Origin of the sequence: Brevundimonas sp. 'scallop' (assembly GCF_011045535.1) — a bacterium.
Classification (GTDB): Bacteria; Pseudomonadota; Alphaproteobacteria; order Caulobacterales; family Caulobacteraceae; genus Brevundimonas; species Brevundimonas vesicularis.
The window spans coordinates 1,177,357-1,400,795 of record NZ_CP039382.1 but is presented as its reverse complement, the minus strand read 5'-3'; the positions used below and the strand labels follow the sequence as shown (position 1 = coordinate 1,400,795).

Annotated in this window: 233 protein-coding genes, 3 tRNA genes and 1 pseudogene (2 of these 237 only partly in view); 125 read left to right on the top strand and 112 right to left on the bottom strand. The window is 66.2% G+C overall.

Annotated elements, in window-relative coordinates:
- Positions 1-1,293, top strand: the 3' portion of a protein-coding gene (locus tag E4341_RS06960) for a M61 family metallopeptidase (protein WP_165116155.1). 684 nt of this gene lie to the left of the window's left edge; only the last 1,293 of its 1,977 coding nucleotides appear in the window; its start codon lies beyond the left edge, outside the window; its stop codon occupies positions 1,291-1,293.
- 40 nt (positions 1,294-1,333) lie between these two features.
- Here E4341_RS06960 and E4341_RS06955 read toward each other — a convergent pair whose 3' ends face one another.
- Positions 1,334-2,011, bottom strand: coding sequence for a type 1 glutamine amidotransferase domain-containing protein (locus E4341_RS06955; protein WP_165116153.1), 678 nt, complete (start codon positions 2,009-2,011; stop codon positions 1,334-1,336).
- A 119-nt stretch (positions 2,012-2,130) separates the two neighbouring features.
- Between E4341_RS06955 and E4341_RS06950 the strand changes: the two genes are divergently transcribed.
- Positions 2,131-3,048, top strand: coding sequence for a PHB depolymerase family esterase (locus E4341_RS06950; RefSeq protein ID WP_165116151.1), 918 nt, complete (start codon positions 2,131-2,133; stop codon positions 3,046-3,048).
- Between the two features lie 146 nt (positions 3,049-3,194).
- Here E4341_RS06950 and rplL read toward each other — a convergent pair whose 3' ends face one another.
- The 6 genes from rplL to E4341_RS06920 form a co-directional block, all read right to left on the bottom strand.
- Positions 3,195-3,578 (bottom strand): 50S ribosomal protein L7/L12, encoded by a 384-nt coding sequence (gene rplL / locus E4341_RS06945; protein WP_055754823.1) that lies wholly within the window; start codon positions 3,576-3,578, stop codon positions 3,195-3,197.
- A 62-nt stretch (positions 3,579-3,640) separates the two neighbouring features.
- A complete protein-coding gene (rplJ, locus tag E4341_RS06940; RefSeq protein WP_165116149.1) occupies positions 3,641-4,156 on the bottom strand; it encodes a 50S ribosomal protein L10 in 516 nt (171 codons plus the stop codon).
- 310 nt (positions 4,157-4,466) lie between these two features.
- Positions 4,467-5,039 (bottom strand): DUF2059 domain-containing protein, encoded by a 573-nt coding sequence (locus tag E4341_RS06935; protein WP_165116147.1) that lies wholly within the window; start codon positions 5,037-5,039, stop codon positions 4,467-4,469.
- Positions 5,040-5,107: 68 nt separating this feature from the next.
- Positions 5,108-5,560 carry an NUDIX hydrolase gene (locus tag E4341_RS06930; protein ID WP_055754820.1) on the bottom strand — a complete coding sequence of 151 codons (453 nt, stop codon included), beginning with the start codon at positions 5,558-5,560 and terminating at the stop codon, positions 5,108-5,110.
- A gap of 153 nt (positions 5,561-5,713) precedes the next feature.
- Complete coding sequence (locus tag E4341_RS06925) at positions 5,714-6,775, bottom strand: AI-2E family transporter (protein WP_205751374.1); 1,062 nt, start codon at positions 6,773-6,775, stop codon at positions 5,714-5,716.
- 90 nt (positions 6,776-6,865) lie between these two features.
- Positions 6,866-7,222 carry a helix-turn-helix domain-containing protein gene (locus E4341_RS06920; RefSeq protein WP_240893636.1) on the bottom strand — a complete coding sequence of 119 codons (357 nt, stop codon included), beginning with the start codon at positions 7,220-7,222 and terminating at the stop codon, positions 6,866-6,868.
- 113 nt (positions 7,223-7,335) lie between these two features.
- Between E4341_RS06920 and E4341_RS06915 the strand changes: the two genes are divergently transcribed.
- The gene (locus E4341_RS06915; protein ID WP_091747624.1) at positions 7,336-7,944 is read left to right on the top strand and encodes an NAD(P)-dependent oxidoreductase; all 609 of its coding nucleotides are present in this window, start codon (positions 7,336-7,338) and stop codon (positions 7,942-7,944) included.
- Here the strand turns inward: E4341_RS06915 and E4341_RS06910 are convergent.
- The 9 genes from E4341_RS06910 to aspS all read right to left on the bottom strand — a co-directional run bounded on the left by E4341_RS06910 (position 7,938) and on the right by aspS (position 14,634).
- On the bottom strand, positions 7,938-8,483 hold the full coding sequence (locus E4341_RS06910) for a DUF2059 domain-containing protein (RefSeq protein ID WP_165116141.1): 546 nt from the start codon (positions 8,481-8,483) through the stop codon (positions 7,938-7,940). The two genes, E4341_RS06915 and E4341_RS06910, sit on opposite strands and share 7 nt — an antisense overlap.
- 107 nt (positions 8,484-8,590) lie before the next feature.
- Positions 8,591-9,280 carry a 50S ribosomal protein L1 gene (gene rplA / locus E4341_RS06905; RefSeq protein ID WP_017506695.1) on the bottom strand — a complete coding sequence of 230 codons (690 nt, stop codon included), beginning with the start codon at positions 9,278-9,280 and terminating at the stop codon, positions 8,591-8,593.
- Positions 9,281-9,283: 3 nt separating this feature from the next.
- Positions 9,284-9,715 carry a 50S ribosomal protein L11 gene (gene rplK, locus E4341_RS06900; protein ID WP_055754816.1) on the bottom strand — a complete coding sequence of 144 codons (432 nt, stop codon included), beginning with the start codon at positions 9,713-9,715 and terminating at the stop codon, positions 9,284-9,286.
- A gap of 230 nt (positions 9,716-9,945) precedes the next feature.
- Entirely contained in the window at positions 9,946-10,521 is a 576-nt protein-coding gene (gene nusG, locus E4341_RS06895; RefSeq protein ID WP_017506694.1) for a transcription termination/antitermination protein NusG, read from the bottom strand.
- Positions 10,522-10,534: 13 nt separating this feature from the next.
- Complete coding sequence (gene secE / locus E4341_RS06890) at positions 10,535-10,849, bottom strand: preprotein translocase subunit SecE (protein ID WP_017506693.1); 315 nt, start codon at positions 10,847-10,849, stop codon at positions 10,535-10,537.
- A 70-nt stretch (positions 10,850-10,919) separates the two neighbouring features.
- A tRNA-Trp gene (locus E4341_RS06885) sits at positions 10,920-10,995 on the bottom strand.
- Positions 10,996-11,091: 96 nt separating this feature from the next.
- Positions 11,092-12,426, bottom strand: coding sequence for a hemolysin family protein (locus E4341_RS06880; RefSeq protein ID WP_153923662.1), 1,335 nt, complete (start codon positions 12,424-12,426; stop codon positions 11,092-11,094).
- 95 nt (positions 12,427-12,521) lie between these two features.
- Complete coding sequence (locus E4341_RS15660) at positions 12,522-12,656, bottom strand: hypothetical protein (RefSeq protein ID WP_255360388.1); 135 nt, start codon at positions 12,654-12,656, stop codon at positions 12,522-12,524.
- A gap of 145 nt (positions 12,657-12,801) precedes the next feature.
- On the bottom strand, positions 12,802-14,634 hold the full coding sequence (gene aspS, locus E4341_RS06875; RefSeq protein WP_165116139.1) for an aspartate--tRNA ligase: 1,833 nt from the start codon (positions 14,632-14,634) through the stop codon (positions 12,802-12,804).
- A 129-nt stretch (positions 14,635-14,763) separates the two neighbouring features.
- On the opposite strand from aspS, the gene E4341_RS06870 reads away from it, so the two are divergent.
- The 4 genes from E4341_RS06870 (at position 14,764) to E4341_RS06855 (ending at position 19,618) form a co-directional block, all read left to right on the top strand.
- A complete protein-coding gene (locus E4341_RS06870) occupies positions 14,764-15,087 on the top strand; it encodes a YciI family protein (protein ID WP_240893635.1) in 324 nt (107 codons plus the stop codon).
- An 86-nt stretch (positions 15,088-15,173) separates the two neighbouring features.
- Complete coding sequence (locus tag E4341_RS06865; RefSeq protein WP_165116137.1) at positions 15,174-15,854, top strand: chromosomal replication initiator DnaA; 681 nt, start codon at positions 15,174-15,176, stop codon at positions 15,852-15,854.
- A gap of 60 nt (positions 15,855-15,914) precedes the next feature.
- Positions 15,915-18,131, top strand: a complete 2,217-nt coding sequence (locus tag E4341_RS06860; RefSeq protein WP_165116135.1) for an RNA degradosome polyphosphate kinase — start codon at positions 15,915-15,917, stop codon at positions 18,129-18,131.
- Entirely contained in the window at positions 18,131-19,618 is a 1,488-nt protein-coding gene (locus tag E4341_RS06855; RefSeq protein WP_165116133.1) for a Ppx/GppA phosphatase family protein, read from the top strand. The genes E4341_RS06860 and E4341_RS06855 overlap by 1 nt, the downstream gene beginning before the upstream one ends.
- Before the next feature lie 12 nt (positions 19,619-19,630).
- Here E4341_RS06855 and rnd read toward each other — a convergent pair whose 3' ends face one another.
- The gene (gene rnd / locus E4341_RS06850) at positions 19,631-20,779 is read right to left on the bottom strand and encodes a ribonuclease D (RefSeq protein ID WP_165116131.1); all 1,149 of its coding nucleotides are present in this window, start codon (positions 20,777-20,779) and stop codon (positions 19,631-19,633) included.
- Positions 20,780-20,858: 79 nt separating this feature from the next.
- On the opposite strand from rnd, the gene purM reads away from it, so the two are divergent.
- Complete coding sequence (purM, locus tag E4341_RS06845) at positions 20,859-21,896, top strand: phosphoribosylformylglycinamidine cyclo-ligase (RefSeq protein ID WP_165116129.1); 1,038 nt, start codon at positions 20,859-20,861, stop codon at positions 21,894-21,896.
- A 24-nt stretch (positions 21,897-21,920) separates the two neighbouring features.
- Here the strand turns inward: purM and E4341_RS06840 are convergent, their stop codons facing one another.
- Positions 21,921-23,531, bottom strand: a complete 1,611-nt coding sequence (locus E4341_RS06840) for a S10 family peptidase (RefSeq protein WP_165116127.1) — start codon at positions 23,529-23,531, stop codon at positions 21,921-21,923.
- 142 nt (positions 23,532-23,673) lie between these two features.
- Here E4341_RS06840 and purN point away from each other — a divergent pair, with 142 nt between their 5' ends.
- Positions 23,674-24,276 carry a phosphoribosylglycinamide formyltransferase gene (purN, locus tag E4341_RS06835; RefSeq protein ID WP_240893634.1) on the top strand — a complete coding sequence of 201 codons (603 nt, stop codon included), beginning with the start codon at positions 23,674-23,676 and terminating at the stop codon, positions 24,274-24,276.
- 87 nt (positions 24,277-24,363) lie between these two features.
- Positions 24,364-26,433: a M13 family metallopeptidase gene (locus E4341_RS06830; RefSeq protein ID WP_165116125.1), complete on the top strand. Its 2,070-nt coding sequence runs from the start codon at positions 24,364-24,366 to the stop codon at positions 26,431-26,433.
- Between the two features lie 91 nt (positions 26,434-26,524).
- On the opposite strand, the gene E4341_RS06825 is transcribed toward E4341_RS06830, so the two are convergent.
- Both E4341_RS06825 and ndk read right to left on the bottom strand, forming a co-directional pair.
- The gene (locus E4341_RS06825) at positions 26,525-26,725 is read right to left on the bottom strand and encodes a YMGG-like glycine zipper-containing protein (RefSeq protein WP_017504673.1); all 201 of its coding nucleotides are present in this window, start codon (positions 26,723-26,725) and stop codon (positions 26,525-26,527) included.
- 171 nt (positions 26,726-26,896) lie between these two features.
- Positions 26,897-27,316 carry a nucleoside-diphosphate kinase gene (gene ndk / locus E4341_RS06820; protein WP_017504672.1) on the bottom strand — a complete coding sequence of 140 codons (420 nt, stop codon included), beginning with the start codon at positions 27,314-27,316 and terminating at the stop codon, positions 26,897-26,899.
- Between the two features lie 151 nt (positions 27,317-27,467).
- On the opposite strand from ndk, the gene E4341_RS06815 reads away from it, so the two are divergent.
- Together E4341_RS06815 and E4341_RS06810 are read left to right on the top strand one after the other, a co-directional pair.
- The gene (locus E4341_RS06815; RefSeq protein WP_165116123.1) at positions 27,468-29,375 is read left to right on the top strand and encodes an ABC-F family ATP-binding cassette domain-containing protein; all 1,908 of its coding nucleotides are present in this window, start codon (positions 27,468-27,470) and stop codon (positions 29,373-29,375) included.
- Positions 29,372-29,623, top strand: coding sequence for a DUF2164 domain-containing protein (locus E4341_RS06810; RefSeq protein ID WP_039243746.1), 252 nt, complete (start codon positions 29,372-29,374; stop codon positions 29,621-29,623). Before E4341_RS06815 ends, E4341_RS06810 begins: the two co-directional genes overlap by 4 nt.
- 81 nt (positions 29,624-29,704) lie before the next feature.
- On the opposite strand, the gene E4341_RS06805 is transcribed toward E4341_RS06810, so the two are convergent.
- Together E4341_RS06805 and E4341_RS06800 are read right to left on the bottom strand one after the other, a co-directional pair.
- Entirely contained in the window at positions 29,705-29,926 is a 222-nt protein-coding gene (locus E4341_RS06805; RefSeq protein WP_039243756.1) for a DUF3126 family protein, read from the bottom strand.
- A 72-nt stretch (positions 29,927-29,998) separates the two neighbouring features.
- Positions 29,999-31,198, bottom strand: a complete 1,200-nt coding sequence (locus E4341_RS06800; protein ID WP_165116121.1) for a DUF1624 domain-containing protein — start codon at positions 31,196-31,198, stop codon at positions 29,999-30,001.
- Between the two features lie 51 nt (positions 31,199-31,249).
- Between E4341_RS06800 and E4341_RS06795 the strand changes: the two genes are divergently transcribed.
- Positions 31,250-33,325 carry a TonB-dependent siderophore receptor gene (locus tag E4341_RS06795; protein WP_165116119.1) on the top strand — a complete coding sequence of 692 codons (2,076 nt, stop codon included), beginning with the start codon at positions 31,250-31,252 and terminating at the stop codon, positions 33,323-33,325.
- Between the two features lie 9 nt (positions 33,326-33,334).
- Here the strand turns inward: E4341_RS06795 and cysE are convergent, their stop codons facing one another.
- Together cysE and E4341_RS06785 are read right to left on the bottom strand one after the other, a co-directional pair.
- Complete coding sequence (gene cysE / locus E4341_RS06790; protein WP_039243758.1) at positions 33,335-34,162, bottom strand: serine O-acetyltransferase; 828 nt, start codon at positions 34,160-34,162, stop codon at positions 33,335-33,337.
- A 20-nt stretch (positions 34,163-34,182) separates the two neighbouring features.
- The gene (locus E4341_RS06785; protein WP_165116117.1) at positions 34,183-34,809 is read right to left on the bottom strand and encodes an NUDIX hydrolase; all 627 of its coding nucleotides are present in this window, start codon (positions 34,807-34,809) and stop codon (positions 34,183-34,185) included.
- 45 nt (positions 34,810-34,854) lie between these two features.
- On the opposite strand from E4341_RS06785, the gene E4341_RS06780 reads away from it, so the two are divergent.
- Positions 34,855-35,448 carry a nitroreductase gene (locus E4341_RS06780; RefSeq protein WP_165116115.1) on the top strand — a complete coding sequence of 198 codons (594 nt, stop codon included), beginning with the start codon at positions 34,855-34,857 and terminating at the stop codon, positions 35,446-35,448.
- Between the two features lie 72 nt (positions 35,449-35,520).
- Complete coding sequence (locus E4341_RS06775; RefSeq protein ID WP_165116113.1) at positions 35,521-36,183, top strand: DedA family protein; 663 nt, start codon at positions 35,521-35,523, stop codon at positions 36,181-36,183.
- On the opposite strand, the gene E4341_RS06770 is transcribed toward E4341_RS06775, so the two are convergent.
- Positions 36,155-37,027 carry a DUF817 domain-containing protein gene (locus E4341_RS06770; protein WP_370458471.1) on the bottom strand — a complete coding sequence of 291 codons (873 nt, stop codon included), beginning with the start codon at positions 37,025-37,027 and terminating at the stop codon, positions 36,155-36,157. The two genes, E4341_RS06775 and E4341_RS06770, sit on opposite strands and share 29 nt — an antisense overlap.
- 209 nt (positions 37,028-37,236) lie before the next feature.
- On the opposite strand from E4341_RS06770, the gene E4341_RS06765 reads away from it, so the two are divergent.
- Positions 37,237-37,953 (top strand): EAL domain-containing protein, encoded by a 717-nt coding sequence (locus E4341_RS06765; RefSeq protein WP_240893633.1) that lies wholly within the window; start codon positions 37,237-37,239, stop codon positions 37,951-37,953.
- Between the two features lie 43 nt (positions 37,954-37,996).
- Here E4341_RS06765 and queF read toward each other — a convergent pair whose 3' ends face one another.
- Positions 37,997-38,458: a preQ(1) synthase gene (queF, locus tag E4341_RS06760; protein ID WP_165116109.1), complete on the bottom strand. Its 462-nt coding sequence runs from the start codon at positions 38,456-38,458 to the stop codon at positions 37,997-37,999.
- Between the two features lie 120 nt (positions 38,459-38,578).
- On the opposite strand from queF, the gene E4341_RS06755 reads away from it, so the two are divergent.
- From E4341_RS06755 to E4341_RS06730, 6 genes are all read left to right on the top strand, one after another.
- A complete protein-coding gene (locus tag E4341_RS06755; protein WP_165116107.1) occupies positions 38,579-38,980 on the top strand; it encodes an endonuclease domain-containing protein in 402 nt (133 codons plus the stop codon).
- A 270-nt stretch (positions 38,981-39,250) separates the two neighbouring features.
- Positions 39,251-40,183 (top strand): nitronate monooxygenase family protein, encoded by a 933-nt coding sequence (locus tag E4341_RS06750; RefSeq protein WP_165116105.1) that lies wholly within the window; start codon positions 39,251-39,253, stop codon positions 40,181-40,183.
- A gap of 38 nt (positions 40,184-40,221) precedes the next feature.
- Positions 40,222-40,938 carry a TorF family putative porin gene (locus E4341_RS06745; protein ID WP_165116103.1) on the top strand — a complete coding sequence of 239 codons (717 nt, stop codon included), beginning with the start codon at positions 40,222-40,224 and terminating at the stop codon, positions 40,936-40,938.
- A gap of 176 nt (positions 40,939-41,114) precedes the next feature.
- Positions 41,115-41,327, top strand: coding sequence for a cold-shock protein (locus E4341_RS06740; protein WP_008260450.1), 213 nt, complete (start codon positions 41,115-41,117; stop codon positions 41,325-41,327).
- Positions 41,328-41,378: 51 nt separating this feature from the next.
- A complete protein-coding gene (locus E4341_RS06735; protein ID WP_055754798.1) occupies positions 41,379-41,573 on the top strand; it encodes a hypothetical protein in 195 nt (64 codons plus the stop codon).
- Between the two features lie 23 nt (positions 41,574-41,596).
- On the top strand, positions 41,597-41,854 hold the full coding sequence (locus E4341_RS06730) for a hypothetical protein (RefSeq protein WP_055754797.1): 258 nt from the start codon (positions 41,597-41,599) through the stop codon (positions 41,852-41,854).
- Positions 41,855-41,856: 2 nt separating this feature from the next.
- Here E4341_RS06730 and E4341_RS06725 read toward each other — a convergent pair whose 3' ends face one another.
- Together E4341_RS06725 and E4341_RS06720 are read right to left on the bottom strand one after the other, a co-directional pair.
- A complete protein-coding gene (locus E4341_RS06725) occupies positions 41,857-43,020 on the bottom strand; it encodes a cystathionine gamma-synthase (RefSeq protein ID WP_165116101.1) in 1,164 nt (387 codons plus the stop codon).
- 4 nt (positions 43,021-43,024) lie between these two features.
- Positions 43,025-44,425 (bottom strand): cystathionine beta-synthase, encoded by a 1,401-nt coding sequence (locus E4341_RS06720; RefSeq protein WP_165116099.1) that lies wholly within the window; start codon positions 44,423-44,425, stop codon positions 43,025-43,027.
- A gap of 118 nt (positions 44,426-44,543) precedes the next feature.
- Between E4341_RS06720 and rnr the strand changes: the two genes are divergently transcribed.
- The 3 genes from rnr to E4341_RS06705 are packed head-to-tail and all read left to right on the top strand — an operon-like array spanning position 44,544 to position 47,981.
- The gene (rnr, locus tag E4341_RS06715; protein ID WP_165116097.1) at positions 44,544-46,868 is read left to right on the top strand and encodes a ribonuclease R; all 2,325 of its coding nucleotides are present in this window, start codon (positions 44,544-44,546) and stop codon (positions 46,866-46,868) included.
- Entirely contained in the window at positions 46,865-47,566 is a 702-nt protein-coding gene (locus E4341_RS06710; protein ID WP_055754794.1) for an NUDIX domain-containing protein, read from the top strand. The genes rnr and E4341_RS06710 overlap by 4 nt, the downstream gene beginning before the upstream one ends.
- A 1-nt stretch (position 47,567) precedes the next feature.
- Complete coding sequence (locus E4341_RS06705; RefSeq protein WP_165116095.1) at positions 47,568-47,981, top strand: DUF5990 family protein; 414 nt, start codon at positions 47,568-47,570, stop codon at positions 47,979-47,981.
- Between the two features lie 2 nt (positions 47,982-47,983).
- Here E4341_RS06705 and E4341_RS06700 read toward each other — a convergent pair whose 3' ends face one another.
- Positions 47,984-48,550, bottom strand: coding sequence for a hypothetical protein (locus E4341_RS06700; RefSeq protein WP_165116093.1), 567 nt, complete (start codon positions 48,548-48,550; stop codon positions 47,984-47,986).
- Between the two features lie 126 nt (positions 48,551-48,676).
- On the opposite strand from E4341_RS06700, the gene rpmG reads away from it, so the two are divergent.
- Complete coding sequence (gene rpmG, locus E4341_RS06695) at positions 48,677-48,844, top strand: 50S ribosomal protein L33 (protein WP_003164451.1); 168 nt, start codon at positions 48,677-48,679, stop codon at positions 48,842-48,844.
- Between the two features lie 73 nt (positions 48,845-48,917).
- Here the strand turns inward: rpmG and E4341_RS06690 are convergent, their stop codons facing one another.
- Positions 48,918-50,279, bottom strand: coding sequence for a PleD family two-component system response regulator (locus E4341_RS06690; protein WP_165116091.1), 1,362 nt, complete (start codon positions 50,277-50,279; stop codon positions 48,918-48,920).
- The gene (locus tag E4341_RS06685; protein WP_165118614.1) at positions 50,276-50,641 is read right to left on the bottom strand and encodes a response regulator; all 366 of its coding nucleotides are present in this window, start codon (positions 50,639-50,641) and stop codon (positions 50,276-50,278) included. The genes E4341_RS06690 and E4341_RS06685 overlap by 4 nt, the downstream gene beginning before the upstream one ends.
- Before the next feature lie 106 nt (positions 50,642-50,747).
- Here E4341_RS06685 and E4341_RS06680 point away from each other — a divergent pair, with 106 nt between their 5' ends.
- Genes E4341_RS06680 through E4341_RS06670 form a run of 3 tightly spaced genes read left to right on the top strand, consistent with a single transcriptional unit; the run spans position 50,748 to position 54,097 of the window.
- The gene (locus E4341_RS06680) at positions 50,748-52,016 is read left to right on the top strand and encodes a DNA polymerase IV (RefSeq protein WP_165116090.1); all 1,269 of its coding nucleotides are present in this window, start codon (positions 50,748-50,750) and stop codon (positions 52,014-52,016) included.
- Positions 52,017-52,024: 8 nt separating this feature from the next.
- On the top strand, positions 52,025-53,320 hold the full coding sequence (locus E4341_RS06675) for a nicotinate phosphoribosyltransferase (protein WP_165116088.1): 1,296 nt from the start codon (positions 52,025-52,027) through the stop codon (positions 53,318-53,320).
- 36 nt (positions 53,321-53,356) lie between these two features.
- On the top strand, positions 53,357-54,097 hold the full coding sequence (locus E4341_RS06670; protein ID WP_165116086.1) for a polysaccharide deacetylase family protein: 741 nt from the start codon (positions 53,357-53,359) through the stop codon (positions 54,095-54,097).
- A gap of 2 nt (positions 54,098-54,099) precedes the next feature.
- Here E4341_RS06670 and E4341_RS06665 read toward each other — a convergent pair whose 3' ends face one another.
- Positions 54,100-54,996 carry a hypothetical protein gene (locus E4341_RS06665; protein WP_165116084.1) on the bottom strand — a complete coding sequence of 299 codons (897 nt, stop codon included), beginning with the start codon at positions 54,994-54,996 and terminating at the stop codon, positions 54,100-54,102.
- A gap of 105 nt (positions 54,997-55,101) precedes the next feature.
- Between E4341_RS06665 and E4341_RS06660 the strand changes: the two genes are divergently transcribed.
- Together E4341_RS06660 and E4341_RS06655 are read left to right on the top strand one after the other, a co-directional pair.
- Positions 55,102-55,560, top strand: coding sequence for a RidA family protein (locus tag E4341_RS06660; protein ID WP_165116082.1), 459 nt, complete (start codon positions 55,102-55,104; stop codon positions 55,558-55,560).
- Positions 55,561-55,616: 56 nt separating this feature from the next.
- Positions 55,617-56,702: a GNAT family N-acetyltransferase gene (locus E4341_RS06655; RefSeq protein WP_370458470.1), complete on the top strand. Its 1,086-nt coding sequence runs from the start codon at positions 55,617-55,619 to the stop codon at positions 56,700-56,702.
- A gap of 52 nt (positions 56,703-56,754) precedes the next feature.
- Here the strand turns inward: E4341_RS06655 and clpA are convergent, their stop codons facing one another.
- Both clpA and clpS read right to left on the bottom strand, forming a co-directional pair.
- Positions 56,755-59,055, bottom strand: coding sequence for an ATP-dependent Clp protease ATP-binding subunit ClpA (gene clpA, locus E4341_RS06650; protein ID WP_026108343.1), 2,301 nt, complete (start codon positions 59,053-59,055; stop codon positions 56,755-56,757).
- A gap of 13 nt (positions 59,056-59,068) precedes the next feature.
- The gene (gene clpS, locus E4341_RS06645; RefSeq protein ID WP_017504641.1) at positions 59,069-59,398 is read right to left on the bottom strand and encodes an ATP-dependent Clp protease adapter ClpS; all 330 of its coding nucleotides are present in this window, start codon (positions 59,396-59,398) and stop codon (positions 59,069-59,071) included.
- A gap of 171 nt (positions 59,399-59,569) precedes the next feature.
- Between clpS and E4341_RS06640 the strand changes: the two genes are divergently transcribed.
- Positions 59,570-60,043, top strand: a complete 474-nt coding sequence (locus tag E4341_RS06640) for a nuclear transport factor 2 family protein (protein ID WP_165116080.1) — start codon at positions 59,570-59,572, stop codon at positions 60,041-60,043.
- A gap of 61 nt (positions 60,044-60,104) precedes the next feature.
- On the opposite strand, the gene E4341_RS06635 is transcribed toward E4341_RS06640, so the two are convergent.
- Complete coding sequence (locus E4341_RS06635; RefSeq protein ID WP_082465129.1) at positions 60,105-60,596, bottom strand: phasin family protein; 492 nt, start codon at positions 60,594-60,596, stop codon at positions 60,105-60,107.
- A gap of 275 nt (positions 60,597-60,871) precedes the next feature.
- On the opposite strand from E4341_RS06635, the gene E4341_RS06630 reads away from it, so the two are divergent.
- Positions 60,872-62,362: a serine hydrolase gene (locus tag E4341_RS06630; protein ID WP_165116078.1), complete on the top strand. Its 1,491-nt coding sequence runs from the start codon at positions 60,872-60,874 to the stop codon at positions 62,360-62,362.
- Positions 62,363-62,423: 61 nt separating this feature from the next.
- Positions 62,424-63,488 (top strand): PA0069 family radical SAM protein, encoded by a 1,065-nt coding sequence (locus tag E4341_RS06625; RefSeq protein ID WP_165116076.1) that lies wholly within the window; start codon positions 62,424-62,426, stop codon positions 63,486-63,488.
- On the opposite strand, the gene E4341_RS06620 is transcribed toward E4341_RS06625, so the two are convergent.
- A complete protein-coding gene (locus E4341_RS06620) occupies positions 63,485-63,886 on the bottom strand; it encodes a hypothetical protein (RefSeq protein WP_055754783.1) in 402 nt (133 codons plus the stop codon). The genes E4341_RS06625 and E4341_RS06620 overlap by 4 nt on opposite strands.
- Positions 63,883-65,127, bottom strand: coding sequence for a class I SAM-dependent RNA methyltransferase (locus E4341_RS06615; protein ID WP_165116074.1), 1,245 nt, complete (start codon positions 65,125-65,127; stop codon positions 63,883-63,885). Before E4341_RS06615 ends, E4341_RS06620 begins: the two co-directional genes overlap by 4 nt.
- A 196-nt stretch (positions 65,128-65,323) precedes the next feature.
- On the opposite strand from E4341_RS06615, the gene E4341_RS06610 reads away from it, so the two are divergent.
- Positions 65,324-65,986 (top strand): glycine zipper 2TM domain-containing protein, encoded by a 663-nt coding sequence (locus E4341_RS06610; RefSeq protein ID WP_165116072.1) that lies wholly within the window; start codon positions 65,324-65,326, stop codon positions 65,984-65,986.
- Positions 65,987-66,148: 162 nt separating this feature from the next.
- On the opposite strand, the gene E4341_RS06605 is transcribed toward E4341_RS06610, so the two are convergent.
- The 5 genes from E4341_RS06605 to E4341_RS06585 form a co-directional block, all read right to left on the bottom strand.
- Positions 66,149-66,880 (bottom strand): TlyA family RNA methyltransferase, encoded by a 732-nt coding sequence (locus E4341_RS06605; protein ID WP_165116070.1) that lies wholly within the window; start codon positions 66,878-66,880, stop codon positions 66,149-66,151.
- Positions 66,881-66,901: 21 nt separating this feature from the next.
- The gene (locus E4341_RS06600) at positions 66,902-69,640 is read right to left on the bottom strand and encodes a valine--tRNA ligase (RefSeq protein WP_165116068.1); all 2,739 of its coding nucleotides are present in this window, start codon (positions 69,638-69,640) and stop codon (positions 66,902-66,904) included.
- 119 nt (positions 69,641-69,759) lie between these two features.
- Entirely contained in the window at positions 69,760-70,365 is a 606-nt protein-coding gene (locus E4341_RS06595; protein WP_165116058.1) for a DUF2497 domain-containing protein, read from the bottom strand.
- Positions 70,366-70,495: 130 nt separating this feature from the next.
- Complete coding sequence (locus E4341_RS06590) at positions 70,496-72,031, bottom strand: TolC family outer membrane protein (protein WP_165116056.1); 1,536 nt, start codon at positions 72,029-72,031, stop codon at positions 70,496-70,498.
- Between the two features lie 140 nt (positions 72,032-72,171).
- The gene (locus E4341_RS06585; protein WP_165116054.1) at positions 72,172-72,801 is read right to left on the bottom strand and encodes a protein-L-isoaspartate O-methyltransferase; all 630 of its coding nucleotides are present in this window, start codon (positions 72,799-72,801) and stop codon (positions 72,172-72,174) included.
- Positions 72,802-72,935: 134 nt separating this feature from the next.
- Here E4341_RS06585 and E4341_RS06580 point away from each other — a divergent pair.
- Positions 72,936-73,009 (top strand) — tRNA-Cys (locus E4341_RS06580).
- Positions 73,010-73,057: 48 nt separating this feature from the next.
- On the opposite strand, the gene E4341_RS06575 is transcribed toward E4341_RS06580, so the two are convergent.
- Positions 73,058-73,891 (bottom strand): RNA methyltransferase, encoded by an 834-nt coding sequence (locus tag E4341_RS06575; RefSeq protein ID WP_165116052.1) that lies wholly within the window; start codon positions 73,889-73,891, stop codon positions 73,058-73,060.
- A gap of 44 nt (positions 73,892-73,935) precedes the next feature.
- On the opposite strand from E4341_RS06575, the gene E4341_RS06570 reads away from it, so the two are divergent.
- The 7 genes from E4341_RS06570 to mnhG all read left to right on the top strand — a co-directional run bounded on the left by E4341_RS06570 (position 73,936) and on the right by mnhG (position 80,182).
- Positions 73,936-74,010 (top strand) — tRNA-Asn (locus E4341_RS06570).
- A 219-nt stretch (positions 74,011-74,229) separates the two neighbouring features.
- A complete protein-coding gene (locus E4341_RS06565; RefSeq protein ID WP_165116050.1) occupies positions 74,230-77,148 on the top strand; it encodes a monovalent cation/H+ antiporter subunit A in 2,919 nt (972 codons plus the stop codon).
- Complete coding sequence (locus E4341_RS06560) at positions 77,148-77,489, top strand: Na+/H+ antiporter subunit C (RefSeq protein ID WP_055804418.1); 342 nt, start codon at positions 77,148-77,150, stop codon at positions 77,487-77,489. The genes E4341_RS06565 and E4341_RS06560 overlap by 1 nt, the downstream gene beginning before the upstream one ends.
- Positions 77,486-79,081: a monovalent cation/H+ antiporter subunit D gene (locus tag E4341_RS06555; protein WP_165116048.1), complete on the top strand. Its 1,596-nt coding sequence runs from the start codon at positions 77,486-77,488 to the stop codon at positions 79,079-79,081. The genes E4341_RS06560 and E4341_RS06555 overlap by 4 nt, the downstream gene beginning before the upstream one ends.
- Entirely contained in the window at positions 79,078-79,566 is a 489-nt protein-coding gene (locus E4341_RS06550) for a Na+/H+ antiporter subunit E (protein WP_165116046.1), read from the top strand. Before E4341_RS06555 ends, E4341_RS06550 begins: the two co-directional genes overlap by 4 nt.
- Positions 79,563-79,844, top strand: coding sequence for a K+/H+ antiporter subunit F (locus E4341_RS06545; RefSeq protein ID WP_045810222.1), 282 nt, complete (start codon positions 79,563-79,565; stop codon positions 79,842-79,844). The genes E4341_RS06550 and E4341_RS06545 overlap by 4 nt, the downstream gene beginning before the upstream one ends.
- Positions 79,841-80,182 (top strand): monovalent cation/H(+) antiporter subunit G, encoded by a 342-nt coding sequence (gene mnhG, locus E4341_RS06540; RefSeq protein ID WP_165116044.1) that lies wholly within the window; start codon positions 79,841-79,843, stop codon positions 80,180-80,182. Before E4341_RS06545 ends, mnhG begins: the two co-directional genes overlap by 4 nt.
- A 116-nt stretch (positions 80,183-80,298) precedes the next feature.
- On the opposite strand, the gene E4341_RS06535 is transcribed toward mnhG, so the two are convergent.
- Positions 80,299-81,021: a hypothetical protein gene (locus E4341_RS06535; RefSeq protein ID WP_205751373.1), complete on the bottom strand. Its 723-nt coding sequence runs from the start codon at positions 81,019-81,021 to the stop codon at positions 80,299-80,301.
- Between the two features lie 111 nt (positions 81,022-81,132).
- Here E4341_RS06535 and E4341_RS06530 point away from each other — a divergent pair, with 111 nt between their 5' ends.
- Complete coding sequence (locus tag E4341_RS06530; RefSeq protein ID WP_165116042.1) at positions 81,133-81,738, top strand: TIGR00730 family Rossman fold protein; 606 nt, start codon at positions 81,133-81,135, stop codon at positions 81,736-81,738.
- A gap of 105 nt (positions 81,739-81,843) precedes the next feature.
- Positions 81,844-82,137, top strand: a complete 294-nt coding sequence (locus E4341_RS06525; protein ID WP_017504618.1) for a hypothetical protein — start codon at positions 81,844-81,846, stop codon at positions 82,135-82,137.
- A gap of 15 nt (positions 82,138-82,152) precedes the next feature.
- Here the strand turns inward: E4341_RS06525 and gltX are convergent, their stop codons facing one another.
- From gltX to E4341_RS06510, 3 genes are all read right to left on the bottom strand, one after another.
- Positions 82,153-83,487, bottom strand: a complete 1,335-nt coding sequence (gene gltX / locus E4341_RS06520; protein WP_165116040.1) for a glutamate--tRNA ligase — start codon at positions 83,485-83,487, stop codon at positions 82,153-82,155.
- A gap of 76 nt (positions 83,488-83,563) precedes the next feature.
- Entirely contained in the window at positions 83,564-83,998 is a 435-nt protein-coding gene (dksA, locus tag E4341_RS06515) for an RNA polymerase-binding protein DksA (protein ID WP_017504616.1), read from the bottom strand.
- A gap of 179 nt (positions 83,999-84,177) precedes the next feature.
- Positions 84,178-84,603, bottom strand: a complete 426-nt coding sequence (locus E4341_RS06510) for a flagellar assembly protein FliX (RefSeq protein WP_165116038.1) — start codon at positions 84,601-84,603, stop codon at positions 84,178-84,180.
- Positions 84,604-84,786: 183 nt separating this feature from the next.
- Between E4341_RS06510 and E4341_RS06505 the strand changes: the two genes are divergently transcribed.
- The 4 genes from E4341_RS06505 to E4341_RS06490 all read left to right on the top strand — a co-directional run bounded on the left by E4341_RS06505 (position 84,787) and on the right by E4341_RS06490 (position 88,330).
- Positions 84,787-85,908, top strand: a complete 1,122-nt coding sequence (locus E4341_RS06505) for a flagellar basal body P-ring protein FlgI (RefSeq protein ID WP_091747795.1) — start codon at positions 84,787-84,789, stop codon at positions 85,906-85,908.
- A 2-nt stretch (positions 85,909-85,910) separates the two neighbouring features.
- Positions 85,911-86,213: a rod-binding protein gene (locus E4341_RS06500; RefSeq protein ID WP_066623075.1), complete on the top strand. Its 303-nt coding sequence runs from the start codon at positions 85,911-85,913 to the stop codon at positions 86,211-86,213.
- Entirely contained in the window at positions 86,210-86,647 is a 438-nt protein-coding gene (locus E4341_RS06495; protein WP_165116036.1) for a flagellar basal-body protein FlbY, read from the top strand. Before E4341_RS06500 ends, E4341_RS06495 begins: the two co-directional genes overlap by 4 nt.
- Before the next feature lie 105 nt (positions 86,648-86,752).
- Complete coding sequence (locus E4341_RS06490; protein ID WP_165116034.1) at positions 86,753-88,330, top strand: EAL domain-containing protein; 1,578 nt, start codon at positions 86,753-86,755, stop codon at positions 88,328-88,330.
- A gap of 6 nt (positions 88,331-88,336) precedes the next feature.
- Here E4341_RS06490 and E4341_RS06485 read toward each other — a convergent pair whose 3' ends face one another.
- Positions 88,337-89,947 carry an ABC-F family ATP-binding cassette domain-containing protein gene (locus E4341_RS06485; RefSeq protein WP_165116032.1) on the bottom strand — a complete coding sequence of 537 codons (1,611 nt, stop codon included), beginning with the start codon at positions 89,945-89,947 and terminating at the stop codon, positions 88,337-88,339.
- 175 nt (positions 89,948-90,122) lie between these two features.
- Here E4341_RS06485 and E4341_RS06480 point away from each other — a divergent pair, with 175 nt between their 5' ends.
- The 3 genes from E4341_RS06480 to uvrA all read left to right on the top strand — a co-directional run bounded on the left by E4341_RS06480 (position 90,123) and on the right by uvrA (position 94,133).
- The gene (locus E4341_RS06480; protein WP_165116030.1) at positions 90,123-90,557 is read left to right on the top strand and encodes a hypothetical protein; all 435 of its coding nucleotides are present in this window, start codon (positions 90,123-90,125) and stop codon (positions 90,555-90,557) included.
- A 25-nt stretch (positions 90,558-90,582) separates the two neighbouring features.
- Positions 90,583-91,077, top strand: coding sequence for a group III truncated hemoglobin (locus E4341_RS06475; protein WP_165116028.1), 495 nt, complete (start codon positions 90,583-90,585; stop codon positions 91,075-91,077).
- A gap of 110 nt (positions 91,078-91,187) precedes the next feature.
- Positions 91,188-94,133 carry an excinuclease ABC subunit UvrA gene (uvrA, locus tag E4341_RS06470; protein ID WP_165116026.1) on the top strand — a complete coding sequence of 982 codons (2,946 nt, stop codon included), beginning with the start codon at positions 91,188-91,190 and terminating at the stop codon, positions 94,131-94,133.
- A gap of 3 nt (positions 94,134-94,136) precedes the next feature.
- On the opposite strand, the gene E4341_RS06465 is transcribed toward uvrA, so the two are convergent.
- The 9 genes from E4341_RS06465 to flgK all read right to left on the bottom strand — a co-directional run bounded on the left by E4341_RS06465 (position 94,137) and on the right by flgK (position 104,669).
- Positions 94,137-95,039 (bottom strand): hypothetical protein, encoded by a 903-nt coding sequence (locus E4341_RS06465; protein ID WP_165116024.1) that lies wholly within the window; start codon positions 95,037-95,039, stop codon positions 94,137-94,139.
- Between the two features lie 94 nt (positions 95,040-95,133).
- Positions 95,134-95,784, bottom strand: coding sequence for an ABC-type transport auxiliary lipoprotein family protein (locus tag E4341_RS06460; protein WP_066551978.1), 651 nt, complete (start codon positions 95,782-95,784; stop codon positions 95,134-95,136).
- The gene (locus E4341_RS06455) at positions 95,781-96,719 is read right to left on the bottom strand and encodes an MlaD family protein (protein WP_039246448.1); all 939 of its coding nucleotides are present in this window, start codon (positions 96,717-96,719) and stop codon (positions 95,781-95,783) included. The genes E4341_RS06460 and E4341_RS06455 overlap by 4 nt, the downstream gene beginning before the upstream one ends.
- Positions 96,720-96,731: 12 nt before the next feature.
- Positions 96,732-97,508: an ABC transporter ATP-binding protein gene (locus tag E4341_RS06450; RefSeq protein ID WP_039246447.1), complete on the bottom strand. Its 777-nt coding sequence runs from the start codon at positions 97,506-97,508 to the stop codon at positions 96,732-96,734.
- On the bottom strand, positions 97,505-98,620 hold the full coding sequence (locus E4341_RS06445; protein ID WP_165116022.1) for an ABC transporter permease: 1,116 nt from the start codon (positions 98,618-98,620) through the stop codon (positions 97,505-97,507). The genes E4341_RS06450 and E4341_RS06445 overlap by 4 nt, the downstream gene beginning before the upstream one ends.
- 228 nt (positions 98,621-98,848) lie before the next feature.
- Positions 98,849-100,303 (bottom strand): UdgX family uracil-DNA binding protein, encoded by a 1,455-nt coding sequence (locus E4341_RS06440; RefSeq protein WP_165116020.1) that lies wholly within the window; start codon positions 100,301-100,303, stop codon positions 98,849-98,851.
- A complete protein-coding gene (locus E4341_RS06435; protein WP_165116018.1) occupies positions 100,303-101,541 on the bottom strand; it encodes a putative DNA modification/repair radical SAM protein in 1,239 nt (412 codons plus the stop codon). The genes E4341_RS06440 and E4341_RS06435 overlap by 1 nt, the downstream gene beginning before the upstream one ends.
- 66 nt (positions 101,542-101,607) lie before the next feature.
- Entirely contained in the window at positions 101,608-102,573 is a 966-nt protein-coding gene (locus E4341_RS06430; protein WP_165116016.1) for a flagellin, read from the bottom strand.
- The gene (gene flgK / locus E4341_RS06425; RefSeq protein ID WP_240893632.1) at positions 102,570-104,669 is read right to left on the bottom strand and encodes a flagellar hook-associated protein FlgK; all 2,100 of its coding nucleotides are present in this window, start codon (positions 104,667-104,669) and stop codon (positions 102,570-102,572) included. Before flgK ends, E4341_RS06430 begins: the two co-directional genes overlap by 4 nt.
- Before the next feature lie 408 nt (positions 104,670-105,077).
- On the opposite strand from flgK, the gene E4341_RS15515 reads away from it, so the two are divergent.
- From E4341_RS15515 to E4341_RS06390, 7 genes are all read left to right on the top strand, one after another.
- Positions 105,078-106,985 carry a flagellar hook-length control protein FliK gene (locus E4341_RS15515; RefSeq protein WP_240893631.1) on the top strand — a complete coding sequence of 636 codons (1,908 nt, stop codon included), beginning with the start codon at positions 105,078-105,080 and terminating at the stop codon, positions 106,983-106,985.
- Positions 106,986-106,989: 4 nt separating this feature from the next.
- Positions 106,990-107,718 carry a flagellar hook assembly protein FlgD gene (locus tag E4341_RS06415; protein WP_165116012.1) on the top strand — a complete coding sequence of 243 codons (729 nt, stop codon included), beginning with the start codon at positions 106,990-106,992 and terminating at the stop codon, positions 107,716-107,718.
- A gap of 48 nt (positions 107,719-107,766) precedes the next feature.
- The gene (gene flgE / locus E4341_RS06410) at positions 107,767-109,524 is read left to right on the top strand and encodes a flagellar hook protein FlgE (RefSeq protein WP_055754753.1); all 1,758 of its coding nucleotides are present in this window, start codon (positions 107,767-107,769) and stop codon (positions 109,522-109,524) included.
- A 172-nt stretch (positions 109,525-109,696) separates the two neighbouring features.
- Positions 109,697-109,981, top strand: a complete 285-nt coding sequence (locus E4341_RS06405; RefSeq protein WP_026108337.1) for a DUF1153 domain-containing protein — start codon at positions 109,697-109,699, stop codon at positions 109,979-109,981.
- 91 nt (positions 109,982-110,072) lie between these two features.
- Complete coding sequence (mnmA, locus tag E4341_RS06400; RefSeq protein ID WP_165116010.1) at positions 110,073-111,284, top strand: tRNA 2-thiouridine(34) synthase MnmA; 1,212 nt, start codon at positions 110,073-110,075, stop codon at positions 111,282-111,284.
- Positions 111,285-111,447: 163 nt separating this feature from the next.
- Complete coding sequence (locus E4341_RS06395) at positions 111,448-113,781, top strand: TonB-dependent receptor (RefSeq protein WP_165116008.1); 2,334 nt, start codon at positions 111,448-111,450, stop codon at positions 113,779-113,781.
- Between the two features lie 164 nt (positions 113,782-113,945).
- Positions 113,946-114,635, top strand: coding sequence for a response regulator (locus E4341_RS06390; RefSeq protein ID WP_165116006.1), 690 nt, complete (start codon positions 113,946-113,948; stop codon positions 114,633-114,635).
- A 6-nt stretch (positions 114,636-114,641) separates the two neighbouring features.
- Here E4341_RS06390 and E4341_RS06385 read toward each other — a convergent pair whose 3' ends face one another.
- Genes E4341_RS06385 through E4341_RS06375 form a run of 3 tightly spaced genes read right to left on the bottom strand, consistent with a single transcriptional unit; the run spans position 114,642 to position 116,292 of the window.
- Positions 114,642-114,992: a VOC family protein gene (locus tag E4341_RS06385; protein ID WP_165116004.1), complete on the bottom strand. Its 351-nt coding sequence runs from the start codon at positions 114,990-114,992 to the stop codon at positions 114,642-114,644.
- 60 nt (positions 114,993-115,052) lie between these two features.
- Positions 115,053-115,754, bottom strand: a complete 702-nt coding sequence (locus E4341_RS06380; RefSeq protein WP_165116002.1) for a YafY family protein — start codon at positions 115,752-115,754, stop codon at positions 115,053-115,055.
- Positions 115,755-115,803: 49 nt separating this feature from the next.
- Positions 115,804-116,292: a helix-turn-helix domain-containing protein gene (locus tag E4341_RS06375; RefSeq protein ID WP_017504587.1), complete on the bottom strand. Its 489-nt coding sequence runs from the start codon at positions 116,290-116,292 to the stop codon at positions 115,804-115,806.
- Positions 116,293-116,472: 180 nt separating this feature from the next.
- Between E4341_RS06375 and E4341_RS06370 the strand changes: the two genes are divergently transcribed.
- Both E4341_RS06370 and E4341_RS06365 read left to right on the top strand, forming a co-directional pair.
- Positions 116,473-117,321: a thioesterase family protein gene (locus E4341_RS06370; protein WP_165116000.1), complete on the top strand. Its 849-nt coding sequence runs from the start codon at positions 116,473-116,475 to the stop codon at positions 117,319-117,321.
- 56 nt (positions 117,322-117,377) lie between these two features.
- Entirely contained in the window at positions 117,378-117,656 is a 279-nt protein-coding gene (locus E4341_RS06365; protein ID WP_165115998.1) for a hypothetical protein, read from the top strand.
- Between the two features lies 1 nt (position 117,657).
- Here the strand turns inward: E4341_RS06365 and E4341_RS06360 are convergent, their stop codons facing one another.
- Genes E4341_RS06360 through queC form a run of 3 tightly spaced genes read right to left on the bottom strand, consistent with a single transcriptional unit; the run spans position 117,658 to position 119,389 of the window.
- A complete protein-coding gene (locus E4341_RS06360) occupies positions 117,658-118,026 on the bottom strand; it encodes a 6-carboxytetrahydropterin synthase (protein ID WP_112861642.1) in 369 nt (122 codons plus the stop codon).
- Positions 118,026-118,661, bottom strand: a complete 636-nt coding sequence (gene queE, locus E4341_RS06355) for a 7-carboxy-7-deazaguanine synthase (RefSeq protein ID WP_165115996.1) — start codon at positions 118,659-118,661, stop codon at positions 118,026-118,028. The genes E4341_RS06360 and queE overlap by 1 nt, the downstream gene beginning before the upstream one ends.
- The gene (gene queC / locus E4341_RS06350; RefSeq protein WP_165115994.1) at positions 118,658-119,389 is read right to left on the bottom strand and encodes a 7-cyano-7-deazaguanine synthase QueC; all 732 of its coding nucleotides are present in this window, start codon (positions 119,387-119,389) and stop codon (positions 118,658-118,660) included. The genes queE and queC overlap by 4 nt, the downstream gene beginning before the upstream one ends.
- Before the next feature lie 192 nt (positions 119,390-119,581).
- On the opposite strand from queC, the gene E4341_RS06345 reads away from it, so the two are divergent.
- Positions 119,582-121,204, top strand: coding sequence for a response regulator (locus E4341_RS06345; protein WP_165115992.1), 1,623 nt, complete (start codon positions 119,582-119,584; stop codon positions 121,202-121,204).
- A gap of 3 nt (positions 121,205-121,207) precedes the next feature.
- Here the strand turns inward: E4341_RS06345 and E4341_RS06340 are convergent, their stop codons facing one another.
- A complete protein-coding gene (locus tag E4341_RS06340) occupies positions 121,208-122,239 on the bottom strand; it encodes a ligase-associated DNA damage response exonuclease (RefSeq protein WP_165115990.1) in 1,032 nt (343 codons plus the stop codon).
- Between the two features lie 100 nt (positions 122,240-122,339).
- On the opposite strand from E4341_RS06340, the gene E4341_RS06335 reads away from it, so the two are divergent.
- From E4341_RS06335 to E4341_RS06315, 5 genes are all read left to right on the top strand, one after another.
- Positions 122,340-122,786 (top strand): PaaI family thioesterase, encoded by a 447-nt coding sequence (locus E4341_RS06335; RefSeq protein WP_240893630.1) that lies wholly within the window; start codon positions 122,340-122,342, stop codon positions 122,784-122,786.
- On the top strand, positions 122,783-123,178 hold the full coding sequence (locus E4341_RS06330) for a PaaI family thioesterase (RefSeq protein ID WP_153923570.1): 396 nt from the start codon (positions 122,783-122,785) through the stop codon (positions 123,176-123,178). Before E4341_RS06335 ends, E4341_RS06330 begins: the two co-directional genes overlap by 4 nt.
- Positions 123,179-123,354: 176 nt before the next feature.
- Positions 123,355-123,696 carry a hypothetical protein gene (locus E4341_RS06325; protein ID WP_066552012.1) on the top strand — a complete coding sequence of 114 codons (342 nt, stop codon included), beginning with the start codon at positions 123,355-123,357 and terminating at the stop codon, positions 123,694-123,696.
- A 91-nt stretch (positions 123,697-123,787) separates the two neighbouring features.
- Complete coding sequence (locus E4341_RS06320) at positions 123,788-124,228, top strand: hypothetical protein (protein WP_066552014.1); 441 nt, start codon at positions 123,788-123,790, stop codon at positions 124,226-124,228.
- 42 nt (positions 124,229-124,270) lie between these two features.
- Positions 124,271-124,906 carry a helix-turn-helix transcriptional regulator gene (locus E4341_RS06315; protein WP_017504575.1) on the top strand — a complete coding sequence of 212 codons (636 nt, stop codon included), beginning with the start codon at positions 124,271-124,273 and terminating at the stop codon, positions 124,904-124,906.
- Positions 124,907-124,969: 63 nt separating this feature from the next.
- Here E4341_RS06315 and E4341_RS06310 read toward each other — a convergent pair whose 3' ends face one another.
- The 6 genes from E4341_RS06310 to E4341_RS06285 form a co-directional block, all read right to left on the bottom strand.
- Positions 124,970-125,443, bottom strand: coding sequence for an SH3 domain-containing protein (locus E4341_RS06310; protein WP_165115986.1), 474 nt, complete (start codon positions 125,441-125,443; stop codon positions 124,970-124,972).
- 77 nt (positions 125,444-125,520) lie between these two features.
- Positions 125,521-125,910, bottom strand: coding sequence for a hypothetical protein (locus E4341_RS06305; protein ID WP_165115984.1), 390 nt, complete (start codon positions 125,908-125,910; stop codon positions 125,521-125,523).
- Positions 125,911-125,969: 59 nt separating this feature from the next.
- Positions 125,970-127,652: a lysine--tRNA ligase gene (locus E4341_RS06300; protein WP_165115982.1), complete on the bottom strand. Its 1,683-nt coding sequence runs from the start codon at positions 127,650-127,652 to the stop codon at positions 125,970-125,972.
- 41 nt (positions 127,653-127,693) lie between these two features.
- Positions 127,694-128,038, bottom strand: coding sequence for a RidA family protein (locus E4341_RS06295; RefSeq protein ID WP_165115980.1), 345 nt, complete (start codon positions 128,036-128,038; stop codon positions 127,694-127,696).
- A gap of 61 nt (positions 128,039-128,099) precedes the next feature.
- A complete protein-coding gene (locus E4341_RS06290) occupies positions 128,100-128,576 on the bottom strand; it encodes a hypothetical protein (protein ID WP_091747886.1) in 477 nt (158 codons plus the stop codon).
- A 41-nt stretch (positions 128,577-128,617) separates the two neighbouring features.
- The gene (locus E4341_RS06285; protein WP_039246401.1) at positions 128,618-129,067 is read right to left on the bottom strand and encodes an Lrp/AsnC family transcriptional regulator; all 450 of its coding nucleotides are present in this window, start codon (positions 129,065-129,067) and stop codon (positions 128,618-128,620) included.
- Positions 129,068-129,202: 135 nt separating this feature from the next.
- Here E4341_RS06285 and E4341_RS06280 point away from each other — a divergent pair, with 135 nt between their 5' ends.
- Positions 129,203-130,489 carry a D-amino acid dehydrogenase gene (locus tag E4341_RS06280; protein ID WP_165115978.1) on the top strand — a complete coding sequence of 429 codons (1,287 nt, stop codon included), beginning with the start codon at positions 129,203-129,205 and terminating at the stop codon, positions 130,487-130,489.
- Positions 130,490-130,834: 345 nt separating this feature from the next.
- Positions 130,835-131,920 carry a tRNA preQ1(34) S-adenosylmethionine ribosyltransferase-isomerase QueA gene (queA, locus tag E4341_RS06275; protein WP_165115976.1) on the top strand — a complete coding sequence of 362 codons (1,086 nt, stop codon included), beginning with the start codon at positions 130,835-130,837 and terminating at the stop codon, positions 131,918-131,920.
- Positions 131,921-131,927: 7 nt separating this feature from the next.
- Here the strand turns inward: queA and pdxH are convergent, their stop codons facing one another.
- A complete protein-coding gene (pdxH, locus tag E4341_RS06270) occupies positions 131,928-132,602 on the bottom strand; it encodes a pyridoxamine 5'-phosphate oxidase (protein WP_165118606.1) in 675 nt (224 codons plus the stop codon).
- A 110-nt stretch (positions 132,603-132,712) separates the two neighbouring features.
- Between pdxH and E4341_RS06265 the strand changes: the two genes are divergently transcribed.
- The 4 genes from E4341_RS06265 to E4341_RS06250 all read left to right on the top strand — a co-directional run bounded on the left by E4341_RS06265 (position 132,713) and on the right by E4341_RS06250 (position 135,490).
- Positions 132,713-133,459, top strand: a complete 747-nt coding sequence (locus E4341_RS06265; RefSeq protein ID WP_165115974.1) for a DnaJ C-terminal domain-containing protein — start codon at positions 132,713-132,715, stop codon at positions 133,457-133,459.
- 9 nt (positions 133,460-133,468) lie between these two features.
- On the top strand, positions 133,469-134,554 hold the full coding sequence (aroC, locus tag E4341_RS06260) for a chorismate synthase (protein ID WP_165115972.1): 1,086 nt from the start codon (positions 133,469-133,471) through the stop codon (positions 134,552-134,554).
- Positions 134,551-134,967, top strand: a complete 417-nt coding sequence (locus E4341_RS06255) for a GNAT family acetyltransferase (RefSeq protein ID WP_165115970.1) — start codon at positions 134,551-134,553, stop codon at positions 134,965-134,967. Before aroC ends, E4341_RS06255 begins: the two co-directional genes overlap by 4 nt.
- Before the next feature lie 181 nt (positions 134,968-135,148).
- Entirely contained in the window at positions 135,149-135,490 is a 342-nt protein-coding gene (locus E4341_RS06250; protein WP_165115968.1) for a VOC family protein, read from the top strand.
- Positions 135,491-135,493: 3 nt separating this feature from the next.
- On the opposite strand, the gene E4341_RS06245 is transcribed toward E4341_RS06250, so the two are convergent.
- The 3 genes from E4341_RS06245 to thiE all read right to left on the bottom strand — a co-directional run bounded on the left by E4341_RS06245 (position 135,494) and on the right by thiE (position 138,739).
- A complete protein-coding gene (locus tag E4341_RS06245) occupies positions 135,494-136,288 on the bottom strand; it encodes a hypothetical protein (protein WP_165115966.1) in 795 nt (264 codons plus the stop codon).
- Positions 136,289-136,331: 43 nt separating this feature from the next.
- Entirely contained in the window at positions 136,332-138,023 is a 1,692-nt protein-coding gene (locus E4341_RS06240) for a HAMP domain-containing sensor histidine kinase (RefSeq protein WP_165115965.1), read from the bottom strand.
- 62 nt (positions 138,024-138,085) lie between these two features.
- Positions 138,086-138,739, bottom strand: coding sequence for a thiamine phosphate synthase (thiE, locus tag E4341_RS06235; RefSeq protein WP_165115963.1), 654 nt, complete (start codon positions 138,737-138,739; stop codon positions 138,086-138,088).
- A 130-nt stretch (positions 138,740-138,869) separates the two neighbouring features.
- Here thiE and E4341_RS06230 point away from each other — a divergent pair, with 130 nt between their 5' ends.
- The 6 genes from E4341_RS06230 to E4341_RS06205 all read left to right on the top strand — a co-directional run bounded on the left by E4341_RS06230 (position 138,870) and on the right by E4341_RS06205 (position 143,135).
- Positions 138,870-139,055 (top strand): bacterioferritin-associated ferredoxin, encoded by a 186-nt coding sequence (locus E4341_RS06230; protein WP_017504559.1) that lies wholly within the window; start codon positions 138,870-138,872, stop codon positions 139,053-139,055.
- Positions 139,056-139,197: 142 nt separating this feature from the next.
- Positions 139,198-139,698: a bacterioferritin gene (gene bfr / locus E4341_RS06225; protein ID WP_165115961.1), complete on the top strand. Its 501-nt coding sequence runs from the start codon at positions 139,198-139,200 to the stop codon at positions 139,696-139,698.
- Between the two features lie 69 nt (positions 139,699-139,767).
- Positions 139,768-140,328 (top strand): tryptophan-rich sensory protein, encoded by a 561-nt coding sequence (locus E4341_RS06220; RefSeq protein ID WP_055754984.1) that lies wholly within the window; start codon positions 139,768-139,770, stop codon positions 140,326-140,328.
- Positions 140,329-140,431: 103 nt separating this feature from the next.
- Positions 140,432-140,998, top strand: a complete 567-nt coding sequence (gene efp, locus E4341_RS06215) for an elongation factor P (protein ID WP_055754985.1) — start codon at positions 140,432-140,434, stop codon at positions 140,996-140,998.
- Positions 140,999-141,102: 104 nt separating this feature from the next.
- A complete protein-coding gene (locus tag E4341_RS06210; protein WP_017504555.1) occupies positions 141,103-141,909 on the top strand; it encodes an inositol monophosphatase family protein in 807 nt (268 codons plus the stop codon).
- Positions 141,910-142,103: 194 nt separating this feature from the next.
- On the top strand, positions 142,104-143,135 hold the full coding sequence (locus tag E4341_RS06205; protein ID WP_165115959.1) for a glycerophosphodiester phosphodiesterase: 1,032 nt from the start codon (positions 142,104-142,106) through the stop codon (positions 143,133-143,135).
- On the opposite strand, the gene E4341_RS06200 is transcribed toward E4341_RS06205, so the two are convergent.
- On the bottom strand, positions 143,132-145,000 hold the full coding sequence (locus E4341_RS06200; RefSeq protein ID WP_055754987.1) for an ABC transporter transmembrane domain-containing protein: 1,869 nt from the start codon (positions 144,998-145,000) through the stop codon (positions 143,132-143,134). The genes E4341_RS06205 and E4341_RS06200 overlap by 4 nt on opposite strands.
- 153 nt (positions 145,001-145,153) lie before the next feature.
- On the opposite strand from E4341_RS06200, the gene rpmE reads away from it, so the two are divergent.
- Both rpmE and E4341_RS06190 read left to right on the top strand, forming a co-directional pair.
- Positions 145,154-145,378, top strand: a complete 225-nt coding sequence (rpmE, locus tag E4341_RS06195) for a 50S ribosomal protein L31 (RefSeq protein ID WP_017506001.1) — start codon at positions 145,154-145,156, stop codon at positions 145,376-145,378.
- Positions 145,379-145,537: 159 nt separating this feature from the next.
- Positions 145,538-147,100: a murein L,D-transpeptidase gene (locus E4341_RS06190; RefSeq protein WP_017506000.1), complete on the top strand. Its 1,563-nt coding sequence runs from the start codon at positions 145,538-145,540 to the stop codon at positions 147,098-147,100.
- 8 nt (positions 147,101-147,108) lie between these two features.
- Here the strand turns inward: E4341_RS06190 and E4341_RS06185 are convergent, their stop codons facing one another.
- Positions 147,109-147,609 carry a DUF1465 family protein gene (locus E4341_RS06185; protein WP_055754989.1) on the bottom strand — a complete coding sequence of 167 codons (501 nt, stop codon included), beginning with the start codon at positions 147,607-147,609 and terminating at the stop codon, positions 147,109-147,111.
- Between the two features lie 109 nt (positions 147,610-147,718).
- A complete protein-coding gene (locus E4341_RS06180) occupies positions 147,719-147,922 on the bottom strand; it encodes a DUF1192 domain-containing protein (RefSeq protein ID WP_055754990.1) in 204 nt (67 codons plus the stop codon).
- An 88-nt stretch (positions 147,923-148,010) separates the two neighbouring features.
- Here E4341_RS06180 and E4341_RS06175 point away from each other — a divergent pair, with 88 nt between their 5' ends.
- Positions 148,011-148,982 carry an NAD(P)H-quinone oxidoreductase gene (locus E4341_RS06175; protein ID WP_165115957.1) on the top strand — a complete coding sequence of 324 codons (972 nt, stop codon included), beginning with the start codon at positions 148,011-148,013 and terminating at the stop codon, positions 148,980-148,982.
- Here the strand turns inward: E4341_RS06175 and E4341_RS06170 are convergent.
- Complete coding sequence (locus E4341_RS06170; protein ID WP_165115955.1) at positions 148,979-149,599, bottom strand: beta/gamma crystallin-related protein; 621 nt, start codon at positions 149,597-149,599, stop codon at positions 148,979-148,981. The genes E4341_RS06175 and E4341_RS06170 overlap by 4 nt on opposite strands.
- 220 nt (positions 149,600-149,819) lie before the next feature.
- On the opposite strand from E4341_RS06170, the gene E4341_RS06165 reads away from it, so the two are divergent.
- Positions 149,820-150,485, top strand: a complete 666-nt coding sequence (locus tag E4341_RS06165) for a DUF1013 domain-containing protein (RefSeq protein WP_039245300.1) — start codon at positions 149,820-149,822, stop codon at positions 150,483-150,485.
- A gap of 73 nt (positions 150,486-150,558) precedes the next feature.
- Here the strand turns inward: E4341_RS06165 and E4341_RS06160 are convergent, their stop codons facing one another.
- Entirely contained in the window at positions 150,559-150,732 is a 174-nt protein-coding gene (locus tag E4341_RS06160) for a YdcH family protein (protein WP_017505994.1), read from the bottom strand.
- A 116-nt stretch (positions 150,733-150,848) separates the two neighbouring features.
- Between E4341_RS06160 and E4341_RS06155 the strand changes: the two genes are divergently transcribed.
- From E4341_RS06155 to E4341_RS06125, 7 genes are all read left to right on the top strand, one after another.
- The gene (locus E4341_RS06155; protein ID WP_165115953.1) at positions 150,849-151,451 is read left to right on the top strand and encodes a UbiX family flavin prenyltransferase; all 603 of its coding nucleotides are present in this window, start codon (positions 150,849-150,851) and stop codon (positions 151,449-151,451) included.
- Positions 151,448-151,912, top strand: coding sequence for a TIGR02444 family protein (locus E4341_RS06150; protein WP_165115951.1), 465 nt, complete (start codon positions 151,448-151,450; stop codon positions 151,910-151,912). The genes E4341_RS06155 and E4341_RS06150 overlap by 4 nt, the downstream gene beginning before the upstream one ends.
- A 50-nt stretch (positions 151,913-151,962) precedes the next feature.
- Positions 151,963-152,187: a YdcH family protein gene (locus E4341_RS06145; RefSeq protein WP_017505991.1), complete on the top strand. Its 225-nt coding sequence runs from the start codon at positions 151,963-151,965 to the stop codon at positions 152,185-152,187.
- A 168-nt stretch (positions 152,188-152,355) separates the two neighbouring features.
- Positions 152,356-152,997 (top strand): M23 family metallopeptidase, encoded by a 642-nt coding sequence (locus E4341_RS06140; protein WP_045810279.1) that lies wholly within the window; start codon positions 152,356-152,358, stop codon positions 152,995-152,997.
- 67 nt (positions 152,998-153,064) lie between these two features.
- Positions 153,065-154,951: a CocE/NonD family hydrolase gene (locus E4341_RS06135; protein ID WP_200932846.1), complete on the top strand. Its 1,887-nt coding sequence runs from the start codon at positions 153,065-153,067 to the stop codon at positions 154,949-154,951.
- A 73-nt stretch (positions 154,952-155,024) separates the two neighbouring features.
- Positions 155,025-155,972, top strand: coding sequence for an ABC transporter ATP-binding protein (locus tag E4341_RS06130; RefSeq protein ID WP_017505988.1), 948 nt, complete (start codon positions 155,025-155,027; stop codon positions 155,970-155,972).
- A complete protein-coding gene (locus tag E4341_RS06125) occupies positions 155,969-157,327 on the top strand; it encodes an ABC transporter permease (protein WP_165115947.1) in 1,359 nt (452 codons plus the stop codon). The genes E4341_RS06130 and E4341_RS06125 overlap by 4 nt, the downstream gene beginning before the upstream one ends.
- A gap of 166 nt (positions 157,328-157,493) precedes the next feature.
- Here the strand turns inward: E4341_RS06125 and rpsU are convergent, their stop codons facing one another.
- Positions 157,494-157,736: a 30S ribosomal protein S21 gene (gene rpsU, locus E4341_RS06120; RefSeq protein ID WP_026108547.1), complete on the bottom strand. Its 243-nt coding sequence runs from the start codon at positions 157,734-157,736 to the stop codon at positions 157,494-157,496.
- A 188-nt stretch (positions 157,737-157,924) separates the two neighbouring features.
- Between rpsU and E4341_RS06115 the strand changes: the two genes are divergently transcribed.
- Positions 157,925-158,572 (top strand): COQ9 family protein, encoded by a 648-nt coding sequence (locus E4341_RS06115; protein ID WP_165115945.1) that lies wholly within the window; start codon positions 157,925-157,927, stop codon positions 158,570-158,572.
- Positions 158,573-158,823: 251 nt separating this feature from the next.
- Here the strand turns inward: E4341_RS06115 and E4341_RS06110 are convergent, their stop codons facing one another.
- The 3 genes from E4341_RS06110 to purE are packed head-to-tail and all read right to left on the bottom strand — an operon-like array spanning position 158,824 to position 160,668.
- Positions 158,824-159,051, bottom strand: a complete 228-nt coding sequence (locus E4341_RS06110; protein WP_165115943.1) for a hypothetical protein — start codon at positions 159,049-159,051, stop codon at positions 158,824-158,826.
- Positions 159,052-159,093: 42 nt separating this feature from the next.
- Complete coding sequence (locus E4341_RS06105; RefSeq protein ID WP_165115941.1) at positions 159,094-160,176, bottom strand: 5-(carboxyamino)imidazole ribonucleotide synthase; 1,083 nt, start codon at positions 160,174-160,176, stop codon at positions 159,094-159,096.
- Positions 160,177-160,668, bottom strand: coding sequence for a 5-(carboxyamino)imidazole ribonucleotide mutase (purE, locus tag E4341_RS06100; protein WP_165115939.1), 492 nt, complete (start codon positions 160,666-160,668; stop codon positions 160,177-160,179).
- 183 nt (positions 160,669-160,851) lie between these two features.
- Here purE and E4341_RS06095 point away from each other — a divergent pair, with 183 nt between their 5' ends.
- Positions 160,852-161,415: a GGDEF domain-containing protein gene (locus tag E4341_RS06095; protein WP_165115937.1), complete on the top strand. Its 564-nt coding sequence runs from the start codon at positions 160,852-160,854 to the stop codon at positions 161,413-161,415.
- Positions 161,416-161,437: 22 nt separating this feature from the next.
- Here the strand turns inward: E4341_RS06095 and E4341_RS06090 are convergent, their stop codons facing one another.
- The 4 genes and pseudogenes from E4341_RS06090 to E4341_RS06080 form a co-directional block, all read right to left on the bottom strand.
- The gene (locus E4341_RS06090) at positions 161,438-163,240 is read right to left on the bottom strand and encodes an autotransporter domain-containing protein (protein ID WP_165115935.1); all 1,803 of its coding nucleotides are present in this window, start codon (positions 163,238-163,240) and stop codon (positions 161,438-161,440) included.
- 114 nt (positions 163,241-163,354) lie between these two features.
- Positions 163,355-164,551 carry a phosphoglycerate dehydrogenase gene (serA, locus tag E4341_RS15740; RefSeq protein WP_240893660.1) on the bottom strand — a complete coding sequence of 399 codons (1,197 nt, stop codon included), beginning with the start codon at positions 164,549-164,551 and terminating at the stop codon, positions 163,355-163,357.
- A gap of 216 nt (positions 164,552-164,767) precedes the next feature.
- Positions 164,768-165,247 (bottom strand): annotated as a pseudogene (locus E4341_RS15735) (HAD family hydrolase); the annotation flags it as partial.
- 121 nt (positions 165,248-165,368) lie between these two features.
- Positions 165,369-165,908, bottom strand: a complete 540-nt coding sequence (locus tag E4341_RS06080) for a hypothetical protein (RefSeq protein ID WP_165118604.1) — start codon at positions 165,906-165,908, stop codon at positions 165,369-165,371.
- 188 nt (positions 165,909-166,096) lie between these two features.
- Between E4341_RS06080 and E4341_RS06075 the strand changes: the two genes are divergently transcribed.
- Positions 166,097-167,020: an Hsp33 family molecular chaperone gene (locus E4341_RS06075; protein WP_165115931.1), complete on the top strand. Its 924-nt coding sequence runs from the start codon at positions 166,097-166,099 to the stop codon at positions 167,018-167,020.
- A gap of 37 nt (positions 167,021-167,057) precedes the next feature.
- On the opposite strand, the gene phoB is transcribed toward E4341_RS06075, so the two are convergent.
- The 6 genes from phoB to E4341_RS06045 all read right to left on the bottom strand — a co-directional run bounded on the left by phoB (position 167,058) and on the right by E4341_RS06045 (position 173,718).
- On the bottom strand, positions 167,058-167,750 hold the full coding sequence (gene phoB, locus E4341_RS06070; protein ID WP_017505977.1) for a phosphate regulon transcriptional regulator PhoB: 693 nt from the start codon (positions 167,748-167,750) through the stop codon (positions 167,058-167,060).
- Positions 167,751-167,770: 20 nt separating this feature from the next.
- Positions 167,771-168,496 (bottom strand): phosphate signaling complex protein PhoU, encoded by a 726-nt coding sequence (phoU, locus tag E4341_RS06065; protein ID WP_165115929.1) that lies wholly within the window; start codon positions 168,494-168,496, stop codon positions 167,771-167,773.
- Between the two features lie 4 nt (positions 168,497-168,500).
- Entirely contained in the window at positions 168,501-169,448 is a 948-nt protein-coding gene (gene pstB, locus E4341_RS06060) for a phosphate ABC transporter ATP-binding protein PstB (RefSeq protein WP_165115927.1), read from the bottom strand.
- A gap of 4 nt (positions 169,449-169,452) precedes the next feature.
- Entirely contained in the window at positions 169,453-170,757 is a 1,305-nt protein-coding gene (gene pstA / locus E4341_RS06055; protein WP_165115925.1) for a phosphate ABC transporter permease PstA, read from the bottom strand.
- On the bottom strand, positions 170,750-172,180 hold the full coding sequence (pstC, locus tag E4341_RS06050) for a phosphate ABC transporter permease subunit PstC (protein ID WP_055755010.1): 1,431 nt from the start codon (positions 172,178-172,180) through the stop codon (positions 170,750-170,752). The genes pstA and pstC overlap by 8 nt, the downstream gene beginning before the upstream one ends.
- Before the next feature lie 140 nt (positions 172,181-172,320).
- Complete coding sequence (locus E4341_RS06045) at positions 172,321-173,718, bottom strand: cell wall metabolism sensor histidine kinase WalK (protein WP_165115923.1); 1,398 nt, start codon at positions 173,716-173,718, stop codon at positions 172,321-172,323.
- Positions 173,719-173,862: 144 nt separating this feature from the next.
- Here E4341_RS06045 and E4341_RS06040 point away from each other — a divergent pair, with 144 nt between their 5' ends.
- The 8 genes from E4341_RS06040 (at position 173,863) to ychF (ending at position 183,222) form a co-directional block, all read left to right on the top strand.
- Positions 173,863-176,151: an ATP-binding protein gene (locus E4341_RS06040; protein WP_165115921.1), complete on the top strand. Its 2,289-nt coding sequence runs from the start codon at positions 173,863-173,865 to the stop codon at positions 176,149-176,151.
- Between the two features lie 134 nt (positions 176,152-176,285).
- The gene (locus tag E4341_RS06035) at positions 176,286-176,918 is read left to right on the top strand and encodes a 50S ribosomal protein L25/general stress protein Ctc (RefSeq protein ID WP_045810293.1); all 633 of its coding nucleotides are present in this window, start codon (positions 176,286-176,288) and stop codon (positions 176,916-176,918) included.
- Positions 176,919-177,004: 86 nt separating this feature from the next.
- A complete protein-coding gene (gene pth / locus E4341_RS06030) occupies positions 177,005-177,613 on the top strand; it encodes an aminoacyl-tRNA hydrolase (protein WP_165115919.1) in 609 nt (202 codons plus the stop codon).
- A gap of 49 nt (positions 177,614-177,662) precedes the next feature.
- Complete coding sequence (locus E4341_RS06025) at positions 177,663-178,049, top strand: hypothetical protein (protein ID WP_055804207.1); 387 nt, start codon at positions 177,663-177,665, stop codon at positions 178,047-178,049.
- Positions 178,050-178,116: 67 nt separating this feature from the next.
- On the top strand, positions 178,117-180,216 hold the full coding sequence (locus tag E4341_RS06020; RefSeq protein ID WP_165115917.1) for a TonB-dependent receptor domain-containing protein: 2,100 nt from the start codon (positions 178,117-178,119) through the stop codon (positions 180,214-180,216).
- Entirely contained in the window at positions 180,206-181,552 is a 1,347-nt protein-coding gene (locus E4341_RS06015) for a PepSY domain-containing protein (protein ID WP_165115915.1), read from the top strand. Before E4341_RS06020 ends, E4341_RS06015 begins: the two co-directional genes overlap by 11 nt.
- 13 nt (positions 181,553-181,565) lie before the next feature.
- Positions 181,566-182,057 carry a copper chaperone PCu(A)C gene (locus E4341_RS06010; protein WP_165115913.1) on the top strand — a complete coding sequence of 164 codons (492 nt, stop codon included), beginning with the start codon at positions 181,566-181,568 and terminating at the stop codon, positions 182,055-182,057.
- Between the two features lie 70 nt (positions 182,058-182,127).
- Entirely contained in the window at positions 182,128-183,222 is a 1,095-nt protein-coding gene (gene ychF, locus E4341_RS06005; protein WP_165115911.1) for a redox-regulated ATPase YchF, read from the top strand.
- Here ychF and E4341_RS06000 read toward each other — a convergent pair.
- From E4341_RS06000 to E4341_RS05990, 3 genes are all read right to left on the bottom strand, one after another.
- Positions 183,215-183,748 carry a hypothetical protein gene (locus E4341_RS06000; RefSeq protein ID WP_165115909.1) on the bottom strand — a complete coding sequence of 178 codons (534 nt, stop codon included), beginning with the start codon at positions 183,746-183,748 and terminating at the stop codon, positions 183,215-183,217. The two genes, ychF and E4341_RS06000, sit on opposite strands and share 8 nt — an antisense overlap.
- A 68-nt stretch (positions 183,749-183,816) precedes the next feature.
- Positions 183,817-185,250 (bottom strand): hypothetical protein, encoded by a 1,434-nt coding sequence (locus E4341_RS05995; RefSeq protein ID WP_205751371.1) that lies wholly within the window; start codon positions 185,248-185,250, stop codon positions 183,817-183,819.
- A gap of 72 nt (positions 185,251-185,322) precedes the next feature.
- Positions 185,323-186,312: a YafY family protein gene (locus tag E4341_RS05990; protein WP_205751370.1), complete on the bottom strand. Its 990-nt coding sequence runs from the start codon at positions 186,310-186,312 to the stop codon at positions 185,323-185,325.
- A gap of 91 nt (positions 186,313-186,403) precedes the next feature.
- Between E4341_RS05990 and E4341_RS05985 the strand changes: the two genes are divergently transcribed.
- Positions 186,404-186,628 carry a hypothetical protein gene (locus tag E4341_RS05985; protein ID WP_165115907.1) on the top strand — a complete coding sequence of 75 codons (225 nt, stop codon included), beginning with the start codon at positions 186,404-186,406 and terminating at the stop codon, positions 186,626-186,628.
- A gap of 2 nt (positions 186,629-186,630) precedes the next feature.
- On the opposite strand, the gene E4341_RS05980 is transcribed toward E4341_RS05985, so the two are convergent.
- The 9 genes from E4341_RS05980 to E4341_RS05940 form a co-directional block, all read right to left on the bottom strand.
- Entirely contained in the window at positions 186,631-187,638 is a 1,008-nt protein-coding gene (locus E4341_RS05980) for an acyltransferase family protein (RefSeq protein ID WP_240893629.1), read from the bottom strand.
- A gap of 150 nt (positions 187,639-187,788) precedes the next feature.
- On the bottom strand, positions 187,789-188,193 hold the full coding sequence (locus E4341_RS05975; protein WP_165115903.1) for a DUF1801 domain-containing protein: 405 nt from the start codon (positions 188,191-188,193) through the stop codon (positions 187,789-187,791).
- Between the two features lie 3 nt (positions 188,194-188,196).
- The gene (locus tag E4341_RS05970; protein WP_165115901.1) at positions 188,197-189,618 is read right to left on the bottom strand and encodes an NAD(P)(+) transhydrogenase (Re/Si-specific) subunit beta; all 1,422 of its coding nucleotides are present in this window, start codon (positions 189,616-189,618) and stop codon (positions 188,197-188,199) included.
- 13 nt (positions 189,619-189,631) lie between these two features.
- Positions 189,632-189,898 carry a hypothetical protein gene (locus E4341_RS05965; protein WP_165115899.1) on the bottom strand — a complete coding sequence of 89 codons (267 nt, stop codon included), beginning with the start codon at positions 189,896-189,898 and terminating at the stop codon, positions 189,632-189,634.
- A complete protein-coding gene (locus E4341_RS05960; RefSeq protein ID WP_165115897.1) occupies positions 189,895-190,242 on the bottom strand; it encodes an NAD(P) transhydrogenase subunit alpha in 348 nt (115 codons plus the stop codon). Before E4341_RS05960 ends, E4341_RS05965 begins: the two co-directional genes overlap by 4 nt.
- Position 190,243: 1 nt before the next feature.
- Positions 190,244-190,477, bottom strand: a complete 234-nt coding sequence (locus tag E4341_RS05955; protein WP_055755027.1) for a hypothetical protein — start codon at positions 190,475-190,477, stop codon at positions 190,244-190,246.
- The gene (locus E4341_RS05950) at positions 190,474-191,607 is read right to left on the bottom strand and encodes a Re/Si-specific NAD(P)(+) transhydrogenase subunit alpha (protein WP_165115895.1); all 1,134 of its coding nucleotides are present in this window, start codon (positions 191,605-191,607) and stop codon (positions 190,474-190,476) included. The genes E4341_RS05955 and E4341_RS05950 overlap by 4 nt, the downstream gene beginning before the upstream one ends.
- A gap of 130 nt (positions 191,608-191,737) precedes the next feature.
- The gene (locus tag E4341_RS05945) at positions 191,738-192,010 is read right to left on the bottom strand and encodes an aa3-type cytochrome c oxidase subunit IV (RefSeq protein WP_137721208.1); all 273 of its coding nucleotides are present in this window, start codon (positions 192,008-192,010) and stop codon (positions 191,738-191,740) included.
- 75 nt (positions 192,011-192,085) lie between these two features.
- Complete coding sequence (locus tag E4341_RS05940; RefSeq protein ID WP_165115893.1) at positions 192,086-193,879, bottom strand: M3 family oligoendopeptidase; 1,794 nt, start codon at positions 193,877-193,879, stop codon at positions 192,086-192,088.
- A 96-nt stretch (positions 193,880-193,975) separates the two neighbouring features.
- Here E4341_RS05940 and E4341_RS05935 point away from each other — a divergent pair, with 96 nt between their 5' ends.
- Both E4341_RS05935 and E4341_RS05930 read left to right on the top strand, forming a co-directional pair.
- A complete protein-coding gene (locus E4341_RS05935; protein ID WP_165115891.1) occupies positions 193,976-195,745 on the top strand; it encodes a DUF4153 domain-containing protein in 1,770 nt (589 codons plus the stop codon).
- 106 nt (positions 195,746-195,851) lie between these two features.
- Entirely contained in the window at positions 195,852-197,303 is a 1,452-nt protein-coding gene (locus E4341_RS05930; protein WP_165115889.1) for a sigma-54 dependent transcriptional regulator, read from the top strand.
- Between the two features lie 2 nt (positions 197,304-197,305).
- On the opposite strand, the gene E4341_RS05925 is transcribed toward E4341_RS05930, so the two are convergent.
- The 4 genes from E4341_RS05925 to ykgO all read right to left on the bottom strand — a co-directional run bounded on the left by E4341_RS05925 (position 197,306) and on the right by ykgO (position 198,913).
- A complete protein-coding gene (locus E4341_RS05925; RefSeq protein ID WP_165115887.1) occupies positions 197,306-197,884 on the bottom strand; it encodes a DUF805 domain-containing protein in 579 nt (192 codons plus the stop codon).
- The gene (locus E4341_RS05920; RefSeq protein WP_240893659.1) at positions 197,881-198,219 is read right to left on the bottom strand and encodes a hypothetical protein; all 339 of its coding nucleotides are present in this window, start codon (positions 198,217-198,219) and stop codon (positions 197,881-197,883) included. Before E4341_RS05920 ends, E4341_RS05925 begins: the two co-directional genes overlap by 4 nt.
- Positions 198,220-198,315: 96 nt before the next feature.
- Positions 198,316-198,591 carry a DUF2312 domain-containing protein gene (locus E4341_RS05915; RefSeq protein WP_017505946.1) on the bottom strand — a complete coding sequence of 92 codons (276 nt, stop codon included), beginning with the start codon at positions 198,589-198,591 and terminating at the stop codon, positions 198,316-198,318.
- Positions 198,592-198,787: 196 nt separating this feature from the next.
- Entirely contained in the window at positions 198,788-198,913 is a 126-nt protein-coding gene (ykgO, locus tag E4341_RS05910) for a type B 50S ribosomal protein L36 (protein ID WP_008263184.1), read from the bottom strand.
- A 471-nt stretch (positions 198,914-199,384) separates the two neighbouring features.
- Here ykgO and E4341_RS05905 point away from each other — a divergent pair, with 471 nt between their 5' ends.
- Complete coding sequence (locus E4341_RS05905; protein WP_165115885.1) at positions 199,385-200,668, top strand: lytic murein transglycosylase; 1,284 nt, start codon at positions 199,385-199,387, stop codon at positions 200,666-200,668.
- A gap of 665 nt (positions 200,669-201,333) precedes the next feature.
- Here E4341_RS05905 and cysS read toward each other — a convergent pair.
- The gene (cysS, locus tag E4341_RS05900; RefSeq protein ID WP_165115883.1) at positions 201,334-202,785 is read right to left on the bottom strand and encodes a cysteine--tRNA ligase; all 1,452 of its coding nucleotides are present in this window, start codon (positions 202,783-202,785) and stop codon (positions 201,334-201,336) included.
- 128 nt (positions 202,786-202,913) lie between these two features.
- Here cysS and folE point away from each other — a divergent pair, with 128 nt between their 5' ends.
- The 14 genes from folE to E4341_RS05830 all read left to right on the top strand — a co-directional run bounded on the left by folE (position 202,914) and on the right by E4341_RS05830 (position 215,360).
- Positions 202,914-203,528 (top strand): GTP cyclohydrolase I FolE, encoded by a 615-nt coding sequence (gene folE / locus E4341_RS05895; protein ID WP_137721200.1) that lies wholly within the window; start codon positions 202,914-202,916, stop codon positions 203,526-203,528.
- Between the two features lie 168 nt (positions 203,529-203,696).
- Complete coding sequence (locus tag E4341_RS05890; protein ID WP_055753310.1) at positions 203,697-204,131, top strand: biopolymer transporter ExbD; 435 nt, start codon at positions 203,697-203,699, stop codon at positions 204,129-204,131.
- A gap of 127 nt (positions 204,132-204,258) precedes the next feature.
- Positions 204,259-206,088: a gamma-glutamyltransferase family protein gene (locus E4341_RS05885; protein ID WP_165115881.1), complete on the top strand. Its 1,830-nt coding sequence runs from the start codon at positions 204,259-204,261 to the stop codon at positions 206,086-206,088.
- Between the two features lie 27 nt (positions 206,089-206,115).
- The gene (locus E4341_RS05880) at positions 206,116-206,478 is read left to right on the top strand and encodes an MmcQ/YjbR family DNA-binding protein (RefSeq protein ID WP_153922959.1); all 363 of its coding nucleotides are present in this window, start codon (positions 206,116-206,118) and stop codon (positions 206,476-206,478) included.
- A gap of 38 nt (positions 206,479-206,516) precedes the next feature.
- On the top strand, positions 206,517-207,359 hold the full coding sequence (locus tag E4341_RS05875) for an aldo/keto reductase (RefSeq protein WP_165115879.1): 843 nt from the start codon (positions 206,517-206,519) through the stop codon (positions 207,357-207,359).
- 18 nt (positions 207,360-207,377) lie between these two features.
- Complete coding sequence (locus E4341_RS05870) at positions 207,378-208,040, top strand: Pr6Pr family membrane protein (RefSeq protein WP_165115877.1); 663 nt, start codon at positions 207,378-207,380, stop codon at positions 208,038-208,040.
- A gap of 10 nt (positions 208,041-208,050) precedes the next feature.
- On the top strand, positions 208,051-209,580 hold the full coding sequence (locus E4341_RS05865; RefSeq protein WP_165115875.1) for a UbiD family decarboxylase: 1,530 nt from the start codon (positions 208,051-208,053) through the stop codon (positions 209,578-209,580).
- Between the two features lie 30 nt (positions 209,581-209,610).
- Positions 209,611-210,243, top strand: coding sequence for a hypothetical protein (locus E4341_RS05860; RefSeq protein WP_165115873.1), 633 nt, complete (start codon positions 209,611-209,613; stop codon positions 210,241-210,243).
- Between the two features lie 102 nt (positions 210,244-210,345).
- A complete protein-coding gene (locus tag E4341_RS05855; RefSeq protein WP_240893628.1) occupies positions 210,346-212,115 on the top strand; it encodes a M14 family metallopeptidase in 1,770 nt (589 codons plus the stop codon).
- Between the two features lie 3 nt (positions 212,116-212,118).
- On the top strand, positions 212,119-212,526 hold the full coding sequence (locus tag E4341_RS05850) for an MAPEG family protein (RefSeq protein WP_055753303.1): 408 nt from the start codon (positions 212,119-212,121) through the stop codon (positions 212,524-212,526).
- Between the two features lie 39 nt (positions 212,527-212,565).
- Complete coding sequence (locus E4341_RS05845; protein WP_165115869.1) at positions 212,566-213,921, top strand: TldD/PmbA family protein; 1,356 nt, start codon at positions 212,566-212,568, stop codon at positions 213,919-213,921.
- Positions 213,918-214,715: a 3'(2'),5'-bisphosphate nucleotidase CysQ gene (locus E4341_RS05840; protein ID WP_165115867.1), complete on the top strand. Its 798-nt coding sequence runs from the start codon at positions 213,918-213,920 to the stop codon at positions 214,713-214,715. The genes E4341_RS05845 and E4341_RS05840 overlap by 4 nt, the downstream gene beginning before the upstream one ends.
- Positions 214,716-214,824: 109 nt before the next feature.
- Positions 214,825-215,070: a DUF4170 domain-containing protein gene (locus E4341_RS05835; RefSeq protein WP_017505336.1), complete on the top strand. Its 246-nt coding sequence runs from the start codon at positions 214,825-214,827 to the stop codon at positions 215,068-215,070.
- 77 nt (positions 215,071-215,147) lie between these two features.
- Positions 215,148-215,360, top strand: a complete 213-nt coding sequence (locus E4341_RS05830; protein WP_165115865.1) for a hypothetical protein — start codon at positions 215,148-215,150, stop codon at positions 215,358-215,360.
- Between the two features lie 6 nt (positions 215,361-215,366).
- On the opposite strand, the gene E4341_RS05825 is transcribed toward E4341_RS05830, so the two are convergent.
- The gene (locus tag E4341_RS05825) at positions 215,367-216,032 is read right to left on the bottom strand and encodes a tyrosine-protein phosphatase (RefSeq protein ID WP_165118596.1); all 666 of its coding nucleotides are present in this window, start codon (positions 216,030-216,032) and stop codon (positions 215,367-215,369) included.
- An 88-nt stretch (positions 216,033-216,120) separates the two neighbouring features.
- On the opposite strand from E4341_RS05825, the gene E4341_RS05820 reads away from it, so the two are divergent.
- From E4341_RS05820 to lpxK, 5 genes are read left to right on the top strand one after another with little or no spacing between them, the layout of a single operon-like run.
- Positions 216,121-216,642: a hypothetical protein gene (locus tag E4341_RS05820; protein WP_165115863.1), complete on the top strand. Its 522-nt coding sequence runs from the start codon at positions 216,121-216,123 to the stop codon at positions 216,640-216,642.
- A gap of 31 nt (positions 216,643-216,673) precedes the next feature.
- Entirely contained in the window at positions 216,674-218,503 is a 1,830-nt protein-coding gene (locus E4341_RS05815; RefSeq protein ID WP_165115860.1) for an ABC transporter ATP-binding protein, read from the top strand.
- On the top strand, positions 218,500-219,183 hold the full coding sequence (locus E4341_RS05810) for a lysophospholipid acyltransferase family protein (RefSeq protein WP_165115858.1): 684 nt from the start codon (positions 218,500-218,502) through the stop codon (positions 219,181-219,183). Before E4341_RS05815 ends, E4341_RS05810 begins: the two co-directional genes overlap by 4 nt.
- Positions 219,184-219,193: 10 nt before the next feature.
- Positions 219,194-220,486: a 3-deoxy-D-manno-octulosonic acid transferase gene (locus E4341_RS05805; protein WP_165115856.1), complete on the top strand. Its 1,293-nt coding sequence runs from the start codon at positions 219,194-219,196 to the stop codon at positions 220,484-220,486.
- Entirely contained in the window at positions 220,483-221,499 is a 1,017-nt protein-coding gene (gene lpxK, locus E4341_RS05800; protein WP_165118594.1) for a tetraacyldisaccharide 4'-kinase, read from the top strand. The genes E4341_RS05805 and lpxK overlap by 4 nt, the downstream gene beginning before the upstream one ends.
- On the opposite strand, the gene E4341_RS05795 is transcribed toward lpxK, so the two are convergent.
- Complete coding sequence (locus tag E4341_RS05795) at positions 221,484-222,776, bottom strand: amidohydrolase family protein (protein ID WP_370458481.1); 1,293 nt, start codon at positions 222,774-222,776, stop codon at positions 221,484-221,486. The genes lpxK and E4341_RS05795 overlap by 16 nt on opposite strands.
- Positions 222,777-222,923: 147 nt before the next feature.
- Between E4341_RS05795 and E4341_RS05790 the strand changes: the two genes are divergently transcribed.
- On the top strand, positions 222,924-223,439 hold the 5' portion of the coding sequence (locus tag E4341_RS05790; protein ID WP_055753294.1) for a murein L,D-transpeptidase catalytic domain family protein. The gene runs 177 nt beyond the window's last position; only the first 516 of its 693 coding nucleotides appear in the window; the start codon lies at positions 222,924-222,926; the stop codon falls past the right edge of the window.

Below are 223,439 nucleotides of genomic sequence, written 5' to 3'. Positions count from 1 at the left end.
GACAGCCCCATCTTCGCCGGCGCGCACTACCGCCGCGTCGACATCGACCCCAGCGGTGAGCGCGTCCACTTGAACATCCTGGCCGACGAGGCCAAGGGTCTGGCCGCCACCGACGACCAGCTGAAACTGTTCGAGAACATGGTTCAGCAGGCCGACCGCCTGTTCGGCGCCCGTCACTTCGACAACTACGAATTCCTGTTCGCCCTGACCGATCAGATGGGCGGCATCGGGCTGGAGCATCATCGCTCGTCCGAGAACACCGGCGCGCCCGACTTCTTCACCAACTGGACCAAGAGCGCCGGCGATCGGGGTCTGCTGCCCCACGAATACACCCACTCCTGGAACGGCAAGTTCATGCGTCCGGCGGATGAGCTGACCGCCAATCACAACGTCCCGACCCAGAATACCCTGCTGTGGGTCTATGAAGGTCAGACCGAATACTGGGGCGATGTGCTGGCCGCCCGTTCGGGCCTGCATTCCAAGGACGTGGCCTTGGCGACCCTGGCCAGCGTCGCCGCCTTCTATGACAACCAGCCGGGTCGCCAGTGGCGCGCCTTACAGGACACCAACAACCACAATCTGCTGGGCTATCGCGTGCCGGGCCAATTCACCTCATGGATGCGCGGCACAGGCGACTACTACCGCGAAAGCCTGCTGGTCTGGCTGGACGCCGACACCCTGATCCGCGAGGGCAGCAATGGCCGCAGATCGCTGGATGATTTCGCCAAGGGCTTCTTCGGTCACGACGACGGCGAATGGGCGCCGCAAGGCTACACCTTCGAAGATGTCGTCGCGGCCCTGAATGCGGTCTATCCCCACGACTGGGCCGCCTTCCTGCGCACCCGTCTGGACGCCGTCGGTCCCGACGCCCGCGCGCCGCTGGCCGGGATCGAGCGTGGCGGCTGGCGACTGACCTACACCGACACGCCCTCGGCGGCGGAGAAGTCGGTCCAGAGCGGCTGGGCCAACGACTTCCAATATTCGCTGGGCTTCACCCTGTCGGGCGACAAGCTGACCAACATCCGCTGGGGCGGGCCCGCCTTCGAGCAAGGCCTCGGCGCCGGCTGGAGCCTGGTCGCCGTCAACGGCAAGGCCGGCTCGGCCGAGGTGTTGCGCAACACCGTCACGGCGGCGAAAGGGACCGACGCCCCGATCGAACTGTTGCTGAAATCCGGCGATCGCTTCCGCACGGTGGCCTTCGCCTATCACGACGGTCTGCGCTACCCCCGGCTGGAACGGATCGAGGGCGCGCCGGATCGCCTGTCCGACATCCTCGCGCCTCGCCGGCGCTGAAGGCGTCTCCTCCCCGCCTCGCGGGGAGGAGACACGCCCCTTACTTCAACAGCTTCAGCAACGCCTCGGCCGCCGCGTGCGACGAGCCGGGGTTCTGCCCGGTCACCAGCTTGCCGTCGGTCAGCACATAGGAGCCCCAGTCCGGCCCCTTGGAGTAGTCGCCGCCGTTGGCGGTCAGCACGTTCTCGACCAGGAACGGCACCACGTCGGTCAGGCCCACGGCCTCCTCCTCGGAGTTGGTGAAGCCGGTCACCTTGCGGCCGTTGACCAGCGGCTTGCCGTCCGGTCCGTTCACCGACTTCAGCACGCCGGGCGCATGACAAACGAAGCCGGTCGGCTTGTCCGCCTTGGCGAAGGCCTCGATCAGGGCGATGGAGTCGGCGTCGTTCGCCAGGTCCCACAGCGGTCCGTGGCCGCCGGGATAGAAGACGGCGTCGAAATCCTCGGCCTTCACCGACGACAGGACGACGGTCGAGGCCAGGGCGGCCTGGGCTTCGGCGTCGGCCTTGAACCGGCGCGTGTCGTCGGTCTGGGCGTCGGGGTCGTCGCTCTTGGGGTCCAGCGGCGGCTGACCGCCCTTGGGCGAGGCCAGCACGATCTCCGCGCCCGCATCCTTCAGCGCGTAATAGGGCGCCGCCAGCTCTTCCAGCCAGAAGCCGGTCTTCTTGCCCGTGTCGCCGAGTTGGTCGTGCGACGTCAGCACCAGCAGAATTTTCATAGGGGATGGCTCCGTCTTGGGGTGTCCACAGATGGGAAGCCGCACGGTGCCGCTCAAGACTGGCCGCGATGCCGAAAACACCCCACCCTGCCGGCCTCGATCAGCGGAGACGACGTCGCATGAAGCCTTGGTTCAGTCTGTTCGCCGCCCTGATGGGCCTGATGATCTTCAGCTCGTCGGCCCAGGCGGCCGGCCCCTGCAACGTCGGACAGGCGGGCGCGACCCAGACCGTCGCCATAGGCCGCAGCGGACGCACGATGCTGATCCACCTGCCTGCTGGTTTCGACCCCGCAAAGCCGGCGCCTCTGGTCTTCCTGCTGCACGGCAGCGGCGGCACGGGAGAGAAGATGCTGGCGTCTTCCGGCCTGGCGGAGGCGGCGGATCGGCACGGCTTCATCGTCGCCGCGCCCGACGCCGGCATTCCGATCGATCAAGGTTTCGTCTGGAACATCCCCGGCGTGCCGACCGTCACCGGCGCGGTCCCCGGCCCCGGCGATGCGGACGACGTCGCCTATCTGACGGGGGCCATCGATTATCTGGCCGACCAGGGCTGCGTCGATGACAGCCGCATCTATGCGACGGGCCTATCGGGCGGCGGGCGGATGGCGTCGTGGCTGGGTTGCGTCGCCGCCGACCGTTTCGCCGCCATCGCCCCGGTCGTCGGCTTGCGCGCCGGCAATCCCAGAAAGGACCGCCCGGAGGAGCCGGATCCCGCCACCTGCCGCCCTTCGCGCCCAATGCCGGTCATCGCCTTCGCCGGCGACGCCGACACGACCAATCCGATCCAGGGCGGCGGCGCAGGCTATTGGAGCTACACCATGCATGCCGCCGAACAGCGCTGGGCCCAACTGAACGGCTGCACCCAGGTGCGCGACACCCGCTGGATCGCCAACAAGGTCTATGAAGAGGGCTACGCCGCCTGCCGCGACGGCGCCGACGTCGTGGGCCTCATCACCTCAGGTGGCGGCCATAGCTGGGTCGCCGACAACGACGCCCTGTGGGCCTTCTTCGCTATGCGCAGCCGACCGCAGCGCTGAGCCCAGAGCTCCTAGACGCCGCTGCTTATTCGCCGGCGGCCTACCCCATCGGCCTCAAGCAGCGCTCCGCGCGATAGGCCAACAAAAAAGACCCGGCGGTTTCCCGCCGGGCCTTCCAATCTTCAGCAAATGCCGAAAGTCAGATCTTACTTGATCTGGACCTTGGCGCCGGCTTCCGTCAGCTTCTTGGCGACTTCGTCGGCGGCTTGCTTGGAGACGTTCTCGACGACGTTCTGCGGAGCGCCTTCGACCAGGTCCTTGGCTTCCTTCAGACCCAGGTCCGAACGGACGCCGCGGACTTCCTTGATCACGTTGATCTTCTTGTCGCCGCCGTCGACCAGGACGACGGTGAATTCGGTTTGCTCTTCGGCAGCTTCAGCCGGAGCGCCGCCGCCGGCGGCCGGAGCAGCCATAGCGACCGGAGCAGCGGCGCTGACGCCCCACTTTTCTTCCAGCAGCTTGGAGAGTTCAGCAGCTTCGAGGACGGTCAGAGCGGACAGGTCTTCGACGATCTTGGCGAGGTCAGCCATTGTCAGTTTTCCTTCGGAGGATTGGTTTTAGAGAGTGATGCAGAGATGAAAGGCTGGGCCGCTTACGCGGCTTCCTTGGTGGCGTAGGCGTTGAACACGCGAGCCAGCTGACCGGCGGGTGCTTGCAGCACGCCGGCGATACGGGTCGCAGGCGCGTTGAGCAGGCCGATGAGTTGACCGCGAACCTCGTCGAGCGTCGGGAGCTTGGACAGTGCGTCCACGCCCTTTTGGTCGACGATGGTCGAGCCCATGAAGCCGCCGACGATCTTGAAGCGATCGTTGGCCTTAGCGAACTCGGTGGCGACCTTGGCGGCCGTACCGGGGTTCTCGGAATAGGCGATGCCCACGGGACCCTTGAACAGGTTGTGGTATTCGCTGCCTTCCTCGGCTTCGAGCGCCTTCAGCGCCAGGCGGTTCTTGACCACCTTGAACGCGCCGCCTTCTTTACGAAGACGGCCACGCAGATCTTCCATTTCCGCAACGGTCAGACCCAGGTTGTGGGTCACGACCACGCTGCCGGCGTCGGCGAAAACGCCCTTGAGCGATTCGATAGACTCGGCTTTTTGAGCGCGATCCATTGCGGTCTCCAGTCTTGGTATTCGCCGCCGGGCTTATTCCCGACGACGGATTGGCCAAAGCGCGTCGCATCGCTGCGAAACGTCGGGCCGGTCGTATTGTCCGAAGGATGCGTCTGACGGCGTCCGTCCCGGAATGCGGGCTGACAGCGCAAGGTCGCGTCCCCATCTCCCCACGGCGTCAGAGGGCTCTCTGACAGTTACGGCCTGGGTGACCCCCACGCCCCGAAGTTCTCGGACAGGACCGTCAGAAGATGAACCTCCGACGGGAAGCGGCGCTCTTACAGGCGCCGCCGTTGGAAATCAACCCGGCTTAACGCCGGCTGGGCTTGGCCCCGGTCTGCCCGGCCTCGCCGCAGTCGAAGCGGGCGCAATATTTGCTCTCGAACTCCTCCAGAAGGTTCGTCATCGCTGCGGTCTCGACCTCCTGTGAGGCCATGCTCAAGGATATCGTCTTGGCTGCGACAGAACGCCCGACAGCCGTGCGATAAAATGCGATTTGCGCGACGAGTTCTTCTTCGGTGAAGACGGAGCCGTAGACCGGGGCCAAGTCATCCATGAACCGCTCGATCATTCTGCTCGCCATGGACGGCATGTTGGTGCGCACCCAAATCGCTTCTTCGCCGCCCTTTTTATCCAGTTCACCCATCTGCGTGACCATGAAGCGCTCGAACTCCTTCATGAAGTTCGGGCCGACGGACAGGTCGATCAGTTCGCGCGCCAGGGCGCTGCGGCGCGCCAGGCCGGCATCCTGCGGCGCTGGCTCGACGCGCGTGACGACGACTGTTTCCGATTGAGCCGCCGTCTGCGCGTGCGCGCCTGTCGCGCTCAGACCCAGCGCCAGACCCAGCGACGCAGCTAGCGCCTGTTTGCGTGTGATGATCATGATGGCCTCCCCGCCCACTTATCGGAAGGCTCAGGTCCGCAGGCCAGTCGAATTCGACCGACGGTTGCTCAATCTTCGAGCGGCGTGGCGTCGAAGTCGCGGATCAGCGCGGCCAGGTCGGGCTCATGAACCAGATCCGCCGCCTCGCTCAGGCTCATCCAGCGGCGCTCGCGCTGATGCGCTTCGGGCCAGGCGCCCATCTGGATCAGCACTTCCAGCGGATAGACCGACACCACGCACTGGCGCACGCCGCCGTCTTTCAGACCCTTGGCGTATCGGAAGACGCCGATGGACTGAGTGTCGACGTCGCCCTTCACCCCCGCCTCCTCCATCGCCTCCTGGGCGGCGGCCTCGGGATCGCTCTTGCCGACCATCCGCCCGCCCTTGGGGATCACCCAGCGTCGCGTTTCGCGCGAGGTGATCATCAGGATGCGACGCTCGCCGTCCTCCAGCCGCCACGGCAGGGCCGCGACCTGCCGGGTCTCGGAGCGGGTGGTGCGTTTCGACCGGGCCTGCGGCACGCCTCAGCCCTCGCCCATCGCTTGAGCGGTCCTGACGATTCGTGCTGGCGCTCGCCCAATCTTCACGTCTGGTTCCAGGTCTGCCGGTCGCGGCCGCCCTCGAAACGGGATCGCGACGGCTGCGTCAAGTTGTCAGACCACGGACGGTTCCATTTATTTCTCGCCGGGCGCCTTGGCCTTTGGATCGCCCAGCACGTCCTGACGGTACAGCATGGTGATCAGGGTGTGCAGCACCAGGGCCAGCGGCGTGGCGAACAGCACGCCCAGCGGCCCGAACAGGGTGCCGATGCCCACGACGGCGAAGATGCCCAGAACGACGGGCAGATTGGCCACGTTCTTCTGCACCATCGGCGTGATGAAGTTGCTCTCCAGCTGGGACACAACGACATACAGCGCCAGCGTCATCAGGGCCGTCTGCCACCCTTGCGTGGCGCCGACCAGCAAGGCCGGCACGGTGGAGACGATGGGCCCCACGATCGGCACGAACTGCGCCAGTCCCGTCAGCAGACCCAGCCCCAGCGCCGACGGCACGCCGATGATGGCCAAGCCGACCCCTGTCAGCGTGCCGACCAGAACCATCGAGAACAGCTGCGCCTTCAGCCAGCCTTTCAGCGCCTTCCCACAGCTGTTCAGCACTTCGCGCATTCGCGGGCGGCGATCCATGGGCAGCATGGACAGCAGCCCCTCGCGCGACTTGGCGGGCTCGATCGCCAGGAAGACGCCCGCGACCACGACGAGAACCAGTGTGGTGACACCCGATGCGAAGCCCAGGGCGAACTTCTGAGCGACCTGCAACGCCTGACCGGCACGGCCGCCCAGCCCCTGCAACTGCTCCAGCAGCTGCGCGGCATAGGGTTGGGCCTGGATCCACGACTGAACCTGCTCCCACCCTTGCGGCACCACGGCGGACAGGGCCACGACCTGTTCGGTGATCTGGGTTCCGAACAGGGTCAATATCCCTGCCAGGACCGCAACCACGATCAGCAGCGACAGGAAGACGGCCAGCGGGTCCGGCGCCTTCAGCCAGCGCACGATGGGATCGGCCAGGGCGCGCAGGATCACCGACACCACGATGGCCCCGAAGATCAGCAGCCACAGCGTCTGCAAGGTCACGATCAGCTGGACCGCGAAATAGGTCGACACCAGCACGATGGCGCCGAACGCGAGCCGCCCCTTCCACGGGTCGTGGCCGACCACACCAGGCTTGTCGCCCATCAGTTTTCCCAGTCCGAACATATCGCCCCCTTCAAGGTCGCGACAGGAACGCGGGTCGAGCGTGGCCGTTCGCCGCAGGCGATAAAAAAGTCAGTGGGCGTCGGAGGATCGCTGATCGTAGGCCATTTGCGCGGCCGCGACTTCCGGCATCCGGGTCTCGGCCCAGTCGATCATCGACTGCATCGCCGCCATCAGGGTCCGGCCCAGCGGCGTGACTGCATAGGTCACCGACACCGGCACGGTGGCCACGACGGAGCGTGACACCAGGCCGTCGCGCTCCAGCGACTTCAACGTCTGGCTCAACATCTTCTGCGACACCCCATCGACCCGCAGCTTCAGGGCGTTGAACCGGATCGGCCCCTCTCCCAGCACGATCAGGATCAGGGTGCTCCATTTGTCGGCGATGCGGTCCAGCAGTTGCCGCGTCGGACAGTTCGCTGCGAACACATCGCCTCGCAGCCAGGTTTCTTGAAGGTAACCAGGTGTCTGAGAGGTGCCGTCTTGCATAGGCGCATCCCATATCGCACCTGGTATCCATTGGATACCCAAAGGAGCCTTCCATGAAAGTCGCAGTCCTCGGCGCCAGCGGTCGCGCCGGCTCGGAAATCACCAAGGAACTGGCCGCGCGCGGTCACACGGTCACCGCCATCGCCCGCAAGCCTGAGGCGATCCCGAGCGCCACCGGCGTCACGCCTGTCGCCGGCGACGCCTCGGACGCCGCCGCGCTCGCCGACCTGATCAAGGGTTCGGACGCGGTCATCAGCGCCCTGCACTTCGATGTTCCCGCCGCGACGATCCTCGGCGCGCTGAAGACCGCCGGCGTCCCGCGCCTGCTCGTCACCGGCGGCGCCGCCAGCCTGGAGGTCGCGCCCGGCGTCCTCTTGTTCGACACACCGCAGTTTCCAGCCGAATGGAAGCCCATCGCCAAGGGCGGGCTGACCTTCTTAGACGACCTGCGTCAGGAAACGGACATCGACTGGACCTTCTTCTCCCCCGCCGCCCTGATCGAGGAAACGCCGCGCCTGGGCCGCTATCGCACCGGGACCGACCAACTGGTCGTGGACGCCAACGGCGACAGCAAGATCGGCTTCTCCGACTACGCCATCGCCATGGTCGACGAGCTGGAAAACCCCAAGCACAGCCGCGCCCGCTTCACCGCCGCCTATTGAGGCCTAGTGGCCGCCTGGCCCTGCGCCGCATTGGCCATGGCGGCCTTCACCTCGCGCTTCTCTTCAGGCGTGCACTGTAGACGATTGCAGAGCTGATCGCCCATGTCCGCCATAAGCTCAGGCATGATGGCCTGGATCGCCGCACCGATCCGAGGCGCCGCCGCATAGCTCTTGCTCATCATCGATCGGCCGACATCGCTCTGATAGAAATCGACCAGAGCCCGAAGCTCCTCCAGCGTGAAGATGTCGGCATAGATTGGCGCAATGGCCTCGAACATGCGGGGCAGCATGCTGGCGGTCGCCTCCGCCATGATCTCGCGAGCCTCGGCCGCCTGCTCAGCCGACATCGTGTCCGATCGCGGCATCATCATCGCCGTCATCTGACCCAGCGAAGCGCCCATCTGTTCGCCCTGGATCAGGGCGATGAAATTGTTGGCCAAGGCCAGCTTCTCGGCCGACACATCGTTTGTCCCGGCCGTGGCCGCGGGCGCAGTCAGCAACGCAAGGGCCAGCACCAGCCCGGCGAAGAGTTGTTTCATATGATCCCCCAGATAGGCGCGCATCCTGACGGCAGGCGCGATCTCCGGGCAAGAAAAAACGGCGGGGATCGCTCCCCGCCGTTCTTCAGTGTGGCTTGTCTTTCGACTTAGGCGCCCAGCGAGGCCGGATCGACCTTGAAGCCCGGGCCCATCGTCGAGGATAGGCTGATGCGCTTCACATAGGTGCCCTTGGCGCCCGACGGCTTGGAACGCACCAGGGCGTCCACGATGGCCTTCACGTTGGCTTCCAGGGCGTCCTGGGTGAACGAGACCTTGCCGATGCCGGCGTGGACGATGCCCGCCTTCTCGACGCGGAACTCGACGGCGCCGCCCTTGGCGTCCTTGACGGCTTGGGCCACGTTCGGGGTCACGGTGCCGACCTTGGGGTTCGGCATCAGGCCGCGCGGGCCCAGCACCTTACCCAGACGGCCGACCAGGGCCATCATGTCCGGCGACGCGATCACGCGGTCGAACTCCATGAAGCCGCCGGCGATCTTTTCGTACAGATCTTCGGCGCCGACGTGTTCGGCGCCGGCTGCGGTGGCTTCGGCGGCCTTGGCGTCCTTGGCGAAGACGGCGACGCGAACGTCACGGCCGGTGCCCGACGGCAGGTTGACGACGCCACGGACCTGTTGATCGGCGTGACGCGGGTCGACGCCCAGGTTGACCGAGATTTCCAGCGACTCGTCGAACTTGGCCTTGGCGTTTTCCTTGGCCAGCTTGATGGCGTCGGAGAACGGCAGCAGGTCTTGGGTCACGCCGGTGCGGGCCTTGAAGGCCTTGGTTTGCTTGGCCATGGTTTAGCCCTCCACCACTTCGAGGCCCATCGCGCGGGCGGAGCCTTCGATGATCTTGGCCGCCGCGTCGATGTCGTTGGCGTTCAGATCCTTCATCTTCTTTTCGGCGATCTCGCGCAGTTGCGCTTGCGTGATCTTGCCGGCGACTTCACGGCCGACCAGCTTCGAACCCGACTTCAGGCCCGTGGCCTGCTTCAGGTACCAGGTCGCCGGCGGCGTCTTGGTGATGAAGGTGAACGACTTGTCCTGATAGACGGTGATCACGGTCGGAAGCGGGGTGCCCTTGGCTTCCTTCTCGGTGCGCGCGTTGAACTCCTTGCAGAAGCCCATGATGTTCACGCCGCGCTGACCCAGAGCCGGGCCGATCGGGGGCGAAGGCGTGGCCGAACCGGCCGGCACTTGCAGCTTGATATAGCCGAGAATCTTCTTGGCCATTGGTCTCTCCTATGAATGACCCGGCGAATGAACGGCGAGCCGGTGAGCCGTGGTGCGGCATGGCTGCCTCCCACGGATTTGACGCTCCACGAACCGAAGGCCCGCCGAGCGAAGGCGCGCGTTTAACAGAGGGGGGATGGAAAGGCAACGCACCGCCCTGCCCTCGCCCCAGAAACGAAAAAGCCGCGCCCTTTCGGACGCGGCTTGATATCTCGACAGGGGCGTGAGCCTCAGCCCGCGACCTTCTCCACCTGGGCGTATTCCAATTCGACTGGCGTGGCGCGGCCGAAGATGGACACGGCGACGCGCAGGCGGGCATGTTCTTCGTCCACGCTCTCGACCGAACCGTCGAAGCTGGCGAACGGGCCGTCGATGACCTTGACCTTCTCGCCGATGTCGAAGCGGATGGTGGGCTTCGGACGTTCGACGCCCTCTTCCACGGCACCGATGATGTTCTGAACTTCACGCTCGGAGACCGGCAGGGGCTTGGTGCCGCCCGCGGCGCCCAGGAAGCCCGTGACCTTCGGCGTGTTCTTGACCAGGTGATAGGCCTGGTCGGTCATTTCCATTTTCACCAGCACATAGCCGGGGAAGAACTTGCGTTCCGAGTTCACCTTGCGACCGCGACGGATCTCGACGACGTCTTCGGTCGGAACCAAGATTTCGGAGAAGGCGTCTTCCAGGCCCTGTTGCTTGGCCTGATCACGCAGCTGCTCGGCGACCTTCTTCTCGAAGTTCGAGTAGGCGTTGACGATGTACCACTTGTGGCGCGGATTGGCGGGCTTTGCGGGCGCTGCATCGGTCATGGGCGCGTCTTTCTCAGGATCCGAGAGCGATGATGTAGCGGAAGGCGTAGCCCAGGCCAGTGTCCACGATCCAGAAGAAGATCGAGGCGATGATGACCATGATGAAGACCATCACCGAGGTGATCCAGGTCTCCTTGCGGCTGGGCCAGACGATCTTGCGGCCTTCGGCGCGCACCTGGCTCAGAAACTGGCCGGGGCTGGTGCGGGGCTTCTTGGGCTCGGGCGAATCGACCGTGATGGCGGCGGCGCCGGCCGCCTGAGGCTTGGCGCCCATCTGGGGCTTCGCGCTGCCTTGAGGCCGCTTGCCGGGAGTTTTGGCCTTGGCCATCAGTTGCTCTTCACACAATTGTTCCTGTGGCCCCAGATGGGAAGTCCCATCCGGAAGCGACAGGGGGGATTGGCAGGAGTTGGGGGACTCGAACCCACGACCCCCGGTTTTGGAGACCGGTGCTCTACCAGCTGAGCTAAACTCCTAGACAACCGCGCAAACCCGAAAGGTCCGTGCGTTCGCCAGAGGGGGGCGTATGCCCGACACCGCCCGCCATTTCAAGGGCGATGTGACAGTTGCGATCAGTCTTCCAGATGCGCAGCGATGGCGTCCCGCTCGTCCTGTGCCTTCACCAGTTCCTTGAAGATCAGCTTGTCGATGCGACGGTCGTCCATATCCACGACCTCGACCTCGAATCGGCCAACCTGCAGCACTTCGCCCTCGTCCGGAACGCGCGAGATCTGGTGCAGAATCAGGCCGGCGACGGTGTGGAAACCTTCATGCTCGCCAAAGTCCTCGCCGAGCTTGTCAGCCAGTTCGTCCAGGTCCGTCTGACCATCGACAAGCCAGCTGCCGTCGGCGCGCTGATGGATCCAGGCCTGCTCTTCGTCATGGCCCTCGTTGAAATCGCCGGCGATCATTTCCAGGATGTCGGTCGCTGTCACCACGCCTTCGAAGGCGCCGTACTCGTCGACGATAAAGGCCATGTGGACGCGCGAGCCTTTCAGGATCTCCAGCGCCTTCAACACCGAGGTCGACTGAGGAATGAAGGCCGGTTCGGCGACCAGCGGCTCGATGTCGAACTTGCCGTTGGTCAGCAGGCTGTCCAGCAGATCCTTCTTGTGAACCACGCCCAGCGGATTATCGACGTCGCTCTCGCGCGCCACCACGATCCGCGAATAGGGGCAGGTGCGAATCTCTTCGCGCAGCATCTCTTCGGGGTCGTCCAGGGCGATCCAGAACACGTCGTGACGCGGCGTCATGGCCACCCGCACCGGACGGTCGCCCAGGCGCAGGATTTCCTCGATCATCACCTGCTCTTCGGGCTCGATCAGGCCGGCCGAGGTGCCTTCGGCCAGGATGGTCGCAACCTCTTCCTGGGTCACGTCGGAGCCATCGCGATCCTTGACGCCCAACAGCTTCAGTATGCCCGAGGTGGAGGCGGTCAGCAGCAGGACGAAGGGCTTCAGCACGATCGCCAGCTTGGAGATCGGCCCGGCCATCTTGGACGCTACCGTTTCGGGGAAGATCAGCGCAAGGCGCTTGGGCACCAGTTCGCCGATGATCAGCGAGACATAGGTGATGCACACGACCACCAGGGCCGTGGCGAAAAATTCGGTATATTGAGCCAGCGCCGGGAAAGCGACTTCCAGAATGCGATCCAGTTCGCCCGCGATGGTCGCCTGACCATAGGCGCCCGCCAGAATGCCGATCAGAGTGATGCCCACCTGAACCGCGGACAGGAACTGAGTCGGTTCTTCCGACAGCTTCAGCGCCGCCCTGGCCCCCCGGTCGCCCCGTTCCGCCCTCGCCTGTAGTTTGGATTTCCGCGAGGAGACGACCGCCAATTCAGTCATGGCGAACAAGCCGTTGAGCACCACCAGGAGCAGAACGACAGCAATAGCGATGAGTAACATCTAGGGGGTTTTGGGGACCGACGCGGCGCGACAGACGGCGTCCGCAGCGCTACATTAGGGCAGGATCGCGACCAGCGCCACGTTTTCCTTTGCGCTCAGCCCGTCCGCCCGGCTTCGACCGAGCCGTAAGCGCCCGAAACCGGCCGACCATTTGCGTCGTACTGGGTCGCACAGGCGCTCATGCCCAGCACGGTGCCGATGAAGATACCCAGACGAATGGCGCGTCGCATTTGGTTACCGAAAGATTAACGTCCGATCCGAACGTAAATCCCGGTTTGCGGTTGCAGGCAATCGTGCTCGCGCTGGGCGCGAGCGCAAAAAAGGGGACGCCGCGAAGCGTCCCCCCCTCTGTCGTCCTTGATCAGACCTCGCCGATCACACCTTGATCGGCAGCGCCGTGCGGATGTGGACGTCCTTCAGCTGGCGCTCCTCGGCCTCGGTCGGGGCGTTCATCAGCAAATCCTCGCCCTGCTGGTTCAGCGGGAAGGCGATGACCTCGCGGATGGCCGTCTCGCCCGCCAGCAGCATGACGATGCGGTCGATGCCGGGGGCCAGACCGCCGTGCGGCGGAGCGCCATAGCGGAAGGCGTTCAGCATGCCGCCGAACTGCTCCTCGACCACCGAGGCGTCGTAGCCGGCGATTTCGAAGGCCTTCAGCATGATCTCGGCCTTGTGGTTCCGGATCGCGCCCGAGCACAGCTCATAGCCGTTGCAGACGATGTCGTACTGATAGGCGCGGACGGTCAGCGGATCCTGGGTCTCCAGAGCCTCCAGCCCGCCCTGCGGCATGGAGAAGGGGTTGTGGCTGAAATCGACCTTCTTCTCTTCTTCCGACCATTCGAACATGGGGAAGTCGACGATCCAGCAGAATTTGAACTGGTCTTCGTCTACCAGCTTCAGCTCGGTGCCCACGCGGGTGCGGGCCAGGCCGGCGAACTTGGCGAAGGTCGCAGGCAGACCGGCGACGAAGAAGGCGGCGTCGCCCTGCCCCAGACCCAGCGACGACATCAGGGCCTCGGTCGGTTCCTGACCCAGGTTCTTGGCGATCGGCCCGCCCCAGGCGCCCTGATCCTCGGACCAGAAGATATAGCCCAGGCCCGGCTGGCCTTCACCCTGCGCCCAGCTGTTCATGCGGTCGCAGAAGGCGCGCGAACCGCCCGTGGGGGCCGGAATGGCCCAAACCGCGTTCTTGTCGTCCGCGCCCAGGATCTTGGCGAACAGGCCGAAGCCGCCATCGCGGAAATGATCCGACACCACCTGCATCTTGATCGGATTGCGCAGGTCCGGCTTGTCCGAGCCATACCAGGCCATCGACTGGGCGTAGGTCAGGCGCTCGAAACCCTTGTGTTCGAACGTCTCACCGAAGTCGTTGGTGAAGGTGTGGACGCCGTCGATGGCCGAGACCGGCCTGCCCTCGCCGAATTCCTCGAACACTCCGTGCATCAGGGGTTCGATGGCGGCGAAGACGTCTTCCTGCGTCACGAAGCTCATCTCGACGTCGAGCTGATAGAACTCCAGCGAGCGATCGGCGCGCAGGTCTTCGTCGCGGAAGCACGGCGCGATCTGGAAATAGCGATCAAAGCCCGAGACCATGAGCAGCTGTTTGAACTGCTGCGGCGCCTGGGGCAGCGCATAGAACTTGCCCGGATGCAGTCGCGACGGCACCAGGAAGTCGCGCGCGCCTTCCGGCGACGAGGCCGTCAGGATCGGCGTCTGATACTCCAGGAAGCCCTGATCGACCATGCGACGGCGGATCGAGGAAATCACCTTGGAGCGCAGCACGATGTTCTTGTGCAGTCGCTCGCGGCGCAGATCCAGGAAGCGGTTGGCCAGGCGGATATCCTCGGGATATTCCTGATCGCCGAAGACCGGCATCGGCAGTTCGGCGGCTTCGGACAGCACCTCGACGCCCTGGACGCGCACCTCGACCTCGCCCGTGGGCAGATTGGGGTTCACCACCGAGGCGTCGCGGGCGACCACCTCGCCATCGACCTTGATCACGCTCTCGGCGCGCAGGCGCTCGACCGCGGCGAAGCCTGGCGTCTCGGGGTGCAGCACCAGCTGCGTCAGGCCGTAGTGGTCGCGCAGGTCGATGAACAACAGGCCGCCGTGATCGCGCTTGCGGTGGACCCAACCCGACAGGCGAACAGCGGAACCGGCGTCGGAGGCGCGCAGGGCGCCGCAGGTGTGAGAGCGATAGGCGTGCATGAAACGAACCGTCTGGAGTCTCTGGGCGGTGGAATCCGACGCCGTCGGCGCCCGAAATCGAAGCGGCGTAGGGCGCATCATCGCCCCGGAAAGTCAAGGTTTCAGCCGTTGCAAAGCCTGCCGCCGCGCATGATATCTGACGCTTCCATCCCGCCCGAGGCCGCCATGTTCATCGTCACCATCACCTACTCCCAGCCCATAGAAGCCATCGAGGCGCGGACGGTCGAGCATCGCGCGTGGCTGGATCAGCATGTCGCCAGCGGCCTGATCATTGCCGCCGGCCCGATGGTGCCGCGCACGGGCGGCATTCTGGTGGTGCGCAGCGGGAGCACAAAGGAGGAGCTGGAGGCCCTGCTGAAGGCCGATCCGTTCCAGGTTCACGGCCTGGCCGATTACACGGTGACCGAGTTCAAGGCCGGCAAGCTGAACCCCGCCCTTGCCGAATTCGCCTGATTTCATCCACAGGGGCGCGGTTCGCTCCCCGCAACCAACAGCGCGGACCTGACGCGGTTAACGCCGGCCTCTGCTATGACAGGCGCATGTCCGCGCTGAGCGCCCTGCCCCCGACGACGACCGAACAGCTGCGTCTGCCGCTGGAGCGGCCGGTTGCGGGCGAGGCCTTCGTGACGTCCGATAGCAATGCCGAGGCGGTGCGCGTTCTGGCCCGCTGGCCCGACGGCGTGGGCGCGGTGCTGGCGCTTCACGGCCCGCCAGGGTCGGGCAAGAGCCGCCTCGCCGCCGACTGGGCCGAGCGGGTCGGCGCCGTGCCGCTGAACGGCGCCGAGGCCGCGCTCATCGATCCGCTGGAGCTGGAAGGCCGGCCGGTCCTGCTTGACCGTGCGGCGGACGCCGACGACGAAAGCCTGTTTCATCTGATTAATCTGGCCAACTCCGGCGGCGGCGCCCTGCTGCTGGTGTCGCGTTCGGCCCCGCGCCAGTGGTCGGTCGATCTGCCCGACCTGCGTTCGCGGCTGGACGCCTTGCGCGCCGTCGCCATCGCCGCGCCCGACGACGCCGTCCTCTCGGCCATCCTGCGCGCCCGTTTCGCCGAACGCAGCATCACCCCGTCCGACGACGTGATCGACTATCTGGTCCGCCGCCTGGACCGTTCGGCCGAAACCGCCGCCGCCGTGGTCGAACGTCTGGACGCCCTCCACCGCCCGGTCACGCGCGTTCTGGCGCGTCAGGTGCTGGACGTCATGGACGCCGCCGCCGACTGACCCGCGACATTTTCTCGGCGCCCGCTTGCGGCCGTCACACACGCGCGCGAGAACCGGATCATGACCGACGCCGCGATCCATGACGACACCCGAGGCGAAGAGGTTCCCGCCTCTCGCGCCCCTCAACTGGCGCTGAGCGAAGAGCTGATGGCCTCGCCCCGCCGGTTCTTCAATCGGGAAACCTCGTGGCTGGCGTTCAACGAACGGGTTCTGGAAGAGGCAGCCAACCCCAACCACCCGCTTCTGGAGCGGCTGCGGTTCCTGTCCATCTCGGCCAATAACCTGGACGAGTTCTTCATGACCCGCGTCGCCGGTCTGAAGGGCCAGTTGCGCGAACGCCTGCGCGTCCTGTCCGCCGACGGCCTGACCCCCGCCGAACAGCTGGAGCGGATCAACATCGCCGCCGGCGAGCTGATGGCCGAACAGCAGCTGCGCTGGCGTCAGCTGAAGAAGGAGCTGACGGTCGCCGGCATCGAGATCGTCGACCGTCAGAAGATCACCAAGACCGAGAAGGAGCGTCTGGAACCCGAGTTCCTGAACCAGCTCTTCGCCGTCCTGACGCCGCTCGCCATCGACCCGGCGCACCCCTTCCCCTTCCTGCCCAACCTCGGCTTCTCCCTGGCGCTGAAACTAAAGCGCAAGGGTGAGACCAAGACCTTCTACGCCCTGGTGCCGGTGCCGACCCAGGTTCGCCGGTTCTGGGAACTGCCGACCGACGGCCGCTCCACGCCGGGGCACAAGCGGTTCATCACGCTGGAAAACGTGCTGCTGCTGTTCATCGACCACCTGTTCCCAGGCTGCGAGGTTCAGGAAAAGGGCGTGCTGCGCCTGATCCGCGACTCGGACATCGAGATCGAGGAAGAGGCCGAGGACCTGGTCTTGGAGTTCGAGGAGGCGCTGAAGCAGCGTCGTCTGGGCTCGGTGGTGCGGGTCAAGATCGAGGCGTCCATGCCTGTCGATCTGCGCGACTTCATCGTCGGCGAGCTGGAGGCCGCGCCCCAAGACGTGGTTCTGGTCGACGGCATGCTGGGCCTGGCCCAACTGTCGGACCTGATCCCCGGCGGCCACCCGGATCTGAAGTTCAAGGGCTATGAGCCGCGCTATCCCGAACGCGTCCGCGACAATGGCGGCGACGTCTTCGCGGCCATTCGCGAAAAGGATCTGCTGATCCACCACCCGTTCGAGAGCTTCGACGTGGTGGTTCAGTTCCTGCGTCAGGCCGCGCGCGATCCCAACGTCATCGCCATCAAACAAACGCTGTATCGCACCTCCAAAGACAGCCCCATCGTCGCCGCCCTGATCGAGGCGGCCGAAAACGGCAAGAACGTCACCGCCCTGGTCGAACTGAAGGCCCGCTTCGACGAAGAGGCCAACCTGCGCTGGGCGCGGGCGATGGAGCGGGCCGGCGTCCACGTCGTCTTCGGCTTCGTCGAATACAAGACCCACGCCAAGGTTAGCGTCGTGGTCCGGCGCGAGGGCGAAGGCCTGCGCACCTACTGCCACTTCGGCACCGGCAACTATCACCCCGTGACGGCCAAGGTTTACACCGACCTGTCGCTGTTCTCCTGCGACCCCGTCCTGGGGCGCGATGCGACGCGGGTGTTCAATTACATCACGGGCTATGCGACGCCGGACCACCTCGAGGCCCTGGTCGTCTCGCCGCTGAACATGAAGGCCACGCTGATCGAACTGATCGGCAAGGAGATGTCGGCCGCCGCCATGGGCAAGCCCGCCGCCATCTGGGTCAAGCTGAACGCTCTGGTCGATGTCGAGATCATCGACGCCCTGTACCGGGCCAGCCAGTGGGGCGTGCGTATCGATCTAGTCGTGCGCGGCATCTGCTGCCTGCGTCCTGGCGTGCCGGGGCTGTCGGAGAATATCCGGGTCAAGTCGATCGTCGGCCGCTTCCTGGAACACAGCCGCATCGTCTGTTTCGCCAATGGCAAGGACCTGCCGCATGACAAGGCCAAGGTCTTTATCTCTTCGGCCGACTGGATGACGCGAAACCTGGATCGCCGGGTCGAGCTGATGACGCCGATCCGCAACGCCACCGTCCACGATCAGGTGCTGGACCAGATCATGGTCGCCAATCTGAAGGACGATGCACAAAGCTGGGTGCTGGACGCCGAAGGGCGCTATACACGCGTCACCCCCGCCGATCCTGAGCGGCCCTTCTCGGCCCACAAATACTTCATGACAAATCCCAGCCTGTCCGGGCGCGGCCGCAAAGCCAAGAGCCTGCCCGCCGTCCTGCGCTACGAGCGTCCGGGCCGCTGATGCCCGACATCACGCTTACCGACCGCGACATCGCAGCGATCGACATCGGTTCAAACTCGGTTCGCCTGGTCCTGTACCGGCTGGAAGGCCGCGCGATCTGGACCGTCTATAATGAGAAGGTTCTGGCCGGCCTGGGCCGCGACTTGCCGACGACCCGCAAGCTGTCGCCCGAGGGTGTGGTCATGGCGATGACGGCGCTGCGCCGCTTCGCCGCCGTGCTGGAAGGCGTGCGGCCGGACGCGACCCTGATCGCCGCCACCGCCGCCGTGCGCGAAGCCTTGGACGGGCCGGAGTTCTGTGAGCGGGTCGCCGCCGAGACCGGCCTCCAGATCCGCGTCCTGTCGGGTGAGGAAGAGGCCAAATACGCGGCCATGGGCGTTTTGGCTGGCGCCCCCCTGGCCCACGGCGTCTCGGCCGACATGGGCGGCGCCAGTCTTGAGCTGACCCGGCTGAACGGAGACGGCGTCGAGAACGGCCTGACCCTGCCGCTGGGTCCGTTTGCTCTGGCTGACGGCAAGGCCTTCGACGCCGAGCGCATCAAGGCCCGTATCGATCAGGCCCTGAAACCGATCGCAGGCCAGTTCAAGAGCGAGCGCCTCTACGCCGTGGGCGGCGCCTGGCGGACCCTGGCTCAGGTGCAGATGGGCCTGAAATCCTATCCGCTGAAGGTCGTACATCAGTATCAGATGTCGGCCGATGAGGCGCTGGAGACCGCGCGTCTGGTCGCGCAACAGTCGGCGGCCAGCCTGGCCAAACTGCCCGGCGTGTCGAAGAAGCGCGCCGAGACCCTGCCCTACGCCGGGCTGGTGCTTGAGGCGTTGATCAAACATCTGGGTCTCAAACAGATCGAGATGTCGGCCTGGGGCGTGCGGGAGGGCCTGCTGTTCGAGACGCTGGACGAGGCGACGCGCACGGCCGATCCGCTTCTGGCCGGTTGCACCGCTCTTGGCGGTCGCCAGGGCGTGGCCCCCGCCCTGCCCGGCGCGCTCAACGGCTGGATTTCCGAAATCGTCGCCGCCCTGCCCGAGGTGTTCGGCGAGAAACGCGACGCCGTGCTGGTCAGCGCCGCCTGCCGTCTGGCGGACCTGGGCGCGCGGCTGCACCCGGATCACCGGCTGGAGCTTGTCTTCGACCAGGTGCTGCGCGCGCCCGTCGCCGGCATCAGCCACACGGAGCGCGCCTTTTTGGCCAGCGCGATGAACGCCCGCTACGGCGGCGCCCCCGCCACGCCGCAGCCCGAGGTCATCGACCGCCTGCTCGACGCCGCCGCCGCCAAACGCGCCCGCGCCATCGGCCTGGCTATCCGTCTCGCCTGCGATCTGTCCGGTCGCTCGCCCCAGCTGATGGCCAACGCCACCGCCAAGGTCAAAGGCGGCGACCTGCGCCTGACCGCGACCGAAGGCTACGCCGACGTCCTCTTGGGCGAACAGACCAAGAAGCGCGCCAAGGCCCTCGCCGAGGCGATGGACCTGGGGCTGAAGATTTAGGCTAAGCGGCCCCTACTCGATCTCGACGACTTCCACCCGCGCGCCGTTCAGCACCAGGGCGATCTCGCCGCGCTTCAACTTCAGCGCATCCTCGCCGAAGATCTGGCGGCGCCAGCCCTTCATGGCGTCGATGTCGGCGTCGTCGCTGATGGCGATCTTTTCCAGGTCCGACACGGTGGCGATCAGCTTGGAGGCCACGCCGGCGTTGTCGCTCTTGGCCTTCAGCAGCACCTTCAACAGTTCCACCACCGACGGCGGGGCCGGCTGGCGGTGGGCGGGGCGCTCCATCTCGGGCGCATGCGACTCGGGATCGGCCAGAACCCGCTTCAGCTCCTCCGCCAGTTCCAGACCCAGTCGTGAACCGCCAAAGCCCTTGGGCACAGAGCGCAGGCGATTGAAGGCCTCGACATCCGTCGGGGTCTGTTGGGCGATCTCGTCGATGCCCTCGTCCTTCAGGATGCGGCCGCGCGGCTGGTCGCGCTCCTGCGCCGCCCGCTCGCGCCAGACGGCGACGGCCTTGAACGCCGCCAGATATTTGGCCGAGAACTTCTTGGGCTTCAGCCGCTTCCAGGCGTTTTCGGGATTGGTGTCGTAGAGGGCCGGATCGGTCAGGCTCTCCATCTCCGACATGACCCACTCCAGTCGGCCTTCCTTCTGCAGCCGGTCGCGCAGCTTGGGGTAAAGCGCCGCAAGGTGGGTCACGTCGCCCAGCGCATAGACCAGTTGGTTCTCCGACAACGGCCGGCGCGCCCAGTCGGTAAAGCGGCTGCCCTTGTCCACCTCGATCCGCAGCATCTGCCGCACCAGCGAATCATAGGCCACTTGCTCGCCGAAGCCCGCCGCCATGGCCGCGACCTGGGTGTCGAACATCGGCTTGGGCATGGCCCCCAGGCGCACGAAGATTTCCACATCCTGTCGGCAGGCGTGGAAGACCTTCACGATCTTCTCGTCGCGCAACAGCTCCAGGAACGGCTCCAGATCCAGTCCCTCCGCCATCGGATCGATGATGGCGGCGTGATCGGCCGAGGCCGCCTGGATCAGGCAGAGCTTCGGCCAGTAGGTCGTTTCCCGCATGAACTCGGTATCGACCGTGATGAAGGGGGCGTTGGCTACGCGGGCGCAGAATTCGGCCAGCGCCTCTGTGGTGGTGATCGGCGTCATTCCGATGCTATAGCCCCCCGCATCCTACCTGTGGCAAGAGCCGCGCTGCATTTCCGCCCCGATTCAGGCCCGAGATCCCATGAGCGACACCCAAAAGCCTCTCGAAAACGGCCTGACCTACGCCGATGCGGGCGTGGACATCGACGCCGGCGAACTGCTGGTCGAACACATCAAGCCGCTGGCGAAATCGACGGCGCGCCCCGGATCGGAGCCCTCGCTGGGCGGTTTCGGCGCCCTGTTCGACCTCAAGGCCGCTGGCTTCGAGGATCCGCTGATCGTCACCACGACCGACGGCGTGGGCACCAAGCTGAAGATCGCGATCGAGACAGGCCGTCATGACGGCGTCGGCGTCGATCTGGTCGCCATGTGCGTCAACGACCTTCTGGCGCAAGGCGCCGAGCCTCTGCTATTCCTGGATTACTACGCCACCGGCCGCCTGGAGATCGACGCCGCCCGTCGCGTGGTCGCCGGCATCGCCGAGGGCTGCCGCCAGGCCGGCTGCGCCCTGGTCGGCGGCGAGACCGCCGAAATGCCCGGCATGTACACCGACGGCGATTATGATCTGGCCGGCTTCAGCCTAGGCGCCGTCGAGCGCGGCCACGCCCTGCCGTATCTGGATCGCCAGGCGGCCGGCGACATCATCATCGGCCTGGCTTCCACCGGCCCGCACTCCAACGGCTATTCGCTGGTGCGCAAGGTGGTCGAGAAGTCCGGCCTGGGCTGGGGCGACGACGCCCCCTTCGCCAAGGACCGTTCGCTGGCCCAGGCCCTGATGGAGCCGACCCGCATCTATGTGAAGCCGGTCCTGCCGATGATGAAGGCGGGCCTGATCAAGGGCGCGGCCCATATCACCGGCGGCGGCCTGATCGAAAACCCGCCCCGCTGCATCGCCGAGGGTCTGCAGGCCCGCTTCGACTGGAACGCCTGGCCCATGCCGGCCGTCTTCCAGTGGCTGGCGGAGACCGGCGGCATCAGCGACCACGAGATGCGCCGCACTTTCAACTGCGGCGTCGGCTTCATCCTGATCGTATCGCCCGAGAACGCTGAGCCGGTGCTGGCGGCCCTGCTAAACGCAGGCGAAGTCGCCTTCGTCTGCGGACAACTGGAAGCGGCCTAAGCCGCCCCCAGGTCCTGCGGGGGCTTACCGGACCCCGCCGTTCGCCGTCTCGGCGTAGAAGCGCGACAGGTCGGCGTGCAGCTTCACCAGAGCGTCGTGGCTGAGGTACATCATGTGCCCGCCCTCATAGTAGGTGAACTCCAGGTTCGGCCGCAGGCTGGGCTCCAGCATCATTTGCGCCAGATCGAACTCGGTCGAGAAGAAGGGCGTGGCGGCGTCATAATAGCCGTTCAGCGACATCACCTTCAGATACGGATTTCGTCGCATCGCCGTGGCCAGATCGATGGCCGTATTCGGCGTGGTTTGCGGCCCTCCCACCGGCGGACGGTGGCTCCAGTTCCAGTTGAAGCCCGGCAGGCCCCGCGCCGACATCCGGTATTCGACGTCGGTCTTGTAGTTCAGTTCGTTCGCCACATAATCGCGGAAGATGCCGAAATAGGCCCCCGTCACGGCCGAGCTGGACGGATCATCCTCCGGCTCGCCGCCCGCCGCATCTTCATCCAGACCCATGTAGCGGGTGTCCAGCCGCCCGATCGTCTGGCGCCGGTCGCGCAGCAACTCCTTGCGGAAGGCGCCGAGGTCGACGCGCATATTGGCGTTGTCGATGAACGTGGTCGACAGGCCGGTCAGGTCGCTCATCTGGCGCACGATGTCCGCGCGCTCGGCGTCAGAGATCATGTGCCCCTTGGCCAGGGCCGAGGCGTAAGGCCCCAACGCGAAGTCACGCGCGCTCTGGACCTGTTCTTCGACCGTCGCGGCCGGGTTCGCCAGCTTGCGATGATACCAAGCCGTCGCCGCATAGGTCGGCAACAGGGTGACGAAGTTCTGCGGATAGCCTGGCTGACGCACGCCATAGTTCATGATCGACGACAGCAGCACCACGCCGTTCAGCGACATCCCGCGATCTTCAAGCTGGAACGCCACCGCACCGGTGCGCAGCGTGCCGTAGGATTCGCCGATAATGTATTTCGGGCTGGACCAACGGCTGAACTTGGTTGTGTAGCGCATGATGGCGCGGGCGAAGGCGTCGGCGTCTCCGTCCACGCCCCAGAAGGTCGAGCCCGGCGTCTCGCCCAACGGACGCGAGAAGCCCGCGCCTACCATGTCGATGAAAACCAGGTCCGTCTGATCCAGCAGGGTCTGGTCGTTCGGGCCGAAGGCGAAGGGCGCCGGCCGCACCACGGTCGGCTCATCGGTCTGGACCCGCATCGGCCCAAACGAGCCCATATGCAGCCATACGGTCGGCGAGCCTGGTCCGCCGTTGTAGAGATAGGTCACCGGCCGCGTCCCGACCGGCTGACCGTCCAGCGTATAGGCGGTGTAGAACAGGCTGGCGGTCGGCATCCCCGCATCGTCGCGGATCGTCAGCGTGCCGGCCGTGGCGTGATAGCGCAGGGTCTTGCCGTGGGCGTTGACCGAATGGGCCGTCGTGACTTCGGTCTCCTCGACCGGTGCGCGCGCCCAGTCCTTTTCGATCGCCTCGGCGTTGGCGTTGCGGAACCGGTCGGTTGCGGATCGCATCGCGGCGCCCCCGCCATTGTTGCTGCTGTTGTTGGTCCCGCTTTCCTGGGCCAGCGCCGCCACGGGCGCGCCCAGCATCGCGGCGATGGCCGCGAGGCAGATCAATCTCTTCATGCGATAGTCCCCTGTACGCGCCGACCCACGACCCCTCGCCATGCGGTCGGCGTTACACGCTAACGCCCGAATCCAGCCGACAACAAGGGCGGATCGCGTTTGAAACTTGCCAATGGTCGCCCGCCCCGTCATGCGAGGCGCCATGTCACCCCAAGCCGCCCCGCCCGTCCGCGTCGCCGTCCTGATCTCGGGGGCCGGCTCCAACATGGCGGCTCTGATCGACGCCGGTCAGGCGCCGGACAGCGGCTATGAGGTCGTGCTGGTGCTGTCGAACGTCGAGGGCGCGGGCGGTCTGGCGATTGCGGCGGTCAAGGGCGTGGCGACAGCGACCGTGGCGCACAAACCGTTCGGCAAGGACCGTGAGGCGCATGAGCGGGCGGTGGACGCGGTCCTGCGCGACGTCGGTGTCGAGGTCGTAGCGCTGGCCGGCTATATGCGTGTTCTGACGCCCTGGCTGGTCGGCGGCTGGCGCGAGCGGATGCTGAACATCCACCCCAGCCTGCTGCCCCTTTATCCCGGCTTGGACACCCACGCCCGCGCTATCGCCGCCGGCGACGCCGAGGCCGGCTGCACGATCCATCTGGTGACCGAAGGCGTCGATGAAGGCCCGATCCTGGGCCAGGCGCGCGTGCCGATCGTCGAGGGCGACACGGCCGAGGCCCTGGCCGAACGGGTCAAGACGGCGGAGCATCAGCTTTACCCGCAGGTGCTGGCCGGCTTCTGCCGAGTCCTGCCCCGCCCTTAGCGGCGCGAAGATTACAAAAACGTCATGCGACAGACCGCCGCACCGGCGCAATGGTGCGCCCGACCTCAATCGGGACCCTCTCTATCCATGACTCGCATTCGTCTGATGGCCGCCTGCTCGGCCTGTATCGTCGTCGCTCTCACCGGCGGCGCGGCCTCGGCCCAGGACGCTTCGGCCCAGCATTCGCACGGCACGGCCGGCGCGGCCCACAGCCCCTTCGGCGCCTGGGGCTTCGATCTGGCCGGTCGCGACACCTCGGTGAAGCCCGGCGACGACTTCAACGAATACGCCAACGGAACCTATCTGCGCACGACCGAGATTCCGGCCGACAAGTCGCGCTTCGGCCCGTTCGACGTCCTGTATGAGAACGCCCAGTCCCAGCTGAAGTCGATCATCGAAACCAGCGCCGCCAATCCCGCCAACGAGAACGCCCGCAAGGTCGGCGCCCTGTACGCCAGCTTCATGGACGAGGCGAAGATCGAGCAGCTGGGCGCAACGCCGCTGGCCGCCGACCTCGCCGCCGTCAAGGCGGTCACCGACCACGCCGGCATGGCGCGCCTGATGGGCGAGAGCCATTCAGGCTTCGGCGGCTCCCTGTTCGGCATCGACGTGTTCGAGGATCTGAAAAACCCCAATCTGAACTCGGCCTATCTGGGTCAGGGATCGCTGGGCCTGCCGGACCGCGACTACTATCTGAAGCCCGACTTCGCCGCCCAGCGCGAGGCCTATCTGGCCTATCTGACGACCACCCTGACCGCCATCGGCTGGGCCGACCCGGCCAAGACCGCCGCCGACATCCTCGCCTTCGAAACCAAGGTCGCCGACAAGCAGTGGACGACGGTCGAGCGTCGCCAGATCGACAAGCTGTACAACCCGGCCAAGGCCTCGGACCTGACGACCCTGGCTCCCGGCTTCGACTGGGCCGGCTTCCTGGCCGGCGCCCAGGTGTCGGACGTCGACACCCTGGTGCTGATGGAAAACACCGCCATCCCCGCCATCGCCCAGGTGTTCGCCGACACCCCCATCGAGACGCTGAAGGCCTGGCAGGCGTTCAACGTCGTCGATCAGGCCAGCCCCTATCTGTCCAAGGCCTTCGTCGACGCCCGCTTCGACTTCCGCGGCAAGACGCTGCGCGGTCAGCCCGAAAACCGTCCCCGCTGGAATCGGGGCGTGGCCCTGGTCGACGGCCAGCTGGGCGAGGTCCTGGCCCAGGAATACGTCCGCCTGCACTTCCCCGCCTCGTCCAAGGCCCAGATGGAAGCCCTGGTCGGCAACATCCGCGACGCCATGACGGAGCGGCTGAAGACCCTGGACTGGATGAGCGAGCCCACGCGCGAGCAGGCCCTGTACAAGATGTCCAAGTTCGGGGTGAAGATCGGCTATCCCGACAAGTGGCGCTCGTATGACGGCCTGGAGCTGAAGGCCGACGACCTGTACGGCAACGTCGAACGCTCATCGGCCTTCGAATGGGCGTACAAGCGCGGCAAGATCGGCAAGCCGGTCGATCCGCTGGAATGGGGCATGACGCCCCAGACGGTGAACGCCTATTACAACCCGCCGCGCAACGAGATTGTCTTCCCGGCCGCCATCCTGCAGGCGCCCTTCTTCGATCCGAACGCGGACCCGGCCGTCAACTACGGCGGCATCGGCGCGGTCATCGGCCACGAAATCACCCACGGCTTCGACGATCAGGGCCGCAAGTCCGACGGCGACGGCGTGCTGCGCGACTGGTGGACGCCGGAAGACGCCGCCCGCTTCGAGGCGCGCGCCAAGGTGCTGGGCGACATCTATGACAAGCTGGAGCCGATCCCCGGCGTGCACGTCAACGGCGACCTGACGATGGGCGAGAACATCGCCGACCTGGGCGGTCTGCTGCTGGCGCTGGACGCCTATCACAAGTCTCTGAACGGCCAGCCGGCGCCGGTCATCGACGGGCTGACGGGCGATCAGCGCGTCTTCCTGGGCTGGGCGCAGGTCTGGCGCGAGAAGTCGCGCGAGGCGGCGCTGAAAGAGCAGCTGACCACCGACCCGCACTCGCCCGGCCCGGTGCGCGCCGCCACCTCGCCGCGCAACATCGACGCTTGGTATGCGGCCTTCGGAGTCTCGCCGGACCAGAAGGAATATATTGCGCCCGAGGCCCGCGCCCGCATCTGGTAGAGGCGCCGGACGTCAGACGTAGAAAAGGCCCGGAGCGAACGCTCCGGGCCTTTTTGTCATCCGGGCTTTCGCCCCAGAGACTGAGCCTGATTTAGCGGGGCTTGGTCGCCGCGCCGGCGACGGCGCCGATGGCGGCGCCGGCCACGGTCGAACCCGTGTTGCCGCCGATGACCTGACCGGCGACGGCGCCGCCCAGGGCGCCGGTGGCGGCGCGTTGTTCCATCGTCTGGCCGCAGGCGGCCAGCAGGGCCACGACGCCGATGACGGGGGCCAGTTTGATCATGGTCTTCATGGGTCTTCTCCGGGAGACGAACGAGATAATGACCACCAAACGACAAGGCCCGCGTCCGGTTCCGGGCGCGGGCCTATATAGTCACGCTATGCGAGAACGTTCGCTCTCGCATCGCTTTGTTTCGGCGCTACGCTCGGAACGCGGTTCCTCGCGACTTGAGCGCGGAGCGCCTTAGCCGACGATCTGGTCGTCGGTGAAGAACTGGGCGATCTCGATCTTGGCGTTGTCCTGGCTGTCCGAACCGTGGACCGAGTTTTCACCGATCGACAGGGCGAACTGCTTGCGGATGGTGCCTTCGGCGGCCTGTTCCGGGTTGGTGGCGCCCATGACTTCACGATAGGCGGCGACGGCGTTGTCGCCTTCCAGCACCTGAACGACAACCGGCTCGGCCGTCATCTGCTCGACCAGCTCGCCGTAGAACGGGCGCTCGGCGTGCACTTCATAGAATTTCTTGGCTTGTTCGGTCGTCAGCTTGACGCGACGCTGGGCCACGATGCGCAGGCCGGCGCCTTCGATCACGGCGTTGATCGCGCCGGTCAGGTTGCGGCGCGTGGCGTCGGGCTTGATGATCGAGAAGGTACGTTCGGTCATGGGAATTGACTTCTTGTTGGGAGATTGAGTGTCGCGGGCTTATAGCGACCACCTCCCGCGTTTCCAACCGTCCCTTTTTGCATCCCTGACGCACGCCGCATGGCGACCTGCCGATTGAGGGACGCCGACCAACCGAAGAACCTTCGCCGCAATGCTCCAGATCACCGACCTGACCTTCAACGCCTGGGGCCGCAAGTTTCTCGTGGACGCCTCCGTCAGCCTGCCGCCCGGCTCAAAGGTCGGCCTGGTCGGCCGCAACGGCATCGGCAAGTCGACCCTGTTCAAGCTGATCCTGGGCGAGCTTCACGCCGCCGGCGACGAGATCAGCCTGCCCAAGACCGCCCGTATCGGCTCGGTCGATCAGGAGCATCCGGCGACCCCCGTCAGCGTCATCGACACCATTCTTGAGGCCGACGTCGAACGCCACACCCTGCTGGGCCGGCTCGAGACCGCAGAACCGGAAGAGATGGGCGAGATCTGGTCGCGGCTGATCGAGATCGACGCCGACGCCGCCCCCGCGCGCGCCGCCGAAATTCTGGTCGGTCTGGGCTTCGATCAGGAAAACCAGGCCCGGCCGATGTCGGAGTTCTCGGGCGGCTGGCGGATGCGCGTCGCCCTGGCCGCCGCCCTGTTCGCCGAGCCGGACATGCTGCTGCTGGACGAACCGACCAACTACCTCGACCTGGAAGGCGCCCTGTGGCTGGAGGCGCGGCTGAAGAAATACCCGCACACCGCCCTGATCATCTCCCACGACCGCGAGATGTTGAACGAGGTCTGCACCCACATCCTGCACCTCGCGAACCACACCCTGACGCTCTACACCGGCAACTACGACGCCTTCGAAAAGGCCCGCGCGGAAAAGGCGCGGCTGCAGCTGTCGGCCAAGGCCAAGCAGGACGCCGAACGCGCCCACCTTCAGGCCTTCGTCGATCGCTTCAAGGCCAAGGCCTCAAAGGCCGCGCAGGCCCAGTCGCGCATGAAGCGGCTGGAGAAGATGCAGCCGGTCGCCACCACGATCGAGGAGCGCGTCGCCCCCTTCACCCTGCCCTCGCCGCCGCGTCCGTTGGCGCCGCCGCTGATCCGGCTGGAGCGGGCCAATGTCGGCTATGAGCCGGGCAAGCCGATCCTGCGCAATCTGAACCTGCGCATGGACCTGGACGACCGCATCGGCCTGCTGGGCGTCAACGGCGCGGGCAAGTCGACCTTCGCCAAGATGATCGCCGGCGCCCTGAACGTGTCCGAGGGCGAGCTTCACCGCGACAGGAAGATGCGCGTGGGCTGGTTCCACCAGCACCAGATCGAGGCGATGGACCCGACCGACACGCCGCTGGAGATCATACGCCGCGCCATGCCGGACGCGCCCGAAAGCGCCCGCCGCTCCAAACTGGCCCAGTTCGGCCTGGGCTATGAGAAGCAGGAAACCACGGTCGACAGCCTGTCGGGCGGCGAGCGCGCGCGGCTGCTGCTGAACATGGTGGCGATGGACGCGCCCCACGTCCTGATCCTGGACGAACCGACCAACCACCTGGATATCGACAGCCGTCGCGCCCTGCTGGACGCGCTGAACGACTACAACGGCGCCGTCATCCTGATCACCCACGACCGCTCGCTGATGGAGATGGTGGCGGATCGCCTGTGGCTGGCCGCCGACGGCACGGTCAAGCCGTTCGACGGCGACATGGACGACTACGCCAAGTTCGTCCTGGACCGCGCGAAACAGGCCATCGCCAAGCCCAGCCAGATCAAGAAGGAAGAGGCCAAGGCGAACTCAGGCGCCCCTCAAGCAGAGAGCGCCCGCGGCGCGAACGATAGGGGCAACAAGAAGCGATCCGGCCCCTCGCCCTCGACCCTGCGCCATGCGGTCAAGAAGGCCGAGGAGACCATGACCCGCCTGACGGCCGAGATCGCCCGCATCGACGACGACATGGCCACCGCCTCCGTCAGCAATCCCAAGGCCCTCGAAGGCCTGACCCGCGCCCGCGCCAAGACCGAGGCCGATCTGGCCGCCGCCGAAGCCGCCTGGGTCGCCGCCGAAGAAGCGCTCGCCGAAGTCGCATGAAACCGATCGAATTCTCCAAGGAAGAACGCGCGGCGATCACCGCCAAACTGCGCGACTACTTCGCCCGAGAACTGGATCAGGAACTCGGCCAGCTTCCGGCCGAGATGCTGCTGGACTTCATCGGGAAGGAGATCGGCGGCGCCTTCTACAATCGCGGCGTCCACGACGCCCAACAACTGGTCCAGCAGAAGGCCGAGGACATCGTCGAGGCGCTGTACGGCCTCGAACGCGCGGCCCCGACGCGCTGACCGGCCCGTATCGCTGAACGGGTCGGCCCAAACGAAAACCGCCCGGCGCATTCACGCCGAGCGGTCGGATCGGTCGGCGTTTTAGGCCGGAAGGTCTTCGGCCAAGATCGCCATTTCGAACATGAATGAACCTTCCTCGTCCTCATCCTCGAAGACGATGCCGATGAACTCGTCGCCGACATAGACCTCGGCCGAGTCATTCTGCTTGGGGCGGGCCTTCACGATGATGCCGCCGGTGTTGAAGGTGCGCTTGAGGTGGGCCTCGATGCGCTTCAGGTCGGTGTCTTTCACGGGGGGCCTCATGGTCTGGACGTTGGCGGCGGACCCTAGAGACATCGGCGGTTCAGGGAAACCGGCGCCGCGCATTTTCCCGCTTCAGAGATACTTCATCCACCATTGCGAACTGCGCCGCTTGACCCCGCCAAACCATCGGCAGGCGAACCAGCAAGGCACGGTGACCAGGCCCGCCAGCAACCACACCCAGCCGACGCCGGGCACGCCGAAGCCCTCGCCCTGATTGGCGCCGAACAGCATCAGCGCCGCCAGGTTCAGCAGGTGAAGCCCGTAGAGGTGGATGAGATAGAAAAACAGCGGCGCTCCGCCGAAGACCGCCAGCACGCCGACCAACCGATCCGGCGCCTTTTCCAGCCCCGCCAGGATCAGCGCCCCGACGCCCAGCGTCAGCAGCAGAAAGTCGGCCGACGGCGGATATTTGGTCAGGTTCAGCACGCTCATCACCGTCTGGATCGGCGTCGCCTGCAGGGCCCACGGCGCATCCCCATAGACATTGATCGCCCGCAGCACAACGAACAGAGCGAGCGCGCCCACTCCCGTCAGCACCAGCCGTCTCAGCCGCGTCCTCTGCTCGCCTGCGAACCACGGCCCTATGGCATAGCCCAGCGCCGCCACGCCGATCCACGGCAGCAGCGGATAGGAGGTCCTCGCCTGGGCGCTCCACGGCAAATCGATGAAACCGCGATCATGCAGTACGGCCCAGATCGCATGGCCCGGCTGTCCCGCCGCGATGGTGATCGGGTCCAGCAGATTGTGGCCCAGCACGATGACCAACCCCACGCCGATCAGCACCGCGCGCGGCAGATGCACCAGGGCCGCCAGCGCGATCATCGACAGGCCGATGGCCCAGATCACCTGCAAATAGATCAACTCGGGCGTGATCGAGAAGGTCCACGCGAAGTTGACCACCGTCAGCTCCAGCACGACCAGAAACAGACCGCGTTTCAGCAGGAAGGCCGATGCCGCGCCGGCTCCGTAAACGCCGCCCGCCTGCTTGTTTCCGTACAGCCAGGCCCCCAATCCCGTCAGGGCCACGAACACCGGCGCGGACAGATGGGCCGACAGCCGGGTGAAGAACAACGCCGGCGAGGTCGTCTCCACATTCATCGGGTCCGAGACCTGGGCGTGGATGAAGAAGAACTCCCGCGCGTGATCGACCAGCATCAGCAGGATGACCAGCCCGCGCAGGGCGTCGATGGATCGGATCCGACCGACCGCACGGCTTGGCGCGGCAGTCGAAGAAGCGGAGGCGGGAACAAGCGTTGCAGCGGTTGACATCATCAGGCGGAAGCGGATAGCCGATACAGTATAACATTTCAAACGGAGCCTGCCTTGTCCCTCCTTCTGAGCTGCGCCAGCGCGTGCCTGCTGGTCGCCGCCAACGCCCCCGCCCCCGTCGCTATCGAGGCGGTCGAGCCTGAAACGGTGGGGGAGATCGTCGTTCTGGGCCGCCGTTCGGCGCCGCGTGATCTGACCCTGGGCGCAGGAGCGATCACCGAGGCCATGTCGCCGTCCAGCCGCTCTATCGAGAACGATCTGATCAAGGCCGTGGGCGCGACGCGCCTGGCCGATGCGCTGGAACTGGTCAGCGGCGTCAGCCAGCAGAACAATCGCGGCGGCGTCATGGACAACTTCGCCATTCGCGGCTTTCTGGGCACGCCCGACGGCGGCGCAGAATATTATGTCGACGGCTTCCTGGCCAATCGCGGCATGGCCCCGCCTCGCGACCCAGCGACGTCCGAGCGGATCGAGGTGCTGAAGGGGCCGTCCGGCGCCCTGTTCGGCGACATCGACCCGGCCGGACGCATCAATATCGTCTCCAAGACCCCCCGCTTTGCCGCCGCCGCCGCCTTTACCGCCACGGTGGGATCATTCGGCCTGCGTCGCGGCGAGCTGGACCTGACCGGCCCGATCAACGACTCCCTGGCCGGACGGCTTGTGGTGGCGGGCGAGACCTCGAACGGTTGGCGCGACTATGTTGGCCTGGACCGCACCGTGGTGGCGCCGTCCCTGACCTGGCGTCCCACCGACGACCTGCGCCTGACCTATGTGGGCGAGTTCACCACCTTCACGACCCTGTTCGACCGGGGGATGCCGGCGATCAACGGAGACGCCCTGTTCCTGCCGCCCTCGAACTATTACGGCGAGCCCGGCGACGGCGTGACACGCTTCCGCAACGAACGGCACCAGATCACCGGCGAATACCGGATCAATGACGACTGGAGCCTGAACGGCGGCGTCGCCGGGCGCGGCGGCTCGCTGAAAGGCATGTCCAGCGATCAGTCGCGCCTGGTCGGCGACCAGCTGTGGCGTCAGCGTCGCGGACGCGACTTTTCGGTCGAGGACCTGTCGGCCCGGCTCGAGCTGAACGGCGTGGTCGAGACGGGGCTGGGCGTTCACAACCTCGGTTTCGGGGTGAAGGCCTATCAGCTGACCTATGGCGAGAAGTGGCTGCGCATCAATCCGACTGCGGCCAATCCCTATCCGATCAATGTCCTCAATCCCGTCTATGGCGCGGTCACGCCGCCGACGCCCCTGCCCTTCACCGACAATCTGGAAACGCGCGACGTCGTCACCTTGTACGTCCAGGATTTGTGGGAGGTGAACGACCGCCTCAGCCTGCTGGCCGGGCTGCGGTTCGACGACTACGACCAGACCATCCGAAACAACCGCACCGGCGCCGTCGGCGAGGCCCGCGATACGCCCCTGAAATACCGCTTCGCCGCCCGCTATCGCCTGACCGACAACCTGACCGCCCACGCCAGCTATGGTCAGTCGTTCGTGCTGAACTCGGGCACAGGTCGCGACGGCTCCGGCTTCGCGCCGGAGGATGGCAAAGGCTATGAGATCGGCCTGGCCGGCGCCTGGGACGGACTGGACCTCGCCGCCACCGTCTTCGACATCGAGAAGTCGAACATTCTGACGACCGATCCGGTAGATCCCAACTTCCTGGCCCCGGTCGGCAAGCTGACGACGCGCGGGATCGAGCTGGACGGCGCCCTGAAGATCGACGACGTCTGGCAGGTGGTCGCCAACTACGGCTGGACCGACGCCCAGGCCGACGACAGCGCCTTCGCAACCGACGCCGTGCTGAACGTGCCCGAACATTCGGGCTCGCTGTTCGTGATCGGTCGCTTCCCCACCATCCACGGCACGACCCGGTCGTTCATGACCGGCGCGGCCTACGTCGGCGACCGGGCCGGCGGCCTGGCGCTCGGCGCGCCCGAACTGCCCGCCTATTGGAAGGCCAAGGCTGCGCTGGACTATGGCCTGACGCCCCAGGTTACGGCCCGCGTCGAGGTCGACAACCTGTTCGACGAACGTTACGCCGCCAGCTCCTACAGCGCCCTGTGGATCTACCCCGGCGCCCCGCGCAGCATCCGCGCCTCGCTCAGGATCGCGCTATGAGGCGCCGGCTCAGATGACGAAGTCGTACACCACATCGGCCAGGGTGTGATCCATGGTGCGGGCCGGTTCGGCGTTGGTCGGGCAGTTGACCAGCCGGGCCGGCACCCCCGCCACGGTGCAGCCGGACGGCACGGCCTTCAGCACCACCGAGCCGGACGCCACCTTGGCGTAGTCGCCGACATGGATATTGCCCAGCACCTTTGCCCCGGCGCCCAGCAGGACGCCCTTGCCAATCTTGGGATGGCGGTCGCCGCGCTCGGCGCCCGTCCCGCCCAGGGTCACGCCGTGCAGCATCGACACGTCGTCGCCGACCACCGCCGTCTCGCCGATCACGATGCCCGTGCCGTGATCCAGAAACAGCCCCTTGCCCATCTGCGCGGCCGGATGGATGTCCAGCTGGAACAGTTCGGAGATCCGGCTCTGGAAATGGAAGGCCAGCGTCTCGCGCCCCTGCCCCCACAGCCAGTGCGCCACGCGCCAGCCCTGCAAGGCCTGGAAGCCTTTGAAATACAGAAAGGGCTGCAACAGGTTTCGGATCGCCGGGTCGCGTTCGGCCACAGCCTGCAGATCGGCCTCCGCCGCCTCGACCATCGACGGATCGGCCTTGAACGCCGACAGACACACCTCGCGCACCGACATGGCGCTCATCTCGCCGTCCGCCAGCTTGCGCGCGATCTGGAAGCTCAGCGCGCCCGCCAGGTCGTCGTGCGACAGGATCACCGCATTCATCTGCGAGCCCAGTTGCGGCTCCTCGCGCGACGCCGCCTCGGCCGAGGCGCGCAGCTGACGCCACACGCTGTCGATTTCGGTTTCTGCGACGACTTCCAGCTTGGCCATGATCGGCTCCTTCGGCGACATCATACGCGCCCCAGCAAGGCGCGCGCCAGCGCCTCGGGCAGTTCGCCGTTCATCGCCATGTGATAAGCCTTGTAGGCCGTCGCCACCGTCAGGCTGTCGCGCACCGTTCCCCGCCCGATCTCGTCCAGCAGATCGACAAACGGCACGCGCACCACGGCGATGATCTCGGTGGGATCGGGATCGGTCGGCGCAGGCGACAGGCCCCACGCGATCCAGGTCATGCCGATCTCGTCGGTGATGGAGTTCGACATCTCGACCTTCAGCGCCGGCAGCCAGTGTTCGGCCTGCAATCCCGCCTCCTCGGCCAGTTCGCGCCGGATGCCGTCGAACGGATCCTCGTCCAGCGGTGCGCCGCCCTCGGGCATTTCCCAGCTGTAGTTGGCGTGGGCGAACCGCTGCTGGCCCACCAGGGTCACCGTCCCATCGTCGTGGACGGGCAGGACGCCGGTCCCGACGTTCTTGAACCGCACGACGGCATAGTCGGCCTTCATGCCGGTCGGCGCCGTCGCCGGATGCCGGGTCAGCGCCATCCAGGGGCTGTCGAACACCGTCTCGGTTCCGTCGCTGCGCCAGGCCGGCGGCTTCGACAGCCCTTCGGCCCATTTCGGTTCGTCGGATTTGCGCATGGGCCACCTATGGCGAAGACGCGGATGAAAGCCTAGCTAGACGGCATGGTCGCGCTCAACGAACCCCTGCCCCCGCCCGTTCCCTCGAAAGATTTTCGGGACCGCCTGGCCCAGCGGCGCTCCGCCCCGGCCCAGGCCCTGGTCGCGCCCGGCCCGTCCGAGGCCGAACTGGACGAGATCCTGACGCTGGGCGCCCGCACGCCCGACCATGGCAAGCTGTTCCCGTGGCGTTTCGTCGTCCTGGGTCCCCAATCGCGCGCCGACATCGCCGCCCGCCTCGCCGTGCTGGTCGAACTCAGGAACGGCCCAGCCAAGGATCAGGCGGTTCTGGCCAAACTGACCGCCGCGCCCGTCACCATCTTGGTCGTCTCGACGCCGGTCGAACGGTCCAAGCCGATCTGGGAGCAACAGCTATCGGCCGGCGCCGTCTGCATGAACCTGGAACACGCGGCTTCCGGCTTCGGCTATTCGTCCAGCTGGATCACCGACTGGTACAGCTACGACCCGCAAGGCGTCGCCCTGTTCGGCCTGACCGAGGGCGAGAGCGTCGCCGGCTTCATCCACATCGGCACGCTGAAGGAACCCGCGCTGGAACGCCCGCGTCCCGATCTGGCCGCCAAGGTCACACGCCTGCCGTAAGCGGGTGACATAAGGTCGCCCTACGTCGGTTTGACCTCGACCGACCCCGCCTTCCTCCCCCAAGGCCTTCGTATGGATTCCCTGTTGCAAGCCGTGGGCGATTTCATCGCCCGCAACCATATGTGGGCCGGCGTCATGTTGGGCCTGGTCGTGTTCGTCGAGTCGCTGGCCGTCGTCGGCGCCTTCGTGCCCGCCACCGGCCTGCTGGTCGCGGCGGGCGGCCTGATCGCGGCCGGCGTGCTGGACCCCGTCAATGTCATCGTCGGCTGCGTCATCGGCGCGGTGATCGGCGACGCCATCTCCTACTGGGCCGGACGTCGACTGGGCGTGCGATTCCTCCAGCGCCCGATGTTCAAGGCGCACCGCCGGCGCATCGCCTGGACGCGTTTGTACTGCCGTCGCTACGGCGTCATGTCGATCTTCGTCGGCCGCTTCTTCGGGCCCTTGCGCGCCTTCGTGCCGCTGACGCTGGGCATGCTCCGGATGCGTCAGCGGGCCTTCCAGTTCGGTAACGTCACATCCGGCATCGTCTGGGTGCTGGCCATGCTGGCGCCGGGCTATCTCGCCGCTCAAGGTCTGGCGAAGATGGAAGTCCTCAGCGAGGCCCACGGCCCCACCCTTCTGATCGGCGCCCTCGCCGTGACCATCCTGATTGTCGCCGTGGCCTATCGCCTGGTGAAGGCCCGCATGAGCCGCAAGTCGGCCGTCATGCGCGGGGCGCTGCAGGGCCGCTGAGTTCTTCCTCCGGTCGGTGCACCAACGAGACCAGCACCACCGAGATGATCATCAGCAGGAACCAGCTGCCCAGCTTGGCCAGGGACACCATCTCCCACCCGTCGGCCTGCCCCGGATAGACCCAGGCCCGCCCCAGCGTGCCCAGGTTCTCGGCGAACCAGATGAACAGCGCCACCAGGAAATAGCCCAGCAGCAGCGGCATCGACCGCCGCTTCCGGTCCGCCGTGAAATAGAACCATCCCCGCCCGAACAACACGGCGGTCGCGATGAAAAGCGCGATGCGCACGTCCGGCAGCCAGTGATGGGCGAAGAAGTTGATGTAGATCGCCGCCGCCAGCACCCAGGTCGTCCACAGCGGCGGATACCCCCGCACCCGGATATGAAAGATGCGCTGCACCCGCGCGATATAGCTGCCCACCGCCGCATACATGAAGCCCGAGAACAGCGGCACCGCCCCGATCCGCAGCAGACTGTCCTCGGGATAGACCCATGACCCGTGCGCGGTCTTGAACAGCTCCATGACCGTCCCCGCCACATGGAACAGGAAGATCACGCGCGCCTCTTCCCAGCTCTCCAACCGGAGGATCAGCATCGCCGCCTGGATCACCACCGCCCCGACCGCCAGAAAGTCATAGCGCGACACCGGCGCTCCCTCTGGCCAAACCAGAAACGTGCCCAGGATCAGGGCCAGCATCAGCCCCCCGAACAGACACGCCCACCCCTGCTTCAGCCCGAACCACAAGAACTCATAGGCCTGGCGCCGCGCCCACGACCGATCCGCCCACGCCTCCGCCCGCGTCATCAGACGGCGCCCCCAGGCTTCGAGCGGAAGTGCGTGGTTCATCGCATTACCCGTGACGGCGCAGCGAGAAACTTCAAGAGCGGACCGCTCCCGCGCTGCGGAGTTTTAACCGCACGAAAGGAACCCGAGAGCGAATTTCCTGTTCGACATCAGTCTTTAACGCCTGCCGCCTTAGACTAGCCGGCCAGTAGGAGAAGCTTATGTCTTGCGCAGGCTGCAGAGATGGGGCGGGGTTTGACCTGCCTATCACCATGGCGTTCCAGCCGATCGTCGATGTGACGACCCAGACGGTCTTCGCCTACGAAGCCTTGGTGCGGGGCAAGGACGGCCGGGGCGCGGGTCAGGTTCTGTCGCATATCTCCCACGACAACCGCTATGCCTTCGATCAGCTGTGCCGCACGACCGCCATCGATCTCGCCGCCGGTCTGGATATGACGGCGGGCGGCGCCAGCCTGTCGATCAACTTCCTGCCCAACGCCGTTTATGAGCCGCGCGCCTGCATTCGCGCCACCCTGGCGGCGGCGATGCGCACCAACTTCCCGGTGGATCGGATCATCTTCGAGTTCACCGAGAGCGAGGTGATGGACACCGACCACATCCTCAACATCCTGCGATCCTATCGCGCCATGGGCTTCAAGACCGCCATCGACGACTTCGGCGCCGGCTATGCAGGTCTGGGCCTGCTCACCCTGTTCCAGCCCGACATCGTCAAACTGGACATGGCCCTAGTGCGCGACATCGACACCAACCCGGTCAAGCGCACCATCGTGCGCAACACGCTGAACATGCTTCGGGACCTGGGCATCCAGCCCGTCTGCGAAGGCATCGAGACCCTGGCCGAACATGATGTCCTGCGCGATCTCGGCGTCGATCTGATGCAGGGCTATCTGCTGGCGAAGCCAGCGCTGGAAGCCTTGTCGCCTGTCGCCTGGCCTGACCAGGCTGCGCCTGTGGCCCTAAGCGCCTGATCGCGACACGCCCGCTGCTGAACGGCGGACGCGGAACCTCTGACTATCCCCGCCCGCGATAGGTCGGCACGCCTTGGTCCGGCAGCCACAGCCCCTCGGGCGGCGCACCGGTCTGCCAGAAGACGTCGATCGGGATGCCGCCGCGCGGATACCAATATCCGCCGATCCTCAGCCACTTGGGTTCCAGCAAGTCCGCCAGCCGCCGCCCGATGGCGACGGTGCAGTCCTCGTGGAAGGCGCCGTGATTGCGGAAACTGGTCAGGTACAGCTTCAGGCTCTTGGACTCGACCAGCCAGTCGCCCGGCGCATAGTCGATGACGATGTGGGCGAAGTCCGGCTGGCCCGTCACCGGGCACAGGCTGGTGAACTCCGGCGCCGTGAACCGGGCCAGATACAGCGTGTCCGCATGCGGGTTGGGCACCCGCTCCAGCACCGCCGTCTCGGGACTTGTCGGTGCGGCGGTCTGGGCGCCGAGCTGGCTGAGGCTGTCGGTATAGTGGGTCATGCCGGGCATTTAGGCGCTTGCCGCTCAGATGAAAATCCTCCCCCATCGGGGGAGGGGGACCGCGAAGCGGTGGAGGGGGCCGGCCGCGTATGCGGTCCATGACGCAAATGACCGACGCAAATGACCTACGCACCTAAGAAAACCGTCGCCCGCGCCCGCGACCTGCGCCGCACGATGACCCTGCCGGAAGTTCTCCTGTGGCAGCACATCAGAGGGCGCCGGCTCGACGGCATTCGCTTTCGCCGCCAGCACCCCCTCGGTCCGTACATTCTGGACTTCTATTGCGAGGACGCTCGCCTTGCGGTCGAGGTGGACGGCGAAAGCCATTCCCAAGCTGAGGCGGTGGAGCACGACAACCGGCGGACAGAATGGCTCAACGCACGCGGCATTTCCGTTCTTCGTATCCCGGCGCGGGATGTGTTGAGCGAACTGGCTGCCGTGGTGGACCATATTCATCGGCAGGTGCGCGATCAGCCCCCTCCACCGCTTCGCGGCCCCCGTCCCCCGGTGGGGGAGGATTGAGGCCAGCCAGCCATCCTAATCCCGGACGGCTTCCCTCGCCCTTTCAACGCCTTCGCGTCGGGCAGCGTCAATCGACCGACCCTACGTCCGAATCGTCGTATGATGGCCGGTTTTCACCCGCCGTCGCCGCCTGCCCGCTTTCACCCCGCCTCCGACCCGAGATTAGACGAATTAGACTCATTTTTTCGCGCCACCGTCTGAAATCCCCGCGATTGCCTTCCCCGGCGACAGCCCGCTAAGCGTAGCGAAAGAAAACCAAAGGAGACGCCCGTGGCCATTCCCGCTTCGCTGCAGAAAGGTCTGATCCTGCCGATCATTTCGGCGCCGATGTTCCTGGTGTCCGGACCGGATCTGGTGGTCGAGGCCTGCAATGCGGGCGTGATCGGCACCTTCCCGTCGCTGAACCAGCGCACGACCGAGGGCTATCGCGACTGGATTCGAGAGATCAAGGGCCGGCTGAAGCCCGAGGCCGCCGCCTTCGGCGTCAATCACATCGTCCACCCGACCAACCCCCGGCTGATTGCCGACATGATGGTGTCCGTCGAGGAGAAGGTGCCGCTGATCATCACCTCCCTGGGCGCCGTGCGCGACGTGGTCGACGCGGTCCACGGCTACGGCGGTCAGGTCTTCCACGACATCGCCAACATTCGTCATGCGCGAAAGGCGGCCGAGGCGGGCGTCGATGGCCTGATCCTGGTCGCGAACGGCGCGGGCGGCCATGCGGGCATCATCAACCCCTTCGCCCTAGTCAACGAGGTTCGCAGCTTCTTCAAGGGGACCATCATCCTGTCGGGCGCGCTCTCGACGGGTCAGGACGTTGCGGCCGCCCTGATGCTGGGCGCGGACTTCGCCTATATGGGCACGCGCTTCATCAACACGACCGAGGCCATGGCCGCCGACGCCTACAAGCAGATGGTCATCGACAGCGGCGCGACCGACATCGTCCACACGCCCGCCGTGTCCGGCATCCCCGCCAACTTCATGAGCAAGTCGCTGATCGAGAACGGCATCGATCCGAAGACCTTGCCCGAACACAAGCTGGACATGGGCGACGAGGCCAAGGCTTGGAAGACCGTCTGGTCCGCCGGCCAGGGCGCGGGCGCCATCCACGACGTCCTGCCGACCGCCGAACTGGTCGCGCGCCTGCGACAAGAGTTCGCTCAGGCCACAGAGGAATTCGCCATCAAGGCCGGAGCGCGCTAAAGGCGGCGCCAATCCGCACCTCGCGCGTTGGAGCCGCCATGATCCGCACGACCATCCTCGCCGCCCTTTCCGTCTCCGCGCTCGCCGTTGCGCTGCCGGCCGCCGCCCAGTCGGCGCCTGGATCAGCCCCGACGTCCGCGCGCGACGCCTGGTCCTTCGAACTGGGCGCGGGCACGGACAACCGCTCCAAGGATGCGTCCAAGTCCGGCAACGACGGCTACGCCTTCGGCTCGGCGACCTGGGAAAGCGCCGACGGCCTGTTCTACGTCGGCCCCGGCTTCCAGACGATCCAGGCCGGCGGCTCCAACGTCGAGGCCGAGTTCGTGGTCGGCTATCAGCCCGAGGCCTTCGGCTATCGGTTCGACTTCAACGTCGCCTACAAGAACCGCCTCGACGCCGAAGCCGGCTATGATCAGGACGCCTGGGAGATCACAGGCAACGCCAGCCGCTCGATCGGCCCGGCCAGCGCGCGACTGCAGGTCCAGTATTCGCCCGACGCCGCCGGCTCGACCGACAGCTTCACCTGGGTCGAGGGCCGCCTGGGCTGGGACTTCACGCCCCAGTTGAACGGCACGGTCGCCGTCGGTCGTCGCGAGCAGAACGGCGCGCCCGATTACACCGGCTGGAACGCCGGCGTGACCTACGCCCTCACCGACGCCCTGGAACTGGACCTGCGCTACTACGACACCGACGCCCACACCTTCGGCGAACAATATGAGGACGCCCTGGTCGCCAAGGTCGCCTACGCCTTCTGATCGCCAGCCCCTTGCGTAACGGTTGTCGGGCGCCCATCTAGGTCTGGTCGATCTCTCTGCGTAACGCCGCTGCTCCCTTTGCATCACGCACCGAGGTCCAAAAGCCGATCCCATTCAGACCCGACAGGCCGACCAGGGATCCCTCCCTGCGGTCAACGCCAGACGGAGGTCTCCAAATGGCTACCGGCACTGTAAAATGGTACAACCCCACCAAAGGCTACGGCTTCATCGCGCCCGATGACGGCGGCAAGGACGTCTTCGTCCACGCCTCGGCCGTCGAAACCTCGAGCGTCGGCTCGCTGAACGAAGGCCAGAAGATTTCCTACGAAATCGAGCGCGATTCGCGCTCCGGCAAAGAGTCCGCCGGTCGCCTTACGGCGGCGGAGTAGGACACGCTCCACGCGTCCAACACGAACGAGCCGGCCCCGACCAGGGCCGGCGTGATCGCATTCGACGGCGAGGTCATCAAACTGATGCCGCTCGGCGGCCGTCGCGTTCGCCTGGACAACGGCCACCTGATCACTGTCCTGCCCTCGCTGGGCGCCCAGACGGGCGTCTCGCTGCTGGGCGACCGCGTGACGGTGGAAATCGCCTTCAATCAGCTGAAGGGCTGGCGCCTGTCGCGCCAGCCCTGAGGCTTCTGCATACGGATGCCGACATGACCCCGCTCGCCGACATGATCCCCGCGATGACCGACGCCGACCTGACGACGCTGCGCGCCAACGCCGCCCGCCTGGTCGAACACGGCGCCTCGACCCAGGTCATGGCCGCCAGCGACATCATCCCGGTCATCGACACCGAAATGGCCCGCCGCGCGGCCCTGCCCAAGCCCGCAAAGGCCCCGGTCAAGCGCGCCGCCCCCAAGAAGAAGCTGCCGCCAGTCACCGGCCACCAGACAGCCCTTCCCTCAAGCTGAGATCAGCCCAGGGCCTGATCCAGATCTGCGATCAAGTCCTCGACGTTCTCGACCCCGACCGACAGCCGGATCAGGTTGTCGGTCACGCCGCCCGCCTCGCGCACCTCCTTGGGCACGCTGGCGTGGGTCATGATCGCCGGGTGGTTCACCAGGCTTTCGACCCCGCCCAGCGACTCCGCCAGGGTGAAGACCTGAACCCGTTCCAGCACCCGCTTCGTGCGCTCCAGATCGCCCTCCAGGATCACCGTCACCATCCCGCCGAAGCCGCCGCTCATCTGGCGCGCGGCCAACTCATGCTGAGGGTGAGCGATCAGGCCGGGATAGATCACCTTTGCGATCCCCGCGCGCGTCTCGAGCCAGCGCGCGATGGTCAGGGCGTTCTCGCAGTGGGCCTTCATCCGCAGCGCCAGGGTCTTCAAGCCCCGGTTGGCCAGGAAGGCGTCGAACGGCCCCATGATCCCGCCGACCGAGTTCTGCAGGAACTTGATCCGCGTCGCCAACTCGGCGTCGGCCGTCACCAGCACCCCTCCGATAATGTCCGAATGGCCGTTCAGGTATTTGGTCGCCGAGTGCATCACCACGTCCGCCCCCAGGCTCAGCGGCTGCTGGCAGAAGGGGGTGGCAAAGGTGTTGTCCACGACCAGCAGCAGCCCATGCGCCTTGGCCACCTTCGACAGGGCGGCGATGTCGGCCAGCTTCATCAGGGGATTGGTGGGCGTCTCGACCCACAGCATCTTGGTCTTGGGCGTGATCGCCGCCTCGACCGCCGCGATGTCGCTCAGGTCCACATAGGCGAAGTCCAGCCCCATGGTTCGCCTGCGCACCCTCTCGAACAGTCGCCACGAGCCGCCGTACAAGTCGTCGCCGGTGACGATGTGATCGCCCGCATCCAGCAACTCCAGCGCCGTCGAGGTCGCCGCCATGCCCGAGCCGAACCCGAACCCGTGCGTGCCGCCCTCCAGGTCCGCGATACAGGCCTCGAACGCCTCGCGCGTCGGGTTCTTGCCTCGCGCATACTCATAACCCTTGTTCACGCCCGGGCTTTCCTGGGCGTAGGTCGAGGTGGCGTAGATCGGGGTCATCACCGCACCCGTCGTCGGGTCGGGATGCTGGCCGGCATGGATGGCGCGGGTCGAAAAGCCCTGGCTGTTCTTCTTGTCGCTCATGGACTTACCGGTTCAGGCTGAGGTGGTTGATCAGGTCGGTGCGGGTGATCAGGCCGACGAACCGCTCGCCGTCCAGCACGATGGCCACGCGGTCGCGGTCGAAGACAGGGATCAGGGCGTCCAGAGGCTCATTGACCTGAAGCGTGTCCAGATCGCGCGTCATGGCCGAGGCCACCGGCTTGGCGAACCGTTCTTTCCGCGTGATCTCGTCGGTGTTCATGATGCGGATCAGGTCGCTTTCGTCCAGGATCCCGACCAGCCGGCCGTCTTCGATGATCGGCAGTTGCGATACGTCGGCGCCCTTCATCCGCTTGAAGGCGGTGTCCAGGGTATCGCCCGGCCCGGCGACGACGACGTCGCCCTTCTCGTATTTGCGGTTGATCAGGTCCGACAGGTCGCCGTGCAGCTCGCGCTCTCCCAGGCCCTGATCCGCCAGCCAGGCGTCGTTATAGACCTTGGACAGATATTTGGCCCCGGTGTCGCAGACGAAGGTCACGCAAGTCTTGGGCTCGGTCTGCTCGCGGCACCAGCGCAGGGCCGAGGCGATCAGGGTGCCGGACGACGAGCCGGCCAGGATGCCTTCCTTCAGCAGCAGTTCGCGCGCCGTGGCGATCGCCTCGGCGTCGGGGATCGAATAGGCCTTGTCGATCAGGCTCATGTCCGCCGTATCGGGCACGAAGTTCTGGCCGATTCCCTCGACGGTGTAGCTGCCTTCCGGCCCCGGCACGCCGTCGTTGACGATGCCGGCGAGGGTCGAGCCGACGGGATCGGCCAGGATGATCTGGGCCTTCGAGCCAACGCTCTTCAGAAACTGCGCCACGCCGGTGATCGTGCCGCCCGAGCCGATGCCGGCGACGAAGGCGTCGATGTCGCCGCCCGTCTGCTCCCAGATTTCGGGGCCCGTCGTATTCACATGGGCCTCGGCGTTGGCGGCGTTGGCGAACTGGTTGACGTAGAAGCCGCCGGGAATGCCTTGGGCCAGACGCTCGGCCATGTCGGTGTAATATTCCGGATGGCCATGCGGGACGTCCGAACGCGTCAGACGAACATCGGCGCCCATCGCCCTGAGATGCTGGATCTTTTCCTTGGACATCTTGTCCGGGATGACCAGAAGCACCTTATACCCCCGGGCCCGACCGACCAGCGTCAGCGCCAGGCCGGTGTTGCCCGCCGTCGCCTCCACGATGGTGCCACCTTCCTTCAGGAAGCCTTCGCGCTCGGCGGCGTCCAGCATGGAGATGGCGATCCGGTCCTTGATCGAACCGCCGGGGTTCTGGGACTCCAGCTTCAGCAGCAGGCGGCACGGGCCGGTGTCGATCTTCGTCACCTCCACCATCGGCGTCTTGCCGATCAGATCCAGCGGCGACGAGACGGTCGCGCTCAGGGCGGGGGCGGTCAGGGACATCGAAAACTCCATTCGGGGCGGGCGGAAGCTGAAGCCCCGCCTTCACATGGTCAACTCACGCAAGATTTGACCCCTCAAGATTTACTCAAGGGCGCGGTTCCGCGCTACGAAAGACATAATGACCAAATCATCCAAGAGACCGCCCGCCGGTCTCCCCGACAAAGACACCCTCGTCGCCTTCCTGCGCGAGGCCGGATCGGCCGAGAAGACGGACATCGCCCGCCATTTCGGACTGAAAGGCGGCGACCGCCGGGCCCTGCGCGAAATGATCCGCGAGCTGGAAGCCGAAGGGCGACTGGGCAAACGCGGTCGCAAGGGCTTTTCCGAAGCCGGCGCCCTGCCCCCCGTCGGCGTCGCCGATGTGATCGAACGCGACGGCGACGGCGAACTGTATGTGCGCCTGGTCGAGACCACTCCCGACGCCCCGCGCGCCATTCTGATGCCCGACAAGTCCAAGGCCGCCCCTGGCCTGGGCGATCGCGTGCTGGTGAAGTTCCAGCGCGGCGCGGAGGGTTGGGAAGCCCGGCTGATCAAGAAGCTGGACGTGGGCTCCAACCGCGTTCTTGGCGTGATCCGCAAGTCGGCGCGCGAAACACGCGTCGAGCCGGTCGACCGCCGCTCCAGGGACGTCCTGCTGGTGCCCCAGGCCCAGTCCAGCGACCTGCGTGACGGCGACCTGGTTCTGGCCGCGATTGAGAAAGGCGACCAACGCTACGGCCCCAAGCGCGGCAAAATCCTGGAGCACATCGGCAAGGAAGACGACCCCCGCGCCGCCTCCCTGATCGCTATCCATGCCCACGGCGTCCCGACCGGCTTCTCCGAAGCGGTCGAACGCGAGGCCGAGGATCAGGCCCTGCCGACGCTGAAGGGGCGCGAAGACCTGCGCGAGGTCCCCTTCATCACCATCGACCCCGCCGATGCGCGCGACCACGACGACGCCGTCTATGCGGCGCGCGACGAGGATCCGAAGAATGAAGGCGGCTGGATCGTCTGGGTCGCCATCGCCGACGTCGCCGCCTACGTCCGCCCCAGCAGCCAGCTGGACCGCGAGGCGCGCGACAAGGGCAACTCGACCTATTTCCCCGACCGCGTCGAGCCGATGCTGCCGGAGGTGCTGTCGAACGGCCTATGCAGCCTGAAGGAGGGCGAGAACCGCGCCTGTCTCGCCGTGCGGATGGTCTTCGACAAGGACGGCCGAAAGACCGGACATAGGTTCGTGCGCGGCCTGATGCGGTCGCACGCCAAGCTCAGCTACGAACAGGCGCAGGCCGCCATCGATGGGCAAACTGACGACACGACCGGCCCGATCATGGAGGCGATCCTCTATCCGCTGTGGAACGCCTATCACGCCATGCTGAAGGGCCGGCTGAAGCGCAGCCCGCTGCAGATCGAATCGGCTGAACGCCGCATCCGCATGGCGCCCGCCAATGAACAAGGAGGGGGCGGTATCGCCTCCATCGAAAAGCGCGCCTCGCTGGAGGCGCACCGGCTGATCGAAGAGATGATGATCCAGGCCAACGTCTGCGCCGCCGAAACGCTGGAGCAGAAAAAGACGCCGCTGATCTACCGCGTGCACGACACACCCAGCCAGGAGAAGATCTTCAACCTGGCCGACTTCCTGTCGACCATCGGCAAGCCCTGGAACAAGGGCGAGCCCGGCACGACCAAGCGGTTCAACAAACTGCTGGACGAGACCCGCAACACCGAACACGCCGATGTTGTCAACGAGGTGGTCCTGCGCAGCCAGATGCAGGCGATCTACAGCCCCGAGAATATCGGCCACTTCGGCCTGAACCTGGATCGCTACGCCCACTTCACCTCACCGATCCGGCGTTATTCCGACCTGATCGTCCACCGCGGCCTGATCCGGGCGCTGAATCTGGGCAAGGACGGACTGACCGACCGCGAGATCGCCGAACTGCCGGCCATCGCCGAGGGCGTGACCATGACCGAGCGCAGGTCGATGGCCGCCGAGCGCGACGCAATGGATCGCTATATCGCCGCCTATCTGGAAGAGCACGTCGGCGCGACCTTCGCCGGGCGGATCACCGGCGTGACGCGGTTCGGCCTGTTCATTCGTCTAGAGGACACGGGCGCGGACGGCCTGGTGCCCGTCTCCACGCTCGGCAGCGAATACTTCACCCACGACGACCGCGCCCACGCCCTTGTCGGCGAACGCACGGGTAAACGCTTCACCCTGGGCCGCATGGTGGAGGTCAAGCTGCGCGAGGCGACCCCCGTCACGGGTGGCTTGGTGTTCGAAATGCTCAGCGAGCCCGAACCCCGCGATCCCAACGCCCCGGCCCCACGCTACGGCATTCGCGGACGCGGCGGTGACGGCCCGCCGATGCGCGGCAAGAACCGCCCTGGCGGCCCCAAGCCCCGCAACGGCTCCAAACCCTCCGGCGGCCTGAAGGGTGTGAGGAAGGGCAAGCGCAAGTGACCCCTTTCGACGCCGCTCAGGATCTGGCCGACGCCCCGCGTGTCGGCGGGGCTCAGCGGCCGAAGGATGCGGCGACGCTGATCCTGACGCGTGGCGGCGATCGGCCCGAGGTGCTGATGGGGCGGCGCGCGCCTGGCCATGTGTTCATGGCGTCGAAGTGGGTGTTTCCGGGTGGGCGGATCGATCGCAGCGACTTCAACGCCGCCGCGACGGATGAGTTGTCGGGCGAGGTTGCGCGGCGACTGGAAGGCGAATTGCCCGCTCGCCGTGCGCGCGCCCTGGCCCTGACGGCGGTGCGCGAGACGTTCGAGGAGACAGGGCTCATTCTGGGGCGGCCGGCGCCCCGCGCCTCCGTCGCCGGACCTTGGCGCGAGTATCGCCAGGCCGGCGCGCTGCCCGATCTGTCGGTCCTGTCCTATGTCGCGCGCGCCATTACGCCGCCGGGCCGGACCCGCCGGTTCGACGCCCGCTTCTTCATGGCCCCGGCCGATGCCCTGCTGAGCCCGGAGCCGACCGCGGGGTCGGGCGAATTGGACGAGATCGCCTGGCTGCCGTTGGACGAGGCGCGCGCACTGGACCTGCCCGCCATCACCCGGTTTGTGTTGGGTGAACTGGCCGAGCGGTTGAAACACCCGAACCGGCCCCTGCCCTTCGTGCGGATGGTGCGGGGTCGGCACACGGTCGAACACAGGGACTGAAATGGCCGGAACGACGATCACCCTGCGCCTGACGATCGCCGATCCGGTCGCGGGCGTCGCCTACAGCCTGCAGGACAAGGCGAACATGCCGGTCGAGCCGCGCATCGCCGCAGACGGCCCGATCAGCTTCGACGCGCCCGTCACTTTGTCCGAGGATGGCCGCCTGACCGGCCCCTTCGTGCGGCGCGAGGGCGCTACGCGGCGGTTCGTCTATGTCGCGATCGGCACGTCGGCAGGCCAGCACGCCAGCGAATGGAGCCGACGCGCCAAGATCGACGTCCACGACATTCCCGCCGATCTGCTGGCCCAGGCGCGCCAAGGCGAGGTGCTGGAAGTCGTCCTGCCCGGCCGCGCCAAGGACGGCGGTCCCGCCTGCGCCACCGTGCGGCCGATCCGGACCTGGCGCGCAGTCTGACCCTAGTCGACGATCGGCCTGGTCAGGTCGAACTCCACGCGGAAATGCCGGTTGGGACGTCGCAGTTCGTAGGCGAACATCCGGTCGGGGTGAACCTCCATCGCCCAGGTATTGGTGGTCGAGACCGCCGCGTCGTTTTCGTTGGACAGGGCGATCGATTCGGCGTCGACCGGGAATTCCTGACGCTCGGCCGTGCCGGCTTTGACCGTATCGCCGCCATACCAATGCAGCACGTCGGTCGTGCCGTCCGCATGTCGGTGATCGTGCTTCAGCCGAAGGCCCGTGTCGGTCTTGGTCACGACCCAGGTGCGCGAACGATCCGACCCCACGGCGAAGGGAATACGCACCTCGTCCGGCGAACAGTCGCGGACCTGCATGACCAGCCGCTCGCTGGCGAACCTGGCGTCGGCGGCGTCGGTGGTGACGACACGGCCTTCGAATCGTTGGCCACACAGGGCGTTCAAGCGCGCCAGGAAATCGTCCTGGGACTGAGCCGGATCGGCCGTTGCAACGCCGACGCATGACAAGGCCATCAGGGCCGCAGCGGCCAGCAGGGATGCGATTTTCATGCGGTCAGACTATATGTGCGTTCCGCCTCATCAACGTGGCATCGCGCCCGTTGACTTTGGGGCGATCCTGAGTATGTTCCGCGCCTCTTATTTTAAGCGGCTTTCGCCGTCGCAGAGGTAATTCCGATGGCCAAACCGGCTTCCATCAAGATCCGCCTGAACTCCACGGCCGACACCGGCTTCTTCTATGTCACCAAGAAGAACGCCCGCACCATGACCGAGAAAATGGTCGTCAAGAAGTACGACCCCGTCGTGCGCAAGCACGTCGAGTTCAAGGAAGGCAAGATCAAGTAAGTCCTTGATCGGCTGAAAATTGAGAACGCCCGGCTGGTCTCCAGCCGGGCGTTTTTCGTTGTCTGTGCCCGCGTCAGGCCGCCTTGGCGATGACCCGGTTGCGGCCGGCGGCCTTGGCCTCATAGACCCCTTCGTCGGCGCGCTTCAGCAAGCCTTCGGGCGTATCGCCGTCGCCGGTCGTGGCGGCCACGCCGATCGAGATGGTGATGGTGATCTGCTCCTTGCCGCCCATCACGCGGAACGGCGCGGAGGCGACGTCGCGGCGAATCCGTTCGGCGACACGGCCGGCGTCTTCCAGACTGGCGCCCGGCATGACCACCACGAACTCCTCGCCGCCCATGCGGCAAGGCAGGTCCACAGCCCGGACATTGGTGGCAAGGCGCACGGCGAACTCCACCAGCACCTCATCACCAGCGTCGTGGCCGAAGCTGTCGTTGACCGACTTGAAGTGGTCGATGTCCAAAACCAGCACGGCCACCTGGGCCCCGCCCTGGGCCGCACGACCCACCAGCGCCTGCAACTGGCCGGTCATGTAGCGCCGGTTGTGCAGGCCGGTCAGGGCGTCGGTAACGGCCATTTCCATGCTGCTGTCCAGCTTCTGGCGCAGGAAGTCGGTGTAGCGTTTGCGACGGATCTGGGTGCGAACCCGCGCCGACAGTTCTTCGGTATCGACAGGGCGCGGCAGGATGTCGGCGGCGCCCAGTTCCAGCGCCTTGATCATGCGCGGCCTTTCGGTCGGCTCCACGATCGCCAGGATCGGCGCGCGGCGGGCATCGCCCGACTTGGCCTGAGCGACGATCCGAAGGCCGTCGAAGCTGGCGGCGGCGACGTTGACGATGATCAGGTCCAGCGCGCCCTTGGCCGCAACCAGCGCCGCCTCGGGATCGGTTTCGATGGCGACGCGATGTTCGCCGCCCAGTTCCTGGGCGATCTTCTCGGCCTGACGCTGGTCGTCATCGACGATCAGAACCCGCCCGCCCTCGCTGCGCAGCCGCGCGGCATTGTCCGAATCGACGCCCAGGCGACGGCCGCTTTCCTCTCGCTCGCGCAGCTCGTCCATGACGTGCTTCAGCCGCGTCAGCGACTTGACGCGTGCGAACAGGATGACGTCGTCGATGGGCTTGGTCAGGAAGTCGTCGGCGCCGGCCTCCAGCCCCTTGATCCGATCCTCGCGCCCGTCCAGCGCCGTGACCAGCACGACGGGGATATGGCGCGTCTCGGCCTGGGCCTTCAGCCGTCGGCACGTCTCGAACCCGTCCATGCCGGGCATCATGACGTCCAGCAGGATCAGGTCCGGCTGGTGCTCGGCGGCGATGGCCAGGGCCGACGCGCCGTCGTTGCAGGTCAGCACATCGTAATATTCGATGGTCAGCTTGGCTTCGAGCAGGCGGACGTTCACGTCCACATCGTCGACGACGAGGATACGGGCGCTCATCCGAGGTGCTGCCGGATGGTTTCGAGGAAATGCATGACCGAGATCGGCTTGGAGATATAGGCCTCGCACCCGCCCTGACGGATCCGCTCCTCATCGCCCTTCATGGCGAAGGCGGTGACGGCGATGACGGGGATGTGGTTCAGCTCGTCGTCGTCCTTCAGCCATTTGGTGACCTCCAGGCCCGAGATTTCAGGCAACTGGATATCCATCAGGATCAGGTCGGGATGATGGGCGCGCGCCAGGGCGAGCGCCTGCAAGCCCTCGCGGGTCTGCAGGGTCTCATAGCCCTGGGAATCGAGCAGATCATGAAAAAGCTTCATGTTCAGCTCGTTATCCTCGACGATGAGGACTTTCTTGGACATCATCACCTGACCTGCGCGCCCCTCGAACGCGGGACGCCTCGTTGGTCGCATTCGTAGGCGCCCAGTCTTAAGTTGGGGTGAAGCCAACCTTACGGAGACCTTAAGCGTGGCCATCAAGGCCATCTGTCGCGACTGCCTGTGGACCGGCGAAGATCCCGCCGGGCCGCGCGAGAACCGCTGTCCGGCGTGCGGATCGCGGCGCGTTGTCGCAGACGCCGAGCTGGACCAATTGTCGATCGCGCACATGGACTGCGACGCCTTCTACGCTTCGGTGGAGAAGCGCGACCGGCCAGAGTTGCGTGACAAGCCGGTGATCGTCGGCGGCGGAAAGCGCGGCGTGGTCTCCACCGCCTGCTATGTCGCGCGCCAGTACGGCGTCGGCTCCGCCATGCCCATGTTCAAGGCGCTGAAGGCCTGTCCCGAAGCCGTTGTGATCCGGCCGGACTTCACCAAATACGTCTTCGAATCGCAGCGCATTCTGGGGGCGTTGGGACAGCTGACACCTTTGATCCAGCCGCTGTCGCTGGATGAGGCCTGGGTTGATCTGTCGGGCACCGAGCGACTGAACGGCGGGCCGGCGGCGTTTCAGTTGATCCGTTTCCAGAAACAGATCGAGGAGGAGACCGGCCTGACCGTCTCCATCGGCCTGGCGCCCAACCGTTTCCTGGCCAAGATGGCGTCGGAGATGGACAAGCCGCGCGGCTTCTCCGTCGTCGGCGCCGCCAACGCCCAGGCCCTGTTGGCGCCGCGCCCCGTCACCGCCCTGCCCGGCGTCGGCCCTGTGTTCGGCAAGGCGCTGCGTAGCGACGGCTATACGACCATCGGCGATCTGGCCCGGGCGGACGTGCGTGATCTGGTCAAACGCTATGGCGAATCCGGCCTGCGCCTCCACGACCTGTCCCACGCCCGCGACGCCCGCTCCGTGAACCCCGAACGCGACCGCAAGGGGATGAGCGCCGAAACCACCTTCAACGAAGACCTGACGTCGGCCGAAGCGCTGGAGGCCGAGCTGTGGCCCCTGTGCGAGAAGCTGGCGTCCAAGGCCCGTCGCGACGGCGTCGCCAGCCGCGTTCTGGTGCTGAAGCTGCGCCGCACCGACTTCAAGATCATCACCCGCCGCATCACCCTGCCCGAACCGGTCCAGACGGCGCGCGCCCTGTTCGCTGCGGGGCGCGATCTGCTGAAGCCGGAGCTGGGCCGCCCCTATCGTCTGATCGGCATCGGCATGGCGGATGTGCAGGACGCCGAGGACGCACCCGCCGGCCTGTTCCAGACCACCGAGACCCGGGCCTTGAAGACAGAGCGCGCCATCGACGTGCTGCGCGAGAAGTTCGGCAAGGACGCAGTGGTGGCGGGCCGTGCGCTGAAGCCGTAGGACAGGGCATGGATCTCGCTAAACGCGCCTATGACCACGGCTTTCGCCTGGACCCGATCGTCCGCAGCCTGCTGGACACGGATTTCTACAAGCTGCTGATGCTTCAGATGATCTGGCGCGAGCATCGCGACGTTCCGGTCGTCTTCCAGGTCATCAACCGCACCAAGGCTGTGCGTCTGGCTGACGAAGTTGATATCGACGCCTTGCGCGAACAGCTGGATCATGCCCGCACCTTGCGCTTCACCAACAAGGAACTGGTCTGGCTGGCGGGCAACAGCTTCTATGGCGTGAAGCAGATCTTCTCGCCCGACTTCATCGCCTGGCTGACTGATTATCGCCTGCCAGACTACGATCTGTCGGTTCAGGACGGGCAGTACGTGCTGACCTTCTCGGGCGCCTGGGCCGAGGTGACGCTGTGGGAAATCCCGGCGCTGGCGATCCTGAACGAGCTGCGCTGCTGCGTCGGAATGCGACGGCTGGGCCGGTTCGAGCTGGACATCCTGTATTCGCGAGCCAAGACGCGGCTGTGGTCCAAGGTCGAGCGGCTGCGGCTCTTGCCCGACCTCGCCCTGTCCGACTTCGGCACGCGGCGGCGGCACGGCTTCCTTTGGCAACGCTGGTGCATTCAGGCGTTGAAGGAGGGGCTGGGCAAATCCTTCATCGGCACATCCAACGTCCTGCACGCCATGGAGAATGACCTGGAAGCCATTGGCACCAACGGCCACGAACTGCCGATGGTTCTAGCCGCCCTGGCGCCCGACGACGCAGCGCTGGCCCAGGTTCCCTATGCAGTGTTGGACGAATGGCGTCGGCACTATGCGGGCAATCTGCTGATCGTGTTGCCCGACGCCTTCGGCACCGAGGCGTTTCTGGAGCAGGCGCCCGATTGGGTGGCGGACTGGACCGGGTTCCGTCCCGACTCGGCCCCGCCCATCCTGGCCGGCGACCGCCTGATCGACTGGTGGCGCGCGCATGGGCGAGACCCAAAGGAGAAACTGCTGATCTTCTCGGACGGGATGGACATCGACGGGATCGAGGCGACCCACGCCCATTTCCACGGCCGCGCCCGTCTCAGCTTCGGCTGGGGCACCAATCTGACCAATGATTTCCGTGACTGTTCGCCCGCCTTCGCGCCGGAACTGGAGCCGATCTCTTTGGTCTGCAAGGTAGTCGAGGCCGGCGGCCGTCCCGCTGTCAAACTGTCGGACAATCCCGCGAAAGCGGTCGGCGATCCCGCCGAGATCGAACGCTATCGCCGTGTCTTCGGCGTGCGCGGTCTGACCGCCCAACCCGTCACGGTTTGAAACTCGGCCTTAAGCCCATCGTGCGACAAGGCGGGCATGAGCGCCTTTATCGACAAGATGCGTCGCCGCGCCGGCCGCTATCTCGATGTCCGTCCTACCGACGTGCGGCCCACGCGCGGCGTCCTCAGCCTGTCGTTCGACGACATCCCGGCATCGGCCTGGACCGAGGCCGGACCGATCCTGGCTCAGCACGGGGTCAAGGCAACCTACTATGTCTGCGGCGGACTGTCGGGGGGTCGCAATCTGGACCTGCCCCAGTTTGAGGTGGAGCATCTGCAAGCCCTCCACGAGGCCGGGCACGAAGTCGGATGCCACACCTATGAGCATGTCTCGACCCTGACCCTTTCGCCGGCCGAACTGGACGCCAGCCTGGCCCGCAACGCCGCCTGGGTGGCCGAACGGCTGGACGGATACGAAATGCAAACTTTCGCCTATCCGTTCGGGGATTGCGCCTTGGGATCAAAAGCGGTGATTGACAAACGCTTCCTGTGCGGGCGCGGCGTCCGCGACGGGATCAACGCCGGGCGTACGGATCGCAATCTGCTACAGGCCATCGGCCTGGAGAGCCGTCGCCTGCCCGGCTACGACCTGGAGGCGCTTGTGGCGACGACGGCTTCATCCAAAGGCTGGCTGATCGCCTACGGCCACGACGTCAGCGACGCGCCGACGCCGTATGGTTGCCGTCCAGAGGACATCGATCGATTGATCCGACTGGCCAGGGCGGCCGACTTGGACATTCAGCCGGTCGCGGCGGCGTGGCGGATGGCGACAGCCTGAAATCAGGCGGCGTTACGCCGATCCGCCCAGGCGATCAGCTCCTTGCGGGGCCAGATCATCAGCCAGGACCGGGCGGTGTATTCGCCGCTATCGATCAGCGCCTTGCGCGACGCCGACGCCGTCGCCGCCCGTTCGGTATGGATCTCGCCGGGTCCTTGATGGACCATGAAGGCGCCGCCCTTCAGCGGGTTCAGGCGCAGGTGGGCTAGGCGGGGGCTGATCTCGGTCAGGGGTGGGTCATAGAACCAGCTGGAGCCGATCATGCCGGCCAGTTCGGGCCGCGCGCGGCACAGCTCCGCCGCCGTGGCCCAGGCCTCGTTCCAGCCATCCTCGTTGAAGCCCCTCAGCCAGCGGCTTTCGGTATGAACCTCCAGCCAAGGCTCGCGCTTGGCGCCCGCCGCCAGATAGCGGAACAGCGGCTTGAGGCCCCAGCCGTCGCGAACGTGTTTGACGATCTGGCCCGGCCCGACCGGCGACGACAGGTCGATCACCTGACTTTTCGCGCCCGGCACGCTGAGCGCCAGGGTGAAGCGCACGTCCTTGGACCAGTGGTCAAAAACGTAGTCGCCCTCGGCCTTGTCCAGAAAACCCGCCAACTGTTCGATCCAGTAGGGATAGAGGGCCATGACCTCGGCCGGCAGGTTCATCGCCGCTGAACGGTCGGGCAGTTGCAGCGCCCAGGCAGCAACCAAACCCCGACGCACATCGTCCGATGCATCAGCGCCCAACAGCGCATCCACCGCCTTGGCCGGCATTTCGAAGTCCCAATGCGGCGCGGCCTCGGCGGCCTTTTGCGCGGCCGGGATTGCGGCAGCGTCCACGCGCGCGCGGTCTTCAGCGGACAACCGCGCCAGCACGGCATGGAAGGCGGCGACGTCGGGGGTCAGGTGCATATCCATGATCGCACCATGACACGGCGCGGTTGGCGAACCTTTAAAGCGCGCCGAACGGGTGACGCCGGCCTTGCCCCGCGCTAAACCGCGCCTAGATAAACAGGAGCCCCCATGAGCATCGAAGCCCGCATCGCCGAACTCGGCCTCACCTTGCCGGAACCCGCCAAGCCGGTGGCCAGCTATGTCTCCTATGTCCGCTCGGGCGATCAGATCACCATCTCGGGCCAGCTGTCGAACGACGCCAATGGCGGGATCAAGGGCACGGTCGGCGTGGACGTGACGCCGGAGCAGGCGCTGGAAGCCGCGCGCCTGTGCGGTCTGAACCTGATCGCCCAGATCAAGGCCGCCTGCGATGGCGATCTGGACCGGGTGGTCCGCATCGTGAAACTGGGCGGCTTCGTTCAGGCCGGCCCTGACTTCACCGCCATTCCCGCCGTGATCAACGGCTGCTCGGACATGATGGTCGAGGTCTTCGGCGACGCTGGCAAGCACGCCCGCTCGGCCGTCGGCGTGTACAAGCTGCCGCTCGGCTTCGCCGTCGAGATCGATGCGATCGTGGAGATCCGCTGATCTTTCAGATCTCGGTTCACGAAGGGATCGCCGACATCGGCCGAGAGGCTTGGGACGTGTGCGCGCTGCCCACCGGCGATCCCTTTGTTTCCTATGATTTTTTGCACGCCTGCGAGGCCTCGGGCAGCGCCGCGCCGCGCCAGGGCTGGGCCCCGCGCCACTTGGCCTTGAGGGGTGAAGACAACGCGGTGTTGGGCGTCATGCCCCTCTATCTGAAGGGCAACAGCCAGGGCGAATATGTCTTCGACCACAGCTGGGCCGACGCCTACGAACGGGCCGGCGGCCGGTATTATCCCAAGCTGCTGGGCGCCGTGCCCTTCACGCCCGCGACCGGGCCGCGTTTCCTGAACCACCCCGAGACCGACGCCGCGACGGTGCGTCAGGCTCTGATCCAGGGGGCTGTGACCTTGGTTGAACGGCTGGGCGTCTCCTCCCTGCACGTCAACTTCCCGACCGAAGCCGACTGGTCAGCCATGACCGAGGCGGACCTGCTGCCGCGCCAGGACATCCAGTTCATCTGGCGCAACAACGGCTATCGGACCTTCGACGATTTCCTGGCCGCCCTGTCGGCCAACCGCCGCAAAACCATCAAGCGCGAGCGCCGCGACGCCCAGGCCGATCTGGATATCCGCGTCCTGACCGGCGCCGACATCACCGAGGCCCACTGGGACGCCTTCTTCGCCTTCTACATGGACACCGGCTCGCGCAAATGGGGCCGGCCCTATCTGACGCGCGACTTCTTCAGTCGCATCGGCGCGACCATGGCCGACCGGATCGCCCTGTTCATGGCGTTTCGGGATGAGACGCCCATCGCCGGCGCTCTGAACTTCATCGGCCGCGACGCCCTTTACGGCCGCCAGTGGGGCACGCTGGAAGACGTGCCGTTCCTGCACTTCGAGCTTTGCTATTATCAGGCCATCTCGTTAGCCATTTCGCGTGGCCTGTCCCGCGTCGAAGCCGGGGCCCAAGGCGACCACAAGATCGCGCGCGGCTACCTGCCCTCCCCCGTCTATTCCGCCCATTTCATCGCCGACCCCGCCCTGCGCGATCCCGTCGCCCGTTATCTGGACGGCGAACGCCCGGCCGTCGCGGCGGAGATTCGGGCGATGACCGAAGAACTGTCGCCCTACAAGCAGGCATAGAAAAAGGCCCGGCTGCTGCCAGCCGGGCCTTTCGCCATCACCATTTTAAGGATCAGGCCGTCTCTTCTTCCTCGGCCTTCGCGGGCGCGCTGGCGCTCGTGATGTCGAAGTCGATCTTGCCGTCCTTCAGCTGGACCCTGACGTGCCCGCCGCGCGTCAGGCGGCCGAACAGGATGTCGTCGGCCAGCGGCTTCTTGATCGAGTCCTGGATGACCCGCGCCAGCGGACGCGCGCCATACAGTTCGTCGAAGCCGTTCTTGGCCAGCCAGTCGGCGGCTTCGTCGGTCAGTTCGATGGTGATGTTGCGGTCCGCCAGCTGGGCTTCCAGCTGAAGGATGAACTTGGTCACCACCGAGCGGATCGTGTCCGCCTGCAACGGCTTGAAGGCCACGATGGCGTCCAGGCGATTGCGGAACTCCGGCGCGAACAGGCGCTGGATGGCCTTGTCATCCTCGCCCTCGACCTTGCCCCGGCCGAAGCCGATGGAGGCGCGCGCGTTGTCGGCGGCCCCGGCGTTGGTGGTCATGATCAGGATGACGTTCCTGAAATCGACCTTCTTGCCGACCGCGTCGGTCAGCATGCCGTTGTCCATCACCTGCAGCAGGATGTTGTAGACATCCGGGTGCGCCTTTTCGATCTCGTCCAGCAGCACGACGGCGTGCGGATGCTGGTCGACCGCGTCGGTCAACAGCCCGCCCTGGTCGTGACCGACATAGCCGGGAGGCGCGCCGATCAGACGGCTGACCGTGTGGCGCTCCATATATTCCGACATGTCGAAACGCTGCATCTCGATGCCCAATGTGGCGGCGAGCTGCTTGGCGACCTCGGTCTTGCCGACGCCGGTCGGGCCGCTGAACAGGAAGCTGCCGATCGGCTTGTTCGGATCACGAAGACCTGCCCGCGCCAGCTTCATGGCCGCCGACACCTGTTCGATGGCCTGTTCCTGACCGAAGACGGCGCGCTTCAGGTCGGTTTCCAGTTCGCGCAGGCTTTCGGTGTCAGACTTGGACACCGACTTGGCCGGTATGCGAGCCATCTTGGCGATGACGGCCTCGACCTCCTTCTGACCGATGACCTTCTTCCGCTTGGATTCGGTCAGCAGCATCTGCGACGCCCCGGCCTCGTCGATCACATCGATCGCCTTGTCCGGCAGCTTGCGGTCGGTCATGTAGCGCGCCGACAGCTCCACCGCCGTGCGCACGGCGCTGTCGGTATAGCGGACCTTGTGGTGCTGCTCGTAGTAGGTCTTCAGGCCCTTCAGGATCTTCACCGTATCCTCGACCGTCGGCTCGTTGACGTCGATCTTCTGGAAGCGACGCACCAGGGCGCGGTCCTTTTCGAAGTGCTGGCGATATTCCTTGTAGGTCGTTGATCCCATGCAGCGCAGCGTGCCGGACGCCAGGGCCGGTTTCAGCAGGTTCGAGGCATCCATCGCCCCGCCCGAGGTCGCGCCCGCACCGATCACCGTGTGGATCTCGTCGATGAAGAGCACGGCGTTGTCGTGGTTCTCCAACTCCTTGACCACCTGTTTCAGCCGCTCCTCGAAGTCGCCGCGGTAGCGGGTGCCGGCCAGCAACGCGCCCATATCGAGCGAATAGATGGTGGCGTCCTTCAGGACGTCGGGCACTTCGCCGTTGACGATCTTGCGGGCCAGACCTTCGGCGATGGCGGTCTTGCCGACGCCGGGGTCGCCCACCAGAAGCGGGTTGTTCTTGGTCCGACGGCACAGGATCTGGATCGAGCGATCCACCTCGGCCTGCCGACCGATCAGGGGATCGACCTTGCCCTGGCGAGACTTCTCGTTGAGGTCGACGCAATAGGCTTCCAGCGCCTCGCCGCCCTGTTTGACGGCGGAAGCATCCTCGGCCTCTTCGGGCGAAGCGCCCTTGGCCGGACGGGCCTCGTTGGCGCCCGCCTTCTTGGCGATGCCGTGGGCGATGAAGTTGACCGCGTCATAGCGCGTCATGTCCTGCTCTTGCAGGAAATAGGCGGCGTGGCTCTCGCGCTCGGAGAAGATGGCGACCAGGACGTTGGCGCCGGACACTTCCTCGCGGCCGGACGACTGGACGTGGATCACCGCGCGCTGGATCACGCGCTGGAAACCGGCGGTCGGCTTGGCGTCCTCACCGTCGCTGGTCGCCAGGGCGGCCAGGTCGTTGTCGACATAGAGGGTCAGCGCCGCTTTCAACGCCGACAGATCGACGTTGCAGGCCTGCATGACGCCGGTCGCATCGGGATCGTCGATCAGCGCGAGCAGCAGGTGCTCGAGCGTCGCATACTCGTGCCTGCGCGCATTGGCGTATCCCACCGCGCGGTGCAGGGTTTCTTCGAGAGGACGGGAAAATGAAGGCATAGGGAGGCTCCTCTCAGTCCTTTTCCATCGTGCATTGCAAAGGGTGCTGGTGGCGGCGCGCAGTCTCGATGACCTGCGCGACCTTGGTCTCGGCGACTTCGTAGGTGAAGACGCCGCAGACGCCGACGCCATGCTGATGCACATGCAGCATGATGCGGGTGGCCTCTTCCCGGCTCTTCTGGAAGAACCGCTCCAGCACATAGACGACGAATTCCATCGGCGAATAATCGTCGTTCAGAATCAGCACTCGATAGAGCGAGGGCTTTTGCAGCTTCGGCTTTGTTTCGGTGACTACGGCGGTTCCTTGACCGCCGCCGGTCTCACCGGGCCTTTGTATGGGCATTCGTGTTCCGTAGTCGGGGAGTCGTCTTGGCTCTCAGATAGGGAATGATGGCCTGAATTGAAGCGGCGTCCAGTCACGGCTTTCGTGAAGGGCGTCTGACAAAGATTTCACGTGATCACAGAAGTTCAACGGCTCAGGTTGAGCGCCTCAGTTGAACAGCTCCCGATCGCCATGCCCGCCGCCCTCGTCGCCGCCCTTTCGCTCGCCGCCTTCGCCCAGCCCACGCCGCTGGAAACCGCCGTCATGGCGGCCGACGCCACACTTTTCGCTGTCTTCTTCGAAGGCTGCGATCCCGCCGGACTTCGGGCCATGCTGACCGATGACTTCGAGTTTTTCGACGATCGCGGCGGACGCGTGGCCACCGACGCCGACAGCTTTGTCGCACAATACGCCGCCCGCTGCCAGGACCGCAGCGCGCCGGACGCTTGGCGAACCCGGCGCGAGGCTCTGCGGGACGGTCTGGCCGTCTATCCCATCAACAACTACGGCGCCGTCGAAACGGGCGAACACGTCTTCTACGAGCGACAGGGCGATGGCCCCGAACGGCGCGTCGGTCGCGCCCGCTTCACGCAGATGTGGAAACAGGAGGGGACCGAGTGGAAGCTGGCGCGTGTCTTCAGCTACGACCATTCCGCCCTGCCCTGACAGCAAAAAGGCCCCGGAGCGAACCCCGGGGCCTTCTCGATTCTTCGGGCGGTTCGCGGGATTAGCGCGCGGCCTGGAAGGTTTCGACCGAGGCGGTGACGCGCTCGTTGATCGGCTTGATGCTGTCCTTGACCGTGGCGGTGACGATCTCGTTCGTCTTGGTCAGCTCGGCGACATAGCGCTCCATCGACTTCTTGGCCCAGGCGGTCTGGAGCTCGAAGAACTCCTGCACCGAACGGGCGGTCGACAGTTCCTTGGACGCGGCGACGCCGTCTTCCCACGAGGACTTGGCGAAGCCCAGCGCCTGTTGCGACAGGGCCTCGGCGCCCTTCTGGGCGACGGTGACCGACTCGACCATGGCTTCCAGCGTCTTCTTGCTGTGCGCGTTCAGCTCGGCCATCGAGGCCGTCGACTTGTCGATGCCTTCACGGAAGGCCTGCGTGCCGGCGGCCTGCATGGTTTCGGCTTGCGCCTTGACCTTGGCGGCGGCCGAAGTCGCAGCGGCGGTGGCTTGGTCGGCGGTTTTCTTCACGGTTTCAGCGGCGTCGGCCATGATCGTCTCTCCGGTAGAAGGCCCTTGGGGACGGACCTGAGGGCGGAAATAATGACGCGAGAGGATCTCGCAGACCCACAATATGCTGCAAGTGCGAAGGTTTTTCAAGCGTTTTGTGCAATGCACAATATGATCGACGATAACCTTGATCGGCCGGTCAAATTTGCGTTGACGAGCGGTTAACCACCACGAAACCCGTGCTTCCTATGCTAGCTGTTTGTTCGTGACGGCCGGGGGGCCTGTCGCACCCTGCTCACAGCGGGGTTGTCCCGCCCATGATCGCTTTTCTCCGCCGTGGCCTGTTCGCCGTCCTCGCGCTTTCGCTGGTTCTGGGCGCGAACGTCAGGCCGATCGAGGCCCAGACCGCCTACTCGGCCCAGGAGAACAGCCGCTACGCCGCCATCGTGATCGACGCCGCCACGGGCGAGGTTCTGTTCGCGCGGAACGCCGACAGCCGCCGCTATCCAGCGTCCCTGACCAAGATGATGACGCTGTATCTGACGTTCGAGGCGCTGTCTCAGGGCAAGGCCAACGTGAACGACGTGCTGACGATCTCGCCGCGCGCCGCGTCCCAGCCGCCCTCGAAGTTGGGCCTGGCCGCCGGTCAGACCATCACCCTGGACAACGCCATGCGCGCCACCGCCGTGCGGTCCGCCAACGACATGGCCCTGGCCATTGGCGAGCACATCGGCGGATCGGAAGCCCGCTTCACCAATATGATGACGCAGAAGGCCGCGCAGTTGGGCATGACCCAGACGCGCTACTACACCGCAAACGGCCTGCCGGACGCACGTCAGGTGACCTCCGCACGCGACCAGGCCATTCTGGCGCGCGCGATCATGCGCGACTTCCCTCAGTATTACAGCTATTTCGGCCTTCACGACTGGGCCTACAACGGCCGCAACTATCGCAACACCAACGGCCTGCTGCCGACCGGGCGCGGCTATGACGGGATGAAGACCGGCTATACCAACGCCTCGGGCTACAACCTCGCCGCCTCGGCCGTGCGCGACGGACGACGCCTGATCACCGTGGTCCTGGGCGGCCGTTCGACCGCCAGCCGCAACGCCCACGTCGCCGAACTGATGGACACCGGCTTCGAGGTCGAGCGCCGCCGCGCCCAGGGCGAACGGATCCAGGTGGCGCAGACCTTCTTCGAGCAACGTGGTTTCGGCGTCGGATCGGCGATCGCCGACGCCCCGATCGCCTATGCGTCGGTCAATGACGATGAGGACGGAGTCGGCGCGGAATCCACCGCTGTCGCCTATACGGCCGCGCCGGCGCCGGCCGCCCTGCCGACCCGTGTCGCCCCTGCCCCGTCGGAGCGCGCAGCCAGCCAGCGGGCCGCCGCAACCCTGCCGCCCATTGGTTCGGCGCCGGCCGCCACTCCCGCTCCTCGTGCGCCTCGCAATGTCACAGCCTCGTTGAACGGCGCGCCGGCCAATGCCGTGGTCGCGCCATCCACCACGCCCCGTCGCTCGACATCGTCCGCAACGCGCGAACCCGCCCGCGCCGCACCCAGAACGCCGGCCGGTCGCTGGGCGGTGCAGGTCGGCGCCTTCCGCGAAGAGAAGGTGGCGACGGATTGGCTGACCGAGGTCAACCGCCGCTTCCGCGATCAGTTCGCCACCGCCGAACGCAATGTCCAGACCGCCGGCGACTGGTATCGCTCGCGCTTCGTGGGCCTGTCCGAAACCGGCGCAAAGTCCGCCTGCGAGGCGCTGGCTGCGCGTCGCGTGACCTGCATGGTCATCGGCCCCGACTGAACCAAAACCGCTAGAACAAATGTTCTTGCTTTGTTCTATCTGATGTCGCATCCTCCTTCCCATGGAAACCGCCAAGGGAAGAGGCGCGCGTTCGAATGCCAGCGGCCGCTACGAGCCTGAGCAGCATCAGTCGTTCGATGACGGTTGGACGCAGGACGACGCCGAGGCCGCGCCGCTACGCACCACCCTCACCCCTGAACACGCCCGCACCATCATCGCCCGGAACGATAGTCTGGACATCGGCTTCGACCGCTCCATCAACCCGTACAAAGGTTGCGAACATGGCTGCATCTACTGTTACGCCCGTCCGTCCCATGCCTGGATGGGCCTATCCCCGGGCTTGGATTTCGAGAGCCGGATCTTCTTCAAGCCCCAGGCCGCAAGTCTGCTGGAACAGGCGTTCCTCGCACCCCGATACCGATGCAAGCGCATCCACATAGGCGGCAACACCGACCCCTATCAGCCGGTTGAACGTGATCTGAAGTCGACGCGCTCGATCCTGGAGGTCATGCAAAGATTCAGGCATCCGTTCAGCATCATCACCAAGTCGGTGTTGATCGCGCGCGATGCCGACATTCTGGGCCCGATGGGCAAGGCGGGGCTGGCCTCGGCCTTCGTCTCCATCACCACCCTGGATCGTGGGCTGGCGCGGGCGATGGAGCCGCGCGCCTCCACCCCCGCCAAGCGGCTGGAGGCCATCAGTCGCCTCGCAGACGCCGGTTGTCCGGTCGGGGTCGGGTTCGCCCCCGTCATTCCCGGTCTGAACGACCACGAACTGGAAGCCATACTGGAAGCCGCCGCCAAGGCCGGGGCGACGCGGGCCATGTATGTCACCCTGCGTCTGCCGCTTGAGATCAAGGATCTGTTTCGGGAATGGCTGGCCGACGCTCGCCCGGATCGCGCCGCCCGCGTCATGTCCCTGATCCGCCAGACGCGCGGCGGCAAGGATTATGACGCCGACTGGTCTCAGCGGATGAAGGGAACCGGCCCCGTCGCCGAACTGATCGGAACGCGGTTCAAGGCCGCCGTCAAACGCTACGGCCTCGATACGCCGCACCGCCTGCTGGACGAAACCCAGTTCCGCGTGCCCGCAGACGCCCGGCCTCAGCTGGAGTTGTTCGGCTAATCGTCCGCCGCCGAAGGATCGATGGCGCGCGTGACCAGATCGCGCCAGGTCGGATCGGTGTCATCGACCAGATCGACATCCTCCATCAGGGCCACCGCGCCCTCCCCGTCCGACAGGATCAGACCCAGGATTTCCATCTCCTCGCCATCGGCGCCGAGATGGCTTTCGGCCTGAACGGCCACCGCCGCCTGTTCGCCGTCCTCTTCCCACCAGATGACCGGCTGGGGCAGATCCATGACGATGGGACGCGGATCGTCGGTTTCGCCCAAGGCGAACACCGCACGTCTCGCCTGAACGTCGTCCAGCGTCGCCACGGCGCCGGTGAACGGCTTTAGCCGCATCCAGTCGTCGGCGTCGAAACCGCCGCCGTCCTCTTCGCTCGTGTCGTCCAAGGTCATCGTTTGAAAACCCCCACCAGTTCGACGTGCGAGGACCACAGGAATTGATCCACCGGGGTCACCGTCTCCAACGTAAAACCGGCATCGATCAGCACCCGCGCATCACGCGCAAAGGTCTGAGGGTTGCACGACACGCCCACGACGACGCCGGCCTTGGTGTCCGCGATCTGGGCCGTCTGGTCGATCGCGCCGGCCCGCGGCGGGTCGAACACGATGGCGTCGCATCCCTTCAGGTCATAGGGATTCATCGGCCGACGAAACAGATCGCGGGCCTCGGCCGTGATGGCCTTCATCCCTTTGGCCGAACCGACGGCGGCCTTCAGCGCATCGATGCCCGGCTTGGATGCGTCTGCTGCGATCACCGGCGCGACCGTGGCCAACGGAAAGGAGAAGGTTCCCGCGCCGCAGAACAGATCGGCGATCTTCTTGGCGCCCTTCACCGCCGCCAGCGCGCGCGCAACCATCGCCGCCTCGGCCTGAGGGACCGCCTGCAGAAATCCACCCGCCGGCAGGGACACGGTCGCAGGACCGAACGCCACCTTCGGCTGGCGCGCCATCACCAGGGTGTCGCCTGCCAGACTGAGGCGCGCCAGATCGGCCCGGTGTGCGGCCTGAATGGCCTGCATCTGGGCGTCAGCCGACAGGCCGCCGCCCGAGCGCCTTTCGACCCCGGTCACATCGACGTCCAGCCCCGACAGGGTCCAGGTGACGTGCAGGGTCGGGGCCGATTTCGGATGTTCGAAAAAAGCGGCGGCGACCTGGGTCAGCGCCGGAATGGCCGCCACGATCCGGGGATCGGCGACCGGACAGGCCTTCACTTCGACCAGCCGCCAGGAGCGGCGCGCCTTGAAGCCCAGCACCACCCGTCCATCCTGGGTGCAACGGGCATGAAGGGCCAAGCGGCGACGACTGGCCGGCGGGGTCGCCACCGTCGCCTCGATCTCGGTCTCGATCCGCTCGCGCGCCAGGGCCAGGCGCACCTGTTCTCGCTTCCAGTCTAGATACGGCTGTTCCGACCAATGCTGAAGCGAGCAGCCGCCACAGTCGCCATATTGAGGCGAGACCGGTGCAATCCGGTCGGGGCTGGGCGTGATGATCTCGACCTTTTCCAACCGACCGTCCACTACGACGCCGCGCACCGTTTCGCCGGGCAAGGTCAGGCCGGCGAACACCGGACCGGACGGCGTCTGGGCGACGCCGTCGCCCTGGCCGCCGACGCGGTCGATGGTGAAGATGTCCATCGGCGGGCTTCTAGCCGGGCGTCCCCTTTCGCTCAAGCCACGGGGCTACAACGGCGGACCGGCTGAACATGAACGAAGATGAACGAACCGATCAATTGCCGTTCAGCTTCGCCGTCGTAAATCCTTTTGCAACGAGACACGAGGCTTTGCCGTTAACGTTTGACGGAAAACCGTTCGGTCCTCAGAGGGTTGGAAAATGCGTCTCACGAAAACATCGATCGCCGCCGTCGCCGCCCTGGCGTTCGGCGTCACGGCTGCCCCGCTCACGGCGTCAGCCCAGAACTATTACGGCAGCGGCTATAGCCAGAACTACGGCACGGGCGCCTACAGCCGCTCGTATGATTACAACAGCGGCCGCTATTACGATCCTTGCGCGCGTGAGCGCCAAGGCCGCACCGGCGCCGGCGCGGTGATCGGCGGCGGCGCGGGCGCCGTCATCGGCTCGCAACTGGCCGCACGCGGTCGACGCACGGAAGGCAGCATCCTGGGCGGCGTGCTCGGCGCTGTCGTCGGGTCGCAGGTCGGTCGATCCAGCTCGGACGCCTGCCGCAGCTATCAGAGCAGCTATGGCTCGAACGGCTATTACGCCCAGGGCTATAGCCAACCGAGCTACGGCTATTACGACGATCGTTACACCGGCGACCAAGGCTATCGCTACGACGACTATGATCGTCGCGATGACTATGCCTACAGCCGTGGCAGCTATTACGACGACCGCTCACGCCCGGTCGAATCTTATCAGAATTCAGACGGATGCCGTCTGGCCGAAAGCCAGATTCGTCTGCCGGATGGTCGCACGGACACCCGCTACGTCCGCACCTGCCCCGACCAGTACGGCCGCTATCGCGTCGTCGATTAATTTTCAGCCCCCCTGTCGATCGACGACGTGACGGAGCCGCCGGAGGAGTAATCCTCCGGCGGTTTCTCTTTGTTTCAGGGGCTATCGGCCGTTGGCCTACTTGAGCCCGTTTTGGGGCTATCGGCCGTTGGCCTACTTGAGCCCGTTTTGGGGGTTACGGCCCTAGCCCGGCTTCTTTGCCCAGAGCAGGAACTCAAGATTGCCGTCGCCACCGGTGATCGGACTTTCGGTTGTCGCCTGAACCGCCCAACCCAACGCTTCCAGCCAGTCGCGCACGCGCTCCACGGCCGCCGCATGCGCCCTCGCATCCTTGATCACGCCCTTCTTGCCGCCGCCCGGGCCATCGGCCTCGAACTGCGGCTTGACCAAGGTGACCAGGTCCGCGCCAGGCGTCGCCAGATCCAGCGCGACCGGGAGCACTTTGATCAGGCTGATGAAACTGGCGTCGCAGACCACCAGCGACGGCGGCTGCGGGATTAAATCGACCGTAAGGTCCCGCGCATCGGTGCGCTCCAGATTGATCACGCGTGGATCGGACGACGCCCGTGCGTGCATCTGCCCGAAGCCGACATCGACGGCGAACACCTTCGCCGCGCCGCGGGTCAGCAAAACCTCGGTAAAGCCGCCCGTCGATGCGCCGACATCCAGCGCCACCCTGCCCTCCACGAGAACGGGCCATAGGGTCAGGGCGTGGTCCAGCTTCAGCGCCCCGCGCCCGACCCACGGGTGGGCGGGTTGGGCCTCCAGCGCGATGTCGTCCGCAAACTGTTCGGACGCCTTACGCACAAGCGCGCCGTTGGCCAGAACCAGCCCCGCCTCGATCGCGACGCGCGCCTGCGATCGGCTGTCGAACAGGCCGCGCGCAACCAGAAGCTGATCAATCCGCGTCTTCACGGCCTTGCTTTCATCAAGGCGTCAGAGCGACGCCAGACGCGCCAGCGCCGCCTGCAGCTTGATCTTGCCCGCCTCGGCCTCGGCCAGCTTGGCGCGCTGTTCGTCGACGACTTCCGGCGCGGCGCGAGACACGAAGTTAGGATTGCCCAGCTTCTTGTTCACATGACCGATGTCGCTGTCGAAGGCGGCGATTTCCTTCTCCAGACGGGCCCGTTCGGCGGTCAGATCGATGATGCCCGCCAAGGACAAGGCGATGGTCGAACCGCCGGACACGAAGGTCACGGCCCCTGTCAGCGCCGCGTCCGCCGAGCCGACTTCCGACACCCGGCCCAGGGTCAGGATCAGATCGCGATGGCGGGCGATCCGCTCGGCCGTCACGGCGTCGGGCGCGACAAAGGCCAGCGGCGGCTTGGCCGACGGCGGCACGTTCATTTCGGCGCGCAGGCCGCGAATCTCGCCGACCAGATCGACCAGCCAGCCGATCTCGGCTTCGGCCGAGGCGTCGATGAAGGCGTCCGGCAGAACCGGCCACTCGGCGCCGATCAGCAAGCCGTCGCGCGCCAAATCGCGGGGTGCCCCTTCCTTGCCCAGTTCGGCCCACAGCTCCTCGGTGATAAAGGGCATGACCGGATGCAGAAGCTTCAGCGTCTGATCCAGCGTCCAGGCCGTCATCGCCCGCGTCTCGGCTTTTGCGGCTTTATCGGCGCCTTGGAACACCGGTTTGGCCAGTTCCAGATACCAGTCGCAGAAGACGTTCCAGACGAAGCGATACAAAGCGCCCGCCGCATCGTCGAAGCGTCCGCCTTCGATGGCTTGCGACACCGCGCGTTCGGCCTTGGTCACCTCGCTTCGGATCCAGCGGTTGATCGTCTGGTCGACAGTAGCGGGATCGAAGCCTTCGACCCGGCGCGCCTCGTTCATCTGGCTGAAGCGCGCGGCGTTCCACAGCTTGGTGCCGAAGTTGCGGTATCCCTCGATCCGCTGTTTCGACAGTTTGATGTCCCGCGTGCCTGACAGGATGGCCATGGTGAAGCGCAGCGGATCGGCGCCCAGCTCGTCGATGATGCCCAGGGGGTCGATGACGTTCCCCTTGGATTTGCTCATCTTTTGGCCCTTCTCGTCGCGGACGAGGCCATTGATGATGACGCGCTTGAACGGAACCTCGCCCATGAAGTGCTGGCCCATCATCATCATCCGGGCGACCCAGAAGAAGATGATGTCCGCCGCCGTGACCAGGTCGCTCGTCGGATAGAACCGCTCCAGATCCTCGGTCTTCTCGGGCCAGCCCATGGTCGAGAACGGCCACAGGGCCGAGGAGAACCAGGTATCCAAAACGTCCTCGTCCTGGGTCAGGGCGACCTCGGAATCATAGTCCGCCATCGCCTGTTCGCGGGCGTCCCCTTCCGTTTCGGCGACATAGATTTCGCCGTTCGGGCCATACCAGGCCGGGATGCGGTGCCCCCACCAGAGCTGGCGTGAGATGCACCAAGGCTCGATGTTGCGCAGCCATTCGAAATAGATCTTCTCGTAGGACTTGGGCTCGAACACCGTATCGCCCTGCTCCACCGCCTTCAGCGCGGGCTGGGCCAGGACCCTGGCGTCGACGTACCATTGGTCCGTCAGCCACGGTTCGATGACGACGCCGGAACGGTCGCCGTGCGGCACGACGTGTTTGGTCTTCTCGATCTCGCGCAGCCAGCCCTCTTCCTCGGCGCGGGCGACGATGGCCTTGCGCGCGGCGAAACGGTCGAGGCCGACGGAGTCCGCAGGCACGTCGGGCGTATCAACATTCGTGATGCGTCCGAAAGCGTCGAGGATATTCAACGACGGCAGGCCCGCGCGCTTGCCCACGCCGAAGTCGTTGAAATCATGCGCCGGCGTGATCTTCACCGCGCCGGAGCCCTTGGTCGGATCGGCATAGTCGTCCGCGACGATGGGTATGCGACGACCGGTAATCGGCAGGGTCACGAACCTGCCGACCAGGCCGGCATAGCGTTCGTCATCCGGATGCACCGCCACGCCGGTGTCGCCCAGCATGGTCTCGGGCCGGGTCGTGGCGACGACGATGAAGTCGCGCGTCTCGAACTCGGTCGCCTTGCCGTCCTCGTCGAAGGCGACGGGGTGTTCATAGGTGACGCCGTCGGCCAACGGATAGGCGAAATGCCAGTAGGCGCCGTCGACTTCGCGCTGCTCGACCTCCAGGTCCGAGATGGCGGTCTGAAAATGCGGGTCCCAGTTCACCAGCCGCTTGTCGCGATAGATCAGGCCTTCCTTGTGCAGTTGCACGAAGACCTTGCGGACGGCGGCGTTCAGCCCCTCGTCCAGGGTGAACCGCTCTCGGGACCAGTCGCACGATGCGCCGAGACGGCGCAGTTGACGCACGATGGTCCCGCCGCTTTCGGCCTTCCATTCCCAGATCTTCTCGATGAAGGCGTCGCGGCCCATGTCGCGCCTGCCGACATTGCCGCCGGCGGCCAGCTGACGCTCGACCACCATCTGGGTGGCGATGCCGGCGTGGTCCGTGCCCGGCAGCCAAAGCACCGCCTTGCCCTTCATCCGGTGATAGCGGGCCAGGATGTCCTGCAGCGTATTGTTCAGCGCATGGCCGATGTGCAGGCTGCCGGTCACGTTGGGCGGCGGAATGACGATCGAATAGGCCTCGGCGGCGCCGTCGGTGCAGGGCGCGAACAGGCCGCTCTCTTCCCACTGGGCGTAAAGGCGGGGCTCGGCGGCCTGGGGTTCGAAGGTCTTCTCAAGCATCGTCATTCTTTTTTGCTAACGCTCCGCGCGCGGCGCGTCGCTACATGAGCATATCGAAATGCGAAAGGGCGGCCCCTTCAGGAGCCGCCCCTCGGATTAATCTGGGCTGAAGCGAAGGGCTAGGCGCTGCGCGCGATGCGTTCGACTTCCTTTTGTACCGCCGCCTGAACGATGCCGGGCAGATTGTTGTCCAGCCAGTCCTTCAACAGCGGACGCAGCATCTCGGCGACCATGGCCTCGACGGTGTTGCCGCTAACGAAGGGCAGGTCGCCCGAGCTCGACGGAGCCGGCTCAGGCTTCTTGAAGCTCGCGGCCAGGCCCGCAAAGGCCGAGGCCGCGCTGGCGGCGGCGCTGTCGCCGACCAGAGTGTCATAGGCCGGAGCCGGCTCGGGAGCCGATTCGTAGGCCGGCGCAGGTTCCGGTTCGGGCTGATAGGGCGCGGGCGAATGCTCGACCACGTCCAGATCGCCGATCGTCTCGGCCGGCGCTTCATAGCGGTCGGTCAGTTCCAGCACGTCGTCTTCGACAGCGGCGGGCTCCGACACAGGCTCCACCGGAGCGGCGAAGACGGTTTCGGCCGCGATCGGCTCGGGAACCGGCTCAGGCGTGGCTTCCGGCATGGCGGCGGCCGGCGTCTCAGCCGGGGCCTCATCTTCGGAGATGATCCGGCGAATCGACGCCAGAATCTCTTCCATGGTCGGTTCCTGGGCGGACTGATCGGTCATGGCGCAACCTTGGGCGAGGCCTGGGTAGAAGGGGTGGGCGCCGAACGATGGATCGCTCGAAACCTGTGCCTTGTCGTCGCATCTTCGCCCGTCGGAATCAACGGGCGGTTTCCGTCCGTATTCGACGCGGTCAGTTCTGCGGCGCCGTGCGCACAACCTCGCCCTTGAGCTGAGCGTCGATCGGCGCGTCGGCGGTGTCCGGCGTGGTCACGATCGGCGGCGAGGCCACGCGGTCCAGAGTCTCGATCACGCCATCCCACGGCAAACCGCCGCGTCCCTTGACCTGGTCGTAATTCGCAGCCGGATCATAGGCCTCGATCGTCGGGTTCAGCGCCGGGCCTTCCAACTGGCCCATGGCGGCCAGCAGCGAGGCGCGGGCGACATATTCAGCGGCGCGAGCGCTGGCGACAGAAGTCTGGGCATTCCGAAGCGCTAGTTCCTGGTTCAACACGTCAAGCGTGGTGCGCAGGCCGACCTGAGCTTCCTGGCGCACGCCTTCGGCCGCGACCGATGCTGCGCGAACGGCTTCCGTGCCGGCCGCGACCGTGGCGCGGGTCGACAGTACCTGGGCGTAGGCCGAGCTGACGTTCTGAAGCACCGTGCGGCGCTCGCCCTCGATGCCGATCTGGGCCGCGTTGGCGCGCTCCAAAGCCTGGGCGACGCGCGAGCGGTTCAGACCGCCGGTGAACAGCGGTACGGACAGGGTGGCGCCGGCCGTGAAGCTGCGGCGATCAGCCAGTTCGCCCAGATCGCCCAGATCGTTGGTCGATCCGCCATAGGAGGCGGTGGCGCGCACCGACGGCAGATATTCCGAACGGGCGGCGGCGACAGCCGCCTCGGCGCTTTGCAGTTGATAGGTCGCGGCCAGGACAGCGGGATTGCGCTGCAGCGCCGTCTCGATGGCGACGTCGAAGTCGCCGGGAACTTCCGGCAGGACCGGCGCGGCTTCCAGATCGGCCGGCGACTGGCCGACGACGGCGGCATAGGCGGCGCGCGACGTGGACAACTGGGCCTGGGCGTTCGCCAAGTCGGCTTCGGACTGCGCCTGCGAGGCTTCGGCCTGGGCCACGTCGGTGCGGGTGATCTCGCCGACCTCGAAACGGGCGCTGGTTTCTTCCAGCTGGCGTTGCAGCACCGTCAGGTTCTCCTGACGGATACGCAGGATTTCCATGTCGCGGGTGACGTTCACATAGGCCTGGATCACCGACAGCATGACCGACTGTTCGATCTCACGCAGGTTCTCGCGGCCGGCCAGGACGCTGGCGCGCGCCTGGTCGATGGCGCGCGAGGTGCGACCGGCAGTCCAGACATTCTGGCTGACGCTGACGCCGACATTGGCGCCTTCAGTTTCGGACGACGAGGTCGTGACCTGGGTGTCGGGTATACCGTCGTTGTTCGTATCGACGAACTGGGTCACGGCGGGGAAGTCGCTGCGGGTGTAGTCCACGCCGGCCGAGGCGCCGATGGTCGGGCGCAGGCCCGACCGCGCCTGGACCACCGTCTCGTCCAGCGCACGCTGGTTGGCGCGCTGGGCCAGCAGATTGGGATTGGTCCGATAGGCCAGGGCGATGGCGTCCTGCAGCGTCTCGGCCCAGGCCGGCGCGCCCAGACCGGTCATCACGGCGATCACAGCGGCCGAAGCCAGCACACGCGAGCGTTTCAACATTGTCCGTCCTTGCGTGACGCTCCGAAGAACGCCCGAATGTTTTCTCAAGCGTAACTGCGGCCTGACCGAACCACACGCCAGTTAAGTTTTCTTCACGGTTGCGAACGGGATTTCCGTCGCAACCGCGCGTCTCTTTGGTCTTACAGCGCGAAAGTGGGGGCGGGCTTCAGCTCGGCAAGGACCGCTGGCGACGAATCAAACAGTTCGCGGCGCGACAGGCCTTCGCGCGTCTGAACATACAGGGCCGCCTTGCCGATGGCGCCGCGACGTTCGACCACGACGATCCGGCCGCCGGGACGCAGGGCCGCGCCCCACGATTCGGGCAGGCTCTCGACGCCGCCTTCGGAAATGATCAGGTCCCACCCTTCGCCGGTCGGTTGAGCCAGCGGCGCGACGACCGTCGACACGCCTTCGTTCGCCAGAGCCTCGCCGACCACCGCGAAAACGGCGTCGTCCGATTCCTGAGCCGTCACGCTAACGCCCATACGGGCCAGCAGGGCGGCGGCGTAGGGCGCGGCGATCGCCAGGGCCTTCTCGCCTTCGCGTGCGTCGGCCGCTTGCAGCAGCTTGGCGACGTCGCGCGCCGGCATCAGGCGGCGCTCGCCCGCGATCACCACCGATTCTTCGGAATAGGCGGCGAAGGCGCGATCAGGCGCGCAGAACTTTTCACGCGGTATGGCCATCATGGCCAGGTGAATCGCGCGATCCGTCACGTCGTTCACTCGCACCTGCGAGTCGACCATGGCCTTGCGCTCTGCGGTGAAATCCATCTGTAGGCAGCCTTCAACGATAATCCGGGAGGAAAACTCGCGCGCTTATAGGTCCGTGCGTTGCAGCGGACAATCCGATCTGATAGCGAACGCCCCTCGCGATGACCGCCCCCGAGAAATCGGGGACAAAAAGCGGCCTGATGGCGGAGTGGTGACGCAGAGGACTGCAAATCCTTGCACCCGGGTTCGATTCCCGGTCAGGCCTCCATCGCGACGATACGGACGAAGGCCGCCCCTTGGGGCGGCCTTCGCGTTTTCAGCTTCCAGTGAGCGCCGTCGTCGTCAGATGATGAAGCGCAACCGCACTCGTCGCCGCGACATTCAGCGAATCGAACCCGCCCGCCATAGCGATGCCGATCGGCCGGCAACGCTCGATCAAATCCTGGGGCAGCCCCGGACCCTCGGACCCCAGCACCAGAGCGACTGGTCCGACGCGCCTGTAGTCCGAAAGCCGCTCGGTCGCCGAAGGCGTCAGCGCCAAGCCCTCGACGCCGGCCCGCTGCAGGGCCTCGATAATGTCTGTCGCGCCGGCCACGACGAACGGCGTGCGCAGCACCGCGCCGACCGAAACGCGAATCGCCTTGCGGTAAAAGGGGTCGCAGCAGGTCGGATCAAGCAGCACCGCCGTGGCGCCGAACGCGGCGGCGTTCCTGAACAAGCCGCCGACATTGTCGTGGTTGCCGATCCCGCTGGCCACGACGAACACGTCCTGAGGCCTGATATCCGCCAGCATTTTGTCCAGCGACAGCGGCTCGGGCTTTTGGCCCAAGGCCAGAATGCCCCGGTGCAGTTCGAAACCCGCGATTTGGTCCAGCACGGCTTGGCCCGCAACATAGACGGGCGTCGCGGGCGGCAGAGACGTGATGACATCGCCCAAGGCCGCAACGCGCTTTTCCGCCAGCAGCAGCGACAGGGGCCAGCAGCGCGACGCCGTCGACGCCAGTCCACGCACCACCACCTCCCCTTCCGCGATGAACAGACCCTGACGACCCGTCAGATCGCGCTCGCGGATATCGCGATAGGCCGCAACACGCGGGTCTGCGGGATCGTCGACAAATATCGTTTCGATTGGCTCGTTTTCCCATTGCAAGATCGGAACAGCCGCTGCTATACGCCCGCCTCCCGAGCAGATGTTCCGCAGTAGCTCAGTGGTAGAGCAGCCGACTGTTAATCGGCTGGTCGTAGGTTCGAATCCTACCTGCGGAGCCACTCGGGGTAAAGACTGAGGCCAGACAAGGCGTTAGGTCGAATACTTTCCAGATAATCTGATCTTTTCGAACGACGGCCGAGCTATTGGGCGCAGGTTGTCCCGCGCTGTGGTGTCGCTTTGACGCACCCCGCCCCTGTCCGTAGATCAAAGCGAACCTTGGCCAACCTTGAGCGTTGGCAAAGCTATCCCTCACGATCCAGGAGAGACGCCCCGCCTCGATGTCCATCAGCTTCCTACTTGTCGTCATCCTGGTCCTGCCATTCCTGGGCGCCATCGTCGCGTCCGGCTTGCCGCGTCATGCACGCACCTCGGCCGCCATCCTGTCCTGGGTCGTGGCCTTGGTCAGCCTGGGGTGTCTGGCTGCGCTATGGCCGATGTTCCAGGACGGGGAGACGCTGCGCTACGAAATCCCGTGGCTGCCGTCGCTGGGCGTCAATCTGGTGCTGCGACTGGATGGACTGTCGTGGCTGTTCAGCGCCCTGATCCTGGGGATCGGCGCCTTGGTCGTGCTGTATGCCCGCTACTACATGTCGCCGAAGGATCCGGTCCCGCGCTTCTTCTCATTCCTGCTGGCCTTCATGGGGGCGATGCAGGGCGTGGTGCTGTCGGGCAATCTGATCCAGCTCGTGGTCTTCTGGGAGCTGACCAGCCTCTTTTCCTTCCTGCTGATCGGCTATTGGCACCAGAACCCGGCGGCGCGCGAAGGCTCGCGCATGGCCCTGACGGTCACGGCCACGGGCGGGATCGCCCTGCTGGTCGGCATGATCCTGATCGGGCGGATCGTCGGCAGCTACGACCTCGATGTCGTCCTGGCGTCGCGAGAGGCGATCCAGACCAGCCCGCTGTACCTGCCCGCGCTGATCCTTCTGCTGCTCGGCGCGATGACCAAGAGCGCGCAGTTCCCGTTCCACTTCTGGCTGCCCCGCGCCATGGCCGCGCCGACGCCGGTCAGCGCCTATCTGCACTCCGCGACCATGGTGAAGGCGGGTATCTTCCTGCTGATCCGCTTCTGGCCCGTCCTGGCGGGGTCCGAGAGCTGGTATCTGATCGTCGGCGGCATGGGTCTGGCGACGCTGCTGCTCGGCGCATGGTGCGCCATCTTCCAGCATGATCTCAAAGGCCTGCTGGCCTATTCGACGATCAGCCATCTGGGCCTGATCGTGCTGCTGCTGGGATTGGGCAGTCCGTTGGCCTGTATCGCGGCCATCTTCCACACGGTGAACCACGCCACCTTCAAGGCGTCGCTCTTCATGGCCGCCGGCATCATCGATCACGAGGCCGGCACGCGGGATATGCGCAAGCTGAGCGGTCTGTTCCGTTTCATGCCCTTCACGGCGACCCTGGCCATGGTGGCCGCAGCCGCGATGGCGGGCGTGCCCCTGTTGAACGGCTTTCTGTCCAAAGAGATGTTCCTGGCCGAGGCGGTAGCCAGCGCCCATGCGCACGGCCTGAACATGCTGCTGCCCGCCCTCGCCACCTTGGCCAGCGCCTTCAGCGTTCTGTATTCATTGCGGTTCATCCACGCGACATTCTTCGGCCCGCCGCCGACAGAGCTGGATCGCATCCCGCACGAGCCGCCCGCCTGGATGCGCCGCCCCGTAGAGGTGCTGGTCGCCCTGTGCCTGGTCGTCGGCATTTTCCCGGCTGTAACGGTGGGGCCGTTTCTGAAGAGCGCCGCCGTTTCGGTGCTGGGCTTTGACCTGCCCTATTACAGCCTGGCCCTGTGGCACGGATTCAACGTGCCGCTGGTGCTGAGCCTCATCGCGCTCGCGGGCGGCGTGGGTCTCTATGTCGTCTTCGGCAAACGCATCAACGCCAACCCGCGCGGCGGACCGTGGGGCTGGAAGCGTCTGAACGGCGGCTGGTTGTTCGAGCGAACCATGACCGGCCTGTTCAAGGGGTCTGAGGCGATGGTTCGCCTGTTCGGGGCGACACAACAACAGCCACAGCTGAGGGCCATCGTCTTGGTCGCCCTGCTGGCAGGCGGGCTGGCGGCGATCGGCGCCGGATTGGTGATCCGCCCGATCATGCCGACATTGACCCTGTCCAACTGGGCCTTCGCCGGTCTTTGGCTGGTCGGCGCCAGTTGCGCAGTCGCGGCGGCATGGCAGGCGAAATATCACCGACTGGCCGCCGTGGTTCTGATGGGCGGCGCAGGTCTGGCCAGCTGCCTGTCCTTCGTCTGGCTGTCGGCGCCGGATCTGGCCGTGACCCAGTTGCTAGTCGAGGTCGTGACCACCGTTCTGCTGCTGCTGGGTCTGCGTTGGCTGCCGAAGCGGCTCGAGACCATTCGCCTGCCACAGGCCATGGAGAAGCGGTCTCGCCGCCGTCGCCGCATCGACCTGATCATCGCCGCCGCCGTCGGCGCGTCCCTGGCGGCCATATCCTACGCCGTCATGACGCGTCCATCGATCGAGGGGATTTCGCGCTTCTTCGTCGAGCACGCCTACAAGGACGCGGGCGGGCGCAACATCGTCAACGTCATCCTGGTCGACTTCCGCGCCTTCGACACCTTCGGCGAGATTACGGTTCTGGGCATTGTCGGCCTGACGATCTTCGCCCTGCTGCGCCGCTTCCGTCCCGCCGACGACACCCTGTCCAATCCCAGCCAGCAGAGCGTGCAGGATGCCTCAGACCGCGATCATGAGACGCGATCGGAGGGCGACACGCTGAAGGAGACCATGCTGATCCCCCGCGTGGTGATGCGCTGGATCTTCCCCTTCATCATCCTGCTCGCCGTCCACCTGTTCCTACGCGGGCACGACCTGCCGGGCGGCGGTTTCGCGGCGGGTGTGGCCCTGTCGATCGCCTTCATCCTGCAATATATGGCCTCGGGCGCCCGGTGGGTCGAAGAGCGGCTGGCCATCCGGCCCATCTTCTGGATCGGCGCGGGCCTGGTGATCGCCGCCCTCAGCGGGATCGGATCGTGGCTGTTCGGCTATCCTTTCCTGACCTCCTGGTTCCAGTATGCCGACCTGCCGATCCTAGGCCGCGTGCCCTTGGCCAGCGCCGTGCTGTTCGACTTGGGCGTGGTCGTTCTGGTCGTGGGCGCCACGGTCCTGACCCTCGTCGCCCTAGCGCACCAGTCGCTGCGCAAGCCCAAACAGAGAGACAACGAGGAGGGAGAGCCGTCATGATAGAGCTGGTTCTCGCCCTCGCCATCGGCGTGCTGTCGGCCTCCGGTGTCTGGCTGCTGCTGCGCCCGCGCACCTTTCAGGTGATCATGGGGCTGTCGCTGCTGTCCTATGCGGTCAATATCTTCATCTTCGCCATGGGACGGCTGAGGTCGGGCGCGCCGCCGGTGCTGGCGGGCGAGGTCTCCGACCCGGCGCGCTACACCGACCCGACGCCGCAGGCGCTGGTCCTGACCGCGATCGTCATCAGCTTCGCCCTGACCGCGCTGTTCCTGGTCGTCATTCTGGCCGCGCGCGGCATCACCGGCAGCGACCATGTCGATGGCAAGGAGCCGGACGCATGATCGACTGGAACGCCCATCTGATCATCGGCCCCATCGTCCTGCCGATGATCATCGCCTCAGCCATGCTGCTGCTTGACGAACGTCGCCGAACGCTGAAGGCGGCGCTTAGCTTGAGCGCTATGGCCGCCATTCTGGTCATGGCCCTGGTTCTGCTGCACGAGAGCGCAAACGGCGCCGTGGGCGGCGGCGATACTGCGCGCGTCTATCGCCTGGGGTCGTGGGCTGCGCCCTACGGCATCGTCTTGGTGGCCGACCGACTTTCGACGATGATGGTCGCGCTGACCAGCGTTCTGGGCGGATGCGCCCTGATCTTCGCCCTGGCGCGATGGGACCGGGCGGGGCCGCGCTTCCACGCCCTGTTCCTGCTTCTGATCATGGGCGTGAACGGCGCCCTGCTGACCGGCGACCTGTTCAACCTGTTCGTCTTCTTCGAGATCATGCTGGCCGCCTCGTACGGACTGGCCCTGCATGGGTCGGGCGAGGCGCGTGTGCGGGCAGGCGTGATCTATATCGCCGTCAATCTGACCGCGTCCTTGCTGTTCCTGATCGGCGTCAGCCTGATCTACGGGGTGACCGGCACGCTGAACATGGCGGATGTTTCAACGCGGGTTGCGACCATCTCAGCGGATGACCTGGGACTGTTTCATATCGGAGCGGCGGTGCTGGGTACGGCCTTTCTGATCAAGTGCGCCATGTGGCCCTTGGGCTTCTGGCTGACGCCGACCTATTCAGCGGCCAGCGCGCCGGCGGCGGCAGCCTTTGCCATCCTCTCCAAGGTCGGGGTCTATGTGGTCATCCGCCTCAGTCTGTTGCTGTTCGGCGCCGATGCGGGCGCCTCTGCCGGATTTGGCCTGACCTGGCTGTTCGTCGGCGGACTGGCGACCATAGCGTTCGGCACATTCGGCCTCATCGCCTCTCGCGATCTGTCGCGCGCCGCCGGGTTCGGTGTGATGATTTCCTCCGGCACCGTTCTGGCCAGCTTGGGCGTCGGCGATGCGGCGACCCTCAGCGGCGCGCTCTTTTACCTGATCGGCTCAACTCTGGCCTGCGCAGCCCTGTTTCTGCTGGCCGAAATTCTCCAGCGCGGACGTGAGGCCGACGTCGGCGAGGCGCGCGCTGTTTTCGATGACGAGTATAGTGATCCGTTCGACGACGAAGAACGCAACGAACCGGGCCTGGTCATCCCGGCGGCCGTCGCGGCCCTGGGCGGCGCCTTTCTGATCTGCACCTTGATGGTCGCCGGCCTGCCGCCCTTGGCGGGCTTTGTCGGAAAACTGTCGATGATCAGCGCCCTGGTCGGCGTTGGCGATGCGGCGGCCTGGACGCTGGCAGCCGTGCTTTCCGTGTCCAGCCTCGGCGCCTTAATCGGCCTGACGCGCCTGGGCGTCGGTGCGATCTGGACGCGCGACGAGGATGCGCCGGCTTTCGTGGTGGGTGCGGCCGAGCTGACGGCGGTCGCAGTCCTGCTCGGCGCCTGCGTGTTCCTGGCCATCTTCGCTGGCTCCGCGTTGATCTACACTGACCACACGGCGGCCTGGCTGGCTGACCCGCAAGGCTACATTCACGCGGTGCTGGGCGGGGGCGGTCGATGAGACGCATCCTTCCCTACCCCATCCTTTCACTAGGCCTGTTCGTCGCCTCAATCCTGCTCAGCGCCTCGGTCGCGCCGCCGTCTCTGGCGCTCGCGGTGCTGCTGGCCCTGCTGGCGCCGATCATCATGCTGGCGCTGGGAGTTGATCGCGTGCGGGTGAAGGCGCCGATAGCTATAATTCGCCTCGCCATCGACGTCGTCGGCGACATCGTGCGCTCCAACTGGGCGGTGTCGCACATCATTCTGGGGCGGCGACGGCATGAGCGCACATCCGGCTTCATCCACATCCCGTTGGACCTGCGCGACCGATATGGTCTGGCGGTCCTGGCCATCATCATCACCTCGACGCCCGGCACCTTGTGGGTCGAGTATGAGTCCGCCACCGGCCGTCTGCTGCTGCACGTGCTGGATCTCGTGGACGAAGATTCCTGGGTGCGGCTGATCAAGGATCGCTACGAGCGCCGGCTGATGGAGATTTTTGAATGACGGCGGCGGTGCTGACCTGGGGTCTGGGTCTGGCCCAGCTGATGCTGATCTGCGCCATGGGCCTGGCGGCATGGCGGATCATTCACGGTCCGCGCGCCCAGGATCGCGTCCTGGGCATGGACACCCTTTATCTGAACGGCATGCTGCTGGTGGTGGTGTTCGGCATTCGCACCAACAGTCAGCTTTATTTCGAGGCCGCCCTGGTGATCGGCATGTTGGGCTTCGCCGCCACTGTGGCCCTGGCCAAGTTCCTGATGCGCGGCGAGGTGATTGAATGACCCAAGCTGACGTTCCCGCATGGGCCGCCATCATCGTCGTCGCCCTGGCCGTCATCGGCTCAGCCCTTTCGCTACTGGGCGCGGTTGGGCTGGTTCGGCTGAAGACCTTCTATGAGCGCGTTCATGCCCCGACGCTTGGGGCTACGCTGGGCATGGCCCTGGTCCTTCTGGCGTCAATCATCTGGTTCACGACCGTGGAGCGGCGTTTCATGCCGCGCGAAATCCTGATCGGCCTGTTCCTTACGGTCACGACGCCAGTCACCCTGATCCTACTCGCCCGCGCCGCCCTGTTCCGCGATCGCACCGACAGGGTCAAAGGCACGCCGAGGAAGGGCTGATCGGCCGGCAAAAAAGAAGCCCGGCGGGGGGGCCGGGCTGCAAGCAGGTTCGGTGATGGTGTCCCTGAGGACGGCCCATTCCTTAACCGAAATGGTTTCCAGATCATTAAGCGCGTTCAGTCCGGCAGCCATGTCGTCTGACGCCCCGCTGGCTCGACAGGCCATGTGATCCGCCAGCCTGTCCCCGCCCGCTCGACGACGAAGCCCGCAGCCGCCCCCGCGCCCGGATAGTCGAAGGTCTTTCCATTCACCGTGATCGTCGCCCCACCCGACTGTCCGATGACTGCCCGCCAGCGGCCGCGTCCGATCGCCGTCGGCGCCATATCTGCGCCGTTGATATTGACCGAGGGAGCCGCCCCATTCGTCCGGCCTGACGCCATCAGAGTCGCACCGTCCGAATCCACCGCATCCAGCCCCTCGCCGCCATCGAGCCGGACAGTCGGCTGGCCTGCTGCGATCAGGGCGACGGGACCGGCTCCGCCCTGGATCACCACCAGCGTCTCAGGCGAGACGGCGGCGTCCTCGCCCACCTGCACCTCAGGCGTGAAGCGCACATCGCCGCTCAAAGGCGGCAGTCGCAGTTCGAATCGCCCCGCGCCGTCCGCCGTCGTCGCCACGGCCGCAGTATCCGGCGCACGCAGCACGACGCGCGCATTGGGCCCCGCCCCACCGCGCAGCACCAGAACGCCGCCGTCGCGCATCACGCCATCGATCTGGGGCGGGCGAACCCAGGGCGAGGCCTCGTCGGCACCCGTCGGCCCCGCCACGCCGCCCTGCTGATCGGAACAGGCTGCGGCAGCCAGGACCGCGACACACGCGACCATCATCCGACGTTTCATCCTGCGCCTCTACGATATAGGACTGGCGACCCAGCGGCTCGAGCCTGTGTTAGCTTGAGCGCCGTCGGTTTGGCCATGGCCAGGCCGCCTATTCGTTTTCTTCGAGGCTCCATGTCCCTGCCCCCCGTTTCGTTCCTGCCGTTCGACGGCTCTTCTGTCTGCCTGTTCTGCGGCGCCTCCGAGACCGCCGACCCTTCCTATACCGAGGCGGCCTACGCGTTTGGCAAGGCGGCGGCCGAGGCCGGCTGGCGTCTGGTCTATGGCGGCGGTGGCGTGGGTCTGATGGGAGCCTCCGCGCGTGGCGCGCATGAGGCGGGCGGCCGGGTTGTCGGCATCATGCCGGCCTTCCTGCGCAGCCGCGAACGCCTGTTCGACGAGGTCGAGACCGTCGTCGTCACTTCGATGCATGAGCGCAAACAACTGATGTACGACCAGTCCGACGCCTTCGTGGTCGCGCCCGGCGGCATCGGCACCCTGGAAGAGGTCGTGGAGTTGCTGTCTTGGAAGCGGCTGGACCTGCACCACAAGCCGGTCGTCTTCCTGAACCTGAACGGCTTCTGGAATGGCTTCTTCGACCTGATGAAGCACAGCGTCGCAGAAGGAATGACGCCGCCGTCGTTCTTGGACGCCTGGACCGTCGCCGAAACCGTCGAAGAGGCGATGGCGCAGGTTCAGGCCAGCGGCGATGCGCCGCAATTGAAACATGATCATCGATAAGTGATCATCGCTCATAATCCGCTGCGCGCGTCTTGACAGTTTTTATCGAAAACTGACATGGGAGCGCAGCGGCATGACGCCGTTCTTCATTTCGGAGAGTTTTCGATGCGCGCTCTGCTGATCGCCGCCGCCCTGTTCGCCGCCGCCCCTGCGGTCGCCCAAGCCCCTGCCGCCACCAGCCTGACGCTGGCCGACGCCGCCAAGGCGCCCGCACGCGCCACCATCATCGACGGCGCTCGTTGGTCCTGCGAAGGCGCGACCTGCACCGCCGCAGGCGGCACGGAACAGCCCGCGACGCGCGCCTGCCGTCGCGTGGTTCAGAAGTTCGGTCCCGTGACCGCCTTCTCCTACAAGGGTGTCGCCCTGAGCGCAGACGAACTGGCTGTCTGCAACGCCTAGAATGCGTAAGGCGGCTTAGGCCGCCTCACCTCTCAGACGCCGCTGGATGGTTCCGCGACCGATCAGCGGCGCCATGGCCGCCATGTCCGGCCCGTGCTGCTGCCCCGTCAGCGCCAGACGCAGCGGCATGAATAGCGCCTTGCCCTTGGCGCCCGTCTCGGCCTTGACGGCCGAGGTCCACGCCGACCAGGCGTTTTCGTCGATCACTTCCGGCAGCAGACGCAGCGCCGTTTCGATGAAGGCCGAATCTTCGATAACGGGTTGGATGGGACCACGGACGATCTGCGCCATGTCCGCGACATCGGCGAACTTCGTCAGATTGCCCCGCACCGTATTCCAGAAGGCTTCGCCTAGATCGGCGCCGAGAGCCTGAAGACGCGGCTGCGCTGTCGCATAATCCATGACGTGCAGCGCCTGGGCGTTCAGTCGGTCCAGATCCGCCGTATCGTAACGCGCCGGCGAACGGCCCATCTTGGAGAAGGCGAAGCTCTGTCCCAGAGCCTCGACAGAGGCGCCGACTTCCAGCGGATCAGAGGTGCCTATCCGGCCAAGGTGGCTGGTGATCGCGATCGGCTCATAGCCCTGGTCGCGCATGTCGCTGATCGACAGCGATCCCAGACGCTTGGACAGGGCCGCGCCGTCGGTGCCGACCAGCAGCGGCATGTGGGCGAAGCCCGGAACCGCCGCGCCCAGCGCCTCGAAGATTTCGATCTGCGCCCCGGTGTTGGTGACGTGATCCTCGCCCCGGATGATGTGCGTGATGGCCATGTCGATGTCATCGACCACCGACGGCAGTGTGTAGAGGAACAGACCGTCCTCGCGGATCAGCACCGGGTCCGACATCGAGGCGGTGTCCACCTCCGCATGACCGCGCGCCAAGTCTTCCCAGGCGACGCGCTTGCCGTCCAGTTTGAAGCGCCAATGGGGGCGGCGCCCTTCGGCTTCGTAAGCGGCCTTCTGCTCTTCGGTCAGTTCCAGCGCCGCGCGGTCATAGATCGGCGGCAGGCCGCGCGACAGTTGCACCTTGCGCCGACGGTCCAGCTCGTCAGCGGTCTCATAGGCGGGATAAAGCCGCCCCGACGCCTTCAGCCTGGCGGCCGCTTCTTCGTAGCGATCGAACCGCTTGGACTGGTTGTAACGCTCGTCCCACGGCATCCCCAGCCAGGTCAGGTCGTCTTCGATCCCCTGTTCGAACTCGGGCGTGGAGCGCGCCAAGTCGGTGTCGTCGATGCGCAGAACGAACGATCCGCCCTGCCCCTTGGCGAACATCCAATTCACCAAAGCGGTACGGACATTGCCGACGTGCAGCTTACCCGTGGGCGACGGGGCGAAACGAACCTTGACGGACATGGGTAGACGACCTCGAAAGCGAGGCGGCTAGGTCGCCCCGCAACCCGGCGAAGTCAAGGCGCGGAAGGCTTAAACCTCAGTCGTCGCGGTGAACGCGTTCGCGGCGTTCGTGGCGTTCCTGGGCTTCGACCGACAGGGTCGCCGTCGGACGGGCTTCCAGACGACCCAGGCTGATGGGTTCGCCCGTGTCCTCGCAGTAGCCGTAGGAGCCGTCCTCGATCCGGCGCAGCGCGTCGTCGATCTTGGAGATCAACTTGCGTTGGCGGTCGCGGGTGCGCAACTCCAGCGCGCGATCGGATTCCGAAGACGCCCGGTCCACCAGATCGGGGTGGTTTTCGGTCTCGGCCTTCAGATTGACGACCGTGCCCTTGGACTCGCGAAGGATCTCATCCTTCCAGGCCAGCAGCTTCTTCTTGAAATAGGCTTGCTGCCGTTCGTTCATGAACGGCTCGCTGTCAGACGGCCGATACGGGCCGGTTTCGTCGGACACAACGGACGCCAAGGCGCTCATCGATCTCACGCTCTCTAACACGCCCCCCTGTGGCGTAGATGGCCGTATAATCAGCCCGTCGAGTCGCGGCAACGCGGTTCTCGATTCCGTGATGAAAATAGGGCGACTAACCGCCTGACAGTGGCAAAAGTCACTCACTGCCAAAGCTTAGCCGCCTGATGTCAGACGATTATTTCGTATCAGGGGCGGTTGCGGCGCATTTCCGCCTTCGCCAGTTCGACTGAGGCGCGCAGGTCGATCTGATCCAGCAAGGCGCCCAGGTCCTTGTCGTCGTCGGCGGCGCGCTCCTCGCGCAGGCTCCGCGCCAGACGATCTAGGGCCCCCTCGTCGGTATCGCCGTTCAGCAGGGCCAGCTTGATTTCGTCAAGGCGATCCAGAAGACCGCTGCCGCGCCGGATCGCACGACGACGCTTCTCCAGCGGCCCCTCGACCCCTTGAAGGGCCATCAGGGCTGAGACGTCAGAGACCCCGCCGGTTGCTGCGCTGGCGGTCGTTGCAGCGGGCGCGGACGGCGCTGCGGCCTGCCCCAGCGAAAAGCCGCTGGCGGATCGCGTAGGACGTGTGCTGGCAGGCGTGCTGACGCCGTTGGGGCCGACAACCTTCATGTGCAGGTGCTCCGCGTCATGAAACCATGGATGACGGCCGGCGATGACTGTTTGGTTAACGCCCCGGCAAATCCTGCCGCTTCTCTGACCGTCAAAGGCCGACCGACATTGAATTCACGTCGTTAATTCTCCGGCACGATCCTCGCACTGATGACCGCGTAACGTTGCGTGGACGCCTGACCGATGCAAAATCTGCTTGCCCGCCTGATCGCCTCCGTCGCCGCGACGCTCGTCGTCGCCGGCGGCGCGACCTCGGCGTTGGCCCAGTCGCAGTCGCGCATCAAGGACATCGCCGCCGTCGAGGGCGTGCGCGGCAACCAGTTGGTCGGCTACGGCATGGTCATGGGGCTGAACGGCACGGGCGATTCCTTACGCAACTGCCCCTTCACCCGCCAATCGCTGGAAGGCATGACCGAGCGGCTGGGCGTCAACATTCGCGGGGCCAACGCCAACACCAAGAATATGGCCGCCGTCATGGTCACCGCCGACCTGCCCGCATTCGCCACGCCCGGCTCGCGCATCGACGTGTCCGTGGCCTCTATGTGCGACGCTAAAAGCTTGCTGGGCGGTTCGCTGGTTGTCACCAGCCTGCAAGGCGCGGACGGTCAGGTCTATGCGGTGGCGCAAGGCTCGGTCCAGACCGGCGCCGTCTCGGCGTCTGGCGGTTCGGGGTCGTCGGTGACGCGCGGCGTGCCGACCGCCGGCCGCATCGCCTCGGGCGCCCTGGTCGAGCGCGAGACCGGCTTCCAGATGGCCAATATGAACGAGGTACGCCTGAATCTGCGCAACCCCGACTTCACCACCGCCCAGCGCGTCGCCGCCGTCGTCAACGCCGCCTATCCGGGGTCGGCTTTGGCCGAGAACGGCACGGTCGTCGCCCTGCGCGCGCCTGGTGAACTGGGCATGGCGGGCTTCATCAGCCGGATCGAGAACCTGGCCGTCAGCGTCGATACCCCCGCCAAGGTCATCATCGACGAGGTAAACGGCGTCATCGTCATGGGGGACGCCGTGCGCATCTCTCGCGTCGCCATCGCCCAAGGCAACCTGACCATATCGGTGGACGAACAGCCGCAGGTCAGTCAGCCGGCGCCCTTCAGCCGGGGCCAGACCGCCGTCGTGCCCTCAACCCAGGTGAACGTCGAAGAGGATCTGGGCACCCAGATGCGGCTGGTCGGCGGCGGGGCCAACCTGTCCACTCTGGTCAACGGCCTGAACGCCTTGGGCGTAAGCCCGCGCGACATGATCAGCATCCTGCAGGCCATCAAGGCCGCCGGCGCCCTGCAGGCCGACATCGAGGTGATGTGAGCATGACCGACCTGACCGTCTCCGCCGATCTGCTGCGCCCCGCCGCGGCTGCGCCGACCGCCGTGAACCGCGACAAGATCGCGGAAACCGCCAAGGCCTTCGAGGCCACCTTCATTTCCCAGATGCTGAAGCCGATGTTCGAAGGCCTGTCGACCGACGGCCTGTTCGGCGGCGGCCAGGGCGAGGCGACATGGCGCAGCTTCATGCTGGACGAAATGGCCAAGTCCACGGTGAAGGCCGGCGGCATCGGCCTGAGCAACACCGTCATGGCCGAAATGCTGAAGATGCAGGAGGGCCGGCAATGAGCGACACCGAACTGGCCCAGGCGCGGGTTCGTCAGTTGACGACCTTGACCTTGCGCCTGACCGAGCGACTAAAGGCCGAGACAGCCGCCTTCGCCGATGGCCGTCCTCAGGATGTGGCGGCCGGTCTGTCGGAAACGCAGGAGATGGCCAATCTCTACCGTCGCGATTCCGCCCATGTGAAGGCCAATCCGGCGCTGCTAAGCGGCGCTCCAATGGAAGACCGCAGGACACTTGTCGACGCCACGCGTGAGTTCGACGCCGTCCTGACTCGTCACAGCCGCGCCGTCGACGCCGCGCGTCAAATTTCCGAGGGCCTGGTCCGCGCCATCGCGGCGGAGGTCACCGCTGCTCGCACACCCGCCTCCGCCTATGCCGCCGACGGCCGCGCCTCGCTGGGCGACGGACGCGCTGTCGCCCTGAACCGAATGGCCTGAACCGCATGGCCTGAACGGGACGGCCCTTTGCCGTTCGCCGATCACGGTTCGCGCCCTAAGGGTCATTGCCTATTTTTTTAAGCGACTGTGTGCCAGCATGGCCTCATGACGCTGACCACTCGCCTCCTAGGCCTGGCCTTCGCTTCCGCCGACACCTTGGTGGAGGTGGATCCGAAAGGCGTGGTCGCCTTTGCGATCGGCGCGGGCGCCGTGGCCGGCGAAGACGCAGGCGCGACCTGGACGGGCCGTCCCCTGCTCGATCTGCTGCACGATGGCGCCTCCACCCTGACCGCCCTGCAAGGCATGAAGGCCGGCGTGCGTATTCCCGCGACATCGATCCTGGTGGCGGCCGGACCTGACCGCGTGCGCCGCGCCTCGTTCCGCGCCTTCGTCCTGCCGCAGATGGCGCCCGCCGTCTCCTGCGCCATATCCTACGAAGGCCCGGCCTTCGCGCTGGAGGATCTGAAAACCCGCCCGCTTCTTGAGCCGGAAGATTTCCTGGCCGACGCAGGGCGCGTACTGGTGTCTAATCCCGACCTGGCCCTGTCTTTCCTTGACATCACGGGGCTTGAGAACGTCACCGGCGACGCCGCCGACCGTCTGAACCGCCGCATCGAGGCCACGCTTCAGTCCGCCGCCGTCGAAGGGTCGAGCGCGTCGCAGGTCACCGGCGTCCGCTTCGCCCTGCTGCGCCCGGCCAACGACCGTCGCGACATCGCCGCCGAAATCGTGGAAGCCGGTCGGGCCGAAGGCCTGTCGCTGGGCGCGGAGGCGTTCAGCTCGCCCGTGCCGCCCGGATCGGATTCCCTGTGCGTGCTGCGCGCCATGCGGTTCGCCATTGAAGGCTGCCTGAAGGGCGACGGCCTCGCCAATCCACAGATCGCCTTCGCGGACTCGCTGAAGCGCACCTTCCGCGACGCCGAGACCTTCCGCAGCCTGGTCAAGTCGCGCGAGTTCCAGGTCCACTATCAGCCCATCGTCCATCTGGACTCCCGAGCGGTCCATCACTTCGAGGCCCTGACCCGGTTCAGCGGCAACAACGGTCCCGCCGAAGCCATTCGCATGGCCGAAGAGCTGGACATGATCGAGTCGTTCGATCTCGCCGTGGCGGAGAAGGTCCTGAAGCGGATGCGCCAGCCCGGCGCCGGCCTGCTGAAGATGGCGATCAATGTCTCGGGCGCCTCCTTGGGAGACGACACCTACGTCGAACAGCTGCTGCGCATGACCGCCGGCGCGCCCGAGGAACGCCGTCGCCTGATGGTCGAGGTGACCGAAACCTCCGCCGTCGCAGACATCGAAGCCGCCGACCGTCGCCTTGCCGCGCTGCGCGAAGCCGGCATCAAGGTCTGCATCGACGATTTCGGCGCTGGAGCCGCCGCCTTCGACTATCTGCGCAAACTGTCGGTGGACTCGGTCAAAATCGACGGGGCCATCGTGCGCGACATCCAGACTGACCAACGGTCCAAGGCCATGCTGCACAGCATCGTCGAACTGTGCCGTTCGATGAGGCTGGAAACCATCGCCGAGATGATCGAGACCGACGGTGTCGCATCCGAGCTCAAGGCGGCGGGCGTCGAGTACGGCCAAGGCTGGCTGTTCGGTCGCGCCGAAGCCGAGCCGCGCACCCAACTGTCCAGCCCGTCGATGGTCCGTCGCAAGGGCGCCGTCGAGGCCTGGGGCTGACCGACCTCAGAGCTGGACCGTGCGCGTGATCTTCAGCGCCGCCAGAAAGTCCACGTCGTGGCTCACCACGATCAACGCGCCGTCATAGGCGTTCAGCGCCTCTTCGACGGCCGCGATGGCGTCCAGGTCGAGATGGTTGGTCGGCTCGTCCAACACCAGCAACTGCGGCGGCGTCGCGCCTGTCATGACGCAGGCCAGACCCGCCCTCAGCCGCTCCCCGCCTGACAGGTCGCCGACGTGGCGCTGCGCCGCCGTATTGCGAAACAGAAACCGCGCCAGCGCTGCCTGGGCGTCATTGACCGACCCTTTCGGGTTCAACCGCCGCCACGCTTCCACCAAGGTTTCGTCCGGGTGCAGGATCTTGACCTCTTGGTCCAGCAACACCGCACGCACAGGCCGATCGACGGCGCCCGTGGTCGGTGAAAGATCGCCGGTGATCAGCCGCAGCAGGGTCGTCTTGCCCGCGCCGTTCGGTCCCGTGATCGCGGGCCGTTCCGGCCCGACCAGGTTCAGGTCGACCGGCCCGACGATCGTCCGCCCCTCGGGTGTCGCCCAGCCGGCCTGGTCCATCGTCAGCACCGTCCGTCCCGTTGGCAGGCCGGTCGTCGGCATCGGGATCGCCAGCGTCCGCGTTCGCTCTACGCGCGCCTGGGCTGAGGCCAAGGCGTCCTGCGCGGCCGCGGCCTGACGTTCGGCCAGCAAGCCGCCGCGCCCGCCCGTGTTTTCAGCGCGCTCGGCCCGGGCGCCCAGCAGGATTTTCGGCATGTCGCCCTTGGCAGCCTTGCGACGGCCGGCGGCGTCGCGGCGCGACTGGGCCTCCGCGCGCTGCTGAGCCTCGGCGCCAGTACGCGCGAGTTCGCGCTTGGCTTCGGCCAGATCCCGCGTCGCCGCCTCGCCCTCCAGCGCCTTTCGCTCGACATAGGCGTCATAGCCGCCGCCGTAGCTGGCGACACCCAAGCTCGACACTTCAAGAATTCGGTCCATGCGGCGCAACAGGTTGCGATCATGGCTGACCACCACGACCCCTCCGTCCCAACGCGCGATGACATCGGCGACCAGCGCCCGCGCCTGCGCATCCAGATGATTGGTCGGCTCGTCCAGCAGGATCAAGTTGGGCCGGGTCAGCCTCAATCCAGCCAGCCGCAACCGCGTCTGCTCGCCCCCGCTGAGACTGGACGTCAGGCGTTCGTAGTCCAGGTCAGGCAGCCCGACATCTCTTAGGGCCTCGTCAAGACGAGTCTCCAGCGTCCAGTCCGCCTCGGCCAGATCGTCAGCCGTTCCCTGCCCCACCAAAACCCGTGCCACAACAGCCAGCGCCGTTCCAACGCCTAGGGTTTGAGCGACGGTCTCACCGGGGTTTGGCTCATAGCGCTGATCCAGGACACCGATCGTTCCGGTTCGCGCGACTACCCCCTCAGCCGGCGCGGCTTCGCCCGAGATCAGGCGCAGCAGCGTGCTCTTGCCCGCGCCATTGCGACCGACGATGCCGGTTCGCTCAGGCCCGAACGTCAGGCTCAGATTGTCGAAGAATGTGGCGCCGTCCGGCGTCCTAGCGGCGACCTTGTCGAGTGTCGCGAGTGCGGACGGGGACGCGTTTCGGCTTGGGCTGATTGGCATTGAGGATCACGAGCAGCATGGCGGACAGGGCGGAACCGGTGGCCAATGCGATGATCATGATCGTCAAACCTTCTGCAAAACGCGTCAGAACAAGGAGGATGGGTCGTAATCCCGCAATGCGCAAGTCTGGCGTCGAACACGGGCGCGTGAGAAGCTTGGCGTTGAGGAGACAACCATGAAGACCGTCATCACCCTCGCCATCGTCTCCACACTGGCTTGCGCCGCATGCGCGACTTCGCCGGACCGGCCGCCGTCAGCCCCAAATTACAGCGCCGTTCCGACCCGGGCGCCGACGCCCAACGCGCGGCTCTATGCCGCTTGCCTGGAGCAGGCCGCCGCTGCCGACGCCTATCGCCGCGCGGACAACGGGGACGGCGCAGAATATATCCTGTTCACCTGCACGGGTGCGCCGGCCGCCGCCTTCGCCGCAGCCTTGATCCCATGGAGCGAGAAGATCGGATCGACATTTCAGCGTGACGGTCGCACCTTCCGCTCGACCGCAAAGGTCGAGGCCGACCTGTTCGGAGTCGATTCGTGCTCGACCGACGCGACGGGCGCGGACGCCATCTGCATCCTGTCGTTCAACGCCGGCGACTTTCTCGACCAATAGGCTGACGGCGTCTAGACCAGCCGTCATGCAAACCCGTTTCCGCATCGAAGACCCCGCCGGCGCCGCCGCGCGGCGCGAGGCCGCCGTCCAGCGCCTGCGTGACGAGACAGGTATCGACGAGACCGTGATCGACGCCCTGGTCGAAGGCTTCTACGCCCGCGTCCGCGACGATGCGCTGATCGGCCCGATTTTCGCGGACCGGATCACCGACTGGGCGCCGCACTTAGCGCAGATGAAGCTGTTCTGGTCGTCCGTCGCCCTGTCCACGGGCGTCTATCAGGGCCGGCCGATGCCGAAACACCTGCCCCTTCCCATTGATGCGCGGCATTTCGATCGCTGGCTGGAGCTGTTCGCCGAAACCGCGCGCACCCTGTGTCCGCCCATCGCCGCCGACTACTTCATTGAACGCGCCCGCCGCATCGCTGAAAGCCTGGAACTGGGCGTCGCCAACGCCAGCGGCGTGCTTCTGGCCAAGGGCGAGCGTTTCGTGCGGCCCACGCAGACGTGGACGCCGGATTGATGCGTCAGCCGCAATGTTCCTACATTGTTCTTGCTTCAATCACACAATTCGTCCCCATATAGCGATGTCGCGCCGGACCCGCCGGCCCTCCTCCGCGTTCTCCGGACAGCATGACCGAAAAGCACAACTTCATCCGCGTTCGCGGCGCCCGCGAGCATAACCTCAAGGGCGTGGATCTCGACATTCCGCGTGAACAGCTGGTGGTGATGACCGGCCTGTCGGGGTCGGGCAAGTCCTCGCTGGCGTTCGACACCATCTACGCCGAGGGCCAGCGCCGCTATGTCGAGAGCCTGTCGGCCTATGCCCGCCAGTTCCTGGAGCTGATGGGCAAGCCGGACGTGGACCTGATCGAAGGCCTGTCCCCGGCTATCTCCATCGAACAGAAGACTACGTCCAAGAACCCGCGCTCGACCGTCGGCACGGTGACGGAGATCCACGACTATATGCGTCTGCTGTGGGCGCGTGTGGGTGTGCCCTATTCGCCGGCAACCGGCCTGCCGATCGAGAGCCAGACCGTCAGCCAGATGGTCGACAAGCTGGTCGCCCTGCCCGATGGTGAGCGCATCCTGCTGCTCGCCCCCGTCGTTCGCGGCCGCAAGGGCGAGTACAGGAAGGAAATCGCCGAGTGGCAGCGCCAGGGCTTCCAGCGTCTGAAGATCGACGGCCAGTTTTATCCGATCGACGAAGCGCCTACGCTGGACAAGAAGTTCAAGCACGACATCGACATCGTGGTGGACCGGATCGTCACCAAGCCGGATCAGGAAGCGCGCTACGCCGACAGCCTGCAGACGGCGCTGGGTCTAGCCGACGGCATCGCCAACGCGGAATGGGCCTCGACGGCGGAAGGCGAGACCGCGCCGCGCAGCCTGCTGTTCTCGGAGCGGTTCGCCTGTCCGGTGTCCGGCTTCACCATCAGCGAGATCGAGCCGCGACTGTTCTCATTCAACAACCCCTTCGGCGCCTGCCCGGTCTGCGACGGCCTGGGGGTCAAGCTGGCCTTTGATGCCGATCTGGTGATCCCGGACCGCGACAAGACCCTGCACAAGGGCGCCGTGGCGCCGTGGGCGCGTGGGCCGTCGCCGCTCTACACCCAGACGCTGCAGTCTCTGAGCCTCCACTATGGCTTCTCGATGGACAAGCCGTGGCGCGACCTGCCCGCCCAGGCGCACAAGGCCATCCTGCACGGCACGGGGTCCGAGAAGATCAAGTTCGTTTATGACGACAACGCCCGGAAATACGAGGTCTCCAAGCCGTTCGAGGGCGTCCTGCCGAACCTGGAGCGCCGCTGGCGCGAAACCGACAGCGCCTGGGTGCGCGAGGAACTGGCTCGCTATCAGTCCGAGACGCCATGCGACGCCTGCCACGGCAAGCGGCTGAAGCCCGAGGCCCTGGCGGTCAAGGTCGGCGGCGAGGACATCGCCGACATCTCCATCCTGTCGATCTCCAAGGCCTATCTGTGGTTCTCGACGCTGGAAGAGAACCTGACCGAAAAGCAGATGGAGATCGCCCGGCGAATCCTGAAGGAGATTTGCGACCGGCTGCGCTTCCTGAACAACGTCGGCCTGGACTATCTGAACCTGTCCCGATCCTCCGGCACCCTATCGGGCGGCGAGAGCCAGCGCATCCGCCTGGCCTCACAGATTGGCTCGGGCCTTACCGGCGTCCTCTATGTGCTGGACGAGCCGTCCATCGGCCTGCACCAACGCGACAATACCCGCCTGCTGGAAAGCCTGAAGGGGCTGCGCGATCTCGGCAACTCGGTCCTCGTGGTCGAGCATGACGAAGAAGCCATCCTGACCGCGGACTACGTCATCGACATGGGCCCGGCCGCCGGTGTTCATGGCGGCCAGGTCTGCGCCGAGGGCACGCCGGCCCAGGTCATGGCCAACCCCAAGTCCCTGACCGGCAAATACCTGACTGGCGAGCGCGAGATCGAAATCCCCGCCGAGGGTCGCCGCCCCATCAACCGCAAGCGGATGCTGAAAATCAGCGGCGCCAGCGGCAACAATCTGAAGAGCGTCACTGGCGAAATCCCGGTCGGCGTCTTCACCTGCATCACCGGCGTATCCGGCGGCGGCAAGTCGACCTTCACCATCGAGACCCTGTACAAGGCCGCCGCACGCCGCTTGAACAATGCGTCCGAGGCCCCCGCCCCCTTCGACCGGATCGAAGGGCTGGAGCATTTCGACAAGGTCATCGACATCGACCAGTCGCCCATCGGCCGCACGCCGCGCTCGAACCCCGCGACCTATACCGGCGCCTTCGGGCCCATCCGCGACTGGTACGCCGGCTTGCCGGAATCCAAGGCGCGCGGCTACGGCCCTGGCCGGTTCAGCTTCAACGTCAAGGGCGGCCGCTGCGAGGCCTGCCAGGGCGACGGCGTCATCAAGATCGAGATGCACTTCCTGCCGGACGTCTATGTCACCTGCGACGTCTGCAAGGGCAAACGCTACAATCGCGAGACGCTGGAGATCGTGTTCAAGGGCAAGTCCATTTCGGACGTGCTGGACATGACGGTCGAGGAGGCGGCGACCTTCTTCAAGGCCGTGCCGCCGATCCGCGACAAGATGCTGACGCTTGAACGCGTGGGCCTGGGCTACGTCAAGGTCGGCCAGCCCGCCACGACCCTGTCAGGCGGCGAGGCCCAGCGGGTCAAACTGTCCAAGGAGCTGTCCAAGCGCGCCACCGGCCGCACCCTGTACATCCTCGACGAGCCGACCACCGGCCTGCATTTCGAGGATACGCGCAAGCTGCTGGAAGTGCTGCAGGAACTGGTCGAGGCCGGGAACACCATCGTGGTGATCGAGCACAACCTCGATGTCATCAAGGTCGCCGACTATCTGCTCGACTTCGGTCCCGAGGGCGGCGACGGCGGCGGCGAGATCGTCGCTGTGGGCACGCCCGAACAGGTCGCGGACAACAAGGCCAGTTGGACTGGCAAATACCTCAAGGAGGTGCTGGATCGGCACGAGGACCGCCGCAAGGCGCGCGTTGCGGCCCTGGGCGGTTCCGTCGATGCTCCGGCCAAAAAGAAAAGGGTGAAGGCGTCGGCCTGATCGTTAGGAAAAGACGTCGGTCGACTGACCGCCTCGAAGCCCACTCCAGGCCGCTGCGAACGGGGCATACAGCACCGCGAGTTGCAGCGCGGCGAGGAAGGCGTTGACGATCGACGACACCAGGATCGCCGGCCAGGCCTGCATCAGGATCTGACCCAGTCCCTCGCCGTCGAAGCGCGCCAGCGTCTGGATGCCGCCGGTGGCGAGGTCTGCCGCTGCGCCGATGATCATGCCCAGGATGCTGACGATCAGGGACATGATGATGGCGATCACGGCCATGCCCAGCAGTGACCAGAAATGTCCTTTGGTGGCGGCGAACGATTCCACGATGGTGATCTTGCGGCGATCGATCGTCATCGGCACCGCAAGGCTGAACTTGATCGCCAGCCAGACGATCAAGGCGAAGACGGCGAAGATCAGGAGCACGCCGGCCAAAATCAGCAGCGCCTGACCCGACGCGGCGCCGAAACCGATGGCCGCGCCGACCACCATCATGCCGACGCCCGACGTTAGACCGACAGCCAGGCTGACGATCAGACTGACCGCCAAGACCCGCACCTCATCCATACCAAGGCGCAGATAGCCCCACGACGACTCGTCCGGCCGCAAGACCGAGCGCGCCACTGCCGCGCTCAGCACCGCTCCAACCAGCAGGCCGATGGGCGCGGCCCAGATCAGGGCTCCGGCATAGGTCTGGCCCAGGGCCTGAAACTCCGCCATCGACGGGTTGGCCGACTGTTCCAGCGCTTCGCCGGCCGCCATCAGACTGGCCCACTTGTCTGCGCCCAGGCCGAACATGGCGACATAGACGGCCAGATAGACCAGGCCCCAGGCGACCGCGACGATCGGATGCCGGCGAACGACCCGGAAGCCTTCGAAGGCCGCGTCGGTGGCGGAAAAACTCATGACAACTCCGGGAGCAGATTCGCAGCGCACCCTAGCGCATACGCAAGCCTACGTCCCGCACCGCCGCCATCGCGGCATCATGCGTTCGATCGCGTCAGTTCGCGGAGGCGATCGTCCAGTCCGCGATCTGGGTATTGATGTCGCGCGTCGCCGTGTCGAAGGCTGCAACGATGGCGGACACGCGGTTGTCGCCGGCAGGCTGGGTCACGGTGAACACCCGCTCGACCGAGCGGCCTTCCTCGGGACGAATGGTCCCGCCGCCCGCGCGCCGTTCCGGGGTGGAGCGCAGCTGCGCCCGTGCGGTCACGACGACATCCGGCACAGCGCCCGGCGCGGCGTATCGCGCCTCGAACGTCGTGACCGTTACCTGCAGGATCAGCGGCGGCGTCCCCGGCTCGCGGCGACCCAGCACGCGAATGCGGTCGGCGCGGTTGGCGAAGGCCGCCTTCAGGCTGTCGTCGAACAGGGTCGAGGCCGGCGACACCCAGCGTGCGCCGCCGATATAGGCCGTCTCTAGACCCGTGACGCCGAGGATCTTGTCGTCGCCGGTCGCCTGCGGGAACTCGATGCGGCGGATCGAGACCGTTAGAGGCGCAGGCGTGTCGCCCACCGCCGACGGCGCGGCCATCGGCAGGCCGAACCGATAGTTCTGCACCGGGTCCGGCGAGGACAGCAGGGCGCATCCGCTCAGTGCGGTCAGCACAGCGGCGGACGCCGCCAGTCGAAGGACAGGACGAAGGATCACGGCTGCACCTCCAGCTCTTTGGATTTGGGACGACCGATGAAGTCGCGCGGGCTGGCGCGGACATCGTCGATCAGGGATTGCAGTGACCGGGTGGCGTCCTGCAGTTCTTCGATCGTGCCGGTGAGTTGCGGCAGGCTGGTCGTCGCAAAGTCACCCAGCGGACGTTCCAGACCCGTGATCGAACGGTTGGCCGAGGCGATCGCCGTGCGCGCCTCCGCCGTCGCCGAGTTGATATTGGCGATGGCTTGGCGACCGTCCGTATTGATGATCTGACGCGTGTCGACGGCCAGGGCCTGATATTCCTTCACCGCGGCGTTGGCGTTGGTCACGGCCTCTTCCAGTTGCTGGAAGATGGCCTTGCGGGCTTCCAGTTCCGTCGTCAGCGCCTCGACGTTCTTCACGCTGGTGGAGAAGCTGCGGATATTGTCGTCGGACATGACGCGGTTGATCCGGTTCAGCGCATCGACGGTCTGGGCCAGCACCGTGCCCGAACCGCTCAAGAGCTCGGCGATCGGCGACGGCTGGCTTTGCAGCACGGGCACGACATTGTCCGGATACTGCTCTTTCAGCAGGGCGCTGTTGGGCGAACCGGCAGTGATCTGGATGTAGTTCAAGCCGGTGATGCCTTGCGGCTCCAGCTGCGCGCGCGAGGTGACGCGCACCGGCGTCGTGCCGTCCACGCGAACACGGGCGATCACCTGGTCGCCGCGCTTGGTGTCGATGTTCAGGTCGGTCACCTCGCCGACGCGGATGCCGTTGAAATGCACCTCGCCACCTTCCGACAGGCCGTTCACCGGCCCATAGAAGACGATGTCATACATGTCATAGTCGCTGTTGAACTGCAGCCGGGCCAGCCAGATGGTGAACACCGCCAGGGCCGCCAGAAGGGCGACGGTAGCGATGCCGACGGCGGCGTAATGTGCGTCTCTTTCCATGATCCGCTCTCCTCAGGCGGCAGACTTGGTGGCTGCGCGTCCGCGCGGCCCCAGGAAATATTCTTTGATCCACGGGTGGTCGGAGCCTTCCAGCTCCTGCACCGTGGCCTTTTCCACGACCCGCTTGTCCGCCAGCACCGCCACCTTGTCACAGATGGCGTAGAGCGTATCGAGGTCGTGGGTGATCATGAAGACGGACAGACCCAGGTCGTCCGCCAGTTGCCGGATCAGATCATCGAAGGCGGCCGCGCCGATGGGATCCAGGCCCGCCGTCGGCTCATCAAGGAACACCAGCTCGGGGTCCAGCGCCAGCGCACGCGCAAGGCCGGCCCGTTTCTTCATTCCGCCCGACAGTTCCGCCGGCTTGAGATGGTGGTGCTCGGGCTTCAGACCAACCATGGCGATCTTCAGCTCGGCCAGTTCATAGATGACCGATTTCGGCAGTTTGGTGTGTTCGACCAGAGGCGAAGCCACGTTCTCAAGGACGCTCAGCGACGAGAACAGCGCGCCCTGCTGAAACAGAATACCGGTGCGCTTCTCGATGTCGGCCGCCTCGGCCTTGGTCAGGTTCGCCCGGTCGTAGCCCAGCACCTTCACCGACCCACCTTCCGGCTCCTTCAAGCCGATGATGGTGTTCAGCAGCACGGTCTTGCCCGCGCCTGATCCGCCGACGACGCCCAGGACTTCGCCGCGCACCAGGTCGAGGTCGAGGTTTTCGTGGATAGTGCGCTCGCCGAACTGGCTCAGCAGGCCGCGCACCTCGATCAGGTTTTCTGGCGCTTCGGTCATATGTTCAGCTCCAGGAAGACCAGGGCGAACACGGCGTCCAGGAAGATGATGGCGAAGATGGCCTGCACCACGGCGGCCGTCACGCGGCGGCCCAGACTTTCGACATCGCCGGCGACAGCCATGCCCTGACGGCAACCGATTGCGGCGATCACCAGGGCGAAGACGGGCGCCTTCACCAGCCCCACCATCAGATGCTGGGCCATGGTGCCGTCCTCGACCAGACGCTGGAAGAAGAAGGACGGGCCGAGATTCAGCGAGCTCCAGCACACGACCAGACCCCCGATAAGACCGCCGATCATGCCCATGAAGGTCAGCAGCGGCAGCATGATCACCAGCGACGCGACACGAGGAATAACAAGGGCCTGGAATGGATTGACGCCCATGACCTGCATGGCGTCGACCTCCTGGTTCATCCGCATCGACCCGATTTCAGCCGCGAAGGCCGAGGCCGAACGTCCCGCCAGAAGGACCGAGGCGATGACCACGGCGAATTCGCGGAACATGGCGACACCGATCAGCTGAACCGCGAACACCTGGGCGCCGAAATCGGTCAGCAGGTCCACGCCGATGAAGGCGATCACGGCCCCGATGAAGAAGTTGGTGATCATGACGATCGGAATGGCGTCCAGCCCGGCGCGCTCCGCCTGACTGACCCAGGCCGGCCAGCGGATGCCCCCGGGGCGTTTGGCGGCTTCGACCACGGCGGCCATCAGCCGACCCAGGAAGGCCAGCGACAACATGGCCTCGCCGCCGAAATCGTAAACGCCGCGCCCGATCTTGGCGAAGGTGCGCACGAAGGCGCTGGGGCGTTTCGGCGCCGGAGCGCTCTGGCGCTCCAGCAGTTCGATCATGTGATAGATGCGACCGGCCTCCGGTCGATCCTTCCACTGGCTCTTGGAAAGGCGGCCGCTTGAGGCCTGCACCAGAGCCAGCGCGCCGGCGGTATCGAAGCGACCGAGATCGGAGGTGTCGATGCTGGCGATATCGCGGCCTTCCAGATCGCGGCTCAGTTCCGTCGGCAGACGACCCAGCGCCGTGGTCGTCCAGTCGCCGGTCAGGCGCAGACGGGCCTCGCCATCTCTATCGACGATTTCGTATGCGGCCGTTTTCATCGCGCCCCTGAAGACCGGTCTGACATCGCGATTTTCCCCTGACCCTCTGAACAGACAGCCGAAATCTCTGCCGCGCTAATGGTCAAGCCGGCATTCGATGTCAACGCGCGATGACATTCGCGCGGATGTTTGTCGATCGACCGTGTCGAGATCGCCTCCCCCGGTGAAACGTCCAACGGTCACGCTGGCGCTGATGCCAAACGCGGCCGAACGGGATTCGTTCTCGCGTCACCTCATACGACGCTGCACGGCCTCCAGATCCTCAATGAACAACCGTCTCGCCTCAGACTTCGCCGCCTCGTCCGGCAGACGCAGCAGATAGGAGGGGTGAACCGTCAGTACGGCGGTCGATCCATCGCTCAGGTCGATCGGCGCGCCGCGTTCCTGCATCACGGCGGGCTTGCGACCCAGCAACGCCAGACCCGCCGTCGCCCCCAGGGCCAACACGACCTGCGGCTTGATCAGCCTGCGCTCCGAGTCCAGCCACCAGCGGCATGCCTGAACCTCTCCCGCATTCGGCGTCTTGTGCAGGCGACGTTTGCCGCGCGGCTCGTGTTTGAAGTGTTTGACCGCGTTGGTGACATAGACGTCGGATCGATCAATGCCGGCCTCGGCCAGGGCTGCGTTCAGCACCTGTCCCGCCGGCCCGATGAAGGCGCGGCCTGCCAGATCCTCCTGATCGCCCGGCTGCTCGCCGACGATCATCAGACGCGCCGACTTCGGCCCCTCCCCGCACACGCCTTGCGTCGCGTCGCGGTAAAGCGGGCAACGGCGACACGCTTGAACGCCGCTGGCGACATCGTCGAGGTTTTCGGGCACGGCCTCGGCGTCGGGACGCGCCAAATGGAGGTCAGGCGCGACGGCGCGCGCGAAACGCGGATTGGGCTGAGGCGACGGCGTGGCGACCATGGTTTCGGTTCGAACCGACGAGGCCGCGACCAGTTCCGGGATCAGGGCGGCTTCCGGCAGGTTCTTCCAGTAGGACTTGGCCATCTCACCCTGCATCGTCTTCACCTTGAGCCGCGCAGGATTGAAGGTCGAGGCGTAGTAGGTCTTCCAGAAATCCTCGATCTCGTCTTCGGCTGGCGCCATGTCGCGCGTTGCCGGCGACCCGAACCGCAGGGCTTCTCCATCCCAAAAAGCCGAACCATCCGGCGTCAGGATCGACCAGCGCATGGTCGTGAACCGCCGTTGGAAAAACGGCGCGGTCTTTTCCAAAACCCGATGCGGCGGCTCGAACCATGCCACCCAAGCTTCGCCCAAATCGTCATGCACCTGGCGAAAGCGAACGAAGGCCTTCATCTTGTGCGAGGCGCGGCTGACATTCTTGACCCGATCCAGCGCGTCGGCGACGTCGCGGTCCGAAATGACCTTGATCAGGTCCGGCTCATCCTTCAGCCGCCACAGCAGCCGATACATCAGATCGAAACGGTCAGCGGATCGATGCAGGATCAGGTTCTGGGCTAGGTCCACGAACTCTTTCGGGACGTTGAAAGCTCTGCGCTCATCCGGCGTCGGCGACGCCTCTTCGGCAATCGGCTGATCGAAAAGCCCGCCCTGTTCCATCGTCCCCGCCACGACGAACCGCGCCGCCGCAGGCTCCACACCCGCCAATCGAAACGCGCGCGCCGCTTTCCGCCAGCCGTCGAAGTCCGTCTCACCGTCCAGCGTCGCCACCGCCATCAGAACAGGCTCAACTGCTCGGGCGTTCGGCTGGTCACGCGCGCCTTGAGGTCCGCCGCGTCCGTCAGACCGCCTGGCGTCCAGTCCAGCGCCGTAATGAAGGGCCGGATCTTCGCCACCGATCGCGTCAGTCGTCCGACGTCCTCCAGCCGCAGGGTCCGATAGCGGCGCACCGAGACAATCCGGTCCACAGCTTTCACGCCCAGCCCCGGCACACGGAGCAGCATCTCGCGCGGCGCGCGGTTCACATCGACGGGAAATTGCTCGCGCTTGTTCAGAGCCCAAGCCAGTTTGGGGTCGACCGCCAGATCGAGCATGCCGTTCGATGCCCCCTCGCCAATCTCCGGCGCGGAGAAGCCATAGAACCGCATCAGCCAATCGGCCTGATACAGCCGATGCTCGCGCATCAACGGCGGCTTGGACAACGGCAGGATCGAACTGGAGTCCGGTATCGGGCTGAACGCCGAATAATAGACGCGGCGCAGGCCGTAACCACCGTAGAGCGAGGCGCTGCGATCCAGGATTTCCGTATCCGGCGCGCCGTCGGCGCCGATGATCAGTTGGGTGCTCTGGCCGCCCGGCGCGAACTTCGGCGGCTTGATCTTTTCACGTTTGGCCGGCTTGGCCGCCTCGACGCCCAGGCGCACCTGGCTCATCGCCTTTTTGATAACCCCGACATCCTTTTGCGGCGCAAGTCGCGCCAGCGCCTCGTCGCGTGGAAGCTCAATATTGGCTGATAGGCGGTCGGCATACAGTCCCGCCATCTCCACCAGCTTCGGATCCGCCTCCGGAATCAGCTTCAGATGAATGTAGCCCCGGAAATCGTGGACTTCCCGCAGCGTCTTGGCCACCAGGACCAACTGCTCCATCGTATAGTCGCCGGATCGAATGATGCCCGACGACAGAAAGAGGCCCTCGATATAGTTGCGCTTGTAGAAGTTGAGCGTCAGGTCGATGACCTCGTCGACATCGAAGCGCGCGCGCTCCACGTTCGACGACACGCGATTGATGCAATAGGCGCAGTCGTAGATGCAGAAGTTGGTCAGCAAGATCTTGAGCAGACTGATGCATCGACCGTCTGGCGTATAGGCGTGACAGATGCCCATGCCTTCGGTCGAGCCGATCCCCTTGCCGCCAACGGAGTTTCGTTTCGACGTTCCCGACGACGAACACGAGGCGTCATACTTGGCGGCGTCAGCCAGAACGGAGAGTTTTCGACGCAGATCGAGACGGGCCATCGTTCATGATACGTTCCAGAACAATATTTGGTCCAGCGTTGCCGTTTTCTTTTTTGAAACGACGACTTAACGCAGCAGATTGAGTAGCGACGTGCTCTTCAGCGAGTTGATGATCTGGGCCGAAGCCTCGATCGCCACCTGCGCCATCTGCAGATCGGTGATCGCCCGTGCCGGATCATATCCGGACTTGTCTTGCATCATCTTCTGCAGGGCGGTCTTCTGGTTTTGCTGGGCGTCCAGCGCAGTTTCAACGTGATTTTGAATCAGACCGTTCTTGGCCGTCTGGTTCGTCAGGGCCGCATTCGCCTTGTCCAGTTCGCCCATCTGCGCCTTCAGAAAAGCGGTGACGTTGGCGTCGGGCTGTCCCGTCAGCGTGCCCGCGCCTGCTGGCGTATAGGTCACGCCGCCGACGGTCACCGCCGTGCCGTTCTGGAAGGCCTGAATGTTGCGGAACACCTCAGTCAGCGGCCCGCCGATCTCGCTGGCCAGAAACCCGGTCTCGACCGTGGTCTTCTCGTCGATGCGCGACTTCTGCTTCAAGGTGTCGTTGGCGAAGGTCGCGGCGGTAGACGCCGCCGCCGTCAAATCAGCCATGGTCGCGGCTGTGGCGGGAGCGATGTCGCTCTGGCCGCCCGCAAACAGGTACGAGCCCTGGTGTTCCGCGTTCAGCCCCCCCTGCACAGTCTGATAGTTCAGACCGAGCTCGACCATCAGATTGTCGATCCGCCCGGCGGCCAGGCTGTTTGCAATGGCCTCGCGCGCCGCATTACCGCCCTCGTAGATGCGGCTCATGGCCAGATCTTGGGCGCTCAGCCGCGCCTTCACGGCCTCGCCGGTGGAGATGAAGCCCTCCAGTCGCGCCTGGGTCGACGTCAGGCTTGTCAGCTGTTCGGCGCCCCGGCCATAGCCGGACATGTCGGTGGCGATCTTCTCGCTATCGATCCGCTCCTGCGCCTGCTGCGCGCGGCCTTGCGCGTTCATCAGGCTAAGCAAGGCCGACTGGTAGTTCCCGTGGGTCGCGACGCGCGTCATTGCAGGATTCCGATCAGTACGTCGTACATGTCCTTGCTCGCCTGGATCAGGCGCGCGGAGGCGTTATAGGCTTGCTGGAACGTTGTCATATTGACCAGTTCCTCGTCCATGTTCACGCCTTCGGCCGAGGTGCGGCGACTGTCCGCCTCCTTGGCTAGGGCGCTTGCCGTTTCGCTGCGGGTCTTGGCGGCCGAGGCCTTGCCGCCAAGCTCGCCGGCGAAGTCCGCCGCATAGGACGACAGGGTCTTGGTCCCGCCGGCATTGCCGCCGGCTGCGGCGAAGGCGACGTTCTTCTTGCCCACATCGCCCAGCGCCAGGCCGCCGCGCCCATCGTTCTTGCTCAGCGCCGGCGTCCCCGCCGCCGCCGACAGGTTCAGTTGCGCCAAGGCCAACTTGCCGGGGTCCTGCTGGATGTCGCTGCGCACCGTATAGGCGCCCGCCCGCGTCGATCCCGTCGCGCCCAGGCCGAACAGTTGCGACATTGAAACGCCGGACGGATCCTGGGTCGTATTGTCCTTCACCACGCTCATCGACGTCGCAGACGGGTCGTAGGCCTTGAATGACAGCTTGCCCGCCGCATCCAGGCTGAAGGCGCCATAGCGGCCGACGCCGGTTATGGGATCGTTCAGCGCGCCCAGCATCTCGCCCATTGTGCCCGTCCCGGCGGGCACGGACACGGTGATGTCGCGAAGACGCGCGCCGGACGGGCCGGCAAAGCGCAGGGTCAGGCTCTCACCAGGATCGAACCCGTGCTGGGACGTCAGGGTCAGGCCCGTCTCGTAGAAGGTCGGCGTCGTCGTGGCGACCAGGTCGTTCAGGCCGAGCCAGTGCGAAAATCCGCGCCCGCCCTTCGTGCTGGTCGATGTCGCGTCGTCGGCGATGGCCACACCGTTTCCGCCCGCCCCGTCCAGGCGCAGTTGGCCGTCCGAGAAGCTCGCCGTCGCCGTGCCGCCTAGCTGGGCGTTCAGCACGCTGAGGAAGGTGGTCGGATCCGCGGCGGCGCCGTTGATCGTCATTGTGCCGCCGGAAAAGACGATCCGGGCCGAGGCCTGCACCACGCCCGACGCATTGACCGCCGAGATGGTCGTCGTGCCGGTGAAGCCGGTCAGGGCGTTCTCCAGCGACTGGCCGGTGTTGCGCCCCGTCAAGGTGGTCGGTGCAGGAACGCTGCTGTTTGCGTTATGGCCGCGGTTCAGTTCGTCCGCGAGTTTGGCCGTCAACTCACCCAGGCGCGCGGCGGCCGCTGGCGCATCGACATCGCGCATCTCGACCAGACCCCGGATCTGACCGGACGACACGCCGTCCAACAGCGGCCAGCGCGTGCCGCTGGGCTCGGTGATCATGATGTCCGAGAAGGCCGTCATGGCGTCCACAGTGCCAGCCGCCTGGTACGACAGCGTCGCCGCCCCCTCGCCCACCAGGGTCGTGCCTGTGTTGGTGCGCAGCGTCACGCCGCCGTTCGAGCGCGCCTCGACCTTCACATCCATATATTTGGACAGTTCGTTGATCAGGCCAAGTTGGGCGTTCTGGGCGCCCGTCACATCCTCGTTCGTCACCGTGCCGGCGGCGATGGTCTTGTTCAGCTTGGCGATCTGTTCCAGCAGCGGATTGACCGCCTCGACCGCGCTCAGCAGTCGGCCGTCCGCCTCCTGACGCGCCGATTGGATCTGTGACGCGATGCCGGCGGCCTGATTGAAGATCGCCTGGGTCTTGTAGATCGTGTCCTGACGCCCGGCCGAGGACGTCGGGCTTTCGGCCAGTGTCGCATAGGTGGCGAACAGCTTGTCGACCTGGGCGAAGAAGTTGCTGTCGCTGCTGGGATCGCCGAACTGGTTTTGGATCTGGTCGTACAACTCATAGCGCACGGTCTGGCGCGCGACGTCCGCACCGGCGCTGAGGCTGGCCGCCTGCAGGAAACGGTCTGTCGCCAGACGCACCCGCGTGACATCGACCCCCGAACCATAGCCATTGGTGACGGCGGCCGACTGATCGGCGACCTTGCGGATGTATCCGGCCGTATCGACGTTGGCGATATTGTCGGCGGTGACACGCAACTGCGACTGGGCGGTCCTCAGCCCCGACGTCGCAATGTTCATGATCGAGTTCAGCGACATTGACGCGTCTCCCCAGCCCTACCCGGCAACCACTGCATCGCGACGCGCAGTTCTTGCCCAGCCACGCGCCACGCCCGCTCGCACAAAGCGTTGTTTTTCCACAGGATCGTTGATCGGGCGGCCGTCATGATGGGAAAGACGCGCAAAGGTCGGGCCAATCAGATTGTGGGTATCCCGCTTGTCACTGATCAACAGCGCCGCGAAGCCGGGCAAAAAGTGGCGAGAGCGCGGCAATAACGACCGCCGCCTTTCGAACCCGTAGCCCCCCGAGGCTGCATTTTCACTGTTTTTGCTGGCTTATTTTCTTGGCCCGGCCCTTGCGTCGAGGGTGGCGAACTCGTGGGCGCAGCAGGCGCCGCCGTCGCTCCTTACGAAAGCCGCCGCGCTTCCATGTCCACCGCCTCCGCCCTGCTCGCGCCTGCCGCTCCGGTCTCGACCGGAACGTCGGTTGCTGCCACCGGCGCAGAGTCAGTCGATGCGGGCCTGTTCTCCAGTAAAGTCGCCGACGCGCTGAGTGCGGGCGTCCACGGCGCGCCGATCGAACGGATGACGCCCGGCCGTCTAACGGGCGCTCGGTCGCTGGGCGTCATCATGGCCCAGCCCGTGGCGGCCGAGCCTGACGTCGATACACCGACCCCGACGACCGACACCGTACTCACACTCTCGGGCGAGATCGCAGCCTCCGAAGCTCAGCTTTTCCTAACCGACGAGCAGCAGATCGGCACGGACACGGCTGCGAATGACGACGATAGCTCTGGCCTCGTCGCCGCAATGCCGCTTACGGCCCCGCAACCGACGCCGGCCGTTCCGATCGCTCAATCGTTTAATGTCGCGGGCTCGCCAGCCGTCTCCGAGGACGCGGCGGAAATCCCTGTCGATTCACAAGCGCCCAAAGATGTTGCGTCAGTCGCATTCGTTGCGCCCGAGGCGATCACGACGACGGTCGCTACAAATCCTCGTGCTGCAACTGATACGGCGGCCAAGACTGCGTCGGCGCCTGCCGACCAGGACCTTGAAGCGAAGACCGCCCTGGCGGCCGCGACCGCTCAAGCAGTCCTTTCGGAACTCTCCGAAATCCTGACGACCGAAGCGTTGGCCTCCTCTCCCGCCGCGGCGAAGCCGGCTGAAGTCGAGGCCGCCGAGACCTCGGTCACGCCCACTCAGCCGACGACGACCGACGGTCCGAAGCCGACAGTCGCGCCCAAGCCTGCCGTTACGGTCAAGGGCGACGCAGCGCCTCGTCCGACCGACGCAGCACTGCCGGCACCTGTGAATTTCGACGCTGCGGCCGGCACGATCCAGACCGCTGTCGCTAAACCCGACAAACCGGCCGCACCGTCGCCAATCACTCAATCCCTTGCAGCCGCTCAGATCCCGACCGCCCAAGTCCAGATCGCCGTCACGTCAACGACGCCCAAGCCGTCGATCATTGTCCCCGCCACGGTCTCCGCTGCGATAACCGAACCGGCGTCATCTTTGACAGCCGAAACGGCCGACACGTCCGATCAGCCAAGAGAGGCGGCTTCGACCGATACGCCGAAGTCATCGACCGTGCTTCAACCCGCCACGCCCTTGCGCGGCAACCTCCATGCGGTGACGGACCAAACCGGCGACACCGCCGCTCCTGCGGTTCAGAACGCGACGACCGAAGACGCTACCCCCTCCAGCGCCGCAATCGAAGTCGCCCCCAAGCCGACGCCCTCCTCCGCCAAGGCAGTCGAGCCCGCGACCGCCGCCGTCGCCGCGCCCGATTCAGCGTCGCCTGATGCGCCGACCGCAAGCCCCGCGCCGGCCGATGCGCAGCCTGCGCAACAAGCCGCCGTGTCCAGCCATGCTCAGAGCCTGTCCACCCTGTCACGCGCCACCGTCGAGACCACCGCCAAACTCGCCGCGCAGATGGCCCGCAAGCTCGAGGGCCGTTCGACCCGGTTCGACATGGTGCTGACGCCCGAAGATCTGGGCCGCGTCGATGTCAGCCTTGAGATCGGCAAGGACGGCCAACTGTCCGCTCGCCTGGCCTTCGACAACCCCGCCGCCGCCGCCGATCTGAAGGGCCGCGCCGACGAACTGCGCCGCCAGCTTCAGGAGGCGGGCTTCCAGGTCGCAGGCGACGCGCTCGACTTCTCGCAACGCGATCCGTCCGCGGGCGGCGGCGCCTTCGAGCGCCAGCAGCAGCGCAACGCTCTGTTCGCTGGCGGCTCTCGCCTCGCGGCCCAGGCCGACATGCCCATCGTCCCGGCGCCCGGCGCCTGGATCAACAATTCCCTGACGCCTGACCGCGTCGATCTGAAGGTTTGACCCCATGGTCGACGCCGTCACGACAACCGCAGCAGCCGGCCGGGTCACCGGCGGCACCAAGGCCCTGGCCTCGAACTTCGAAACCTTCCTGACCCTGCTCACCACGCAGATGAAGAACCAGGATCCGCTGTCGCCGCTAGATTCCAACCAGTTCACTGCGCAGCTTACCCAGATGGCCGGCGTGGAGCAGCAACTGCTGACGAACGACCTGCTGACCAGCCTGCTGGCCGCCCAGGCCGGCGGCGGTCTGGACAACGCCGCCAACTATATCGGCAAGAGCGTCACCGCCGCCTGGACCGCCACCGAGTTCAACGACGGCAATGCCACCTGGGCCTACGAGTTGGGAGCCGACGCGGACAAGGCCAGCTTGCAGGTCGTCGACAGCAAGGGCGTCGTGGTCTGGGAAGGCGCCGCGCCCGACAAGACGTCCGGCCTGCACACCTTCTCCTGGGACGGCAAGCTGAAGGACGGCGGCACGGCAGAGGACGGCGGCGTCTATACGCTGAAGGTCGCCGCTACCGACGCTGCCGGCGCCAAGGTTGACGCCCAAGCCCTGATCCAGGGCCGGGTCACCGGCGTCGAGATGTACAACGGCGCGCCATACCTGGTGATCGGCGACTCCATCCTTCCGCTTTCGACCGTGATCTCGCTGAACGAGATCAAGGCCCAGGCGGCCAACGATACCGACGAGACGGAGAATCCGAACGTCCCCACCGAGGAGGCGGCCGCATGATGCGATCCGCCGCCTTCCCGATGACCTCTATTTAAGGAGCGTTCTTCCATGAGCCTCAACAGTGCAATGCTGGCCGGCGTGTCCGGCCTGGCCGCCAACTCCGCCGCCCTGGCGGCGATCTCTCAAAACATCGCCAACGTGAACACCGTCGGCTACAAGCGCACGGCCAGCGAGTTCCAGACCCTGGTCAACAGCCAGACCGCATCGGGCGGCAGCTATTCGGCCGGCGGCGTCACCACCAACACCCGCTCCTACGTCAGCCAGGAAGGTCAGCTTCAGCGCACGACCTCCAGCACCGACCTCGCTGTCAACGGTCAGGGCTTCTTCGTCACGACGACCCAGGCCGAGAACGTTGGCGCAACCGACACCCGCCTGTTCACCCGCGCCGGCGCCTTCACCGTCGATAAGCAGGGCTATCTGAAGAACAGCGCCGGCCTGTATCTTCAAGGCTGGCCAGTGGACTCCAACGGCGAGATCTCGACCGATCCGTCCGACCTGTCGCGCCTGCGCTCGATCAACATCGGCTCGGTCGGCGGCACCGCCGAACCGACCACTCGCGTTCAGATCAACGCCAACCTGCGTTCGAGCCAGGAATCGTCCTCCGCGGCCAGCGCCCAGTCCTACAAGGGTGTGTCCGATACGGCGACGCCTGCCGTGACCCACGACGTGTCGGTCCGCTACACCCGCACCGGCGCCAACAGCCATGATCTGGTGATCAAGTCCGGTTCGCAGAAAGTCGATGCCTCGGCGACCTTCGACCCGACCACCGGCGCCATCACCGGGCTGACGATCAACGGCGCGAACGCCGGCTCGGCGACCGCGATCGGCACGCCGCCGACCCAGATCCAGTTCACGCCGGCCAGCGGCCCTGCCTATACGCTCAACCTTTCGGACGTCGGCCTGGGCAACGAAAACGTCGCCAAGACGAAGTACGACCCATCGGTCAACTCGATGGCGATGTACAACGCCGACGACGACAACCCTGTCGGCGTGAAGCCCGACTTCAAGATGAACATCCCAGTTTCGGACTCCAAGGGCGGCCAGCGCAACCTGGAACTTCGCTTCCTGAAGAGCGACGAACCGAACATCTGGTATGCGGAAATCGTGTCCGTGCCGGCCAGCGACGTGATCGCGGGCGCACCCTACGCCAACGGCCAGATCAAGACCGGCAAGATCGCCTTCACACCGTCGGGGCGCCTGGACGTCGACACGATGAAGGCCTGGCCAGCAGGCACGGGTCTGTTCGACGACCCCACCATGGCGACGCTGGACTTCGGCAAGTCCGATCCGAACAATCTGACCATGCCGGCCGGTCAGGTGGCCTGGGCTGACGGTCTGGGCATCGCCGCCCAAGCCGTCACGCTGGACCTCAACACCTCGGCCGGCGGCCTCAGCCAGCTGAACACCGCCTCGGTGGTACAATCAACGGTCACCAACGGCACGGCGTTCGGCAATCTGAGCGAGATCAAGATCGACGAAGGCGGCTTCGTCACCGCTATCTTCGACAACGGCGTCATGCGCCGCATCGCCCAGGTCGCGGTCGCCACCTTCCCCAGCCCCGACAGCCTGCGTGAAGTGTCCGGCAACGCCTACGCCGTCAGCCTTCAGTCGGGCACCTTCAACCTGAAGGCGGCGGGAACGGGCGGCGCGGGCGAGATCGCGGCCAAGCAGCTGGAGTCCTCGACCGTTGATCTGTCGGCCGAGTTCACCGGCCTGATCACCACCCAGCGCGCCTATTCCGCCTCGTCCAAAATCATCACCACGGCCGATGAAATGCTGGCCGAGCTGATCAACATCAAACGCTGATCGGCGAGTAAGTAAGCGTTAGTCTCGATGAATCGTCGCGCAAGCAAGGTTTACAGAGTCGTTCGGGGAGGGGCGGAAGTTATCCGTTCCTTCACCACGACCCTTAAACGGACCTTAGTCGGGGACGCCTACCTTCATGACACTACGGTGTTGGTGAAAGAGGCATAAGCCCATGTTGCAAGAGCGACGCCTTAATAGCAAAGGCGAACAATACGTGGTCGGACCGACTGGCACGCCCCTGACCCTCAACGACTTGCCGCCGTCCAACACGGACCGGTGGGTGATCCGGCGCAAGGCCGAGGTCGTCGCCGCCGTTCGCGGCGGCCTGCTCAGCCTCGACGACGCCCTGGCGAAATATCGCCTGACGGCCGAAGAGTTCCTGGCCTGGCAGAAGGCCATCGACAAATGGGGCATGCAGGGTCTGCGCACGACGCGGATCCAGAGCTACCGCTCCTGAGGGTTTCCCCGAAGACGTTAAGGGCCGCATCCGGCGACGGGTGCGGCCCTTTTCTTTTGCGGGCCTCGAAATCGCACCGGTTCCGCACTAAATGGCCGCGATGACCTTGGTCGAAGATTTCTGCCCCGTTCCCGACATCGCCCGCACCGACATGGATGCGGCGATCGAGAGCGCGCGGGCGGCGGTCGGCTTGCCGGTCGGCGCGCGCGTGGTGGCAGCCATGTCAGGTGGAGTGGATTCCACCGTCGTCGCGGCCCTGCTGCATAAGGCGGGCTACGACGTCGTCGGCGTGACGCTGCAGCTCTACGACCACGGCGCGGCGTTGAAGAAGAAAGGCGCCTGCTGCGCGGGCCAGGACATTCACGACGCCCGTCTGGCCGCCGACATGATCGGCATTCCGCACTACGTCTTGGACTATGAGAGCCGGTTCAAGGATGCGGTCATCGACCAGTTCGCCGACAGCTATCTGAAGGGCCAGACGCCGGTCCCCTGCATCCGCTGTAATCAGACCGTCAAGTTCCGCGACCTGCTGGACGTGGCGCGCGACCTGGGCGCCGAGGCGATGGCCACGGGTCACTACGTCCGCCGCGCCGTCGCCGGAAACCGCTCGCAGATGCGCAAGGCGATCGACCATTCGCGAGACCAGTCTTACTTCCTGTTCGCCACGACCCAAGACCAGCTGGACTATCTGCGCTTCCCCCTGGCCGATCTGGAAAAGCCACAGGTGCGCGGCGTCGCCGCCGCACTGGGCCTGAAGATCGCCGCCAAGCCGGACAGCCAGGATATCTGTTTCGTGCCTTCCGGCGACTATCGCACCCTGATCGACCGCCTGCGTCCGCAAGGGCGGGAGGCCGGTGAGATCGTGCATATGGACGGCCGTGTGCTGGGACAGCATGCGGGCATCACGGACTACACGATCGGGCAGCGCCGCGGCTTGAACGTTGCCGTGGGCGAACCGCTGTTCGTGACCAGGCTGGAGCCCGAAACCCGTCGCGTCATCGTCGGCCCGCGTGAAGCCCTGCTGACCGCCTCTCTGACTTTGGAAGAAACCAACTGGCTGGGCGACGAGGCCACCATCGTCGAGGCGGCCGAGACCAACATCCCCGTCCTGGCCCGTGTCCGCTCGACTCGCCAGCCCTCGCCAGCCCGCCTCGCCCTGATCGATGGCGATATCCGTGTCGTCTTCGACGAGGGCGAAGAGGGCGTCGCACCAGGCCAGGCCTGCGCCCTGTACGATCCGACGGACAGCGAACGCGTCCTGGGCGGCGGCTTCATCCGCGACACGACGGCGGTCGCCGTTTAACGACGCTCCGGGCGATTGTGGAGACAGTGTGGAGCTGTAGTGGAAAAAGATTGCAGACTTCTCGCCGCGCCAGACATCAAAGATGCACCGGGCTGTTGCACGGCTGTAAACTGCGCATCGCAATGACGGCGTAATCCCCGCCCCGACTAAGCAGGGGATAAAAATGCATCGTCAGACCAAACTGCGCCTTCAGCTGCTGCTGGGGACCGCCCTTCTCGCCGCGCCCGTTTCCGTCTTCGCCCAAACCGCGCCGGTCCAGACCGCGCCGACGGCCGCCAGCGCCGAGCCGGCCGGTCTTGACGACATCGTCGTGACCGCCACCAAGCGCGAAACCAACCTGCAAGACACGCCGATCTCGATCTCGGTCGTCAACGCCGAAGCCTTGGCCGATCGCCACGTGCAAAGCCTGATGGATCTGGCCGACGGCAGCGTCCCCAGCCTGCGCATCGCCACCTTCGAGGCCCGTCAGTCCGCCCTGACCATCGGCATCCGCGGCATCGTGCCGAACGACGCCAACCAGCCCGCCCGCGAGCAGGGCGTCGGCGTCTATGTCGACGGCGTTTATCTGGCCCGCCAGCATGGCCTAGCCGCCGCCCTGCTCGACATCGAGCGCGTCGAAGTCCTGAAGGGTCCGCAAGGCACCCTGTTCGGCCGCAACACCGAAGGCGGCGCCCTGTCGCTGGTGACCAAGAAGCCCACGGGCGTGTTCGGCATGCGCGCCATCGCCGGCGTGGGCAATCTCGAGTCCTACAACTCCGAACTGCACGTCGACTTCCCCGCTCTCGGCGACTTCGCCTTCAAGGTCGACGGCATCATTTCGGTCCAGGGTCCGGTGACCGAGAACATCCTGCCGGGACAGACGGGCTTTGGCGAGTATGACCGTCGGGGCCTTCGTTTCCAGACTCGCTGGACGCCCGCCGAAAACTTCACCGCCACCCTGGCGGCGGACATCAGCAAGGACAAGAACACCCCGTTCTACAGCCAGCTGCTGAACTTCAACCCGAACGGCCTGACCGTCGTGCCATTCACCTCGGCTACGGTTCCCTCGGGCAGCATCCGCGCCCTTTCTCCCCTGGTGCAGGTCGAGGGCTCCAACCGCATGACGCAGGCCGACATCGGCGTGCCTCAGCAGTTTAGCGTCGACGACACGCGCGGCATGGACCTACACTTGTCGTATCGCCCGACCGACTCGCTGGAAATCCGCTCGATCACGGCCTACCGCGACCTGGACGTCGAACAGTACGACAACATCGCCGGCGCCCACCGTCCGCCGGTCGTCGGCCCGAACGGCCGCTTCAGCCGATATTCGCTGGCCGGCTTCTGGCAGCATCAGTTCAGCCAGGAACTGCAGGCCGTCGGTTCGCTGGGCGACAGCATCGACTATGTCGGCGGCGTCTTCTACTTCAAGGAAACGGTGTCCGACGACGCCGCCACGCCCTCGACCAACCAGTGGAACTCCGACGGCACGGGCTACACCATCCTGGACCCCACCCCGACGATCCGCGGCTTCCGCTCGCTGGACCGCAAATCGACCGCACACTCGGAATCCAAGGCCATCTACGGCCAGGCCACCTGGACCCCGGCCAGCATGGACGCCCTGCACCTGACGGTCGGCGGCCGCTACACCTGGGACGACAAGGACGGCAAGCTGGAGGTCGTCAATAACGCCGCGACCAACCTGACCTTCAGCTCCAAGGTCGATCGCTTCGACCCGCTGGTCACCCTGGCCTATGACGTCAGCAACAACATCAACGTTTACGGTAAGTATTCGACCGGCTACCGCGCCGGCGGCGCCTCCTCGCGCTCGCTGACCTACCGCTCGTTCGATCCCGAAGAGGTCAAGGCCTACGAAATCGGCCTGAAGAGCGACCTGTTCGACCGCCGCGTCCGCTTCAATGCGGCCGTCTACGCCATGGACCGCACCGACAGCCAGATCGACTTCAGCCTGGTCACCGTCCAAGGCGCCTCAACCCGAAACACGCTGGAAACGATCAACGCCCCGGGCACCACTAAAATCCGCGGCGTGGAGCTGGAAGGTCAGTTCCGGGCGACCGACAATCTGACCCTGTCGGCTTCTTACGCCTATACGGACGCTAAGGTGCCGGACACGGTCAACCCGTTCAACGGCCAGGTGCAGCAGGTCTTCATCGCCTATACGCCTGAGAACGCCGGCAGCGTCGCGGCCGACTGGAACTCGCCCTTCATGGGTGCGACCTTGAAGGCGCACATCGACGCCAACTACGCCGATGCGGCCCACAGCTTCGAGCAGTTCGCCATCAAGGCCGACTCGTCCTTCGTTGTGAACGCCCGCATCGCCATCGCCGACATCACGACCCGCGACGGCGGTCCGCTGCTGGAAGTGGCCCTGTGGTCGCGCAACCTGCTGGACGAGACCTACGTCTACCGTCGCGATCCGTCGAACCGGAACACCCTGGGCGACTACGGCAACTTCAACAATCCACGCACCTTCGGCATCGAACTGCGCGCGTCCTACTAAGCGTTCCTCCCGAACGACCGACTGGCCCCCTTCCGCCTTGGCGGGAGGGGGTTTTTCTTCGTCTGCGTGAAGGCTCTGCGACGGCGATATGAAACTTCACCGCAGCCGTCCGGTTTTGCTGGACGACGCGACGATCTGGCGCGATGGCGGCTTTCGGAGACGCCATGAGCAGCCTGATCCTGATCGCCGATGACGCCGCCGAGGGCGTCGAAATCCTGGACGCCGCCCTGCGTCGGGACGGCTTTCGCACCGTCGTCGCCGCCGACGGCCAGCAGGCTGCCGACCTGCATGCGTCGCTCAAGCCCGATCTCGCCCTGCTCAGCGTCCGCCTGCCCGTGCGCGACGGCTGGGATGTGCTGGGCGAACTGCGTCGGCGCGGCGAAACGCCCGTCATCATGGTCGGCGAGCGGGACGAGGCCGCAGACAAACTGCAGGCGCTGCGGATCGGGGCGGACAACTATATCGCCAAGCCGTTCAAGCCGGCCGAGGTCACGGCCTCGATCCAGACCATCCTGCGACGCAGCGGCGGCGGTCGGGCCGCTAAGACCCTGCGCGTCGGTCCGCTGGAGGTGCAGTTGGAGAACTATCTGGCGGCGATCCTGACGCCGTCGGGCAAGCGCCGTCTGGACCTGACCCTGACGGAGTTCCGTATCCTGGCCCACATGGCCCGCACGCCCCTGCGCGTCTTCAGCCGCAGCGAGATCATGCAAGCCTGCTTCCCCAATCAGGCGGTTCTGGAGCGCACGATCGACAGCCACGTCAGCCACCTGCGCCGCAAGCTGGACGCCGCCGACGCCGCCGGACTGCTGACCAATGTACGCGGCGTCGGATACCGGCTCGAAGCCGAGGTCTGATCGCGCTCACGCCGCGACGGCATAGACCCTCAGCCGATGGCCGTCCGGATCGCCTGCCACGAAGCTGCGGACCGGCGTGGCGTTCGTGGGCGGCGTCAGAATGCGCGCGCCGCGATCCCACCAGTCGATATGCGCCTGATCCACCGCCTCGGCGCCCTCCAGCGGAAAGTCGACTTCGCATACCTCGCGCCGATCGCCGGCACGCCGCAGCAGCCCCAGCGCCCGCCCCGACGTCAGCTTGAATAAGGCCCGGTCCGGTCCCGCCATCACCGGCCGACAACCCAGCAGGTTGGCATAGAAGCGCGCGCTGATTTCCGGATCCGCGACGGCCAGAAGAATGTCCTCGATCTCGCTCATCAGCCCGGCCCTTGTGTTTCCAACACGCCGGATCCTAGCCTTCGCTGCTGCCAGTTTCCGTCAGCAGCCGTCGCCCGATCTCGATCTTTCATGCGCCTCGCGCCAAGTCTTCATCAGCGCCTGGCGACGCGTCGGATAGCGCGCCTCCATTACCTCCGCCTCGACGATGCGATCGGTGCGGAAACTGCGGAAATCACCGCGCAGTTCGCACCACGCGATCAGCAATCGCACCCGGTCGAAGAAGGCCAGGGCGAACGGCCAGACGACACGCTCCGACGCCGACCCCGCCTCGTCGCGGTAACACAGCTTCAGCCGTCGCTCCGTACGGATCGCCTTCCTGAGCAAGGCCGGATCGACCCGATCCGCCGGGAACGGCTCTCCCGGCACCACCAGCAGGGCCGACGTGTCCATCTCGTCGCGCAGGTCGGGCGGCAACACCGCCGAAATCCTTCCCAGCGCCGCCAGCGCCGCATCGCGCATGCGCGGATCGGCGCGGTCCGCCACCCAACGCGACCCCAGCACCAGGGCCTCGATCTCTTCCGGTGTAAACATCAGCGGCGGCAGCATGAAGCCCGGCTTCAACACATAGCCGACCCCCGCCTCCCCCTCGATCGTCGCCCCTTGCGCCTGCAGGCTGGCGACGTCGCGGTAGAGCGTCCGCAGACTGACGCCCATCTCCTCGGCCAACACCTGCCCGCTCACCGGCCGACGATGCCGCCGCAGCACATTCAACAGATCGAGGAGGCGTTCGGAGCGTGACACCTTGCGATCCTAGCAGCCCTGCTGCCAGAAAGCGTCAGTAGGAATGGGCCTAGGCCGCTTCCTTGGGCATCACATCGCCGACTGTCGGCCGGTTCTCCGCGCGGGTCAGGGCGATATCTCTGGGTTTGACGATTTCGCCGCAGCAGCCGCACGCGATGCGCGGGGTCAGAGAATGGCCGCAGGTCTTGTGGACCATGTCGATGCCGCTGTCGGCGTCGCCATAGACGTGCTTGTTGCCCCAGCCGTGCAAGGTCACCAGAACGCCGTACAGATCCTTGCCCTTGGCGGTCAGGACATATTCGTTGCGCGGCGGGCGTTCGGAATACAGGCGCGGCTCCAGCACGCCGTGCTGGACCAGGCTTTTGAGCCGTGCGGCCAGGACGTTGCGCGCCACGCCCAGATTGTCTTGCCACTGTTCGAACCGGCTGACCCCGTTGAAGGCGTCGCGAATGACCAGCAGGGTCCAGGGATCGCCAATCACCTCAAGCGTGGCGGCGATGGAGCAGCTTTGGCGGCTGTAGTCGGCGGTGCGTCCCATAGGCGCGAAAGTGACGCCGCGTCAGGCGTTTGGCAAGGGTTGCAAATCCGAACGCTCCACGTCAGTTTTGTTTCGCAACGGACGTGCGGGCCTCTCGGGTCGCCGCCTTGTTCCTTGGACTTTGGCGGGAGATCTTCATCAGGTCTTCCGCCGCTTCTTCGCCTGACGCAGGATTGCGCAATGACGCCGCCCATTTCCCTCGATGCCGCCCTTACCTTCCAGGTTCTCGATGACGGCGGTCTGTCCGCGCCCGTGCCGGGTCATTTCTCGAATGGCCCATCGAGCATGGCGCCAGAGCAGGGCTTTCCGTTCGGCGGGCTGCTGGCGGCCCTCTGCGCTCAGTCGATGCGACAGGGACTGGCGCTGACCGCGTCCCTTCGGACCCTGTCGGTCCAATATCTGTCAGCGGCAAGGTTCGGCGAACAGGTCGCCTTTCGCCCTCGCCTGCTGCGCGGCGGCCGAAACGTTCTGTATGCCGCGGTCGAGGCCGAGCAGGACGGGCGAATGACCCACCACGCCACCGGCACCTATGGGCTGGACGCCGCGCCGGCACCGCTGACGCCGTTGCACACGCCGCCCCCGCCGCTGGATAGGTTGGACCCGAAGGCCACGATACGCGGGCCGATGTCGCCGCACTTCGCCCAGCACGTTGAATATCGCTTCGACGGCGGCCCCAACATTCTGGGCGGCAATGAGGGCAAGCCGGTGATCGAGCGCACCTGGATGCGGATGGCCGACGGCCGGCCCTTGGATGAGGTGGGCCTGTGCTACCTGCTGGATGCGCTGTATCCGCCCGCCTGGACCGCGTCCAAGACCCCGGCCGCCATGACCACGGTCGATCTGCGCATCGACATCCTGACCGATCCAACGCCCCAGACCGCGCCGGACGGCTGGGCCTTCTTCGAGTTCAGGATGCTGGACCTCGGCCTGGGCTGGACGGTGGACGAGGCGATCGCCTGGGGCGCTGATGGAACGCCGCTGGCCCTGTCGCGCCAGCGGCGCAAGCTGCTGCCGCAACGTCCCGCCTGAAGTCAGCCCTCATTCATCATTATCGACGACTATTCCAAATCTCTGGAGAGTCGCCCATGCGTCGTCGAAATCGCCTCGTTTCCGTATCCCAAGCCGTCGTTGTGCTGGGCGGTTGTCTGATGCTGCAGGGCTGCCTTGTCGGCGCCGTCGTTGGCGGGACCGCTGCGGTCGTCGGCGGGACGGCGAAAGCCACCGGCGCGGTCGTCGGCGCCGGCTTCGATGCCGTCACCACCTCGGACGAGGAAACCAAACTGCGTCGCGAGCGTGAACAGCGCGACTATGAACGCGAACAACGCCGCTGCGAACAGCGCCAGCGTCAGGGCAAACGCTGCTAGATCAGAGACTTAGAACGCACCGCTCGTTGATCGTCGGCCGCGCCACCTGAATTCGGCAAAGGCCCGGCCACTCGGGTTTCAGCGTCTTGGCGAACCACAGGCACAGGTTTTCCAGACTGGGCAGCTCCAGTCCTTCGTGTTCGTTCAGCATGCCGTGATCCAGCGTCTCGGCCGCCGCCTTCAGCGCGCGGTCCAGCGCGCCCAAATCCGCGACCCAGCCGTGTTCGACGTCCAGGACCTCGGACCGCACCGTCGCTTCGACCGTGAAGGAATGGCCGTGGACGCGGCGATAGATGCTGCCCTCGGGCTCGTTCGGGAAGTGGTGGGCGGCGTCGAAGGTCGCCTGTTTGGTGATCTCGAAGACAGGCATTAGCGGACGCCGATGTATTTGTGGGTCTGGACGCTCAGGCGCCACTGCGGGTGGGTCAGGCAGTATTCGATGGCGGCGGCGGTGTTTTGCACTTGGTCCGGACCGTCCATCGGCTGAAGCCAGAACCGTTCGAAATCCAGATGCTCGAACCGATCCGGCATGGCCTTGGGCTGGGGGAAGACCAGCTTCAGCTCGGCCCCGCGCGCCTGCACCACATCCGCATCAGCCTTTGGACTGATGCAGATCCAGTCAACGCCGTCTGGCGCTGCAATCGTTCCGTTCGACTCGATGGCGATCTCGAAACCGCGCGCATGCAGCGCGTTGATCAGCGGCGCATCCAACTGCAGCAAGGGCTCTCCGCCGGTGCAGACCACCAGCTTCGGATCGCCTTCACGCCCACGCCACATCGCCGCGACGTGATTGGCCAGCAGGTCCGGCGTGGCGAACTTGCCGCCTCCGTCGCCTTCGACGCCGACAAAGTCGGTGTCGCAGAAGGTGCAGACGGCGCTGGCCCGATCCTGCTCGCGACCGCTCCACAGATTGCAACCGGCGAACCGCAGGAAGACCGCCGGCCGCCCCGCCTGTCCGCCCTCGCCCTGAACCGTCAGGAACACTTCCTTGGCCGAATAGGTCATCGCCCCGACGCCCATTCGTCATAACCGGCCGCGCGCAGTTCGCAGGCCGGGCAAGACCCGCAGCCATAGCCCCAGGCATGTCGATGCGTCCGGTCGCCCTGATAGCAGGTATGGCTATCCTCGATGATCAGATCGATCAGCCTGTCGCCGCCGATCCTGTCCGCAAGGTCCCAGGTCTGGGCCTTGGTCAACCACATCAGGGGCGTGTCGATGACGACTGGCTTATCCAGCCCCAGCGACAGCGCCTGCGCCATCGCCTCCATCGTCTCGTGACGACAGTCCGGATAACCCGAGTAGTCCGTCTCGCACATGCCGCCGACCAGGACTTCCAGCCCACGCCGATCCGCCAGCGCCGCAGCAGCGACCAGGAAGATCAGATTGCGTCCCGGCACGAAGGTCGTCGGCAGGCCGCGCGCGCCCATTTCGATCTTGCGGTCGGCGGTCAGGGCGCTCTCGGCGATCCGGCCGTATCCGGTCAGGTCCACCACATGGTCATCGCCCAGGCGATCGGCCCACTGCGGCAGGGCCGTCTTCATTCCGTCGCGCACCGCCTGACGGGCCTGCATCTCCACCAGATGGCGCTGGCCATAGTCGAACCCGACCGTCTCCACTCGCTCGAACCGCTCCAGCGCCCAGGCCAGGCAGGTCGCGCTGTCCTGGCCGCCGGAGAACAGAACCAGGGCCGTCTTGCTAGCGGTGGGGGAGGTCTTTTCCAGGATGACGCTCATGACAAATCTGCGGTCGGCCGGTCGGCCGCGCGCATGCACAAAGGGATGGAGACCCAGATGGGTCGGGCGGGCCTCTTACACCAGACCCCGCCCGTGAGCAAAAAAGGCGAATTTGCGTCTTGGAAGATACAGCTTAACCAATCCGCAAGCGATTTCGGCTTTTACTCACAATGAGTAGGAGTTCCAGGCAGTATGCCGACCATCGAGACCCTTTCCGAGCGTCCAAAGCCGGTTGCGCCGACGACTCTCGGCTGCGAGGTTCTGGCGCGTTTTGAATGCGAACCAGATACGCTGGTTATTCCCGTGGTCGATGGCGATCGCCCCGTCGGCCTAGTCGAACGCACCGCCTTCCTTCAGAAAATCGCCGCCCGCTTCGGCCACGCCCTTTACGATCTGCGCCCCATCACCTTCGCCATGGACCCCGAGCCGGCCGTGGTCGAGGCCGGCGTCCGCATCGACGCATTTTGCGACATCATGCTGAAGGGCGGTCCGGCCGCCCTGCTGCGCGGCTTCATCGTCACCAAGAACGGCGCCTATTGGGGTGTGGGCACCGCCGCCACGCTGTTGCAGGCCGTCAACACGCGTCAGCGCGAGCAGAACGCCGAACTGGCCGAACAGGCCGCGATCCTCAGCGACACCCGCGCCCAGGCCATCGCGGCCGCCCGCGCCAAGAGCCAGTTCCTGGCCATCATGAGCCACGAACTGCGCACGCCGATGAACGGCGTGCTGGCCGTCGCCGAACTGCTTCGTCGCCAGCCGTTGAATACGGCGGCTCAGGCGCACGTCCAGACCATCGTGGACTCGTCCGAGACCCTGCTGCGCATCCTCCAGGACGCCGTCGACCTGTCCAAGGCCGAGGCCGGCGAACTGGAGCTGAAGACCGAGCCGACCGCTCTGCGCGCCGTTATGGACGACATCCAGTCGATGTGGGAGCCGCGCGCCTCGCAGGACGGCGTGACCCTGCTCGTCGGCTATGAAGGCGACACCGAACTGGCGGCCGTCATCGACGGCATGCGCCTGAAGCAGGTGTTCAACAACCTGATCGGCAATGCGCTGAAGTTCGCACGCAACGGCGTGGTCGAGGCGGGCCTCAAGGCTTGGGTCGAGGGCGACCGCATTCGTATGGAAGCCCGCATTCGCGACGACGGCCCGGGCGTCGAGCCGGAACGCGTCGATTCCATCTTCGAGCCCTTCGTTCACGGTTCCGGCCCCGACGGCGCCGGCCTGGGCCTGTCGATCTGTCGCCAAGTGATCGACCGGATGGAGGGCCGGATCTGGGCCGAGAACAACAAGGGACGCGGCGCCACCTTCGCCTTCGATCTGACAGCGCCGCGCGCGGTGGTCGAGGTGGAGGCGCAGTCCAATGTGTCGGACCTGTCGGGCCTCGACCTGAAATCCGCGCCGCACATCCTGATCGTCGACGACAACGCCACCAACCGCGTCGTCGCCCAGGCGCTGTGCGAGATGTTCGGCTGCAGTTCCGAACTGGCCGAGGACGGCCTGGAGGCGCTTCAGGCCGTTCAGGAAAGCCGCTACGACCTGGTCCTGATGGACATCAAGATGCCCCGGATGGACGGCGTTCAGGCGACGCAGGCCATTCGCGCCCTGCCCGGCGCCGTCGGCCGCGTGCCGATCGTGGCCCTGACCGCGAATGCGGACCCCGAAGACGCCAAACACTATCTCTCGATCGGCATGGCCGCCGTCGTCGAAAAGCCCATCAAGCCCGAACGCCTGCGTATGGCGATGAACGCCGCCATCTCCGCCGCTCACGAAAGCGCACAAGAGCAGGACCAATCCGGTCGCGCCGTCGCCTGATCCTCAGTCCGGACGAACGTCCAGAGCCTCTTCGTCCTCTTCGTCGTAGCCGACCAGACGCAGCGCCCTCGCCTTCTGGCCGTTGATCTCGGCCCAACGCAGCAGACCCTCTTCGCGGCCGTGGGTGATCCAGACTTCCTCTGGCCTGATCTCGGTAAAGGTCGCGGTCAGTTCGTTCCAGTCGGCATGGTCCGACACGATCAGCGGCAGTTCCACGCCGCGTTGGCGCGCCCGCGCCTTCACCCCCATCCACCCTGAAGCGAAGGCCGTGACCGGATCGGCGAACCGACGCGCCCATCGATCCTGGATGGCGGATGGCGGTGCGATAGCGACCTCGCCGCCCAGCGCATTCTTCGGCAGATCACGGGTCGGGGCCAGCGGGCCCAGATCGACCCCTTCTCTTTCGTACAGGGCGTTCAGCCGCTCCAGCGCCCCATGAACATAGATGGTGCGGTCCCATCCGGCCTCGCGCAGCAGACGGATGATCCGCTGCGCCTTGCCCAGCGCATAGGCGCCGACCAGATGCGCCCGCTCGGGAAACTGTCCCAGCGAACGCACCAGCCGCCCGACCTCCTCCTCCGCCGGCGGATGGCTGAAGACCGGCAGGCCGAACGTCGCCTCCGAGATGAAGACGTGGCAGGGCAAAGGTTCGAACGGCGCACAGGTCGGGTCGCGGCGGCGCTTATAGTCGCCGGACACGACCATGATCAGCCCCTTCCAGCGCACCTCGACCTGGGCCGAGCCCAGCACATGGCCGGCAGGCGCCAATCTGAGATCGACCCCGTTGATCGCGGTCGCCTCGCCGTATTCCACCGATTGGGGCTGCAGCGTGAAATCCGCGCCATAACGTTCAGCCATGATCGCCAGGGTCTGGCGCGTCGCGAGCACACTCCCATGACCGGCGCGCGCATGGTCGGCATGGCCGTGCGTGATGACGGCGCGATCCACCGGCCGAACCGGGTCGATGTAGAAATCTCCCGGCGGACAGTAGAGGCCGGCGGGCGTGGGATGTAGCAGGTCTTCGGGGCGAATCATCTTGCGGTAACGCTCTCGACGCCGTTGGGTCGCCGCCCCATAGAGGATGACCCCGAAAATCGGCGCAACAGGTTCAGTCCGCACGATGCACGAGAGTTTTTTGACCACCATCCTGCCGCAACTGGCCGCCGGCGCCGCCCACACCGGCGCCCTGGGCTTCACCTTCGACGGCCTGCACGATGGCCAGCCCCGTATTCGCGTGCCGTGGCGTGAGGATCTGGTCGGCGATCCCGACAGCGGCGTCTTCGCGGGAGGGCTGGTGACGACCTTGCTTGATCATATTGGCGGCCTGGCTGTGTGGACTGCGATGGACGCCTTCCAGCCCATCGCCACCCTGGATTTGCGCGTCGACTACATGCGCGCCGCTAGGCCGCGTCAGGACCTGCTGGCGCAGGGCCTATGTTTTCGACTGACGCCCAGCATCGCCTTCGTGCGCGCCTGGGCTTTCGAGGACGATCCCGCCGATCCGGTCGCCGCAGCGCAAGCCGCCTATATCCTCAACCAGACCCCCAACCGGGCGCCCCATGCAGAAGGAGCGGCGGCATGACCGACATCCTGAACCGCATGCCGTACGCTCGCTTTCTTGGCCTTCAGACCTTGGTCAGCGGCGACGAAGTTACCGTCATCATGCCCTTCGACGACAAGCTGATTGGCAATCCGATGCTGCCCGCCCTGCACGGCGGATCGACGGCCGCCCTTCTGGAAATGACGGCGATGGCTCAGGTTGCGCTCAGCTTTCCTGGTCCGCGACTGCCTCGCCCGATCAATGTCACGGTCGCCTATCTGCGCACCGGCAGACCGATCGACGTCTTCGCGCGTGCTCGCATCAGCCGGGCGGGTCGTCGCGTCGCCCATGTGCATGCAGAGGCTTGGCAGGAAGAACGTCAACAGCCGATTGCGTCTCTCACCGCCCACTTCCTACTGGACAACCAGGACTGATCACTGCGCCCTAGCGTGCTGATTCGCGCCGACTTCTTGCTCTCGTTGGGTTTCAACGCCGTGCTTACGGCGGCGCTTCAACGCGCGATTGCCGATATGGTAAAGATTGCTCTACCAAACAGGGTTAAGACGTGATAACCATACGGTTCTTGTAAACCTGTCTTTGAGGGGCTTTCATGGACCGCACTGAAGTCGTCACCAGCGTTGCTGGCGATCTGCATGCTACCGAACTCGCGATCGACGCCGCGATCACCCAGGCGACCACGCTGGTTCAATCCTTCATCGGCGCTCGCGCCGCTCTGTCGCTGTCGCCGGTCTCCGGCACAATGTCGCAAGCCAAGGCCATGGAAACGATCGCCGCCCTCTCGGCTGCGCGTGAGTCCATCGTGGCCTGCCACGCCGAACTGCAAAAAGATCACCGCCGCCTCGGCTTCGGCACCTACGCGGCCGGCCCGGTCGCCAAGCCCGACGATTGGTGGGAAGACAAGCCCGTCAAAGGCCATCTTCGCGTCGCGTGAATTGTTGGTAAGCTTCACTGAACGAGATTTCAGTCGAAGCTAAATTCGGTCATTATCGCCCTCGCGCATTCTCGCGCGGGGGCGATTTGTCATGTTGAATATCGTCTACGCGATTATTGGCGCCGTCTTCATGGTCGGCATGGCGCTATTCGCCTTTCTCAAAGGCGGCCGTTCCGAGCGGATAGGTGCGGGCGCCTATCTGTTTGCTTGGTTTGCGACCATTGTGATGCAAGAAGGTAGCGGCTTCAGAGGCGTTCCATTGGGATTGTTTCTGATCGACATTTCGCTGCTCTGCATTTTCGCGGCGATCGCCTGGCGGCACCGGCAGTCTTGGCCGGTTTGGGCTAGCGGCCTACAACTCATTGTTGTGATGGCTCATATCATGGCGCTTACTGGCCAGGCAGTGTCTGCATCGTCACTTTATACGATCATGAATTTCACAGGTTACCTTATCATCGTGTGCATCATCATAGGCACGTTCTACGCTTGGCAGGAGCGTCGAGCGGCTGAGCTGATAGGTAGAAATTCCTAGCATCTGATCGTATGCTGGCGGCGAATCGGTCGCTGGAATCTCATGCCGCTATCCCACGCCAAGCTCTGGAAGGCCGTCGACGCCTTGGCGCGGCGTGAGGGTCTAACACCGTCGGGCTTGGCGCGACGGGCCGGTCTGGATGCGACGAGTTTCAATCCCTCTAAACGCTTCGGGCCCGGCGATCCCCCGCGTCCACGCTGGCCATCGACCGAGAGCATGACGCTGGTGCTTCAGGCGACGGGCTTGTCGCTATCGGAGTTTGCGGTGTTGGCCGAAGACGCGCCGGAGGCGCCAACCAGCGTGCCCTTGCTGGGTCTCGCCAAGGCGGGTCAGGACGGTTTCTTCGACGACGCCGGCCTGCCGGTCGGTGAAGGTTGGGATCAGACCGACCTGCCCCGCGCCAAGGACACCCTGTTCAGCCTTCAGATCACCGGCGATTCGATGTCGCCCCTCTATCGCGAAGGCGACCGCGTCATCGTGGATCAAGAAGCGACGCAGGTACGGCGCGGCGACCGCGTCGTCGCCCGCCTGACCAGCGGAGAAACCGTGGCCAAGGAGGTTACCAGCCTGACCAGCCGCGCCGTCACCTTGGCCTCGATCAATCCCGACTATCCGCCAAGGGTCGTGCCCCGGCGCGAGATCGAATGGATGGCCCGCATCCTCTGGGTCAGCCAGTAACGCGCACAGCAAAAACCCCGCCCGGCGAACCGGACGGGGCTTTCGATGGACGGCAAACTGAACTCAGTTGGCCGTGACGTAGTGGGCGTTCACCCAACCGCCGCCCGCGATCTGCACCCACTCGCCTTGCGAACTGATGGCGGTGAAGGGCTGGCCGGCCGACAGCGTGCCGGCTTGGCGATAGTTGGTGCCGGGGCCGCTGCGGATGCGCAGGTTCGAAGAAGCGCGATATTGAGCGCCGCTGGAGGCCGATGCAGCGCGGGCGCGCTGCTGGTTGCAGCCGATATAGGAACCGGCGGCGGCGCCGGCGCCCGCGCCGACGATGGTGCCGGCCGTGCGCTCGTTGCGGGCGAGGTTCGAGCCCACCACGCCGCCGACGACGGCGCCGATCAGAGCGCCCGCACGTTGGCGACCGCCCGGGGCGTCGCAGTTGGTCACGCCATTGGCCTGAGCCTGGGCGGACATCGGGGCGGCGATCACCATGGCGGCCAAGGCGGCAGCGGTGGCCAGACCGGTCTTGAAAATCTTGTTCGACATAACTCTTCTCCTGTCAGCGCGTTTGCCGATGAAGGGAGAATGCACGGACGAACCTGAAGGCTCCCGGAGCTTCGCCGTTATTTTCCGTTCATCTTGGCTATGCGCGCAGACTGGCGGCGGGCGACAAATCGCCTGGCGACATTGATGTCGCGTTCGATGAAGTGTTTCCGGCGCACGAACTGGAAGTCCAGCACGCGCGCCCACAGATGGAGCATGCGGTCGTTTGTCACGAAGACCGTCACCGCCTCGACGGATGGTGGCGGCCCCCAGGCCTCAGCCAGCTTCGCCAGATGCTGGACGGTGGCGTCGTCGGTCATGGGTTCGCATTCGACGATCCAGTCCCAGCTGCAGAGCTCGGGCCTTTGCGTGATCAGATCGACCGTCGCTTTCAGCACGCGGTCGGCGGATCCGGCCGAGACCAGGTCGAGCATCAGGACCCTGTTCGCCTCGTCGATCTCGTAACGCAACCTCGCCTCCCCGGCTACGTCCCTTCAGGCTGGCATCACGCAACAACCCTGACGCAAGGTCAAGGTTGCACCAGTTCTCCGTTTGCGCCCGCCTCGATCAGGGCGATCGTCTGCGGCAGGCCGTAGATAGCGGCGAACGAACCGAAGCGCGGCCCCTGGCTGGCGCCCAGCAACACCTCGTAGAGCGCGCCGAACCACGCCCGCAGCGGCTCGAACGCATGCGCCTTGCCGACCGCATAGACCTCGTTCTGGATCAGTTCGCCATCGGTGGTGTCGGCTGGGAGGGCCTTCAGCCGTTCGGCCAAGTCCAGCAGCGCCGCCTTCTCCTTGTCATCCGGCAGGCGATAGGACTTCGAGGGCTTCACGAAGTCCTCGTAGTAGTTCAGCGCGTGGTCCATCAGCCGGTCCAGCAGCGGCTCGTTCTGCGGCGTCGCGTCAGGCAGGTATTTGGCGAAATAGGCCCACAGCTGGTCCTTGGTCGAGGCGTTGGCCACGCCGACCAGGTTCAGCAGCAGGGCGAAGGACACCGGCGACGTGTGGGTCGGCGGATCGCCCGCATGGATCGACCAGACGGCGTTGTCGATCCGCTTGGCCGGCTCCTGGGTCTTGTAGCTTTCGATGAATGCCAGATAGTCGTCGATGGCGCGCGGAATGACGTTGAAGTGCAGGCTTTTGGCCGACTTCGGCGACTGGAACATGTACCACGACAGGCTCTCGGGCGTGCCGTAGCGCAGCCACTCGTCCATCGTCAGGCCGTTACCCTTGGACTTGGAGATCTTCTTGCCCTCGATGTCGAGGAAGAGCTCGTAGTTGAAGCCCTCAGGTGGGGTGCCGCCCAGGGCGCGGCAGACCTTGGAGCTTTCGCGCACGCTCTCGATCAGGTCCTTGCCCGACATCTCGTAGTCGATGTCCAGCGCGACCCAGCGCATGGCCCAGTCGGGCTTCCATTGCAGCTTCACATGGCCGCCCGTGACCGGCACCTCGGTTCGGTTGCCCGGTTCGCCGGCGGGGTCTTCGAAGGTAATCGTGCCCTTCTCGACGTTGCGCGCCAGGGTCGGGACCTGCAGCACATGGCCGGTGATCGGGCTGACGGGCAGGAAGGGCGAATAGGTGGCGCGGCGCTCCTCGCCCAAGGTCGGCAGCATGATGGCCTGGACCGCGTCGAACCGTTCCAGAAGCGTCAGCAGCGTCGCGTCAAACCGGCCCGACTTGTAGGTCTCGGTCGATGACATGAACTCATAGTCGAAGCCGAAGCTGTCGAGGAAGGCGCGCAGGCGGGCGTTGTTGTGCGCGCCGAAGCTGTCGTGGGTGCCGAAGGGATCGCGCACCCGCGTCAGGGACAGATGCAGGTCCTCGCGCAGCATCTCGGGGTTCGGGACGCCCTCCGGCACCTTGCGCAGGCCGTCCATGTCGTCGGAGAAGGCGATCAGGCGCGTGGGCCAGTGGTCGCCGGTCAGGGCGCGAAAGGCGTTGCGCACCATGGTCGTGCGGGCGACCTCGCCGAAGGTGCCCATGTGCGGCAGGCCCGACGGGCCATAGCCGGTCTCCAATATCACCGGGCGCTGCAAGGCGGGAAAGGCCGCCAAGGCTTCATCCGCCTTGCCGGCGTCGATCAGGGCGCGCGCTTCGGCTCGCTCGGTCTCGCCCAGCCGTTTCTTCAGAACATGAGCCAGCAGGTTGCGGGCTTGTTCGAAGGGCCAGGACTTGGCCTCGCGGGCGAGGGTTTCGAGGTTCTGAAGCATGGCGGCGGTTTGCAGTCTGCATCCCGCCCGGTCAACCGCGATCAGGCTTTGGCGGCGATTACGATGATCTCGACCTTGTAGTCGGGCGACGCGAGCCGGCTTTCGCCCGTGGCGCGAGCAGGCGGGTTGGCGGTGTCGACCCAGGCGTCCCAGACGCCGTTCATCGCCTCGAAGTCGGCGATGTCGGCCAGCCAGATCTGGGCCATCAGGATCTTGGACTTGTCGCTGCCGGCTTCGGCCAGCAGGGCCTCGATCTCGGCCAGCGCCGTTCGGGTCTGCGTCGCCACGTCGTCGCCGGGTTCGCCGACCTGGCCCGACAGATAGATGGTCTCGCCGTGGACGACGGCCTCGCTCATGCGGGCGCCGGGCTGGATGCGGGTGATCATGGGCGGGGGTCCTTCGAAAACGTCCCTCACCTATCGCCGCCAGGGCCCGGCTGTCGAGCGGCTAGCGGCGGTTGAACCGTGAAACGGTCAGGCCGACAACTAAAGCGCCGGCGCCGACGATCAGGGCGTCCTCGATCAGGCCGCTCTTGGTCTGGCCGATGCGGGCCATGGCCTTCTTGCGGCCCGAGAGGGTCAGATAGGCCAGCGGCACGGCCGTGCCGACCGCCAGGCCGGCGCCCAGCTTCTCCTTGCCACGCGGGGCCAGGGCGGCGCCGGCGATGCCCGCGCTCATGACCCGCGCCAATAGGCCGAGGAAGACGGTGCGATCGGGCGCGGTCTTCATCTTGTCGCCCAGCAGTTCGCCGACGCCCATGGCCAGGGCGCCGAACTTGAACAGCGGCCGGTTCAGCAGGAAGACGCGGCCGGGCAAGGGCTTGTGCGCCAGTTCGGCAGTGGCGAGGGCCGCCATCGGGGTCATGGAACGGGCGCTGGCGACAGCGCCGATGAGGGCGGACGGGAGGAGGTCGAGGGCTTTCATGCCGCCACAACACCCGACCGGGGCGGAAGGTTCAGCCCGTTTCAGCCGCGGGCCGCCAGGACATTGCGGATCGCCAGGCTGGAGTGGATGCGCGACACGCCCGGCAGACGCGACAGGACGTCCTTGTGGATCACCTCATAGGCGGCGATGTCGGGCGCGACCGCGCGGACGATGTAGTCGGCCTCGCCCGCCATCAGATAGCAGTCGCGGATTTCCGGGTGGTTGCGGACGGCCGCCTCGAACCGGCGCATGTGGTCGTCAGTCTGCTTCTCCAGCGTGATCTCGACATAGGCGACGACGCCGTCGTCGCTGTCGTTGGCCAAGACGGCGGCATAGCCCCGGATCACCCCGCGCTCTTCCAGCCGGCGCACGCGCCGCAGGCAGGCGGAAGGCGACAGACCGACGGCGGAGGCCAGGTCCGCATTGCTGATGCGCCCATCGGCGCGGAGCCGTTGAAGGAGGCGTTGGTCGAGGGGATCAAGCAGGGACACAAGTTTCCGCCATTCAGCCGCAGATTATTGCGTCACACTTCTATCAGCGACCAATCATTGTGCAAACAGGCAGGATCGTCGACCCATGCGGCGCTAGCTTGCGGCGAATAACAACAGTGGGCTTGGGAACGTCACATGCGGGTTCTGGTGCTTGGGTCGGGCGTCATCGGCGTCACCACCGCCTGGTATCTCAGCCAGGCCGGGCATGAGGTCACGGTGGTGGATCGGCAGGCCGGTCCGGCGCTGGAAACCAGCTTCGCCAACGCCGCGCAGATTTCGCCGGGCTATTCCGCGCCCTGGGCCGCGCCGTCGATCCCTGTCAAGGCGATGAAGTGGCTGCTGATGCGCCACGCCCCGCTGATCGTGCGCCCGCGTCTGGACATGGCCATGGTGCGCTGGACCGTCGCCATGCTGCGCAACTGCACCCATGAACGCTATGCGCTGAACAAGAGCCGGATGGTGCGTCTGGCCGAATACAGCCGCGACCAGATCGACCTGCTGCGCCGCGAGACCGGCATCACCTATGACGGTCGCCAGCAGGGCACGCTGCAGTTGTTCCGCACGGAAAAGCAGCTGGCCGACGTGCACAAGGACGTCGATGTGTTGAAGGCCGCCGGCGTGCCGTGCGAGGTGCTGGACCGCGCGGGCTGTATCGCGGCCGAGCCGGGCCTGGCCGCCTCCGACGTCGATTTCGTTGGGGGTCTGCGTCTGCCGCATGACGAGACCGGCGACTGCTTCCTGTTCACCAACGCCCTGGCGAAGCTGGCGGCGGAGCGCGGCGTGGTCTTCCATACCGCAACCGACATCCATTCGATCACGATGACGGACGGTCGCGCGACCGGCGCAATGACCAGCAAGGGCGCCATGACGGCCGATCTGGTGATCCTGGCGCTCGGCTCCTATTCGCCAATGATGGCCAAGCCGCTGGGTCTGGATCTGCCGGTCTATCCGGTGAAGGGCTATTCGATCACGGCCAAGATCGTGAACGAAGACCGCGCGCCCGTCTCCACCGTCATGGACGAAAGCTACAAGGTGGCGATCACGCGCCTGGGCGACCGCATCCGCGTGGGCGGCATGGCCGAACTGTCGGGATACAACAACACGCTGCCCGCCCTGCGTCGCGAGACCCTGGCCCATTCGGTCGGCAGCCTGTTTCCGGGCGGCGGCGACCTGGCGGGGGCCAGTTACTGGTCGGGCCTGCGTCCGATGACGCCGGACGGCACGCCGGTGATCGGCGCGACCAAGGTTCCGGGGCTTTATCTGAATACCGGCCACGGCACCCTGGGTTGGACCATGGCGTGCGGCTCGGCGCGGGTTCTGGCCGACATGGTCGACGGCAAGGCGCCCGAGATCGAAACCCGCGACCTGTCGCTGAACCGCTATGGCGCCTGGGCCGGGGCGTTCGCGCCGGGCTACAGCTGAGATCAGACGTCGGCGAGGAATTTTACCGTCTAAAGTGTCTAATTCGTCTAATCGCTCGGCGGCGGGGCCTTGGGTCGCGGACGGGAATTCACCGTCTAAAGTGTCTAATTCGTCTAATCCGACGCCATCATCCGGGTGAGGCGCGGGCGGGATTTGGTCATCCCTTCCGCCTGAAACTTACGCTGTCAAAGATCCACGCCAGTCTAGCATGCGGCCGGAGCGCGGTCTGTTAGACGCCGCTCGGGGGCGAAAACCCGTTGGAAATCAAACAGCGGGGCGCCGACGATGCGCTGGCAGGGCGCCGCGGCGTGGCGCGGTGCGTCGGAGCGCCCTATAGAGCGCGCGATGAAGACCGCCGATTTCGATTTCGACCTGCCCGAAGACCGGATTGCGTTGCGCCCGGCCGATCCGCGCGATTCCGCACGGCTGCTGGTGGTGAAAGGCGGCGCGCTGGAAGACCGGGTCATTCGCGATCTGCCGGACTTCCTGCAGCCGGGCGACGCCCTGGTGTTCAACGATACGCGGGTCATTCCCGCCCGTCTGTCGGGCGTGCGTCAGCGGATCGGGGCCGAGGGCGAAACCCTGACGGTCGAGGTGGAGGCGACGCTGCACCACCGCGACGCGCCCGACGTCTGGTCCGCCTTCATGAAGCCGGGCAAGCGGATCAAGCCGGGTGATCGGGTTCGGTTTGGAAACGCCAGCGACGCCGCCTGCGAGCTGGGTCGACTGGACGCGACGGTGACGGCCAAGGGGGAAGACGGGCTGATCACCCTGACCTTCGACCTGGCGGGACCGGCGCTGGACGACGCGATCCGTGATGTCGGGGTCATGCCCCTGCCGCCCTATATCGCCGCCAAACGGCCCGAGGACGACCGCGACCGGTCAGACTATCAGACCGTGTTCGCCGAGCATGACGGTTCGGTTGCGGCGCCGACGGCGGGGCTGCATTTCACCCCTGCCCTGCTGGACGCCATCCGCGCCAAGGGTGTCTCGACCCATGCGGTGACGCTGCATGTCGGGGCCGGCACCTTCCTGCCGGTCAAGGCCGACGATCTTGCCGACCACAAGATGCACAGCGAATGGGGCGAGGTGTCGCCGGACACCGCCGCCGCCCTGAACGCGGTTCATGCGAAGGGCGGGCGCATCGTCTGCGTCGGCACCACCTCCCTGCGGCTGCTGGAAAGCGCGACGGCCGAGGACGGCGAGATCAAACCCTTCCACGGCGACACGGCCATCTTCATCACGCCGGGCTATCGGTTCCGGGCGGTCGATGTGCTGATGACCAACTTCCACCTGCCGAAGTCGACGCTGTTCATGCTGGTCAGCGCCTTTGCGGGCACGGCGACGATGAAGGCGGCCTATGCCCATGCGGTCGCCGACGGCTATCGCTTCTATTCCTACGGCGACGGATCGCTGCTGTTCCGCGACTGATCGCGGGTCAGGGCCAGAGGCGGCCCGAGCGCCAGGCCTCGCCGTCGCGGTCAAACCGCAGTCGGTCGTGCAGACGGAACGGGCGATCGCGCCAGAACTCGACCGAACGCGGCACGACGCGCCAGCCGGTCCAATGGGACGGGCGCGGCACCTCCTGCCCATCGAAGCGCGCGGTTTCACGGCCCACGGCCTCTTCCAGCACAGTGCGATCCGACAGGGGGCGGGACTGGTCCGAGGCCCAGGCGCCGATGCGGCTTTCGCGCGCGCGGCTAGCGAAATAGGCGTCGGCCTCGGCCGGCGTGACAGGCTCGACCGCGCCGCGCACCCGCACCTGGCGACGCAGGGATTTCCAGTGGAAGGTCAGGGCGGCGGCCGCGCAACCGGCCAGTTCGACGCCCTTGGCGCTCTCGCTGTTCGAGTAGAAGGTGAAGCCCCGCGCATCCACGTCCTTCAGCAAGACGATCCGCGCATCGGGCAGGCCGTCGGCGTCGACGGTCGACAGGGTCATGGCGTTGGGGTCGTTCGGCTCGTGCGCCCTCGCGTCCGCCAGCCATTCGACGAACAGGCCGATGGGTTCGGGGCGGTCGAAGATGGTCTCGTCGCCATTGGCGGCCAAGGCGGCGGGATAGTCGCGGGCGTATTCCTCACGCGACGGGCTGGGCGGGATCACGGATGCGGTCATGCGAATGATGTAGTCGGTGCAGGCGCGGCTGGGAATGATCGCGGTCAAAAACGGGCGTGTCGCCGTCAGGGTTAACCGCCCATTGACCCTGATGCGCGAACGGTGACGGCATGAGCGCGCCTGTTTTGATTTCAGATGTGTCCGGCGTCCGAGAGGCCTTGTCGATCCTGGGCCTGGAAACGGATGTGCGCGGCGATGTCGATGCGTCGACGCTGAAGGCCGCGTTCCGCACGGCGGTGAAGGCGGCGCGGCCGGATCAGGCCGGCGGGGACGCCGAGCGGTTCCGGCGCGTGATCGCGGCCTATCGACTGATCCAGGCGCACCAGCCCCCTCGCCCCGCCCTGTCGGCGCCCACCGCACGGCCCGCGCCGACGCCGGTTCTGGTGCTGTCGCCGATGCAGGCCCTCGCCGGGGGCCAGGTCGAGGTCCGGCTGGGCGCGCGCACGGTGCGGGTCACGGCGCCCAAGGGCCTGCGCAGCGGCGATCATCTGCGGCTGAGACGCGGGGCGGCGGACGGGAGCGACCTCTATCTGTCGGTGTTGATCAGGCCCGAGGACGGGCTGTCGGTCGTCGGCGACGACCTGTTCATGACCTGGGCCGTCGAGCGTCGCCTGATGGCCGACGGCGGGCGGGTGGAGATCGAGACCCCTGTCGGCACGCGCTCGGCCTGGATCACCGCCGACATGGCCGCGCCGGTGCGGGTGCGGTTGAAGGACCTGGGCCTGCCCGCGCGGGGATCACGGCCGGCGGGGCATCTGTTCGTGACGCTGGAGCCTTCGTCTGATGTTCCCTCGGCGGCGGAGGACCTACTGGTGCGCTTCACGCGGGTCTGGACGCAGGAGCGTCTGGCGGCCTAAGTCGGGGCCATGTCGCACAACACCTTCGGCCATCTGTTTCGCGTGACCACCTGGGGCGAGAGCCACGGGCCGGCGATCGGCTGCGTCGTGGACGGATGCCCGCCGATGATCCCGCTGACCGAAGCGGACCTTCAGCCGTGGCTGGACCAGCGGAAGCCGGGCGGCAGCCGCTTTGTCACCCAGCGCAAGGAGAGCGACACGGCGCGCATCCTGTCGGGCGTGTTCGACGACGGCGACGGACCGGTGACGACGGGCACGCCGATCTCGATCCTGATCGAGAACGAGGACCAGCGGTCCAAGGACTATGGCGAGATCGCCCGCGCCTATCGGCCGGGGCACGCCGACTATGCCTATCAGGCCAAATACGGGGTGCGCGACCACCGGGGGGGCGGTCGATCCTCGGCGCGCGAAACCGCCAGCCGCGTGGCGGCCGGGGCCGTGGCGCGCAAGGTGCTGGGCGACGGAATCAGGATCCGCGCCGGCGTGGTGCAGATCGGCCCGCACCGGATCGCACCGGACCAGATCGACTTCGACGCCGTCCACACCAATCCGCTATTCGCCGCCTCGGCCGAGGTCGTGGGCGACTGGGAGACCTATCTGGACGGCATCCGCAAGGCGGGATCGTCGGTCGGGGCGGTCGTCGCGCTGGAGGTCACGGGCGTTCCGGCGGGCTGGGGCGCGCCCCTGTACGGCAAGCTGGACGGCGAGTTGGCCGCAGCCCTAATGTCGATCAATGCGGCCAAGGGGGTCGAGATCGGGGCGGGCTTCGAGGCCGCCGAACTGACCGGCGAACAGAACGCCGATGAGATGCGGCTGGACCTGAACAAGCAGCCGGTCTTCCTGTCGAACAAGGCGGGCGGCGTGCTGGGGGGAATTTCGACGAGCCAGCCGGTGACCGCGCGGGTGGCGTTCAAGCCGACCTCCTCCATCCTGACCCTGCGCCAGACGATCACCCGCGACGGCGAAGAGACGGACCTTCGCACCAAGGGGCGCCATGACCCCTGCGTCGCCCTGCGCGCTGTGCCGGTCGTGGAGGCGATGGCCGCCTGCGTGCTGGCCGACGCCCATCTGAGGCATCGCGCCCAGGTCGGATGAGCCATATCCGCCCCATCGTCGACGGCGACGAGGCCGACGTGATCGGCCTGTGGTCCGCCTGCGGTCTGACGCGGCCGTGGAACGACCCGGCACAGGATTTGAAGCTGGCGCGCGATACCGCGACCTCGATCGTACTGGTCGCGACGAATGCCGACCAGATCGTCGGTTCGGTCATGACCGGGTTCGAGGGCCACCGGGGCTGGGTGTATTATCTGGCCGTCGATCCCCGACATCGAGGAACGGGCCTAGGCCGGCGATTGATGACGGCGGCTGAAGACTGGCTGATGACCCAAGGCGCACCCAAGCTGCAGCTGATGGTGCGCGCCGGCAATAGGGCGGCGCTGACCTTCTACGAACGGCTAGGTTTGGAGCGGCAGGATGTGGTGGTGATGGGACGAAGGCTCGACGGCTGAGGTGTCGTTTGACGTGCGACAGACCGTTCGTCCTGCCGCATCAAGGCCATCAGGGCCGACAGGCCTGTCGTCATCACAATCATCGCTCGATTCCTGCAACTGCGAACCGTTTGCAGGTTTGCGCATGTCGAGGGCCCGTGCAAGACAAGGGACCGGTGGCGCCCAACTCAGGAGATCAACCGTGCGTGAAGACGGAAAGCTGGACTACCTCGAACTGCCCGCCGCCAACCTGCCCGCGACCAAGCAATTCTACAGCCAGGCGTTCGGCTGGACCTTCGTGGATTACGGCCCGACCTATGCCGCCTTCGATCAGGGTCTGGACGGCGGGTTCGACGCCGATCAGACCGATCAGACCAAGGCGCCCCTGCCCATCCTGTACGCACACGACCTCGAGGCCATGCTGGCCAAGGTCGAGGCGGCCGGCGGCCGGATCGTGAAACCGATCTACAGTTTCCCCGGCGGTCGCCGCTTCCACTTCGCCGATCCGGCCGGCACCGAAATGGCGGTGTGGTCCGAGGGCTGAGTCCTACTTGACGTCGATGGACTGGCCGATCCGTTCGGCCAGATCCCGGTCCGCGCCCTCGACGCTGGCGATCCAGACGTGGATCTCCTTGGGGTCCGTGGCGCGCTGGAACAGGTGCTCCATCGCCAGACGGCGGCTGCCTTCGGTCACGACGACCGAGGCGCGGCCGCCGGCGCGGACCGTCTCGCCATCATAGATCGGAAACTGCGACGACGGACCGGCGTAGATCATCAGCAGGGTCTGATCGCCGCGCTGGACGCGATAGATGTTGGCGGTCGCGCCGGCGCGCGCCGGGGTGACGGTCAGGCCGGTAGGCAGCTGGATGCTGAACGGCAGAGCGGCGATGGCGGCGGCGTTCAAGGCCGCCGGGGCGGGTGCCGCGGCCGGCGGGGTTGCGGCAGGCGCGGTCGTTGTCGGTTGAGGCGTGGTCGCCTGAGGCGCCGCTGTGGTCGGGGCAGGCGTTTGCGGACGTGTCGCGGTCGCCGGGCGCGTCGTGGCCGCCGGGCTTTGGCCGATGGGCGGCTGGGCCTGGGTCGTGCGCGGTGCGGATGACGCGGCGGGCGCCGCACGCGGCGATGCCGCGGGGGTCTGGCCGATCGGAGGCAAGGCCTGGGTCGTCGCCCGGGCCGGGGCCTGCGCCGGGACTTGGGTCGGCGCTGCGGTGGAGGCGGCGGGCGGGGTCGCGGAAGGCGGGGCGCTGTTCAAGTCCCGCGTCAGGTTGGAACCGGCGCGCTGCGGCGGAGGCGTCGTCGCCTGTCCGGAAATCACGAGGGCGGCGGCAAGGGCGATCATGAGCATGGGCCGACCATCGCGCGGCCGGAGCGCGACCGCAAGCGCGACCTCACGCCTTGGGCAGCGCGACCCAGAAGGTGGCGCCCTCGCCCGGCGCCGAGATCACGCCGATCGAGCCGCCCTGCAACTCGACCAATCGCTTGGCCAGGGCCAGGCCGACGCCGTGCCCCTCGACCGTCGAACGCTCAAGGCCAAGGCGGTTGAAGGGCTCGAACAGCTGAGCCTGCTTCTGAAGCGACAGACCGGGGCCGAAATCGCTGACCTCGATGCGGACGCAGTCATCCTGACGAAGCGCACGCAGAACGACACGGCCGCCGGACCCGCCGTATTTCAGCGCATTGCTGGTCAGGTTGGTGATGATCTGGGCCAGACGCTGAGAGTCCGCGACCGCGATCAAGCCATCGCCCTCGCACACCACCTCGACGGCGACCCGGTCGGCGTCGGGCCACAGCAGGCACGTGCGGCGCACGTCTTCCAGCAGCCCTGGAATGTCGGTCGGCCGCAGATCGACCCGGACGGCCCCGGATTCGGCGCGGGCCACATCCAGCAGATCGTGGGCCAGGGTTTCGACCTGACGCGCGGTCTTGACCAGCATGTCGGACATCTCGGCCTGCTGAGCCGAGACCGGCCCCAGGTGGCCCTGCCGCCACAGGTCGCCAATGCCGATGATGCCGGCGACCGGGCTCTTGATCTCGTGGGCGACGTTGGCGAGCAGGCGGGACTTGGCCTCCGAGGCCTTTTCGGCGCGTTCGCGACCGACGCGCGCGCGCTCCGCCAGAAGGTCACGCTCTTCCAACAACGAGGCCACCAGCAGGACGGGCATATAGCCGATCAGCACCAGCATCTGGGCCATCAGAACCTGATGGGTCAGGTCGCCCTGAGCATAGGGGCCGTTTCCGATCATGGCGCTGCCGACCAGCAGCACGCTCATGACGACGAGGGTGAAGGCGGCGCCCGCGACGCCGAGCCTTACCGCGATGGCCAGCAGAAGCGGCAGCAGGACGAAGCCCATCGGCACGTCGCCCGTGAAGGCGACAAAGTAGAAGACGGGGACAAGGCCGATCAGAACGACGGCCTCGATCAGCTTCCTCGGTTTCAGCAGACGTGCGAACATCGCAGGCGTCAGCGACATCCCTAGCGAACCCAGTACAGCGATGCCCAGGGCGTGACCCAGCCACCAGGTCTGGAACCCCTGCCAAACGATGTCGGACTGGCCCATCAGCGACAGGATCAGGGTGCTGCACAGGGCGGCGGGGATCGGCGCCAGGACAGCCGCGAAGAACAGGAAGCTGACCGCGCCGTTCAGGCTGGAAAGGTTGAGCGTGGGCGAGAACCGGCGCGCCAGCAGGACAGCCCCGACTATCTCGATCATGTTGGCGATCGTGAAGGCCAGCGCCAGCGGCGGCTTATTGCCGGCGATGATCTCGCCAATCAGGATGCTGACGGTAAGGACGCCGGCTAAGGTGAGGTCGCTGGTGTGGCCACGGCTGGTGCGCAGCCAGACGGCGACGGCGACGCCGCTGGCGCCCCACAAGCCCGCCACCAGTCCGGCCGAACGGGCATAGGCGATCGCCAGAGCGACCAGGATGGCGACGAAGACGCCCGTCAGCACCGGAATAAGGGGATTGGGGCCGTCCGGACCTTCGGCGCCGACGGGGCCGGGCCGATGGCCAGCCGCCATCACGCCCTTGACGGGGGCGCTGTGGGGGGCGTCGATATTGAGCGCGCGGCTCAGGATCATGGACAGGTTCCGACCAATCAGAGGTCGGAATAGGACGACACGGTTCCTAATATCCCCTGAAGTCAGGCCCGCATTTTTTCATTGAAACGCCTGACGGCCTCGGCTGCGCCGTCGGGATGGTTCCAGACCCCGCCGCTGACCGCCACGAAGTCAGCGCCGGCTTGGGCAAGCTCTGCGGCGTTATCGACCGTGATCCCGCCAATGGCGACGCAGGGTGTCTCGACGGTCTCTTGCCACACCGTCAGGATGTCCAACGGCGGGCGATGGACCGTTTCCTTTGTGTCGGTGGGATAGAAGGCGCCGAAGGCGACGTAGTCGGCGCCGCCCTCTGCGGCGTCCCAGGCCAGGTCGCGGTCGTCGTGGCAAGTGACGCCGATCATGGCGTCTGGCCCCATGATACGCCGCGCCTCGGCCAGCGAGCCGTCTTCCTGACCGATGTGAACGCCATCGCAGCCGGTGGCCCGCGCCAGATCGGGCCGGTCGTTCAGCAGGACCGCGACATCATGACGCCGCGCAATCGGAGCCAAGACCTCGACCGCAGTACGAAGGGCGGCGTCGTCGGCGGGCTTCAGCCGGATCTGCAAGGCCGCGACATCGCCGGCGGCCAGGGCCTGATCGAGGGTTTGCGCAAAGGCGTTCAGATCGGCGATCACAGGCGGCGTGATCAGATACAGCCGGCAGGGCGGACGCTCGGGGACGGTGGGTGTTCGGGCCATGTCCGTCATTGCCTGCCCCCGCGACGATCCGTCAACGGCCCACCGGCAGCTGAGCCGTGCGAACGACTTGCAATCGCCTTAAGGACTGCTATAGCGAACCATTCTCAGTCAGTGAAACGTGTAGCGCCTCGTGTACGTCTGCAACTGTAACGGTCTTCGCCAGCGTGATGTCGCCCAAGCCATCGAGGCCGGCGCCTGCCGTCCGCGTGACATCTTCGCGCGCAACCAATGCCAGGCCCAGTGCGCCAAATGTGTCTGCGAGATGCGTCAGATGATTCAGGAAAGCCGCGAAGCGTTCGCACTCGCAGCCGAATAGTTTGCTTCGCCTGCGGCCGACAGTCACTCGCACTGCTCAATGCAGTGATAAAAACTCGCAAATAAACAAAGCCCGTTTTACTGTGTTATGGCTGCGCTCGACAGACGGCGATAGCGCCGTGGCGAGACCAAGGACCATGGCCATGAAGGGCGACCCCGCAATCCTGCGCACGCTGAACGCAGTGCTGACCAACGAGCTGACGGCCGTTAATCAGTATTTCCTGCATGCCCGCATGTTCGAAAGCTGGGGCCTCGCGCACCTGGGCAACGTCATCTACGAAGAATCGATCGGCGAGATGAAGCACGCCGACATGCTGATCAAACGCATCCTCTTCTTGGATGGGCTGCCCAATCTGCAAGACCTGCACAAGCTGAAGGTCGGCGAGGATCCGATCGAATGCTTGGGCGCCGATCTGCAACTGGAACTGGACAGCCGCGCGACGACCGCCGCCGCCGTGACCCAGTGCGAGGAAACCCGCGATTACGTCAGCCGTGACCTGCTGATGAAGATCCTGGCCGACACCGAAGAGCACATCGACTTCCTGGAAAACCAGCACAAGCTGATCGAGCTGATGGGCGCGCAGAACTATCTGCAATCGGCGATGAAAGAGATCGTCACCGACAGCGCGGCGACCGGCAACTAAGCTCTGCCTTCTGACGGAACTCCAATCCGCTCCGGCCATTAGCCTGTCAGGGCCAAGCTGGAGCGGACCATGACCGATATCGACGACGCCATCGACGACGTGCGCGACGCCGCTATGGACTTGCTGAACAGCGAGGGCCGCAGCGCCGGCCATGTGGTCGCCGGGATCGCCCTGACCGTCGGCTTCGCCCTGTTGGCCCACACCATCGCCTCGGGCGCGTTGAAGCCCCGTCGCAACCTTAAACAGGTGCGCGACAAGGACCTGCCGATCACCGAAAAGCCCAAGGGGGCCTTCAGCCTGATCCTGCCGGCCGTGTTCTCGGCGACGACCCTGTCGGCCGTGCGGGTCTGGAATGCGCCTCCGCAAAAGGAGCGGACCCGCGCCATGGGCCTATGGGTCGCGGCCCAGACGGTGAACGCCGTCTGGCTGGGCCTGCGGCCGTCGTCGATGGCGCGTCAGGTGGTCGCCGCGATGTCGTCGGCCGGTCTGGCCGCAGCCTTCGCCCACGAAGCGCGCAAGCTGGACGAAGGGGCTGGCAAGATGGCGGCGCCGCTAGGATCAGGTGTGCGGTTCGGAAACTTCCTGCATCGCAAGGCCGATGACGCTTCGGGCGGACGCACCCTGCATTAGGTTGCGTCGCCTTGCCCTTTATCGGGGCTTCCTCTAGGGATCGCGCCCTATTCGCCTCGCCCCGAACGGTGCGAGGGCGCAACTCCATTTCCGATGTGACCCCATGAAGATCAACGGCAACACCATCAAGCCCGGCATGGTCCTGCAGCACAATGGCGGCCTGTGGGTCGTCACCAAGGCCAGCCACGTCAAGCCCGGCAAGGGCGGCGCCTTCGCCAACGTCGAGGCCAAGAACCTGGAGACCGGCAACAAGCTGAACGAACGCTTCCGGTCGGAGGACAAGGTCGAGCGCGTGACGCTGGAACAGAAGGACTTCTCCTATCTGTTCGACAACGGCGACAGCCTGGTCTTCATGGACGACACCACCTACGAGCAGATCGAACTGCAGAAGGACTGGGTCGGCGAAGAACGCATCCCCTATCTGCAAGAAGGCATGAAGGTCGTCATCGAGATGCACGAAGAGCGTCCGATCGGCCTGGAACTGCCCGATCAGGTCGTGCTGGAAGTCGCCGAGACCGAGCCGACCGTGAAGGGCCAGACCGCCTCGTCATCCTACAAGCCCGCGCTGGCGTCGAACGGCGTGCGCATCATGATCCCGCCCTATATGTCGGCCGGCGAGCGTATCGTCGTCGACACGACCAGCGGCGAATACGTCCGCCGCGCGGACTAACAGACCACCACGCTAAAGCGGCCCCTCGCGGGGCCGTTCCTTTCTGAACTTCTCCGACTGTCCGGCTGCGGCTTTGAAGGACTTTCGGACCAGGAGATTCCCCGATGGCCCTCGCCTCCGCCCTGCTCCAAGTCATGACCGATGCGGTGCGCAAGACCGCCCGCCCGATGCTGCGCGACTTCGGCGAAGTCTCCCAGCTTCAGGTGTCGAGGAAGGGCCCCGGCGATTTCGTCACGGCCGCCGACCTGAAGGCCGAAGACACGCTGTACGAATTGCTGATGAAGGCCCGCCCTGGCTATGGCTTCCTGGGCGAGGAACGCGGCATGATCGAGGGGACGGACAAGTCCCACACCTGGATCGTCGATCCGATCGACGGCACCACCAACTTCATGCACGCCATGCCCCACTTCGCCATCACGGTGGGTCTGGAGCGCCGCGCGCCCGACGGGTCGAGCGAGATCGTCGCCGGCGTGACCTACAACCCCGTCATGAACGAGCTGTTCTGGGCCGAAAAGGGCAAGGGCTGCTATTTGAACGACCAGCGCATCCGCGTCGCCGGCCGTCGTGATCTGTCCGAAAGTCTGATCGCCACCGGCCTGCCCTTCATCGGCAAGTCGGGCCACGCCCAGTCGATCAAGGATCTGCACGCTGTGGGCCAACGGGTCGCCGGCATACGCCGCCTGGGCTCGGCCGCCCTGGACTTCGCCTGGGTCGCCGCAGGCCGCTACGACGCCTATTATGAGCGCAATCTGAAGCCCTGGGACGTGGCGGCGGGCATCCTGTTCGTCACCGAGGCCGGCGGCCGCGTCACGACCATCGAGAACGACGGCGATCCCAAGACGGGCAAGTCGATCCTGGCGTCGAACACCGAACTGCATCCGCACTTGCGCAAGGTGCTTCAGGGCTCCTGAAGCTCGCTTCTGTCTCTTCCCCGCTTGGGGGAAGTGGCGCGGCGCTTCTTCAGCGCCGTGACGAAGGGGATCTTGCCTGATCGCCAGCGGCCGGTGGGGCGTCAAGAACCCCTCCACCGCTTCGCGGTCCCCCTCCCCACATGTGGGGAGGAGACGGTCATCGGCCTGTCGCGCCCCTGCCCTATCCAAGGCGGATGATCCGTTTCATCCTGTGCGGCCTCGTCCTTCTGACCGGAACGCCAGCCTTGGGTCAGCCCCTGATCATCGCCCATCGCGGCGCCTCCGGCGAACGGCCCGAGCACACGCGCGCGGCCTATGAGTTGGCGATCGAACAGGGCGCGGACGTGATCGAGCCGGATCTGGTGCTGACCAGGGATGGCGTCTTCGTCGATCGGCATGAGAACGAGATCGGCGGCACGACGGACGTGCGCGACCGGCCCGAGTTCGCAGGCCGTCGGACGACCAAGACCATCGACGGGGTCGAGACCACCGGCTGGTTCACCGAAGACTTCACCCTGGCCGAGTTGAAGACCCTGAGCGCCAGGGAGCGGTTACCCGCGTTTCGACCGGGCAGCGCCGCCTATGACGGTCAAGAGTCGATCCTGACCTTCGACGAGGTCGTCGCCATCGCGCGCGAGGCCTCGGCGCGGACCGGGCGGACGATCGGCGTGGCGCCGGAGCTGAAGCACCCGACCTATTTCGCCGGGATCGGCTTGCCGATGGAGGACGGTTTCGTCACCGAATTGGAGCGGCTGGGTCTGTCGGGCGCCGAGGCGCCGATCATCATCCAGTGTTTCGAGGTCGGGCCGCTGGAGCGGTTGGCGACGCGCATCGATGCACCGCTGGCCCAACTGATCGCGGCCAAGGGCGGACCGGCAGACCGGGCGGACGTGACCTATGCGCAGATGATCACGCCCGAGGGGCTAAAGGCCATCGCCGCCTACGCCGATTGGGTCGCGCCGGAGATGACCCTGGTCCTGCCGCGCGACGCCGAAGGTCGCACGACCGCGCCGAGCACCCTGGTCGCCGACGCCCATGCGGCGGGCCTCAAGGTCGTGGTCTGGACCCTGCGGGCCGAGAACGTCTTCCTGCCGGTCGAGCGACGCAGAGGCGACGACCCCGCCCGGCACGGCGACATGACCGGCTATGCCTCAGCCTTCGCCGAGGCCGGAGTCGATGCGCTGTTCACCGATTTCTCGGCCCTGGTGTGGCCTACGGCGCCCTAGTTGCGGAACTGAAGCTCGGCGAGGCGGGCGTAGAGACCGCCCTGGGCGACGAGTTGCTCGTGAGTGCCCTCTTCGACCACGCGGCCGTCGTCCATGACGACGATGCGGTCGGCGCGCAGGACGGTGGCGAGGCGGTGGGCGATGACCAGGGTGGTGCGCTCCTCCATCGCCTGATCGAGGGCAACCTGGACCAGGCGTTCGCTTTCGGCGTCGAGGGCGCTGGTGGCCTCGTCCAGCAGCAGGATGGGGGCGTCGCGGACCAGGGCGCGAGCGATGGCCAAGCGCTGGCGCTGGCCGCCCGACAGGCTCTTGCCGCGCTCGCCGAGCGGGGTGTCGAAGCCCTCAGGCAGGGCGTCGATGAAGCCAAGCGCCTGAGCCTTTTCAGCGACGGCGCGGGCCTCTTCCAGGGTTGTGTTCTCGCGGCCGAAGCGGATGTTTTCCAAGGCCGAGCCCGAGAACAGCGGCGTCTCCTGCGACACCCAGGCGAAGCGATCGCGCACGGCGACGGGATCGGCCTGGCGCACATCGACGCCGTCGACCGAGACCATGCCGGTCTGCGGATCGTAGAAGCGCAGCAGCAGGCGGAAGACCGTGGACTTGCCGGCGCCGGACGGACCGACCAAAGCGACCGTCTCACCGGGGCGTACGGTCAGGCTGAAGCCCTTCAAGGCCGGAAGGTCGGGGCGGCCTGGATAGGCGAAGCCCACGGCCGACATCGACACCTCGCCACGCGGGGGCGTTGGCAGGGCCGTGGCCTGGGGCGGCGGGGCGATGCCGGCGACGGCGCGCATCAGCTCCTCGATCCGCTCCATGGCGCCGGCGGCCTTTTGCACGTCGCCCCAGCTTTCGCCGAGCGCGCCAACGGCGCCTGCGGCGAAAACGGACAGCAGAACGAACTGAAGCAGGGCGCCGGGCGTCATGGCGCCCTTCACCACGTCCTGGGCGCCCAGCCACAGCACCAGGGTCACGCCGCCGAACATGACAACGATGATCAGGGCGGTCATCCAGGCGCGGGCCTGCATCCGCGTCAAGGAAGCGTTGAAGGCGTCCTCGACCGCCGCGCCGAAGCGGGTGATGGCGCTCTGTTCACGACCGAAGGCCTGGACCGTCTCAATGGCGTCCACGCTTTCACCGGCGAAGCCGACGGCGTTGGCGAAGCGATCCTGAGACGCCACGGTCAGTTTGCGCACCTTGCGGCCGAAGATGAAGATCGGTCCAAGGAGGAAGGGCACGATCAGCAGGACGAAGCCGGTCAGCTTGGGACTGACGAAGAACAGCAGGGCCACGCCGCCGATCAGGGTCAGGAAGTTTCTGAGCGCGTAGGAGATCGAGGTCGTCATCAGCGTCTCGACCAGGGCGATATCCGTGGTCAGGCGCGACAGCACCTCGCCCGTGCGCATATGGGCGTAGAAGGACGGGTCCAGCGTCAGAATGCGGCCAAACAGACCCTTTCGCACATCGGCGATGACGCGCTCGCCCGTGCGGGTGACGAAATAGTAGCGGGCGGCGGTCGCCAGCCCCAGGAACAGGGCGTTGGCCCCCAGCAGCAGGAACCAGATGTTCAGATTGGCGCCGCCGGCCTCGAACCCATGGTCGATGGCCCCGCGCGCCAGGGCGGTCAGGCCCAGCGAGGCGGCGGTGGACAGCAGCAGCCAGAAGACCGCCATCAGGGCATGACCCTTGTGGCGCATGGCGAAGGGAATCAGTCGCGCGAGCGGGCGGATGTCGCGGCGCTTGGCGCGCTTGGCGCCCGCTTCGGACATCTGGTCGGCCAGAAGGGCGCCGGCGCTGGGCCGTCCTTCCAGCGACGCCATGCCCGAGGCGCGGTTGGCGGAAGGGGCGGAGGCGGCGGCTTGATCGGTCATTTCGCCCGCCTCTTGCCCCGGAACGCCCCCCGGTGTAAACGCCGCCCCTCATTCCCGCCGGGCCTTTCTCTTAAAAAGGATTTGGTGGCGGGTTTCTCATTTCACGCGCACGGACGGTCGGCATCGTCACCGCGCAGAGACCGGACGACGACCATGAAGGCGGATACCCATCCCGACTACCACTTCATCACCGTGGTGATGACCGACGGCAGCACCTATCAGACCCGTTCGACCTACGGGAAGGAAGGCGACAAGCTGGCCCTCGACATCGATCCGTCGACGCACCCGGCTTGGACGGGCGGCAACGCCCAGCTGATGGACCGCGGCGGCCGCGTCTCGCGCTTCAACAACAAGTTCGCCGGCTTCATCAAGAAGTAAGCGCGTCCTGGCTGCGACATCTCGCAGCAATCGGAACACCAAGAGCGTCGGTCGCAAGGCCGGCGCTTTTTGTTTGGTCGGAACACCGATAATGTGGGGGCGTTCGGGTACCAGGGGCGTCGGCCACGCTGGCCGAAGCGATCGAAGAAGCGGAAGACGATGAATAGACGGCAACTGGGTCTGGGCGTCGCGACGGCGGCCATGACCCTTGGCTCGGCGGCGCGCGCGCAGCAGGTCTTCGTGCAGCGCGGACCGGAGGCGACCGCCTTCTACAATAGCTTCAACGACCAGATTTCGCGTCTGCCCGAGACGCAGCAGGCGGATGTGCGCGCCTTTTATGAAATGAACGGCTGGCGGCCGGTGTGGAACGCCGACCGCGTGCGGGCCCTGAACACGGTCGCGGCCGGCGCCAATCGCCATGGCCTGGCGGGCTCCGACTATTTCGACTTCGTGGGACTAGCGGCCGATCCGGCGAGCGCGGACCTGCGGACCACGGCGGCGGCGCTGGCCTATGCCCGCGTCCTGGCCGAGGGCAAGGTGCGGCCCGAGACGGTCGAGGATCTGTGGGAAATGCAGAAGAACCGTGTGGACCTGCCGCGCGGCTTGAGCGACGCCCTGACCCGCAATGTGCTGGGCCAATGGTACGACGGCCTGGCGCCCACCGACATCGGCTATCAGAACCTGTCGGCCGGCTATGTCCGCTATCGCCGTCTGGCGGCGCAAGGCGGCTGGCCCCGCTTCACCCAAGGCGCGACCATAGAGCCCGGCAACAGCGATCGCCGCATCCCCGCCCTGATCGACCGCCTGACGGCCGAGGGCGACCTGTCGGCCGCCGACGGCGCGCGGCTGAAGTCGCAGGGCCTGGTTTACAACGCCGAACTGCAACGTGCGGTGCAAAGCTTCCAGAACCGCCATGGACTGGGCGCCGACGGGCGGATCGGCGCAGGCACCCAGCGCTCGCTGGGCGCCTCGGCCGAGGACCGTGCGCGTCAGATCGCGCTGAACCTGGAGCGCCGTCGCTGGCTGAAGCGCGAGGTCGCGCCCGAGCGGATCGAGGTCAACACCGCCGCCGCCATCATGGTCTATTGGAAGGACGGCAAGCCGGTTCACTCCAACCGCGTCGTGGTCGGCTCGGCCGAGAACCAGACGCCCAGTCTGGAGAAGCCGTTCGCCTCGGTCGTGGCCAATCCGCCCTGGTATGTGCCGGCCGGCATCGCGCGCCGCGAAATCCTGCCTAAGGGGCCGGGCTATCTGGCCGCCAACGACATGTATGTGAAAGACGGCACGGTCATCCAGCGCGCCGGTCCGCGCTCAGCCTTGGGCTATGTGAAGTTCGAGCTGCGCGACAGCTACGCCATCTTCCTGCACGACACGCCGTCGAAGGCCGCCTTCAACCTGTCCACGCGTCAGCGCAGCCACGGCTGCGTGCGGGTGCAGAATGCGGTGGAGTTCGCGCGCCTGCTGCTGTCGCCCGATCCGACCAAGCTGGCCCAGTTCGACACGGCCCAGGACACGCGCGAGACGACGCGCGTGACCACCGGCCGGGAAATCTCGGTGCGTCTGCTGTACTGGACCGCCTTCGTGGACGGTCAGGGCCGCGTGGCGTTCCGCGAGGACGTCTATGGCCGCGACGACAAGCTGGCGCAGGCGCTGGGCATCGGCGTCAATCTGCCCAAGCCCATCGACGACGGCCGGGCGGACGCCAACGACGTCGGGCCGTAAGGGGGCGATCAGCCCCTGAAGGCCGCCTCGAGCATGCCCATCTGGCTGAGCACCGGGTTTTCCGGGGCCTGATCCTGATCGTCGGCGTACATGCGGCGATCCAGATACAGGGTGCGGTCGAACAGCTTTTCCGATCGCACGAGGTATTCGATCAGGGCGATCGGCAACTCGGCGTGGCTGGGCTCGGCGTCGATGCGGCGCTCGTTCAGGCGATAGCGCGGCTCGCAGGCGGTTTCCGGCGACATGTCGTCTTCGCGCACGGCGCGCTGGACCAGGAGCCAGGAGGCGATCTGCATCAGGCGGGTGGTCAGCTTCATGCTCTCGGCCGCATAGGCCAGGGCGGCGGCGCGCGACAGCATCTTGGAATCGCGACGGCCCTCGCCGTCCAGATAGGCGGCGGTCTCCTCGACCAGCTCCATGCCTTCGCGGAAGGTGCGATCGAACAGCTCCGACCGGGCGAAATCGCGAACGGTGCGGCTGCGGTCAGCGGGGGACGGAGCGGAGGTCATTTGAGCATTGATCATCAGAGAAGGTCGGGTCCGTCCTGCAATCGGCCCCTGGCGGCGCCGTTCGCACGAAAGATGCAACGCTCATGCCATGCCAGCGGATCATTCGCGATCACGAACCGAAGTTGAACAGGGCGTCAGCGGCGTTTTTCTTGGAGCGTTTCGTCTCGATCGCGGCGCGCGAGCGCGCGATCTCGGCCTCAAGCGCGGCGATCCGCTCCTGCAAATCCTCGACGGCGTAAACGTCCAGGTCTTCGCGTGACAGGGCCCGCAGCGGTTCGCCGCGTTGCGGGCGGGGTTCAAGATCTTCGAACATCGTCGCCTTCCTTTCGCGCTGTCATGGCCAAGGCGGTCCACGGTCCCTATCTGAACGCCCGGATACGGACGAATGCAAGGCGAGTGCGATGCGCGTGATCGAAATCGAAGGCGGCTCCGGACCGGCCGAGGCCCTGAAGATCGCCGAACGGCCCGATCCCGTCGCGGGGCCGGGTCAGGTGCTGATCCGGGTGCGGGCGGCGGGCGTAAACCGGCCGGACCTGCTGCAACGCACCGGCGCCTACCCCCTTCCCCCCGGCGCATCGGACGTTCTGGGACTTGAGATCGCCGGCGAGATCGAGGTTGTTGGAGAGGGCGTCACGCGGTGGATGGTCGGCGACCGGGTCTGCGCCCTGCTGGGCGGCGGCGGCTATGCGGAGTTGGCCGTGGTCGATGCGCGTCATGTCCTGCCGATCCCCGAGGGTCTGGATTATGTGCAGGCGGCCGTGCTGCCGGAAACCGTCTTTACCGTCTTCGCCAATGTGTTCGAAGGCGGCGCGTTGAAGGCCGGCGAGACTTTGCTGATCCACGGGGCGACCAGCGGCATCGGCGTCACGGCCATCCAGATGGCCAAGGCCGCCGGCGCCCGAGTGATCGCCACCTCGCGCGGGGCGGACAAGGCCGCAGCCGCCAAGGCGCTGGGCGCGGACATCAGCCTGGACGCCAAGAGCGATGATCTGGAGGCGCAGATCCGCGAGGCGGGCGGCGCGGATGTGGTTCTGGACATGGTGGGGCGCGATTACGCCGCCCTGAACCTGAACAGTCTGAATGCGGGCGGGCGCTGGGTGGTCATCGCCTCCCTGACCGGCCCCAAGGTCGAGATGGATCTGCAGCGGATCATGCTGAAGCGATTGACCCTGACCGGATCGACGCTGCGCAGCCGCCCGGCGGACGAAAAGGCGCGTCTGACCGCGGCTGTCGAGGCGACCGCCTGGCCGTGGGTCGCATCCGGCAAGGTGAAGCCGCCTGTTCAGGCGGTGTTCGCGTTGGAGCAAGCGGCCGATGCGCACGCCGAACTGGAAGCCGGCGGGCACATCGGCAAGATCGTGCTGAGCGTCTAGTAGCGCCCGCCGCGCACGGGGCGCAGCGACGAGATGTTGTCGTTGAAGCCGCCGTTCAGGAAGCGGACATCGCCTTCGACGATGCGGCAGCGTCCCCGGAACTCGGCGTCGGTGCAGACTTCCCAGCGGCCTTCAACGCGCATCGAACTGATGCGGTCGTTGAATGGGGTGCGGCCCAGGTTGCGGTCTTCGCTGGTGAACTCACGCGAAGCGCCGCGGAAGTTGGCGTTCTCATAGACGGTGATCGAGGACCGACCCCAGCCACCGCCATTGCCGCCGCCCCAGCCGGGGCCGCCGTTGCCCGGACCGCCATTGCCGGGTCCCCAGCCGCCGCCGGGACGGCCGGGCTGGCTGTCTTCATAGTCGCCACGGAACCGCCCGCAGACCAGCAGGCCGTTGTCGTTGTTGATCTCCTCGCCGCCGCAGCGGTTCAGCTCGATCGACGTGCCGCGCATCCGGCCGCGCGTATCGCGGCAATCGGCATAGAGACGACCGCGATTCACATAGGCTTCCGAACACGACTGGATATAGCCGCCGCGCGGGGCGACGCGTTGCTGCGCATAGTCCTGGCCCGAGGCCATCGCTGCGGCCAGAGCCGCGCCAAGCAGAATGGACATGGTTGTTCTCCTCTCCCGAAGCTGAAAAGCTTCATTACCGCGAAGGTTGCGTCAGGGCGGATGAACCGTTGCTGTATGGGATTGTCGCTCAGCGTTTTCTTTTGTGTCGAATAGGCCTATATCGGCATCATACGCGCCCGGTCGAAAGGCCGGGCGCCGTCGTATCCAACGCCAGCCGAAGCCTCATTCGGCGGCTCAACAACACCGGGACGAACGCCCCATGAGCGACATTCTGATGCCCAAGGCCACTGCGGTCTGGCTGGTCGACAACACCTCTCTCAGCTTCGAGCAGATCGCCGACTTCTGCGGCCTGCACCCGCTTGAAGTTCGCGGCATCGCCGACGGCGACGTGGCGCGCGACATCCGTGGCGTGGATCCCGTCACCGGCGGCCAGCTGACGCGCGAAGAACTGGACAAGGCCCAGGGCGACGAAAACTATCGCATGAAGGCGATCGTCAGCCGCCACGCCGAACTGCTGAAGTCGGCTAAGCCGGCCCCGAAATACACGCCCGTGTCGCGTCGCCAGGACCGCCCCGACGCCATCGCCTGGTTCGTGCGCAACCACCCCGAGGTGACGGACGCCCAGATCGCCAAGATGCTTGGCACGACCAAGTCTACCATCGAGAGCGTGCGCAACCGCACGCACTGGAACAGCGCCAACATCAAGCCGGTCGACCCGGTGACCCTTGGCCTCGTCGGCCAGCTGGCGCTGGACGAGATCGTCAAAAAGGCCGCGGACAAGAAGGCCAAGGACGACCTGAAGAACGGCGGCGGCACGATCCAGCCCGTCGAACAGGTCGAGGCCGAGCCCGAGTTCGTGCCGGAAGCCCGCCAACGTCCCGGCGCCGAGCCGACGGCGGAATCGGTGTTCGGCACCAAGGACTGATCCGCGTTCGCGTAACGAAAACGGCCCCGGAGAGCGATCTCCGGGGCCGTCGTCGTTTTCAGGCAGACGGACGCTAGGTCGCGCGCGCCTCCAGACTGGTGATTTCTTCCTTCAGCCGAAGCTTCTTCTGCTTCAGCGCCCTGACCTGCAACGGATCCGTGGACGGGCGGGTAAGCTCCTTCTGGATGGTCTCATCCAGGGTGCGATGACGATTACCCAGTTCGCGAATACGAGCCTCGATGGTCATGGCTTGCGCCTCCTTTGGTTAGGGACCAGTAGAGTGAGCGCCCGGTTTGGCGCGCTGTGTAATCACTTTCCAGTGACAGCCCGTCGCCCCGGACCCGAAGGAGGCTGACCCCCAAAATGGACGATGATGTGAACGGAGCCATACGGAACCCGCCCGCCAGACTGGTGGTCGGAATCTCAGGGGCTTCCGGCGCCGTCTATGGCGCCCGGGTGCTGGATGCGCTGAACGATCTGGGCGTCGAAAGCCATCTGGTCGTGACCAAGGCCGCCCTGCTCACATTGTCGCAGGAGACCGATCTGTCGCCCGACGAACTGACAAACAAGGCGTCGGTGGTCCACAAGCTGGGCGACGTGGGGGCGACGATCGCCTCCGGCTCTTTCCGCACCCTGGGCATGATCGTGGCGCCCTGCTCGATCAAGACGATGAGCGAGATCGCGACAGGCGTGACCTCTACCCTGCTGACGCGGGCGGCCGACGTGACGCTGAAAGAGCGGCGACCGCTGGTGCTGATGGTGCGCGAAACGCCGTTCCACCTGGGCCATCTGCGCACCATGACGGCCTTAGCCGAAATGGGCGCGATCATCGCCCCGCCCTTGCCCGCGCTTTACGTCCGGCCGAGCTCCATCCTAGAGATGGTGGACCAATCGGTGGGGCGGACGCTGGACCTGTTCGGCCTGGATTGGGGCGCGGTGCGGCGCTGGGAAGGCCTGAAGTCATGAGGCTGTGGGACTGGGCGGTCGCCGCCTATGTCACGCCGGGGGTCGGTGAGGCGTGTCTGGCGCTGCAGGACAGCCACGACCAGAATGTGCCCGTGCTGCTGTGGTCCGCCTGGGTCGCGGCGACAGGCCGAAAGCCCGACGAAGAGACGATCGAGGCGGCCTGCGACACCGCCCGCGCCTGGGACAGCGTCGTGGTCGCCCCGCTGCGTTCGGTGCGGCGCATACTGAAAGCACCGGTTCCCGATATCGACGACGGCCCGCGCGAAAGTGTGCGCAACCGCGTCAAGGCGCTGGAGCTGGAGGCGGAACGGCATTTGCTGGACGCGCTGGAGGCGCTGGCGCCCGAACCTAGCGGGCCGGCCCGCCCGATCATCGACGGCCTGGCAGCCACCGCCCGGATGTGGGCGGACGTCACCCCGCGTCCGGCCCTGATCCGGCTCGCAGACGCCCTTCCGGGCTGAGATCAGCGTGGCTATAAGCGGCCTGAGACGAGCGGCGTGGAGATGACACGATGAACGACGACACGCCTGCGATCACCGAGGAAATGGCCGAGCTTCAGGCGCGGGTGAACCATCTGCGCCAGGAACACGCCGACCTTGACGCCTCGATCGAGGCCTTGGGTCAGGCCGCCATTCCCGATCAGCTGATGATCGCCCGGCTGAAGCGAAAAAAGCTGGCGCTGAAGGACGAGATCGTGAAGCTGGAAGACCGCATCCTGCCCGACATCATCGCCTGATTTGGCCGGGCGAGCGGCAGGTTCCGCCCTGCGACCATCCGCCGCCCTGCCCTAGCCCCAAAGTCGCCAAAGCCCGCGGGCATAAGCCCTCCTCCCACGGAACGCCGTGCGCTGTCGGGGCGCCGCTTCCTTCATTCCAGAGCGTAGAGACGCTGGAGAGGCCGCCGAATGCGACGCCTGCTGTCCAACGCGCCGATGGCGCGGTGCAAAACCTTGTTGATCCACTCCGGCCAGACGGCCGCCTTCGCCGCCGTGGCCGTCTTCGCCGCCGCCGCCGCGCCAAATGCCGCGCGCGAGGCCGCCTTGCCGCCGCCGACCCAGATCGCCGCGCCGGTGTCGCCGCCCCTGAAGGCCGAGGTCGAGAAGGCGGGTCCGATCACGCGCCAGATTGCCTTCACCGCCCCGGTGCGCGGCTATGCGATCAACTCGCCATTCGGCCTGCGCAAACTGGCCATCGAAGCCAAGGCGCGCGCGCACAAGGGCGTGGATATCGCCGCGCCGAAAGGCACGACCGTCTTCACCGCCGCCGAGGGCGAAGTCATCCGCACGGGCTATGACCCCGAGGGCTATGGCAACTTCATCGAGGTGCGCCACCCCAACGGCATGAGCACCCTGTACGGCCACCTGAGCCGGATCGATGTGGCGAACGGCGATGCGGTCGCGCCCGGTCAGCGGATCGGTCTGGTCGGCTCCACCGGCTATTCCACTGGGCCGCACCTGCATTTCGAGGTCCGTCGCGGCGGCGCCCAGGTCAATCCGACCAAGGTGGTCGATCGCCATTTCGAAGTGACGGTGAAGGCCAAGGCCTAACGCGCATCGCGTTGCGACGGACGCCGCAAACGTCCTAGTGTCCCCTCTCGTTCTGGGAGGGATGAATATGAACAAAATCGTCGCCGCCGTCGTCGCGGGCTTGTTGGCCGCCACGCCCATCGCTGCCTCGGCGCAGGACTATGGGCGCTACAGCGACGCCGCCGCACAGACCGAGCTGTCGCGCCTGGCGGATGTGCAGATGGCGGTCATGGTGCCGATGCGCGACGGCGTGGGACTGGCCACCAATGTCTATCGCCCCAAGAACGCGTCTGGCCCCTTGCCAACCGTGTTCGTCCGCACGCCCTATAACGAGCTGGCCTATAACGCCCGCACCACGCGTTCGGCCTTGAGCTGGGTCAGCAAGGGTTATGCCTTCGTCATCCAGAACGAGCGGGGACGGTATTTCTCGGGCGGCGACTATCAGATCCTGGGCTATCCCCAGACCGACGGCTATGACGCCCTGACGTGGATTGCGGCCCAGCCCTGGTCGAACGGCAAGGTCGGCACCTTGGGCTGTTCGTCCTCCGCCGAATGGCAGCTGGCCCTGGCGGCCCAGAACCATCCCGCCCATGCCGCCATGGTGCCCCAGGCCTCGGGCGCCGGCATCGGCAAGGTCGGACGCTTCCAAGAACAGGGCAACTGGTACACCGGGGGCGTGCCGCGCAACCTGTTCTTCGTGTGGCTGTACGGCGTGGACAATCCGCAGCGCGCCCAGATCCCGATGGATCTTGACCAGGAAACCCGCGCCCGGATCGTCCGCTACAACGACCTGGACGCCAAGAAGCCGGATGTGAATTGGCCCAGCCAGATCCGGCATCTGCCGGTCAATGACATGCTGAAGGACCTGGGCGAGCCGGCCGGCACGTTCGAGGAACTGATCGCGCGCACCCCATCCGATCCGGCCTGGCGTCAGGGCGGCCTGTATCACGACGACATGGGCTGGGGCGTGCCGTCCCTTTGGTTCAACAGCTGGTATGACGTCTCCATCGGGCCGAACATGGAGCTGTTCAACCACGCCCGGTCCACGACCCAGGATCGCGAGGCTGCCGAGAACCAGTATGTCGTGGTCGGCCCCAACAACCACTGCGCCTTCGGCGGCCTGGGGCCGAACTACAAGTCGGGCGACCGGCCGCTGGGCGACGCCACCTTCGACAGCGACGCCCTGGTGCACGCCTGGTTCGATCGCTGGCTGAAGGGCGAACGCCGCGCCTTCCCCGAGAGCACGCCGCACGTGCAGTATTTCAATATGGGCGAAAACGCCTGGCGCACAGCCGCGCAGTGGCCGCCGGCCGGGGTCAAGACGGTGCGGATGTATCTGCGCTCAGGCGGCGGGGCCAACAGCTTGAATGGCGACGGCCTGCTGAGCCTTCAGGCGCCGCCCGCCGGCGAGCCGGCCGACCGCTATCGCTATGATCCGATGAACCCGGTCCAGACCATCGGCGGCGGCGATTGCTGCAACGGTGGGCTGGTCACGGCCGGGGCCTTCGATCAGCGACCGATCGAAGCGCGCAACGACGTGCTGGTTTATACGTCGGAGGCGCTGACCGAGCCGATGCAGGTCACCGGCTTCATCGATGCGGTGCTGAAGGTGTCGTCTTCTGCGCCCGACACCGATTTCGCGGTCAAGCTGGTGGATGTGGCGCCGGACGGCACGGCCTATATCCTGGGCGACACCATCATGCGGGCGCGCTATCGCAACGGCTATGATCGCCCCGCACCCCTGACGCCGGGCCAGGTAGCGACCGTGCAGCCCACGCCGCTGACCATCAGCAACACCTTCCAGCCCGGTCACCGCATCCGGGTCGAAGTCACCAGCTCCAACTTCCCCAAGTTCGTGCGCAACCTGAACACGGGCGGACCGAACGAGACCGAGAGCCAGGGCGTGGTCGCCGACAACGCCATCCATCACGCGGGCGACGACGCCTCCTATATCGACCTGCCTGTGGTGAAATAGGCGCCCCGCGCCGAAGTCGCTGGCGTCCCCTGTCGTCGGATTCTAGTCTGACGACAGGGATTTGGGAGGCGACATGGCGGCGTTGACGCTGGATGGGGTGAACAAGCGATACGGCGATTTCCACGCCGTGCGCGATCTGAGTTTTCAGGTCGAGAAGGGGTCGATCTGCGGCTTTCTGGGACCGAACGGGGCGGGCAAGACCTCGACCCTGCGGATGATCCTGGGGTTGCAGCCAGCGACGTCGGGACGGATCGAAATCCTGGGCGCCGACGACGGGCGCAAGGTGCGCGACCGGATCGGTTTCCTGCCCGAGGAACGCGGCCTCTATAAAAAGATGACGCCTGTCGAGGCCATCGCCTTCTTCGGCGCGCTGAAAGGCCTGCCGGTCGCCGAAGGCCGCAAGCGCGCCAAGACCCTGCTGGAGCAGCAGGGGCTCGGCGAGGCGCAGAAAAAGAAGATGAAGGAGCTGTCCAAAGGGATGGCGCAGAAGGTGCAGCTGATCGCCTCGGTCGTGCACCAGCCTGAGTTCGTCATCCTGGACGAGCCCTTCTCCGGTCTGGACCCGATGAACCAGCAGGGTCTGGAGGCGATGATTCGCGGGCTGGCCGCGAACGGCGCCACGGTGCTGTTCTCCACCCACGTGATGCAGCATGCCGAGCGGCTGTGCGACAAGGTCGTGCTGCTGGCGCGTGGCAAGAAGGCGTTCGAGGGGACGGTGGATCAGGCCAAGGCCACCTCGCCGCGCTTCCTGGATCTGGACGGCGCGATCAGCGCGGACGCCGCCGCCGCCCTGCCCGGCGTGGCGGGCGTCGAGACCCTGTCCGACGTGGACGGCGTGCGTCGCCTGAAGATCGCCTTGGCGCCAGGCGCTGGGGGTCAAGATACGTTGAAGACGGCCTTCCTGAACGGCCTGGACGTGCGCGGCTTCGCGCTGAAGGAGCCGACGCTGCACGACGCCTTCATCGGCCTGACCGGCGACCATCCCGACCAACCCGTCGCATCCGTGGAGGCTGTCCGATGAACCGCACCCTGCTGATCGCGCGACGCGAATATGTCGCCTACGCCAAGACCGTCGGCTTCTGGCTGTCGCTTCTGGCCTTCCCGCTGTTCGCCGTGCTGGGCGGCGGCATTCCGGCGCTGATCAAGGCCTCTGAGCCGATCAAATCGGTGGCGGTGATCGAGGAAGGCCCCAATGCGACAGGTCTGGCCGCCGCCGTGCGCGCCTCTCTGCAAGCCGACGTGGATCGTCAGAACGAGCGCTTGCGCGAAGCCGCTGACAAGGGACAGGCGGGCGCCGGGCGCGCCGTCGCCTCCATTACCGGCCCCAAGATCCGTCTGGTTGACACGCCGCCCGCCATCGCCGACGCCGTCGGCCCGGCCCGTGACGAGGCGATCCGCAAGGCGCTGGACAAGCAGACCTCGAACGCCAGGCGCCTCGACGCCGTGGTCTTCCTGAGCCGCACGGATGGAAAGCCCGCCGCCCAGGTCTGGACCGCGCGCGCCACCGACAACGACGTCTCCGGCTTCGTCCGCAATGCGCTCCGGGATGCGCGGCGCACCGAGCTTTTGACCGCCGCCGGGGTCGCCCCCGCCGTGGCGCAGGAGGTTCAGACCTTCCGGCCCGAGGTGAAGTCCTTCTCGCCAAGCGCGGCCAGCGGTGGCGAGGTGTCGATGCGTGACCGAATCCCGTCCTTCATCGGCCTGGGCGTCGGCTTCCTCCTGTGGTCGCTGGTGATCACCGGCGCCTCAATCCTGCTGAACAGCGTGATGGAGGAGAAGTCGAACAAAATCCTGGAAGTGCTGCTGTCCTCGGCCTCGGCGACCGAAATCCTGACGGGCAAGGTGCTGGGCGTGGCGCTGCTGACCCTGACGGTCATGGGGGTCTGGGGCGGCATCGGGGCCTTCACCCTGATTTCGGCCTCGCCCGAGACGGCGGCGACGGTCGGACAGGTGCTGCTGCACGACGGCCTGATCTTCTATTTCATCGCCTATATGGTCGGCGGCTACCTGATGTATGCGGTGCTGTTCGCAGCCATCGGCGCCTTCTGCGAGACGCCGCGCGACGCCCAGACCCTGATGGGGCCGATCATGATGATCCTGGTCGTGCCGATCCTGGTGATGCAGATGGCCCTGACCAGCCCGGATGCGCCGGTGGTCACCTTTCTGTCCTGGATCCCCTTCTTCACCCCCTTCCTGATGAGCGCCCGCGCGCCCAGCGATCCGCCGCTGGTGGAGGTGATTCTGACGCTGATCGGCATGTTCGCGACCGCCGCCTTCATGGTCTGGATCGCCGGGCGGGCCTTCCGCGCTGGCGCGCTGTCGGACGTGAAGCTGAGCTGGAAGAGCTTTGGCCGGGCGATCACCGGGCGGGCGTAGAAGGCAGGATCGCCACCTCCCCGTCGCGTCGCGATGGGGGAGGTGGCGCGGCGCTTCTCTGTGGGACTTCAAGAGTCCTCCACCACGCTCCGCAGGTAAGAAACGCAAAGAAAAAGGCCGCTTCCCGAAGGAAGCGGCCTTAAATCTTTCGGCTTTCGCCGGGGTCTTAACGACCGCCGGGAACGCGCGGCTTCGGCGCGGGCAGCAGGCCCTCGCGCTGCATGCGCTTGCGCGCCAGCTTACGGGCGCGACGGATGGCTTCAGCCTTCTGACGGGCGCGCTTTTCCGAGGGCTTCTCGAAGTGCACGTGGCGCTTCATTTCACGGAAGCTGCCCTCGCGCTGCATCTTCTTCTTCAGGGCTTTGAGCGCTTGGTCGACGTTGTTGTCGCGAACGAAAATCTGAACCAGGTTAAACTCTCCTTTGGACGCCCGCCGCGTCCTGTGAGGGAGACGGGCGAACAAAATAAAATCGTCTTCCGACAGCCGGGCTCTCGGATGAAGGCGCGCTGATACACGAGCCGCCTCCTTCTGTCCAGATCGTCGCGACCATTCTTCAAGGCTCGAAACGCCATGACGACCGGCGTATGATCGCCCTTATGACCGAGACGACAGACTGGGCCGACCGGACCGAACAGACCGTGCTGGACGCCGCCATCGCCCGCGCGCCCGCCCTGGGTTGGAACGCGCGTCTGGTGCGCGAGGCCAGCGAGGCGTGCGGGCTGTCACAGGGCGACGAGGAATTGCTGCTGCCCAACGGCGCGCGCGATCTGGCGGCCCTGCTGTCGCGCCGCCATGATGCGAGGGCGCTGGCGGCTCTGGGTGAAATCGACGCCAAGTCGCTGAAAGTTCGCGAGCGAATCGCCCGCGCGGTGTCCGAGCGGATGGAGGCTGGCGCCGCCGATCTGGAGGCCACGCGTCGCTGCGCCGCCTTCCTCGCCCTGCCCGTCAACGCCGATCTGGGGCTGAAACTGGCCTGGGAGAGCGCGGATCATCTGTGGCGCTGGGCCGGGGACGAGACGACCGACTGGAATCACTATTCGAAGCGGACGATCCTGTCGGGCATCCTGATTCCCGCCCTGACCATGCGCTGGTTCGACGGACGCGAAGCGGCGGAGGCCTTCGTCGCCCGCCGGATCGAAAACGTCATGGCCTTCGAGAAGTGGAAGGCGGGCAAGGATTTCGACGCGCCGTTCCGAAAGGTCAGCGATGCACTGAGCCGCATGCGGTATGGGGCGAAAGCCTAGACCTCGGCGGAGCGAAGCTCGGCGCGATTGTCGCGCAGCGCCTGATCGCGACCAGATTGGTGTCCAAGTTGGTATACCCCGACGCCTAGGATCAGAACTGCAACGCCAGGTATGGCGCCTGCCAGCACGCGTGAGCGGTCAGCTCCGTCTGAAGTTCTTTGGTCTACGCGCGGGCCATCGGCAGAGACCGATGAACCGATCAGAGCCATTGCCATCGCCATTAGGAACAGAACCATCGGGGGTGTTCATATTCAGACGCTCTTGGTGATTGCAGATCGATTGTCACGCTCAGCGGCGTCTTTTCCCAGGCGCCCACCGAGGTCCACGCCGGCGACAATCAAGGCCAAAGCGGCCGCGGCCAAAGACACGCCGAGCGCGCCAACCCGCGAAGATTGGCGGCCATTCAGTGCGCTGATCACTCCAACAGCAGAGGTTGAGACCAGCAGAAGCGCGAGTGACACGGTGAGCGACAGCGACATGGGTCGACCATGACGCAAGTTGCGTTTAGCGCAACTCAAATATCAGACCGCTCCCAACACCCGGTTCACATGCGCCATCTTGCGGCCAGGGCGGGCCTCAGCCTTGCCGTAGAGGTGCAGGCGTTCGTCGGACTTGGCCGACAGCTTGCGCCAGTCCTCGACTTCGTCGCCCAGCAGGTTTGTCATTTCGATGCGGGCGTGGGCCGTCGTGGGGCCGAGCGGCCAGCCGGCGACGGCGCGGATATGCTGTTCGAACTGGTCGCAGACGCAGCCGTCCTGGGTCCAGTGGCCGGTGTTGTGAACGCGCGGAGCGATCTCGTTGACCAGAAGCACGTCGTCTCCGAGGTCGAACAGTTCGACGCCCAGAACGCCGACGTAGTCCAGCCCGTCCAGGATCGCCTCGGCGATGGCGCGGGCGCGAACTTGGGTTTTCTCGTCCACGGCGGCGGGGGCCAGGGTGGTGCGCAGAACGCCGCCTTCGTGCCGGTTCTCGCCCAGCGGATAGACCGCCATATGGCCGTCCCAGTCGCGGGCGGCGATGACCGACAGTTCGCGCACGAAGGTCGCCTTGGCCTCCAGGATGGCCGGACGACCGCCCAGGCTTTCCAAGGCGGCGGGCGCGTCCTCGATGGCGTGGATCCAGACTTGGCCCTTGCCATCATAGCCTTCGCGGCGGGTCTTCAGGAGGGCGGGCAGGCCCAGTTCGGTCAGGCCGACGACCAGATCGTCCAGTGTGTCGATGACGGCGAAGGCGACCGTCGGGGCGCCGACGGCATTCAGGAAGGTCTTTTCGTCCACCCGGTCCTGCGACACGCGAAGCGCGGTCGGTCCCGGCGCGACGAGGGCGCCGGCTTCGGCCAGACGCTCGATGGATTCGGCCGGCACGTTCTCGAACTCGAAGGTGACGACGTCTGCGGCGCGGCCCAGCGCCGACAGGGCCTTTGGGTCGTCATAGGCGGCGACGATCTGGCGCGCCGAAACCCGGCCGGCCGGGCTGTCGGCCTCGGGGTCCAAGATCACGACGTCGAAGCCCAGGCGCGAGGCGGCCTGGCTCAGCATCCGGCCCAGTTGGCCTCCGCCGATGATGCCGAGGGTCGAACCGGGGGGAAGCGGAAGATCAGGCACTCAGTCCTCGACGGTTTCTGCGACGGATTCGGTCTGGGCGGCGCGGAAGGCGGCCAGGCGTCCGGCCAACCCCTCGTCCGACAGGGCCAGTATCTGGGCGGCCAGGATGCCGGCATTGGCGGCGCCGGCCTCGCCGATGGCCAGGGTGGCGACCGGAACGCCCGCTGGCATCTGAACGATCGACAGCAGACTATCCATGCCCTTCAGCGCCTTGGACTGGACCGGCACGCCCAGCACCGGCAGTTCGGTCATGGAGGCGGCCATGCCCGGCAGGTGGGCGGCGCCCCCTGCTCCGGCGATGATGACCTTGTATCCGGCGGCCTTGGCGCCCGTGGCGAACTCGACCAGGCGTTGGGGCGTGCGGTGGGCGCTGACGACCTTGGCGTCCCAGGCGACGCCCAGTTGATCCAGGCGATCGGCGGCCAGCTTTATGGTCGGCCAGTCGGACCGGCTGCCCATGATGATCGCCACCGGGGTTTCGGAAGTCGCCATGTCTGCAAGGCCCCTCGCGGAAAGGCGCCGGTTACAGCACGCGGGTGACGCCCGCAACCGCAACACCGTGATTTCAGCCGTGTCGGCCCGTAATGTCGGCCTTCAATGTCGGCGGATCACGCTCTACCATCGTTCGACCGCGCGACGCAGACTGAGTCGCGCCTTCGGAGCCAACCCTGCGCCGTGACCGACGTGGCCGAACACGACCTGACCGCCGAGATCGCGCGCCTGCGCGTCGAGCTGGAAGCGTGGAAGACGCGCGCCGCGGCCGCAGAGGCCGCCGCCGATCACGATGTGCTGACCCCCGCCCTGAACCGGCGCGGCTTCATCACGGCGATGCAGCGGACCATGGCCTATTGCCAGCGGCACGGGGTGCCGGCGGTGCTGCTGTATCTGGACATGGACGGGTTCAAGAGCGTCAACGACAGCCTGGGCCATGCCGCCGGCGATGCAGCCCTGGTCGCGGTGGCCGAGCTGTTCCTGGCCAATCTGCGCGAGTCGGATGCGGTGGGCCGGCTGGGCGGCGACGAGTTCGCCCTGCTGATGTTGCACGCAGGCTATGAAGAGGGCCGGGCCAAGGCGCGTCAACTGGCCGAGGCGCTGAAGACCGAAGGCTTCGTCTGGGACGGCCAGAAGACCGAACTGGGCGGCTCGTTCGGTGTGCGCGCCTGGGACGGCCATACCGACGCCGAGATCTGGCTGACCGAGGCCGACGCCGCCATGTGGGTGAGGAAGAAGGGGCGCTGAGGCCCCTTGCCGCCCCTGCCGCTTAAAGCGGCAGTTTCAGCTGAATGCCGCCCATGTGGCTGTCGGCGTGGTCGCCGAAGCGGCCGCGATAGCCGACCGTCACCTTGACCGGGCCGACCGACCCCTCGACGCCGGCCGAGGCCAGGAACTGGCCGCCGAACGGATCGTCGATCTCGCGCGACAGCACCAGCGCCGGGTTGTTGTACAGACCGACGCGCACCGGATCGGAGCTGTCGTCCAGGGCGTCCCGGTAGCCGCCTTCGGCGAACAGGCCGAACCCGCCCATTTCAGCCTCGGCGCGCAGGGCGACCTCGCCGGTCAGGGCCTTCACGGTGCGATCACCGTACTGATACTGGGCGCCGACGCCCTGTTCGTAATAGCCGTCCACGTCGCTGGACACGTAGGCGAGGGCCGCACGGGGCGACAGGGCAACGCCGCCCATGTCGAACCACATGCCGCCTTGCAGACGCGCGCCGCTGCTGAGCGCGCGGGTTTCGGCGGTGTGGACGATCGGCGCCAGACTGGTGGTGCGTTCGATGTCGTCGATGTTGTCGCGCGCCACGCCGACGGCGGCGTTGACGAAGACATCGCCCGAGCGCCAGCCGCCATAGACGTCCAGGCCGAAGCTTTCGACGTTGAACTGCAGCGCCTGGCTTTCGACGTCGGTGTTGCGCGCCGTGCCGGCCAGACCGAAGCGCCAGTTGGCCGAGGGGCCGGCCTCAAGCGCGATACGGGCGCCCCAGCCGTCGCTGGACGAGCTGGTGACCGAGCCGCGCGCGTCGGTGTCGACGCTGTCGATCAGGGCCGAGGTGGTGACGGACACGCCGGCCTCCCACGGTTGACGGCCCGACAGAGCCTCGCCCGCGGCGTCCAAAGCATCCTCGCGGTGACGATAGGCCGTCTCGCCCTGCAAGGTCGATTGGGCGCCGATGTCGCCATAGTAGAGGTAGTCGGTCGCCAGCTGGGCGATGATCCGATGGCCCGCCGCGGTCGGGTGGACGCCGTCGAAGTAGAAGTAGCTGTCCGGGTTCGTGCAGACCGTCACGCCGTTGAAGCAGGGCTGGGTGATGTTGGTGATGCCGAATAGGCCCGGATTGCCGGCCAGTGTGTCACCGATCTTGAACAGGTCCATCATGATGATGTTGCTGCCTGGGCGGGCGGCGGCCGTGGCGGTCAGATTGGTCTGAAGCGCCGTGTTGAAGGTGGTGACGGCGAAGTCGGCCAGGGGCGCGGCGGTCGTGCCGCGGAACTGAGGCGTCAGGCTGAGCTTGGGCAGGTTGGTGACCAGGATGGTCCCGGCGCCCGCGCCCGCCACGGTGTTGACCAGGCTGTTGATGTTGGCGGCGGCCGTGGTTGCGACCGGAGTGATGGCGGCGACCGGGCTGGCGGAAGCGCCGGCGGCGGGCAGGCCTTGGAAGATGTCGTTGGCGCCGCCCAGGACGCTGACCAGATCTGTCGAGCTGAACCGGCCTCCCGCGGCGGTGTAGCGCGAAAGCTGGTTCAGCATGCCGAACGGCACGCCCGCCGAGGCGTCAGTGCGCGAGCCGCCGAAGGCGTAGTTGATGCTGCCCGTGACCGAGCCGTTGAAGTTGGCGGCGTTGAAACCCAGCAGTTCAACGAAGGTCGGACCGTTCGAGAAGCGCCGCGCATAGGGCGGCGACGGCGGCTGGGTCCCGCCCGAGATCAGAAACAGGTTGCCGTTGTCGCTGAGGCTGTCGCCGAAGACGACGAGACGGTTGTAGGTCTGGGCCGAGGCCGAGCCGGCAAAGGCGCAGGCGGCGAGCGCCAGGGCAGCGACGGCGCCGCCGGTGATGAAGCGTGACATGAAATTCCTCCCGCAGCCGTCGTTGCGCGGCCGTTCGACGTGAGGATGCGCCAGTTCGCGCAGAGCGCAAGATGCCGCGAGGTCAGCTTTGAGAAGATATTTGCGAGCGACGTATCACTGCAACGTGCGGAACTTCAGCGTGCCCGGCACCGTCTTGAGTTCGCGTAGCGCCTCCGGGTCGTAATCGCGGTCCACATCGGTGATGACATAGCCCGTGCGCTCGTCCGTCTTCAGGTGCTGGCCCAGGATGTTCAGTCCCGCCGAAGCCAGGGCGCGGTTCAGTTCGGCCAGCACGCCCGGCTGGTTTCTGTGGATGTGCAGAATGCGGTGCGCGCCCGAAACTTCGGAGAGCTGGACGTTGGGCAGGTTGACGCTGAAGGTCGTATCGCCCCGGTTCAGATAGCCCAGCAGGCGTTCGGCCGCGAACTCGGCGATGGCCTCCTGCGCCTCTTCGGTCGAGCCGCCGATGTGCGGCGTCAGGATCATGTTGGGCAGGCCCTGAAGTGGGCTCTCGAACGGGTCGGCGTTGGTACGCGGTTCTTCGGGGAAGACATCGACGGCTGCGCCGGCGACCCGGCCTGAGCCGATCGCCTGGGATAGCGCGCCGACATCGACCACATGGCCGCGCGCCAGGTTCAGGAACAACGCGCCTTCCTTCATCCGGCCGAACTGGGCCGCGCCGAAGATGTTGGCGTTCTCCTTGCGGCCATCGACATGCAGGGTGACTACGTCGCTTTCGGCCAGAAGCGCGTCCAGCGAGCGCATGCGGCGCGCATTGCCCAGGGCCAGGCGCTCGGACAGGTCATAGAACAGCACCCGCATGCCAAGGTTTTCGGCCAACACCGACAACTGGCTGCCGATCGCGCCATAGCCGACGATGCCCAGGGTCTTGCCGCGCAGCTCCTTTGAGCCGGTGGCGGACTTGTTCCACTTGCCGACGTGCATGGCCGAGGACTTGTCCGCCACGTCGCGCATCAGGACGATCATCAGGCCGATGGCCAGTTCGACCACCGAGCGGGTGTTCGAATAGGGCGCGTTGAACACCGCCACCCCGTGATCCGAGGCCGCGTCCAGGTCGATCTGGTTGGTGCCGATGCAGAAGGCCGCAACGGCCATCAGGCGATCGGCCTGTTCCAGCACGCGACGGCTGACTGTGGTCTTTGAGCGGATGCCCAGGACATGGACGCCCTTGATGGCCGCGATCAGATCGTCCTCGTCCAGCGCGCCCTTCTCGGTTTCGACCGAATAGCCCGCCTCCTCCAGCCGCTCGACGGCGGCGGGGTGTATGTTTTCCAGGAGCAACATCTTCATGCGGCTGCGCGGGAAGGACCAGCGGCCGACCAGGCCTTCGGCATGGAGCACCTCGTCGAGCGACGCGGCCTCGGCGTCGGCGACCTGGACCACCGGCGGGCGGCGCACGACCTCGGTGAAGGCGTAAAAGGCGTCAGCGGCGCCCGCGATCTTGACCTCGGCGTCGTTCCAGCCGTCGCCGACCATGACGACGCGACCCGACAGGTTCAGGCCGTGAATGGCGGTCGGCTTGCCGTTGGCGTGCGACAAGGGGTTGGCGTCGTCCACGCCCACCACGCGGTCGTCCGCGTCATAGATCAGGTCGTTGCACAGCACGCGATCGGGAGAGACGCCCAGCTCTTCGGCGACGAGCGCAATCACCTCGCGGAAGCCGCCGGAGAGGATGACGACCTTGCCCTTGTGCTGCTGGAAGAAGTTCAGGTTGCGTCGCACCGACGCCGTCAGGTGGTCCGACGCGCTCTGGGCCAAGGCGGCGACATGGGCGCGGGTCAGCGGCAGCAGCGCCAGCCGGCGGCGCAAAGCCTCGCCGAACTCGATGTCTCCGGCCATAGCCTGGTCGGTCAGAGCGGCGATCTGAGCGCGCGTATCGGCTGCGCCCGGCGCGTCCGCCAGGGCGATGTCGGCCAAGGCCTCAAGGGTCTCGAAATCGACCAGGGTCGAATCGAAGTCGAAGATCAGGGTGGGGCGCGCGCTCATGGGCGGCGTCTTAGCGGCCTTCGCGCCTGCGGCAAAGCCGAGCGATGCTGCTCACTGTGGGCAGATACGCTAAAAGTTTGCCGCCCGCCGCGATTTTCATCGGGCGGGCGACACGAAAATGTCAGAAGCGCACGATGCGACGCACGTGGCTGTCGGGACGACGGCTTTCGAGCACAGCGGCGCCGACGGCGGCGGCGATGGTCGCCACCGCCAGCAGCGCGCCACCTTCTCGGGCGTGGTCACGCGCATATTGACCGGCGTCGTCAGCGTAGCGACGCGCCGTATTGCCATGCTTCTTCAGCGCCTTCTTGCCGTCCTTGCGGGCCGAACGGAACCAGTCGTCGGCGCGGTCGCGCACGTCATAGGCGGTGTCTGCGGCGCGGTGGCGGGCGTCGCGCGAAAGTGCGCCGGCGCGTTCACCGACATCCTCGGCCCGGTGGCGGAAGGCGTCGACGGCGTCGTGGAACCGGTCGCGCAGTTCGGACGTATCGACCCAGCCGCGCGGGTCGATACGCGACTTGATGCGCTGGTAACGGGTGGGGCCGCTGCGTTGCGTCAGATAGACGACGGCGACAGCGCCGAGCGCCACTGCGAGGAGGCTGCCGGCGGTGATGCCGGGGTGTTTGCGAATCTCTTCGATCGGATCGATGTCGCGGATCATCGGCGGAACCTCTTCAGTTATTGGCGTCATGAACGGAGCGACGGCTCCGCTTGAGCCAAAAGAGCGATCCGCGCCGAAATCGGTTCCGTCGCCCTCCCCCAAGACCCGGCGGATTAGCCCCCTTATCAAGCCGCCTGCGGGCGCCTACATAGCCGCGATCCCGATATGACGCCCCAAAGGACCTCGCCGTGACCGATCACGCGCCCAACATTCCCGATTCCGACGATCTGGCCGCCGCCTTCCAGATCGAAGGCTGGCCCGTGCGCGGTCGCCTGGTTCGCCTGGGCGCGACCATCGACAAGATCCTGGCCGCCCACGCCTATCCCGAGCCGGTCGCCGCCCTGTTGGGCGAGGCCTGCGCACTGGCCGCCCTGATCGGCTCCAGCCTGAAGTTCGAGGGTCGCCTGCTGGTCCAGGCCCAGGGCGACGGCCCCGTGCGCTATGTCGTCGCCGATTACGGCACCGACGGGTCGCTGCGCGGCTATTGTCGCTACGACGAGGCCGAGGTGGCCGAGGCGTCGCAGGGCTTCGCCCGTCCCGGCGCCCGCTCGCTGCTGGGCCAGGGCGTCTTCATCATGACGCTGGATCGCGGCCCGGACTTCGAGCGCACCCAAGGGATCACGCCGATCGAGGGCGAAAGCCTGTCGTTGGCCGCCGAACACTATTTCCAGCAGTCGGAACAGGTGCCGACCAAGGTGCGTCTGGCCGTCGGCCAGGTTCAGACCGAGGCCGGATCGCAATGGCGCGCCGGCGGGGCGATGATCCAGATCATCGCCGGCGACGAGGCGCGTGGTTCGACCGAAGAGGTCTGGGACCGCACGCGGGCCCTGTTCGGCACGCTGGGCGATGACGAGCTGGTCGATCCGACGATCTCGCCCGAGACGCTGCTGTTCCGCCTGTTCCACGAAGACGGCGTGCGACTGGAGGGCGCGCGAGAACTGACGGCCGTCTGCCGTTGCTCGCGCGAACGGATCGCCTCGGTCCTGGCCTCGTTCGATCCCGCCGAGCGCGCCGACATGTTGGAGGACGACGGCAAGATCCGCGTCACCTGCGAATACTGCGCCACGGTCTATGCGCTGGACCCCGACGAGGTCGTCGCAGAGCAGATTTGAATTGCAAAGGGCGGCTTCGAGAGCCGCCCTTCTTCTTTTAGCCTTCCAGATCCAGCGAATAGCCCGCCGAGCGGACCGTGCGGATGGGATTGGCGCTTTCGTCAGCGATGGCCAGGGCCTTACGCAGGCGCCCGACGTGGACGTCGACGGTGCGGGCCTCGACATAGACGTCCGAGCCCCAGACCGCGTCCAGCAGCTGCTCGCGGCTGAACACCCGTCCGGGGTGCTGCATGAAGTGGTCCAGCAAGCGGAACTCGGTCGGGCCCAGATGGACCTCCTTGCCGTTGCGCTTCACCCGGTGCGAGACGCGATCCACGACGATGTCGCCATGGTTCAGGCGGTCGTCGGCCAGACCCGGGCGAATGCGTCGCAGGACGGCGCGGATGCGCGCGATCAGCTCGACCATCGAAAAAGGCTTGGTCAGATAGTCGTCCGCGCCTGTGTCCAGACCGCGAACCCGGTCGCTCTCCTCGCCGCGCGCCGTCAGCATGATGATCGGCAGGTTGCGGGTCTCGGCCTTGCCGCGAATGCGACGGCAGACCTCGATGCCTGACAGCTTGGGCAGCATCCAGTCCAGCAGCACCAGATCGGGCAGACGCTCGTCGATCTGGAGCATGCCCTCCTCGCCGTCGGCGGCGACGGCGACGTCGTAGCCTTCCTTTTCGAGATTGTACTGAAGAAGGGTCGCCAGCGCGTCCTCGTCTTCCATCACAAGGATATAGGGCTGCACGTCGGGTCTCCGGTCTCGGGTCAGTGCGTCGAAAGGTTTGGCGTCGGATCGGAGTCCTCAGCCGTGGGTTGGGCGCGCGGGCGTTCGCCCACGATGTCCTCGCCCGTGATCTCGTAGTGGACGGTTTCGGCGATGTTGGTCGCGTGGTCGCCGATCCGCTCCAGGTTCTTGGCCATGAACAGCAGATGGGTGCAGGCGCCGATCGTGCGCGGATCGCCCATCATGTAGGTCAGCAGTTCGCGGAACAGGGCGTTGTAGTGCTCGTCGACCTCGTCGTCGGTCTGCCAGACGGCGACGGCCCGATCGAGTTCCGAAGCCGTATAGGCGTCCAGCACATCGCGCAGGCGGGTCGAGACGAGCCGTCCCATCCGCTCGATCGAACGGGTCAGGGGCTGCATCGGCTGACCTTCGGCCAGGATCAGCGCGCGCTTGGCGATGTTCTTGGCCAGATCGCCGGTGCGCTCCAGATCGGTGGCGATCTTCATGGCGCCCAGGGTGCGGCGCAGGTCGCTGGCGACCGGCTGGCGCAGGGCGATCAGGCGGATCGCCTTCTTCTCGATATCGCGGTGCAGGGCGTCCAGCTTCAGATCGCGTTCGACCACGGCGCGAGCCAGGGCGATGTCGCGCCGGGCGACGGAGTCGATGGCGTCCGCGACCTGGGCCTCGGCCAAGCCGCCCATACGGGCGATCTCGGCCGTGATCTGGTTCAGTTCGTCGCCATAGGCTTTGACGGTGTGCTGGTTCATCGGATTAGCCGAAGCGTCCCGTGATGTAGTCGAGCGTGCGCCGTTCGCGCGGATTCTGGAAGATGTCTTCCGTATCCCCGGTCTCGACCAGACGGCCCATGTGGAAGAAGGCGGTGCGCTGTGACACGCGCGCGGCTTGGGCCATCGAGTGGGTGACGATGACGATGCAGAACCGCTCGCGCAGTTCGTCGATCAGCTCCTCGATCCGCGCCGTGGCGATGGGGTCCAGCGCCGAGCAGGGCTCGTCCATCAGGATGACTTCGGGGTTCACGGCGATGGCGCGGGCGATGACCAGACGCTGCTGCTGACCGCCCGAAAGTCCCATGGCCGACGATTGCAGGCGGTCAGCAACCTCTTCCCACAGGCCGGCGCGCTTCAGCGCCTTTTCAACGACCTCGTCCATCTCGGCCTTGGACGACACCAGGCCGTGGATCTTGGGCCCGTAGGCGACGTTTTCGTAGATCGATTTCGGGAAGGGGTTCGGACGCTGGAACACCATGCCGACGCGGGCGCGCAGCAGCACCGGGTCGATGGAGCGGTCGTTGATGTCCTCGCCGTCCATGGCGATGCGGCCCGTGACCTTGGCCCCGGCGATGGTGTCGTTCATGCGGTTCATGGTCCGCAAGAAAGTAGACTTGCCGCAGCCCGACGGGCCGATCAGGGCCGTGACGGTCTTGTCCGGGATATCCAGCGAGACGTCGTAGAGCGCCTGTTTGCCCTCATAGAAGACCGAGACGTCGCGCGCCGCGATCTTGATCGGACCGACGGGCGGGCTGTCGACCACGGCGGGACCCGACCGGGGCGTGGCGTCCTCGACACGCGGTTCGGCGGCTGCGCTCTCGGACGGGGCGATTTCGGGCAGGACCTGACCGCCCATGCGCGGCGCTTCGGTCGGATCGACCGAGCCGGCGCCGGTCTGGTCCTCGGCGGAGCGGAAAATACGGAATTTCATTCTCTTACCACCGACGCTCGAAGCGCCGCCTCAGGATAATGGCCGCCGCGTTCATGATGATCATGAAGACCAGCAGGACGATGATCGCCGCAGCGGTGCGTTCGTGGAAGGCCCGCTCCGAGGCGTTCTCCCAGATGTAGATCAGCGAGGGCAGCGCGCCGACAGGCTGGTCGATGGCGTGCGGCAGGCCCGGCACGAAGCTGACCATGCCGATCAGCAGCAGCGGCGCGGTCTCGCCCAGGGCGTGAGCCATCGAGATGATGGCGCCGGTCATGACGCCGGGCATGGCGAGCGGCAGGACGTGGCTGAACACCGTCTGGGTCTTGGAAGCGCCCATAGCCAGGGCGGCCTCGCGGATCGACGGGGGCACGGCTTTCAGCGCCGAACGGGTGGCGATGACAAGGGTCGGCAGGGCCATCAGCGCCAGCACCAGACCGCCGACGATGGGGCTGGCGCGCGGCAGATGCATCCAGTTGATGAACAGGGCCAGACCCAAGAGGCCGTAGACGATCGACGGCACGGCCGCGAGGTTGTTGATGTTGACCTCGATGATGTCGGTCAGCTTGTTCTTGGGCGCGAACTCTTCCAGCCAGATGGCCGCGCCGACGCCCAGCGGAATGGCGATCAGGGCCGTGACCATCAGCATCAGGGCCGAACCGACCACGGCGCCCAGGACGCCGGCAAGCTCGGGCTGGGTCGAATCGCCGTTGGTGAACAGGGCGGTGTTGAAGTGCGAGCCGATCACGCCTTCGGTCTGCATCCGGTCCAGCCAGGCGATCTGCTGGTCGGTCAGGCGGCGCTGATCCTCGGGCGTGTCCCTGGAGATTTCGCCTTTCAGATACAGATCGGCGTCGTCGGACAGCGGCACGGCCAGGGGCACGGTCTCGCCGATGACCTCGCTGCGCTTGGCGACCAGGTCAGCGGCGACGAACTTCAGCTCCGACGAGAACAACCGCTTCATCTGCGCGGCTTTGGTCCCCGCCGCGTCGTCCTGAATGCCCATGCGGGCCAGCTGCTGCTCGGCGGCCAGTTGCTCGAAGTTGGAGCCCTGCGGATAGGCGCGGTCCACGCGCGCCGGGTCCATGAAGACCGGCACGGTGACGGTGTGGGTGTAGAAGGCGGTGTGGCCCTGCTCGACGATGCGGACCAGCAGCACGGCCAGGAACAGCATGGCGGCGGCGATGGCCAGGCGGCCATACCATTTGAAACGCGTTTCCTTGGCATGACGACGCTTCAGACCGGCCCGCAGGCGGTCGAGACGTCCCTTGGCGGCCGCGCCGTCGATCTGATCGGGGGTCGCGTCAGTCATATTGTTCCCGATAGGTCTGCACGATCCGGTGGGCGATGATGTTCAGCATCAGGGTCACAAGGAACAGGGTCAGGCCCAGGCCGAAGGCGGACAGGGTCTTTGCGCTGTTGAACTCCTGGTCGCCGGTCAACAGGGTCACGATCTGAACGGTGACGGTGGTGACGGTGTCCAGCGGGTTGAAGGTCAGGTTGGCGGCCAAGCCCGCGGCCATGGTCACGATCATGGTCTCGCCAATGGCGCGCGACACGGCTAGCAGCAAGGCGCCGGCGATGCCCGGCAGCGCGGCGGGCAGAAGAACCCGCTTCACCGTCTCGGACTTGGTCGCGCCCATGGCGAACGAGCCGTCACGCAGCGACTGAGGCACGGCGTTCAGAATGTCGTCGGACAGGGACGACACGAACGGGATCAGCATGATGCCCATCACCGCGCCCGCCGTCAGGGCCATCTGGTTCTGAACCAGAGCCAGGTATTGGCCGAGCCCGTCCAGCGGTCCGCCGATCAGGAAGAGGCCGATCTCGTTGAAGAAGACCCTCAGCAACGGCCCGACGGTCAGGGCGGCGAAGAAGCCGTAAACGACGGTCGGCACGCCGGCGAGGATCTCCAGCAGCGGCTTGATCACCGCGCGGGTCGTGCGGCCGGCGTATTCCGACAGATAGATGGCCGACAGCAGGCCGATCGGCGCAGCGACGCACATGGCGATGACCATGATCAGCAGGGTGCCGGCGAACAGCGGCACGGCCCCGAAGGCGCCCGAGGACCCGACCTGATCGGCGCGGATGGCGATCTGAGGGCTCCATTGGGTGCCAAACAGGAAGTCGAGAACCGGCACCTTCTGGAAGAAGCGGAAGCTGTCGAAGGCCAGGGAGGCGATGATGCCTAGGGTCGTCAGGACGGCGATGGCCGAGCAGACGAACAGGGCGCCGTAGATCCAGCCCTCGACCCGATTGCGGGCGCGCGTCTGAGGCTTGATCTGCGTCAGGGCGAACAGGCCGCCCAGGATGGCGGCCAGGATGGCGGCGACACCGCCGCCCCACGACAGAGTGCGTTCAATGCGAACCATGCGGCGCGCCTCGACCGGCAGCTGTTCGGCCAGCGGGCGTTCCCAAATCTGGAGCGCGGCCTCTCCGCGACCCACGCGGTGGGCGTCGGCGAAGAAGGCGTCGCGGCGGAACGGCTCCAGCGCCGCGACCGCATCAGGCGTACCGACAGCGGTCAACTGACGCTGAAGCGGGGCGGCGAAAACCGAGGCCAGGATCAGAACCAGAAGAGCCGGCGCGGCAACCCAGATCAGGGCATAGGCGCCGTGCTGGCCGGGGCGGGAATGGGGCTTAGCGCCGATCGCACGACGACGCGCCAACGTGCGTCCGCCCAAGAAGGCGGCCGCACTCAAGGCGACGAGGATCAGCAAATAAATCCAGATCATTCAGAAGTCCGAAGCGCCGTGCGCGAATCGACGACGGTCCTGAACATCGGGACCAACGCGGCGCGACTACTGCCTGCGAATGGTCAGCGGATTACGACGGGTCGATGACAGTTGGGTGACAGCGACCGTCCGTCGCGGCCTCAGCGTCGCTCGATCGGTTGCGGGAACCAGGCGGTGAAGGCGGCGCCCATGCCGGGCGCGCTTTCGACCACCAGACCGCCCTGGTGACGGTTGATGATGTGTTTGACGATGGCCAGGCCCAGCCCCGTCCCCTGCCGCTCGCCGCTCTTTTGACCCTCGACCCGATAGAAGCGCTCGGTCAGGCGGGGCAGATGTTCGCGCGCCATGCCGGGCCCATGGTCGCGCACCGTGACCGCGGCATAGGAGACGCCAGCCGTGCGGTCCGGCGTGACCAGCGGCAGTCGTGTCGCGCCAGGCATGCGCGAGGCCCAGGCCTCGTCGAACGACAGGTCTGAACGCACCGAGATTTCGACCGTGCCGTTGCGTGACGAATATTTGACGGCGTTGTCGAGCAGGTTCTGCACCACCTGCAAGATCTCATCCCGATCGCCGCTGATCGACGCCCTCGCCTCCCCCTGATCCAAGGCGATGGCGATCTCCTTTTCGCGCGTCAGAACGCTGATGGCGTCGACCACGTCGGAGGCGGCGCGGTCCAGATCGACGCGGCCAGAGGGCGGAATATGCTCGTTCAGTTCGATCCGGCTGAGCGACAGCAGATCCGCGACCAGCCGCCCCATCCGGTCCGCCTGGGCCGACATGATGTCCAGGAAGCGGTCGCGCGCGACCACATCCTCACGTGCGTGGCCTTTCAAAGTCTCGATGAAACCGCTGAGCGAGGCCAAGGGCGTGCGCAGTTCGTGGCTGGCGTTGGCCAGGAAGTCCACGCGCATCATCTCGATGCGGCGCGAGTCCGTTTCGTCGCGCAGCATCAGCAGGGCCAGCTCCGACCCGGTATTGCCTGACGCTTCGAGTGAGAGCGGACGGGTCCAGGCGCGCCAGCGTCGGTCGCGCTGACCGCCCGTCGCATAATCCGTGGTGCGCGCCGTCCCGCCGAACAGGGCCTCGTCAACCGCCTCCAGCACGCCCGGTTCACGGATCACCTGAACCAGCAAGGCGCCTTGGCGCTGGATGCGAAGAAGTTCGCGCGCAGCCGCGTTCGCCATGACAATGCGTCGCCCGGCGATGTCGTCCGGCTCGCCGCCGCTGACCACCAGCACCGGATCGTCCAGCGCCTCGAACACCCGGTCGAGAAGATCGCCCGTCACCATGTCGATGGCGGGCTCGGTCGCAGCGCCTTGACTGGCCGCCGGCTCGGCCCTGGCCGCCTCGTTCATGTTCAACAGCCAGGCCGAGGCCGCCACGATCACCGCCCCGCCGACCAGCCAGTTCGCGAGTTCGGGATGCAGAACCGCCAGCACCAGCAGGGTCACGATGGCGATGCCGATGCTGGCGCCGACCGTCCACAGCCGCGAGGTGGAGACCGGCGCGACAGGCGATGGCGAGACTTCGTAAGGCATGGGTCCAGGCGACCTCGAACTGAAGAACGACTCCGATCCTTGCACGGATTCTGTGACGGCGTGCCGACAGCCTGAGGCGCCCATAAGCTTCGCCGCACGGTTTCTTTAGGATTGTCGCCTATCGTACACCCAAGGGGAGGCCTCGTGGACCGCATCATCCATTGCATTGCGCACGATCACGACTGGCGGATCACGGTGTTCGCTGCGCTGATCTGCATGGCCGGTCTGGGCGTGTCGACCCATGTCATGCAGAAGATGGGCCGGCGCGACCCCGATCGACGACGCCGCGCGGTCCTGCTGGCCGTCATGATCGGGGCCCTGTCGATCTGGGCGACCCATTTCGTGGCCATGCAGGGGTTCGTGGCTGGCGTGCCGGTGCGTTACAATCCTTTCCTGACGGTCGCCTCCCTGGGGATCGCGCTAGCCATGATCGGCCTGACGATCGGCTCGACGTTGATGGGCAAGGGTCGCATGTGGCGCGTGCTTGCCGCGGTGATCGCCGTCGCCGGCGTCGGAGCCATGCATTACCTCGGTATGGCCGCCATCAAGGCGCCCGCGCACATCAGTTGGGATCCCGGCCTAGTCGCCCTGTCCATCATCGCGGCCTTGGCGATCGGCGGCGCGACGGCCTTCTTCTATCGTCGAGGCGGCCTGCTGCGCCTGTTGGCGACGACGACGGGACTTTCCGCGACCGTCATCGTTCTTCACTTCATCGGCATGGCGGCCATCACGGTGACGCCGGACCCGACCGTCGCCGCCGACCAAGGGCTGTCCAGCGAGGCGATGCGACTGCTGCTGGCCGCCATTCTGCTGATGATCTGCACGGCCGCCGCCGTCCTGGGCATGATGGCCTACATTTCGCGCGCCACCGCGCTGCGCCGTATCCGCGAGGCGGTGGACGCCATGCCCGACGGCCTGGGCTTTTATGATTCCAAGGATCGGCTGGTGCTTTGGAATGCCCGCTATGCCGAGGTGAACCCCGAGCTCGAGCCGCATCTGGTCGTCGGCCTGACGTTCCGCGAGGCCCTGCGCATCGGCATCGACGAAGGCCGCTATCAGGAGGCGGCCGGCCGCGAAGAAGAATGGCTTAATGAGCGCATGCAGGCCCGTCGTCAGCTTTCATCGAACAGCGAGCAGCAGGTCGCCGGCGGGCGTTGGCTGCGTATTCAGGATCGCCGTACGTCCGAGGGCGGGACAGTCACGGTCTGCAATGACATCACCGATCTGAAACGAGACGCCGAGGCCCTGTCCGAAGCGCGTGACGCGGCCGAGGCCGCCAATGTCGCCAAGAGCCAGTTTCTGGCCAACATGAGCCATGAGATCCGCACGCCGTTGAATGGTGTGATCGGCCTGTCCCAGGCCCTGGCCAAGACCGATCTGACGGCTGAACAGCGTGAGATGCTGGATCTGATGCAGGCGTCGGGAAAGACGCTGCAGACCCTGCTGAGCGACATCCTGGATCTGGCGCGCGTCGAATCGGGCAAGTTGGAGCTGACCGAAGACGCCTTCGAACTGGCGACGGTCGTGCGCGAGGCGGCTCAGCTCTACGCCGAGAACGCGCGTGAGAAGCATCTCGACTTCCACGTCGATATCGATCTGGAGGACGACGTCTGGATCCTGGGCGATGCGGTGCGCCTGAAGCAGGTGCTGACCAATCTGATCTCGAACGCCGTCAAGTTCACCAGCAAGGGATTCGTCGGCCTGATCGTGCAGCGTGGCGCGGACCGCGAGGGCTCGCCCGTGCTGCGCTTCACCGTCGAGGACAGCGGCATCGGCTTTGACGCCGCGACGCGGGCGCGCCTGTTCAGCCGGTTCGAACAGGCCGACGGCGGCATCACGCGCAAGTTCGGGGGTTCGGGTCTTGGCCTGTCCATCTGTCGTCAGCTGGCCGAGATGATGGGCGGCGACCTGGGCTGCGAGAGCGAACCCGGCGGCGGCGCGGCCTTCATCCTGACTTTGCCGCTGAGACAGACCCAGGCCCCGTCGCGCAAAGAACCAGCGCCGGCCCAACTCGCCGTCGTGGAGCAGGCGCGGACGATCCGCGTGCTGGTCGCCGACGACCATCCGACCAACCGCCGTGTCATCGAACTGATTCTGGCGCAGACGCCCACGCAGATCGTGATCGCCGAGAACGGCGCCCAAGCGCTGGAAAGTTTCCGGGCCGACACCTTCGACCTGGTGCTGATGGACATGCAGATGCCCGTCATGGACGGGCTGACCGCGACGCAGGAGATTCGCCTGCACGAGGCGACGATGGGCCTGGATCGCACGCCGATCGTCATGCTGACCGCCAACGCCATGCCAGAGCACGTCGCCGCCGGACGCGCGGCCGGGGCCGACCACCACCTGGCCAAGCCGTTCAACGCCGCCGAACTGCTGGGCATCGTCGCGGCGCCGACGTCGCTGCTGAAGGATCGCGCGCGTGCGGCGTGAAGCGGAACCTTTGACGGTTGCGCCTTGGACCTGATGCGTGTAATAGCCCGCGCTCTTGAATTCGAGGGTTCATCACCCCCGCCGCGAGAGCCCCGGGTTGGCGCGGCGTTTCCGTTGTTGTTGAGGCGAGCCACATGGCCGAGATCATTCTGAACGTGGACGTCCGCGATGGCGTCGGCACCGGCGGCGCTCGCGCTGCGCGTCGCGCCGGTTTCGTGCCGGGCGTCCTTTACGGCGGCGAGCAAGCCCCCGTCGCCATTTCGGTGAACGAGAAGGACTTCCGCAAGTCGCTCTACACCGGCAAGCTGCTGGGCCACCTGGTGACCCTGAAGTACGGCGACGAGACCCAGCCGGTCATCGCCAAGGACGTGCAGTTCGACCCCGTTTCGGACCGCCCCCTTCACTTCGACCTGATGCGCGTCGATGAGAAGGCTCCGGTCAAGATCGAAGTGCCGGTGCACTTCCTGAACGCCGATGAAGCGCCCTACTCGCGTCAGGGCGGCTCGCTGGAGATCGTCCGTCACGCCGTCGAGATCCTGGTCCGCGCCGACCAGATCCCGGAAGAGCTGGTTGTCGATCTGGCCAAGGCCGAAATCGGCGACACCATCCGCATCTCGGACATCAAGCTGCCCAAGGGCGCGGAAGCCACCATCACCGACCGCGACTTCGTGATCGCCACGGTCAAGATCTCCTCGGCCGCCCTGTCGGAAGCTGCTGACGAAGCCGCTGACGCCGAGGCCGCCCCGGCCGAGAAGACCGAAGACTGATCCTTCGTCGTTTCGACAAGATCACGCCCCGCCCGGTTCGCCGTGCGGGGCTTTTCTTTGCCTGACGCAAACGGCAAGAGGACGCCATGATCATCATCGCGGGGCTCGGCAATCCGGGCGGGAAATACGAAAAGAACCGGCACAACATCGGCTTCATGGCCGCCGACGAGATCGCGCGCCGCTGGCGGTTCGGTCCTGAACGCGCCAAGTTTCAGTCGATCGTCAGCGAGGGTCTGGTCGACGGGACCAAGGTCCTGCTGATGAAACCCCAGACCTATATGAACGAAAGCGGTCGGGCGGTCGGCGAGGCGGCGCGGTTCTACAAGATCAAGCCGAGCGAAATCATCGTCTTCCACGACGAGATCGACCTGGCCCCTGGGCGGTTCCGTATGAAGACCGGCGGCGGCGCGGCGGGACAGAACGGCATCCGCTCCCTGATCAGTCATCTTGGCGCCGACTTCCGACGTGCGCGCATGGGTATCGGCCATCCCGGCGAGAAGGAACTGGTCATGCCCCACGTTTTGGGCGACTTCCACAAGGCGGAACAGCCGTGGCTGGACGCCATGCTTCAGGCCTGCGCCGACGCCCTGCCCTTCGCGGTGGCGGGCGATGACGAACGCTATCAGGGCGAGGTTATGCGCCTGGCCCCCGCGCCCAAGTTCAGCCCCCGCCAGGCCGCGCGCGGCGAGCTTTAGGACAAACCGCCGCCTATCGCGCCGTAGCAAAACGCCGTAGAGGCCAGACGTGACCCGCGCCCAAGCCGACAATTGGTCGATCTCGCAATCGCTCGCCTTCTTGGCGGCTGTGTTTGCGCTCGTGCTTGGAACTCTGTTGCCGTTCGCGGCTCTCGCGGCGGTCCAGCCGGGCCACCCGCTGGTCATCTGTTCGGCGGAAGGCCCCCAGACGATCCAGTCCGGCGGTATGGACGGCCCGGTCAACAAGCACGTCGGGGCCAAATGCGCCGCCTGCGTCATGCCGTTGGCCGCCGCCCTGCCCTGCCCGCCTGCGCCCGAGCCGGCGCCGGTGGTCCGCACCGTCGAGCGTGTCGTCTATGTCGCCGCCAGTGTCAGCCCGCCGCCGCCCGCGCGCGCGCCGCCGCGTCCGCCGTCCACCGCCCCACCCCAAGCCTGAACCAGACCCAAGCCCGCGCCGTCCTCAACGCCTGCGCGCCGTCTCGTTCTGATTTCAGGTTCATTCCATGTCCTTCAAGACTACCGCAGCGCCCTGCGCGCTGCTGCTCGCCGCCCTCTCCAACGCCGGTTGGACGAGGCCCGTCCTGGCCCAGCAGACGCCCGAACCGGCTTTGCTGGACAGCGTCATCGTCACCGGCCGCCGCAACGCCGAGGATCCCGCCGTTGTTGCAGAAGCCCGCGCCCTTTTGTCTCGCACGCCGGGCGCTGTCGCGGTCGTCGCCTCCGAAACCTATCAGGACCGCTACGCCCTGACCTTCGCCGATACGCTTCGCAGCGTGCCAGGCGTCTTCGCACAACGCCGCTGGGGCGAGGAGGTGCGGTTGTCGATTCGCGGCTCCGGCATCGGCAACGGCGCGCACCTGCGCGGCGTGCTGCTGGCCCAGGACGGCGTGCCCTTCAATGCGCCCGACGGTTTTGGCGAGTTTCAGGAGATCGATCCCCTGATCGCGCGCCACATCGATGTGTTCAAGGGCGGCAACGCCCTGCGCTTCGGCGGCGCCGCGCTGGGCGGTGCGATCAATGTCGTGACACCGACCGGGCGCACGGCCGCGAGCCGGAACCTGATCCGGATCGAGAGCGGATCGTTCGATACCCTGCGCGGTCATGTCGCCCTGGCGCGCGACTGGGGCGACTGGGACCTGTACGCGGCCGCCACCGTGGCCAGTTCGGACGGGTTCCGGGACAATCAAAGCTCAGATTCGAAACGGCTGACGCTCAATCTGGGCCGTTCGTTCGGCGAAGGTCGTGAGTTGCGGCTGATCGTTCAGGGCAATGATCTGGATCAGTCGGTGTCTTCCGCCGTCACCCGTCAGCAGGCCCTCACCAACCCGACCGCCGTACCGGCGAACAATAACACCCTGGCCTTTGCGCGCGACGTGAAATCCTTGAGAAGCACCCTTCTGGGTCGCTGGCGCGTGGATGACAGCCTGTCGTTCGAAGGGGCCGTCTATGTAGTGGACAAGGATCTTTATCACCCCATTTCCATCGTCATCGATCAGAACAGCCTGCAGTGGGGCGGCTATGGCCGACTGGACTGGAACGGTCGGCTGGGCGGCATGAGGGCTGACGCCTATACGGGGATCAGCTATCGCGGCGGGACGACGGACGCCTTCACCTTCGTGGCGGCAGGTGGCGCACGTCCAGGCGCCAAGATCGGCGATTCGGTTCAGGACGCGACCGGCATCGACATCTTCGCCGAAGGCCGCCTGTTCGTCACGGACCGTCTGGCTCTGGTCGCGGGCGGCAGCTACGGCCGTGCGGAGCGGGACTACACAAACAATCTGGTCCCAGCCAACAATGCTGACGCGACCTTTGACTGGTTCGCGCCGCGCATCGGCCTGCTATGGGAAAATGAGATGGGCGCCCAGCTTTACGCCAATCTTACGCGCTCGGTGGAGGCGCCCAGCTATGGCGCCTTGGTGCAGGGCAACGTGCCGAAGTTCGTGCCCGTCGACATCCAGGATGCCTGGACAGCCGAGGTCGGCGCCCGCGGCCGTCGCGGTCGCTTCACTTACGATCTGTCGGCCTATCGCGCCCAGATCGAAGGCGAACTGCTGAACTATAGCGTCAATCCGACCCTGAACATTCCCGCCGCGACCTTCAATGCTGACGATACCGTCCATCAGGGCATGGAAGCGGGGCTGGACTGGCGGATTATCGACAGCACCGATGGTCGCCTGACGCTGCGCCAGACCTACGCCTGGTCAGATTTCTTCTTCAAGAACGACCGTATCTATGGCGACAATCGTCTGCCGGTCGTGCCGGAGCATCTCTACCGGGCCGAGTTGAAATATGCCCATCCGGCGGGCTGGTTCGTGGCGCCTAGCGTCGAATGGTCGCCGACGGACGTGCTGATCGATTACGCCAACACGCGCAGCGCCACAGATGGAACGCCGCTGACGGCACCTGACTACGCCATTCTGTCGTTCAATGCGGGCTGGAGTTTGCGAGGTGGAGTTTCCCTGTTCTTGGATGCGCGCAACCTGACCGACGAGCGCTATGTTTCGACCGTCAACGCCGTGACGGACGCCACTAAAGTCGCGACTGCCGTCTTTGTGCCCGGCGAAGGACGTTCGGCCTATGTGGGGTTGCGTTATGCGTTCTGAGTCTGGCGACGCCTCAATGTCCGGCGCCTATCGTGCGGTCTGGCGCTGGCATTTCTATGCCGGCGTCTTCGTCATGCCGGTGCTGATGCTGCTGGCCCTGACGGGAGGGCTTTATCTGTTCAAGGACGAGATAGACGGCTTTCTGTATCGCGACATGATCCGCGTGCCGGCCGTTAAGACCCAAGCGGCGCCGGCTGCGTGGGTGGCTTTGGCCGCCCAGGCTGCTGGCGGGGGCCGGGTCGCCAATCTGGTCATGCCCGCGCGCGACGATCAGGCGCTCCGGCTGCGGGTGGATCGACCCGACGGCGTGCAGAAGACGGTCTTCGTCGATCCGCACACCGGCCGGGCCACCGGCGTCATTCCGGCCGGCGGGTTCATGGAGCTGGTCAAGAAGACACACAGCCTGACCCTGCTGGGGCGGCCGTTCAACATCCTGGTGGAAATCGTCGCCGGCTGGACGATCATCCTGTTCGCCACGGGGCTTTATCTGTGGTGGCCGCGCGGGCGGGGCGTCGCGACCTTTGCACCGCAGACGACAGACAGCCGCCGCCGTCCGTTCTGGCGCGACTTGCATGGACTGACGGGCTTCTATGTCGGCGGAGTGGTGCTGTTTCTGGCCGTGACCGGCATGCCGTGGTCGGCGGTCTGGGGCGACAAGGTCATGGGGGCGGTCAAGGAGACGGGGCTGGGGCGGCCGCCCGCACCCGTCGCCGGCGCCTGGCAAAAGGCGCAGCACCACGACGCGCCGGTCGGGGCCGGCTGGACCATGGAGGGCATGGTGATGACCCACGACCATGCCGGCCATGGCGGCCTGGCGCAGGTTCTGCGGGTCGCGGATCAGGCCCGCCTGGCGCGCCCCTATACGGTGAACATCCCCAAGGCCGATGACACCGCCTATACGCTGACGACTCAGGCGACGCGGGTTCAGGACAGCCGGTCGCTCTATGTCGATGCGGTCTCCGGGCGGCTGCTGGGCGACATTGGCTATGACCAGTTCGGCGCCGGCGCACAGGCCATCGAGTTCGGCATCTATACGCACCAGGGCACGCAGTTCGGACAGGCGAACCGTCTCGTCATGCTGCTGGGCTGCATCGGCGTGTGGCTGCTGGCGATCAGCGGCCTGGTCATGTGGTGGAAGCGCCGCCCGCCCAATCTGTCGCGCCGACGCCTGGGCGCGCCGCCCGCCCCGCCGGGACCGCGTGCGCGCGCCGCTGTCCTGGGCATCGTCCTGCCCCTCGCCATCCTCTATCCCCTGACGGGACTGAGCCTGATCGCGGCCGTATTGCTCGACCGAGCCCTGCGTCCGATGATCCGGCGCCGTTCCGCCGCCTCGTGAAAGACCTGACGCCATGAAGATCAAACTCGCCCTTGCCGCCGCCAGCCTGTCGCTGGCGGCCTGCAATCCGTCCGAGCCGGCCAAGGCGCCCGCCACTGAGACGCCGACAGCGACCGCCGCCGTGACCGCGACCGACGCCTGGTGCCGCCCGTCGCCGAACGGAGCCAAGGCCGGCGGCTGCTATGTCACCCTGACCGCCGCGACTGACGACAGGCTGACGGGGGGATCGACCCCGCGTGCCGCATCGCTTCAGGTCCACGAGATGAAGACCGAGAACGGCATGATGAAGATGGCCGAGCTGACGGCGGGCCTGCCCCTGCCCGCCGGTCAGGCCGTGGCCTTGGCGCCGGGCGGCAACCACCTGATGCTCATCGGCCTGACCGCGCCTCTGGTCGCCGGCGAGACCGTGCCGCTGACGTTCCAATTCGCGTCGGCGCCGGCGATCACGGTTCAGGCGCAGGTTCGCCAACCGGCCATGGAAGGCATGGATCACGCCGCCCACTGACCTCAGTTGAAGCGCGAGCCTGACAAACGGCTCTGAACCCGCTAAAGGCTCGCGCCTCACGAGGAATACCATGGCTCTTAAAGTCGCGATCGTCGGCCTGCCCAACGTCGGCAAGTCCACCCTGTTCAACGCCCTGACCAAGACGGCGGCGGCCCAGGCGGCCAACTATCCGTTCTGCACCATCGAGCCGAACACCGGCGATGTGGCCGTGCCCGAGGCGCGTCTGAACGCCCTGGCCGAGATCGCTGGATCGAAAGAGATCATCCCGGCCCGCATCACCTTCGTCGACGTCGCCGGTCTGGTGCGTGGCGCGTCCAAGGGCGAAGGCCTGGGCAACCAGTTCCTGGCCAACATCCGCGACTGCGACGCCGTGGCCTTCGTCGCCCGCTGCTTCGTGGATGACGACATCACCCACGTCGAGGACCGCATCGATCCGATCGCCGACCTGGAGATCATCGAGACCGAACTGATGCTGGCCGACATGGAAAGTCTGGAGCGTCGCCGGCCGCAGCTGGAGAAGCGCGCCAAGGGCGGCGACAAGGAATCCGTCCTGACGCTGAAGCTGGTCGATCTGGCCCTGGCCCAGCTGAACGCCGGCAAGCCCGCGCGCACCGCCGAGGTGTCCAAGGAGGACATCAAGGCTTGGCACATGCTGCAACTGCTGACGGCGCTTCCCGCGCTTTATGTCTCGAACGTCGAGGAGGGCTCGGCCGACAAGGGCAACGACCTGTCCGACAAGGTCGCAGCCTGCGCCGCCCAGGACAACGCCAACTCGGTCGTCATCTCGGCCCAGATCGAGTCCGAGATCGCCGTGCTGGACGACGAGGAACAGAAGGAGTTCCTGGAGACCCTGGGTCTGGAAGAGCCCGGCCTGAACCGTCTGATCCGCGAGGCCTATAAGCTGCTGGGCCTGCAGACCTATTTCACGGTCGGGCCCAAGGAAGCCCGCGCCTGGACCATCAATGTCGGCGACACGGCGCCCCAGGCGGCCGGCGTGATCCACACCGACTTCGAAAAGGGCTTCATTCGCGCCGAGACCATCGCCTTCGACGACTTCGTGGCCCTGCGTGGGGAAGCCAAGGCCCGCGAGGCCGGCAAGCTGCGCGCTGAAGGCAAGTCCTATGTCGTCAAGGACGGCGACGTGATGAACTTCCTGTTCAACTAGGTGGCGCGGCAGGCGGGGTTTCGGCCCCGTCCTTCTTCATCATCTTTTCCAGCGGATTGGCGGGATCGGGCGCGCGCGGCGAACCGGGGCAGCGCGCCAGTTTCACCGTCTTCATGTCCTGATCGACATAGGTCAGGTTCATCACGTCGCCGCTCGTGCCCATGTGCACCCGCTCGGTCTGAGGCCGGCCTGCACATCGCAGCACTGCGACATAGCCGGAACCCGTCTCGTCGATGCTGGCGATGTCGCAGTTGCGGCCGTAGGCGTCGAAGCGCAGCGGCGTCAGGGTGAACGGGCTGCGTTCACTCTGGGGTCGAGCGCACCATTGCGGGTTCGCCGCCCAGACGCCCACGAAGCTGCGCGGCCCACGTCCAGCCAGAGACGACGGTCCAGGCGGTTCGACCGGCTGCATGGCCTCGGGCGTTCGCAGCGGCGCCGCCGGTTCGTTCGGCGGATTGACATCGTGATCGCCGCAGGCGGCCAGAAGGGCAATCGCACCCGCCATCGGGATCAAGGCTGTTTTCATCCCGCCACAACGCCACGGCCAAGGTTCGGGTTCAATCCGACGATCCGCGCCAGCGACTGAGATCGGATTCAGCTTAGAACCACGCGGCCGTCGATCATCCGGAAGGCCACGCCGGTGCGCTGGAACAGGCGCGCGATGACGGCGGACGGATCGGGCGCGCCCTGATCAAGCAGCCGCTCGACATCGCCGCGCAGCGACGGGTCGCGCGATGTCCGAGTCAGGGCCGTCAGCCATTCCTCGCGGCTGAGCACGCCATCCGGCTGGCGCAGCAGAGGTCTGAGGAAGTCGAACCAGTCGCCGTCGCTGCGCTGGCGTTGCGCGCCCTCCGCCGCCAGGGCGAAAACGGCCCCGCAGGCGTAGTAGGCGCGGTGTTCGCCCCGGGCGCCGGCCTGGGCGACCGGCTTGCGCGCCAGGTTGACGCAGTCGTCCACCTCGGACTGAAGCTCGGCCCGGTCGTCATAGTTTGCATCGAGGGCCTTCAGGGCGCGCACGGCCATCAGGTCGGCCCCGCCCTCGGTGATCCAGGCCTCGTCGGCGAAGGCGTATCGCACCGTCTGTCCCAGCCAGAAATGCGCCCCCTCATGGCCGATGAACCAGCGCGAACGCTCCACGATTTCCGGCTGGGGCGAGGTCACGCCCCTGCCCTCGAACGACATGACGATCAGGCCCGGCAGGACGCTGCCGCCCATGCTGGTCATGCTTTCGGTCGGCCCGTTCCAGGCCACCATGACGATGGGCGTATCGCCGCCAGAGCCCGGCGCGCCGAGGCGATCGCGATAATAGTGACCGACACGCGGCGCAAAGCCGCGGATCTCCTCGCCGATCCACGGCGGCAGATTGGGGTCCATGACGGTCGACAGGCCGTCCCCCGGCGTCACCGTCGCCTCGCCCAGCAGGACATAGCTGCGCTCGTCCGTCGTGGTCAGTTCGTCACGGCGGCGGCCGTTGAACAATACGGGTCCGTTCTCGTCCCGCCACGTCACGCGCGAGGGACCGCCATCCAGGCGGATTCGGTTCAGGTCGTCAGGCACCTGTTCAGCCGCCTGGGCCGACCGCAAAGCGAAGACATCCAGTTGTCGCGTCGGCAGCGCCACCGCGCCGTTGGAGAACAGCAGGGTCGGATATTCGGCCTCAAGATCCACCGCCTGCGGTCGAACGCGGAAGCGGACCTCGCGCGGCACGGGACCGCCGTCCGTGCTGCGGATGATGTCGTAATGGCCGCGTCGCTCCATGACGACGCCGGGCGTCTCGACCGTCCATTGGCGCGGTCGCCAGGGCTGGCGCGAATCCTGTTCCAGCGCCGAATCCTGGAAGGCCCAGACCGGCACGTCGCGCCCGAAGCGATAGTCGATGTTCAGTTGATCGCCGTCGCGCGTCACCGTCACCTGGGGTCCGCCTTCCTCCTGAAAGGTCGTCGGCGCCGACATGGGCCCGGCGGCGCAGGCGCCGCTCATAAGGGCGAGGGCCAGCATGGCGGGCGAGGCGAAAGCGTGGACGCGCAAGGGCGATCTCCTGAAGGGCGCTGGGCGCGAAGCCTAGCGGTCGTCAACGCGCCGCGTCAGCTTACGGTTTCGTCAGGCTGAGGCCCGTTCCAAGGCGCGGCCCGCCGCCGCCAGTTCGCCGGCCATTACGGCCTTGAGCCGCTCCGGCGCCAGGATCTGCACCTGCTCGCCCCAGGTGAACAGGTGCCAGGCCAACTCGCGCATGCCCGAGGCGCGGAACCGCACGATCACGCCGCCGTTCGGCTGATCCTCGAACGACTGGGTCGGGTGCCAGCGCCAGCCCCTGGCCTCGGCCGCGCCCTCGGGCGCGATGCGCAGCACGACGTCCTCGATCTCGTCCTGATAGATGCCGAAGGACTGGCTGGCGAAGACGCCGAGGTCGAAATCGGCGGGCGGCACGGCCATCCCCTCCTGCGGGGCGACATGACTCATCCGGTCTAGGCGGAAGGTCTGGATGCGGCCGGTCTCGCGATCGGCGGCGACCAGATAGTTGGCCCGGCCGAACATGACGCCGCACGGCGCCACGCTGCGCCGACGCGGCTCGGCGCCCGGACGGGAATAGGTGAAGCCCAAGGGCTGCTGCGCCAGCACCGCCGCGCGAATGGCGGTCAGCATGGCTTCGTCGGCGGAGGGTCGAGGGCCGGCCTGGACCGCAATGGTCTCGGCCCGGACCAGGGCCTCCAGATCCGGCGCCATCCGATTCAGCGTGGTCGAACGCATCGCCGCCTTCAGCTTGCGCTCCAGCCCCTCCAGCGCCGTCGCGCGCGCCGGTTCGCCGGCGGCGCGCAGGGCGGTCGCGGCCTTGGACAGTTCCAGCATTTCGGTTGCCGTCGGGGCCTGTTCGAAGGCCGACAGGCCGCCCCGGATGCGCCATCGTTTGGACGGCGGGTCCGAGACCTCGTCCACCTGGGGGAACAGCATCAGAACCGCGTCGCGCATCCGTTCGGCGGTACGACGGCCGACGCGCATGTCGCGCGCGATCTCGTCCAGGCTCAGCCCTTCGGCGCTGGCGGCCATGCGGCGCGCCAGATCGATCACCATCGCCGCCTTGTCGTGTCTCAATGCTCTGGCCGATCCCTACGTCCGTTTCTGACGCAACACTGCTTCATAACAACATCATCGACAAGAGGCCCCCGCTTCAGGAGATCATCAGATGGCGCATTTCCAACCCGCCCAGACCGTCAACGCCAGCCGCTACATCATCGTGCCATGCGAGGCCGGTGGGTCGTCCGACCTCGCCGTGATCTGGGACCGGCTGGAGGAACAGGTGGTCGATGTCATTTCGGCCGCCGCCAGCAGCCGCTATTCTGACGAGGACATGCTGTGGGACGAAGGCCGCGCCGGCGACATGGCCCTCGAATGGCGGATGGCCGCCTGACCTCAGGCCACCTTCGGCTTGGTCCAGCGATCGATCATGCGCTGGGCCGGCTGCTCGACCAGTCGGTGCGCCACCACGGCGACCGCGACGATAAAGCCGAACATGGCGACGGCGAACAGGTCGTTCAGCCAGACCGAGCCGAAGTCGATGCGTCGCACCGGGACCAGGTCCAGCTTCCTGGCCACGATCATCATCACGGTCAGGATGAACATGTGAACCATGTAGATGGCGAACGACCACCGCCCCAGGGTGACCAGAGCCGGATGGTCCAGCACGCGTGACAGCGCCCCCCCCTCGCCGGCGAAGACCCAGATCAGCGCCACGAAGATCAGGGTGACGGCCACAGTGATCGGCCCCTGAGCATAGCCGATGAACACACAGGCCGCGACGATGGCCGCGATCTCCAACAGCGTCGCGGCGCCGCCCTTGAGCCGCGGAATGCAGGTCCAGAGCCCCTGCAGCAGGCAGCCCAGGAAGAAGCCATAGACCGCGCGCGGCACGGCGAAGTCATAGGTCGTATTCATCCAGCGCCGGGCGTAGCTGAGCACCAGAGCGCCGCCGATGATCGCCAGCACCAGCCCGATCCAGCGGAACCTTCTGGGCGCGATCAGCACCAACCCTGCGAAGATCAGATAGCAGGCCCATTCGGCGCTGAGCGTCCAGGCCGGCCCGTTCCAGGTCAGATAGGGATGCACATGCCAAGCCTGGATCAGCGCCATATTGGTGAAGATCGCCTCGATCGATCGATCCCGCGTGAACGGCGGCGCACTGTCGAAATTGAAGACCAGACGCGCCAGCTCCAGCCCGATGAAGGCCGCCAGCATCAGCAGATGCAGCGGCCAGATCCGCCCGAAGCGCCGCACCATGAACCGTCCGGCGTCACGGCCCGACTTCAGTCGGTTCGCATAGGCGTGGGCGATCACAAAGCCCGACAAGACGAAGAAGTAATCGACGAACAGATAGGAATGCTGAATGAAACCCCAGTCGCGCCAATGGCTTGCGACCGGCATGTGGAACATCACCACAAGGATGGCGCAGACTCCGCGCAGGGAATCCAGAGCCTCAAAACGGCGATGGGCGGCAGGAGACGGTCCGGACAGTGTATTCACGGACGCGTGATAGCGCCGGTCAAGGTTGCGCGATAGGGGTCCGAAGAGACTTCAGTCCGAGCTGGCTTTGACCGCGCGAACAGCGCGACCGCAAAGGTCCCGCAGGACCGTCTGATCGACATCCTCGAGGCGCGAAATATAGAGGCACCCGACGCCCGTCTTCACCTTGCCCAAGCGGGCGATCAGCTGGGCTCGTTCGGGGAAATCGCCAGCGACATAAAGCACCAGGTTGGCTTTTCGCGGCGAGAAGCTGATCAGCGGCCAGCCGCCCTTGGGGCCGCCGTCATTGCCGAACCCGATGATGGACAATCCCCAGAGCACGGCCAGTTCACCGGTGATCTCCGACACCAGCGCGGCGACGGCATGAGCGTCAGACCGTCGGCGTGGATCGTCGATCGCAGACAAGAAGTCATCGACAGAGGCGTCTGTGGGGCCGGTCTTGGGGGTGCTGGCCATGGCTCAAAGCCCCTTCACGATCCCTTCGACCATCTTCTTGGCGTCGGCGAACAGCATCATGGTGTTGTCGCGGAAGAAGAGTTCGTTCTCGACCCCGGCATAGCCCGAGCCCATGCCGCGCTTGATGAACAGGACGGTGCCGGCTTTTTCCACATCCAGGATCGGCATGCCGTAGATGGCGCTGGTCGGGTCGGTCTTGGCGGCGGGATTGGTCACGTCGTTGGCGCCGATGACGAAGGCGACGTCGGCGGTAGCGAACTCGGCGTTGATGTCCTCCAGTTCGAACACCTCGTCATAGGGCACGTTGGCCTCGGCCAGCAGGACGTTCATATGGCCCGGCATCCGACCGGCGACGGGGTGGATGGCGTATTTCACCTCGACCCCCTCCTCCTTAAGCTTGTCGGCCATTTCGCGCAGGGCGTGCTGGGCCTGAGCCACCGCCATGCCGTAGCCGGGCACGATGATGACCTTGGACGCATTCTTCATGATGAAGGCGGCGTCCTCGGCCGAGCCCTGTTTGACCGGCCGCGTCTCTTTCGCCCCCGCCAGGCCGGCCGCCGCATCGCCGCCGCCGAAGCCGCCCAGGATGACGCTGACAAAGCTGCGGTTCATGCCCTTGCACATGATGTAGCTGAGGATCGCGCCCGACGATCCGACAAGGGCGCCGGTGATGATCAGGGCGATGTTCTCCAGCGTGAAGCCCAGCGCCGCCGCCGCCCAGCCCGAATAGGAGTTCAGCATCGACACCACGACCGGCATGTCGGCCCCGCCGATGGGAATGATCAGGGTCGCGCCCAAAACGAGGGCGATGAGGAAGACGCCCCAGAAGGCCCAGGTCGCCGCGCCGTTCGTGCCGATCAGGATGCCGATCAGGAAGACCAGACCCAGCGCCAGGCCGACGTTGATCAGATGCCGCGCCGGCAGGATGATCGGCGCGCCGCTCATGTTTCCATTCAGCTTGGCGAAGGCGATGACCGAACCGGTGAAGGTGATGGCGCCTATGGCGACGCCGAGGCTGAGTTCGATGATCGACAGTGTCTTGATGCCGTTTCCGTCGTCGGACAGGATTCCAAAGGCCTCGGGCGCATAGATGGCCCCGATGGCGACCAGGCAGGCGGCCATGCCGACCAGACTGTGGAAGGCCGCGACCAGCTGCGGCATGTCGGTCATGGCCACGCGCTTGGCGATCAGGGCGCCAGCCCCACCCCCGACGATGACGCCGCCCGCGATCAGGGCCAGGGTCACGGTATCCAGCGCCCCCGTCGTGCCCAGCGTCAGCAGGGTCACGCCGATGGCCAACGCCATGCCGACCATGCCGAAGGTATTGCCCTGACGGCTGGTCTCCGGGCTAGACAGCCCCCGCAGCGAAAGGATGAACAGGACGCCCGAAACCAGATAGGCCAGTGCGGCCAGCGATGCGTTCATCACGCCCCTCCCCTCAAGACGTGCGGGCCAGCCGCCAAAGGGCGGCGGCGATGAACAGCGGGCCGATGAAGAACAGGGCCCATTCGAAAACGCCCAGCGGCCGGTCCTGCGTCACCACGCGAACCAGAATGGCCGAAAAGACCAGGGCGATGCCGCAGTCGTGCAGCCGCTGGCGCTTGATCGGGATTTTCGTCCCGAACCAGCCATACAGCCAAAGGCAGAAGCCGATGCCGGTCGCGACCCAGGATCCGGTGATGGCGATCTGTGCGGCGTCCGTCACGTTGACGCCTCGGGAGCGGCCTTGGCAGCGGGCCGCTCCTTCTTCTTGTACATGGCCAGCATCCGCCGCGTGACCATGAAGCCGCCGAAGATGTTGACGCTGGCCAGGGTGACGGCGAGCACGCCCGCGCCCTTGGCGATCCAGGCGCTGGGGCCGCTCGCGTCACCGGACACGGCCGCCGCCGCGATCAGGCCGCCGACGATGATGACGCTGGAAATGGCGTTGGTCACAGCCATCAGCGGCGTATGCAGGGCCGGCGTCACGCTCCAAACGACATAATAGCCGACGAAGATCGCCAGCACGAAGATGGCCAGGCGGAAGACGGTGGGATCGACGTGTTCCATGTCAGGTTTTCTGCTCCAATCGAGCATCGATGCTGATGAGAAGTCGCAGGACTCCCCCGTTGATGACGCTGCCGAAAAAGATCGGCCCGACTTTGGTCAGCGCCCTGCCGAATGCTGCGCCGGACTGGTCCTGCACGAATGCAAACATCAGCAGAAACAGGCAGAAGACAGCTCCGCCGAAAATCACGATCAAGGAAAAAATCGACAGAGCATTACGAAGGCCAGACCCGATCATCCCCGCAACCCCTCATGCACCACGGCTCCGCCGTCTGTGACCACCGCCGCCTTCAGAATCTCGTCTTCGAGGTCCACCGACAGGCCGCCGTCCTTGATCAACAGGCCGACGAGGGCGGTGAGGTTGCGGGCGTAGAGAGCGCTGGCGTCTGCGGCGATGCGGCCGGGCAGATTGGCCCAGCCGACGATGGTGACGCCGTTCGCGGTGGTCACGACCTCGTTGAGCTTGGAGCCCTCGACATTGCCGCCCGCCTCGACCGCCAGATCGATGATGACCGAGCCGGGTTTCATTGAGGCGACATGGGCGGCGGTCAGCAGCACCGGCGCGGCGCGGCCGGGGATCAGGGCCGTGGTGATGACCACGTCCTGCTTGATCACGTGGCTGGCGGTCAGGTCGGCCTGTTTGGCCTGATATTCGGCCGACATGGGCTTGGCGTAGCCGCCTGCGGTCTGGGCGTTCTTGAACTCCTCGTCCTCGACGGCCAGGAATTTGGCGCCCAGGCTCTCGACCTGTTCCTTAGTCGCGGGACGGACGTCGGTGGCGGTGACGACGGCGCCCAGGCGGCGCGCCGTGGCGATGGCTTGGAGCCCGGCGACGCCCACCCCCATGATGAAGACCTTTGCGGCGGCGACGGTGCCGGCCGCCGTCATCATCATCGGGAAGCCTTTGCCGTAGGCATAGGCCGCCTCGATCACCGCGCGGTATCCGGCCAGATTCGCCTGGGACGACAGGACGTCCATGACCTGGGCGCGGGTGATGCGGGGCACGAACTCCATGGCGAAGGCGGTGGCGTTGGCCCCGGCCAAGGCGTCGACGGTCGCCTTGTCGCGATAGGCATCCAGCATAGCGATGACTATGGCGCCGGGCTTCAGCGCGCTGGTTTCCTGAGCCGTGGGGCCGCGCACCTTCAGCACGATGTCGGCGTCGTCCAGCACGGCGCGGGTGTCCGGCTTCACCACCGCGCCGGCGGCGGCGTAGTCGGCGTCAGGAATAGAGGAGCCAAGGCCGGTCCCGGCCTCGACCGTGACGGTCGCCCCAAGGACGATCAGCTTCTTGACCGTCTCGGGCGTGACGGCGCAGCGCGTCTCACCTTCGCGACGTTCACGGGTGACGGCGATAGCGACGGCCAAGCGAATCCCCTCGTTCTTTTCGTTGAACGAAGGTTAGGCCGTTCCGGCGCAAGCCGTCAAAGCACGGTTATGCCAAAGCTTGGCGAGGGCACGTGATTTCAGACCACCGCAAGGCGATCCGATGCAAGGCTCAGTGCGCGGCGCCCGGCTTGGACTTCAGAGCCACGAAGCCGACGCCGCCCAGAACGACCGCGCCGATGACGGCGGCCATGAAGCTGCCGCCCGGGTGGAACCACAGGGTCAGGAACAGCAGCAGCACGGCGATGGCCAGGCTGCCCCACTTGGCCAGCTTTAGGAACAGGCGGTAGGTCGAGACCTGTTCGCGCACTTCCATATGGCCGTGCAGATAGGCTTGCGCATCGGCGTCGGCAGGTGCGTTGGCGGTGTCGTGCAGGTCGGCCATTGTGGAATCCCCTCGTCGTTATCGCGGACTTACACCGAGGCGACCGCCCCGCTCAAGCCCGCAGTCATGCCTTGGTCAGGCCAGCGCCTCGAACTGATCGACCAGCCGCTCCAGCCTCTGACAGCCGACGCTCCAGAAGGCCGGGTCGCGCGGGTCCAGACCGAACGGCTTCAACGCCTCGACGTAGGTTCGCGATCCGCCGCCGGCCAAAAGCTCGCGATAAAGGGGCGTGAACTCGGCCGGATCGTTGCGACGCGCCTCCATCAACGCCGCCACCAGCAGGTCGCCGAACGCGTAGGCGTAAACATAGAAGGGCGAATGGACGAAGTGGCTGACATAGGCCCACCAGTGTTCATAGCCGGGATTCAGCTTGACCGACGGCCCCAGCGAGGCGCCCATTTCCTCAAGCCAAAGCTGGTTGATCCGCTGTTGCGAGACCTCGCCCTGCAGGCGCTCGTCGTGGAAGCGAGTCTCGAACCGGTGGAAGGCGATCTGGCGCACGACGGTGTTCAGACCATCCTCGATCCGACCGGCCAGCAGACCGCGCTGCTCGGACTTTGGTGCGGTCGCCAGGAGACGATCAAACGTCAGCCCCTCGGCGAAGATCGACGCCGTCTCGGCCAGAGTCAGGGGCGTGTCGGCCAGAAGCGTGCCCTGATCGGCCGCAAGGGTCTGGTGGACGCCATGACCCAGCTCATGCGCCAGGGTAAGCACGTCGCGCCGCTCGCCCATCCAGTTCAAGAAGACATAGGGGTGACGGTCGGCGGTGACGGGATGGGCATAGGCGCCCGACTGTTTGCCCGGCCGCGCCCGACCGTCGATCCACGGCTTGTCGAAGAAGCCGCCGGCTCTGTCGGCGAAATCGCCGCCCAAGTCCGAGAAACTGTCCAGTACGATCTCGCGCCCCTGGGTCCAGGTGAAGGCGCGCGGCGTCGTGGTTTCGATCGGGGCGTTTCGGTCCCAGTGGTCCAGGCGCGCCTTGCCCATCGCCTTGGCCTTCAGCGCATAATAGCGGTGCGACAGGCGCGGATAGGCGGCGGCGACCGCCTCGGCCATCGCATCCACGGCCTCGCCATCCACCTCGTTGCCCAGGTGACGGCTGTCGGCGGGACGTTTGAAACCGCGCCAGCGATCCTCCATCGCCTTGTCGGCGGCGACGGTGTTCAGCACCAGGGCCAGGGTCGGGGCGCGGGCGGCCAGCGCCTCAGACAGACCCTCGGCGGCGGCCTTGCGGCGTGCGGGCTTGGCGTCCGACAGGCGGTTCAGCGCCTCGGCCAGCGTCAGTTCCTCGTGGCCCGCCTTTGCGCGCAGGGCGGCCAGTTGCTCATCAAACAGGCGCGGCCATTGGGCCGTGATCGGGCCGCGCTCGGCGATGAAGGTCTCCAGTTCGGCCGACAGCTCATGCGGCTTCATCGCCCGCACGCGCCGCAGCCAAGGCCGCCAGCGCGCCGCGCCCGCATGGGCGATCAGCGCCGCTTCCAGCGCCGCATCGTCGATCTGATTGATCTCCAGCGTCAGCCAGACGGTCGGGGTGGCGATGGCGGTGATCTTCTCGCGCACATCGGCCTCGAACCCTTGCGCCGTCGCATCGTCGCGAGCGGTCGAGGCCGACAGGAAGGCGTAGGCGCCCAGCGCGCCCAGCACATCGGACGCCTGCTCATAAAGCTGAATCGCGCGGTCCAGCGCCTCGCCCAGCGCCTGGGCGTCCTGATCCGCCGCTAGCCGACCCTTCAGCCCGTTCAGAGCCTCGACCAGACCCCGCGCCTTTTCCAGATCGGCGGCGACCTTGGCGTCGTCGCGCGACGCATAGAGGTCGGTCAGGTCCCACAGCGGGGCTTCAGTGTTGGGCGTCTTGAAGGGAGCGTTCATACCCCTGTTCTGGGGATGCGCGGCGACGGCCGCAACCGTCCCTTGCGCTTTCTCGGCGTCACGGCCCGTGCAATCCTGCCTTTCGGAGACGCGTGAATGACCGAAACCCTGCAACATGACACCGGCCGGACGGGCCTTGGTGGGGCCTCGGCCCTGTTTGCGATTCGCCTGGCGACAGGTCTGGTTCAGGGGCTGGCGCTCTATCTGCTGTATCTGGCGGCCGACAGCCGCGTCTGGCCCGAAACCCAGCCGGTGGTGTTCGGCGCCCTGGCCTTGGCGGCCGGCTATGTGCCGGTGGTGGTTCTCGCCGGCGTGGGCCGGGTCAAGCCGCTGGCCCTGATCCTGTGGGCGGCGGCCGCAGCCGGCGTGTTGGCTCTGTTGGGCGCCCACGATGTCGCTCGCCAGGTGCTGAAGCCGCAAGAGGAGCCGCCTTTCCTGAGTTTCCCCGTGCTGGCCTTCGGCGCGGCGGCCCTGTTCATCGCCCACCACCTGATCGTGCCCGGGATCCGCGAACGACGCTGGATCGTCGACTATCCCGACTATTTCGACATCGCCTGGAAGGCGGGGGTGCAACTGGCTCTGTCGCTGGGCTTCACCGGCGCCTTCTGGATCCTGCTGCATCTGGGCGCGGCCCTGTTCAAGATGATCGGCCTCGGCTTTCTGCAGCACCTGCTGAGCGAGGCGTGGTTCGCCATTCCGGTCACAGCCCTGGTCTTCGCCACCGCTGTTCAGCTGACCGATGTGCGCGACGGCCTGATCCGGGGCGTGCGGACCGTGGCGTTGATGCTGCTGTCTTGGCTGCTCTTGGTGATCACGGTCCTGGTCGGCGGCTTCCTTCTCGCCCTGCCCTTCACCGGATTGGACGGCCTGTGGGAGACGCGCAGCGCAACGGCCTTGGTGTTGTCGGCCGCCGCCGCCCTGATCGTGCTGATCAACACGGGCTATCAGGATGGGCGCGCAGACAATCTGCCGCCGGTCGTTCTGCGATACGGCGTGCGGGCCGCGTCCATCCTGATCGCGCCGCTGATCGTTCTGGCCGCCTGGGGCCTGGGCTTGCGGATCGGCCAGCACGGCCTGACGCCCGATCGGATCATCGCAGCCGCCTGCACCCTGGTCGGCGCGGTCTATGGCGCGGGCTATCTGCTGGCGGCCGTAAAACTAAGCGGCTGGATGAAGCCGCTGGAGCTGACCAATGTCGTTGCGGCGGTCCTGTCGGTTCTGGTCATCCTGGCCCTGTTCAGCCCGCTGGCCGATCCCGCCCGCCTCTCGGTGCAGGATCAGGTCGCACGGTTGCAGCATGGGACTGTGTCCGCTGACACGTTCGATTATGACTTCCTGCGGTTCGAGAGCGGCAAGGCCGGCGAGGCGGCGCTGAGACGTCTGGCCGCCTCAACCGATCCACGCATCGCGCGAAACGCCCGCGCCGCCCAGGCTCGCCCGTGGCCATCCGGCGATACGGCGCAAGGACGGCAAGAGCGCAAGGCCGCCATCCGCCTGAAGGCCGTCGATGGCCAATCCGTGCCAACCAGCTTCGTCGATCAGTTGGACGCGCAGGTGGACGTCCTGTTCAGTTGCAATGCGGAAACGCCCTGCGTCGTGCGATCGCTGGACCTGAACGGCGATGGACGAACCGATCTGCTGGTCGCCACGGCTCGCGAAATCGTCGCCTTCGATCAGGACAGCCAGGGCCAGTGGCGCGTGACGGGTCGATACGGCTTCACCTGCGGACGCAATGCTGAGCGGATGAACGAAGGCCTGTCGAAGGGCGTCGCGACGGCCCCGGCCGCCCTGCCCGACCTAGTTGTCGAGGGCCAGAGATTGCGCGCCAGCCCCGAGGTGCGATGCGACGCGACGGAGCCACGTTAACGGGACGCTCACCACGCCGTGTCACCCGATTTTCACCTCGCCACCCTAGGAATCGTCCCGAAACGATCCATCCGTGACGGGTTGGGCGACAGGACAAGGGATTTTCATGGCCAAGACCATCCTGGTCGTTGACGACGATCCGACCCAGCGCCGGCTGATCCAGGCCGTGCTGGAACGGGACGGCAACGCCGTGGTCCATGCCGCCAGCGGCGGCGAGGCCATCGACCGGATGACGCGCGGCGGCGGGGCCGACCTGATCCTGCTGGACATGGTTATGCCCGAGATGTCGGGGCTGGAATGCCTGGCCGAACTGCGCAGCGCAGGGATCAACGAGCCGGTGATCGTCCTGACGGCCAACGGCGGCATCGACATGGTGGTCAAGGCCATGCAGGCCGGCGCCCAGGACTTCTTCGTCAAGCCCGTTGGACCGGAACGGCTTCTGGTCGGCGTGCGCAACGCCATGCAGATGAAGCGCCTGACCGCCGAGGTCGGGCGCCTGACCAAGCGCGTCCAGGGCCGCACCAGCTTCGACGATATCGTGGGCGACAGCCCGCCGATGCGCATGGTCAAGGCGCTGGGCGCCCGGGCCGCCAAGTCGTCCATCCCCGTTCTGATCACCGGCGAGAGCGGCGTCGGCAAGGAGGTCATCGCCCGCGCCCTGCACGGCGCCAGCGACCGGGCCGGCAAACCTTTCGTCGCCGTCAACTGCGGCGCCCTGCCCGCCAATCTGATCGAATCCATCCTGTTCGGACACGAGAAGGGCGCTTTCACCGGCGCCGTGGACAAGACGCTGGGCAAGTTCCGCGAGGCGGACGGCGGCACCCTGTTCCTGGACGAGATCGGCGAACTGCCGCTGGACATGCAGGTCAAGCTGCTGCGCGCGCTGCAAGAAGGCGAGATCGATCCGGTCGGCGGCAAACGCCCGGTCAAGATCGACGTGCGCATCGTCTCGGCGACCAATCGCGACCCCGCCCAGCAGGTCAAGGACGGCGCCTTCCGCGAAGATCTGTTCTATCGCCTGAACGTCTTCCCGATCGAGGCCCCGTCCTTGCGTGACCGGCGCGAGGACATCGCGCCCCTGGTCGATCACTTCATCGCCCGGTTCAACGCCGAGGAGGGCAAGCGGATCGCCGGATGCGCGCCCGAGACCCTGGCCCTGCTGCAAGGTTTCGATTGGCCCGGCAACGTGCGACAGCTGGAAAATGCGGTGTTCCGCGCCATCGTTCTAGCCGATGCGCCCTTCCTTCAGCCGCACGACTTCCCCGCGATTTCGGGCGTCGCCGCGCCCATGCCCGACGCCCAGCCCCTGAAGGCCGCCACAGCCGTCGGCGCCCAGACCGACGCCGCCACGCAGGTCGATCAGCCGATCCGTATACTGGACGAGCGCGGCCATCTGCGCACGCTGGAGGACATCGAACGCGACCTGATCCAGCACGCCATCGAGGTCTATGCCGGCCATATGAGCGAGATCGCCCGCCGCCTCGGCATCGGCCGCTCGACCCTGTATCGCAAGGTCCGCGAGCAGGGGCTGGAAGGTCAGTTGAAGGAAGCGGGCTGAGCCTAGATCGTCGGAGGACCGTAGCGGTTCGCCGTGGTCTTGCTGTCGAATGACAGCAGAATGATGAGACCGATCAGGCTGGCGATATAAAGCATGTTGTTCAGGAAGAGCAGCAGAAACAGGCTCATGCCGGATCCGTCCTCCGCCATGAATTTTGCCATCACGATGGGAAAGGCCGTCAGGCCAACCGTCAGAAAGATCACCGGTGGAAGGCCCCAATAGCCGGCGCGTCCGGTGTCGTGCAGACGGCGGGTTACGGCGGCGGCGAGCAGGACCACGATTGCGGCCACGCCGATTCTTAGAACAAGAAAGAACGGCCCCATGTCCGGCATATAGGCCTGATCATGAATCTCGACAGAGTAGTGCCCGGGTCCGCTCACGACGGTTGCTGCCTCAGGATTCGTCGCGGCGACTGCGGACGCATGCTCGAAAATCCTCGTCATGGCCGGGATCATGCCCAGCCACAGTCCGATGAAGGACACCACGACCACGGTCAGGGCGTAAGGCCAGAACTGTCCGCGCCTGTCCCGTCCTCTGAAGTCCGCGAGGCGCCGAAAGCCGTTCAGGATCGCATTCATCATTTATCCCCCAATATGTCGGCATCATCCTGCGGTTGATTCGAGCGGGGTGTCCTGCCACGTACCCACCGCCGTTTCGGCTCTACGCCATTGGCCTTGGCGGTGATCTCTTTCAGCTTGCGGCCTTGCATGGCCGAGAGGGCTTGACCCGGCGCGCCCTTTTCGGGGTCGGCGAAGGCGCGGCCGTGGGTCTTAACGCGCTCGCTGACCGAATCGATGAATTCGCCTTCCCATTCGGACAGGGAAACGCCCGCCTTGTCCGCCGCGCGGCGAGCGCGTTTCAAAGCGTTGAGAGCAGCGCGTTTGGCGGCTTCGCGCTGTTGCTCAAATGGACTCAGGGTGGGCTTCTTGGCGAAGCCATCGCCTTTCAGGCCGCCTGATCGCGACGGCCCGCCTCCTGGCTTGAAGGGGGTGCGCTTCAAGCCGGGTCAGTCTCAGATCTCGCCGAGCGCCGACAGGTAGAGGTCCAGGATGGCGTCCTCTTCCTGACGCTTGGCCTTGTCCTGCTTTCTGATGCGGATGACCTTGCGCAGGATCTTGACGTCGTAGCCCTCGCCCTTGGCTTCGGCGAAGACCTCTTTCATGTCGGTCATGACGGCCTGCTTGTCCTCTTCGAGACGTTCCAGGCGCTCGATGATGGTGCGAAGGCGGCCCTGCGCGGTGGCGGTGAGAACGTCGGAACCACCGTCGAACGAGGCGTCGTCAGCCATGGGGGAATACTCCAGAAATCAGGCGCGGACGCTAACCCTGCGGACAGGCGCGCGACAACCGCGAACACGAAAAAGGCCGCGGACAGAAATCCGCAGCCTGTGGATCGTCATCTTTCAAGCGCGCTATCGCCCTTCGGGCTGCTTGAGCGCGATCCAGCGTGCGCACGCCGCCGAAGCGGCGCGCAGCGAACGCTGCTTAGCCCTGCTTCGCCTTGAAGCGCGGGTCGGTCTTGTTGATGACGAAGACGACGCCCTTGCGACGCACGACCTTGCAGTCGCGGTGGCGGGTCTTCAGCGACTTGAGCGAGCTACGGACCTTCATGGTCGGACGTCCTGAAAGAAACCAATAAGAAAGCCGCTGACCCGGTCGGATCGCGGCGGAGGCGGTCGTATAGAGAGAGGGCTTGCGAAGGTCAACCCGCCAAGGGGCAAAACCGCAGAAAACCCAGGCCCCGCCTGCCTGGCGACGCATTTTCTTACACGTGCTCAAGTAGCCTGAAGGGCGATAGCACGCTCAAAAAAGCTGGAGGCCTGACCTCCGAGTCGAACGGAGGGTTTACGGGGTTGCACGCCCGCCGCGTCGCCGCTCCGCCATCAGGCCGTCAGAGCTGGTGCGTCATTACGACACACACGTATAAGGCGTCCAATACAAAGGTGGTTAACGGCGTGCCTTACACCCGACCGGGGAACAGCGAAGCAACGCATTCGCGCCGCGCGCGCTTTAGGGCATCGAAATGACCGTTCGCGCGGATGTCATTTCGTGTCTGACCCCGGGGGCTTTAGTTTGAATCACATGCGCTTTTCCTACCGTCTTCTCCTGATCGGCTGCGTCTCGGCCTGCGCGCCCATGCTGCCCGAGCCGCAGGTGAATCTGCCGACGCCCCAGCCTCAGCACCAGGCGGGCGCGCCGGTCACGACGCCGGCCCCCGCCCCCCAGACGCCGCCGTTGGCCGCCTATGACCAGCAGGGTTTCGAGGGCTGGAAACAGGGCTTCCTGGCGCGCAAGGGCGGCGCCCGACGCGCGGACTACGCCCGGGAACTGGAGGGCCTGACGCCCGATCCGACGGTGATCCGCCTGGATCGCAACCAGCCTGAATTCTCCAAACCCGCCGGCGCCTATGTTCAGAATGCCGTGACCCCGGTGCGAATCGCCCAGGCCAAACAGCGCATCGACCGGGTGCCGTGGTCGGTGGTTCAACGATTCGGCGTGCCCAGCGAAATCCTGGTCGGCGTCTGGGCCCAGGAGAGTGCCTTCGGTCAGGTGCAGGGCGACTATGACGTGATCCGCTCGCTGGCGACCCTGGCCTATGATGGTCGCAGACGCGATTGGGCCGAGGGGCAGCTGAAGGACGCGCTGGACATCGTCGTGGACGGCCGGCGCGAGCGCACGGGCCTGAAGGGCAGCTGGGCCGGGGCCATGGGCCAGACCCAGTTCATGCCCGACAACTATCTGCGCCGGGGCGTGGACCAGGACGGCGACGGCAAGGTCGATATCTGGCGCGACGACGCCGACGCCCTGGCGTCCGCCGCCAACCTGCTGGCCCAGGCCGGGTGGAAGCGCGGTCAGGGCTGGGGCTATGAAGTCACCCTGCCCTCCGGCTTCGACTATGCCGAGGCGGAAGGTCCGAAACACAACTGGGCCTATTGGGCGGCCAAGGGCGTGCGCCTGGCGCAAGGCGGCACACCGAACGGGGCCGAGGCCCTGGAAGAGGCGACCGTCCTGCTGCCCCAGGGGGCGAACGGTCCGGCCTTCCTGGCCCTGCCGAACCACTATGTAATCCGCCGCTACAACAACTCGGTGTCCTACGCCCTGGCCATCGGCCTGACGGCGGACGGGATCATGGGCAAGCCGGGACTGACAAAGGCCTGGCCCAACGATCCATCGATGACGCGCGATCAGCGTATCGGGGCGCAGCGCGCCCTGACGCAGCTCGGTTACGACACTCAAGGCGTGGATGGAGTGATCGGCTCCAACACCCGCGCGGCCCTGCGTCGCTGGCAGATCGCCAACAACCGGATCGCCGACGGCTATCTGACGCCAGCGCTGGCGGACGAACTGATCCGCCGGACGAACTGAGGCTATAAATTCGGGCATGGTTCGACGCTCCTGCCTTTCACGGGCGGAGGGGATGGAGGGCTGGGCGGAGCGCCGGGCCTTCGCCCGGAGTTCTGTGATGTGAAGTACCGTTTCGACGAAGGGTATGACGCTCCGCGCGGTTGGTTGGCCTGCAAGCTCGGGGCGCCGAGCGGTGGCGGTCTTATCGCCTAACCCCATAAGCCTGCGACGGGCGGGTCGGAGCAGCGATCCCCGATCCCCGGTGCGGCCGAGTATCCCCCTCGACCCTGCGACGCGACTGCGGACGCCGGGGCGATTCCCCGATCGATCAGCCCCGGCGCCGCGATGGGATTTCACCATCGCCCCCGTTCCCTCCGCTCTCGCCGCCGCAAGGTCGCAGGCCTTACGAGCCCTCCATGCGACGAGACAGGGGCATTATGGGGCCGTTTGACCCCGTGGATGGGAGACGGGGGACATAAATCGGCAAGCAGTTGAAATCGCTGCGGATGGACCAGCGGCATTGCGATGGCTGAGCATCGTCTCCTCCCCATTCATGGGGAGGTGGCTCGAAGCGCAGCGGAGAGACGGAGGGGGCTTCGCGCATCGCGGGCGTCTGTGGGACGTCTAGAACCCCTCCACCGCTGCGCGGTCCCCCTCCCCACGCTGTGGGGAGGAGACGATTGATCTCAGCCCTTCACGCGCCAGGTGGGGCCGTCGGGGCCGTCCATGACGACGACGTTCAGGGCGTTCAGGCGGTCGCGGATGCGGTCGGCCTCGGGCCAGTCCCTTGCGGCCCGGGCGCTGGCGCGTTGGTCCAGCAGGGCCTCGACCTCGGCCTTCAGGGCGGGATCGCCGCCCTCGAACCAGGCGTCCGGCGTCAGCGACAGGACGCCGAGCAGACCGGCCGCTTCCTTCAGGCTCCAGCGGGCCATGGCGACATCGTTGATATCGGCCTCGGCGTCGTTCAGCAGTTCGCGCAGGGTGTTGCCGAGCCCGAACAGCTGGGCGATCGCGCCCGGCGTATTGAGATCGTCTTCAAGCGCGTCCAGCACCGGATCCAGGGCGTTCTCGGCCAGCTCCATCTCAGCTTCGTCCAGCGTGGCCTCGTCGAAGTCGGCCAGGGCCGCCTCGGCGTCGCGCAGGACGCCATACAGCCGGTCCAGGTTTTTGCGGCTCTGATCCAGCAGCCCTTGGTTCCAGTCCAGCGGCTGGCGGTAGTGGGCGCTGAGCAGGGCCCAGCGAACGACCTCGCCCGGCATGGCCTGGACCAGATCGTGCAGCAGCAGGACGTTGCCGATCGACTTGGACATCTTCTCGGCGTCCACGGTCAGAAAGCCGTTGTGCATCCAGTATCGGGCGTATTCGTCATGGGCCTGATCGCCATGCGCATGGCCATGGGCGCAGACGCCTTGGGCGATCTCGTTCTCATGGTGGGGGAAGACCAGGTCGATGCCGCCGCCGTGAATGTCGATGGGCAGGCCCAGGGTCTTTTCGATCATGGCCGAGCATTCGATGTGCCAGCCGGGACGCCCCTCGCCCCACGGCGACGGCCACGACGGCTCGTCCGCCTTGGACGGCTTCCACAGAACGAAATCGTGGGGGTTCTTCTTGTACGGCGCGACCTCGACGCGGGCGCCGGCGATCATGTCGTCCAGGTTCCGGCCAGACAGCGCGCCGTAGGCTTTGTAGGACGAGACATCGAACAGGACGTGACCCTCGGCCGCATAGGCGCAGCCGGCGTCGACGATGGCCTGGATCTGATCGACGATGGCCGGAATGTAGTCGGTGACGTGGGGCGCGATATCCGGCGGCGAGACGTTCAGCAGGCCCATGTCGGCGAGGTAGGCGGCTTCATAGCGGGCCGTGACCTCGCCGATCGGCACGCCTTCGCGTGCGGCCTTCTGATTGATCTTGTCGTCCACGTCGGTGACGTTGCGGGCGTAGATCACATGGTCGGCGCCATAGGTCCGGCGCAGCAGCCGCACCAGGACATCGAACACCACCGGCGGACGCGCATTACCGATATGGGCGTAGTCATAGACCGTGGGGCCGCAGACATAGAGGGTCACACGATCCTTGTTCCGGGGCTCGAACAGGCGCTTTTCACGGCGCAGGGTGTCGTGGATGTGCAGCGGCATGGATCAGTCTTTAGCGGGTTTTCTTGCGGGACGGACGGTCTGTCCCATATAGCGGCCTGATATACAGTCCCGACGGATTGTAGAAGGTAAACCGGGCGACCCGCCCGCCCCGGCCGGAAATCGAGTTCATGAGCGTCACCCCCGCCAAGCCCGTCCTCGTCAGCGACGAAACCGTGCAACGCCCGTCGCGCGAACAGGCGCTGGAGGCCGTGCGCACCCTGATCGCCTGGGCTGGCGACAATCCGAACCGTCCCGGCCTGATCGACACGCCCAAGCGGGTAGTCGACGCCTATGGCGAATGGTTCGACGGCTATGACGCCGATGCGGGCAAGGAGCTGAGCCGCACCTTCGAGGACGTGACCGGCTATGACGACATGGTCATCCTGCGCGACATCGAGGTCGAGAGCCACTGCGAGCACCACCTGGCCCCGTTCCTGGGCAAGGCCTACGTCGCCTATCTGCCCGGCGAGAAGGTGGTCGGCATCTCCAAGCTGGCGCGGGTTGTCGAGATCTATGCGCGGCGCCTGCAGAACCAGGAAACCCTGACCAACGACATCATCGACGCCATCGAATCGCACCTGCAGCCGCGCGGCGTGGCGGTGCTGGTGGACGCAGAGCATCAGTGCATGACCACGCGCGGCGTGCATCATCGGCACGTTTCGACCATTACGACCCGCTTCACCGGCGCCTTCAAGGACGATCCTGCCCTGGCGGACCGTTTTTTGAAGCTGGCCAAGGCCTGAACGCCGAACCGTCGTCCTTCTGTCGTGTATAATTGACGTTCGGGAACGGCAGATCGTTTAGAACCGCTTTACAAGCCCGCATCGGGACGCCAAGAACCGATCAAGCCTTCGGGCGATCCATAGGGAAATGTCGGCGCGGAACGCAGCCGGCGAGTAACGGAGACGAGCATGGCTGCGAAGATCGGCGGTTCCGGTGGGGACAAGCACACGATCGAACAGACGGCGGATATCAACATCACGCCGTTCATCGACATTCTGCTGGTGCTCATGATCATCTTCATGGTCGCCGCGCCTATGGCGACCGTCTCGATCCGTCTGGACCTGCCGCCCGCACAGCCGCCCACCAATCCGACCGAAGAGAAGGAGCCGGTGTACATCACCATCCAGGAAAACGGTCAGCTGTTCCTGTCGGACAAGCAAACCTCGATCGACAACCTTGCCACTGACGTCTGCACCGCCCTGGGCGGCGGCGCCTGCCAGGAAGAGCGCGTCTTCGTCCGCGCGCAGCCGGAAGTGAAGTACTCGCAGTTCATGGAAGTCATGAACAAGATGCAGGAGAACGGCTTCTTCAAGGTCGGCCTGCTGAACGAAGACATCGAATAGGACCTTCGTCCTTTCCAGGATTGGGGCCGCGTTCCGAAAGGGACGCGGCCTTTTTCTTTGCCGAAAGACTTGCCGGATCGATCGACAACACCCTTGATGCCGCATCGATTGTTCGAGGAGTCCGCCCATGCGTCGTCGCACCTTCCTGTCCGCCCTGCCCGCCAGTGCGCTGGCGGCGACCGCAGCCCAGGCCCGGCAGGCTGCTCCCGCCGCCAGGCCGACCGAGGCGGCCCCTGCGCCGGCTCGCCCGGCCGACCCCTATGCCGGCGTCGGCATCGGCGATCGGATTTCGGGACCGAAGTTTATGGGGCGCTCGACCGTCTGGGGCGCGAATGGGGCGGCGGCGACGGCGCATCCGGCGGCCAGTCTGATCGGCATCGACACCCTGCGGCGCGGCGGATCGGCCATCGATGCGGCCATCGCCATCAATGCGGCCCTGGGCTTTCTGGAGCCGGTCGCCAACGGCATCGGCGGCGACGCCTATTGCATGCTGTGGGACCCCAAGCAGAAGAAGGTCGTCGGGCTGAACGGATCGGGCGCCAGTCCGCGGGGCCTAAGCCTGGAGGTCGCGCGATCCAAGGCTATCGACGGCTATCTGCCCCGCTATGGCGCGGTGACGGTAAACGTGCCGGGCACGGTGGACGCCTGGTGGAGCGCGCACCAGCGGTATGGGAAGCTGCCGTGGAAAGAGGTGCTGCTGCCGGTCGCCGAACTGTGCGAACAGGGCGTGCCCGTGCCCCAGGTCATCGCCTACTATCTGGAACGCAACATGGCTGCGTTTGATCGGGGCCAGATCCCGATCGAGGAAAACGAGAACCGAAAGCGCATCTGGGCCGCCGGCGGCGCGACGCCGAAGGTAGGCGAGATCTTCGCCAACCCCTATCTGGGCAAGACTCTGCGGATGATCGCAGAGGGCGGGCGCGACGCCTTCTACAACGGTCCCATCGCCGATCAGATCGAGGCCTATTTCAAGCGGATCGGCGGCTGGATGACCCGCGCCGATCTGGCCGCCCATCATACCGAATGGGTCGAGCCGATCCGAACCAACTATCGCGGCGTGGACGTGTTCGGCCTGGGTCCGAACACCCAGGGGCTTAGCACCAACCAGATCCTGAACATCTGCGAACAGTTCGACCTGAAATCCATGGGCTTCCAGTCCGCCGCCTCGTTGCACGTCCAGGCCGAGGCCAAGCGGCTGGCGTTCGAGGACCGGGCGCGCTGGTTCGCCGACGACCGATTCTCCAAAACGCCGGTCGAATGGCTGAACTCCAAGGCCTATGCGGCCGAGCGGGCCAAGCTGATCCGGCCGGATCGGGTCATGGACCGCGTCATGCCGGGCGACGCCCCGCACCACGGCGACACCACCTATTTCAGCGTGGCGGACAGCGACGGGATGATGGTCAGCTGGATCCAGTCCAACTATCGCGGCATGGGTTCGGGCCTGGCGCCTGATAACGGCTCCGACCCGCTGGGCTTTATGTTCCAGGACCGGGGCGAGCTGTTCGCCCTGAGCGACGGCCACCCCAACATCTATGCGCCCGGCAAGCGTCCATTCCAGACGATCATTCCCGGCTTTGCGGTCAAGGACGGCGAGCCGTGGATGGCGTTCGGCGTCATGGGCGGCGCCATGCAGCCCCAGGGCCAGGCCCAGATCATCATCAACATGGTCGATTACGGGCTGGAGCCCCAGGCGGCGGGCGACGCCCCGCGCTGGCAACACTATGGCTCGTCCGAACCGACGGGCCAGCCGCAGGAAGGAACCGGCGTGCTGCATCTGGAAAGCGGCGTGCCCGAGGCGACCAAGGCCCAGCTGCGCGCCATGGGCTGGACGCTGGGTGAACCCGACGGCGGCTTCGGCGGCTATCAGAACATCATGAAACAGATGAACCCCGGCGGACGCTGGACCTATGGCGCGGCGACCGAGATGCGCAAGGACGGGATCGCGCTGGCTTATTGAAGTTGGCCTACTGATGTTGAGCGACCGATGACCCACGACGAGGTCCGCGCCCTTCTGCTCTCGTTTCCCGGCGTGGAGGATGGCGTGTCCTATGGCGAGCCGTCGTTCAAGGTCGCGGGCAAGTTCTTCACCTGGATGCGCCCGGCGCTGGACGACAGCATCGTGGTGCATCTGGACAATTTGGATGAGCGCGAACTGCTGATCGAGATGGACCCGGCGACCTTTCACTTCACCGACCACTATCGCGATCATCCCATAGTCCTGGCGCGCGTCGCCAGCGTCGATCCCGTCTGGCTGAGGGCGGCGCTTGAGAAGCGATGGCGTCGGATCGCGCCGAAAAAACTGTCCAAGGCGCATCCAGACCTTATCGGAGCGGGGTCGGGCGCCTAACTACGCCCCTCAAGCGGACCCAGCCCAAGGAGCGCCCCATGGCCTATGGCGACCAACCCACGATCACCGTCGACGGTATCGAAATCCCCCTGCTCGGTTTCGGCACCTGGCAGCTGGAGCCGGACGATGCGCGGCGCATGGTCGCTGAGGCGCTGCGGATCGGATATCGCCACATCGATACGGCCTGGATCTACAAGAACGAGAAGGCGGTCGGCGAAGGCATTCGCGACTCCGGCGTGGCGCGGGAGGACATCTTCCTGACCACCAAGATCTGGGTCGACCATTTCACTCACGACGCCCTGCTGAAACAGGCCAGGGAATCGGCCGACAGCCTGGGCACGACGCCCGATCTTCTGCTGCTGCACTGGCCCAAGACGACGCCGACGTTCGAAGAGACGTTGGGTGCCCTGAACGAGGCCAAGGACCAAGGGCTGACCAAGTCGATCGGCCTGTCCAACTTCCCCTCCAAGGAGTTCCGCCAGGCGCAGAGCCTGTCCAAGGCGCGCCTGCTGACCGATCAGGTCGAGCATCACCCCTATCTGGGTGTCGATCAGCTGGTGGCGACGGCGGCCGAGCTGGGGTCGTCGATCACCGCCTGGTCGCCGCTGGCGCAAGGCAAGATCGCCGACGACGCCACGATCAGCGAGATCGCCGGCGCGCACGGCAAGACCAACGGCCAGATCACCCTGCGTTGGCTGATCCAGCACGGGATCATCGCCATCCCGCGCACGACCAAGGAAAGCCGCGCGCGCGAGAACTTCGACATCTTCGACTTCGCCCTGACGGACGAGGAGATGCAGCGGATGGACGCCCTGGATCGCGGCGAGCGACTGGGCGACTGGCTGGACCCGGCGTTCGAATGGGACAAGACTGCCGCCTGACCGACAAGGGAGGCGCCGGTGTTTCGCAAGCGGGACCAGCCCAGGCTGTGGCGTGCGACGTTCGCCGTCGTGGGCTGGACCGCGCTGGCGCTTCAATATCTGCTGATGATCGCGCCGGCCCAGGGCTGGACCGTGCTCGAACGGACGATCAACTACTTCAGCTTCTTCACCATCCTAACCAACATCTTGGTCGCCCTGGCCTTTACCGGGCCGCTGCTGGGTGAAGGATCGCGGCTAGCCCGATGGTCAGCCAGCGAAGGCGTCAGGGCGGCCGTCGCCATGTACATCGTGGTGGTCGGGGTGGTGTACCACTTCCTGCTGCATCCCTATTGGAACCCGACCGGCTGGTCCTTGGTGGTCAATCTGGTGCTGCACTACGTCATGCCCGCCGCCTTCGTGCTGGACTGGCTGTGGTTCAGCCCCAAGGGGCGGCTGCGCTGGATCGATCCGGCGAAGTGGCTGGCGTTTCCGCTCGTCTACGGCGGCTGGACCCTGGTTCATGGACTGGCGACGCGCTGGTGGCCCTATGGCTTCGTCAATGTGGATCAGCTGGGACTGGTCCGGGTCGTGGTGATCTTCGGCGTGCTGCTGATGTTTTTCCTGATCGTCGGGCTCGGCCTCGTCGGGCTGGACCGGCTGTTCGGTCGCGCGACGCGTGACACAGGGGCCACTCCCGCCTAAGCGTCGCGGCATGGCCTACAAATCCCTGCGTGACTTCATCGACCAGCTGGAAGCCAAGGGCGAACTGGTGCGGGTGTCCGAACCCGTCTCCACCGTGCTGGAGATGACCGAGATTCAGACCCGGCTGCTGAGGAACGGCGGTCCGGCGGTGCTGTTCGAAAAGCCGGTCATGCCGGACGGCACGATCAGTCCCATCCCCTGTCTGGCCAATCTGTTCGGCACGGTGAAACGGGTCGCGATGGGGGTGACGCTGGAAGGCAAAGACCGGACCACGGCGGGCGAACTGCGCGAGGTCGGCGAACTGCTGGCCTTCCTGCGCAATCCGACGCCGCCGCGCGGTCTGGGCGACGCGATGGAGATGCTGCCGCTGATGCAGACCGTCCTGTCGATGCGGCCCAAGACGGTGAAGAAGGCGCCGGTGCAGGAGGTGGTGCTGAAGGGCGATCAGATCGACCTGACCGCCCTGCCCGTCCAGTCGTGCTGGCCCGGCGAACCGGCGCCCCTGATCACCTGGGGCCTGGTCGTGACCAAGGGGCCGTCGGACGACCGCGAAGACGACTTCAACCTGGGCATCTACCGGATGCAGGTGCTCGGCAAGGACAGGGCCATCATGCGTTGGCTCGCCCACCGCGGCGGGGCGCAACACTATGCCCGGCACAAGAAGGCGCGGCCCAAGGAGCCGCTGCCCTGCGCGGTCGTGTTGGGCGCCGATCCCGGCACGATCCTGGCGGCGGTGACGCCAGTGCCGGACACCCTGTCGGAATATCAGTTCGCGGGCCTGATGCGGGGCGCCAAGGCCGAGCTGGTCCCATGCAAGACCGTGCCGCTGATGGTGCCGGCCCAGGCCGAGATCGTGCTGGAGGGCCACGTCCTGCTGGACGAGTTCGAAGACGAGGGTCCATATGGCGACCACACCGGCTATTACAACTCGGTCGAGAAGTTCCCGGTCTTTAAGGTCAGCGCCATCACCATGCGCCGCGACCCCATCTATCTGACCACCTTCACCGGCCGGCCGCCGGACGAGCCGAGCGTGCTGGGCGAGGCGCTGAACGAGGTGTTCATTCCCCTGCTGCGCCAGCAGTTTCCCGAGATCACGGACTTCTGGCTGCCGCCCGAGGGCTGCAGCTACCGGATCGCGGTGGTGTCGATGAAGAAGGCCTATCCAGGCCACGCCAAGCGGGTGATGCTGGGCGTCTGGAGCTATCTGCGCCAGTTCATGTACACCAAATGGGTCATCGTCGTGGACGACGACATCGACGCCCGCGACTGGAAGGACGTCATGTGGGCCATCTCGACCAAGATGGACCCGGCGCGCGACATCACCGTGATCGAGTCCACCCCCATCGACTATCTGGACTTCGCCAGCCCAGAGAGCGGGCTTGGCTCCAAGATCGGCCTGGACGCCACCGACAAATGGCCGCCCGAGACCAAGCGCGAATGGGGCGAGGAAATTCGCATGGACGAGGCGGTCGTCGAACGGGTCAACGACCTGTGGGATCGTCTCGACCTGCCGGGTGACGGAACGCCGATCTGGAAATAAGCTTCGCTTTTGGTCACGCCGGGGGGCGATGTGAGCGCGTTCGAGTTCTTCTTCAGCTTTTACGGCCTGCTGCTGGGACTGTCGGTGGCCGAACTGGTCGGCGGGTTCGCGCGGGTGCTGCATGAGAAGCAGCGGATTCGGTTCGGCTGGCTGACGCCGATGCTGGCCCTGTTCGTGGCCATCGACATCGCCACCTTCTGGAACCAGGCCTGGGTCATCTTCCGGGGCGCGCCGTTCAACACCTTCGTGCTGCTGATTTCATTGGCCATCGCCGCGACCTTCTATGTCGCCGCCAGCGTGACCTTCCCGCGCGTGTCGGCCGAAGGCGGCGATGATCGGATCGATCTGGACGACCATTTCTGGTCACATCGACGACTGGTGTTCGGCTGCATCCTGGCGGCCAATCTGATCGTGGCGGTGATCGTTATCATCCTGGCCCAGCTCAATCCCGGCTTCGCCAAGATCGCCGGCTCGGTGCGGTTGTGGGTCGGGGTCGCCATCTTCGTGATCGGCACGGCGACGGCGGCGTTCGCGCCGTGGCGCCGGATTGCGGTTGGGGCCCTGGTCGTCGTGCTGCTGTACAGTCTCTGGCAGATGGGGAACTCGGCGGCGCTGCTGCTCAAGGCCGGCGGCTGGGCGCCCGCGCTGGGCGGCGGCGGTTGAAACCTTGTCAGGGCCGCGCAATCGGCTCACGAAAGGCCCATGCAGTCCCCTCTTCTGGTTTCGGCGCTGGTCGCCGCCCTTGCCTGTAGCGTGAGCCCCGCCATGTCCCAGACGCTTCCCAACACCGCACCTTGGGATCAGACCTTCTTGCCGCCCGCCCCCGCCTGGGACGGTGCGTCCAAGGCGCTGCTGCGCGATGCGTCTGATCCTTGGGTCACGGCGTTCGAGGCCGATCCGGGCCGCGACTTCAGCCCCAACTATGTCGACACCCGCGCCTGGTTCGATCGTCTGGACGCCGCCAGCGACCTGATCCGCATCGAACAGTTCGGCGTCTCGCCCGAGGGCCGGCCCATCTATGCGGTGATCGCCTCCAAGGATGGCGCCGCCTTTGATCCCGCCAAGCCGGTGCTGATGATCCAGGCCGGCATCCACCCCGGCGAGATCGACGGCAAGGACGCGGGCATGATGCTGCTGCGCGACATCGCCTTCTATGGGAAGGACGCCCTGCTGGACCGGGTCAACCTGATCCTGATCCCCATCCTGAGCGTGGACGGCCATGAGCGTTCCGGCCCCTATTCCCGGCCCAACCAGCGCGGCCCGCGCATCCAGGGCTGGCGCAATACGGCGACCAACCAGAACCTGAACCGCGACTATCTGAAGCTGGACCAGCCCGAGATGCGGGCTGTGCGCGGCCTGATCCTGAAATACCGGCCGGACCTGTATGTGGACGTCCACGTCACCGACGGCATGGATTACCAGTACGACGTCACCTACGGCTTCAACGGCGAGGACGGGACCTTCAGCCGTTCGCCGAACGGCTCGGCTTGGCTGGATTCGGTGTTCAAGCCGGCGATGAACGCCGCGCTGGAACGCGAAGGCCATATCCCCGGCGAACTGGTGTTCGGCATCGACGACGACGAACCCAAGAAGGGCCTGTCGGACGGCGGCCTGGGCGAGCGGTTTTCCAACGGCTGGGGCGCAGCCGCCCATGTGCCGACGATCCTGATCGAGAACCATAGCCTGAAACCGCACGAACAACGGGTGCTGGGCACCTATGTCTTCATCGAGGAGGCGATGCGTCTGCTGGCCGATCAGGGCGCCGGTCTTCGCGCTGCGACGGATCAGGACAAGGCCCTGCGTCCGACGCAGATCCCCGCCAACTTCGAGGCCGACGAGGCGGCGTCGTCCACCCGGCCCTTCAAGGGCATGCTGTACGAAATGTATGACAGTCCCGCCTCGGGTCGGAAGGAGATCCGCTGGCTGGGCCGCCCCGATCCCGACCTGTGGCAGATGCCCTTCTATGGCTCCAAGCCGACGCTGACCCTGACGCGGCCGACGGCCTATTGGGTGCCGGGCTATCGCACCGACATCATCGAGCGGCTGAAAACGCACGGGATCGAAATGGAAACGGTCGAGGCTGCGCGCATCGTAAACCTTTCGATGCTGCGCCTGGTCGAGCCCAAGCTGGCCACCCGCGCCAACGAGGGTCACGTGCAGGCTTCGGTGAAGACGGTGGAGGTCGAAAAGCGCGACTGGACGTATCCGACCGGCTCGGTGCGCGTGCCGACGGATCAGCCGCTGGGCGACATCGTCGTGCTGCTGCTGGAGCCGCAATCCAGCGAGAGCTTCTTCGCCTGGGGCATGTTCCCCGAGGTGATGAGCCGCGTCGAATATATCGAGGCCTACGCCATCGCGCCGCTGGCGGACAAAATGATGGCGGCGGACCCGGCGTTGAAGGCCGAGTTCGAGGCCAAGGTGGCGGCCGACGCCACGTTCGCCGCCGATCCGCAGGCGCGTCTGGCCTGGTTCTATGAACGCACGCCCTTCTATGACGACCATTATCTGCTCTACCCCGTCGGGCGCGAGGACTGATCGATGACCACGCCGCTGATGTACGCCGTCCAGGCCGCCGCCCTGTGGAGCGGCCTGCTGATCCTGATGATGCTGGTCTTGTCGGGCATCGTGGTCAGCGGGCGGCGCAAACACATGGTGTCGTTCGGCGACGGCGGAAACGCGGATCTGATGGCCGCCAGCCGCGCCTTCGGAAATCTGGTGGAATATGCGACGCCGGGCATGATCGCCATGCTGCTGCTGGCCGCCGTCGGCGCGCCGGCCTGGATGATCCACGGGGTCGGCGCGACGCTGTTCGTCGGCCGGGTCGCCCATGCCCTGGGTCTTTTGCTGCAGACCGGGCCGTCGCTGGGTCGTGTCGTCGGCATGCTGCTGACCTGGGTGGCGTTGCTGACGGCGGCTGTGGGCCTGATCGCCTTCGCCGTCGTCTGACGCGGTTGCGGTGCAGCGGGGCGTCCGCCATATCGGGGCATGACTGAAACCCTGGCTGCGCCCGTTTCCACCGATCTTCTCAACGACATCGTCAAGGCCGCGCTGAAGGCCGGCGCCGACGCCGCAGAGGCGGTCAGCGCCGATCGCCGATCCCTGTCGGTCGGGGTGCGCAACGGCAAGCTAGAAGATGTCGAACGCGAGGAATCGCGTGATCTGGGCCTGCGCGTGTTTGTGGGCCAACGGCAGGCGTCGGTCTCGGCCTCGGACCTATCGCCGGCGACCCAGCAGCGCTTGGTCGAGCGGGCCGTGGCCATGGCGCGGCTGGCGCCGGAAGATCCCCACGCGGGTTTCGCGCCCGAGGATCGGCTGGCGCGCGGCCCGTTCATTGATCTGGACCTGTTCGATCCCAGCGAACGCAGCGCCAAAACTCTGGAACAGGTCTCGGCCGAGGCCGAGGCGGCGGCCTTGACGGTCCCCGGCGTGGCGCGGTCGGAAGGCGGCCATGCCGGCTGGTCGTCCACCCGCTGGCGGCTTGTGACCTCTGACGGTTTCGACGGCGCCTATGAAGGGTCGGCCTTCTCGCTGGGCGTCGGCGTCATCGCCGAAAAGGACGGCGCGATGGAGCGCGGCGGCGAGAGCCGTTCGACACGCCACCTGTCCGACCTGCCGGGCGCCGACCTGATCGGCCGCACCGCCGGCGAGCGCGCCGTGGCCCGCGTGGGGCCGCGCAAGATCGCCTCCACCACTGCCCCGGTGATTTTCGACAATCGGATGGCGGGCCAGATCGTCTCTCCGGCCATCGGCGCCATTTCCGGCCCGTCGATCGCGCGCGGCACCTCGTTTCTGAAGGACCGCATGGGTCAGCGCGTGTTCGCCGAAGGCGTCACCCTGATCGACGATCCGTTCCGCCCGCGTGGCATGGGATCGACCCCGTTCGACGACGAAGGCGTGGCGGTCCAGAAGCGCGCCCTGTTCGACGACGGCGTCCTGACCACCTGGTTGCTGAACAGCGCATCGGCCCGACAACTGGGCCTGGAAACCACCGGCCATGCATCGCGGGGTCTGGCAGGGCCATCCGGCGTCTCGACCCACAATCTGCATATGGAGCCGGGCGAGCGGGATCTGGCCGGCCTGATGGCGGACGCCGGGACCGGCCTTCTGGTGACGTCGATGTTCGGCCCGTCGCTGAACGGCAACACCGGCGACTGGTCCGCCGGGGTGTCGGGCTTCTGGTTCGAGAATGGCGTGATCGCCTATCCGGTCAGCGAGGTCACGGTCGCGGGAAAGCTGACCGACCTCTATCTGCGTATCCAGCGCGGTTCGGATCTGGAGTTCCGGGGCGGGTTCAACGTGCCCAGCCTGATGTTCGATGCGGTGGCCATCGCGGGCAAATGATCGATTTGCATGCCGACCTCGACCTGATCCGCCAGGCGGCAATCGACGCCGGGGCGCTGGCCATCGCCGAGCGTGAGGCGGGGCTGAAGATCGAGTCCAAGGTCGGCGGTTCGCCCGTCACCAGCGGCGACCTGAAGGTCGACGCCATGCTGAGGGACCGGCTGCTTTCGGCGCGGCCCGATTATGGCTGGCTGTCGGAAGAGACGGCGGATACGGCCGAGCGTCTGTCGAAACGCCGCATCTTCGTGGTCGATCCCATCGACGGCACCGTCGCCTATATGAAACGGACGCCGTGGTGGTGCGTGCCCATCGCCGTGGTCGAGGACGGCGAGGTCGTCGCCGCCGTCATCCATGCGCCCGAGGTGGACGAGACCTATGTGGCGACGCGTGGCGGCGGGGCGCGGCGCAACGGCCGACCGATCCACGCCTCGGATATCGATACGCTAGAGGACGCCTCGATCCTGGGCGATGCGCGACTGATCGAAGCGCCCTATTTCGCCGACGAACCCTGGCCGTCGATGCGTTTCGAGAAACGCAACGCCCTGGCCTATCGGATGGCGCTGGTCGCCGCCGGCGCCTTTGACGCCGCCCTGGCACTGACGCCGAAATGGGACTGGGACGTCGCTGCGGGCTGGCTGATCGCGACCGAAGCCGGCGCCAGGGTCAGCGATCACCACGGGCGGCCGTGGGCCTTCAACCGGCCGGATCCTCGTCAAGCGAGCCTGGTCTGCGCGGCCCCGATCATCCAGCCGATGATCGTGCGGCGCTGTAAAAACGTGCCGCTTTCGACCTAGGGCGGGGGCGGAAAAACCCCGGCCCACATTGATCCTAGGGCGTTCTCGGCCTATGCCGCGCGCAAACCTCCTCCCCCCAAGCCTTCCGGCCCAGCCTTCAGGATTTCCGATGACCGATCAGAACGCCGTCCCGCCGCAACTTCTGCACATCGTGATCGGCGGCGAGCTTCGTCACCTTGGCGAACCGACCTTCCGCGACCTGTCGCAGGTCGAGTTCGTCGGCGCCTTCGGCAGCTATGACGAAGCCAAGAAGGCCTGGAAGGCGCGCGCTCAGGCGACCGTGGACAACGCCCACATGCGCTATTTCATCCTGCATGCCCACAAGCTGATCGATCCGCGCGGCGACGCGGCCTGAGCCGAGGACTGAGTGCGACATCGAGGGGCCGAACCGGCTCCTCGATCCGACGTTTCGATCTGTAGGCGAGGACGACGATGAACCTGGAACCGCAACAGATCTTTCAACTGGTCAGCCTGCTGGCCGTGCTGGCGCTGTTCAGCTTTTCGCTGCGCGGCCACATCGACTACGCCCGCTGGTTCAAGCAGTGGGAGGCCGACCGCAAGGCGCGTCGCGACGCCGAACTGGCCGCCGAGGCCCGCGCAAACGGCGAGGCCGGCGACGAACCGAAGACCGGTCCCTGGGGCTGAAGCCCCCTACTCCCGCCGCAGCAGCTTGTCGGTCAGCAGCGTGCCCCACCAGCCGGCCTTGAACTCGGCGCGGATGGCCTTGGGGTCGTAGTCGGGGCTGTCGACCCACTCGATGAAGCTGATGCCCTTCGGCTCGATCTCGTTGACGTATTTTTCCAGCGTATAGTCCAGCACGCCGGTCAGCCCTTCGCGGGAATGCAGATATTTCTTGGAGAGCTGCTTCATGGCGACCGAGATCGGCTCGCCCAGGTGGAAGTGGCGATAGAAGACCGCCATCATGCCCGCCCGATCCGCGCCGGACTTGCAGTGGATCAGCACCGGATACTGGATCGTCCTGAACAGGTCGCGCGCGCGGTGGATGCGCACCGTCTCGGGCGGATCGCGCGAGTCCAGCGGCGCGTCGATCAGGGTCAGGCCCAGCCGCTCGCAAGCGTCCTTCTCCAGCCAGTAATAGCCCTCATCCCGCTCGCCGCGCAGATTGATGACCGTCTTGACGCCCTTAGACTTCCAATAAGCCAGCTGGCGCGGCGACGGCTGATTGGTGCGCACCAGATCCGGCCCCAGCCAGTGGGCGTTGGAAAAGGCCACGCGCAGAAACGCATGGTCGGCCCAGAAATAATGCCAATGCGCCCGAAAACGGCCCATCGCGGTCGAGAAGTCGAAGCGCGCCATGCCCGCCAGATAGCGATCCGACGCCGCCGCGTCATCCGATCTCGATCCTGATGCGTTGGAATGTTTGTCGAGACCGGAGAGCACCCCGATGAAAACCCTCGCCGCAGCCACCGTCGTCGCCGCCAGCCTGTGGGCCGGCGCGGCCGCCGCCCAGACGCCACCGCCCGAAGACCCCGCCCTGATCGCCTATCTGCGTGACCGGGCCAAGGAGGCGCTGGACACCACCCGCTATACGGCCGCGATCACGCCGGACGGGGCGATGACCCTGGTCTATCTGACCGGCCCAAACTGGTGCGGCTCCGGCGGATGCCGGCTGCTGGTGCTGGACCGCACCGGCGCAACCTATCGCTCGGTCGGCGAGATCAGCGTCGCGCGCGCGCCGATCCGGTTGCTGGAGCGACAGACCCATGGCCGACGGGATCTGGGTGTCTATGTTGCGGGCGGCGGAATCACCGAGGGCTATGAGGCCGCCGTGCCGTTCAACGGCCGTCGATATGCGTCCAATCCGACGGTTCCGCCTGCTGCCAGGATCCAGGAGGCGCCCGGCGAAACCCTGATCCGCGCCGACGAGCCGGGCCTTGCGCTGGAACCGTCGCCGGACAAGCCTTGACTTGAACGGCGGCTCGGACGACCGAGAGCCGATGACCGTCGCCGCCTCAGACACCATGCCGCTGCGCGCCCTGCTGGCGCGGATTTGGCGCGACTATCTGTCCAAGCACAAGGGGTCGCTGATCCTGTCTGTCTTGTGCGCGGCGGTGACCGGCCTGCTGACGGCGGCGCTGCTGAAGCTGCTGGAACCGGCCGTGAACGGTCTGTTCCTGGGCGGGACCAGGCCGATCAGTCTGTTCGGCCTCGTGACGTTTCCGGCGGACAAGGCCGTCGTGTGGATTCCGGTCGCTATCTTGACCGTCGCCATTGCGCGAACGCTCGCCGCGCTGGGACAGGCCGCCCTGGTCAACCGGCTGGGTCACACCATTGTCGGCGACATCCAGATCCGCCTGTTCGGAGCCATGATCCGCGCCGATCTGGCGCGCTTACGCAGCCAGCACTCGGGCGGCTTCGTCTCCTCGGTGCTGTTCGACGCCAATATGGTGCGCGAGGCCTTCACCTCGGGCGTGGTCAACTACACCCAGAACCTGCTGACCCTGATCGCGGTGCTGATCTACATGGGTTTCATCGACTGGCAGCTGACGATCGTCGTGCTGCTGGGCGTGCCGCTGGTGGCGCTGGTGCTGCGCCGGTTCGGGCGCAAGACGCGCAAGGCCGCCGTCGGCGCCATGGCCGAGACCGAGAACCTGTCCACTGCCCTGATGGAGAACCTGGACGGGGTTCGCCTGATCAAGATCGAAAACCGCGAGGCCGCCGAACAGGACCGCGTCGCCGAGGTGGTCGCCCGTCGCCAGCGCCACGTCATCAAGGGCGCCAACGCCCGCGCCTTCGCCGGCCCCTCCAGCGATCTGGTCGCCTATATCGTCGTCGCCGCCGTCATGGCCTACGCGGGATGGCGGGCGCAGTCGGGCGACATGACCGTGGGCGGCTTCGCCGCCTTCATCGGCATGCTGCTGGCCGCCGGGCAGGCCCTGCGTCAGGTGACTAACCTGGCCACGGTGATGAGCGAGGGTTTCACCGCCGCCCGGCGCCTGTTCGGCGCCCTGGACATCCAGCCGGAAATTCGCGAGGCGGCCGACGCCGCGCCGCTGGCCGCCGGGCCGGTGGAGGTCATGCTGGACAAGGTGTCCTTCGCCTACCCCGGGACCGATGCGCCGACGCTGGACGGGGTGTCCTTAAGGGTCGCGCCGGGCGAGACGGTGGCCCTGGTCGGGCCGTCGGGCGGCGGCAAGAGCACGATCCTGAGCCTGCTGCCGCGCTTCTATGATGTGACCGGCGGGGCTGTGACGATCAACGGCGCAGACGTGCGCGCGCTTCGCATCCATGACCTGCGCGACCACATCGCCCTGGTGACGCAGGAGCCCTTCCTGTTCGACGACACCATCGCCGCCAACATCGCCTATGGCCGGCCGGGCGCAACACAAGCGCAGATCGAGGACGCCGCGCGGTCCGCCGCCGCCCACGACTTCATCACAGCCTTGCCGCAAGGCTATGACACCCGCGCCGGAGAGGCGGGCCTGCGGCTGTCGGGCGGCCAGCGCCAGCGGATCGCCATCGCCCGCGCCTTCGTCAAGGATGCGCCGATCCTGCTGCTGGACGAGGCCACCAGCGCCCTGGACACCGAGAGCGAGGCCTTGGTCCAGGCGGCGCTGGAGCGGCTGATGCAGGGGCGCGCCACCCTGATGATCGCCCACCGCCTGTCCACCGTCCGGAACGCCGACCGCATCTATGTGATCGAGGCTGGCCGCGTGGTCGAGGAAGGCGCGCACGACGCCCTGGTCGGCAGAGGCGGCCTCTATTCTCGCCTGGCGCGCCAGCAGTCGCTGGACGGCGCCGCGCCCAGCGTCGAGACGGTCGCGTGAGGCCGTTTCGGAATCCCGTCGTCCAGTCCGCCCTGGCCTGGACCCTGGCGCAGTGGATGCGGTTCTGCATCAAGACCATCCGCTGGACCCAAGAGAACCCGTCGGTCGCGGAAAAGGTCTGGCACCAAGGCGGCGGCGTTCTGTGCGTCTTCTGGCATTCGCGCATCGGCCTGGCGCCCGCTTGCTGGCCGCTGGACCGGGCGCAACCGGCCAAGGCCCTGATCTCGCTATCCGCAGACGGCGAGTTCATCGCAAAGGCCGTGGCGCGTCAGGGGTTCCCCGCTGTGCGCGGATCATCCGCCAACAAGGACAAGGCCGCAGCCGCCAAGGGCGGATCTCAGGCGCTGCGGGATGGGCTGAAACAGCTGAAGGTCGGCGCTCTGGCGATTACCCCGGACGGGCCGCGCGGGCCGGCGAACGTCATGGCCGAGGGCCTGCCGTTGATGGCGAAACTGTCAAAGGCGCCCGCCCTGTTCATCGGCATGTCTTGCAATCCGGCGATCCGGCTGAAGAGCTGGGACAGGGCCGTTCTGCCGCTGCCCTTTGGCAAGGGCGCGATCGTCTGGGATCGCGCCGACTTCCCCGCCGATACCGACGTGGCCGATGTCGTCGCCGACTGGACCGCGCGGCTGAAAGCCGTCGAGGCGCGGGCCGATGCGATCACGGGCCTGAAGCCGTGAGGATGCAGCCGTGACGCCGCTGCCGCTGATCGCCTATCGGCTGGCGACGCGCGCGCTGGAGCCGCTGGCCCCGCGCCTGCTGGATGCGCGCGCCAGGCGGGGCAAGGAAGACCCGGTGCGGGTGGACGAGCGGATGGGCTTCACCCGCACCACGCGCCCCGAAGGTGATCTGGTCTTGCTGCACGGCGTCAGTGTCGGCGAGAGCCTGTCGCTGCTGCCCGTGGTCGAGCGGCTGACGAAGGCGCGTCCCGACCTGACCGTTCTGGTCACCTCCAGCACCGTGACCTCGGCGCAGATTCTGGCCGAACGCCTGCCGTCGGGCGTGATCCACCAATATGCGCCGGTCGATGCCCCCGGCGTGGTCGAGAGGTTCCTGGACCATTGGCGGCCAAGCCTTGCGGTCTTCGTCGAGAGCGAACTGTGGCCCAATCTGTTGCTGGCGGCGCGGCGGCGGGGCGTGAAACTGGCCCTGGTCAGCGCGCGCATCACTGAAAAGACGGTGGAGGGCTGGGCGCGGTTTCCGGCCTCCGCGCAGGCGCTGACCGGCGCCTTTGATCTGGTCCTGCCGCAGGATGCGGTTTCGGCCCAGCGCCTGGAGGGCATGGGCGCGCGGATCGACGGGCTGGTGAACCTGAAACTGTCCGGCGAGGCCCTGCCCCACGACCCCGCCGCCTTCAGCCGCCTGTCCGCCGCCATTGGCGACCGGCCGGTGATCGTCGCCGCCAGCACCCACGAGGGCGAAGAGATCGCCATCGTGCGCGCGCTGGACCATCTGAGCGAGCGAGTCTGCCTGATTCTGACGCCACGCCATCCCGAGCGGGGGGGGCACATCGCCCAGGCGCTGCAACACGACGGATACGCCTTCGCCATGCGCTCGCGGGGCGAGACGATCGGGCCGGACACCGACATCTATCTGGCCGATACGCTGAACGAGATGGGCCTGTTCCTGCGGCTGGCCGATGTCGTGGTGATGGGCGGGTCTTTCGCGCCCGCCATCGGCCTGCCGCCGGTCGGGGGGCACAATCCGCTGGAGCCCGCGCGGCTGGGCAAGCCGACGATTACAGGGCCGGATGCGTCCAACTGGGCGCCGGTGACGGCGGCCCTGGTCGAGGCGGGGGGCCTGGCTCTGGTTCAGGCGCCGTCCGACCTGCCCGGCGTGATCGAGCCCCTGCTGGAAGACCTGAACGCGGCCAAGGCCATGGGCGAGCGCGGGCGTCGCGCGGCGGTCGAAGCTGGAGGCGGGCTGGAGCGACTGTGGGCGCTGCTGTCGCCGTTGATGCCGCAGAGGCAGGGCCGGCGATGAAGCTGAACACGCCGCGCTGGTGGTATGTGCGCGACAGCAACCACGCCCGGATGACGCGCACGGCGCTGAAACCGCTGGGCTGGGTCTGGGCCGCCGTGACGGCGCGCCGGATCGCCAAGACCGTCCCGATCGACCCCGGCTGCGCGGTCATCTCGGTCGGCAATCTGACGGTCGGCGGATCGGGCAAGACGCCGGTCGCGCGCGAAACCCTGCGGCTGCTGCGGGCGGCGGGGGTGGAGGCGCAAGGTCTGTCGCGCGGCTATGGCGGGCGGCTGGAAGGGCCGGTCCGGGTCGATCCTCAAATCCATACGGCCGAAGATGTCGGGGACGAGCCGCTGATGCTGGCGCAGGGGTCGCCGGTCTGGATCGCGCGCAATCGCGTCGCGGGCGCCAGGGCCGCTGTCGCGGAGGGCGCGCAGGCTCTGGTGCTGGACGACGGCCATCAGAACCCGGCGCTGAAAAAGACCGTCAGCCTGATCGTCGTGGACGGCGAGACGCGCGGCGACGAATGGCCGTTCGGGGACGGTTCGGTCTTTCCGTCGGGCCCCATGCGCGAACCGCTGAAGGCCGGGCTGGTGCGCGCCGACGCCGTGGTTGTCATGCTGCCGACCGATGTCGAAGAGGCCGATCCCGAACTCGTGGCGGTGGTTGGCGCCCTGCCCGTCTTCATTGCGCGCCTGACGCCCGAAGGGCCGCCGCCGTCAGGGCCGCAAGTCGGGTTCGCCGGCATCGCCAAGCCCTGGAAGGTCGAGCGGTCGCTGACGGCGGCGGGCTGCGATCTGGTCGATTTCGTCCCCTTCCCCGACCACGCGGCCTATAGCGCCGCCGACATGACGTTCCTGACTGACCGGGCTGCGGTGTTCGACGCTCGCTTGGTTACGACGGAAAAGGACTGGGTCCGGATGACACCCGAGCAGCGCAAGGACGTCGTCGCTTGGCCAGTCGTCGCCCGGTTCGAGGACGAGGCGGCTTTCGCCGCCTTCCTGAACGACAGGATTCAATCGGCGCGATAGACCACGCCGGACTTCATCACGAACTTCATCCGCTCCAGCTCGGTCACGTCCGAAAGCGGATCGCCCGAGACGGCGACGATGTCGGCGGGCATGCCCACGGCGATCTTGCCGGCCTCATTGGCGATGCGCAGGTGTTCGGCGGCGCCGACGGTGGCGGCCTGGACGGCCTCGAGCGGGCTCAGGCCGGCGCGGACCAGAAGCGCGAACTCCTGGGCGTTGTCGCCGTGGGCCGAAACGCCCGAGTCGGTGCCGAAGGCGATCTTGACCCCGCCTTCATGCGCGCGGCGCGCCATGTCCAGCATCTTGGGCCCGGCCTCCAGCGCCTTGGCCGTCTGGGCGGGGGTGAAGAAGTTGTCGGGGCCGGAGGCGATGCGCGCGACGAAATCCCCGGCCAGCAGGGTCGGGACCAGCCAGGCGCCGTTCGACTTGAACAGGCGGATCGACTGATCGTCCAGATAGGTGCCATGTTCGATGGAATCGCCGCCGGCCCGCAGGAAGGCGTTGATGCCGTCCACACCGTGGGCGTGCGCCGTCACCTGGCGGCCCATGCGATGGGCGCTGCCGACGATGGCGGCCAGTTCGTCGTCGCTGAACTGTTGGTTCAGGCCGGCGGCGGTATTGGACAGCACGCCGCCCGTCGCGGTGATCTTGATGATGTCGGCGCCGGCGCGAACCTGGGTGCGCACGGCCCGCATGCAGTCCTCAGGTCCCGAGCAGATGCTTTCGGACGACAGCAGGTGCATGACGTCCTCGCGATAGCCGTTTATGTCGCCATGCCCGCCGTGGATCGACACCGACGACCCCGCCGCAATGATGCGCGGTCCCGGCACGTCGCCGTTCCTGACAGCGTTCCGCAGTGCGAAGATGGCTTGGTTCGAGGCGCCCAGATCCGCCACCGTCGTAAAGCCGGCCATCAGTGTGCGACGCGCGTAGCGGGCGCCGACCATCGCCTGGTCCGCGTCCGAAAGGGTCACCTCTTCGAGGCGTGCGTTCGGGTTTTGCTGGCTCGTCAAATGGACGTGGCTGTCGATCAGGCCGGGCAGGACAAAGGCCTGGCGCAGGTCCACGACCTTGCCTTGCGAGGCGTCGCCGACAAAGCCGTCACGCACTTCGACGACCTGGTTCCCTCTGATCACGAGAGTTTTATCGCGTTGCACAACGCCGTTCGACGGATCCGCAAGCAACCTTCCGGCTTCAACGAACGTTGTGTTAGGTTGCGTCGAAACGCCTGTGGCCGCGGGGGTTTGCTGCGCGTGAGCGCTTTCCGCCGACGCCATCAGCGCCGCCAGCGCGATTCCGAAACGTTTCATTGATCTCTCCCCGCGACGCGTCGGCCGCAAAAATGCCCCACAAGGCTCAGGTTGCCTCGCCCGTAACCAACTGAAACAAACACGCCTCAAGACCAACCGCAACGAGGGCGTCGCATGCGGCTATCGAGACGAGGACTTATTCTGGGCGGATCGGCCATGCTGGCGGGATGCGCCAGTGCGAGCGCTACGGCGCCGCTGACGACGGCTCAGAACGGGACTCCGATCGCCATGCCGCAGGTCGGTCTGCCCACGGTCCAGACCTCCGCCCTGACGCCGCCGCCGCTGGATCCACGTGGTCACGTTCGCAAGGAACTGATGGAGCGCGCCATGACCGCGCTGGACACCCACCATCACCGCCTGCCTCTGCGTGACCGGATGTATCTGGTCGATTTCCAGAAGTTCTCGGGCGAGGAGCGGCTGTACGAAGTCGACCTGATCGCGGGTGAAGTAAAGGTGCTGCGCACCTGCCACGGCCGGGGATCGGACCCCAGCCACACCGGCTATGCCCAGCGCTTTTCCAACACGCCGGATTCCAACATGTCCTCGATCGGCGCCTATGCGACGGCCGGCGCCAACTGGGGCGCGCAGCAGGGGCCGAACGTGCTGCTCGACGGGCTGGAATACACCAAC

Coding starts and splice junctions, on each gene's coding strand:
- E4341_RS06955 (WP_165116153.1), bottom strand. CDS start 2,011: ATGAAAATTCTGCTGGTGCTGACGTCGCACGACCAACTCGGCGACACG.
- E4341_RS06950 (WP_165116151.1), top strand. CDS start 2,131: ATGAAGCCTTGGTTCAGTCTGTTCGCCGCCCTGATGGGCCTGATGATC.
- rplL (WP_055754823.1), bottom strand. CDS start 3,578: ATGGCTGACCTCGCCAAGATCGTCGAAGACCTGTCCGCTCTGACCGTC.
- rplJ (WP_165116149.1), bottom strand. CDS start 4,156: ATGGATCGCGCTCAAAAAGCCGAGTCTATCGAATCGCTCAAGGGCGTT.
- E4341_RS06935 (WP_165116147.1), bottom strand. CDS start 5,039: ATGATCATCACACGCAAACAGGCGCTAGCTGCGTCGCTGGGTCTGGCG.
- E4341_RS06925 (WP_205751374.1), bottom strand. CDS start 6,775: ATGGGCGACAAGCCTGGTGTGGTCGGCCACGACCCGTGGAAGGGGCGG.
- E4341_RS06915 (WP_091747624.1), top strand. CDS start 7,336: ATGAAAGTCGCAGTCCTCGGCGCCAGCGGTCGCGCCGGCTCGGAAATC.
- E4341_RS06910 (WP_165116141.1), bottom strand. CDS start 8,483: ATGAAACAACTCTTCGCCGGGCTGGTGCTGGCCCTTGCGTTGCTGACT.
- rplA (WP_017506695.1), bottom strand. CDS start 9,280: ATGGCCAAGCAAACCAAGGCCTTCAAGGCCCGCACCGGCGTGACCCAA.
- rplK (WP_055754816.1), bottom strand. CDS start 9,715: ATGGCCAAGAAGATTCTCGGCTATATCAAGCTGCAAGTGCCGGCCGGT.
- nusG (WP_017506694.1), bottom strand. CDS start 10,521: ATGACCGATGCAGCGCCCGCAAAGCCCGCCAATCCGCGCCACAAGTGG.
- secE (WP_017506693.1), bottom strand. CDS start 10,849: ATGGCCAAGGCCAAAACTCCCGGCAAGCGGCCTCAAGGCAGCGCGAAG.
- E4341_RS06880 (WP_153923662.1), bottom strand. CDS start 12,426: ATGTTACTCATCGCTATTGCTGTCGTTCTGCTCCTGGTGGTGCTCAAC.
- E4341_RS15660 (WP_255360388.1), bottom strand. CDS start 12,656: ATGCGACGCGCCATTCGTCTGGGTATCTTCATCGGCACCGTGCTGGGC.
- aspS (WP_165116139.1), bottom strand. CDS start 14,634: ATGCACGCCTATCGCTCTCACACCTGCGGCGCCCTGCGCGCCTCCGAC.
- E4341_RS06870 (WP_240893635.1), top strand. CDS start 14,764: ATGATATCTGACGCTTCCATCCCGCCCGAGGCCGCCATGTTCATCGTC.
- E4341_RS06865 (WP_165116137.1), top strand. CDS start 15,174: ATGTCCGCGCTGAGCGCCCTGCCCCCGACGACGACCGAACAGCTGCGT.
- E4341_RS06860 (WP_165116135.1), top strand. CDS start 15,915: ATGACCGACGCCGCGATCCATGACGACACCCGAGGCGAAGAGGTTCCC.
- E4341_RS06855 (WP_165116133.1), top strand. CDS start 18,131: ATGCCCGACATCACGCTTACCGACCGCGACATCGCAGCGATCGACATC.
- rnd (WP_165116131.1), bottom strand. CDS start 20,779: ATGACGCCGATCACCACCACAGAGGCGCTGGCCGAATTCTGCGCCCGC.
- purM (WP_165116129.1), top strand. CDS start 20,859: ATGAGCGACACCCAAAAGCCTCTCGAAAACGGCCTGACCTACGCCGAT.
- E4341_RS06840 (WP_165116127.1), bottom strand. CDS start 23,531: ATGAAGAGATTGATCTGCCTCGCGGCCATCGCCGCGATGCTGGGCGCG.
- purN (WP_240893634.1), top strand. CDS start 23,674: ATGTCACCCCAAGCCGCCCCGCCCGTCCGCGTCGCCGTCCTGATCTCG.
- E4341_RS06830 (WP_165116125.1), top strand. CDS start 24,364: ATGACTCGCATTCGTCTGATGGCCGCCTGCTCGGCCTGTATCGTCGTC.
- E4341_RS06825 (WP_017504673.1), bottom strand. CDS start 26,725: ATGAAGACCATGATCAAACTGGCCCCCGTCATCGGCGTCGTGGCCCTG.
- ndk (WP_017504672.1), bottom strand. CDS start 27,316: ATGACCGAACGTACCTTCTCGATCATCAAGCCCGACGCCACGCGCCGC.
- E4341_RS06815 (WP_165116123.1), top strand. CDS start 27,468: ATGCTCCAGATCACCGACCTGACCTTCAACGCCTGGGGCCGCAAGTTT.
- E4341_RS06810 (WP_039243746.1), top strand. CDS start 29,372: ATGAAACCGATCGAATTCTCCAAGGAAGAACGCGCGGCGATCACCGCC.
- E4341_RS06805 (WP_039243756.1), bottom strand. CDS start 29,926: ATGAGGCCCCCCGTGAAAGACACCGACCTGAAGCGCATCGAGGCCCAC.
- E4341_RS06800 (WP_165116121.1), bottom strand. CDS start 31,198: ATGATGTCAACCGCTGCAACGCTTGTTCCCGCCTCCGCTTCTTCGACT.
- cysE (WP_039243758.1), bottom strand. CDS start 34,162: ATGGCCAAGCTGGAAGTCGTCGCAGAAACCGAAATCGACAGCGTGTGG.
- E4341_RS06785 (WP_165116117.1), bottom strand. CDS start 34,809: ATGCGCAAATCCGACGAACCGAAATGGGCCGAAGGGCTGTCGAAGCCG.
- E4341_RS06780 (WP_165116115.1), top strand. CDS start 34,855: ATGGTCGCGCTCAACGAACCCCTGCCCCCGCCCGTTCCCTCGAAAGAT.
- E4341_RS06775 (WP_165116113.1), top strand. CDS start 35,521: ATGGATTCCCTGTTGCAAGCCGTGGGCGATTTCATCGCCCGCAACCAT.
- E4341_RS06770 (WP_370458471.1), bottom strand. CDS start 37,027: ATGAACCACGCACTTCCGCTCGAAGCCTGGGGGCGCCGTCTGATGACG.
- E4341_RS06765 (WP_240893633.1), top strand. CDS start 37,237: ATGGCGTTCCAGCCGATCGTCGATGTGACGACCCAGACGGTCTTCGCC.
- queF (WP_165116109.1), bottom strand. CDS start 38,458: ATGACCCACTATACCGACAGCCTCAGCCAGCTCGGCGCCCAGACCGCC.
- E4341_RS06755 (WP_165116107.1), top strand. CDS start 38,579: ATGACCTACGCACCTAAGAAAACCGTCGCCCGCGCCCGCGACCTGCGC.
- E4341_RS06745 (WP_165116103.1), top strand. CDS start 40,222: ATGATCCGCACGACCATCCTCGCCGCCCTTTCCGTCTCCGCGCTCGCC.
- E4341_RS06740 (WP_008260450.1), top strand. CDS start 41,115: ATGGCTACCGGCACTGTAAAATGGTACAACCCCACCAAAGGCTACGGC.
- E4341_RS06730 (WP_055754797.1), top strand. CDS start 41,597: ATGACCCCGCTCGCCGACATGATCCCCGCGATGACCGACGCCGACCTG.
- E4341_RS06725 (WP_165116101.1), bottom strand. CDS start 43,020: ATGAGCGACAAGAAGAACAGCCAGGGCTTTTCGACCCGCGCCATCCAT.
- E4341_RS06720 (WP_165116099.1), bottom strand. CDS start 44,425: ATGTCCCTGACCGCCCCCGCCCTGAGCGCGACCGTCTCGTCGCCGCTG.
- rnr (WP_165116097.1), top strand. CDS start 44,544: ATGACCAAATCATCCAAGAGACCGCCCGCCGGTCTCCCCGACAAAGAC.
- E4341_RS06705 (WP_165116095.1), top strand. CDS start 47,568: ATGGCCGGAACGACGATCACCCTGCGCCTGACGATCGCCGATCCGGTC.
- E4341_RS06700 (WP_165116093.1), bottom strand. CDS start 48,550: ATGAAAATCGCATCCCTGCTGGCCGCTGCGGCCCTGATGGCCTTGTCA.
- rpmG (WP_003164451.1), top strand. CDS start 48,677: ATGGCCAAACCGGCTTCCATCAAGATCCGCCTGAACTCCACGGCCGAC.
- E4341_RS06690 (WP_165116091.1), bottom strand. CDS start 50,279: ATGAGCGCCCGTATCCTCGTCGTCGACGATGTGGACGTGAACGTCCGC.
- E4341_RS06685 (WP_165118614.1), bottom strand. CDS start 50,641: ATGTCCAAGAAAGTCCTCATCGTCGAGGATAACGAGCTGAACATGAAG.
- E4341_RS06675 (WP_165116088.1), top strand. CDS start 52,025: ATGGATCTCGCTAAACGCGCCTATGACCACGGCTTTCGCCTGGACCCG.
- E4341_RS06670 (WP_165116086.1), top strand. CDS start 53,357: ATGAGCGCCTTTATCGACAAGATGCGTCGCCGCGCCGGCCGCTATCTC.
- E4341_RS06665 (WP_165116084.1), bottom strand. CDS start 54,996: ATGGATATGCACCTGACCCCCGACGTCGCCGCCTTCCATGCCGTGCTG.
- E4341_RS06660 (WP_165116082.1), top strand. CDS start 55,102: ATGAGCATCGAAGCCCGCATCGCCGAACTCGGCCTCACCTTGCCGGAA.
- clpA (WP_026108343.1), bottom strand. CDS start 59,055: ATGCCTTCATTTTCCCGTCCTCTCGAAGAAACCCTGCACCGCGCGGTG.
- clpS (WP_017504641.1), bottom strand. CDS start 59,398: ATGCCCATACAAAGGCCCGGTGAGACCGGCGGCGGTCAAGGAACCGCC.
- E4341_RS06640 (WP_165116080.1), top strand. CDS start 59,570: ATGCCCGCCGCCCTCGTCGCCGCCCTTTCGCTCGCCGCCTTCGCCCAG.
- E4341_RS06635 (WP_082465129.1), bottom strand. CDS start 60,596: ATGGCCGACGCCGCTGAAACCGTGAAGAAAACCGCCGACCAAGCCACC.
- E4341_RS06630 (WP_165116078.1), top strand. CDS start 60,872: ATGATCGCTTTTCTCCGCCGTGGCCTGTTCGCCGTCCTCGCGCTTTCG.
- E4341_RS06625 (WP_165116076.1), top strand. CDS start 62,424: ATGGAAACCGCCAAGGGAAGAGGCGCGCGTTCGAATGCCAGCGGCCGC.
- E4341_RS06620 (WP_055754783.1), bottom strand. CDS start 63,886: ATGACCTTGGACGACACGAGCGAAGAGGACGGCGGCGGTTTCGACGCC.
- E4341_RS06615 (WP_165116074.1), bottom strand. CDS start 65,127: ATGGACATCTTCACCATCGACCGCGTCGGCGGCCAGGGCGACGGCGTC.
- E4341_RS06610 (WP_165116072.1), top strand. CDS start 65,324: ATGCGTCTCACGAAAACATCGATCGCCGCCGTCGCCGCCCTGGCGTTC.
- E4341_RS06600 (WP_165116068.1), bottom strand. CDS start 69,640: ATGCTTGAGAAGACCTTCGAACCCCAGGCCGCCGAGCCCCGCCTTTAC.
- E4341_RS06595 (WP_165116058.1), bottom strand. CDS start 70,365: ATGACCGATCAGTCCGCCCAGGAACCGACCATGGAAGAGATTCTGGCG.
- E4341_RS06590 (WP_165116056.1), bottom strand. CDS start 72,031: ATGTTGAAACGCTCGCGTGTGCTGGCTTCGGCCGCTGTGATCGCCGTG.
- E4341_RS06585 (WP_165116054.1), bottom strand. CDS start 72,801: ATGGATTTCACCGCAGAGCGCAAGGCCATGGTCGACTCGCAGGTGCGA.
- E4341_RS06565 (WP_165116050.1), top strand. CDS start 74,230: ATGTCCATCAGCTTCCTACTTGTCGTCATCCTGGTCCTGCCATTCCTG.
- E4341_RS06555 (WP_165116048.1), top strand. CDS start 77,486: ATGATCGACTGGAACGCCCATCTGATCATCGGCCCCATCGTCCTGCCG.
- E4341_RS06550 (WP_165116046.1), top strand. CDS start 79,078: ATGAGACGCATCCTTCCCTACCCCATCCTTTCACTAGGCCTGTTCGTC.
- E4341_RS06545 (WP_045810222.1), top strand. CDS start 79,563: ATGACGGCGGCGGTGCTGACCTGGGGTCTGGGTCTGGCCCAGCTGATG.
- mnhG (WP_165116044.1), top strand. CDS start 79,841: ATGACCCAAGCTGACGTTCCCGCATGGGCCGCCATCATCGTCGTCGCC.
- E4341_RS06535 (WP_205751373.1), bottom strand. CDS start 81,021: ATGAAACGTCGGATGATGGTCGCGTGTGTCGCGGTCCTGGCTGCCGCA.
- E4341_RS06530 (WP_165116042.1), top strand. CDS start 81,133: ATGTCCCTGCCCCCCGTTTCGTTCCTGCCGTTCGACGGCTCTTCTGTC.
- E4341_RS06525 (WP_017504618.1), top strand. CDS start 81,844: ATGCGCGCTCTGCTGATCGCCGCCGCCCTGTTCGCCGCCGCCCCTGCG.
- gltX (WP_165116040.1), bottom strand. CDS start 83,487: ATGTCCGTCAAGGTTCGTTTCGCCCCGTCGCCCACGGGTAAGCTGCAC.
- dksA (WP_017504616.1), bottom strand. CDS start 83,998: ATGAGCGCCTTGGCGTCCGTTGTGTCCGACGAAACCGGCCCGTATCGG.
- E4341_RS06510 (WP_165116038.1), bottom strand. CDS start 84,603: ATGAAGGTTGTCGGCCCCAACGGCGTCAGCACGCCTGCCAGCACACGT.
- E4341_RS06505 (WP_091747795.1), top strand. CDS start 84,787: ATGCAAAATCTGCTTGCCCGCCTGATCGCCTCCGTCGCCGCGACGCTC.
- E4341_RS06500 (WP_066623075.1), top strand. CDS start 85,911: ATGACCGACCTGACCGTCTCCGCCGATCTGCTGCGCCCCGCCGCGGCT.
- E4341_RS06495 (WP_165116036.1), top strand. CDS start 86,210: ATGAGCGACACCGAACTGGCCCAGGCGCGGGTTCGTCAGTTGACGACC.
- E4341_RS06490 (WP_165116034.1), top strand. CDS start 86,753: ATGACGCTGACCACTCGCCTCCTAGGCCTGGCCTTCGCTTCCGCCGAC.
- E4341_RS06485 (WP_165116032.1), bottom strand. CDS start 89,947: ATGCCAATCAGCCCAAGCCGAAACGCGTCCCCGTCCGCACTCGCGACA.
- E4341_RS06480 (WP_165116030.1), top strand. CDS start 90,123: ATGAAGACCGTCATCACCCTCGCCATCGTCTCCACACTGGCTTGCGCC.
- E4341_RS06475 (WP_165116028.1), top strand. CDS start 90,583: ATGCAAACCCGTTTCCGCATCGAAGACCCCGCCGGCGCCGCCGCGCGG.
- uvrA (WP_165116026.1), top strand. CDS start 91,188: ATGACCGAAAAGCACAACTTCATCCGCGTTCGCGGCGCCCGCGAGCAT.
- E4341_RS06465 (WP_165116024.1), bottom strand. CDS start 95,039: ATGAGTTTTTCCGCCACCGACGCGGCCTTCGAAGGCTTCCGGGTCGTT.
- E4341_RS06455 (WP_039246448.1), bottom strand. CDS start 96,719: ATGGAAAGAGACGCACATTACGCCGCCGTCGGCATCGCTACCGTCGCC.
- E4341_RS06450 (WP_039246447.1), bottom strand. CDS start 97,508: ATGACCGAAGCGCCAGAAAACCTGATCGAGGTGCGCGGCCTGCTGAGC.
- E4341_RS06445 (WP_165116022.1), bottom strand. CDS start 98,620: ATGAAAACGGCCGCATACGAAATCGTCGATAGAGATGGCGAGGCCCGT.
- E4341_RS06440 (WP_165116020.1), bottom strand. CDS start 100,303: ATGGCGGTGGCGACGCTGGACGGTGAGACGGACTTCGACGGCTGGCGG.
- E4341_RS06435 (WP_165116018.1), bottom strand. CDS start 101,541: ATGGCCCGTCTCGATCTGCGTCGAAAACTCTCCGTTCTGGCTGACGCC.
- E4341_RS06430 (WP_165116016.1), bottom strand. CDS start 102,573: ATGACGCGCGTCGCGACCCACGGGAACTACCAGTCGGCCTTGCTTAGC.
- flgK (WP_240893632.1), bottom strand. CDS start 104,669: ATGAACATTGCGACGTCGGGGCTGAGGACCGCCCAGTCGCAGTTGCGT.
- E4341_RS15515 (WP_240893631.1), top strand. CDS start 105,078: ATGTCCACCGCCTCCGCCCTGCTCGCGCCTGCCGCTCCGGTCTCGACC.
- E4341_RS06415 (WP_165116012.1), top strand. CDS start 106,990: ATGGTCGACGCCGTCACGACAACCGCAGCAGCCGGCCGGGTCACCGGC.
- flgE (WP_055754753.1), top strand. CDS start 107,767: ATGAGCCTCAACAGTGCAATGCTGGCCGGCGTGTCCGGCCTGGCCGCC.
- E4341_RS06405 (WP_026108337.1), top strand. CDS start 109,697: ATGTTGCAAGAGCGACGCCTTAATAGCAAAGGCGAACAATACGTGGTC.
- mnmA (WP_165116010.1), top strand. CDS start 110,073: ATGGCCGCGATGACCTTGGTCGAAGATTTCTGCCCCGTTCCCGACATC.
- E4341_RS06395 (WP_165116008.1), top strand. CDS start 111,448: ATGCATCGTCAGACCAAACTGCGCCTTCAGCTGCTGCTGGGGACCGCC.
- E4341_RS06390 (WP_165116006.1), top strand. CDS start 113,946: ATGAGCAGCCTGATCCTGATCGCCGATGACGCCGCCGAGGGCGTCGAA.
- E4341_RS06385 (WP_165116004.1), bottom strand. CDS start 114,992: ATGAGCGAGATCGAGGACATTCTTCTGGCCGTCGCGGATCCGGAAATC.
- E4341_RS06375 (WP_017504587.1), bottom strand. CDS start 116,292: ATGGGACGCACCGCCGACTACAGCCGCCAAAGCTGCTCCATCGCCGCC.
- E4341_RS06370 (WP_165116000.1), top strand. CDS start 116,473: ATGACGCCGCCCATTTCCCTCGATGCCGCCCTTACCTTCCAGGTTCTC.
- E4341_RS06365 (WP_165115998.1), top strand. CDS start 117,378: ATGCGTCGTCGAAATCGCCTCGTTTCCGTATCCCAAGCCGTCGTTGTG.
- E4341_RS06360 (WP_112861642.1), bottom strand. CDS start 118,026: ATGCCTGTCTTCGAGATCACCAAACAGGCGACCTTCGACGCCGCCCAC.
- queE (WP_165115996.1), bottom strand. CDS start 118,661: ATGACCTATTCGGCCAAGGAAGTGTTCCTGACGGTTCAGGGCGAGGGC.
- queC (WP_165115994.1), bottom strand. CDS start 119,389: ATGAGCGTCATCCTGGAAAAGACCTCCCCCACCGCTAGCAAGACGGCC.
- E4341_RS06345 (WP_165115992.1), top strand. CDS start 119,582: ATGCCGACCATCGAGACCCTTTCCGAGCGTCCAAAGCCGGTTGCGCCG.
- E4341_RS06340 (WP_165115990.1), bottom strand. CDS start 122,239: ATGATTCGCCCCGAAGACCTGCTACATCCCACGCCCGCCGGCCTCTAC.
- E4341_RS06330 (WP_153923570.1), top strand. CDS start 122,783: ATGACCGACATCCTGAACCGCATGCCGTACGCTCGCTTTCTTGGCCTT.
- E4341_RS06325 (WP_066552012.1), top strand. CDS start 123,355: ATGGACCGCACTGAAGTCGTCACCAGCGTTGCTGGCGATCTGCATGCT.
- E4341_RS06320 (WP_066552014.1), top strand. CDS start 123,788: ATGTTGAATATCGTCTACGCGATTATTGGCGCCGTCTTCATGGTCGGC.
- E4341_RS06315 (WP_017504575.1), top strand. CDS start 124,271: ATGCCGCTATCCCACGCCAAGCTCTGGAAGGCCGTCGACGCCTTGGCG.
- E4341_RS06310 (WP_165115986.1), bottom strand. CDS start 125,443: ATGTCGAACAAGATTTTCAAGACCGGTCTGGCCACCGCTGCCGCCTTG.
- E4341_RS06300 (WP_165115982.1), bottom strand. CDS start 127,652: ATGCTTCAGAACCTCGAAACCCTCGCCCGCGAGGCCAAGTCCTGGCCC.
- E4341_RS06295 (WP_165115980.1), bottom strand. CDS start 128,038: ATGATCACCCGCATCCAGCCCGGCGCCCGCATGAGCGAGGCCGTCGTC.
- E4341_RS06290 (WP_091747886.1), bottom strand. CDS start 128,576: ATGAAAGCCCTCGACCTCCTCCCGTCCGCCCTCATCGGCGCTGTCGCC.
- E4341_RS06280 (WP_165115978.1), top strand. CDS start 129,203: ATGCGGGTTCTGGTGCTTGGGTCGGGCGTCATCGGCGTCACCACCGCC.
- queA (WP_165115976.1), top strand. CDS start 130,835: ATGAAGACCGCCGATTTCGATTTCGACCTGCCCGAAGACCGGATTGCG.
- pdxH (WP_165118606.1), bottom strand. CDS start 132,602: ATGACCGCATCCGTGATCCCGCCCAGCCCGTCGCGTGAGGAATACGCC.
- E4341_RS06265 (WP_165115974.1), top strand. CDS start 132,713: ATGAGCGCGCCTGTTTTGATTTCAGATGTGTCCGGCGTCCGAGAGGCC.
- aroC (WP_165115972.1), top strand. CDS start 133,469: ATGTCGCACAACACCTTCGGCCATCTGTTTCGCGTGACCACCTGGGGC.
- E4341_RS06255 (WP_165115970.1), top strand. CDS start 134,551: ATGAGCCATATCCGCCCCATCGTCGACGGCGACGAGGCCGACGTGATC.
- E4341_RS06245 (WP_165115966.1), bottom strand. CDS start 136,288: ATGCTCATGATCGCCCTTGCCGCCGCCCTCGTGATTTCCGGACAGGCG.
- E4341_RS06240 (WP_165115965.1), bottom strand. CDS start 138,023: ATGATCCTGAGCCGCGCGCTCAATATCGACGCCCCCCACAGCGCCCCC.
- thiE (WP_165115963.1), bottom strand. CDS start 138,739: ATGGCCCGAACACCCACCGTCCCCGAGCGTCCGCCCTGCCGGCTGTAT.
- bfr (WP_165115961.1), top strand. CDS start 139,198: ATGAAGGGCGACCCCGCAATCCTGCGCACGCTGAACGCAGTGCTGACC.
- E4341_RS06220 (WP_055754984.1), top strand. CDS start 139,768: ATGACCGATATCGACGACGCCATCGACGACGTGCGCGACGCCGCTATG.
- efp (WP_055754985.1), top strand. CDS start 140,432: ATGAAGATCAACGGCAACACCATCAAGCCCGGCATGGTCCTGCAGCAC.
- E4341_RS06210 (WP_017504555.1), top strand. CDS start 141,103: ATGGCCCTCGCCTCCGCCCTGCTCCAAGTCATGACCGATGCGGTGCGC.
- E4341_RS06205 (WP_165115959.1), top strand. CDS start 142,104: ATGATCCGTTTCATCCTGTGCGGCCTCGTCCTTCTGACCGGAACGCCA.
- E4341_RS06200 (WP_055754987.1), bottom strand. CDS start 145,000: ATGACCGATCAAGCCGCCGCCTCCGCCCCTTCCGCCAACCGCGCCTCG.
- rpmE (WP_017506001.1), top strand. CDS start 145,154: ATGAAGGCGGATACCCATCCCGACTACCACTTCATCACCGTGGTGATG.
- E4341_RS06190 (WP_017506000.1), top strand. CDS start 145,538: ATGAATAGACGGCAACTGGGTCTGGGCGTCGCGACGGCGGCCATGACC.
- E4341_RS06185 (WP_055754989.1), bottom strand. CDS start 147,609: ATGACCTCCGCTCCGTCCCCCGCTGACCGCAGCCGCACCGTTCGCGAT.
- E4341_RS06180 (WP_055754990.1), bottom strand. CDS start 147,922: ATGTTCGAAGATCTTGAACCCCGCCCGCAACGCGGCGAACCGCTGCGG.
- E4341_RS06175 (WP_165115957.1), top strand. CDS start 148,011: ATGCGCGTGATCGAAATCGAAGGCGGCTCCGGACCGGCCGAGGCCCTG.
- E4341_RS06170 (WP_165115955.1), bottom strand. CDS start 149,599: ATGTCCATTCTGCTTGGCGCGGCTCTGGCCGCAGCGATGGCCTCGGGC.
- E4341_RS06165 (WP_039245300.1), top strand. CDS start 149,820: ATGAGCGACATTCTGATGCCCAAGGCCACTGCGGTCTGGCTGGTCGAC.
- E4341_RS06160 (WP_017505994.1), bottom strand. CDS start 150,732: ATGACCATCGAGGCTCGTATTCGCGAACTGGGTAATCGTCATCGCACC.
- E4341_RS06155 (WP_165115953.1), top strand. CDS start 150,849: ATGGACGATGATGTGAACGGAGCCATACGGAACCCGCCCGCCAGACTG.
- E4341_RS06150 (WP_165115951.1), top strand. CDS start 151,448: ATGAGGCTGTGGGACTGGGCGGTCGCCGCCTATGTCACGCCGGGGGTC.
- E4341_RS06145 (WP_017505991.1), top strand. CDS start 151,963: ATGAACGACGACACGCCTGCGATCACCGAGGAAATGGCCGAGCTTCAG.
- E4341_RS06140 (WP_045810279.1), top strand. CDS start 152,356: ATGCGACGCCTGCTGTCCAACGCGCCGATGGCGCGGTGCAAAACCTTG.
- E4341_RS06135 (WP_200932846.1), top strand. CDS start 153,065: ATGAACAAAATCGTCGCCGCCGTCGTCGCGGGCTTGTTGGCCGCCACG.
- E4341_RS06130 (WP_017505988.1), top strand. CDS start 155,025: ATGGCGGCGTTGACGCTGGATGGGGTGAACAAGCGATACGGCGATTTC.
- E4341_RS06125 (WP_165115947.1), top strand. CDS start 155,969: ATGAACCGCACCCTGCTGATCGCGCGACGCGAATATGTCGCCTACGCC.
- E4341_RS06115 (WP_165115945.1), top strand. CDS start 157,925: ATGACCGAGACGACAGACTGGGCCGACCGGACCGAACAGACCGTGCTG.
- E4341_RS06110 (WP_165115943.1), bottom strand. CDS start 159,051: ATGTCGCTGTCGCTCACCGTGTCACTCGCGCTTCTGCTGGTCTCAACC.
- purE (WP_165115939.1), bottom strand. CDS start 160,668: ATGGCGACTTCCGAAACCCCGGTGGCGATCATCATGGGCAGCCGGTCC.
- E4341_RS06090 (WP_165115935.1), bottom strand. CDS start 163,240: ATGTCACGCTTCATCACCGGCGGCGCCGTCGCTGCCCTGGCGCTCGCC.
- serA (WP_240893660.1), bottom strand. CDS start 164,551: ATGAAGATGTTGCTCCTGGAAAACATACACCCCGCCGCCGTCGAGCGG.
- E4341_RS06080 (WP_165118604.1), bottom strand. CDS start 165,908: ATGATCCGCGACATCGATCCGATCGAAGAGATTCGCAAACACCCCGGC.
- phoU (WP_165115929.1), bottom strand. CDS start 168,496: ATGAACCAGCACACCGTCAAAGCCTATGGCGACGAACTGAACCAGATC.
- pstB (WP_165115927.1), bottom strand. CDS start 169,448: ATGAAATTCCGTATTTTCCGCTCCGCCGAGGACCAGACCGGCGCCGGC.
- pstA (WP_165115925.1), bottom strand. CDS start 170,757: ATGACTGACGCGACCCCCGATCAGATCGACGGCGCGGCCGCCAAGGGA.
- pstC (WP_055755010.1), bottom strand. CDS start 172,180: ATGATCTGGATTTATTTGCTGATCCTCGTCGCCTTGAGTGCGGCCGCC.
- E4341_RS06045 (WP_165115923.1), bottom strand. CDS start 173,718: ATGCCTTACGAAGTCTCGCCATCGCCTGTCGCGCCGGTCTCCACCTCG.
- E4341_RS06035 (WP_045810293.1), top strand. CDS start 176,286: ATGGCCGAGATCATTCTGAACGTGGACGTCCGCGATGGCGTCGGCACC.
- pth (WP_165115919.1), top strand. CDS start 177,005: ATGATCATCATCGCGGGGCTCGGCAATCCGGGCGGGAAATACGAAAAG.
- E4341_RS06020 (WP_165115917.1), top strand. CDS start 178,117: ATGTCCTTCAAGACTACCGCAGCGCCCTGCGCGCTGCTGCTCGCCGCC.
- E4341_RS06015 (WP_165115915.1), top strand. CDS start 180,206: ATGCGTTCTGAGTCTGGCGACGCCTCAATGTCCGGCGCCTATCGTGCG.
- E4341_RS06010 (WP_165115913.1), top strand. CDS start 181,566: ATGAAGATCAAACTCGCCCTTGCCGCCGCCAGCCTGTCGCTGGCGGCC.
- ychF (WP_165115911.1), top strand. CDS start 182,128: ATGGCTCTTAAAGTCGCGATCGTCGGCCTGCCCAACGTCGGCAAGTCC.
- E4341_RS06000 (WP_165115909.1), bottom strand. CDS start 183,748: ATGAAAACAGCCTTGATCCCGATGGCGGGTGCGATTGCCCTTCTGGCC.
- E4341_RS05985 (WP_165115907.1), top strand. CDS start 186,404: ATGGCGCATTTCCAACCCGCCCAGACCGTCAACGCCAGCCGCTACATC.
- E4341_RS05980 (WP_240893629.1), bottom strand. CDS start 187,638: ATGCCGGTCGCAAGCCATTGGCGCGACTGGGGTTTCATTCAGCATTCC.
- E4341_RS05975 (WP_165115903.1), bottom strand. CDS start 188,193: ATGGCCAGCACCCCCAAGACCGGCCCCACAGACGCCTCTGTCGATGAC.
- E4341_RS05970 (WP_165115901.1), bottom strand. CDS start 189,618: ATGAACGCATCGCTGGCCGCACTGGCCTATCTGGTTTCGGGCGTCCTG.
- E4341_RS05960 (WP_165115897.1), bottom strand. CDS start 190,242: ATGGAACACGTCGATCCCACCGTCTTCCGCCTGGCCATCTTCGTGCTG.
- E4341_RS05955 (WP_055755027.1), bottom strand. CDS start 190,477: ATGATCGGGTCTGGCCTTCGTAATGCTCTGTCGATTTTTTCCTTGATC.
- E4341_RS05945 (WP_137721208.1), bottom strand. CDS start 192,010: ATGGCCGACCTGCACGACACCGCCAACGCACCTGCCGACGCCGATGCG.
- E4341_RS05940 (WP_165115893.1), bottom strand. CDS start 193,879: ATGAACGCTCCCTTCAAGACGCCCAACACTGAAGCCCCGCTGTGGGAC.
- E4341_RS05935 (WP_165115891.1), top strand. CDS start 193,976: ATGACCGAAACCCTGCAACATGACACCGGCCGGACGGGCCTTGGTGGG.
- E4341_RS05930 (WP_165115889.1), top strand. CDS start 195,852: ATGGCCAAGACCATCCTGGTCGTTGACGACGATCCGACCCAGCGCCGG.
- E4341_RS05925 (WP_165115887.1), bottom strand. CDS start 197,884: ATGATGAATGCGATCCTGAACGGCTTTCGGCGCCTCGCGGACTTCAGA.
- E4341_RS05915 (WP_017505946.1), bottom strand. CDS start 198,591: ATGGCTGACGACGCCTCGTTCGACGGTGGTTCCGACGTTCTCACCGCC.
- ykgO (WP_008263184.1), bottom strand. CDS start 198,913: ATGAAGGTCCGTAGCTCGCTCAAGTCGCTGAAGACCCGCCACCGCGAC.
- E4341_RS05905 (WP_165115885.1), top strand. CDS start 199,385: ATGCGCTTTTCCTACCGTCTTCTCCTGATCGGCTGCGTCTCGGCCTGC.
- cysS (WP_165115883.1), bottom strand. CDS start 202,785: ATGCCGCTGCACATCCACGACACCCTGCGCCGTGAAAAGCGCCTGTTC.
- folE (WP_137721200.1), top strand. CDS start 202,914: ATGAGCGTCACCCCCGCCAAGCCCGTCCTCGTCAGCGACGAAACCGTG.
- E4341_RS05890 (WP_055753310.1), top strand. CDS start 203,697: ATGGCTGCGAAGATCGGCGGTTCCGGTGGGGACAAGCACACGATCGAA.
- E4341_RS05885 (WP_165115881.1), top strand. CDS start 204,259: ATGCGTCGTCGCACCTTCCTGTCCGCCCTGCCCGCCAGTGCGCTGGCG.
- E4341_RS05880 (WP_153922959.1), top strand. CDS start 206,116: ATGACCCACGACGAGGTCCGCGCCCTTCTGCTCTCGTTTCCCGGCGTG.
- E4341_RS05875 (WP_165115879.1), top strand. CDS start 206,517: ATGGCCTATGGCGACCAACCCACGATCACCGTCGACGGTATCGAAATC.
- E4341_RS05865 (WP_165115875.1), top strand. CDS start 208,051: ATGGCCTACAAATCCCTGCGTGACTTCATCGACCAGCTGGAAGCCAAG.
- E4341_RS05855 (WP_240893628.1), top strand. CDS start 210,346: ATGTCCCAGACGCTTCCCAACACCGCACCTTGGGATCAGACCTTCTTG.
- E4341_RS05850 (WP_055753303.1), top strand. CDS start 212,119: ATGACCACGCCGCTGATGTACGCCGTCCAGGCCGCCGCCCTGTGGAGC.
- E4341_RS05845 (WP_165115869.1), top strand. CDS start 212,566: ATGACTGAAACCCTGGCTGCGCCCGTTTCCACCGATCTTCTCAACGAC.
- E4341_RS05840 (WP_165115867.1), top strand. CDS start 213,918: ATGATCGATTTGCATGCCGACCTCGACCTGATCCGCCAGGCGGCAATC.
- E4341_RS05835 (WP_017505336.1), top strand. CDS start 214,825: ATGACCGATCAGAACGCCGTCCCGCCGCAACTTCTGCACATCGTGATC.
- E4341_RS05830 (WP_165115865.1), top strand. CDS start 215,148: ATGAACCTGGAACCGCAACAGATCTTTCAACTGGTCAGCCTGCTGGCC.
- E4341_RS05825 (WP_165118596.1), bottom strand. CDS start 216,032: ATGGCGCGCTTCGACTTCTCGACCGCGATGGGCCGTTTTCGGGCGCAT.
- E4341_RS05820 (WP_165115863.1), top strand. CDS start 216,121: ATGAAAACCCTCGCCGCAGCCACCGTCGTCGCCGCCAGCCTGTGGGCC.
- E4341_RS05815 (WP_165115860.1), top strand. CDS start 216,674: ATGACCGTCGCCGCCTCAGACACCATGCCGCTGCGCGCCCTGCTGGCG.
- lpxK (WP_165118594.1), top strand. CDS start 220,483: ATGAAGCTGAACACGCCGCGCTGGTGGTATGTGCGCGACAGCAACCAC.
- E4341_RS05795 (WP_370458481.1), bottom strand. CDS start 222,776: ATGGCGTCGGCGGAAAGCGCTCACGCGCAGCAAACCCCCGCGGCCACA.